The 230,686-nt window shown below is 67.9% G+C and carries 169 protein-coding genes, 3 tRNA genes and 1 pseudogene (2 of these 173 running past the window's edge); 102 read left to right on the forward strand and 71 right to left on the reverse strand.

Features of this window, described 5'->3' with window-relative positions; all coding sequences use genetic code 11:
• The 9 genes from DX914_RS04635 to DX914_RS04675 form a co-directional block, all read left to right on the forward strand.
• On the forward strand, positions 1-1,215 hold the 3' portion of the coding sequence (locus DX914_RS04635; RefSeq protein ID WP_196778817.1) for a TldD/PmbA family protein. It extends 417 nt beyond the left edge of the window; 1,215 of the gene's 1,632 nt are visible here — the last part of the coding sequence; the start codon falls outside the window, past its left edge; its stop codon occupies positions 1,213-1,215.
• Between the two features lie 16 nt (positions 1,216-1,231).
• The gene (locus DX914_RS04640; RefSeq protein WP_115857870.1) at positions 1,232-2,566 is read left to right on the forward strand and encodes a TldD/PmbA family protein; all 1,335 of its coding nucleotides are present in this window, start codon (positions 1,232-1,234) and stop codon (positions 2,564-2,566) included.
• Between the two features lie 70 nt (positions 2,567-2,636).
• The gene (locus DX914_RS04645; RefSeq protein ID WP_196778818.1) at positions 2,637-4,262 is read left to right on the forward strand and encodes a TldD/PmbA family protein; all 1,626 of its coding nucleotides are present in this window, start codon (positions 2,637-2,639) and stop codon (positions 4,260-4,262) included.
• Between the two features lie 91 nt (positions 4,263-4,353).
• Positions 4,354-5,031: a DUF4159 domain-containing protein gene (locus DX914_RS04650; RefSeq protein ID WP_115859131.1), complete on the forward strand. Its 678-nt coding sequence runs from the start codon at positions 4,354-4,356 to the stop codon at positions 5,029-5,031.
• 174 nt (positions 5,032-5,205) lie between these two features.
• Positions 5,206-6,216 carry an AAA family ATPase gene (locus DX914_RS04655; RefSeq protein ID WP_115857871.1) on the forward strand — a complete coding sequence of 337 codons (1,011 nt, stop codon included), beginning with the start codon at positions 5,206-5,208 and terminating at the stop codon, positions 6,214-6,216.
• 10 nt (positions 6,217-6,226) lie between these two features.
• Entirely contained in the window at positions 6,227-7,120 is an 894-nt protein-coding gene (locus DX914_RS04660) for a DUF58 domain-containing protein (RefSeq protein WP_115857872.1), read from the forward strand.
• Positions 7,117-8,262, forward strand: coding sequence for a BatA domain-containing protein (locus tag DX914_RS04665; protein ID WP_115857873.1), 1,146 nt, complete (start codon positions 7,117-7,119; stop codon positions 8,260-8,262). The genes DX914_RS04660 and DX914_RS04665 overlap by 4 nt, the downstream gene beginning before the upstream one ends.
• Positions 8,259-10,454, forward strand: a complete 2,196-nt coding sequence (locus DX914_RS04670) for a hypothetical protein (RefSeq protein ID WP_115859132.1) — start codon at positions 8,259-8,261, stop codon at positions 10,452-10,454. Before DX914_RS04665 ends, DX914_RS04670 begins: the two co-directional genes overlap by 4 nt.
• Positions 10,451-12,295, forward strand: a complete 1,845-nt coding sequence (locus tag DX914_RS04675; RefSeq protein ID WP_196778819.1) for a carboxypeptidase regulatory-like domain-containing protein — start codon at positions 10,451-10,453, stop codon at positions 12,293-12,295. Before DX914_RS04670 ends, DX914_RS04675 begins: the two co-directional genes overlap by 4 nt.
• A gap of 122 nt (positions 12,296-12,417) precedes the next feature.
• Here the strand turns inward: DX914_RS04675 and DX914_RS04680 are convergent, their stop codons facing one another.
• Both DX914_RS04680 and DX914_RS04685 read right to left on the reverse strand, forming a co-directional pair.
• Entirely contained in the window at positions 12,418-12,750 is a 333-nt protein-coding gene (locus DX914_RS04680; RefSeq protein WP_115857874.1) for a low molecular weight protein tyrosine phosphatase family protein, read from the reverse strand.
• Between the two features lie 55 nt (positions 12,751-12,805).
• A complete protein-coding gene (locus DX914_RS04685) occupies positions 12,806-13,285 on the reverse strand; it encodes a hypothetical protein (RefSeq protein ID WP_115857875.1) in 480 nt (159 codons plus the stop codon).
• Between the two features lie 240 nt (positions 13,286-13,525).
• On the opposite strand from DX914_RS04685, the gene DX914_RS04690 reads away from it, so the two are divergent.
• From DX914_RS04690 to DX914_RS04700, 3 genes are read left to right on the forward strand one after another with little or no spacing between them, the layout of a single operon-like run.
• Complete coding sequence (locus tag DX914_RS04690) at positions 13,526-14,161, forward strand: TetR/AcrR family transcriptional regulator (protein ID WP_115857876.1); 636 nt, start codon at positions 13,526-13,528, stop codon at positions 14,159-14,161.
• Positions 14,158-14,694, forward strand: coding sequence for a GFA family protein (locus tag DX914_RS04695; RefSeq protein ID WP_115857877.1), 537 nt, complete (start codon positions 14,158-14,160; stop codon positions 14,692-14,694). The genes DX914_RS04690 and DX914_RS04695 overlap by 4 nt, the downstream gene beginning before the upstream one ends.
• Positions 14,687-14,989, forward strand: a complete 303-nt coding sequence (locus DX914_RS04700) for a DUF6958 family protein (RefSeq protein ID WP_115857878.1) — start codon at positions 14,687-14,689, stop codon at positions 14,987-14,989. The genes DX914_RS04695 and DX914_RS04700 overlap by 8 nt, the downstream gene beginning before the upstream one ends.
• Before the next feature lie 272 nt (positions 14,990-15,261).
• On the opposite strand, the gene DX914_RS04705 is transcribed toward DX914_RS04700, so the two are convergent.
• The 6 genes from DX914_RS04705 to DX914_RS20685 all read right to left on the reverse strand — a co-directional run bounded on the left by DX914_RS04705 (position 15,262) and on the right by DX914_RS20685 (position 18,975).
• The gene (locus DX914_RS04705; RefSeq protein ID WP_115857879.1) at positions 15,262-16,047 is read right to left on the reverse strand and encodes an SDR family oxidoreductase; all 786 of its coding nucleotides are present in this window, start codon (positions 16,045-16,047) and stop codon (positions 15,262-15,264) included.
• A 24-nt stretch (positions 16,048-16,071) separates the two neighbouring features.
• On the reverse strand, positions 16,072-16,695 hold the full coding sequence (locus DX914_RS04710) for an FMN-binding negative transcriptional regulator (RefSeq protein ID WP_115857880.1): 624 nt from the start codon (positions 16,693-16,695) through the stop codon (positions 16,072-16,074).
• A 5-nt stretch (positions 16,696-16,700) separates the two neighbouring features.
• On the reverse strand, positions 16,701-17,009 hold the full coding sequence (locus DX914_RS04715) for a hypothetical protein (RefSeq protein WP_115857881.1): 309 nt from the start codon (positions 17,007-17,009) through the stop codon (positions 16,701-16,703).
• A gap of 11 nt (positions 17,010-17,020) precedes the next feature.
• A complete protein-coding gene (locus DX914_RS04720) occupies positions 17,021-17,326 on the reverse strand; it encodes a hypothetical protein (protein ID WP_115857882.1) in 306 nt (101 codons plus the stop codon).
• A gap of 13 nt (positions 17,327-17,339) precedes the next feature.
• Entirely contained in the window at positions 17,340-18,740 is a 1,401-nt protein-coding gene (gene asnS / locus DX914_RS04725) for an asparagine--tRNA ligase (RefSeq protein WP_115857883.1), read from the reverse strand.
• 100 nt (positions 18,741-18,840) lie between these two features.
• Positions 18,841-18,975 (reverse strand): hypothetical protein, encoded by a 135-nt coding sequence (locus DX914_RS20685; protein WP_269204237.1) that lies wholly within the window; start codon positions 18,973-18,975, stop codon positions 18,841-18,843.
• Here DX914_RS20685 and DX914_RS04730 point away from each other — a divergent pair.
• The 3 genes from DX914_RS04730 to DX914_RS04740 all read left to right on the forward strand — a co-directional run bounded on the left by DX914_RS04730 (position 18,959) and on the right by DX914_RS04740 (position 22,289).
• Positions 18,959-19,999 (forward strand): DUF2891 domain-containing protein, encoded by a 1,041-nt coding sequence (locus DX914_RS04730; protein ID WP_196778820.1) that lies wholly within the window; start codon positions 18,959-18,961, stop codon positions 19,997-19,999. The genes DX914_RS20685 and DX914_RS04730 overlap by 17 nt on opposite strands.
• A 90-nt stretch (positions 20,000-20,089) precedes the next feature.
• Complete coding sequence (locus tag DX914_RS04735; RefSeq protein WP_115857884.1) at positions 20,090-20,428, forward strand: HesB/IscA family protein; 339 nt, start codon at positions 20,090-20,092, stop codon at positions 20,426-20,428.
• Positions 20,429-20,525: 97 nt separating this feature from the next.
• Positions 20,526-22,289 carry a DUF885 domain-containing protein gene (locus DX914_RS04740; protein WP_115857885.1) on the forward strand — a complete coding sequence of 588 codons (1,764 nt, stop codon included), beginning with the start codon at positions 20,526-20,528 and terminating at the stop codon, positions 22,287-22,289.
• A gap of 140 nt (positions 22,290-22,429) precedes the next feature.
• Here the strand turns inward: DX914_RS04740 and DX914_RS04745 are convergent, their stop codons facing one another.
• The 4 genes from DX914_RS04745 to DX914_RS04760 form a co-directional block, all read right to left on the reverse strand.
• Complete coding sequence (locus DX914_RS04745; RefSeq protein WP_115857886.1) at positions 22,430-23,635, reverse strand: TraB/GumN family protein; 1,206 nt, start codon at positions 23,633-23,635, stop codon at positions 22,430-22,432.
• Positions 23,636-23,723: 88 nt separating this feature from the next.
• The gene (locus DX914_RS04750; protein WP_115857887.1) at positions 23,724-24,461 is read right to left on the reverse strand and encodes a hypothetical protein; all 738 of its coding nucleotides are present in this window, start codon (positions 24,459-24,461) and stop codon (positions 23,724-23,726) included.
• Positions 24,462-24,590: 129 nt separating this feature from the next.
• Positions 24,591-25,517, reverse strand: a complete 927-nt coding sequence (locus tag DX914_RS04755; protein ID WP_231118139.1) for an alpha/beta hydrolase — start codon at positions 25,515-25,517, stop codon at positions 24,591-24,593.
• A 39-nt stretch (positions 25,518-25,556) separates the two neighbouring features.
• The gene (locus tag DX914_RS04760) at positions 25,557-26,171 is read right to left on the reverse strand and encodes a TetR/AcrR family transcriptional regulator (protein WP_115857888.1); all 615 of its coding nucleotides are present in this window, start codon (positions 26,169-26,171) and stop codon (positions 25,557-25,559) included.
• A 568-nt stretch (positions 26,172-26,739) separates the two neighbouring features.
• On the opposite strand from DX914_RS04760, the gene DX914_RS04765 reads away from it, so the two are divergent.
• Positions 26,740-27,789, forward strand: a complete 1,050-nt coding sequence (locus DX914_RS04765) for a hypothetical protein (protein WP_196778821.1) — start codon at positions 26,740-26,742, stop codon at positions 27,787-27,789.
• Between the two features lie 21 nt (positions 27,790-27,810).
• Here the strand turns inward: DX914_RS04765 and DX914_RS04770 are convergent, their stop codons facing one another.
• From DX914_RS04770 to ykgO, 5 genes are all read right to left on the reverse strand, one after another.
• A complete protein-coding gene (locus DX914_RS04770) occupies positions 27,811-28,383 on the reverse strand; it encodes a GNAT family N-acetyltransferase (RefSeq protein ID WP_231118141.1) in 573 nt (190 codons plus the stop codon).
• Positions 28,380-29,267: a carbon-nitrogen hydrolase gene (locus DX914_RS04775; RefSeq protein WP_115857889.1), complete on the reverse strand. Its 888-nt coding sequence runs from the start codon at positions 29,265-29,267 to the stop codon at positions 28,380-28,382. Before DX914_RS04775 ends, DX914_RS04770 begins: the two co-directional genes overlap by 4 nt.
• A 224-nt stretch (positions 29,268-29,491) precedes the next feature.
• Positions 29,492-30,526 (reverse strand): agmatine deiminase family protein, encoded by a 1,035-nt coding sequence (locus DX914_RS04780; RefSeq protein WP_115857890.1) that lies wholly within the window; start codon positions 30,524-30,526, stop codon positions 29,492-29,494.
• Between the two features lie 24 nt (positions 30,527-30,550).
• Positions 30,551-30,877: a hypothetical protein gene (locus DX914_RS04785; protein ID WP_115857891.1), complete on the reverse strand. Its 327-nt coding sequence runs from the start codon at positions 30,875-30,877 to the stop codon at positions 30,551-30,553.
• Between the two features lie 189 nt (positions 30,878-31,066).
• Positions 31,067-31,192: a type B 50S ribosomal protein L36 gene (gene ykgO, locus DX914_RS04790; RefSeq protein WP_010342887.1), complete on the reverse strand. Its 126-nt coding sequence runs from the start codon at positions 31,190-31,192 to the stop codon at positions 31,067-31,069.
• A gap of 164 nt (positions 31,193-31,356) precedes the next feature.
• Here ykgO and cmk point away from each other — a divergent pair, with 164 nt between their 5' ends.
• The 8 genes from cmk (at position 31,357) to galU (ending at position 39,887) form a co-directional block, all read left to right on the forward strand.
• Positions 31,357-32,043 (forward strand): (d)CMP kinase, encoded by a 687-nt coding sequence (gene cmk, locus DX914_RS04795; RefSeq protein WP_115857892.1) that lies wholly within the window; start codon positions 31,357-31,359, stop codon positions 32,041-32,043.
• Positions 32,044-32,249: 206 nt separating this feature from the next.
• Positions 32,250-33,938 (forward strand): 30S ribosomal protein S1, encoded by a 1,689-nt coding sequence (rpsA, locus tag DX914_RS04800; RefSeq protein ID WP_115857893.1) that lies wholly within the window; start codon positions 32,250-32,252, stop codon positions 33,936-33,938.
• A gap of 160 nt (positions 33,939-34,098) precedes the next feature.
• The gene (locus DX914_RS04805; protein WP_115857894.1) at positions 34,099-34,401 is read left to right on the forward strand and encodes an integration host factor subunit beta; all 303 of its coding nucleotides are present in this window, start codon (positions 34,099-34,101) and stop codon (positions 34,399-34,401) included.
• A gap of 240 nt (positions 34,402-34,641) precedes the next feature.
• Positions 34,642-34,899, forward strand: a complete 258-nt coding sequence (locus tag DX914_RS04810) for a lipopolysaccharide assembly protein LapA domain-containing protein (RefSeq protein ID WP_115857895.1) — start codon at positions 34,642-34,644, stop codon at positions 34,897-34,899.
• Between the two features lie 3 nt (positions 34,900-34,902).
• Positions 34,903-36,078, forward strand: a complete 1,176-nt coding sequence (gene lapB / locus DX914_RS04815; RefSeq protein ID WP_115857896.1) for a lipopolysaccharide assembly protein LapB — start codon at positions 34,903-34,905, stop codon at positions 36,076-36,078.
• A 4-nt stretch (positions 36,079-36,082) separates the two neighbouring features.
• Positions 36,083-37,054, forward strand: coding sequence for an MraY family glycosyltransferase (locus DX914_RS04820; RefSeq protein ID WP_115857897.1), 972 nt, complete (start codon positions 36,083-36,085; stop codon positions 37,052-37,054).
• A gap of 29 nt (positions 37,055-37,083) precedes the next feature.
• Positions 37,084-38,991 carry a polysaccharide biosynthesis protein gene (locus DX914_RS04825; protein WP_115857898.1) on the forward strand — a complete coding sequence of 636 codons (1,908 nt, stop codon included), beginning with the start codon at positions 37,084-37,086 and terminating at the stop codon, positions 38,989-38,991.
• Positions 38,988-39,887 carry a UTP--glucose-1-phosphate uridylyltransferase GalU gene (gene galU / locus DX914_RS04830; protein ID WP_115857899.1) on the forward strand — a complete coding sequence of 300 codons (900 nt, stop codon included), beginning with the start codon at positions 38,988-38,990 and terminating at the stop codon, positions 39,885-39,887. Before DX914_RS04825 ends, galU begins: the two co-directional genes overlap by 4 nt.
• Positions 39,888-39,917: 30 nt before the next feature.
• Here galU and DX914_RS04835 read toward each other — a convergent pair whose 3' ends face one another.
• On the reverse strand, positions 39,918-40,358 hold the full coding sequence (locus DX914_RS04835; RefSeq protein ID WP_115857900.1) for a hypothetical protein: 441 nt from the start codon (positions 40,356-40,358) through the stop codon (positions 39,918-39,920).
• A 75-nt stretch (positions 40,359-40,433) separates the two neighbouring features.
• Here DX914_RS04835 and DX914_RS04840 point away from each other — a divergent pair, with 75 nt between their 5' ends.
• Together DX914_RS04840 and DX914_RS04845 are read left to right on the forward strand one after the other, a co-directional pair.
• Positions 40,434-41,723: an NAD(P)/FAD-dependent oxidoreductase gene (locus tag DX914_RS04840; protein ID WP_115857901.1), complete on the forward strand. Its 1,290-nt coding sequence runs from the start codon at positions 40,434-40,436 to the stop codon at positions 41,721-41,723.
• Positions 41,720-42,079, forward strand: coding sequence for a tRNA-binding protein (locus DX914_RS04845; RefSeq protein ID WP_115857902.1), 360 nt, complete (start codon positions 41,720-41,722; stop codon positions 42,077-42,079). Before DX914_RS04840 ends, DX914_RS04845 begins: the two co-directional genes overlap by 4 nt.
• A gap of 695 nt (positions 42,080-42,774) precedes the next feature.
• On the opposite strand, the gene DX914_RS04850 is transcribed toward DX914_RS04845, so the two are convergent.
• The 3 genes from DX914_RS04850 to DX914_RS04860 all read right to left on the reverse strand — a co-directional run bounded on the left by DX914_RS04850 (position 42,775) and on the right by DX914_RS04860 (position 47,247).
• Complete coding sequence (locus DX914_RS04850; protein WP_115857903.1) at positions 42,775-43,983, reverse strand: acetyl-CoA C-acyltransferase; 1,209 nt, start codon at positions 43,981-43,983, stop codon at positions 42,775-42,777.
• A 142-nt stretch (positions 43,984-44,125) separates the two neighbouring features.
• Entirely contained in the window at positions 44,126-46,501 is a 2,376-nt protein-coding gene (locus DX914_RS04855) for a 3-hydroxyacyl-CoA dehydrogenase/enoyl-CoA hydratase family protein (RefSeq protein ID WP_115857904.1), read from the reverse strand.
• 125 nt (positions 46,502-46,626) lie between these two features.
• Positions 46,627-47,247, reverse strand: coding sequence for a TetR/AcrR family transcriptional regulator (locus tag DX914_RS04860; RefSeq protein ID WP_115857905.1), 621 nt, complete (start codon positions 47,245-47,247; stop codon positions 46,627-46,629).
• 210 nt (positions 47,248-47,457) lie between these two features.
• Between DX914_RS04860 and ndk the strand changes: the two genes are divergently transcribed.
• The 11 genes from ndk (at position 47,458) to DX914_RS04915 (ending at position 58,851) form a co-directional block, all read left to right on the forward strand.
• Positions 47,458-47,883 carry a nucleoside-diphosphate kinase gene (gene ndk, locus DX914_RS04865; protein WP_115857906.1) on the forward strand — a complete coding sequence of 142 codons (426 nt, stop codon included), beginning with the start codon at positions 47,458-47,460 and terminating at the stop codon, positions 47,881-47,883.
• A 127-nt stretch (positions 47,884-48,010) separates the two neighbouring features.
• On the forward strand, positions 48,011-49,171 hold the full coding sequence (rlmN, locus tag DX914_RS04870) for a dual-specificity RNA methyltransferase RlmN (RefSeq protein ID WP_115859137.1): 1,161 nt from the start codon (positions 48,011-48,013) through the stop codon (positions 49,169-49,171).
• Positions 49,161-50,015: a type IV pilus biogenesis/stability protein PilW gene (gene pilW, locus DX914_RS04875; RefSeq protein WP_115857907.1), complete on the forward strand. Its 855-nt coding sequence runs from the start codon at positions 49,161-49,163 to the stop codon at positions 50,013-50,015. The genes rlmN and pilW overlap by 11 nt, the downstream gene beginning before the upstream one ends.
• On the forward strand, positions 50,015-50,821 hold the full coding sequence (locus DX914_RS04880) for a helix-turn-helix domain-containing protein (RefSeq protein WP_425480655.1): 807 nt from the start codon (positions 50,015-50,017) through the stop codon (positions 50,819-50,821). Before pilW ends, DX914_RS04880 begins: the two co-directional genes overlap by 1 nt.
• Positions 50,822-50,917: 96 nt before the next feature.
• Positions 50,918-51,547: a YfgM family protein gene (locus DX914_RS04885; protein WP_115857909.1), complete on the forward strand. Its 630-nt coding sequence runs from the start codon at positions 50,918-50,920 to the stop codon at positions 51,545-51,547.
• A 14-nt stretch (positions 51,548-51,561) separates the two neighbouring features.
• Entirely contained in the window at positions 51,562-52,782 is a 1,221-nt protein-coding gene (gene bamB / locus DX914_RS04890; protein ID WP_115857910.1) for an outer membrane protein assembly factor BamB, read from the forward strand.
• Between the two features lie 198 nt (positions 52,783-52,980).
• Entirely contained in the window at positions 52,981-54,381 is a 1,401-nt protein-coding gene (gene der, locus DX914_RS04895) for a ribosome biogenesis GTPase Der (protein WP_115857911.1), read from the forward strand.
• Positions 54,382-54,733: 352 nt separating this feature from the next.
• Positions 54,734-55,324 (forward strand): molybdenum cofactor guanylyltransferase, encoded by a 591-nt coding sequence (gene mobA / locus DX914_RS04900; RefSeq protein WP_115857912.1) that lies wholly within the window; start codon positions 54,734-54,736, stop codon positions 55,322-55,324.
• Between the two features lie 13 nt (positions 55,325-55,337).
• Complete coding sequence (locus tag DX914_RS04905) at positions 55,338-56,564, forward strand: molybdopterin molybdotransferase MoeA (protein WP_115857913.1); 1,227 nt, start codon at positions 55,338-55,340, stop codon at positions 56,562-56,564.
• Positions 56,565-56,628: 64 nt separating this feature from the next.
• The gene (gene moeB, locus DX914_RS04910) at positions 56,629-57,762 is read left to right on the forward strand and encodes a molybdopterin-synthase adenylyltransferase MoeB (RefSeq protein WP_115857914.1); all 1,134 of its coding nucleotides are present in this window, start codon (positions 56,629-56,631) and stop codon (positions 57,760-57,762) included.
• A gap of 87 nt (positions 57,763-57,849) precedes the next feature.
• Positions 57,850-58,851 carry a DUF2272 domain-containing protein gene (locus DX914_RS04915; protein ID WP_115857915.1) on the forward strand — a complete coding sequence of 334 codons (1,002 nt, stop codon included), beginning with the start codon at positions 57,850-57,852 and terminating at the stop codon, positions 58,849-58,851.
• A 227-nt stretch (positions 58,852-59,078) separates the two neighbouring features.
• On the opposite strand, the gene DX914_RS04920 is transcribed toward DX914_RS04915, so the two are convergent.
• Complete coding sequence (locus tag DX914_RS04920) at positions 59,079-59,915, reverse strand: alpha/beta hydrolase (RefSeq protein WP_115857916.1); 837 nt, start codon at positions 59,913-59,915, stop codon at positions 59,079-59,081.
• An 82-nt stretch (positions 59,916-59,997) separates the two neighbouring features.
• The gene (locus DX914_RS04925; protein WP_115857917.1) at positions 59,998-60,309 is read right to left on the reverse strand and encodes a DUF1244 domain-containing protein; all 312 of its coding nucleotides are present in this window, start codon (positions 60,307-60,309) and stop codon (positions 59,998-60,000) included.
• 70 nt (positions 60,310-60,379) lie between these two features.
• On the opposite strand from DX914_RS04925, the gene folD reads away from it, so the two are divergent.
• The 3 genes from folD to guaA all read left to right on the forward strand — a co-directional run bounded on the left by folD (position 60,380) and on the right by guaA (position 64,511).
• Positions 60,380-61,255 (forward strand): bifunctional methylenetetrahydrofolate dehydrogenase/methenyltetrahydrofolate cyclohydrolase FolD, encoded by an 876-nt coding sequence (gene folD, locus DX914_RS04930; protein WP_115857918.1) that lies wholly within the window; start codon positions 60,380-60,382, stop codon positions 61,253-61,255.
• Positions 61,256-61,421: 166 nt separating this feature from the next.
• Entirely contained in the window at positions 61,422-62,879 is a 1,458-nt protein-coding gene (guaB, locus tag DX914_RS04935; RefSeq protein ID WP_115857919.1) for an IMP dehydrogenase, read from the forward strand.
• Between the two features lie 63 nt (positions 62,880-62,942).
• A complete protein-coding gene (guaA, locus tag DX914_RS04940; RefSeq protein WP_115857920.1) occupies positions 62,943-64,511 on the forward strand; it encodes a glutamine-hydrolyzing GMP synthase in 1,569 nt (522 codons plus the stop codon).
• Between the two features lie 134 nt (positions 64,512-64,645).
• On the opposite strand, the gene DX914_RS04945 is transcribed toward guaA, so the two are convergent.
• Positions 64,646-66,172 (reverse strand): MFS transporter, encoded by a 1,527-nt coding sequence (locus DX914_RS04945; protein WP_115857921.1) that lies wholly within the window; start codon positions 66,170-66,172, stop codon positions 64,646-64,648.
• 263 nt (positions 66,173-66,435) lie between these two features.
• On the opposite strand from DX914_RS04945, the gene DX914_RS04950 reads away from it, so the two are divergent.
• Positions 66,436-67,317: a LysR family transcriptional regulator gene (locus DX914_RS04950; protein WP_115857922.1), complete on the forward strand. Its 882-nt coding sequence runs from the start codon at positions 66,436-66,438 to the stop codon at positions 67,315-67,317.
• Positions 67,318-67,384: 67 nt separating this feature from the next.
• Positions 67,385-67,864: a tRNA adenosine(34) deaminase TadA gene (gene tadA, locus DX914_RS04955; protein WP_269204238.1), complete on the forward strand. Its 480-nt coding sequence runs from the start codon at positions 67,385-67,387 to the stop codon at positions 67,862-67,864.
• Positions 67,865-67,997: 133 nt separating this feature from the next.
• Here tadA and DX914_RS04960 read toward each other — a convergent pair whose 3' ends face one another.
• Complete coding sequence (locus DX914_RS04960) at positions 67,998-68,483, reverse strand: DUF2721 domain-containing protein (protein ID WP_115857924.1); 486 nt, start codon at positions 68,481-68,483, stop codon at positions 67,998-68,000.
• 57 nt (positions 68,484-68,540) lie between these two features.
• Positions 68,541-69,038: a DUF2721 domain-containing protein gene (locus DX914_RS04965; RefSeq protein ID WP_115857925.1), complete on the reverse strand. Its 498-nt coding sequence runs from the start codon at positions 69,036-69,038 to the stop codon at positions 68,541-68,543.
• A gap of 77 nt (positions 69,039-69,115) precedes the next feature.
• Here DX914_RS04965 and orn point away from each other — a divergent pair, with 77 nt between their 5' ends.
• A complete protein-coding gene (gene orn / locus DX914_RS04970) occupies positions 69,116-69,694 on the forward strand; it encodes an oligoribonuclease (RefSeq protein WP_115857926.1) in 579 nt (192 codons plus the stop codon).
• A gap of 114 nt (positions 69,695-69,808) precedes the next feature.
• On the opposite strand, the gene DX914_RS04975 is transcribed toward orn, so the two are convergent.
• Together DX914_RS04975 and ppsA are read right to left on the reverse strand one after the other, a co-directional pair.
• Positions 69,809-70,753: a mechanosensitive ion channel family protein gene (locus DX914_RS04975; RefSeq protein WP_115857927.1), complete on the reverse strand. Its 945-nt coding sequence runs from the start codon at positions 70,751-70,753 to the stop codon at positions 69,809-69,811.
• A 4-nt stretch (positions 70,754-70,757) separates the two neighbouring features.
• Entirely contained in the window at positions 70,758-73,133 is a 2,376-nt protein-coding gene (gene ppsA, locus DX914_RS04980; RefSeq protein WP_115857928.1) for a phosphoenolpyruvate synthase, read from the reverse strand.
• A gap of 140 nt (positions 73,134-73,273) precedes the next feature.
• Here ppsA and ppsR point away from each other — a divergent pair, with 140 nt between their 5' ends.
• The 5 genes from ppsR (at position 73,274) to DX914_RS05005 (ending at position 76,681) form a co-directional block, all read left to right on the forward strand.
• Positions 73,274-74,095, forward strand: a complete 822-nt coding sequence (gene ppsR / locus DX914_RS04985; RefSeq protein ID WP_115857929.1) for a posphoenolpyruvate synthetase regulatory kinase/phosphorylase PpsR — start codon at positions 73,274-73,276, stop codon at positions 74,093-74,095.
• Positions 74,096-74,227: 132 nt separating this feature from the next.
• A complete protein-coding gene (locus tag DX914_RS04990) occupies positions 74,228-74,734 on the forward strand; it encodes a DUF1249 domain-containing protein (RefSeq protein ID WP_115857930.1) in 507 nt (168 codons plus the stop codon).
• Between the two features lie 89 nt (positions 74,735-74,823).
• Positions 74,824-74,899: transfer RNA gene (locus tag DX914_RS04995), tRNA-Ala, on the forward strand.
• Between the two features lie 52 nt (positions 74,900-74,951).
• Positions 74,952-75,027, forward strand: a tRNA-Glu gene (locus DX914_RS05000).
• 511 nt (positions 75,028-75,538) lie between these two features.
• Positions 75,539-76,681, forward strand: a complete 1,143-nt coding sequence (locus DX914_RS05005; protein WP_147300601.1) for a hypothetical protein — start codon at positions 75,539-75,541, stop codon at positions 76,679-76,681.
• A 48-nt stretch (positions 76,682-76,729) separates the two neighbouring features.
• Here the strand turns inward: DX914_RS05005 and arr are convergent, their stop codons facing one another.
• From arr to DX914_RS05020, 3 genes are all read right to left on the reverse strand, one after another.
• Positions 76,730-77,131: an NAD(+)--rifampin ADP-ribosyltransferase gene (gene arr, locus DX914_RS05010; protein ID WP_115857932.1), complete on the reverse strand. Its 402-nt coding sequence runs from the start codon at positions 77,129-77,131 to the stop codon at positions 76,730-76,732.
• Positions 77,132-77,273: 142 nt separating this feature from the next.
• On the reverse strand, positions 77,274-78,179 hold the full coding sequence (locus tag DX914_RS05015) for a LysR family transcriptional regulator (RefSeq protein ID WP_115857933.1): 906 nt from the start codon (positions 78,177-78,179) through the stop codon (positions 77,274-77,276).
• A gap of 88 nt (positions 78,180-78,267) precedes the next feature.
• The gene (locus tag DX914_RS05020; protein WP_115857934.1) at positions 78,268-79,041 is read right to left on the reverse strand and encodes an SDR family oxidoreductase; all 774 of its coding nucleotides are present in this window, start codon (positions 79,039-79,041) and stop codon (positions 78,268-78,270) included.
• 158 nt (positions 79,042-79,199) lie between these two features.
• On the opposite strand from DX914_RS05020, the gene DX914_RS05025 reads away from it, so the two are divergent.
• On the forward strand, positions 79,200-79,883 hold the full coding sequence (locus tag DX914_RS05025) for a hypothetical protein (protein ID WP_147300602.1): 684 nt from the start codon (positions 79,200-79,202) through the stop codon (positions 79,881-79,883).
• Positions 79,884-79,927: 44 nt separating this feature from the next.
• Here DX914_RS05025 and DX914_RS05030 read toward each other — a convergent pair whose 3' ends face one another.
• The 11 genes from DX914_RS05030 to DX914_RS05080 all read right to left on the reverse strand — a co-directional run bounded on the left by DX914_RS05030 (position 79,928) and on the right by DX914_RS05080 (position 91,283).
• Positions 79,928-80,356, reverse strand: coding sequence for a hypothetical protein (locus DX914_RS05030; RefSeq protein ID WP_115857936.1), 429 nt, complete (start codon positions 80,354-80,356; stop codon positions 79,928-79,930).
• Positions 80,357-80,451: 95 nt separating this feature from the next.
• Positions 80,452-82,830 (reverse strand): heavy metal translocating P-type ATPase, encoded by a 2,379-nt coding sequence (locus DX914_RS05035; RefSeq protein ID WP_115857937.1) that lies wholly within the window; start codon positions 82,828-82,830, stop codon positions 80,452-80,454.
• On the reverse strand, positions 82,827-83,231 hold the full coding sequence (locus DX914_RS05040) for a heavy metal-responsive transcriptional regulator (protein ID WP_196778823.1): 405 nt from the start codon (positions 83,229-83,231) through the stop codon (positions 82,827-82,829). The genes DX914_RS05035 and DX914_RS05040 overlap by 4 nt, the downstream gene beginning before the upstream one ends.
• Before the next feature lie 104 nt (positions 83,232-83,335).
• The gene (locus DX914_RS05045; RefSeq protein WP_196778824.1) at positions 83,336-83,884 is read right to left on the reverse strand and encodes a DUF411 domain-containing protein; all 549 of its coding nucleotides are present in this window, start codon (positions 83,882-83,884) and stop codon (positions 83,336-83,338) included.
• On the reverse strand, positions 83,874-84,629 hold the full coding sequence (locus DX914_RS05050) for a c-type cytochrome (RefSeq protein WP_115857939.1): 756 nt from the start codon (positions 84,627-84,629) through the stop codon (positions 83,874-83,876). Before DX914_RS05050 ends, DX914_RS05045 begins: the two co-directional genes overlap by 11 nt.
• Positions 84,630-84,639: 10 nt before the next feature.
• On the reverse strand, positions 84,640-85,752 hold the full coding sequence (locus DX914_RS05055; RefSeq protein ID WP_115857940.1) for a copper resistance protein B: 1,113 nt from the start codon (positions 85,750-85,752) through the stop codon (positions 84,640-84,642).
• Entirely contained in the window at positions 85,749-87,545 is a 1,797-nt protein-coding gene (locus DX914_RS05060) for a copper resistance system multicopper oxidase (protein WP_115857941.1), read from the reverse strand. The genes DX914_RS05055 and DX914_RS05060 overlap by 4 nt, the downstream gene beginning before the upstream one ends.
• Before the next feature lie 112 nt (positions 87,546-87,657).
• Positions 87,658-88,065: a CopL family metal-binding regulatory protein gene (locus DX914_RS05065; RefSeq protein WP_158549187.1), complete on the reverse strand. Its 408-nt coding sequence runs from the start codon at positions 88,063-88,065 to the stop codon at positions 87,658-87,660.
• Between the two features lie 100 nt (positions 88,066-88,165).
• A complete protein-coding gene (locus DX914_RS05070) occupies positions 88,166-88,711 on the reverse strand; it encodes a hypothetical protein (protein ID WP_115857943.1) in 546 nt (181 codons plus the stop codon).
• A gap of 302 nt (positions 88,712-89,013) precedes the next feature.
• Positions 89,014-89,919 (reverse strand): hypothetical protein, encoded by a 906-nt coding sequence (locus DX914_RS05075; RefSeq protein ID WP_115857944.1) that lies wholly within the window; start codon positions 89,917-89,919, stop codon positions 89,014-89,016.
• A gap of 185 nt (positions 89,920-90,104) precedes the next feature.
• Positions 90,105-91,283 (reverse strand): YncE family protein, encoded by a 1,179-nt coding sequence (locus DX914_RS05080; RefSeq protein ID WP_147300603.1) that lies wholly within the window; start codon positions 91,281-91,283, stop codon positions 90,105-90,107.
• 175 nt (positions 91,284-91,458) lie between these two features.
• Here DX914_RS05080 and DX914_RS05085 point away from each other — a divergent pair, with 175 nt between their 5' ends.
• Entirely contained in the window at positions 91,459-92,220 is a 762-nt protein-coding gene (locus DX914_RS05085; RefSeq protein WP_115857946.1) for a metallophosphoesterase family protein, read from the forward strand.
• On the opposite strand, the gene DX914_RS05090 is transcribed toward DX914_RS05085, so the two are convergent.
• Entirely contained in the window at positions 92,217-93,098 is an 882-nt protein-coding gene (locus DX914_RS05090) for a 4'-phosphopantetheinyl transferase family protein (RefSeq protein ID WP_115857947.1), read from the reverse strand. The genes DX914_RS05085 and DX914_RS05090 overlap by 4 nt on opposite strands.
• An 863-nt stretch (positions 93,099-93,961) precedes the next feature.
• Between DX914_RS05090 and DX914_RS05095 the strand changes: the two genes are divergently transcribed.
• The 29 genes from DX914_RS05095 (at position 93,962) to DX914_RS05235 (ending at position 172,872) form a co-directional block, all read left to right on the forward strand.
• Entirely contained in the window at positions 93,962-104,497 is a 10,536-nt protein-coding gene (locus DX914_RS05095) for a beta-ketoacyl synthase N-terminal-like domain-containing protein (protein ID WP_158549188.1), read from the forward strand.
• Positions 104,494-114,093 carry an SDR family NAD(P)-dependent oxidoreductase gene (locus tag DX914_RS05100; protein ID WP_115857949.1) on the forward strand — a complete coding sequence of 3,200 codons (9,600 nt, stop codon included), beginning with the start codon at positions 104,494-104,496 and terminating at the stop codon, positions 114,091-114,093. The genes DX914_RS05095 and DX914_RS05100 overlap by 4 nt, the downstream gene beginning before the upstream one ends.
• A 77-nt stretch (positions 114,094-114,170) precedes the next feature.
• Positions 114,171-127,049, forward strand: a complete 12,879-nt coding sequence (locus DX914_RS05105) for an SDR family NAD(P)-dependent oxidoreductase (protein ID WP_115857950.1) — start codon at positions 114,171-114,173, stop codon at positions 127,047-127,049.
• Positions 127,046-131,125, forward strand: a complete 4,080-nt coding sequence (locus DX914_RS05110; RefSeq protein WP_115857951.1) for an SDR family NAD(P)-dependent oxidoreductase — start codon at positions 127,046-127,048, stop codon at positions 131,123-131,125. The genes DX914_RS05105 and DX914_RS05110 overlap by 4 nt, the downstream gene beginning before the upstream one ends.
• 60 nt (positions 131,126-131,185) lie before the next feature.
• Positions 131,186-132,445 carry a hydroxymethylglutaryl-CoA synthase family protein gene (locus DX914_RS05115; protein WP_115857952.1) on the forward strand — a complete coding sequence of 420 codons (1,260 nt, stop codon included), beginning with the start codon at positions 131,186-131,188 and terminating at the stop codon, positions 132,443-132,445.
• Entirely contained in the window at positions 132,445-133,239 is a 795-nt protein-coding gene (locus DX914_RS05120; RefSeq protein WP_115857953.1) for an enoyl-CoA hydratase/isomerase, read from the forward strand. Before DX914_RS05115 ends, DX914_RS05120 begins: the two co-directional genes overlap by 1 nt.
• Positions 133,236-133,988 carry a polyketide synthase gene (locus DX914_RS05125; RefSeq protein WP_115857954.1) on the forward strand — a complete coding sequence of 251 codons (753 nt, stop codon included), beginning with the start codon at positions 133,236-133,238 and terminating at the stop codon, positions 133,986-133,988. Before DX914_RS05120 ends, DX914_RS05125 begins: the two co-directional genes overlap by 4 nt.
• A gap of 72 nt (positions 133,989-134,060) precedes the next feature.
• Positions 134,061-134,300 carry an acyl carrier protein gene (locus tag DX914_RS05130; protein WP_115857955.1) on the forward strand — a complete coding sequence of 80 codons (240 nt, stop codon included), beginning with the start codon at positions 134,061-134,063 and terminating at the stop codon, positions 134,298-134,300.
• A gap of 49 nt (positions 134,301-134,349) precedes the next feature.
• On the forward strand, positions 134,350-135,588 hold the full coding sequence (locus DX914_RS05135; RefSeq protein ID WP_115857956.1) for a beta-ketoacyl synthase N-terminal-like domain-containing protein: 1,239 nt from the start codon (positions 134,350-134,352) through the stop codon (positions 135,586-135,588).
• Positions 135,589-135,630: 42 nt separating this feature from the next.
• Positions 135,631-136,842, forward strand: a complete 1,212-nt coding sequence (gene fabD, locus DX914_RS05140) for an ACP S-malonyltransferase (RefSeq protein ID WP_115857957.1) — start codon at positions 135,631-135,633, stop codon at positions 136,840-136,842.
• Between the two features lie 6 nt (positions 136,843-136,848).
• Complete coding sequence (locus tag DX914_RS05145; protein WP_115857958.1) at positions 136,849-137,883, forward strand: acyltransferase domain-containing protein; 1,035 nt, start codon at positions 136,849-136,851, stop codon at positions 137,881-137,883.
• Positions 137,880-138,305: a PaaI family thioesterase gene (locus DX914_RS05150; RefSeq protein WP_115857959.1), complete on the forward strand. Its 426-nt coding sequence runs from the start codon at positions 137,880-137,882 to the stop codon at positions 138,303-138,305. The genes DX914_RS05145 and DX914_RS05150 overlap by 4 nt, the downstream gene beginning before the upstream one ends.
• Complete coding sequence (locus DX914_RS05155; protein ID WP_158549189.1) at positions 138,302-139,294, forward strand: NAD(P)-dependent alcohol dehydrogenase; 993 nt, start codon at positions 138,302-138,304, stop codon at positions 139,292-139,294. The genes DX914_RS05150 and DX914_RS05155 overlap by 4 nt, the downstream gene beginning before the upstream one ends.
• Before the next feature lie 204 nt (positions 139,295-139,498).
• Positions 139,499-149,995 carry an SDR family NAD(P)-dependent oxidoreductase gene (locus DX914_RS05160; protein WP_158549190.1) on the forward strand — a complete coding sequence of 3,499 codons (10,497 nt, stop codon included), beginning with the start codon at positions 139,499-139,501 and terminating at the stop codon, positions 149,993-149,995.
• A gap of 118 nt (positions 149,996-150,113) precedes the next feature.
• Positions 150,114-151,523: a class I adenylate-forming enzyme family protein gene (locus tag DX914_RS05165; RefSeq protein ID WP_115857962.1), complete on the forward strand. Its 1,410-nt coding sequence runs from the start codon at positions 150,114-150,116 to the stop codon at positions 151,521-151,523.
• Positions 151,513-152,247 (forward strand): SDR family NAD(P)-dependent oxidoreductase, encoded by a 735-nt coding sequence (locus tag DX914_RS05170; protein ID WP_196778826.1) that lies wholly within the window; start codon positions 151,513-151,515, stop codon positions 152,245-152,247. Before DX914_RS05165 ends, DX914_RS05170 begins: the two co-directional genes overlap by 11 nt.
• A gap of 50 nt (positions 152,248-152,297) precedes the next feature.
• Complete coding sequence (locus DX914_RS05175; RefSeq protein ID WP_115857964.1) at positions 152,298-152,543, forward strand: hypothetical protein; 246 nt, start codon at positions 152,298-152,300, stop codon at positions 152,541-152,543.
• Positions 152,544-152,591: 48 nt separating this feature from the next.
• Entirely contained in the window at positions 152,592-156,842 is a 4,251-nt protein-coding gene (locus DX914_RS05180; protein ID WP_147300604.1) for a type I polyketide synthase, read from the forward strand.
• A gap of 75 nt (positions 156,843-156,917) precedes the next feature.
• Entirely contained in the window at positions 156,918-158,501 is a 1,584-nt protein-coding gene (locus DX914_RS05185; protein WP_115857966.1) for a hypothetical protein, read from the forward strand.
• A 22-nt stretch (positions 158,502-158,523) separates the two neighbouring features.
• Positions 158,524-160,260, forward strand: coding sequence for an aminotransferase class III-fold pyridoxal phosphate-dependent enzyme (locus DX914_RS05190; protein WP_158549191.1), 1,737 nt, complete (start codon positions 158,524-158,526; stop codon positions 160,258-160,260).
• A complete protein-coding gene (locus tag DX914_RS05195; RefSeq protein ID WP_115857968.1) occupies positions 160,257-164,018 on the forward strand; it encodes a beta-ketoacyl synthase N-terminal-like domain-containing protein in 3,762 nt (1,253 codons plus the stop codon). The genes DX914_RS05190 and DX914_RS05195 overlap by 4 nt, the downstream gene beginning before the upstream one ends.
• 165 nt (positions 164,019-164,183) lie before the next feature.
• Positions 164,184-166,691 (forward strand): efflux RND transporter permease subunit, encoded by a 2,508-nt coding sequence (locus DX914_RS05200; RefSeq protein ID WP_147300605.1) that lies wholly within the window; start codon positions 164,184-164,186, stop codon positions 166,689-166,691.
• Positions 166,688-167,611: an outer membrane lipoprotein-sorting protein gene (locus DX914_RS05205; protein ID WP_115857970.1), complete on the forward strand. Its 924-nt coding sequence runs from the start codon at positions 166,688-166,690 to the stop codon at positions 167,609-167,611. Before DX914_RS05200 ends, DX914_RS05205 begins: the two co-directional genes overlap by 4 nt.
• The gene (locus DX914_RS05210) at positions 167,608-168,906 is read left to right on the forward strand and encodes an FAD-dependent oxidoreductase (RefSeq protein ID WP_115857971.1); all 1,299 of its coding nucleotides are present in this window, start codon (positions 167,608-167,610) and stop codon (positions 168,904-168,906) included. The genes DX914_RS05205 and DX914_RS05210 overlap by 4 nt, the downstream gene beginning before the upstream one ends.
• A 65-nt stretch (positions 168,907-168,971) precedes the next feature.
• The gene (locus DX914_RS05215) at positions 168,972-169,784 is read left to right on the forward strand and encodes an SRPBCC family protein (RefSeq protein WP_115857972.1); all 813 of its coding nucleotides are present in this window, start codon (positions 168,972-168,974) and stop codon (positions 169,782-169,784) included.
• Positions 169,785-169,877: 93 nt separating this feature from the next.
• Positions 169,878-171,125 carry a cytochrome P450 gene (locus DX914_RS05220; RefSeq protein ID WP_115857973.1) on the forward strand — a complete coding sequence of 416 codons (1,248 nt, stop codon included), beginning with the start codon at positions 169,878-169,880 and terminating at the stop codon, positions 171,123-171,125.
• 96 nt (positions 171,126-171,221) lie between these two features.
• The gene (locus DX914_RS05225; RefSeq protein ID WP_425480656.1) at positions 171,222-171,605 is read left to right on the forward strand and encodes an acetyl-CoA carboxylase biotin carboxyl carrier protein; all 384 of its coding nucleotides are present in this window, start codon (positions 171,222-171,224) and stop codon (positions 171,603-171,605) included.
• 47 nt (positions 171,606-171,652) lie between these two features.
• Positions 171,653-171,726: transfer RNA gene (locus tag DX914_RS05230), tRNA-Cys, on the forward strand.
• A 504-nt stretch (positions 171,727-172,230) separates the two neighbouring features.
• Positions 172,231-172,872: a DUF2306 domain-containing protein gene (locus DX914_RS05235; RefSeq protein ID WP_115857975.1), complete on the forward strand. Its 642-nt coding sequence runs from the start codon at positions 172,231-172,233 to the stop codon at positions 172,870-172,872.
• A 43-nt stretch (positions 172,873-172,915) separates the two neighbouring features.
• Here DX914_RS05235 and DX914_RS05240 read toward each other — a convergent pair whose 3' ends face one another.
• The 4 genes from DX914_RS05240 to DX914_RS05255 all read right to left on the reverse strand — a co-directional run bounded on the left by DX914_RS05240 (position 172,916) and on the right by DX914_RS05255 (position 176,404).
• Complete coding sequence (locus tag DX914_RS05240) at positions 172,916-173,434, reverse strand: hypothetical protein (protein WP_115857976.1); 519 nt, start codon at positions 173,432-173,434, stop codon at positions 172,916-172,918.
• 223 nt (positions 173,435-173,657) lie between these two features.
• Complete coding sequence (locus tag DX914_RS05245) at positions 173,658-174,362, reverse strand: class I SAM-dependent methyltransferase (RefSeq protein WP_231118144.1); 705 nt, start codon at positions 174,360-174,362, stop codon at positions 173,658-173,660.
• Positions 174,352-175,929, reverse strand: a complete 1,578-nt coding sequence (locus tag DX914_RS05250; RefSeq protein WP_115857978.1) for an MFS transporter — start codon at positions 175,927-175,929, stop codon at positions 174,352-174,354. Before DX914_RS05250 ends, DX914_RS05245 begins: the two co-directional genes overlap by 11 nt.
• Positions 175,930-175,996: 67 nt before the next feature.
• Entirely contained in the window at positions 175,997-176,404 is a 408-nt protein-coding gene (locus DX914_RS05255) for a MerR family transcriptional regulator (protein WP_115857979.1), read from the reverse strand.
• An 80-nt stretch (positions 176,405-176,484) separates the two neighbouring features.
• Between DX914_RS05255 and DX914_RS05260 the strand changes: the two genes are divergently transcribed.
• The 3 genes from DX914_RS05260 to DX914_RS20520 are packed head-to-tail and all read left to right on the forward strand — an operon-like array spanning position 176,485 to position 177,323.
• Positions 176,485-176,802, forward strand: a complete 318-nt coding sequence (locus DX914_RS05260; protein WP_231118146.1) for a mercuric transporter MerT family protein — start codon at positions 176,485-176,487, stop codon at positions 176,800-176,802.
• Positions 176,803-176,812: 10 nt separating this feature from the next.
• The gene (locus DX914_RS05265; protein WP_115857981.1) at positions 176,813-177,109 is read left to right on the forward strand and encodes a heavy-metal-associated domain-containing protein; all 297 of its coding nucleotides are present in this window, start codon (positions 176,813-176,815) and stop codon (positions 177,107-177,109) included.
• The gene (locus DX914_RS20520) at positions 177,063-177,323 is read left to right on the forward strand and encodes a GDCCVxC domain-containing (seleno)protein (protein ID WP_343133220.1); all 261 of its coding nucleotides are present in this window, start codon (positions 177,063-177,065) and stop codon (positions 177,321-177,323) included. Before DX914_RS05265 ends, DX914_RS20520 begins: the two co-directional genes overlap by 47 nt.
• Positions 177,324-177,329: 6 nt before the next feature.
• On the opposite strand, the gene DX914_RS05275 is transcribed toward DX914_RS20520, so the two are convergent.
• The 3 genes and pseudogenes from DX914_RS05275 to DX914_RS05285 form a co-directional block, all read right to left on the reverse strand.
• Positions 177,330-180,296: a Tn3 family transposase gene (locus DX914_RS05275; protein ID WP_115857983.1), complete on the reverse strand. Its 2,967-nt coding sequence runs from the start codon at positions 180,294-180,296 to the stop codon at positions 177,330-177,332.
• Between the two features lie 18 nt (positions 180,297-180,314).
• A pseudogene (locus tag DX914_RS05280) lies at positions 180,315-181,265 on the reverse strand (tyrosine-type recombinase/integrase); the annotation flags it as partial.
• Complete coding sequence (locus tag DX914_RS05285; protein WP_231118148.1) at positions 181,262-181,699, reverse strand: MerR family transcriptional regulator; 438 nt, start codon at positions 181,697-181,699, stop codon at positions 181,262-181,264. The gene DX914_RS05285 and the pseudogene DX914_RS05280, both read right to left, overlap by 4 nt.
• Positions 181,700-181,784: 85 nt before the next feature.
• Between DX914_RS05285 and DX914_RS05290 the strand changes: the two genes are divergently transcribed.
• From DX914_RS05290 to DX914_RS05315, 6 genes are read left to right on the forward strand one after another with little or no spacing between them, the layout of a single operon-like run.
• A complete protein-coding gene (locus DX914_RS05290; RefSeq protein WP_115857985.1) occupies positions 181,785-183,761 on the forward strand; it encodes a cytochrome c/FTR1 family iron permease in 1,977 nt (658 codons plus the stop codon).
• On the forward strand, positions 183,758-184,366 hold the full coding sequence (locus DX914_RS05295; RefSeq protein WP_115857986.1) for a cation efflux transmembrane domain-containing protein: 609 nt from the start codon (positions 183,758-183,760) through the stop codon (positions 184,364-184,366). Before DX914_RS05290 ends, DX914_RS05295 begins: the two co-directional genes overlap by 4 nt.
• 38 nt (positions 184,367-184,404) lie before the next feature.
• A complete protein-coding gene (locus DX914_RS05300) occupies positions 184,405-185,658 on the forward strand; it encodes a TolC family protein (protein WP_231118223.1) in 1,254 nt (417 codons plus the stop codon).
• Positions 185,655-186,590 carry an efflux RND transporter periplasmic adaptor subunit gene (locus DX914_RS05305; RefSeq protein WP_115857988.1) on the forward strand — a complete coding sequence of 312 codons (936 nt, stop codon included), beginning with the start codon at positions 185,655-185,657 and terminating at the stop codon, positions 186,588-186,590. Before DX914_RS05300 ends, DX914_RS05305 begins: the two co-directional genes overlap by 4 nt.
• Before the next feature lie 8 nt (positions 186,591-186,598).
• Positions 186,599-189,778, forward strand: a complete 3,180-nt coding sequence (locus DX914_RS05310) for an efflux RND transporter permease subunit (protein WP_115859139.1) — start codon at positions 186,599-186,601, stop codon at positions 189,776-189,778.
• A 19-nt stretch (positions 189,779-189,797) separates the two neighbouring features.
• The gene (locus tag DX914_RS05315; protein ID WP_115857989.1) at positions 189,798-190,079 is read left to right on the forward strand and encodes a hypothetical protein; all 282 of its coding nucleotides are present in this window, start codon (positions 189,798-189,800) and stop codon (positions 190,077-190,079) included.
• 21 nt (positions 190,080-190,100) lie between these two features.
• On the opposite strand, the gene DX914_RS20525 is transcribed toward DX914_RS05315, so the two are convergent.
• From DX914_RS20525 to DX914_RS05340, 6 genes are all read right to left on the reverse strand, one after another.
• On the reverse strand, positions 190,101-190,529 hold the full coding sequence (locus tag DX914_RS20525) for a copper-binding protein (RefSeq protein ID WP_231118149.1): 429 nt from the start codon (positions 190,527-190,529) through the stop codon (positions 190,101-190,103).
• 84 nt (positions 190,530-190,613) lie between these two features.
• Complete coding sequence (locus DX914_RS19980; RefSeq protein WP_147300606.1) at positions 190,614-190,970, reverse strand: hypothetical protein; 357 nt, start codon at positions 190,968-190,970, stop codon at positions 190,614-190,616.
• Between the two features lie 43 nt (positions 190,971-191,013).
• Complete coding sequence (locus DX914_RS05325) at positions 191,014-194,175, reverse strand: efflux RND transporter permease subunit (protein WP_115857990.1); 3,162 nt, start codon at positions 194,173-194,175, stop codon at positions 191,014-191,016.
• Positions 194,172-195,653 (reverse strand): efflux RND transporter periplasmic adaptor subunit, encoded by a 1,482-nt coding sequence (locus tag DX914_RS20535; RefSeq protein ID WP_115857991.1) that lies wholly within the window; start codon positions 195,651-195,653, stop codon positions 194,172-194,174. Before DX914_RS20535 ends, DX914_RS05325 begins: the two co-directional genes overlap by 4 nt.
• On the reverse strand, positions 195,650-196,954 hold the full coding sequence (locus DX914_RS05335; protein WP_115857992.1) for a TolC family protein: 1,305 nt from the start codon (positions 196,952-196,954) through the stop codon (positions 195,650-195,652). Before DX914_RS05335 ends, DX914_RS20535 begins: the two co-directional genes overlap by 4 nt.
• Positions 196,955-197,025: 71 nt before the next feature.
• Positions 197,026-197,418: a hypothetical protein gene (locus tag DX914_RS05340; RefSeq protein ID WP_115857993.1), complete on the reverse strand. Its 393-nt coding sequence runs from the start codon at positions 197,416-197,418 to the stop codon at positions 197,026-197,028.
• A 323-nt stretch (positions 197,419-197,741) separates the two neighbouring features.
• Here DX914_RS05340 and DX914_RS05345 point away from each other — a divergent pair, with 323 nt between their 5' ends.
• Together DX914_RS05345 and DX914_RS05350 are read left to right on the forward strand one after the other, a co-directional pair.
• On the forward strand, positions 197,742-198,782 hold the full coding sequence (locus tag DX914_RS05345) for a DNA-binding protein (protein ID WP_115857994.1): 1,041 nt from the start codon (positions 197,742-197,744) through the stop codon (positions 198,780-198,782).
• Between the two features lie 196 nt (positions 198,783-198,978).
• Positions 198,979-199,407, forward strand: coding sequence for an Rrf2 family transcriptional regulator (locus DX914_RS05350; RefSeq protein ID WP_115857995.1), 429 nt, complete (start codon positions 198,979-198,981; stop codon positions 199,405-199,407).
• Between the two features lie 226 nt (positions 199,408-199,633).
• Here the strand turns inward: DX914_RS05350 and DX914_RS05355 are convergent, their stop codons facing one another.
• The 6 genes from DX914_RS05355 to lexA form a co-directional block, all read right to left on the reverse strand.
• Positions 199,634-200,014, reverse strand: coding sequence for a hypothetical protein (locus DX914_RS05355; protein ID WP_115857996.1), 381 nt, complete (start codon positions 200,012-200,014; stop codon positions 199,634-199,636).
• A gap of 38 nt (positions 200,015-200,052) precedes the next feature.
• Positions 200,053-200,982 carry an alpha/beta fold hydrolase gene (locus DX914_RS05360; protein WP_196778827.1) on the reverse strand — a complete coding sequence of 310 codons (930 nt, stop codon included), beginning with the start codon at positions 200,980-200,982 and terminating at the stop codon, positions 200,053-200,055.
• A gap of 74 nt (positions 200,983-201,056) precedes the next feature.
• Positions 201,057-204,308, reverse strand: coding sequence for an error-prone DNA polymerase (locus DX914_RS05365; protein WP_196778828.1), 3,252 nt, complete (start codon positions 204,306-204,308; stop codon positions 201,057-201,059).
• A complete protein-coding gene (locus DX914_RS05370) occupies positions 204,296-205,714 on the reverse strand; it encodes a Y-family DNA polymerase (protein ID WP_115857999.1) in 1,419 nt (472 codons plus the stop codon). Before DX914_RS05370 ends, DX914_RS05365 begins: the two co-directional genes overlap by 13 nt.
• Positions 205,715-205,723: 9 nt before the next feature.
• On the reverse strand, positions 205,724-206,374 hold the full coding sequence (gene imuA / locus DX914_RS05375; RefSeq protein ID WP_425480671.1) for a translesion DNA synthesis-associated protein ImuA: 651 nt from the start codon (positions 206,372-206,374) through the stop codon (positions 205,724-205,726).
• The gene (lexA, locus tag DX914_RS05380; RefSeq protein ID WP_115858001.1) at positions 206,350-206,955 is read right to left on the reverse strand and encodes a transcriptional repressor LexA; all 606 of its coding nucleotides are present in this window, start codon (positions 206,953-206,955) and stop codon (positions 206,350-206,352) included. Before lexA ends, imuA begins: the two co-directional genes overlap by 25 nt.
• A gap of 607 nt (positions 206,956-207,562) precedes the next feature.
• Between lexA and DX914_RS05385 the strand changes: the two genes are divergently transcribed.
• On the forward strand, positions 207,563-208,663 hold the full coding sequence (locus tag DX914_RS05385) for an efflux RND transporter periplasmic adaptor subunit (RefSeq protein WP_115858002.1): 1,101 nt from the start codon (positions 207,563-207,565) through the stop codon (positions 208,661-208,663).
• Complete coding sequence (locus DX914_RS05390; RefSeq protein ID WP_115858003.1) at positions 208,660-211,740, forward strand: efflux RND transporter permease subunit; 3,081 nt, start codon at positions 208,660-208,662, stop codon at positions 211,738-211,740. The genes DX914_RS05385 and DX914_RS05390 overlap by 4 nt, the downstream gene beginning before the upstream one ends.
• Before the next feature lie 66 nt (positions 211,741-211,806).
• On the opposite strand, the gene DX914_RS05395 is transcribed toward DX914_RS05390, so the two are convergent.
• The gene (locus DX914_RS05395) at positions 211,807-212,781 is read right to left on the reverse strand and encodes a mechanosensitive ion channel family protein (RefSeq protein WP_196778829.1); all 975 of its coding nucleotides are present in this window, start codon (positions 212,779-212,781) and stop codon (positions 211,807-211,809) included.
• Between the two features lie 286 nt (positions 212,782-213,067).
• Here DX914_RS05395 and DX914_RS05400 point away from each other — a divergent pair, with 286 nt between their 5' ends.
• Positions 213,068-214,429, forward strand: a complete 1,362-nt coding sequence (locus DX914_RS05400) for a sigma-54-dependent transcriptional regulator (RefSeq protein ID WP_147300607.1) — start codon at positions 213,068-213,070, stop codon at positions 214,427-214,429.
• Between the two features lie 4 nt (positions 214,430-214,433).
• Positions 214,434-214,676 (forward strand): hypothetical protein, encoded by a 243-nt coding sequence (locus tag DX914_RS05405; RefSeq protein WP_115858006.1) that lies wholly within the window; start codon positions 214,434-214,436, stop codon positions 214,674-214,676.
• A 72-nt stretch (positions 214,677-214,748) separates the two neighbouring features.
• On the opposite strand, the gene DX914_RS20345 is transcribed toward DX914_RS05405, so the two are convergent.
• Positions 214,749-215,873, reverse strand: a complete 1,125-nt coding sequence (locus tag DX914_RS20345) for a BON domain-containing protein (protein WP_196778830.1) — start codon at positions 215,871-215,873, stop codon at positions 214,749-214,751.
• A gap of 415 nt (positions 215,874-216,288) precedes the next feature.
• Between DX914_RS20345 and DX914_RS05415 the strand changes: the two genes are divergently transcribed.
• Positions 216,289-216,873 carry an RES family NAD+ phosphorylase gene (locus tag DX914_RS05415; RefSeq protein ID WP_115858007.1) on the forward strand — a complete coding sequence of 195 codons (585 nt, stop codon included), beginning with the start codon at positions 216,289-216,291 and terminating at the stop codon, positions 216,871-216,873.
• 10 nt (positions 216,874-216,883) lie between these two features.
• Here DX914_RS05415 and DX914_RS05420 read toward each other — a convergent pair whose 3' ends face one another.
• Both DX914_RS05420 and DX914_RS05425 read right to left on the reverse strand, forming a co-directional pair.
• The gene (locus tag DX914_RS05420) at positions 216,884-217,558 is read right to left on the reverse strand and encodes a UdgX family uracil-DNA binding protein (RefSeq protein ID WP_115858008.1); all 675 of its coding nucleotides are present in this window, start codon (positions 217,556-217,558) and stop codon (positions 216,884-216,886) included.
• A 7-nt stretch (positions 217,559-217,565) separates the two neighbouring features.
• Complete coding sequence (locus DX914_RS05425; protein ID WP_115858009.1) at positions 217,566-217,946, reverse strand: VOC family protein; 381 nt, start codon at positions 217,944-217,946, stop codon at positions 217,566-217,568.
• A 238-nt stretch (positions 217,947-218,184) separates the two neighbouring features.
• Here DX914_RS05425 and otsB point away from each other — a divergent pair, with 238 nt between their 5' ends.
• The 7 genes from otsB to DX914_RS05460 all read left to right on the forward strand — a co-directional run bounded on the left by otsB (position 218,185) and on the right by DX914_RS05460 (position 226,196).
• Positions 218,185-218,940 carry a trehalose-phosphatase gene (otsB, locus tag DX914_RS05430; protein ID WP_115858010.1) on the forward strand — a complete coding sequence of 252 codons (756 nt, stop codon included), beginning with the start codon at positions 218,185-218,187 and terminating at the stop codon, positions 218,938-218,940.
• A 1-nt stretch (position 218,941) separates the two neighbouring features.
• On the forward strand, positions 218,942-220,390 hold the full coding sequence (locus DX914_RS05435) for an alpha,alpha-trehalose-phosphate synthase (UDP-forming) (RefSeq protein WP_115858011.1): 1,449 nt from the start codon (positions 218,942-218,944) through the stop codon (positions 220,388-220,390).
• Positions 220,387-221,439, forward strand: coding sequence for a glycosyltransferase family 4 protein (locus DX914_RS05440; protein WP_115858012.1), 1,053 nt, complete (start codon positions 220,387-220,389; stop codon positions 221,437-221,439). Before DX914_RS05435 ends, DX914_RS05440 begins: the two co-directional genes overlap by 4 nt.
• Positions 221,440-221,441: 2 nt before the next feature.
• Positions 221,442-223,562: an amylo-alpha-1,6-glucosidase gene (locus tag DX914_RS05445; protein ID WP_231118151.1), complete on the forward strand. Its 2,121-nt coding sequence runs from the start codon at positions 221,442-221,444 to the stop codon at positions 223,560-223,562.
• Between the two features lie 114 nt (positions 223,563-223,676).
• A complete protein-coding gene (locus DX914_RS05450) occupies positions 223,677-223,913 on the forward strand; it encodes a hypothetical protein (RefSeq protein WP_115858013.1) in 237 nt (78 codons plus the stop codon).
• A gap of 19 nt (positions 223,914-223,932) precedes the next feature.
• Positions 223,933-225,627 carry an ABC1 kinase family protein gene (locus DX914_RS05455; RefSeq protein ID WP_115858014.1) on the forward strand — a complete coding sequence of 565 codons (1,695 nt, stop codon included), beginning with the start codon at positions 223,933-223,935 and terminating at the stop codon, positions 225,625-225,627.
• A gap of 146 nt (positions 225,628-225,773) precedes the next feature.
• A complete protein-coding gene (locus DX914_RS05460; protein WP_115858015.1) occupies positions 225,774-226,196 on the forward strand; it encodes a CBS domain-containing protein in 423 nt (140 codons plus the stop codon).
• A 791-nt stretch (positions 226,197-226,987) separates the two neighbouring features.
• Here the strand turns inward: DX914_RS05460 and DX914_RS05465 are convergent.
• From DX914_RS05465 to DX914_RS05485, 5 genes are all read right to left on the reverse strand, one after another.
• The gene (locus DX914_RS05465) at positions 226,988-227,329 is read right to left on the reverse strand and encodes a gamma-glutamylcyclotransferase family protein (RefSeq protein WP_115858016.1); all 342 of its coding nucleotides are present in this window, start codon (positions 227,327-227,329) and stop codon (positions 226,988-226,990) included.
• A gap of 89 nt (positions 227,330-227,418) precedes the next feature.
• On the reverse strand, positions 227,419-228,846 hold the full coding sequence (locus DX914_RS05470; RefSeq protein WP_115858017.1) for a DUF2235 domain-containing protein: 1,428 nt from the start codon (positions 228,844-228,846) through the stop codon (positions 227,419-227,421).
• Between the two features lie 81 nt (positions 228,847-228,927).
• Positions 228,928-229,665 carry a M15 family metallopeptidase gene (locus tag DX914_RS05475; RefSeq protein ID WP_231118153.1) on the reverse strand — a complete coding sequence of 246 codons (738 nt, stop codon included), beginning with the start codon at positions 229,663-229,665 and terminating at the stop codon, positions 228,928-228,930.
• Positions 229,666-229,778: 113 nt separating this feature from the next.
• Complete coding sequence (locus DX914_RS05480; protein WP_115858019.1) at positions 229,779-230,381, reverse strand: DUF3011 domain-containing protein; 603 nt, start codon at positions 230,379-230,381, stop codon at positions 229,779-229,781.
• A gap of 11 nt (positions 230,382-230,392) precedes the next feature.
• A protein-coding gene (locus DX914_RS05485; protein ID WP_115859143.1) for a penta-EF hand family protein crosses the window boundary here: on the reverse strand, positions 230,393-230,686 show its 3' portion. The gene runs 210 nt beyond the window's last position; only the last 294 of its 504 coding nucleotides appear in the window; its start codon lies off the right edge, out of view — the gene reads right to left on this strand; its stop codon occupies positions 230,393-230,395.

A 230,686-nucleotide genomic window follows, 5' to 3' on the forward strand; every position in this document is an offset into this window, starting at 1 on the left:
CCCGGCGTGGGCGAGGTCGCCTGGCGCACGCCGATCAAGAAGAACGCGATGGAAGTACCGATCAAGGACAAGGTCGACCTGCTGCTGGGCGTGAACGCCGCGGCGGTCAAGGCCGGCGCCGACTTCGTCAACTCCATGCTGTTCCTGGTCAACGAGCAGAAGTATTTCGCCTCCACCGACGGCAGCTACATCGACCAGGACGTGCACCGGATCTGGGCGCCGATGACGGTGACCGCGATCGACAAGGCCAGCGGCAAGTTCCGCACCCGCGACGGCCTGTCCTCGCCGATGGGCATGGGCTTCGAATACCTGGACGGCGCCGCCGCCGGCAAGGTCGTCTCGCCCAACGGCGTGGTCAACTACAGCAGTTCCTACGACATGCTCGAGGACGCGGTCGCCTCGGCCAAGCAGGCGCGCGAGAAGCTCACCGCGCCGTCGGTGAAGCCGGGCAAGTACGATCTGGTGCTGGACCCCTCGCACACCTGGCTGACCATCCACGAATCGGTCGGCCACCCGCTGGAACTGGACCGCGTGCTCGGCTACGAAGCCAACTACGCCGGCACCAGCTTCGCCACCCTGGACAAGCGCCGCGACAAGTTCCGCTACGGCAGCGATCAGGTCACCCTGTTCGCCGACAAGACCCAAGTCGGCAGCCTGGGCGCGGTCGGTTACGACGACGAAGGCGTGAAGACCAAGCGCTGGAACCTGGTTCAGGACGGCACCCTGGTCGACTACCAGACCATCCGCGATCAGGCCCACATCCTGGGCAAGACCGAATCCGACGGCTGCTGCTACGCCGATTCCTGGTCCAGCGTGCAGTTCCAGCGCATGGCCAACGTCTCGCTGGCGCCGGGCAAGAACAAGCTCAGCGTGGCCGACCTGGTCAAGGACGTGGAGAACGGCATCTACATCATCGGCGACGGTTCGTTCTCGATCGACCAGCAGCGCTACAACGCCCAGTTCGGCGGTCAGCTGTTCTACGAAATCAAGAACGGCAAGATCACCGGCATGCTGGAAGACGTGGCCTACCAGATCCGCACGCCGGAATTCTGGAATGCCTGCGTGGCCGTCTGCGACGACAGCGATTACCGCCTGGGCGGTTCGTTCTTCGACGGCAAGGGCCAGCCGGGCCAGGTCTCGGCGGTCTCGCACGGCTCGAGCACGGCGCGCTTCAACGGCGTCAACGTCATCAACACCGCCCGCAAGCTCGGCTGAGCGCAGGAGAAACCCAATGACCATGTTCACCGAAGCGCAGGCCCGCGCCATCGTCGAGAAGGCCGTCAAGCTGTCCAAGGCCGACGAATGCACCGCCACGCTCACCGGCTCCGTGTCCGGCAACATCCGTTTCGCGCTCAACAACGTTTCCACCAGCGGCATCGTCGAAGACGCCGACCTGGCCGTGCAGGTGGCCTTCGGCAACCGCGTGGGCACCGCCACCATCAACGAGTTCGACGACGCGGCGCTGGAGCGCGTGGTGCGCCGCGCCGAGGACCTGGCGCGGCTGGCGCCGGAGAACCCCGAGTTCATGCCGGCGATCGGCAAGCAGGACTACAAGGCCAGCGCCACCTTCAGCGAGTCCACCGCGGCGATCACGCCCGAGTACCGGGCCAAGGTCGCGGCCGACTCGATCGCGCCGTGCAAGGCCGACAAGCTCACCGCCGCCGGCTTCCTCGAGGACGGCCAGAGCTTCGTCTGCTTCGCCAACTCCAAGGGCAACTTCGGCTACCAGCGCGCCACCAACTTCAACTACACCTGCACCGTGCGCACCGACGACGGCCGCGGTTCGGGCTGGGTCGGGCGCAATCTCAAGGACGCCGACGCGTTCAAGGTCGACAGCGACATCCGCACCGCGATGCGCAAGGCCACCGAGTCGGCCGAGGCCAAGGCGCTGGAGCCGGGCAAATACACGGTGATCCTGGAACCGGCCGCGGCCGCCGGCCTGATCTCGTTCATGATGAACTTCTTCGACGCGCGCCAGGCCGACGAAGGCCGCAGCTTCCTGTCCAAGAAGGGCGGCGGCAACAAACTCGGCGAGCAGGTCTACGACCCGCGCGTGATCATCACCTCCGACCCCTGGGACGAGCGCGCGCCGGTCCTGCCCTGGGACGGCGAGGGCCTGCCGCGCGAGAAGATGGCGATCATCGACAAGGGCAAGGTGTCCACGCTGCGCTACTCGCGCTACTGGGCCAAGAAGCAGGGCAAGCGCGAGGTCGCCACGCCCGGCAACCTGCTCATGGCCGGCGGCGACAAGTCCACCGCCGAGCTGGTCAAGGGCACGGCCAAGGGCATCCTGGTCACCCGCACCTGGTACATCCGCCTGGTCGACCCGCAGACCGTGCTGCTGACCGGCCTGACCCGCGACGGCACCTTCTACATCGAGAACGGCGTGATCAAGCACCCGGTGAAGAATTTCCGCTTCAACGAGTCGCCGGTGATCATGCTCAACAACATCGAGGAGCTGGGCAAGCCGGTGCGCGTGGCCGGCGACGAGTCCAGCTTCGTGATGATGACTCCGCCGATGAAGCTGCGCGATTTCACCTTCACTTCGTTGTCGGACGCGGTCTGACCCACCACGGGCGGCGCGGCGTCCGCGCCCGCCGCCCTTCACGTTTTCCGCCAGCGGGTACGACGGTTCCATGCAACGACGCGAATTTCTCGGTGTCACCGGTCTGGGTCTGGCCGGCCTGATCCTGCCTTACGGCCGCAGCATCGCCGCCGAGGCGCTGCTGGAGCCGGTGGACACGGCCAAACGCCGGCAACTGGCCGACGTGGCCCTGGCCGCCGCGCGCGAGGGCGGGGCGGACTATTGCGACGTGCGCATCGGCCGTTATCTCAATCAATCGGTGATCACCCGCGAGGCGCAGGTCCGCAACATCGTCAACACCGAGTCGGCGGGCGTGGGAATACGCGTGCTGTGCCAGGGCGCCTGGGGCTTCGCCGCCACCGCGCGCCAGAGCAGCGACGCGGTCGCCGCGGCCGCGCGCCAGGCGCTGGCGATCGCCCGCGCCAACGCGCGCGTGCTCACCCGCAAGGTCGAGCTGGCGCCGGTGCAGGGCGTGGGCGAGGTGCGCTGGGCCACGCCGGTGCGCAAGAACGCGATGGCGGTGCCGGTCAAGGACAAGGTCGACCTGCTACTGGGCGTGAATGCCGCCGCGATGAAGGCCGGCGCCGACTACGTCAACTCCACCCTGTTCGCGATCAACGAGCAGAAGTACTTCGCCTCCAGCGACGGCAGCTACATCGACCAGGACGTGCACCGGATCTGGCTGCCGCTGACCGCCACCGCGGTGGACAAGGCCAGCGGCAAGTTCCGCACCCGCGACGGCCTGTCCGCGCCGATGGGCATGGGCTACGAATACCTGGACGCCGATCCGGCCGGCAAGCACGCGCTGCCCGGCGGCCTGGTCGGCTACGGCCGCTCCTACGACGTGATGGAGGACGCGGTGGCCGCGGCCCGCCATGCGCGCGCCAAGCTCAAGGCGCCGTCGCTGAAGCCGGGCAAGTACGACCTGGTGCTGGACCCGTCCAATCTGTTCCTGACCATCCACGAGAACGTCGGCCATCCGCTGGAGCTGGACCGCGTGCTGGGCTACGAGGCCAATTACGCCGGCACCAGCTTCGCCACCCTGGACAAGCGCGAGCAGGGCTACCGCTACGGCAGCGAGCGGGTCAACTTCGTCGCGGACAAGACCCGCGCCGGCAGCCTGGGCGCGGTGGGCTACGACGACGAGGGCGTGAAGACCCGGCAGTGGGACCTGATCAAGGACGGCGTGCTGGTCGACTATCAGGCCACGCGCGACGAGGCGCATATCCTGGGGCATAAGGCATCGCACGGCTGCAGCTATGCCGATTCCTGGTCCAGCGTGCAGTTCCAGCGCATGGCCAACGTCTCGCTGATGCCCGGCAAGCAGAAGTTGAGCGTGGCCGAGATGGTCAAGGACGTGGAGCGCGGCCTGTACGTGCACGGCCGCGGTTCCTATTCCATCGACCAGCAGCGCTACAACGCCCAGTTCGGCGGCCAGCTGTTCTTCGAGATCAAGAACGGGCAGGTGACCGGCCTGGTTGAGGACGCGGCCTACCAGATCCGCACGCCGGAGTTCTGGAACGCCTGCAGCGCGATCTGCGACGAGCGCGATTTCCGTCTGGGCGGTTCGTTCTTCGACGGCAAGGGCCAGCCCAGCCAGGTGTCGGCGGTGTCGCACGGGTCCAGCACGGCGCGCTTCGACGGCATCAACGTGATCAACACCGCGCGGGCGCTGTAGGGCGGGCGATGCGCAGGCAGGTTCCGGTACGGATCGCAAAGCTGCACGACGCGAGCGCGGGTCGGTGAACCGCGCCGCGTTCCTGCGCCTGATGCTGGGCGGCCTGGCCGGCGCCGCGTTGGCGCCCGCGTGGCGTCCGGCGCGCGCGGCCGCGGACTACGACTTCTGGTTCACCCGGCTCAAGTACGACTCCGGCGACTGGGACGTGGACCAGCGCATGCCGGCCAACCTCATCACCTCGCTGATCGATTACACCCACCTGCGCGTGGACCCCAAGGAGCACGTGCTGGCGCTGGCCGACCCGAAGATGCTGACCGCGCCGTTCTGCTACCTGGCCGGACACAAGCTGGTCGAGTTCAATCCCGACGAGCGCCGCAACTTCGAGCGCTACGTGCGCAACGGCGGTTTCGTGTTCGTCGACGACTGCAACCACGACATCGACGGCCTGTTCGCGCGCTCGTTCGAGGCGCAGATGGCCTCGATCTTCGGCCGCAAGGCGCTGAAGAAGCTGGCCAAGAACCATCCGATCTACCGCAGCTTCTTCGTCTTCGACGGCCCGCCCGCCACCGGTTTCGAGCTCAACGGCTGGGGCGACGACCTGGTCCACGACTACCTGCAGGGCATCGACATCGACGGCCGCCTGGGCGTGCTCTACAGCAACAAGGACTACGGTTGCGAGTGGGACTACGACTGGCGCAACAAGCGCTTTCTGGCCGATGACAACACCAAGTTCGGGGTGAACATCGTGATGTACGCCTTGAATTCGTAGCGCGCGAATTAGCCCCCTTCGACAAGGGGGCGGCGGCCGCGCGGCGGTCGCGGGGGATTTGCTTTTGCTGTTGCTCTGAAGCCGCCACAGCAAAAGCAAATCCCCCCCTAACTCCCTTTTCAAAAAGGGGAGGGGTAGGGTGGGGCGGCACGTAGGCAAAGGTTTGGAGCGGCGATGAGTACCCACCAAGGCAACGGCAACACCGGCGAGGCGCAACTGCAGGAACAACTGGCGCGCCTGGGCCAACTGCGCACCGCGATCGCCCAGGCCATCGTCGGCCAGAACGACGTGGTGGAGCAGTTGCTGATCGGCCTGCTCGCCGGCGGCCACTGCCTGCTCGAAGGCGTGCCCGGCCTGGGCAAGACCCTGCTGGTGCGCACCCTGGGACAGGCGCTGGCGCTGCAGTTCCGGCGCGTGCAGTTCACCCCGGACCTGATGCCCAGCGACATCCTCGGCACCGAGCTGCTGGAAGAGGACCACGGCACCGGCCACCGCCATTTCCGTTTTCAGCCCGGCCCGATCTTCACCAACCTGCTGCTGGCCGACGAGCTCAACCGCACCCCGCCCAAAACCCAGGCCGCGCTGCTGGAAGCGATGCAGGAGCGCACGGTCAGCTACGCCGGCGTGACCCACACCCTGCCGTCGCCGTTCTTCGTGCTGGCCACGCAAAACCCGCTGGAGCAGGCCGGCACCTATCCCTTGCCCGAGGCGCAGCTGGACCGCTTCCTGCTGCACGTGCGCGTGGACTATCCCAGCGAGCGCGAGGAGCACGACATCCTGCAGCAGACCACCGGCAGTTCGCAGGAGCAGGTGCCGCAGGTGATGGCCGGCGAGCAGGTGCTGGCCTTGCAGGCGCGCGTGCGCGAAGTGCATCTGGCCGACGATCTGCTGCTGTGGATCACCCGCCTGGTCCGCGCCAGCCGCCCGCGCGACAGCGCGCTGGCCGAGGTGCAGCAATGGGTGAAGTGGGGCGCCGGCCCGCGCGCCGGCCAGTCGTTGGTGCTCGCGGCCAAGGCCCGCGCCCTGCTGCACGGGCGCCTGGCGGCCACGCGCGAGGACATCCTGGCGCTGGCCGCGCCGGTCATGCGTCACCGCCTGCTGCTGTCGTTCGCGGCCGAGGCCGAACAGAAGAGCGCCGACGACGTGGTCGCCGCGCTGCTGCGCGGCGTGCCCTTCGGCGGCTGACGGGCGCGCAGTGAGCGAGCTCATTCCGCCGGCGGTGCGCGCGCGCTTGCGCAATCTGCGCCTGACCTCGCGTCGGGCGGTCGGATCGCATGGCCTGGGGCTGCACCGCAGCCGCAGCCGCGGTGCCGGTTTGGAATTCGCCCAGTACCGCGCCTACGAGCCCGGCGACGAGCTGCGCCAGATCGACTGGAAGCTGTACGCGCGTTCGGACAAGTTCTTCGTGCGCGAGGCCGAGCGCGAAAGCCCGCTGGCGATCTGGCTGCTGCTCGACGCCACCGCGTCCATGGATCAGCGCGACGAAGCGCGGCCCGATCATTCGCGCCTGGACGCGGCCAAGTCGCTGGCCGCCTGCGTGGCCGAACTGGCGTTGCGTCAGAGCGACCGCTTCGGCCTGATCGCGCTGCGCGAGGACGGCCTGCGCCTGCTGGCACCCGGCACCGGCACGCGCCAGCGCGACCGCCTGCGCCTGGAACTGCAAGCCCTGCGCGCGCACGGCGGCTGGCCGTCGCCGCAGGTGCTGCGCCCGCTGTGGGAACGCATCGGCGCCGACGACCTGGTGCTGATGATCGGCGACGGCTTGGACGAAGCCGGCCTGGCGGTAGCCGAGCGTCTGGCGGCCGCGCGTCGCGAAGTGCTGAGTCTGCGCATCCTCACCGTCGGCGAGCGCGATTTCGCCTATCAGGGCGGCCGCCGTTTCCGCGATCCGGAAACCGGCGAGGAATTGCTGGGCGACGGCGCCGCGCTGCGCGCCGAGTTCCTGCAGCGCTTCGGCGCGGCGCGAGCCGCCGCCGACGCGCGCCTGGACGCCTGCGGCATCCGTCACGCCGAATACGTGCTGGACCAGGAACTGGACCTGCCGCTGCGGCGCCTGTTCGGCGCCCGCGACGCCGCGGAGTACGCGTGAACCTGGCTCTGTTGCTGCCCGCCGCCCTGGCCGCTCTGGCGGCGCTGGCGCTGCCGTTGCTGATCCACCTGGCCCGGCGCAGCGAGCAGCGGCCGACCGATTTCGCCGCCCTGCGCTGGCTGCGCGCCAAGCCGCGCCCGCGCAGCCGCATCCGTTTCGACGAGCTGTTCTTGTTGCTGCTGCGCCTGTTGCTGTTGATCTTGATCGCCCTGTGGCTGGCACGGCCTGCGCTGTACGGCGCCGCTTCCGACGTGCCTTGGGTGGCGGTGGCGCCGGGCGTGGACGCAGGCGCGGTAGCGGCAGCCGTGCCGAAAGGCGCGCGCGTGCATTGGCTGGCACCGGGCTTCCCGACCTACGAACAAGCCGCGCCGGCGGCGGCTGCCGCGGCCAGCTTGTTGCGCGAACTGGACGCGACGCTGCCCGAAGCCGTGGCGCTGACCGTGCTGGTGCCCGCCGAACTCGACGGCGCCGACGGTCAGCGGCCGCAGCTCTCGCGCGAGGTCGCGTGGAAAGTGCTGCCCGGCAAAGCGCCGGCGGCGACGGCGCGCACGGCCGGCTTGCCGCGCGTCGCGATCCGTTACACGCCCGAACGCGCGTCGTCGCTGCCGTACCTGCGCGCCGCCGTCTCGGCCTGGTCGGCGCAGGACACGCGCGTGGACGCGGCCGACATCGGGGTTGCGTTGCCAACCGATGCCCAGGCGGTGCTGTGGCTGGCCACCGGCCCTATGCCGCCCGCGCTGCGCGACTGGGTTGCCGCCGGCGGCACCGTGCTGACCGATCCCGCCACGCCCTGGCCGCAGGCCGGCACGCCGGCGCCGGCGTGGCGCGGCGACGACGGCGCGGTGCTGGCGCAAGCGCAGGGCTTTGGACGCGGCCGCGTGCTGCGCCTGACCCGCGCAGCGACGCCGCTGGAACTGCCGCAACTGCTGGACCCCGAGTTCGCGCGCCAGCTGCGCGACCTGCTTACCGCCGTGCCGGCGCCCACGCGTGCGAATGCGGACAACTATCGCCCACGCAGCGGCGCCGCCGCGTATGCGCCGCCCGCGCTGGACCTCAAGCCGTGGCTGGCGCTGCTGATCGCGGTCGTGTTCCTGCTCGAACGTTTGTGGGCGAACCGGCCGCGGCGGAGCGGGGCGCCATGAAGGCCGATACGGTCCTGCGCGCCTGGTTGCAGGCCGCGCGTCGCCGTCGCATCGGCGTAACCACCTGCGCGGCGCTGCCTTGGGCCGCCGTGCTGGCCACGGCGGTGGCGCGCTGGGGCAGCATCGCGCTGGCTGCCGCGGTCGCCGCGATCACGGCGGCGGCCGTCGTCGCAGGCGCCTGGTCTTACGCGCGGCGCCTGGATACGCGGTGGCTCGCGCGTCGGCTCAACGACCGCCGCGCGGACATGGACGACAGCGCGGACCTGTTGTTCGCCGCCGACGCGCCGCTCTCGCCGCTGCAGCGCCTGCAGCAGGCGCGCCTGCGCGAGCGCATCGAACGCGGCGCCACGCCCGACTTGCGCGAACCCTGGCCCTGGCGCCGCATCGCCGCGGGTGCCGTCGTGGCCGGTCTGCTGCTGGCCGCGCTGCTGTGGTGGCCGACGGCGCAGGACCTGCCGCTGCACCAACGCCTGGCCGAAGCCACGGGCCTGGCGCCGGCGCCCACGCACACGCGCCTGCTGCAAGCGCAACTGGCGATCGCGCCGCCGGCTTACACCCGGCTGCCCGCGCGCACGCAGGACGAACTGGACGCCAAGACCGTGCAAGGCGCGAGCCTGCGCTGGACCCTGCGCCTGTCGCCGCAGCCGCAAACGGCGGCGCTGGCGTTCCACGACGGCCGCCGGGTGGTCCTGCAGCGCAGCGGCGAGGATTGGATCGGCCAGAGCGTGCTCGACAAACCGGCGCTGTACCGGCTGGAACTCGACGCGCGCGCCTTGCCCTTGCAAACCCGGCGCCTGTACCGCCTGGACGCCACGCCCGACCGGGCACCGCAGTTGCGCGTGATCGAGCCCGACCGCGGCCTGAGCCTGATGCAGCCGGGCCAGCGCGCCTGGCCGCTGGCGTTCGAGGCCAGCGACGATTACGGCGTGGACGCGGGCGCGCAACTGCGCGTGGTCCTGGCCCAGGGTTCGGGCGAGAACATCACCTTCCGCGAGCGCCAGATCGCGTTGCAGGGCAGCGGCGGCGCGCAGTCCAAGCGCTACGTCCACCGGCTGGACCTCGGCGCGTTGGGCTATGCCGTAGGCGACGACCTGATCGTGCAACTGATGGTGCACGACAACCGCCGGCCGCAGGCACAGAGCGCGCGCAGCCCCAGCCTGATCCTGCGCTGGCCGGCCGACGCCGGCAGCGAGGCCACCGGCATCGAAGGCCTGGTCAAGACCGTGCTGCCCGCGTACTTCCGCAGCCAGCGCCAGATCATCATCGACGCCGAAGCGCTGCTGGCGCAGCGCCGGCGGCTGGACGCCGACACCTACCTCAAGCGTTCCGACGGCATCGGCGTGGATCAGCGCATCCTGCGCCTGCGTTACGGCCAGTTCCTGGGCGAGGAAGCCGAAGGCGAACCGCAACTGCCGACCAACGATGCCGAGGAAGAGGGCGCGCACGAGGAAGGGGAGCACCACGACGGCGACGGCCACGACCATGCGACGGCGCCCAAGCAGGACGGTCACGACCATGGCCAGGCATCTGCATCGGAACCGGCGAAGTTCGGCGACCCCGGCTCGGTGCTGGAGCAATACGGCCACACCCACGACCACGCCGAAGCGGCCACGCTGCTGGACCCGGAAACGCGCAAGCTGCTCAAGTCCGCGCTGGACGAGATGTGGCAGTCCGAACTGCACCTGCGCCAGGGCCATCCCGACCAGGCGCTGCCCTACGCCTACAAGGCGCTGCGCTACATCAAGCAGGTACAGCAGGCCAGCCGCATCTACCTGGCGCGGGTGGGCCCGGAACTGCCGCCGATCGACGAAGGCCGGCGCCTGAGCGGCGATCGCGCCGGCCTGGCGCGGCGCGGCGATGCCCTGAGCCGCGCCGACACCTCCGTGCCGACCTTGGAAGCCTTGTGGCGCACGCTCGATGCCGCGCCCGGCAGCGAGGCCGCCGCCATCGACACCGCCGCGCTGGAACGCTGGCTGCGCGACAACGAAACCCGCGTGGCCGATCCGCTGGCGCTGGTCGCGGCCATCGACGCGCTGCGCGAACGCCCCGACTGCGCCGACTGCCGCGCCCGCCTGCGTGGGCTGCTGTGGCCGCTGCTGCCGCGTCCGCCCGCGGCGGTGCCGCGGCGTGGCGACGGCGGCGAGGAAGGGCGGCGCTATCTGGACGCATTGCGTCGGGAGCGTGCGCCTTGAACGCCGCCGCCGCGACGCCCGAACTCGTGTTGGCGGCGCTGCTCATGCTTGCGGCCGCGCTGGCGCTGGTCGGCGTGGTGTGGCGTCAGCGCCGCGCCGCCGCCGAGCAGCGCTCGCGTCCCTGGCGCTTGGCGCTGCTGCTCGCCGCGCAGCCGCTGTGCGCGGCGTTGCTCTATCTGACTTTGCTGCCGCCGGCCGTGCCGGTCGCGGCCGACGCTCTGAGCGTGGCCACCGCCGGTACCGGCGGATTCGGTAGCGACACTGCGCATCGCATCGTCCTGCCGGAGGCGCCGGCCTCGCTCGACGGCGAGCGTTTGCCCGATCTGGCCACCGCGCTGCGCCGCTATCCCGGCACGCGCCGGCTGCAGGTGCTGGGCCACGGACTGGAGGCGCGCGACCGCGATGCCGCACGCGGTTTGACCGTCGACTATCGCGCACCGCCGCCGCGCCGCGGCCTGACCGGTTTGTGGCCCCCCGCGCGCGTGGTCGCCGGCGGCGACTTCGTGGTCCACGGTGTCGCAACGGGCGTCACCGGCGGCAGCGTGGAACTGCTGGACCCTGCCGGCCAGCGCGTAGACCGTGTAGTGCCCGGCGCCGATGGCCGCTTCGCCCTGCAAGGCAGCGCACGCACGCCGGGCCATGCCGGTTTCGCCGTGCGCGTGCTCGATGCGCGGCGCGCCAAGGTGGAGCAGGTCGAGTTGCCGCTGCAGGTGCAGGCCGAAGCCGCGCCGCGCCTGCTGGTGCTGGCCGGCGCGCCCAATCCGGAGCTGAAATACCTGCGCCGCTGGGCGATCGACAGCGGTCTGCGCCTGCAGACCCAGATCAACACCGGCGGCGGCATGCAGCTAGGCGACGCGCCCATGGCTTTGAACGCCGCGAGCCTGCGCGATTACGACCTGGCCGTGATCGACGAGCGTGCGTGGGATGCGCTGTCGCCCGGGCAGCGCGCGGCGCTGGCCGAGTCGGTACGCGAAGGGCTGGGCCTGCTGCTGCGCGCCAGCGGCCCCTTCTCGCCCGGCCTGAGGGCGCAGTGGCGCGCCTGGGGCGTGAGCCTCGATGCCGGTGGCGACAGTGCGGTATCGCGTCTGGCAGGCGAGGGCGCCGACGAAGATGCGTTGCGCGCGCGCCTGGGCCCGGGCTCCACCGATGCGCCGCGTACCGCCGACGCCGCCGTACCCGAACTGCCGCCGCTGAGCCGCCGGGCCTTGCGCCTGGACCCGTCGCAGCTGCAGGTCTGGTTGCGCGACAGCGCGAACACGCCGCTCGCGGGTTGGCGGGAACTCGGCCGCGGCCGCGTCGCGGTGTGGACCTTGGGCGACAGCTACCGGCTGGCGCTGGCCGGCCGCGGCGATGCGCACGCGCGTTTGTGGAGCCAGGCGCTGGCGCAAGTGGCGCGTGCGCGCGCCCAATCGCAGACACCGACCCTGCCGGCCTGGGCCTGGCCCGACGAGCGCATGACGATCTGCGGCCTGGGCCAGGGCGCGCGCGTGATCGCCGCCGACGGCACGCAGACCGCATTGCGCTTGGACCCGGCCAGCGGCGCACAACGCTGCGCAGGCTATTGGCCGCGCGTCGCCGGACGTCACCTGCTGCGCCAGGGCGACGACGAATGGCCGTTCTCGGTGCGCGCCGCCAACGACGCGCCGGGTCTGCGCGAAAACGAATTGCGCGAGGCCAACCTCGCTTTGGCGGCACAGGGCGCGCCGTCCGCCGCGACGCTGGCCAAGCAAACCCAGCGCGGCGCCTCCTGGCCCTGGTTCCTGGCCTGGCTGTGCGTGGCCGCGGCGTTGTGGTGGTTAGAACGTTCGCGTTATGGTCGGCGCTTGGCTGCGTCCGCATGAACGATCGATTCGCTACGTGCGCACAGTCGCCGTTCTCGGTCCGCAGCTCCGAGCTTGGATCGCGCAAAGCTCGATAGACGCCGATTCCCAGAAAACTGCTGCGCCGCCGCTTAGGCCCGGACTCAGCCGGTCGGCAAGTAGCGGGGCACCTTGGCCCGCAGCAGTCGCACCAACACCGGGTCCATGTAATCGAAGTCGTCCGGTATGTCCAAGCACACGATGCGTTTGCCGGCCAGATGCCGGCGGAATTTCTTGGACAGCTTGTTGCGGTGCGTCTTTTCCATGACGAAGATCAGGTCGGCCCAGGCGAGCAGTTCCGGCGACACGGGTTGGCCGGCCTCGTTGCCCAGGCCGGCAGACTGGGTCTCGATCCCCGGCCAGTCGGCGAACACCTGTTCCGCCGTCGGACTGCGCAGCCGGTTCTGGGTGCAGATAAAGAGGACGTTGCGCGACAAGGCGCCTCCTGTAGCCCGTTTGGGTTCTACCGAGCCGCGATGCAGCGTCGGCAATCTATCCGTATTGCAAAGCGGCGCGGCAGTCCTGGCCCAGCTCATCAGCACGCCCCTTCAGGTCCGCCCACCGTATCAGCGTTAGAGCCCTGCCGGCCTGCGCTCTAATCGATCTCCAGTCGCGATGATGGAATATGGTGCGGTCATCGCAGTGCAGGGCTTCGTCGCTCAAGCCGTCGCAGTCGGAGCGCATGGACGCCAACAGCGCCAGCAGATCGGCGCAGTCCCAGCCTTGGGACGCGTCCAGGAAGCGATCAATCGCCAGGAACTTCGACGACCGGGCCTCGCAGGCGGGGCAGTCCGGAATGGTTTCGCATTGCCGGGCCGGGTCGAGCGCCAGGAACTCGAGTGCATGGCCCAGCTCGCAAATCCTGAGCACGGCCAGATGTTCGCCGGCTCCGTACAGCTTCCACACGATCGTGGACAGCGGCTCCGGCCCGATGCCGGCCGGAAGCGGATGGTGCGCGGGGTTCAATGGCATTGGCCCCTCGGCTCGAGCAGCGCTTAGACGGTACCGATCAGCCTAACGGATGTTCTGCCTGGCCATCAGGGTATCCGCGTGCCGGTGCACTACACGCCAACCCTCCGGCTCGCGGCGGAAGATGGTGGTGGCCCATGGCGGTGGGGGCGGGCCCAAGGGGAAATACGCGATGCATGCCCGGAGCCGGCAATTGGGTGGGCTAGGTTTGCAAAAATACCAACCGGATGGTATGTATTATTTATGGCCAGACCCACCAAACAATCCCCCGAGCGCGGCAACGCCCGCATCCGCCTGCTGGAAGCCGCCCGCGACGTGATCCGGGCCCAGGGCTACGCGGCCACCAGCGTCGACGACCTGTGCCGCGCCGCCGGGGTGACCAAGGGCGCGTTCTTCCATCACTTCGAGAACAAGGACGCCCTGGGCGTGGCCGTGGCCGAGTTCTGGCGGCAGACCACCACCGACTTCTTCAGTGCCGCGCCGTACCACGAGCCCGACGACGCCTTGGCGCGGGTGCTGGCTTACGTGGCGTTCCGCAGGGCGATCATCGTCGGCGAGCTGGCCGACTTCACCTGCCTGGTCGGAACCATGGCGCAGGAAACCTATGCCAGCGCGCCGGACATCCGCGAGGCCTGCGGCCGCAGCATCTTCGGCCACGCCGCCACGCTGGAGGCCGACATCGAGGCCGCCCGACGCGAGCGCGGCATCGTCGGCGATTGGACCGCGCAAAGCCTGGCGCGGCATACCCAGACGGTGATCCAAGGGGGCTTCGTGCTGGCCAAGGCCGGCAACGACCCGGCATTGGCGCGCGAAAGCCTGGACCACCTGGACCGCTACATCCGCCATCTGTTCCACATTGCCGAGGAAGCCAGCGCATGAGCGTCGATCAAACCCTGGCCTGCGCCTGCGGGCGCACGCAACTGCAAGTGCGTGGCGCGCCTATCCTGGTGTCCGAATGCCTATGCGACAGCTGCCGCGCGGCGGACCGGCGCCTGGCCGCGTTGCCCGGCGCGCAAAGCATTCTTACGGCCTACGGCGCGACGCCCAGCGCCGAGTACCGCAAGGACCGGGTCGAGGTGTTGTCCGGTGCCGGGCATCTGCGCGAATTCCGCCTGAAAGACGATGCCGGCACCCGCCGTGTCATCGCCGACTGCTGCAACACGCCGCTGTTCCTCGAACTCAAAGGCGCGCATTGGCTGAGCGTGTATCTGCATTTGTGGCCGCAAGCGGCGCGGCCGCGCCCCGCGTACCGGACGATGGCCGGCGACGTGGACGATCCCGCCACGGTGCCCGATGACATCCCCAACCTGAAAAGCCACAACCTGTCGTTCTTCGCCCGCCTGCTGGCCGCATGGGTGGCAATGGGCTTCCGCAATCCCACCGTAGCCGTAGCAGGGAAGGTCGATGCCTGAGGACAAGATCGAGATTCAGAACGTCAACACGCCGGGGCGCACCGAGCGGGTGGATCGGGCCAAGTACACGGCGATGCGCGAGGCGCTGCTGGCCGTGCTGCCGTCCAAGGCGCCTGGCATGACCGTGGCCGACGCCAAGGCCGCGTTGCTGCCGCGTTTGCCCGATGCGCTGTTCCCGCAGGGCAAGACGGCAGGCTGGTGGCTCAAGGCGGTGCAACTGGATCTGGAGGCCAAGGGCGTGATCGTGCGTGCGCCGGTCAAGCCGGTGCATCTGTACCGGTCGGGCAAAAGTTGATCCGGTTCGAGAGAGCTAGTGGCTGATCCTCCGACAGCGGTTGGCGTCTGCACGTCGCCATCGCGCCATCTGCATTGACCCGATGAAACCGACACCGTCATTCCGGCGAAAGCCGGAACCCATTTTGACCTTCGCTCCGATTAGAGTGGCTGCGCCCCTCAAGAGCAAAGCAAAATGGGTTCCGGCTTTCGCCGGAATGACGGGTTTCGTGGTTGATCGCTTAGGTAATTCGAGCTCTCGAGGGCTCAGCTGCGCCGCTCTCGCGGTCCCGCTCAGATCGACTGCATCCGCCCGCCGTCCACGGCCAGGCTTACACCGTTGACGTAAGCGGCGGCCGGCGAGGCTAAAAACGCGATCGCAGCCGCGATCTCGGCCGGTTCGGCGAAGCGGCCGGCCGGCACGTTCTTGCGCATGGCCTCCAGCACCGCGTCCTCCGACTGCCCGGAGGCGCGCGCGCGTTCGCCCACGATCTGGGCGATGCGGCCGGTGTGGGTGTAGCCGGGCAGCACGTTGTTGACGGTGATGCCTTCGGGCGCGAGTTCGCGCGACAGGGTCTTGGCCCAGCTGGCCACCGCGCCGCGGATGGTGTTGGACACGCCCAGGCCGACGATGGGCTCCTTCACCGAAGTGGAGATCACGTTGACGATGCGGCCCCAGCGCGCCGAACGCATGCCCGGCAGCACCGCGCCGACCAGGGTCTGGTTGGCGACCAGGTGGCGCTGGAATGCGTCCAGGTAAGCGGCGATCTGCGCGCTGTGCGCGGGGCCGCCCGGCGGACCGCCGGTATTGTTGACCAGGATCTGCACCGGCTTGCCGGCCGCGAGCGCTTCCACCTGCTGGCGCAGCGTGTCGGCCTGAGACACGTCGGCGGCGATCCAGCCGTGCTGTTGCGCGCCGCGCACGGACAGCTCGGCGGCCACCGCCTGCAGCGCATCGGCGCGCCGCGCCAGCACGGTCACGTCGCAGCCCAGCAGCGCCAGCTCGTGCGCGGCGGCGCGGCCGATGCCGTCGGAGGCGCCGCACACCAGGGCGTGCTTGCCGGTCAGGTCCAGGTCCATCGCGGAACTCCTAAAGTCGGGGGATCAGGCGTCGGGCAGGTAGCTACGTACCAGCGCGGCGACTTCGTGCGAACGGGCGTCGTCCAGCGCGTCCAGCCGTTGCGCCACCGCTTCGCGGTTGGCGACGGGGTGGTTCTGGTTGAACTTGAACTTCAGCGTCGCGCGCTCGACTTCGAAGCGGAAGCCGACGATGCCGCGCAACTGGCGCCGTTGCGCCTCGACCTCGGGCTCGAAACGCCAATCGCCGCCGACCGCAGCCTCGTGCCGGCGGCTGAGCTCGTCGACCAGCTGCGCCAGCGCGGCTTCGTCGTCGTAGGTATGAAGTTGGCCGTGCAGGTGGGCCACGGCATAGTTCCAGGTCGGCACCCGCGCCGCGGCTTCCTTGTCCGGGTACCAGCCCGGCGACACATAGGCATGCGGGCCGTGCACGATCGCCAGCGCCGCGCCGGCGTGGCCGGACTGAGGGTTGGGCCGGGCCCAATGGCCGCGCAGTTCGATGCGCTCGCCGTCGCGCGCGTACAGCACCGGCAAATGCGACACCATCGGCTCGCCTTCGCGCACGGTCACCAGGGTGACGAAGCTGTCGCGCGCAAGCAGGGCGTCGAGCGCGGCCAGGTCGTTTTCGGCGAAGGCGCGCGGCAGGTACATGGCGCTCAGTGCCGCGGCGGCAGCTTGCGCATCATCAGCTCGCGCAGGGCCTCGTCGTCGTCGGCGCGCGGCGGCTGCAGCTCGTCCACGGCGAAGCCGCGCTCCGCGGCGTCCTCGTCGTCCAGACCGTCCAGGGCCACGAATTCGGCGTCCATCAGCGCCGCGCGGGCGCTGTCCTCGCTGTCGTAGGCCAAGGTGTTGCCGTCGGCGTCGAAGACCTCGGCGGTGCCGGCGTCGCGCACGCGCAGGCGCGCCCAGATCACGGTGCGGCCCAGGGTGGCCAGCCACCACTCCTCGCGCAGGGTCTCGTTCATGGCGTCCTCGTTCACGGCAGCAGGGTCGACAGCGCCCACAGCGCCGCGGCGCCGACCAGGCCGGCGATGATGGTCAGCAGCGACAACCGCGCCGGACTGGCCAGGCCGTCCAGGTTGCGGTCGCCGGCGGCGAGGTAGCGGCGAGCCAGCAGCCAGCGCCAGGCGCCAGGGCTGGCGAACGCGCCCGCGCCCAGCTCGCGCTTGATCTCCGGGTGGCGGTCGCGGATGTGCACCAGCGCCAGCGGCCAGAAGATCACGAAGGCGCAGAAGCCGGCGATGGCCAGGGCGACGAACAGCAGGGCGAGGAACAGGATCACGATCTAAGCGTACTCAGAACTCGGCGCTGCCCGGCGCGCGCGGGTAGGGGATGGCGTCGCGGATGTTGCTCAGGCCGCAGACGTAGACCACCAGGCGCTCGAAGCCCAGGCCGAAGCCGGCGTGCGGCACGGTGCCGTAGCGGCGGAAGTCGCGGTACCAGCCGTAGTGCGACGGATCCAGGCCGAACTGGGCCATGCGCGCGTCGAGCATGTCCAGGCGCTCTTCGCGCTGGCTGCCGCCGATGATCTCGCCGATGCCCGGGGCCAGCACGTCCATGGCCGCGACGGTCTTGCCGTCGTCGTTGAGGCGCATGTAGAAAGCCTTGATGTGCTCGGGGTAGTTGGTCACCACCACCGGGCGGCCCACGTGTTCCTCGGTCAGCCAGCGCTCGTGCTCGGTCTGCAGATCCAGGCCCCATTCCACCGGGAACTCGAACTTCTTGCCGGCGTTCTGCAGCAGCTTGATCGCGTCGGTGTATTCGATGCGCTCGAACGGCGCGTTGACGAACGACTCCAGCCGGGTCACCGCGTCCTTCTGCACACGCTCGGCGATGAAGGCCATGTCGTCGGCGCGCTCGTTAAGCACCGCGCGGAACATGTACTTGAGGAATTCCTCGGCCACGCGCGCGTCCTCGGCCAGGTCGGCGAAGGCGATTTCCGGCTCGATCATCCAGAACTCGGCCAGGTGGCGCGTGGTGTTGCTGTTCTCGGCGCGGAAGGTCGGGCCGAAGGTGTAGACCTTGCTCAGCGCCAGGCAGTAGGCCTCGACGTTGAGCTGGCCGGACACGGTCAGGAAGGTTTCCTTGCCGAAGAAGTCGCGGCCGTAGTCGATCCCGCCCTGGCCGTCGCGCGGCAGGTTGGCCTGGTCCAGGGTGGACACGCGGAACATCTGGCCGGCGCCTTCGGCGTCGGAGGTGGTGATGATCGGCGTGCTGATCCAGTAGAACCCGTTTTCGTGGAAATAGCGGTGCGCGGCCTTGGCCAGGCAGTCGCGGATGCGGGTGACCGCGCCGAACAGGTTGGTGCGCGGACGCAGGTGGGCGAACTCGCGCAGGTACTCCAGCGAGTGCGGCTTGGGCTGCATGGGGTAGGTCAGCGGGTCTTCGACCCAGCCCACCACTTCCAGCGCGCTGGCCTGGATCTCGAAGCTCTGGCCCTGGCCCTGCGAGGCCACCAGGATGCCGGTGGCGATCACCGCGCAGCCGGTGGTCAGGTGCTTGATCTCGTTCTCGTAATTGGCCAGTTCGGTGGTGGCCACCACCTGGATCGGGGCGAAGCAGGAACCGTCGCTGACGTTGACGAAGCTCAGACCGGCCTTGGAATCGCGGCGGGTCCGCACCCAGCCGCGCACCGTGACTTCACCGCCCGCCGCGACCTTGCCTGCGAGTGCCTGTTCGACGCTGACCACCGTCATGGGATCCCTGCCTGATAGCGCTATACGAGTAGAACCGGGAATGATAGCGGATCGCCGAGGCCCGAAGCGGCGGCGCGCCGGCTAGACTCGGCGCCAATACCTACACAGCGGGGCAGGGCGAGACGATGGCGGCGATGGCGAAGTGGCTGGCGATCGGGGTGTTGTGCGGCAGCGCGGCCACCGCCGCGGCGGCGGCGCCCCAACCCGAACCCGGATCCGTGACCGGCGTCGCCACGGACACGGTGCTGGACGAAGCCCGCGCGACCCGCTTCGCCCGCCTGGCGCTGGACTGCGTGGGCCGCGAGTACCCGAACAAGATTTCCCAGCAACTGCGCGGCGATGGCGACGTGAAGCCGCCGCGGCAGCTGTACCCGGCCTTCTACGGCTGCTACGACTGGCATTCCTCGGTGCACGGCCACTGGCTGCTGGTGCGGCTGTTGCAATTGCACCCGCAGGCCGAGTTCGCCCCGGCCGCACGCGAGGCGCTGGCCGCCAACCTCACCGCCGAGCGCATCGCCGGCGAGCTGGCGGGGCTGCGCAGCGGCAGCGACGAGACTTTCGAGCGCCCTTACGGCCTGGCTTGGCTGCTGCAGTTGGGCGCGCAGCTGCGCGGCTGGGACGACCCGCAGGGCCGGCAATGGGCCGCGGCGCTGGAACCGCTGGAGCGCGAGGCCGCGGCGCGGCTGCTGCGCTGGCTGCCCAAACTGACCATGCCGATCCGTGCCGGCGAGCATTCGCAGACCGCCTTCGCCTTCGGCCTGGCCCTGGACTGGACCCAGCGCAGCGGCGACACCGCCCTGCGCGAGGCGCTGCTCGCGCGCAGCCGCGATTTCTACCTGCGCGACAGCAAATGCCCGCTGGCCTATGAGCCCTCGGGCCAGGATTTCCTCTCGCCCTGCCTGGCCGAGGCCGACCTGATGCGGCGGGTGCTGCCGCCGGTGGACTACGCGATCTGGCTGGCCACCTTCCTGCCGCAGGTCCCGCGCAAGGCCGACGCCAGCTGGCTGGCGCCAGGCGTGGTGCTGGACCCCAGCGACGGCAAGCTCGCCCACCTGGACGGCCTGAACCTGAGCCGCGCCTGGATGCTGCAGGGCATCGTCAAAGGCCTGCCGCCGCGCGACCCGCGCGTGCCGGCCTTGCGCGCGGCGGCCGACCGCCATGCGCAGGACGGCCTGAAGGCGGTCAGCGACGTGCATTACGCCGGCGCGCACTGGCTGGGCAGTTTCGCCACCTATCTGTTGGCGCCGCCCGCGCCTTGAAACGCTGTGTCGCGGGGCCATATCGGTGGGGCAGGGGCCGCGGCTGCGGTCCCTTGGTAGAATGAACGCCTAGCATCGAGAACCCCGCGCATGTCCGTCACCCTCGCTCCCGCCGCCTTCGAACGTGTCAGCCGTTACGTCGCCGAGACGCCCGGCGCGCTGGGCCTGCGCTTCGGCGTGACCCGCACCGGTTGCTCGGGCTGGCAGCACACCGCCGACTTGGCGCGCGAGCAGCGCGAGGGCGACACGGTGTTCGAGCAGGACGGCGTGCGCATCTACGTGGACCCGATCAGCCTGCCGCTGGTCGACGGCACCCAGATCGATTTCCTCAAGCAGGGCCTGGGCGAGCAGTTCGTGTTCCGCAATCCCAACGCCAGCGCGGAATGCGGCTGCGGCGAGAGCTTCACCACGGCCGCCGACGCGGCCTGATTTTCTCCGGCCCGATCTTTACAGCGCGACTTTCGGCCTAGGGCCGCGCCCGCACGCGCGGGCTAGACTCGGCCCCAGCTCACCTGGGGACCCGCGCATGTTCCGCAGTTTCGTACTCGCCACGGCCGCCGCGGCCGTGCTCGCCGCCGCGCCCGTGCGCGCCCAGGACGCCGACGCGCGCCTGAAAGCCTATTTCGAGGCCGAATGGGAACGCGGCCTGGTCGAAAGCCCCGAGGGCGCCAGCTACAACGGCGACAACCGTTTCAACGACCGCTGGACCGACCGCAGCCTGACCGCCATCGCCCAGCGCGAGGCCGCCGACCGCGACGCGCTGGCCCGGCTCAAGGCGATCGGCCGCGATGCGCTGTCGGCCGACAGCCGCCTGGATTACGACACCTACGCCTGGACCCTGGAACGCAACATCGAGCGGCAGAAGTTCCGCGAATACCTGCAGCCGGTGAGCCACCAGGGCGGGGTGCAGACCGCCGACGGCATCAGCGAGGTGCTGCCGTTCGCCAACGCCCGGGACTACCGCGACTGGCTGGCGCGCATGAACGCGGTGCCGGCCATGGTCGAGCAGACCACCGCGCTGATGCGCGAGGGCGTGGCGCGCAAGTCGATGCCGCCCCGGGTGCTGATGCAGCGCGTGCCGGCGCAGATCGCCGCGCAGATCGTCGACGACCCCACCCGCAGCCCGTACTACCGCCCGTTCCTGCGCTTCCCCGACAGCGTGAGCGCGGACGAGCGCGCGCAGCTGCAGGCGCAGGCCAGGCAGGCGGTGAGCGAGCGCATCGTGCCGGCGTACCGCCAGTTCGCCCACTACTTCAAGCACGACTACCTGCCGCATGCGCGCGCGGGCATCGCCGCCGCCGAACTGCCCGACGGCCGCGCCTACTACGACTTCCTGGCGCGCTACTACACCACCACCGGGCTCAGCGCCGACGAGATCCACGAGATCGGCCTGAAGGAAGTCGCGCGCATCCGCGCCAAGATGGAACAGGTCAAGTCCGAGGTGGGATTCAAGGGCACGCTGGCGGAGTTTTTCGCCTTCCTGCGCAGCGATCCGCGCTTTTTCCACAAGACGCCCGAGTCCCTGCTCACGGCCTACCGCGCCCTGTCCAAGCGCATCGATCCGGAGCTGGTGAAGGTGTTCCACACCCTTCCGCGCCAGCCCTACGGCGTGCGCCCGATCCCCGACAACATCGCCCCCGACACCACCACCGCCTATTACCAGCCGGGCGCGGTCGATGGCACGCGCGCGGGCTACTACTACGTGAACCTGTACAAGCCCGAGGTGCGGCCGACCTGGGAAATGATGGCGCTGTCGCTGCACGAGGCGGTGCCGGGCCACCACTTCCAGTTCGCGCGCGGACTGGAACTGCCGGAGCGGCCGATGTTCCGCCGCACCGCCTACTTCGTCGCCTACGGCGAGGGCTGGGGTCTGTACGCCGAGCAGTTGGGCTACGACATGGGCCTGTACGACGACCCCTACGACCGCTTCGGCCAGCTCACCTACGAGATGTGGCGCGCGGTGCGCCTGGTGGTGGACACCGGCATGCACGCCAAGGGCTGGAGCCGCGAGCGCGCGATCGCCTACTTCAAGGACAACGCGGCCAAGACCGACCAGGACATCGTCAACGAGATCGACCGCTATATCGGCACGCCGGGGCAGGCGCTGGCCTACAAGATCGGCCAGCTGAAGATCTCGGCGCTGCGGGCCAAGGCGCAGGCGGCGCTGGGCGAACGCTTCGACCTGCGCGCGTTCAACGACGAGGTGCTGGCGACGGGCTCGGTGCCGCTGGAGGCCCTGGAGGCGCGGATCGACGGGTGGATCGAGGCGGAGCGGGGGAAGCGGCGGTAAGGCGCGCCGCTTCAGTAACAACAGCAACAGCAAATCCCCCTGGCCCCCCTTTTTCAAAGGGGGGGAACCGCATATGTCGCTCTTGCTGGTCTTCCCACTTTGACAAAGGGGGATTGAGGGGGATTTGCTTTACCGCCCCATCAGCCGATCAACTTGCCCAGCATCCGCAAGCCGCCCGTCCACACCCCGATGGCCGTGCCCAGGCTGGTCAGGAAGAAGTTCAGCAACACCCGCGCCACCCGGTTGCGCCACCAGCCACGCACGCTCTGCACGTCGTCGCGCAGGGCCATGAAGTCGGCATAGGTGGGCTTGCGCACCCAGGCCTCGGTCAGCGCGCTCAGCGTGCCCGAGGCCAGCGCCGGGTGCAGTGGAGTGATCGGCGAGGCCACGAACGCGACCAGGATGCTCAAGGGGTGGCCGCCGGCCACCGCGCAACCGATCGCGCCGAGCACGCCGGTGGCCAGCACCCACTGCAGCAGCAGGTCCGAGCCCACGTCGATGCCGCCGCGCCAGAAGCCCCAGGCGAAACCGCCGAGCACGAACACCGACAGGATCAGGGTGAACCAGGGGAAGTCGCTCTTCTTCGGCAGCGACTCCAGTTCCTCGCGCACCGTCTCGGGCGCGCGGGTTTCCTCGCGCAGGTGCTGGGCCAGGCCCTGCAGGTGGCCGGCGCCGACCACGGCCAGCACCTCGCGCGCATCGCCGTGCGATTCGCGCAGGCGCGCGGCCATGTAGCGGTCGCGCTCGGAGATCACGCTTTCGTACAGTTCCGGACTCTCGCTGGCGAACTCGCCGAAGCTCGATTCCAGCACGTCGCCCTGCTTGAGCTTTTCGATCTCGTCCTCGCCCACTTCCTCGTCGGCGATCAGCGCCGCGATCAGGCCGCTGCCGAGCTTGGCCCGGCCCCACCAGCCCAGCTTGCTGGAGGCGCGCTTGAAGGTCAGGCCCACCTCGCGGTCGATCAGGTGCACCGGCAATTCGCGCTGGCGCGCTTCCAGCACCGCGCGCTTGAGCTCGGCGCCGGGTTCGATGCCCAGTTGCTCGGCCAGGCGGCGCTGGTAGGCGGCCAGGGCCAGGTTGGCGGCGAACAGCGCGGTCTTGCCGGTGCGCAGCACCTGGATCAGGTCCAGCCGCGCCAGCGCGTCCGGGTCGGTCAGGGCTTGCAGCCGCTGCGGGTCCAGCTCCACCGCCACCGCGTCGTAGGCGCCGCTGCCGATGGCGTCGCGCACCGCATCCACGCTGGCCTGGGAGACGTGCGCGGTGCCCAACAGGGTGTAGCGCACACCGTCGCGTTCGACGATGGCATGGGGCTGGCCGTGCAGGCCGTCTTGGACAGGGGCATTCATGCGTAGGGCGGGCGCCTTCGGGGGCTGGGCACGGAAAGGCCCGCAGGATAGAGGCTGGGCCCGGCGCCGGCAAACCGGCGTCCGGGCTTCAGTGCCCGCCCTTGAACGGCGCGCGGTACCAGGCGATCAGGCCCAGGGCGAGCAGGACCGCGCCGATCCAGCGCAGCGTGCGCGGCCAGGAGGGCGCGGCTTGCAGCAAGTCCAGCTGGCGCACGAACAGGGTTTCGCAGGCGCCGTTGCCGCCGTCGTCGCGGTTGGTCGAGGTGCCGCGGACGAAGTTCATGCCGTGGTTGTGGCGGTACACGGCCAGTTGGCCGCGCAGGCGCACCTGGTCGCCCACGCGCAGGCTGCGGATGCGTTCGGCGATCAGCGGGTCGTTGGTCAGCAGGTGATTGTTGGACACCGCACGGGTGTGCTGCGGTCCCACCGGCGCGCCGCCGCCCCATTGGAAGTTGCAGGTCCACTGGCCGTTCCAGAACTTCATGTGCCGGTAGACGCCGTCGGCGGTGTTGGCGCCCCAGGCCAGGCACAGGTCGGCGACGTTGAGGTGGTCGTTATTGCGGGCGTGGAACTTATCCCACCAGGTGTCGGAGTCGTGGCGGCTCACGATCAGGCCGGCGATGTCGTATTCGGCCACCGGCTCGATCCGGTATTCCACTTCGCCCGCGCGCACCGAAAACGGAGCCATCGAACTGGGATGCTGGCCGGGCTCGGTGTTCACCACCGGCAGCAACTGCGCCGGCTCCGGTTCCAGATTGCGCTTGAACCAGCCCACGGCCAGCAGCAACAGGCCGACGGTCAGCAGCGCCCGGGCGGGCGTGATCATGACGCGGAACCGCGCGCCGCGGCGCGCGGAGTTAGACGTAGCGGCAAGGCGGTTCCCCTGGTTGCGGTCGGCGGCTAGCGGCGCGCCCCGCAACCAGAGTAGGAACAGCGATGGGTCCCGCGCAACGGGTCAGGCGTAGCCGTAGGGAAGGTTGGGGCTGGATACCACGCGTACGCCCACGGTCTCGCCGCGCAGGAATCGCAGCGCGCTGGCGATCACCGCGCCGTCGTCGGCCACGCGGTTGTGGCCCAGGCCCTGGGTGCTGAGCAGGCGCGCGCCCGGCCAGTAGCGCGCGTAGCGCTCGCCTTCGGACCAGGGCACTTCGCGATCGCCGACGTCGTGCACGATCAGCGCGGGGTGGCCGATGCGCGGCACGTTATGGTGCGCCTGCTGGGCGTCGAAGCTGATGCCGATGCGCGACTCGAAATAGGCGAACATGCGCCGCATCAGGTCCTCGCCGACCCAGAGGAAGCGCGCGAAGCGGCCCACCGCGGCCGCCGGATCGGCCGGCGGCGCGATCAACACCGCGCGTTCGGCCTGCAGCCCGCGCGCCAATGCCAGCATCGCCGCGGCGCCGCCCAGCGAATGGCCGATCACCGCCGCGGCCGGGCCGTAATGCGCGCCGACGGCGTGCAGGTGGCGGGTGAAGTCGGGCAGGGTCGCCAGGCGGCCGCCGCTGCGGCCGTGGGCGAGCTGATCGAAGGCGACCACCGCGTAACCGGCCTCGCGCAGCGCCGGCAGCCACTTGGCCACGCGCGTGCCGTGGCTGGACCAGCCGTGGGCGAACAGCACGTAGGGCTGGGCGTGCGGATCGCCCCAGACATAGGTGGCGATGGCGTGTCCGTCGATCTGCAGCGACTCCTCGCGCGCGCCGCAGGTGGGCGCGTCCAGCGCGCGGCGGCGGCTGGACGCGAACGGTGTGCAGAACAGTTCGGCGGCACGGCGCATGGTCGCATCGGGCGCCAGCCAGGCGCCGACGGCGAAGCCCAGGCGCAGGCCGTAGAGACGCGTTACGTTACGAACGGTCGTGCTAATTTTGCTCGTCAGCATGGACATGGCGGTACCTCTTCGGGCAGGCCTAGGACGGAGGGGAGGTCAGGCGGTGGGGGTGGCGGCGTAGGAGCCGATCAGGCGCTCGAACGCCCGGCGGCCGCGCGCGGCGGCGGTGTCGAAGCCGTACAGGCCGGCGTCGTGGTGCACGACCAGGGCGATGCCGTAGATCTCGAACGCCAGTTGCTCGGTATCGGTGTCGGCGCCGAGCTCGCCGGTGTCGATGGCCAGTTGCGCGGCGCGGCCGAGTTCGCGGTGCCAGCGCTGTTGCTGGCCGAACACGTTGTCGCGCAGGGCGCCGGGGCGGTCGTCGTACTCGTGCACGGCGGCCAGCAATACGCAGCCGCCGTCGGTGTGGCGCGACCAGTCGAACCAGGCCTCGACGATGGCGCGCAGGCGCGCCAGGCCGCGCGGGCGCTTCAACGCGGGCAGCAGCACGTAGGCGACGAAGCGCTGGCTGGCGGTGTCCAGCACGGCCAGCTGCAGGTCCTCGCGCGAGCCGAAGTGGGCGAACACGCCGCTCTTGGACATGCCCACCGCCGCCGCCAGCGGCCCGATCGACAGGCCTTCCAGGCCGGCCGAGCAGGCGATGCTGTAGGCCTGTTCCAGGATGGCGTCGCGGGTGGCGGCGCCCTTATGGGTGGCGGTCAGAGCGTTCATGGATGTAAAAATAGCACGTCCGTTCGTTTTAATGGCACCGTTCGTCGGCCGGAGGGCGGCAAGGATCGCTGGCAGGAGGCGCGAGGGTCCGAAGCCTGCCCGTGGTCCGAGCGGCAGGTTTGCGGTCGGCCGGACGCGCGGGCCCGCCGATAGCGGGTCCGCGCCTGGCTAGGGCACTGTCCGCTCGCTGTTTCGTCGATCAGCGGATGTGCTCGCGATTCCGGCCCACGTGCTTGCAACGATGCGGCCCGCGCGGCGCCAATCACTGCGGCCGTTCGCGAGCCGGCGGCGGCGCCCACACGATGCGTCGCGAGCTGCGCGGCGGCACTTCGCTCGACGGCCACGAAATTCCGTGGCTTGGCGATGCATTCGTCATGCTGTTTCGTTTTCCATGGCACACAAGAAATGCGGCATCAGATGTATCGCGGCTGACCGATCGCATGCGCGCCGTTTCTCGCTCCCCTTTGTCGCTACTGCATGACTTACCTTTTTCGCCTGGTCGCGGCGCCAGCGTTCCGATTCCGGTCTTCGCTCGCTGCGTCGCTCAACGCCCACTACAGGTCTACGCATGCAGCAGCCATCGCTCGTATCCGGACGCAAGTACATCGTTTTCCGCGCATTGGCCGCATTGTTGGCGCTGGCTTCGCCTTTGGCGTCCGCGGCGGCGGGCGCAATCGAACCGCACACGCTTCGGCCCGACGGCAGCGCGATCCGATGGCGCCTGGATGTGCCGGATGCGCGGGAAGGGCGCGTCGGATTGATCGTGGCGATGCAGGGGTCCGGATGCGAGCCCGCGTCCGAAGGTGCGGCTATCGAGGCCGTGCGTGCGGCGTTCTCCGGCCTGGCCGTCGTGACCGTGGACAAGTACGGCGTGGAGCCCCGCCCGGCGGTCAAGACCGAGGAATGCTCCGCGGCGTTTTATCGGCACCACACGCTCTCGCAACGCGTCGCCGACTACCGCCAGGTCGTCGACAGCCTGCGCGGAGCGCCCTGGTGGAATGGCGACCTGCTCCTGCTCGGCGGTTCAGAGGGCGGCGCGATCGCTGCCCAGCTCGCAGGGCCTTTGCGCGCGCAAACCGCGATCATCATTTCCACCGGCGGTGGCGCGCGTTTCGGGGACATGTTCCGCAGCTTGCTAGTGGACCAAATGAATCAACTGGACATGCCGGCCGCGCAACGTCCGGACATCGACGCCGCCTTCGACCATGCGAGACAGAATCCGGACAGCACGCAGGTCTGGATGAGTGCCAGCTTCAAATTCTGGGCCGATGCGCTGAGCGGGATTGCGCCCGTGGAGTCCATGCTGAAGGCCGACACCCAGTTCCTGCTTATCCAGGGCGGACGCGACGCAGCCCCCATCGTGCAGGCGGCGCGCGCCGCGTCGGATGCCTATGCCAAGGCCGGGCGCTGCGAACTGACCTACTGGGAGTTTCCCGGCCTGGACCACGCGATGAAGGACGGCGCAGGCGGGGACCGTATGCCCGAGGTCCTGACGGAGGCGCATCGGTGGTGGTTGGCCAAGCGCGCCGTGGGCGGCGGTGCCGCCGTTTGTGGAGCACACGCGGCGCAGACGAGCGGCGGCGCGTCGTCCGATGCGGGGCGTGCGCCGGTCGATTGAAGCCGCTTCGCTGCGGCCGCGCTACTTCAAGCCGGGTACGTTCTCATCCGGCTCGCCGACGTTGGCCTCGCCCAGCGGTCGCAGCATCTGCACCGTGTCCAGCCAGCGTCCATGCTTGCGGCCCAGGCCCGGGAACACGCCGGCCGTCTTGAAGCCCAGCCGCTCGTGCAGGCCCACCGAGGCGGCGTTGCTGCCGTCGCCGATCACCGCGACCATCTGCCTGAAACCCAGCGCCTCGCAGTCGGCGATCAGGCGCAGCATCAGCGCGCGGCCGACGCCGCGGCCCTGGCAATCCGGCCGCACGTAGACCGAATTCTCCACCGTCCAGCGGTAGCCGATACGGGTGCGGTAGGCGCTGGCGTAGGCATAGCCGGCGAAGCGCCAGGCGCCGTCGCGCTCGCATTCGGCGACCAGGTAGGGATAGCCGGCCTCGACCAGGGCGCGCCAGCGCCGCCGCATTTCGGCCAGGTCGGGCGCCTCGTATTCGTAGGTCGCCAGGCCCTCGCGCACCTCGAGCGCATACAGGGCGGCGATCGCCTCCAGGTCGGAGTCGGCCGCCGCGCGCAGGCGCGGCGCGGGCGCGGCGGCGCTCAATCGCGGTAGCGCTTGAGCAGGTCGGCGTAGGCGTCGATGCGGCGGTCGCGCAGGAACGGCCAGATCCGCCGCACGTGCTCGCTGCGCTGCATGTCGACCTCGGCCATCAGGATCTGCGGCGCGTCGGTGCCGGCCTGGGCCAGGAACTCGCCCTGCGGGCCCAGCACGTGGCTGGTGCCCCAGAAGTCGATGCCGGCCGCATCCAGCGGCGACTGCTCGTGGCCCACGCGGTTGCAGCTGAGCACCGGCACGCCGTTGGCCACGGCGTGGCCGCGGTGGCTGAGCACCCAGGCGTCGCGCTGGCGGTCCTTCTCGGCCTGCTCGTCGGTCGGATCCCAACCGATCGCGGTCGGGTAGAGCAGCAATTCGGCGCCGGCCAGTGCCATCAGCCGCGCGCCTTCCGGGTACCACTGGTCCCAGCACACCAGCACGCCCAGGCGGCCGACCGAGGTCTGGATCGGCTCGAAGCCCAGGTCGCCCGGAGTGAAGTAGAACTTCTCGTAGAAGCCCGGGTCGTCGGGGATGTGCATCTTGCGGTACTTGCCGGCGATGCGGCCGTCGGTCTCGTAGACCACGGCGGTGTTGTGGTACAGGCCGGCGGCGCGCTTCTCGAACAGCGAACTCACCAGCACCACGCCGTGCTGCTTGGCCAGCGCGCCCAGGCGCTCGGTGCTGGGGCCCGGGATGGGTTCGGCCAGATCGAACTCGTGCACCGATTCGTGCTGGCAGAAGTAGGGGCCGTTGTGCAGCTCCTGCAGCAGCACCAGCTTGGCGCCGCGCTGGGCGGCCTCGCCCACACGGTCCTCGATGTTGGCCAGGTTGGCCTCGCGCGAGCCGTGGTCTCGGTCCTGGATCAGGGCGACGGGGAGGGTGGTCTTCTTCATGCTCGGAAAATCCGGACGCGGGATGACGACTATTGTAGGGCTTGCCCGAAGAGGCGCGGCCGCGGCTCGTACGCGACGCATCCCGTTGGGACGCCGCTACCTCGTTCGTTATCGGTGCTTCGCAACGGGCATCGCTGTGGGGTAGGAGCGGCGTGAGCCGCGACCTGCGTCGCGGCCGAAGGGTCGCGGTCGCGGCTTGCGCCGCTCCTACTTCGAAGCCGCGCTTACGCCACCACGCCCCGCGGCAGCTGCATGGTGATGCAGTGCAGGCTGCCGTTCTGCCAGATCAGCGGGCGGCAGGGCACGGCGACGATCTCGCGATCGGGGAAGGCCTGGGCCAGCACGGCCTGGGCTTCGGCGTCGCGGGCGTCGCCGTAGGCCGGCATCAGCACGGCTCCGTCGATGATGAGGAAGTTGGCGTAACTGGCTGCCAGCCTTCGGTTTTCATCGATGATGGGCTGCGCCCACGGCAACGGGAACAGGCGGTAGGGCTTGCCGTCGCGGGTGCGCAGCGCGGCCAGTTCGGCGGCCATGGCCTGCAACTCGGCGTAGTGCGAATCGGCCGGGTCGTCGCAGCCCTGGTAGACGATGGCATCGGGCGCGGCGAAGCGGGCCAGGGTGTCGATGTGGGCGTCGGTGTCGTCGCCCTCCAGGTAACCGTGGTCCAGCCACAGCACCCGGTCCTGGCGCAGCCAGTCCGACAGTTGCGCGGTGATCTGTTCGCGGCTGGCGTCCGGATGGCGCTCGTGCAGGCAGCGCCAGGTGCTCAACAGGGTGCCCGCGCCGTCGGTTTCGATAGCGCCGCCTTCCAAGGCAAAATCAATGCTTTGGCGATCACTGTTCAAGAAGATTCCCTGATCGTGCAGGCGCTCGACCAGCAAGTCGTCCTGGCTGGCGTCGAACTTGCCGCCCCAGCCGGTGAAGCGGAAGTCCAGCAGGCGGAACCCGTCGCCCTCGCGCAGGGTGATCGGGCCGGAATCGCGCAGCCAGGTGTCGTCGTAGGGCGCTTCGACGAAGCGCACCCGGCCCATGTCGATGCGCGCCGAGGACAGGCGCGCGCGGGCGTAGGCCTGCACGTCGTCGTCGGCCACGCAGACGATCGCCGGCTGGAAGCGGGTGATGGCCGCGACCAGGGCGATGTAGGTCTCCTCGACCTCGCCCAGGCGGTCGGCCCAGTCGGTGTCGGCGTTGGGCCAGGCGATCAGGACCGCGGACTGGGGTTCCCACTCCGCGGGGAAGCGCAATGCGTGCTCGCTCAAAACAGCTATGTCCGGTACGGGGCGTCAGCGCACGGGCGGCTTGGGCCCGATCTCTTCGGCGTCGGCCTTGTTGGCGACCACGTCGACCACCTTGTTCTTCTCGAAGTACACGGTGAACGCCGGGTAGACCCAACGGTTGATGGTGGGCCACTGGCGCTTCTGGCCGCCGCGCGGGTCCAGGCGTTCGGCCGGGGCGCCGTAGCGGGACTCGACCTGGGCCATGGTCTGGCCGCGGGCGGGCATGGCCGCCTTGTTCTCTTCGGACACGCGCTCGATCAGCAGGGTGTCGGCGGAGGCGGCGGTGGACAGGAGCAGCAGGGCGGTGGCGAATGCGGCGGCGCGGACGGACATGGGTGCAACCTCGCTGGATGACGCGAGATTGTACGCACAAGGGCCGAGCGCACGGCAGCACGCGGCCGTCACGTTTTCGCGATCCGGACGCGCCCGGGCAGGGCGCGCCGCGCAACGCAGAAAGGCCGCCTTGCGGCGGCCTTCCAGGCGAACGGTCGCGGCGCTTTTAAGGCGCCAGGACAGCGTCTATTAGCGCTGACGCGCTTTGAAACGCGGGTTCGACTTGCAGATCACGAAGACCTTGCCACGGCGGCGAACGACTTTGCAGTCGCGGTGACGGGCCTTCGCCGACTTCAGGGAGGACAGGACCTTCATGACAGACCTCGGCAACAGGATTGGAATAAACAGCCCGCGATCATAGCGGGTATTTCCCACTGCGATCAAGTGCTTGCACGAAAATAATTCGCGCCCCCGTCGAAAAGGGGGCGCGGCGGGCGCCGGACGCGGGTCCGCGGCGGCGTCCTTGCATAATAGCCGACATGAACAGCCCCCACGACAGCAGCACCCCCGTACTCACCATCGACGGCCCCTCCGGCTCCGGCAAGGGCACCATCAGCCGCCTGGTCTCGCAGGCCCTGGGCTGGCACTACCTGGACTCCGGCGCCCTGTACCGCGCGGTCGGCGTGGCCGCCGGCTGGGCCGACCTGGACCTGGCCGACCCGGCCGCCCTGGTCCGCTGCGCCTTCGACACCCGCATCGGCTTCCGCGACGACGAGCGCGGCGAGCTGCGGGTGCTGGTCAACGACCTGGACGCCACCGACGAGCTGCGCACCGAGACCGCCGGCGCGGCCGCCTCGGCCATCGCCGCCATCCCCGAGGTCCGGGCCGCGCTCAAGGACCGCCAGCGCGCCTTCCGCCAGCCGCCCGGCCTGGTCGCCGACGGCCGCGACATGGGCACGGTCATCTTCCCCGACGCTGCCTACAAGGTGTTCCTGACCGCCAGTGCCGAGGAAAGGGCCGAAAGGCGCTATAAGCAGTTGAAAGACAAAGGGGTTTCCGTTACTTTAGACGGTCTGCTGCGGGAGATCCTCGCCCGCGACGCCCGCGACGCACAGCGCGCGGTGGCTCCTTTGCGCCCGGCGCCCGACGCCGTGCACATCGACACCACCGGCCTGGGCATCGCCCAGGTGGTCGAACGCGTGTTGGCCTTGTTGCCGCCGCGCTGACGTTCGCGCAAACGCGGACCGAACGCAGCAGAAGAGCTCCCGCCGCAATCCCGCGGCGGGTTTCACAACGACACATGGCGCAGTTCCTTATGGGAACGGTGCGGTAGCGCCACACAACGGGTGGGTCGACCACGCGCTGCTTGCGTCGCCATGTCGGCGACGATGCCAGCCGGTGCGGCCCGTGTGTTCAACCGAGTAATCAACTAATGACCGAATCATTTGCCGAGCTGTTCGAACAGAGCCAGCAGTACCTGGCCAAGCTGAAGCCGGGCGCCATCGTCACCGGTACCGTCGTGGAAGTCCGCGGCGACGTGGTGGTGATCAACGCCGGCCTGAAGTCCGAAGGCATCGTGCCGATCGAACAGTTCCGTAACGACGCCGGCGAGATCGACGTTGCCGAAGGCGACGAGGTCAAGGTCGCCCTCGACTCCATCGAGAACGGCTTTGGCGAAACCGTGCTGTCGCGCGAGAAGGCCAAGCGCGCCATGGTGTGGGACGAGCTCGAAGCGGCGCTCGAAAAGAACGAAACCATCACCGGCCGCATCAGCGGCAAGGTCAAGGGTGGTTTCACCGTCGACATCAAGGATGTCCGCGGCTTCCTGCCCGGTTCGCTGGTGGACGTGCGCCCGGTGCGCGACTCCGCCTACCTGGAAGGCAAGGAACTCGAGTTCAAGCTCATCAAGCTGGACCGCAAGCGCAATAACATCGTCGTCTCCCGCCGTGCGGTGGTCGAGAGCGAGTACAGCGTCGAGCGCGAGCAGCTGATGGAGAAGCTGCAGGAAGGCGCGATCCTCAAGGGTGTGGTCAAGAACCTCACCGACTACGGCGCGTTCGTGGACCTGGGCGGCATCGACGGCCTGCTGCACATCACCGACATGGCGTGGAAGCGCGTGCGTCACCCGTCGGAAGTTGTGGAAGTGGGTCAGGAGCTGGACGTCCGCGTGCTCAAGTACGACCGCGAGCGCAACCGCGTCAGCCTGGGCCTGAAGCAGCTGGGCGAGGATCCGTGGGACAACATCGCCCGCCGCTACCCGGCCGACACCCGCGTGTTCGGCAAGGTCAGCAACGTCACCGACTACGGCGCGTTCGTCGAGATCGAGCCGGGCGTCGAAGGCCTGGTGCACGTCTCCGAAATGGACTGGACCAACAAGAACGTCAACCCGTCCAAGATCGTGCAGGTCGGCGACGAAGTTCAGGTCATGGTGCTGGACGTCGATGAAGAGCGTCGCCGTATCTCGCTGGGCATGAAGCAGGTCACCTCGAACCCGTGGGAGACCTTCGCGGCCATCCACAAGAAGGGCGACAAGGTCGAAGGCCAGATCAAGTCGATCACCGACTTCGGCATCTTCATCGGCCTGGACGGCGGCATCGACGGCCTGGTGCACCTGTCGGACATCAGCTGGAACACCACCGGCGAAGACGTGGTCCGCAACTACAAGAAGGGCGACACCCTGGAAGCCGTCGTCCTGGCGGTGGATCCGGAGCGCGAGCGCATCAGCCTGGGCGTGAAGCAGCTGGAGCAGGACCCGATGGGTCAGTACGTCGCTTCCAACGCCAAGGGCTCGATCGTCAAGGGCGTGGTGAAGGAAGTGGACGCCAAGGGCGCCACGATCGAACTCGCCGACGGCATCGAAGGCTACGTCGCCGCGCGCGACATCGCCAAGGAGCGCGTCGAGGACGCTTCGCAGTACCTCAAGGTCGGCCAGGAAGTCGAAGCCAAGATCGTCGGTACGGACCGCAAGGGCCGCACCATGCAGCTGTCGATCAAGGCCAAGGACGAAGCCGAGCAGGCCGAGGCGCTGGCGGACTACAACCGTCAGTCCTCCGAGGCCTCCAGCGGCACCACCAAGCTGGGCGCGCTGCTGCGCGAGCAGCTGAGCGGCAAGTCCGAGTAAGCGCTTCACGCGCCGGTCCGGTCCGCCGGGCCGGCGCTAGCGGCAAAGCAGTACCGCGGAGGCGGCCCGGCGTACCGGGTCGCCTTCGGTTTGTAGCACCGTCGCGGCGCCGGCCTCCGGTTCCGTCCCGACACCTTCGTTAGAGCATCGCGCCGCGCCCATGACCAAGTCCGAACTCATCGAGATCCTTTCGCAGCGTCAGGCCCACCTGAAGGGCGACGACGTGGATCTGGCGGTGAAGGCCTTGCTGGAAATGATGGGTGGCGCCTTGTCGGTGGGCGAACGCATCGAGATCCGCGGCTTCGGCAGCTTCTCCCTGCATTTCCGTCCGCCGCGCCTGGGCCGCAATCCCAAGACCGGCGAGTCGGTCGCGCTGCCCGGCAAGCACGTGCCGCACTTCAAGCCCGGCAAGGAACTGCGCGAGCGCGTCAGCGCGGTCACGCCCTTGGACGAGGAAGGCTAGGAAGCGGGAGTTAGGAGATAGAGGAGGGCGCTGCGCCGCTCCGCTGTCGTTCCTTGGCTCCGATGTCCTGCGACGCCCCTGGCGTCTTCCAGCTCTCTTGCATCGACCGGCCCGGAAAGCTCGCGCCTTGCCCAGCTTCCCATTCCTGGCGACTGCCCGCTTTTCTCTACTTCCTAACTCCTCTGCGCTACTTTCTAGCCTTAAGCTAGTAAGCATCGCGGACGTTGGACTCCAGCCACCATGCGCCTGATCCGTTTCCTGATCGCCTTGCTCTGCCTCGCGGCCGGCGCCGTCGTCGGCGCGCTGAACCGGCAGATCGTGCCCATCGACCTGGGCTTCGGCACTTTCCCCACCACCCTGGGCGTGGCCCTGCTGGTCGCCTTGCTGCTGGGCGTGCTCGCCGGCGGCCTGGCGATCACCGCCAGCCTGGTGCTGCCGCTGCGCCGGCGCCTGGCGCGTGCCGAACGCGTCGCCGCCGCGCCGCCGCGCGAGGTCTGAGGCATGGAATTCATCAGCGAGTGGTTCTGGTTTTTCCTGTTGCTGCCCATCGCCGCGGTCAGCGGCTGGGTGATCGGCCGGCGCGGCGGCGAACGCCATAGCGACAACCAGGTCAGCCACCTGTCCACCACGTATTTCCGTGGCCTGAACTACCTGCTCAACGAGCAGCCGGACAAGGCCATCGAGTTGTTCCTGCACATCGCCGAACTGGACAAGGACACCTTCGAGACCCAGGTCGCGCTGGGCCATCTGTTCCGCCGCCGCGGCGAGGTCGATCGTGCGATCCGTTTGCACCAGGCGCTGGTGCAGCGCCCCGGCCTGAGCGATCAGCAGAAGGTGCAGGCGCTGCTGGCGCTGGGCGAGGACTACATGCGCTCGGGCCTGCTCGACCGCGCCGAGACGGTGTTCAGCGACCTGGTCGCGCTGGACATGGCGCCGCTGGCGCTGCGTCACTTGATCGGCATCTACCAGTCCGAACGCGACTGGGACAAGGCGATCGAAAACGCCAGCCGCTACGAGGCCGCCACCGGCGAGCCCATGGGCAAGCTGATCGCGCAGTTCGAATGCGAGCTGGCCGACCGCCACCGCGCCGCGGGCGAGGTCGAGGCCGCGCGCGCGGCGGTGCGCCGCGCCTACGAGGCCGATGCCAATTCGGTGCGTGCGGGCATGCTGGAGGGCCGCATCGAGGTCGAGGCCGGCAACGACGCCGCCGCGATCCGCGCCTTCGAGCGCGTGGCCCGCGCCGATCCCGACTACCTGCCGGAAGTGCTGCCCTCGCTGCTGAGCTGCTACGAGCGCGACGGCGACCCGACCGGCGGGCGCGCGTTCCTGGCCGAGATGTGCGAGCACTACCGCGGCATCGCTCCGGTGCTGGCGCTGACCCGCATGGTCGAAGCCGAAGACGGCGTGCCGGCCGCGCGCGCCTACCTCGCGCGTCAGCTCAAGGACCGGCCGTCGGTGCGCGGCGAGGCCGCGCTGATCGACCTGACCCTGGCCGAAGGCGCCGACCCGCAGGCGACGCTGCACGACCTCAAGCACATCACCGACCAGTTGCTGGTGCGCAATCCGAGCTACCGCTGCAACCGCTGCGGCTTCGGCGCGCGCAGCCACCACTGGCAATGCCCGAGCTGCAAGGAATGGGGAACGGTCAAGCCGCTGCTGAATTACGCGGTGGTGTGAGCGCATGGGCAGTTGGCTGGCGATCCACCTGCTGATCGGCGCGGTCGGCACCTGGCTGGCGCGGCGCTATGCGCTGCGCCAGGCCCTGTTCGACCAGCCCGGCGAGCGACGCGCGCATACCGTGGCCACCCCGCGCGGCGGCGGCATCGCCATCGTCCTGGCCCTGCTGGTGGCCGTACTGACCCTGGCCGTGCGCCTGCCGGCGCAGGCACCGCTGCTGGCCGCCTTCGGCCTGGGCCTGGTGCTGGTGGCCGGGGTCGGCCTGATCGACGACCACCGGCCGCTGCCGGCCTCGCTGCGGCTGGCCGTGCATGCGGTGGCCGCGGCGGTGTTCGGCTACGCGGTCTGGCACGTGCTGGGGCAGCCCTGGCTGGCCCTGGCCGCGTTCGCCGCGGCGCTGGTGCTGACCAATGTCTGGAACTTCATGGACGGCATCAACGGTCTGGCCGCGAGCCAGGCCGCGGTGGCCGCGCTGGCCCTGGGCTGGCTGGCCGGCGCTCCGGGCTGGTGGCTGGGCCTGGCCCTGGCCGCGGCCTGCCTGGGCTTCCTGCCGTTCAACTACCCGCGCGCCCGGATCTTCATGGGCGACGTGGGCAGCGGCGCCCTGGGCTATGCCCTGGCCGGCCTGGCGGTGCTCGCCGCCGCCCAACTCGGCCCTGGCCGATCAGCGGTCGTCCTGATGCCGCTGTCGGCGTTCCTCGTCGACGCGGGCTTGACACTGGCCCGCCGCATGCTGCGTCGGGAGCGGTGGTGGACGGCACACGATCAGCACGCTTATCAGGGATGGGCCCGCAGGGTGGGGCACACCAAAGTCACACTGATCTATGCCATCCATTCCTGCTTGGCTGTGCTGGCGCTCCCAGTCCTGCTGCAAACGAGAATGGCTTTCATGTTGTATATGGTTTTGGCGTGGTATACCTCCGCCGCTTTTTTGTGGTGGTGGCTACAACGCGCGCCGGCTCCTGGCCGGCGCTAGTTTTCTCCCGGCAGGTATAGGGGCATGGAATGAGCTCTTGGCGCGATCGTATGAAAGGTGCACTGCCGCGGTTCGCGGTAGTCGCGCACGATCTCGCAATGGTGTGGTTGGTCTGGCAAGCGCTGCATCGCCTGCGTTTCAGCATGGCCGCCCCCGCGACCCTGCCGCTGTGGTCGGCCGAGATCGCGCTGGTCATGGCTGCCCAGGGCCTGGTGTTCTGGCAGGTCGGCCTGTACCGCGGCCTGTGGCGTTTCGCCGGCGTGCCCGACCTTTGGAACATCTTCAAGGCCTGCGTGCTGGGCTTGTTCGCGATCGTCCTGGGCCTGTTCCTGTACAACCGCGTCGATGCCGTGCCGCGCACGGTGCTGGTGCTGTACCCGCTGGTGCTGATGGGCATGCTGGGCGCGCCGCGCCTGCTGTACCGCGCCTGGAAGGACAGCCGCATCGAACGCGCCAGCACCGCCTCGGTGCGCATCCTGATTTTGGGCGCCGGCCGCGCCGGCGAAGCGCTGGTGCGCGACCTGCGCCGCTTCGGCACCTACGAGCCCGTGGGTTTCCTCGACGACGCGGTGCGCCTGCGCGGCAGCAAGGTGCAGGGCGTGCCGGTGCTGGGCCGGGTGCCCGAGGTCGCCGAGATCGCGCGCGAAACCGCGGCCAAGCTGCTGGTGATCGCGATGCCCTCGGCCGACGCCAACGCGCTGCAGCGCGTGGTCCTGGCCTGCGAGCGCACCGGCCTGCCGTTCCGCATGGTGCCGCGCCTGCAGGACGTGCTCGAAGGCCGTTCGCTGCCCGGCGAATTGAAGGAAGTCGCGATCGAGGACCTGCTCGGCCGCAAGCCGGTGCTGCCCGATTGGAAGGCCATCCGCGGCTGGCTGGGCGCGCGTTCGGTGCTGGTCACCGGCGCCGGCGGCTCGATCGGCTCGGAGCTGTGCCGCCAGTGCGCGCGCCACGGCGCCCGCCGCATCGCCCTGATCGAAATCGACGAGCTCGCGCTGACCCAGACCGAGGCCGCGCTGCGCCGCGACTTCCCCGATCTGGAATACATCCCGGTGCTGGGCGACTGCGGCGACCCCGCGGTGATCGCCTACGCCTTGGGGCTGTCCGAGCCCGACGCGGTCTTCCATGCCGCCGCCTACAAGCAGGTGCCGCTGCTGGAAGCGCAGCTGCGCGAGGCCGTGCGCAACAACGTGCTGGCCACGGCCACGGTCGCGCGCGCCTGCCGCGAGGCCGGCGTGGGCACCTTCGTGCTGATCTCCACCGACAAGGCGGTGGACCCGGTCAATGTGCTGGGCGCGACCAAGCGCCTGGCCGAAATGACCTGCCAGTCGCTGGCCGACCAGCGCTCCACCCGTTTCGTCACCGTGCGCTTCGGCAACGTGCTCGATTCGGCCGGCAGCGTGGTGCCGCTGTTCCGCGAGCAGATCCGCAGCGGCGGCCCGGTCACGGTCACCGATCCGGAAGTGACCCGCTTCTTCATGACCATTCCCGAAGCCTGCCAGCTGATCCTGCAGGCCTCGGCGATCGGCACCCACGAGGCGATCTACACCCTGGACATGGGCGAGCCGGTGCCGATCCGGCTGCTGGCCGAGCAGATGATCCGCCTGGCCGGCAAGCAGCCCGGCCGCGACATCGCGATCATCTACACCGGCCTGCGCCCGGGCGAGAAGCTGCACGAGACGCTGTTCCACGCCGACGAGCGCTACCGCCCGACCCAGCATCCCAAGATCCTGCAGGCCGAGCCGCGCGACGTCTCGGCGCACGCGATCGAATCGGCGATCGCGCAGCTGCGCGAGGCCAGCGCCCGCTACGACCGCGACGCGCTGGGCCAGCTGCTGCGCATGGCCGTGCCCGAGTTCGCCCCGGTGGGCGAACATCCTGATTACATCGAGTCGGCTACCGTTGTGGCCTTTCCCGCTCGTAACGCCAGGAAGGTTTGATGGCACGTATCCGTAAAGCCGTGTTCCCGGTCGCAGGGCTGGGCACCCGGTTCCTGCCCGCGACCAAGACCGTTCCCAAGGAAATGCTGCCGATCGTGGATCGGCCGCTGATCCAGTACGCCGTGGACGAGGCCATCGAGGCCGGCTGCGACACCCTGATCTTCGTCACCAACCGCTACAAGCACGCGGTGGCCGACTATTTCGACAAGGCCTACGAGCTGGAACAGAAGCTCGAGCGCAGCGGCAAGACCGAGCAACTGGAGCTGGTGCGCAACGTGCTGCCCGAGGGCGTGCGCGCCGTGTTCGTGACCCAGGCCGAAGCGCTGGGCCTGGGCCATGCGGTGCTGTGCGCCAAGGCCGTGGTCGGCGACGAGCCGTTCGCGGTGGTGCTGCCGGACGACCTGATCTGGAACCGCGGCCCCGGCGCGCTCAAGCAGATGGCCGACGCCGCCGCGGCATCGGGCAGCAGCGTGATCGCGGTGCAGGACGTGCCGCGCGAGCAGACCGGCAGTTACGGCATCGTCGCCACCGACGGCTTCGCCGCGCGCCAGGGCCGGATCCGCGCCATCGTCGAAAAGCCCAAGCCCGAGGTCGCGCCCAGCACCCTGGCCGTGGTCGGCCGCTACGTGCTCAATCCGCGCATCTTCGACCTGCTGGAAAGCACCACGCCCGGCGCCGGCGGCGAGATCCAGCTGACCGATGCGATCGCCTCGCTGCTGGCCGAAGAAGCCGTCAATGCCTACCGCTTCCAGGGCACGCGCTTCGACTGCGGCACCCATCTGGGCCTGATCGAGGCCACGATCCGCTTCGCCCTGGACCACGAGGTGCTCAGCGATTCGGCGCGCCAGCTGATGCAGAACGCGCTGGCCGAATTGGGCGTGGCCGATCTGGAGTGAGGGCAGGGCGCGCCGCGCCCGCCTGCGGATTCAAGCGTAGGTCCACCACAGCGCCGCGGCCGCCGCGGCGCACACAGCGGCGGCCGCCATCGCCGCGCGCCCGAGCAGGCGCACGCGCGCGATCCAGCGCAGGGCTACCGGGCCGCGCAATACCCGTACATCGCGCAAGGTGCGCCAGTGCTGCGGCGGAAAACGCCGTTTGGCCTGCGCGGCCGCGGCCAGCCGGCCCAGGCTGCGGCCCAGCAGCCACAGCGGCACGGTGGGCAGCAGCGCCAGCGCGCTGAGCAGGCCGCGCAGCCAGCGCCGGGTGCGCTGCGCATCGGCGTCGCTGGCCAGTTGCTGCACCACCTGCGCCAGCCAGCCGTCGAGCTGCCACAGCGCCAGCGCGCTCAGCACCGCGATCGCGGCGATGATGCGCAGGCTGCGCCTGCGATAGGCTAGGTCGGCCGGATGGATCTCGATCTCGCGCATCCCGTGCCGGCCTCGTCCCCCGTAGCGTTCCAGCCGTATTTCAGCAAACCCCGCCCGCGCCCGCCAACTCCGCCGATGACCGCCGACAGCTACTACCGCGCCACGCTGCCGCCCATCGACGAACGCCCGGCCTTGCAGGGCCGGCGCGAGGCGGAGGTCTGCGTGGTCGGCGGCGGCTTCGCCGGTCTCAACACCGCCCTGGGCCTGGCCGAGCGCGGCCTGGACGGGGTGGTGCTGCTGGAGGCGCAGACCCTGGGCCACGGCGCCTCGGGCCGCAACGGCGGCTTCGTGTTCGGCGGCTTCTCGCTGGGCGAGGCCGCGCTGCGGCGCGAACTCGGCGGCGCCAGGGCACGCGAGCTGTACGCCGGCAGCACCGATGCGGTCGAACTGATCCGCGCGCGCATCCACCGCCATGGCCTGGACTGCGACGCGGTCGAGGCCGGCGTGATCTGGGCCAACTGGTTCCGCGACCCGCAGGTGCTGCGCTCGCGCCAGCGCCTGCTGGCCGAGCACTACGGCGTGGATTGGCAATGGCTGCCGCAGCCGGAGCTGCGCGACCTGATCCGCAGCCACCGCTATCACGACGGCCTGTTCGAGCCGCAGGCCTTCCATTTCCACCCGCTCAAGTACGCCCACGGCCTGGCCGGCTTGGCCCAGCGCGCCGGCGTGGCCGTGCACGAGCGCAGCCCGGCCGTGGCCCTGCGCCGCGAAGGCGCGCACTGGCGCGTGGGCACGCCGCAAGGCGAGGTGCTGGCGCGGCAGGTGGTGCTGGCCTGCGGCGGCTACCTGGCCGGCCTGCGCGCGAACGTGGACGCGGCGGTGATGCCGATCGCCACCTACGTGATGGTCACCGAACCGCTGGGCGCGCGCCTGGATCAGGCGCTGCGCACGCGCGCGGCGGTCTACGACACCCGCTTCGCCTTCGACTATTACCGCCCGCTGCCCGATACCCGGCTGCTGTGGGGCGGCCGCATCTCGGTGTTGGACCGCTCGCCGTCGGCGGTGGAACGCTTGCTGCGGCGCGACCTGCTCAAGGTGTTCCCGCAGCTGGAGGGCGTGCGCATCGAGCAGGCCTGGTCCGGGCTGATGAGCTATGCGCGGCATCAGATGCCGCAGATCGGCGAGGTCGAGGACGGCCTGTGGCTGGCGCAGGCCTTCGGCGGCCATGGCGTGGCGCCGACCACGTTCGCCGGCGAAACGCTGGCCGCGGCCATCGCCCATGGCGATACGCGCTGGCGCGACCTGCAGCGTTACGGCCTGGTCTCGGCGTTCAAGCCGGCCGGTTTGCTGGCGGCGCAGTTGAGTTACACCTGGGCGCAGTTCCAGGACGCGTGGAAGGATTGGAACGAGAGGAACAGCGGATGAGCGCGGACGATACGGCGGCCGGGCAGGGCGACCTGAGCTGGCAGGAATTCGAGCGGGTGGCGCTGTGCGCGGGCACGGTGCTGCGGGTGGAGGACTTCCCCGAGGCGCGCAAGCCGGCGTGGAAGCTGTGGGTGGACTTCGGCCCGCATGGCGTGCGCAAGACCAGCGCGCAGGTGAAGCAGCTCTACAGCGCCGAGGAACTGGTGGGCCGGCAGATCGTCGGCGTGATCAATTTCCCGCCCAAACAGGTCGGCCCGTTCCGCTCCGAGTTCCTGCTGACCGGTTTCCCCACCGACGAGGGCGTGGTGATCACCGCCATCGAACGCCCGGTCCCCAACGGCACCCGCCTGGCCTGACCCGCCTGGCTGTCGGGTAGGAGCGGCGTAAGCCGCGACCGCGACTTCGCAACCACGTCGAACGTTGCGGCCGCCCCCGTAGGAGCTGCGCAAGCTGCGACCGCGAACCCGCCACTACGACCAAGCCCTCGGTCGGCGCGGGGTCTGTTCTGGCGCCTTGGGGTAGGAGCGGCGTGAGCCGCGATCCGCTCCGAACTCGCGAAGGTGTTTAGGTGTGCTGGTTTAAGCAACAGCAACAGCTTCCGTCCGCAAGCGGCCGGGTCCCTTTCTTTTGATAAGTGTCAAAAGAAAGTAACCAAAGAAAAACGCTGCCCCAGAGCTCCCGTGCGAGATCGGAGCGGGCGCGCGGATTTTTCGATGGCACATCCCTGTGCCAGCGAAAAACGGCGCACCTCCTGTGCGCCGCCCCCCGCCTTCGCGGGGGCAGGCTCTACGGGTCTGCTGTTGGCGCGGCGAGTTCGGTGCCCGAGCGAAGATCAAGAGCATTCGCTGCGCTCATCCCCTCACCCTAGCCCTCTCCCGTAAACGGGAGAGGGGACGCATTCGACGCCTCTGCTGCAGTAGCCCCTCTCCCGTTTCACGGGAGAGGGGTTGGGGTGAGGGCCCGCGGAGTCGAAAAATCACCGCGATGCCCGAAACGCATCAGGGCGGCCGTAGCCGCCCTGACGGGTTGGATCAGCGGAGGCCGGGAAGGCTTACAGCGCCTCGAACACGCCCGCCGCGCCCATGCCGGTGCCGATGCACATGGTCACCATGCCGTACTTCCGCTGACGGCGCTGCAGGCCGTGGACGATGGTGGCGGTGCGGATCGCGCCGGTGGCGCCCAGCGGGTGGCCCAGGGCGATGGCGCCGCCCAGCGGATTGACCTTGGACGGGTCCAGATCGCTGTCGCGGATCACCGCCAGCGCCTGCGCGGCGAAGGCCTCGTTGAGTTCGATCCAGTCGAGCTGGTCCTTGCTCAGGCCGGCCTGCTTGAGCGCCTTGGGAATCGCGGCGATCGGGCCGATGCCCATCACTTCCGGGCGCACGCCGGCGACCGAGAAGCTGACGAAACGCGCCAGCGGGGTCAGGCCGTAGTCCTTGACCGCCTGGCCCGAGGCCAGCAGCACCGCGGCGGCGCCGTCGCTCATCTGCGAGCTGTTGCCGGCGGTGACGGTGCCGCCGAACTGGCCGTTGCGGAACACCGGCTTGAGCTTGGCCAGGCCCTCGGCCGAGGTATCGGCGCGCGGGCCTTCGTCGTTCTCGACCAGCAGCTTGCGCAGCTTGATCGCGTTGCCCGACAGGTCCGGCACGTGCGAGAGCACCTCATAGGGGCTGATCTCGGCGCGGAATTCGCCGGCGGCCTGCGCCGCCAGCGCCTTGAGGTGCGAGGCGGCGGCGAACGCGTCCTGGTCCTCGCGCGAGATCTTCCATTCCTCGGCGACCTTCTCGGCGGTGATGCCCATGCCGTAGGCGATGGCGATGTGGTCGTCCTTTGCAAACACATTCGGCGACAGCGCGACCTTGTTGCCCATCATCGGCACCATCGACATCGATTCGGTGCCGCCGGCCAGTACCAGGTCGGCGTTGCCCAGGCGGATTTCGTTGGCGGCCAGGGCCACGGCTTGCAGGCCGGAGGAGCAGAAGCGGTTGACGGTCTGCGCGGCCACCGTGTTCGGCAGGCCGGCCAGCAGCACGCCGATGCGCGCCACGTTCATGCCTTGCTCGCCCTCGGGCATGGCGCAACCGATGATGGCGTCGTCGATGCGGTTGACGTCGATGCCCGGCGCCTGCGCGACCACGGCCTTGAGCACGTGGGCGAGCATGTCGTCGGGGCGGGTGTTGCGGAACACGCCGCGCGGCGCCTTGCCGACGGGGGTGCGGGTGGCGGCGACGATGTAGGCGTCTTGAACTTGCTTGATCATGGAGTGACTCCAAATTCGGTTGGGTTTGCGGCACATGGCTGTGCCGCCGCGGCATCGCGTGCGATGCCGCGCAAGCGGGTGAAAGTCGCGTCTTTCGCCCGCGTTTGAAAAGTCGCGGCAGGATGCCCGATCTTTTCCACAATCAGTTCCGCAGCGGCTTGCCAGTCTTGAGCATGTGGGCGATGCGCTCCTGGGTCTTGGGCATCTGCGCCAGCGCCACGAAGTGCTCGCGCTCGAGCTTGAGCAGCCATTCCTCGTCCACCAGTGCGCCGCGGTCGACTTCGCCGCCGCAGATCACGGTGGCGATGCGGCTGGCGATCTCGTAGTCGTGCGGCGAGATGAAACGGCCTTCCAGCATGTTGACCAGCATCATCTTGAACGTGGCGATGCCGACGTCGCCGGCGACCTGGATGCGGCGGCCGGGCAGGGGCGGGCGGTAGCCGCTTTCGGCCAGCGCGCGCGCCTGCGCCTTGGCCACGTGCAGCAGCTCGTAGGCGTTGAACACCACCACGTCGCCGTCGCGCGCCAGCTTGAGTTCGCGCGCCTCGAAGGCCGAGGTGGAGACCTTGCCCATGGCCACGCTCTCGAACGCGGTCTTGAGCTGGGCGAACACGTCGCCGCCCGGGCCGGCCGCGTCGGAGGCGCGCACCGCGAATTCCTTGAGGCCGCCGCCGGCCGGCAGCAGGCCCACGCCGGCCTCGACCAGGCCGATGTAGCTTTCCAGCGCGAACACGCTCTTGGCCGCGTGCATCTGGAACTCGCAACCGCCGCCCAGGGCCAGCCCGCGCACCGCGGCCACCACCGGCACCAGCGCGTACTTGATGCGCTGGCTGGTGGCCTGGAAGTTGGCGACCATGGCCTCGAAGCCCTTGAGGTCGCCGGCCTGCAGCAGGCCCAGCGCGCCGGCCAGGTCGGCGCCGGCGGAGAAGGGTTCCTTCGGCTGCCAGATCACCACGCCCTTGAACTTGGTCTCGGCGATGGCGATGGCTTCCTGGATGCCGTTGAGCACGTGGTCGTTGACCGTGTGCATCTTGGTCTTGAAGCTGATCACGGCGATGTCGTCGCCGTCGTCGGTCCACAGGCGGATGCCTTCGTTCTCGAACACGGTCTGGCCCTGCGAGAACTTCTCGCCCAGCACCGCGTCGGGGAAGCGCTGGCGCGCGTAGACCGGGTTGGACGAGCGCGCCACCTGGGCCTTGCGGCCGGGGCTGTAGCTGCCCTTGGCGTCGTGCACGCCGTCGCGGCCGTCGAACACCCAGTTCGGCAGCGGCGCGGCGGCCATGGCCTTGCCGGCCACGATGTCCTCGGCGATCCAGTCGGCCACCTGCTTCCAGCCCGCGGCCTGCCAGGTCTCGAACGGACCCAGCGACCAGCCGTAGCCCCAGCGCATGGCGAAGTCGATATCGCGCGCGGTGTCGGCGATGGACTCCAGGTGGTAGGCGCTGTAGTGGAAGCTGTCGCGGAACACCGCCCACAGGAACTGCGCCTGCGGATGGGCGCTGGCGCGCAGCGCGGCGAATTTCTTGGCCGGATCCTTTTCCTTCAGCATCGCCGCCACTTCGGCATCGAGCTCGCCGGCGGACACGCGGTAGTCCTGGGCCTTGAGGTCCAGCACCAGGATGTCCTTGCCCTTCTTGGTGTAGAAGCCGGCGCCGGTCTTCTGCCCCAGCGCGCCCTTCTCGACCAGCGCGGCCAGCCACTTGGGCGCCTTGAAGTAGCCGTGCCAGGGGTCGTCGGGCAGGGTGTCGGCCATGGTCTTGATGACGTGGGCCATGGTGTCCAGGCCGACCACGTCCGCGGTGCGGTAGGTGGCCGACTTGGGCCGGCCGATGGCCGGGCCGGTCAGCGCGTCGACCGTGTCGAAGCCCAGGCCGAACTGCTCGGTGTGGTGCATGGCGGCCAGCATCGAGAACACGCCGATGCGGTTGCCGATGAAGTTCGGGGTGTCCTTGGCGATCACCACGCCCTTGCCCAGGGTGGTGGTGAGGAAGGTTTCCAGGCCTTCCAGCACCGCCGGGTCGGTGCTCTTGGCCGGGATCAGCTCGGCCAGGTGCATGTAGCGCGGCGGGTTGAAGAAGTGCACGCCCAGGAAGCGGTGGCGCAGCTGCTCGGGCAGTACCTCGGCCAGCTTGTTGATGCCCAGGCCGGAGGTGTTGGAGGCCAGCACCGCGTGATCGGCCACGAACGGGGCGATCTTCTTGTACAGGTCCTGCTTCCAGTCCATGCGCTCGGCGATGGCCTCGACGATCAGGTCGCAGCCGCGCAGCTGTTCCAGGCCGGTCTCGTAGTTGGCCGGCACGATGCGCTCGGCCAGGCCCTTGGCGGCCAGCGGCGCGGGGCTGAGCTTGCCCAGGTTGGCGATGGCCTTGGCGACCACGCCGTTGGGGTCGCCGTCCTTGGCCGGCAGGTCGAACAGCACCGTGTCGACGCCGGCGTTGGTCAGGTGCGCGGCGATCTGCGCGCCCATGACGCCGGCGCCCAGGACCGCGGCCCGACGGACAAGCAATTTGTTAGACATCGTCTGCAACTCCTTGGATTAATTGCATTTAGTGCTGCGGCGCACGGGCGGTTCGGAGCCGGAAACGGCAGAGCGGCGGCCGATGGGGTCGCCCGGGCGCGGTAGGAAAGGGGGGCTTTAGCGGCTCAGCTCTTGAAGCCGGCCGCGGCGAAACGGATCAGCTCGCGCCCCGCACGTTCGCGGTGGGCGGCCTCGGACACGCCGGCCGGGCGCTTGATCAGGCCGAAGTCGGCCATGGCATAGGTCAGCGCGCCGGCCAGGAAGTCCAGGCGCCAGTACAACTCCTCCTTGCTCAGGCCCGGCACCGCCGCGGCGATGGCCTTGGCGAATTCGCGCAGCACGTGGCCGTAGTGGTCGGACAGGAACTTGCGCAGGCTGTCGTTCTTCTCGGCGTAGGCGCGGGCGACCACGCGCACGAAGGCGGCGCCGCCGTGGCGGTCCTGGGCCAGGGCCAGGGCCGGCTCCACGAACGCGGCCAGGATCGGCTCCAGCTCGCCCGGGCGGTCCTGGATCGCGGCCTGCAGGGCGCTCAGGCGCTGCCGGCTCATGTCGTCCATGCGGCGGCGGAAGACCTCGTTGACCAGGTTTTCCTTGCTGCCGAAGTGGTAGTTGACCGCGGCGATGTTGACGTCGGCACGGCTGGTCACCTGGCGCAGCGAGGTGCCGGTGAAGCCGAACTGGGCGAACAGCTCCTCGGCGGCGCCGAGAATGCGGTCCTTGGTGGAGAAGTGGGCGGTGGCGGCCATGGCAGGTCCTGAATCAAACGCTTGTTTGATCGTAGACCCGGGCCGGCGGGATCGTCAACGGATTTTCCGACCGGCCGTGCAAATCGGCTGACCGATCCGGTAGAATTACCGTAGCCATATTGGCTAAACCCGCGTCCTGTCGCGGGTTTTCTGTTATTCTCGGGCCCCTCGCAAGGAAGCAGCAGCGGCCCGCCTACCCGGAGAATTCCCATGGCGCTGGAGCGCACCCTGTCCATCATCAAGCCCGACGCCGTCGCCAAGAACGTCATCGGTGAGATCTACTCGCGTTTCGAGAAGGCCGGCCTCAAGGTCGTCGCCTCGAAGATGAAGCACCTGTCGAAGCAGGAAGCCGAAGGTTTCTACGCCGTGCATCGCGAGCGTCCGTTCTTCGCCGCGCTGGTCGAGTTCATGATCAGCGGCCCGGTGGTGATCCAGGCGCTGCAGGGCGAGAACGCCGTGCTCAAGCACCGCGAGCTGATGGGCGCCACCAATCCGAAGGATGCTGCGCCGGGCACCATCCGCGCCGACTTCGCCGACAGCATCGACGCCAACGCCGTGCACGGTTCGGACAGCCTGGAGAACGCCGCGATCGAAATCGCGTACTTCTTCCCGGCCACCGACGTGTACCCGCGCTGAGATCGACGACGTGAGCGATCCGCGCGCCAACGCCATCGATATCGTGCTCGCCGGCTCCGCGCCTGCGGCCGATGCGGACGTGCGTGCGGGCGCCGCCGCGACGCAGCCGGCTACGGCCGGCTCCGTCGTGGCCGATACTGTCAAGCTCGACCCGAACAAGACCAACCTGTTCGATCTCGACCGCGTCTCGCTGGAAAATTTCTTCGAGCAGACCCTGGGCGAGAAGCGCTTCCGCGCGCATCAGGTGATGAAGTGGATCCACCACCGCTACGTCACCGACTTCAACGACATGACCGACCTGGGCAAGGCGCTGCGCGCCAAGCTCGAGCAGCACGCGCAGGTACGCGTGCCGCAGGTGGTGTTCGACAAGGCCTCCACCGACGGCACCCATAAGTGGCTGCTGGGCATGGACCCGAAGAACGCCATCGAAACGGTGTACATCCCCGACAAGGGCCGCGGCACCCTGTGCGTGTCCTCGCAGGTGGGCTGCGCGCTGAACTGCCAGTTCTGCTCCACCGCCACCCAGGGCTTCAACCGCAACCTGTCCACCGCCGAGATCATCGGCCAGGTGTGGGTGGCCGCACGCCACCTGGGCAACGTGCCGCATCAGCAGCGCAAGCTCACCAACGTGGTGATGATGGGCATGGGCGAGCCTCTGGCCAATTTCGACAACGTCGTGCGCGCCATGAGCATCATGCGCGACGACCTGGGCTACGGCCTGGCCAACAAGCGCGTCACCCTGTCCACCGCGGGCATGGTGCCGATGATCGACCGCCTGGGCGAAGAGAGCGACGTCTCGCTGGCGGTGTCGCTGCACGCGCCCAACGACGAGCTGCGCAGCGAACTGGTCCCGCTCAACAAGAAGTACCCGATCGCGGTGCTGATGGACGCCTGCGTGCGCTACGCGCTGCGCAAGCGCGGCACCTCGGTCACCTTCGAATACACCCTGATGAAGGGCGTCAACGACCAGCCGCAGCACGCGCGCCAGCTGCTGCGCCTGCTGCGCCAGTTCGACAACGCGGTGCAGATGAAGGACGCGGCCAAGGTCAACCTGATCCCGTTCAATCCGTTCCCGGGCACGCGCTTCGAGCGCCCCGACGACGCGGCCATCCGCGCGTTCCAGAAACTGCTCAACGACGCCGGCATGATCGCGCCGGTGCGCCGTACCCGCGGCGACGACATCGACGCGGCCTGCGGCCAGCTCAAGGGTCAGGTCATGGACCGCACCCGCCGCCAGGCGGAGTTCCGCAAGACGCTCGAATCGCAGGGGCTAGGCGATGCGGCATGAACGGCAGGGCGGGGCGCGTGCGTGCGCGTCGTGGACGCTGCGTGCGGCGCTGCTGCTGGCCGCACTGGCCGCCGTCGCCGGCTGCAGCCGCCTGACCTTCGTCCGCCCCGACTTCGATAAGGTCAAGTACGAGGACACCGGCCCGCACATCGAGGTGCGCGACGACAAGCGCAGCAAGGACGCCAACAGCGCCCGCAACCGGGTCCAGTTGGCCAGCGCGGCCTTGCGCAGCGGCGACCTCGACGGCGCCGAGCGCGACGCCCGCACCGCGCTCAAGGCCGACCCGCGTTCGGCCGATGCGCATACCCTGCTGGGCGCGATCGCGGCCCGCCGCGGCAACGCCGCCGTGGCCGGCGAGCACTACAAGAAGGCCGTGGAGCTGGCGCCCGAGCGCGGCGCCTTCCTCAACAATTATGGCGTTTGGCTGTGCGGCAACGGGCGTGCGGCCGAATCGCTGTCCTGGTTCGACCGGGCCTTGAACGACAGCACCTATCCCACGCCGGGCGCGGCCCTGGCCAATGCCGGCAGCTGCGCCGACAGCGCGGGCCAGCGCGAGCGCGCCGAGCGCGACCTGCGCGCGGCCGTGGCTCTGGACCCGGCCAACGCGCTGGCGCTGGGCAGCCTGGCCCGGATCGAGTTGGGCAAGGGCAATGCCTTCGAGGCGCGGGCCTTTTCTGAACGCAGGCTGGCTGCCGCTCCCGCGGACGCCGAATCGCTTGTGCTTGCGTCACAAATCGAACAAAAACTCGGCGACACGGCAGCCGCCGCAAGATACGTTCAGCGTCTAAGGGCGGAGTTCCCTGACGCGCAGGGCTCCGGGACAGGGGATGACGGTAAGCGATGATGCTTTCGAATCAAGTCGCGCCTGACGGCGGGGGTAGCCTCGGCGCGCGTCTGAAATCGGCTCGCGAGCGGGCGGGTTTGAGCCATGCCGACGTGTCGGCGCGGCTGAAAATGCCGACCCGCGTGCTGCAGGCCTTGGAAGCCGACGATCTGCAACAGATCGGCGCGCCGGTGTTCGTGCGCGGCCAGCTGCGCAGCTATGCGCGCCTGCTCGGCGTCGACCTGGAGCCGGAGCTGGACCGCGTGGCGGTGGCCCAACTGGCGCCGTCGCAGCTGGTCAGCCATACCCATACGCCGCGCTACCGCCGCGTGTTCGAACAGGCCACGCGCCGTGCCATCTACATCGTGCTGACCGCCGCCATCGCCGTGCCGGTGTGGCTGGCCACGCGTCCGCACCTGGGCAGCAACCTGGCGGTGCAGTCGCTGGAAGTGCCGGCGAACTTGGCCGCCGCTCCGGCCGCCGACGCCGCGCCTGCGGCCGCGCCGCAGCGCACCCCGCTGGTGGCGTCGATCGCGCCGCTGCCTTCGGCGCCGGCCGCGCAGCCGGCGTTGTCGCTGACCTTCACCGGCGACAGCTGGGTGCAGATCTACGCCGCCGACGGCAGCACCCTGGAACAGGGGCTGCTGGGCGCCGGCGAGCGCCGCAGCTACGCCGCCGGCGAAGCCGCGCGCGTGGTGCTGGGCAACTCCTCCGCGGTGCAGGTGCTGCAGGCGGGCCAGCCCGTCGATCTGGCGCCGTTCAGCCGCGCGAACGTCGCGCGCTTTACGCTATCCTCTGACGGTTCCCTCGCGCCGGTCGCAGACTGACCCGCGACGCGGGTCCGACAGCATCCCTTACTGGCCCGCGTTGCGGGCCAGTTCCATTCCTTTGGGCTCCAGCCGGCTGGCGGGGCGAGACTAGCGATGGCGATCGACGATCTGCTTGACGAACACGAACAAAGCGAACGCGTGCGCGAGTGGCTGCGCCGCAACGGCGCCGGCCTGATCGGCGGCATCGCCCTGGGCCTGGCCGCGATCGGCGGCTGGAAGTGGTACCAGAACCACCAGGCGCAGGAGCAGGGCAAGGCCGCCGGCCAGTACCAGGCCGCGCTGGACGCCATCGAAGCCAAGGACAAGAGCGCCGAAGCCAAGGTCAAGGCGCTGGGCCAGAACACCTACCACACCCTGGCCGCGCTGCGCCTGGCGCAGTCGCAGGTGGCCGCCAACCAGCGCGACGCCGCGATCGCCACCCTGCGTTCGATCCAGACCCAGGACCCCTCGTTGAGCGAGGTGGTGAACCTGCGCCTGGCGCGCTTGCTGATCGAAGCCAAGCAGGCGCCCGAAGCGCTGAAGCTGGTGGCCAACGCCAGCTCGCCCACCGCCTTCGCGGTGCGCGGCGACGCGCAACTGGCCCTGGGCCAGCGCGCCCAGGCCCAGGAGGCCTACCGCCAGGCCATGGCCAAGCTCGACGTGGCCTCGCCGCAGCGCCGCCTGATCGAACTCAAGCTCACCGAAGCCGGCGGCACGCCGGTCAAGCCCGAGGCCAAGTCTTGATGAAGTTTGCAGCCATGACCCCCAGCCGCACCGCGGTTCGCGCCACTGCCGTCCTGCTGTGCGCCTTCGCGCTGGCCGGCTGCTCCACCGTCAAGGGCTGGTTCGGCGGCAAGAAGGACGACGGCAAGCCCAACGAGCCGGTCGAACTGAGCGAGATCAGTCCCAGCGTCAGCGTGGCCAAACTGTGGTCGGCGCGCGCCGGCAAGGGCGAAGGCCGCATGGGCGTGCGCCAGGGCCCGGTCATCGCCGACGGCCGCGTCTACGCCGCGGCGATCGAGGGCGGCGTGCACGCCTTCGACCTGCAGACCGGCAAGGCGGTGTGGGATTACCTGCCCATGCGTCAGGGCGAGGACAGCGGCAAGAAGGACAAGGACATCCGCCTGTCCGGCGGTCCCGGCGCAGGCGAAGGCCTGGTCGTGGTCGGGGGCATGGACGGCGAAGTGATCGCGCTGGACGCGTCCAGCGGCGCCGAGAAGTGGCGCGCCAAGGTCGGCAACGAAGTCATCGCTGCGCCGGCCGTGGGCCTGGGCATGGTGTTCGTGCGTTCCAACGACGGCCGGGTGACCGCGTTCGACGCGGCCAGCGGCGAGCGCCGCTGGTTCTGGACCCGCGAAGTGCCGATGCTGTCGGTGCGCGGCAACGATTCGCCGGTGCTGGGCCCGGGCTACGTGTTCGTCGGCAGCGACGACGGCAGCGTGGTCGCGCTGTCGGCCACCGACGGCCGCCCGCTGTGGGAACAGGCGGTGGCGCAGGCCGAGGGCCGCACCGAGCTGGACCGCATGGCCGACATCGACGGCACCCCGATCCTGGACGGCAGCACCCTGTACGCCAGCAGCTTCAAGAAGCAGACCCTGGCCATCGACGCGCCCAGCGGCCGTCCGATGTGGAACAGCGAGCACGGCGGCGCCGGCCGCATCGGTATGGGCGCCAGCCGTCTGGTGGTCAGCGACCCCAACGGCACCGTGTTCGGCCTGGACAAGGCCGGAGGCAGCGCGATGTGGCAGCAGGCCGGCCTGCAGCGCCGCAACCTGACCGGCGCGGCGGTGCAGGGCGACTACGCCGTGGTCGGCGATTTCGACGGCTACGTGCACTGGCTCAAGCTCGACGACGGCCAGTTCGCCGCGCGCGAGCGCGTGGGCGGCAAGGCGCTGCGCGCCGCGCCGGTGGTTTCCTCCGACGGCATCCTGGTGGTGCAGAACGTCGAAGGCGAGCTGACCGCGTTCAAGCTGCAGTAATACCGCGGGCGGGCCGGGCAGGTCCCGGCGCCGCCCCGCCGCATTCCCGTCGCGGCCCGGACCGGTGCAAGCCGGCCCGGGCCGTTGCGTTGACGGGCGCCGCCAGGGCCGCTCTGGCACACTGTCCGCTGTTTCGCCCCGCAATCGGCCCCGTCCGGGCGCGGCGTACCCCGATACCTTTCTTCCGGTTCCGTACCCATGCTTCCGCTAGTCGCCCTCGTTGGCCGCCCCAACGTAGGAAAATCCACCCTGTTCAACGCGCTCACGCGCAGCCGCGACGCCCTGGTCCACGACCAGCCCGGCGTGACCCGCGACCGTCATTACGGCGTGTGCCGTCCGCTGGAGCTGCGCCCGTTCGCCGTGGTCGACACCGGCGGCATCGCCGGCGAGGACGAGGGCCTGGCCGGCGCCACCGCGCGCCAGGCGCGCGCCGCGGCCGAGGAAGCGGACCTGGTGCTGTTCATCGTCGACGGCCGCGAAGGCGCCTCGGCGCTGGACGACGACATCCTGCGCTGGCTGCGCAAGACCGCGCGGCCGACCCTGCTGGTGGTCAACAAGACCGACGGCATCGACGTGCAGGCCGCGCTCAACGATTTCGCCCGCTATGGTTTCTCCGACCGCGTTGCGATCTCCTCGGCGCACCGCACCGGCATCGACCAGCTGATCGCGGAAGTGCTGAAGCGGCTGCCGGAGCAGGGCAGTCAGGCCGAGCTGGATCAGGACCCCAACCGCATCCGCGTGGCCTTCATCGGCCGCCCGAACGTGGGCAAGTCGACCCTGGTCAACCGCCTGCTCGGCGAGGAACGCATGATCGCCTCGGAGGTGCCCGGCACCACCCGCGATTCGGTCGCCATCGACATGGAGCGCGACGGCCGTCTGTACCGCCTGATCGACACCGCCGGCCTGCGCCGCAAGGCGCGGGTGGAGGAAGCGGTGGAGAAGTTCTCCATCGTCAAGACCCTGCAGGCGATCGAGCAGTGCCAGGTCGCGGTGGTGATGCTGGACGCGGGCGAGGGCGTGACCGACCAGGACGCCAGCGTGCTGGGCTATGCGCTGGACGCCGGCCGCGCCCTGGTGATCGCGGCCAACAAGTGGGACGGCCAGACCGATTACCAGCGCCAGCAGACCGAGGCGCTGCTGACCCGCAAGCTGTCGTTCGTGGAGTGGGCCGAGGCGGTGCGCATCAGCGCCAAGCACGGCTCGGGCCTGCGCGAACTGTTCCAGGCGATCCACCGCGCGCACGAGTCGGCCACCCGCGAGTTCGGCACCAGCGAGGTCAACAAGGCGCTGGAAATCGCCTACGAAACCAATCCGCCGCCGACCGTGCGCGGCCATGTCGCCAAGCTGCGCTATGCGCACCCGGCGGCCAGCAACCCGCCGACCTTCGTGGTCCACGGCACCCGCCTGCGCACCCTGGCCGACAGCTACAAGCGCTACCTGGAGAACTTCTTCCGCAAGCGCTTCAAGCTGGTCGGCACCCCGGTGCGCTTCATCTACAAGGAAGGCGCCAACCCCTACGAGGGCAAGAAGAACGTGCTGACCGAAAAGCAGGTGGCCAAGAAGCGGCGCCTGATCCGGCACGTCAAGCGGAAGAAGTGACGCACCGGCCCGCGCTTCAGCGCGGCTTTGCCGGTGCGTCATCCCCGCGAAAGCGGGGATCCAGCGCGCCTGCGTAGCCGCGCGTCATCGCGGCTCACGCCGCTCCCACAGCCAGCACAGCCTTGGGGCAGGAGCGGCATAAGCCGCGACCACATACCTTCGGCCCCTGCGCAGGTCGCGGCTCACGCCGCTCCTACCCCAGAGCAGATCGTGCCCACGCCGCTCCCACGGCCGCCACGATGCAACGATGCCCCCCGTAGGAGCGGCGCAAGCCGCGACCGCGCTAGTCATTCGCCCACGCAAGCCGCGGCTCGCACAACGCCACCCCCGCATCGGCGTACAGTGCACCCGCATGTCCGCTCCCGCCATCCTCCCTCACGCCCTGACCCTGGGCCTGCTAGCCGGCGGCCGCGCCACCCGCCTGGGCGGCCTGGACAAGGCCTGGCTGCTGCACGACGGCCAGCCGCAGGTGCTGCGCCTGGCGCAACGCTACGCAAAGCACACCGCTGCTGTGCTGATCAGCGCCAATCGCGATCTCGACCGCTACGCCGCGCACGGCCTGCGCGCGCTCCCCGACCCGCGCAGCGATCGGGGCCCCTTGGGCGGCCTGGAGACGTTGAGCGCCGCCTGCGCCACGCCTTGGCTGCTGACCCTGCCGGTGGACGCGCTGGCGCCGCCAGCGGACTTGATCGAACGCCTGGCCGCGGGCGGCGATCGCGGCGCCTGCGCCGTGGACGACGACGGCGTGCAGCCGCTGTTCGCACTGTGGCACGTAGACAGCTTGCGCACGCCGCTCACCCGCGCGCTGGATCATGACCGCCTGGCCGTGCAGGCGCTGCAAACCGAACTGGGCATGGCGCACGTGCGCTGCGATGGCCTACGCTTCGGCAACCTCAACACCCCCGACGAACTGGCCGCGGCCGGCATCGTCGCGCAACGCTAGATCGATAGCCCCTATGCATGCCTTCCCCACCGGCCTGAGTTTCGACGAAGCCCTGGCGATCGTCGCCGAGGTCGCGGCCGAACACCGGCTCGAGCACGAAAGCCTGGCCCTGGCGCGCTGCCACGGCCGCGTGCTCGCGCAAGACCTGGACGCGCCGCTGGCGCTGCCGCCGTTCGACAACAGCGCGATGGACGGATTCGCCTTCCGCCACGCCGACCTGTCGGCCGCCGAAGCCGGGCAGGGCGCGCGCCTGCGCCTGGCCGGCGAACAATTCGCCGGCGCGGCCCTGGCCCCGGCGCTGATGCCGGGTCAATGCCTGCGCATCACCACCGGCGCGGCCATGCCGGCCGGCGCCGATACCGTCGCGATCAAGGAGCACGTGAGCCTGGACGGCGACACGGTGCTGATCCCCGCCGACACCGCGCCCGGCGCGAACGTGCGCTATGCCGGCGAGGACGTGCGCGTGGGCGAGCGCGTGCTGCACGCGGGCCAGGTGCTCACGCCGCCGCGCCTGTCGCTGGCCGCGTCGCTGGGGCAGCCCGCGCTGAGCGTGGCGCGGCGGCCGACGGTGGCGGTGTTCACCAGCGGCGACGAACTGGTCGAACCCGGCCTGCCGCTGGGCCCGGGCCAGATCCACGACAGCAACCGCGAACTGCTGATGGGCCTGCTGCGCGCCGACGGCCTGGAACCCACCGCCTGGCCGCGCCTGCCCGACGATCCGCGCCAGGTGGAGATCGCGCTGCGCGACGCCGCCTGCGCCTTCGACCTGGTGCTGACCTGCGGTGCGGTCTCGGCCGGCGAGAAGGATCACATCCCGGCGGTGCTCGAACGCTTCGGCCGCGTGCATTTCTGGAAGGTGCGGATGAAGCCGGGCATGCCGCTGCTGTTCGGCAGCCTGGATCAGGCCCGCGTGCTCGGCCTGCCGGGCAATCCGGTCTCGGTGCTGGCGACCTATCTGGGCGTGGCCCGGCCGCTGATCGACGGCCTGCAGGGCCGGCGCGATCCGCGCCCGCGCTGGCGCGCGCGCCTGGTTGCGCCGATCGACAAGCGCCACCCGCGCCGCGAATTCCTGCGCGCCAAGCTCAACGCCGACGAGCAGGGCGTGCTCTGGGCCGATCCCAATCCGGCCACCGGGTCGCACCGCCTGCGCGCGGCGGCCGACTCCAACGCCCTGATCGTGATCGGCGACGGACTGCAGCAACTCGAGGCCGGCGCCGTGGTCGAGGTGCTGCCGTACTGAACGCGCAACGCTGCATCGCCCCTCGCGGCGGCACAGCGTCGCCGCGAAGGCGGATAATCGCGGCATGACGTCCCGCATCGAACGCATCACCCCGGCCGAGGCGCAGCGGCGGCAACGCGCCGGCGCGATCCTGATCGACGTGCGCGAGGCGCACGAACGCGCCGCCGGCCGCGCCGAGCACGCGCTGGGCGTGGCCCGCACCGAGCTGGAAACCGACCCGGCCGCGACCGTGGCCGACCGCGACGCCCAGGTGCTGCTGATCTGCCAATCCGGCGCGCGCTCGCTGCTGGCCGCGCAGGCGCTGCTGGACGCGGGTTATGCGCGCGTGGCCTCGGTCGACGGCGGCACCGTGCGTTGGATCGCCGAAGGCCTGCCGCTGGCGCCGCGCGAAGCCGATGCCGATTTCTACGAACGCTATTCGCGCCACCTGCGCCTGCCCGACGTGGGCGAGGCCGGCCAGCGCCGTCTGCAGGCCGCGCGCGTGGTCGTGATCGGCGCGGGCGGCCTGGGTTCGCCGGCGGCCTATTACCTGGCTGCGGCCGGCGTGGGCACCCTGGTCCTGGCCGACGACGACGTGGTCGACCGCAGCAACCTGCAGCGCCAGATCCTGCACACCGAGGACCGCATCGGCGTGGCCAAGGTGGACTCGGCGCGTACCGCGCTGCAGGCCCTGAACCCCAGCGTGCGCGTGCTGCCGTTCCAGCAGCGCGTGACCTCGGCCAATGTCGAAGCGCTGATCGCCGAGGCCGACGTGGTGGTGGACGGCGCCGACAATTTCCCGGTGCGCTACCTGCTCAACGACGCCTGCGTGAAGCTGGGCAAGCCGCTGGTCTACGGCGCGGTGCACCGCTTCGAAGGCCAGGCCAGCGTGTTCGACGCCGGCCGCCAGCGCGGCCAGGCGCCGTGCTACCGCTGCCTGTTCCCGGAGCCGCCGCCACCGGAGGCCGCGCCCAATTGCGCCGAAGCCGGCGTGCTCGGCGTGCTGCCCGGCGTGATCGGGCTGCTCCAGGCCACCGAGGCGATCAAACTGATCCTGGGCCTGGGCGAACCGCTGCGCGGACGCCTGCTGCATTTCGATGCGCTGGGCCTGCGCTTCCGCGAGACCCGGCTGCGCCCCGATCCCGGCTGCGCGGTGTGCGCGCCGGGCCTGCCATTCCCGGGCTATATCGACTACGCCGAGTTCTGCGGCGTGGCTTGAGCCTCGCGCGCACGCAGGCCATGTGAAGCCGGCCGACACGCGCCGTATGCGACGTTCCTAGCCTACGAGCGGCGAACGGAGGCGGGCATGCGCATAGCGGTGGCGATCCTGTGCTTGTGGGTGGCATGGTGTGTGCCCGCATCGGCGGGCGAGGCCTGCGTAGTTCCATCCGGCCCCGACAGCTACCCCAAGCGCATCGCCGCGCTGGCCTGCAACGAGAACGCGCTGTGGTTCGGCGCCTTCATCGACGCCGACGGGCGCCTGGCCAGCACCACCGTGGCCGAAGCCGAGACCGCGCGCCTGCGCGACGGCAGCACGCCGGCCTGGCGCCGGGTGACCGACTATTGGAAGGGCAGCGGCCTGCTGTGGCAGATGAGCGGCTTCTTCGGCGCCGCCGAATGCGGCTATTCGTCGGCCGCCGATCCCGGCCAGCTGCGTACGGCCGACGCCGCCTGCCGCGCCTTCGTCATCGATAACCCCTGGTCGGCGGTGTTCGTGTCCTACGTGATGAACCGCGCGGGCGTGCCCAACTTCCGCGCCTCGGCCAGCCACATCGACTACGTGCGCGACGCCTATCGCAGCCCCGACAGCCCGTACCTGTTCGCCGATCCCGACACCACCGCGCCGGCGGTGGGCGACCTGCTGTGCTTCGTGCGCTCGTCCAGCGCGGTCTACGGCTACCAGGGCCTCAAAGCCTTCCTGGATCGCGACGAGGGCGCCTTGAACATGCATTGCGACATCGCCGCTTCCATCGACGGCGGACGCCTGTATCTGATCGGCGGCAACGTGCTGCAAGGCGTGACCCTGCGCGAGCTCAGCCTCAATCGCAGCGGCCTGCTATGGGCGCTGCAGCGTCGCGGCAGCGTGCCCGCCGATTGCCGCCCGGGCCACGAAGCCGGTTGCAGCTTCAGCCGCCAGGACTGGGCGGTGCTGCTCAAGCTCAAGCCGATGGCGGTCAGCACGCCGGCGCCGCAGCTGATGCCCGCGCGCGATTGCTGCGACGTGTGTCCGCTGCCGCTGCCGGAGGGTCTACGTCGTTGCCCGGCGCAGCACGCTCCGGCTTCGCCCGTACCCACGCCCGGAAGTTAGCATCCGCTTGCAGCGATGCGGCGGTTCCCCCCGTAGGAGCGGCGCAAGCCGCGACCGCGCCATCTCGGCGACCGGCGCCTGCCGCAGCCGATCGAACTGTCGCGGTCGCGGCTTGCGCCGCTCCTACCCCAAAGCAGTTCGCCGCGGTTTGACTGTGGGAGCGACGTGAGTCGCGATGCCTTTTGACGCGCTGCAGTGCAATCGCGGCTCACGCCGCTCCCACACGCTCAGCGCTGCGACAACACCGCCGACGCCTTCGCCGGCGGCGCCGCATCGTCGCCGCCCAGAAACGTTCGCAAGGCCTGCTCGAACTCCGGCGCCGCGCCGATGCTGCCGTGATCGGCGTCGGCCAAGGCCACCACGCGCGGCGGCTTGGCGAACGCCGTCAGCAAGCGGTCGGTGTGGCTGGGCGGCACCACCTGGTCGCGGCCGGCGCGCAGCACCAGCACCTCGCCCTGGTAGCGCGCCAGCCAGCGCACCGAATCGAATCGGTCCTGCACCATCCAGCCCACCGGCAGCAGCGGGTAGTGGCTCTGCGCGACCGCGGCCAGGCTGTCGAAGGGCGTGATCAGCGCCAGCCGCGCCACCGGCCGCTGCGAGGCCACGTGGCTGGCCACGCCGCTGCCCAGGCTGCAGCCGATCACGTCGATGGGCTGACCCGGGTGGCGTTCGCGCACGTGGTCGTAGAAGGCCAGGGCATCGCCGAACAACGCCGCCTCGCTGGGCGTGCCGTCGCTGGCGCCATAACCGCGGTAGGCCAGCAGGTAGATGCTGCGGTCGGGGAACAGGCGCTGCAGTTGCTCGCGGCGCAGCTCGATGCGCTCGGCGTTGCCGCCGAAGTACAGGATCGGCCGCGGCGCCTGCGGCTGCACCGCCCAGCCGCGCAGGCGCAGGCCCTCGCGCTGCAGGACGAAGTCGGTGGCGTCGGCCGACAACCGCGTCTGCTGGCCGAAATAGATCAGATCGCGCTGCTTGGCGTAGAGGTAGCTGCAGATGCCGCCATAGACCAGCGCCGGCACGCCGAACACGGCTAGCCAGGCGGCTCGTGACAGTATCTTGGCCATCGCATCGCCCCCTGGGTGTCGCCGCGGCCTCCACTATGACTAACGCGGTTCGGCGCGCGCAACGGGCGCGCGGGGCAGGGGCTCAGCGCGGGTGCGCGCGTTGCGCGGCCTCGAACGCGGCCAGCTGCTGCGGCGTGGCCTCGCTCTGATGCTGCGCCTTCCATTGCGCGAACGGCTGGCCGTAGACCGCCTCGCGCGCCTCGTCGCGGGTCATGACGATGCCGCGCGACTCGGCGGCCTCGCGGTACCAGTCGGCCAGGCAGTTGCGGCAGAAGCCGGCCAGGATCATCAGGTCGATGTTCTGCACCTCGGGGCGGTCCTGCATCAGGTGCTGGCGCAGGCGCCGGAACGCGGCGGCCTCGATGGCGATGGTGTCGTGGTCGGTTTCGTTCATGGCGGCTCGGTCCGGACGCGGGGGTTTGGGCGATAATGCGCGGCCCCGACCCCGACGCCAATCCCGCCCCATGACGTCCGCCACCGCTCCGGCCCGCATCCTCGACGGCAAACGCATCGCCGAGGACCTGCTCGACAACCTCAAGGCCCGGGTCGACGCGCGTGTGGCTGCCGGTCTGGCGCGGCCGGGCCTGGCGGTGGTGCTGGTGGGCAACGATCCGGCCTCGGCGGTCTACGTGCGCAACAAGCGCCGCGCCGCGCAGAAGGTCGGCATCCGCGCGATCGACTACGACCTGCCGGCCACCACCAGCGACGCCGAACTGCTGGCCCTGGTCGACCGCCTCAACGCCGATCCGGAAGTGCACGGCATCCTGGTGCAGCTGCCGCTGCCGGACCGCCGCGACGGCACCCAGCTGATCCACCGCATCGATCCGAAGAAGGACGTGGACGGCTTCCATCCCGAGAACGTCGGCCACCTGGCCCTGCGCCAGTTCGGCCTGCGCCCGTGCACGCCGCGCGGCATCACCACGCTGCTGGCCTACACCGACCGCCCGGTGCGCGGGCAGAGCGCCACCATCGTCGGCGTCAGCAACCACGTCGGCCGGCCGATGGCGCTGGAGCTGCTGATCGCCGGCTGCACCGTCACCAGTTGCCACAAGTTCACCCCGCCCGACGTGCTGGAATCGGCGGTGCGCGGCGCCGACATCCTGGTCGTCGCGGTGGGCCGCCCGCAGCTGATCCCGGGCGAATGGGTCAAGCCGGGCGCGGTGGTCATCGACGTGGGCATCAACCGCCTGGACGACGGCCGCCTGGTCGGCGACGTCGGGTTCGAGGCCGCCGCCCAGCGCGCCAGCTGGATCACCCCGGTCCCCGGCGGCGTCGGCCCCATGACCGTGGCCACCCTGATGCAGAACACGCTGGAAGCGGCCGAGGCCGCGGGCGCCTGAGGGCTCGGCTTCGGCGGCGCCCACCCCGCATTTCGTGCCCGCGGCCTGAACCGCACCCAGCCCTAGTGGCCCGTCCGTCCGCGGAACGCCGATTTCCATCGGCCGACCCAGCGCCGCGGTCGCAGTTCGGGTTACAATGACTCGCTTCATCCTCCCGGGCCCGCCCATGCTGCGCATCCAGGCTGAAGCGCTTACCTACGACGATGTGTCTCTCGTCCCCGCGCATTCGAATGTCCTGCCTAAGGACGTAAACCTCTCCACCCGACTGACCCGCGACCTGTCGATCCGTCTGCCGATCCTGTCGGCGGCCATGGACACGGTCAGCGAAGCGCGCCTGGCCATCGCCCTGGCCCAGCTGGGCGGCATCAGCATCCTGCACAAGAACATGAGCCTGGAAGCTCAGGCCGCGCAGGTCGCCAAGGTCAAGAAGTTCGAAGCCGGCGTGATCCGCGAACCGTTCACGGTGAGCCCGGACACTACCATCAACGAAGTGCTCAAGCTGACCCGGGCACGCAACATCTCCGGCGTGCCGGTGGTCGACGGCGGCCAGCTGGTGGGCATCGTCACCAGCCGCGACATGCGCTTCGAAACCAAGCTGGACGATCCGGTCCGCCACATCATGACCAAGCGCGATCGCCTGGTCACGGTGCAGGAAGGCGCCAGCGACGACGAAGTCCTGCAGCTGCTGCACAAGCACCGCATCGAAAAGATCCTGGTGGTCAACGACGGCTTCGAGCTGCGCGGCCTGATCACGGTCAAGGACATCCAGAAGAAGACCGACAACCCCAACGCCGCCAAGGACAGCGCCGAACGGCTGCTGGTGGGCGCGGCGGTGGGCGTGGGCGGCGACACCGAAGCGCGCGTGGAAGCGCTGGCCGCCGCCGGCGTGGACGTGATCGTGGTCGACACCGCGCACGGCCATTCGCAGGGCGTGCTGGACCGGGTCAAGTGGGTCAAGACGCGCTTCCCGCAGCTGCAGGTCATCGGCGGCAACATCGTCACCGGCGACGCCGCGCTGGCGCTGATGGATCACGGCGCCGACGCGGTCAAAGTCGGCGTGGGCCCCGGCTCGATCTGCACCACGCGCGTGGTCGCGGGCGTGGGCGTGCCGCAGATCACCGCGGTGGCCATGGTCGCCGAGGCCCTGCAGGACCGCATTCCGCTGATCGCCGACGGCGGCATCCGCTACTCCGGCGATATCGGCAAGGCGCTGGTCGCCGGCGCATCCACGGTCATGGTCGGCGGCCTGTTCGCCGGCACCGAGGAAGCGCCGGGCGAGATCGAACTGTTCCAGGGCCGCAGCTACAAGAGCTACCGCGGCATGGGCAGCCTGGGCGCGATGGAGCAGGGCTCCAAGGACCGCTATTTCCAGGACGCCTCCGACGCCGACAAGCTGGTGCCCGAAGGCATCGAAGGCCGCGTGCCGTACCGCGGCTCGCTCGGCGGCGTGGTCCACCAGCTCGCCGGCGGCCTGCGCGCCACCATGGGCTATGTGGGTTGCGCGACCATCGAGGACATGCGCAAGAAGCCCAGCTTCGTGCGCATCACCAACGCCGGCGCGCGCGAAAGCCACGTCCACGACGTGCAGATCACCAAAGAGCCGCCGAACTACCGCACCAGCTAAGCGTTATCGCAGAAGGGGAACGTCAGGTTTCCCTTCTTCGTTTCAGGACCTACGAATACCGCCATGACCGACATCCACAGCGACAAAATCCTGATCCTCGACTTCGGCGCGCAGTACACCCAGCTGATCGCCCGCCGCATCCGCGAGATCGGCGTGTACTGCGAAATCTGGGCCTGGGACCACGACCCCGCGGAGATCGCCGCCTACGGCGCCAAGGGCATCATCCTGTCCGGCGGCCCCGAGTCCACCACCCTGGAAGGCGCGCCGCGCGCCCCGCAGGAGGTGTTCGACGCCGGCCTGCCTATCCTGGGCATCTGCTACGGCATGCAGACCATGGCCGCGCAGCTGGGCGGCGCCACCGAAGCGGCCGACGCGCGCGAGTTCGGCCATGCCGAAGTGCAGCTGGTCGCCCACGACCGCTTGTTCGACGGCCTCAAGGACCACCCCGGCTCGCCGCCGCGCCTGGACGTGTGGATGAGCCACGGCGATCACGTGTCCAAGGCGCCGGAGGGCTTCGTGGTCACCGCCAAGACCGACCGCATTCCGGTGGCCGCCTTCGCCAACGACGAGCGCCGCTGGTACGGCGTGCAGTTCCACCCGGAGGTCACCCACACCAAGCAGGGCCAGACCCTGCTGCGCCGTTTCGTGGTCGACATCTGCGGCTGCCAGACCCTGTGGGACGCGGCCCACATCATCGAAGATCAGATCGAGCGCGTGCGCGCCCTGGTCGGCGGCGACGAGGTCATCCTGGGCCTGTCCGGCGGCGTCGATTCCTCGGTGGTGGCGGCGCTGCTGCACAAGGCCATCGGCGACCAGCTCACCTGCGTGTTCGTCGACACCGGCCTGCTGCGCTACAACGAAGGCGACCAGGTGATGGCGATGTTCGCCGAGCACATGGGCGTGAAAGTGGTGCGGGTGAACGCCGCCGACCGCTACTTCGAAAAGCTCGCCGGCGTCAGCGACCCGGAAGCCAAGCGCAAGATCATCGGCAACCTGTTCGTCGAGATCTTCGACGAGGAATCCAACAAGCTCAGCAACGCCAAGTGGCTGGCGCAGGGCACGATCTACCCCGACGTGATCGAGTCGGCCGGCAGCAAGACCGGCAAGGCCCACGTGATCAAGAGCCACCACAACGTCGGCGGCCTGCCCGAGGACATGAAGCTGGGCCTGGTCGAGCCGCTGCGCGAGCTGTTCAAGGACGAGGTGCGGCGCCTGGGCGTGGAGCTCGGTCTGCCGCGCGAGATGGTCTACCGCCACCCGTTCCCGGGCCCCGGCCTGGGCGTGCGCATCCTGGGCGAGGTCAAGCGCGAGTACGCGGACCTGCTGGCCCGCGCCGACCACATCTACATCGACGAACTGCGCAAGGCCGGCCTGTACGACAAGACCAGCCAGGCCTTCGCGGTGTTCCTGCCGGTCAAGTCGGTGGGCGTGGTCGGCGACGCGCGCGCCTACGAGTGGGTGATCGCGCTGCGCGCGGTGGAGACCATCGACTTCATGACCGCGCACTGGGCGCACCTGCCGTACGACTTCTTGGGGACGGTTTCTAACCGTATTATCAATGAGTTGCGCGGTGTTTCTCGCGTTGTTTACGACATTAGCGGCAAACCGCCGGCGACTATCGAGTGGGAGTGAGCGGCCTGCTTGCGAGCCACTGGCTCGCAGGCCGCTCACTGACCGGCCATGGATGGCCGGGCCGGACCAGCCGAAGCTGAGAAGTCGCGCCATGGACGGCAGCCGCGTCGCTGCCTAAGCAGCGTCTCCGAGCGCTACGGAACAGGCTCAGCCGCCGCCAAACAAACCCGCTTCCCCGGCCCAAACACCAGCAAGCTCAGCACCGCCAGCACACACGCGCCCAAACCTCCGAACAACAACACCCAGCCGAACCCTTGCACCAGGGCGGCTTGGCTGATCGCGTCCATAGCCCCACCCGGCAACGTCCCCGACTGCCCCGCCGCGATCCTCTGCGCCATCGCCTGCACCCCAGACGCGCCGACCGAAGCCGGCAGCACCTGCCGCAAATACGACGCGATCCCCGCCAGCAAAATGAACCCCATCAGCGCGATGTTGATCGCCAGGGTGATCAAACGCGCGCTCATGTCGATGCCCGAGGCCATACCTGCGCGATCGCTGGAAACAGCGCCGGTGGCGGTGTTGGTCACCGGCGTATTGGTCAGGCCCAGGCCGAAACCGGCGAGCAGCGCGCCGGGCAGCATGCTCAGCCAGCTCGGGTGCTCGACCGCGCTGCCGTAACGCATCGCCAGGAAGCCCAGGCCGATCGCGAACAGGCCGGCCGGAATGATCAGGCCCGGGCGGTAGCGCAGGGCAAGACGCTCGGCCAGCGGCGGCACTACCAGGGTGGGCAGGGTGTAGGCGAGCAGGGCCAGGCCGGTGGCCACCGCGTCGTAGCCCAACGCCCCCTGGAAGTAGATCGGCAGGTAGATCATCAAGGGCCAGAAGCTGAAATTCATGCCCACTGAGCCGATCATCGCGCCGGAGAACTCGCGCGACTTGAACACCGAAAAATCGAACATCGGATGCGGCGTGACCCGCTCGATGACCAGGAAGGCGACGAACGACGCGAGCGTGACCGCGACGATGCCGATCGCGGCAGGGCTGGCGTAGCCCAGCTCCGGCCCCTGGGTGATGTAGTAGGTCAGCCCGAGCACCGACAGCGACAAAGTCAGGATGCCGGGCAGGTCCAGCCGCTGCGCCTGGGTATCGCGCGATTCGACGATGCCGGCCACGGCCAGCGCCATCGTCAGCAGGCTCAGCGGGGCGTGGACCAGGAACACCCATTGCCAGTTCGACAGCGCCACGATCGCGCCGCCGATGATCGGCCCGAACCCCAGGCCGATGCCGAACACGATGCCCCACACCGCGAAGGCCTTGCTGCGTTCCGGACCCGGCCGGAACTGGTGCGACAGCACCGCGGTCTGGCAGATCAGCATCGCGCCCGCGCTCATGCCCTGGGCGAAGCGCGCGACGATCAGCAGCGGCGCCTCGCGCGCCAGGCCGCAGATCAGCGAGGTCGCACCGAACAGCAGCAGGCTGATCAGCAGCATGCGCCGGCGGCCGCAGCGGTCGGCCAGGGTGCCGGCGGCCATCAGCACCGTGGTGCAGGCGATGGTGTAGGCATTCATGATCCACTGCAGGTCCTTGAAGTCGGCGCGCAACAGGGTTTCCAAGGTCGGCAGGATCACCGGCACGCTGGAAATCTCCAGGCCGAACATCAGGGCCGACAACGACACCGCGGCCAGCGCGGTCGCGTTCTTGCTCGTAGCGGATGGAGGCATGCGCACACTCTCGATGGCCGGCGCGGGCACGCGGCGATAGCGCGCGAGTCGCGTCGGAGCTTCAGGACAGGGAAGGGCGCTCGCGGAGCGAGCGGAGGCGACGGCGGGCGCGATCGACGCCTGCCGTCCGGGCCACGCCGCCGCGGGCGGTCGTGACGGCCGCGACAGCCGGCCGGTGCAGTCATTCTCGGCGCGCCGGTCTCATGATGGAAATGATTTAATTTTGTAGAATTAATTAGCTCAATTCATAGGTGTCCGGCACCATGAACTTCGATCCGACCCTGTTGCGCGCCTTCGTCGCGGTCAAGGACGCGGGCGGTTTCACCCGTGCGGCGCAGCGCCTGCACCTGACCCAGTCCGCGGTCAGCCATCAGATCCGCCGGCTCGAAGAACAGGTCGGCCGGCCCCTCCTGCATCGCACTACGCGCAGCCTGACCCTGACCGAAGACGGCGAGGATTTCCTGCGCTACGCCCAGCAGATCCTGGAGTCGCTGGACGCGCTGAGCCGGCGTTTCCTGCCGTCGCCGGTGTCGGGCACCGTGCGCTTCGGCGTGCCCGAGAACTTCATGGGCGAACGCCTGCCGACCTTGCTGTGCCAGTTCGCGCGCGGCTACCCGCAGGTGCGGCTGGACGTGTGCGTGGGCATGAACTTCGACCTGCACAGCATGATCGACGCCGACGAGCTGGACCTGGCCGTGGTCATTTCCGTGCCCAAGCACGAGCGCGGCAGCATGCTGCGGCGCACGCGCCTGGTCTGGATCGCGGCGGAAGGCTTCGATGTGGCGCCCGGCGCCTCGCTGCCGCTCGCGTTCTATCCGCCTCCCTGCGTGTACCGGCGCGAGAGCGTGGCCGCATTGGGGCGCACGCCGCTGGAATGGCATGTGATCTTCACGTCGCCCAGCCACCAGGGCCTGCGTGCCGCGGTGCTCGCCGGGCTCGCGGTCACCGTGCTGACGCCGGACGACGTGGAGCCGGGCATGAAGATCGTCGACGGCCAGTTCGGCCTGCCGCCGCTGCCCAGCGCGGACTTCGCCCTGATCTGCGGCGCCGGCGGCAAGACCCCGGCGGCGCTGGAGTTCGGCCGCCTGGTGCTGGACCTGCCCGAGCCTGCGGCCGCCGCCAAGCGCGCGAGCGCGAAGGCGTGAGCCGCGCCGTCGTGCGCGTCCGATGCCGCTCGGGGATAATTGCGGTTTACGCGTACGGAACCACCGGGTGAGCGAGCAGCACGACATCGACGAACGCTGGATGCGCCACGCCCTGGCGCTGGCCGAGCGCGCCGAGCGCGAACACGACGAGATTCCGGTCGGCGCGGTCCTGGTCTCCGCCGATGGCGAGGTGCTGGGCGAGGGCGGCAACCGCAACATCGGCGATCGCGATCCCAGCGCGCACGCCGAGATCGTGGCCCTGCGCGAGGCCGGCCGCCGCCTCGGCAATCACCGTCTGCTCGGCACCACCTTGTACGTGACCCTGGAACCTTGCGCCATGTGCGCCATGGCCATGGTCCACGCCCGCGTGGCGCGCGTGGTCTACGGCGCCCGCGACCCCAAGACCGGCGCCGCCGGCAGCGTGTTCGACCTGCTCGCCGACCCGCGCCACAACCACCGCGTGGCGGTGCAGGGCGGTGTGCTGGGCGAGGAAGCCGGCGCGCGCCTGACCGCCTATTTCCGCCGCAAGCGCGGCAAGAGCGACTAGCCGCTTTGGGGTAGGAGCGGCGTAAGCCGCGACCACGAAACTCCGCCGGTTAGCGCGGGTCGCGGCTCACGCCGCTCCTACCCCAAGGCAACGGCTTGGGCTTCAGGCCTTCTGTGGGAGCGGCCGCAGCCCCTCACTCCACCGGCAACTTCCGCCCATCCCGATCGAACTCGCGCTTGAGCTCCGCGTCCAGCATGGTCACGCTCATGCGCGCCTCGCGGCCCAGGTTGATCGAAGCGGCCAGCACCAGCAGCACGCCCAGCATCGCCAGCGCGGTGGGCACGCCGTGCAGGCGGTAGTCGCTGAACTGGTCGATGCCGATCGACAGACTGGTGGCGACGAAGGCGCTCATCGCCGCGTACAGCAACTGCAAGCAGGTCAGGATCAGCCGCACCCGGCGCCGGTGCTGGATGATGCGCGCCTCCAGGTAGGCACGCGCCTCGTCGCCCGGGGTTTCTTCCAGCAGCTTGAGTTGCTGGCGCATGCGGTCGACCACGCGCGCCAGACGGTTGTTCGACGACACCAGCAACGAAGCGGTGGCGGTCAGGAAGAACGCCGGCGTGATCATCGCCGACACCACGGCGTAATGGCCGGCGGCCATGTTCAGCACGTCGCTCATGCGCTGCGGTTTCCTGCGGAGGGCCAGCGCCTATGATGCCGCCTGACGCGTCGCGCGTCAGGCCCCGCCGCGCGGGCGGCGCACGCTGGCGCGGCGGTGGCCGTGGTCCATTTCCTCGTTCACCGCTTCCACCGCCAGCGAGGATTCGCGCGCCAGCAGCAGGCTGGCGGCGAACATGGCCAGCACGCCGAACACCGCCAGGATGGTCGGCAGCGAGGCCAGGCGGTAGCCCAGGAAGGCGTCGCCGGCCACGGTCAGGCTGGTGCCGACGAAGAAACTGATCGCGGTGTACAGCAGCTGGCTGCCGCGCAGGATGATCTTGCTGCGCTTCTTCTGCCGCGCGATGTGGCTTTCCAGCATCGCCCGTTCTTCCTCGTCCTCGGTCTCGGCCAGTTCCTTGAGCAGCACGCGCGCGCGGTCGATCACCCGCGCCAGGCGGTTGTTCGCCGACAGCAGCAGCGAAGCGGTCGCGGTCAGGAAGAACGCGGGCGCCAGCATCGCGGTCAGGATCGCGTAATGAGCAAAACTAGGCGCGGCTGCGGCGGTCTGCGACATGGTACGGGCGGGGCAGGGGGCAACGTGGGCTATCATGCCTGCAACGGAGCACCGCGGCGAGGACACCCAGCGACCCCATGACAGCGAAGAACGGCCACGACCAACGCTTGGACCAGCGCTTGATTTGGATCGACCTGGAAATGACCGGGCTCGACACCGACAACGACGCCATTCTGGAAATCGCCACCGTCGTCACCGACGCGCAGCTGCAGGTGCTGGCCGAAGGCCCCGAGCTGGCCATCGCCCAACCGCTGGAGCGCCTGCAGGCCATGGACGAATGGAACCGCAACCAGCACGGCAAGTCCGGGCTGTGGCAGCGCGTGCTCGAGCAGGGCGTGGACATGGCCGAAGCCGAGGAGCGCACGCTGGCCTTCCTGGCGCAGTGGCTGGGCCCGAAGCTGTCGCCGATGTGCGGCAATTCGATCTGCCAGGACCGCCGCTTCCTGCACCGGCAGATGCCGCGGCTGGAGAAGTACTTCCACTACCGCAACCTGGACGTCAGCACGGTCAAGGAACTGGCGCGGCGCTGGGCTCCGGACGTACTCGCCGGCCTCAACAAGGACGCCAAGCACACCGCCCTGAGCGACGTGCACGACTCCATCGCCGAGTTGCGCCACTACCGCGCCGCGATGGGCAAGCTGGGCGGCTTGGGCTGAGCCGCGCATTCATAGCTTCGGGGTAGGAGCGGCGTAAGCCGCGACCGCGAAGCTTCGGCTGCTTGCGCAGGTCGCGGCTCACGCCGCTCCTACCCCAAAGCAATTCGCCGCGGATCAGGCCTTGGGCTTCACCGGCTTGGCCACGTCGCCATCGTCGGCGACGGATTGAACCAAGACATCCGACAACGGACGCCCGTCGGCATCGTGGTGATACACGTGCAGGTCGCGCTGCGGGTAGGGAATGCTCATGCCCTGGCCGATGATGTCGTTGCGCACCGCTTCGTTGAGGTCGCTGCGCGTGCGCAGCACGTCGCCGGTCTTGGCCCAGACCCGCAGCTCCAGGTTCACGCTGCTCTCGCCCAGGCCGATCACCAGCACCTCGGGCGCCGGCTCCCTGAGCACCTTCGGATGCGCCGCGGCCGAGGCCAGCAAGGTCGCACGGGCGCGCTGCAGATCGTCGTCGTAGCCCACGCCCACGGCGATGTCGATGCGCCGGCGCGGGTTGGCGGTGAAGTTCACGATCGGCGCGGTGGTGATCAGGCTGTTGGGCAGCACCACGGTGCGGTTGTCGATGGTGCGCAGCCGGGTCTGGAACACCCGGATCTGGTCCACCGTGCCTTCCACGCCCGCCGCCTGCACGTAGTCGCCGACGCGGAACGGCCGCTGCATGATCAGCATCACGCCCGAGGCGATGTTCGACAGCGAATCCTTCAGCGCCAGGCCGATGGCCAGGCCGGCCGCGCCCAGCACCGCCAGCACCGAGGCCGGGGGCACGCCCATCGCGAACAGTGCCGAGGTGGTGACCACCACCACCATGGCCGCATAGCTGATGTTGCGCAGGAAGCCGCGCAGGGTGGCCTCGGTATGGGCCCGGGCCATGGCCCGGTCCAGCGCGTTGGCCAGCCGCCGCGCGATCCACAGGCCCAGCAGCAGGACGGCCAGGCCGCCCAGCAGCTTCAGGCCCAGGCCCTGGGCCATGCCCAGCCAGTCGATGCCGCGGAACTCCGCCAGCGTGGTGGGGAGCTCGACCTGCACCGCGGGCTTGGCCGGGGCCGTCACCGGATCAGCCCGCCTTGGCCTTGGCCAGGCGCAGCCAGGTGTCGACCACGGTGTCCGGGTTCAGCGACACCGACTCGATGCCCTGGTCCATCAGCCACACCGCCAGGTCCGGATGGTCGCTGGGGCCCTGGCCGCAGATGCCCACGTACTTGCCCTTGGCGCGCGCGGCCGAGATCGCCATGGCGAGCAGCTTCTTCACCGCCGGATCGCGCTCGTCGAACAACTGGGCGACGATGGCCGAGTCGCGGTCCAGGCCCAGGCTGAGCTGGGTCAGGTCGTTGGAGCCGATCGAGAAGCCGTCGAAGATCTCCAGGAACTCGTCGGCGAGCAGCGCGTTGGACGGCACCTCGCACATCATGATGATCTTCAGGCCGTTCTGGCCCTGGCGCAGACCGTTCTTGGCCAGCACTTCGAGCACGCGGCGGCCTTCGTCCAGCGTGCGCACGAACGGGATCATGACCCAGCAGTTGGTCAGGCCCATCTGCTCGCGCACCTTCAGCACCGCCTGGCATTCCAGGGCGAAGGCGTCGGAGAAGCTCGGATCCACGTAGCGGCTGGCGCCGCGGAAGCCGATCATCGGGTTCTCTTCGTGCGGCTCGTAGCGCGAGCCGCCGATCAGGTTGGCGTATTCGTTGGACTTGAAGTCCGACAGGCGCACGATCACCGGGTGCGGCGCGAACGAGGCGGTGATGGTGGCGATGCCCTCGGCCAGGCGGTCCACGTAGAACTGCACCGGGTCGCCGCCATAACCGGCGATCTTCTCGTCGATCTTCTTCTTGGTCGCCGGATCCTGCGCGGTGTATTCCAGCAGCGCCTTGGGATGGATGCCGATGTGGCTGGCGATGATCATTTCCAGGCGCGCCAGGCCGACGCCGGCGTTGGGCAGCATGGCGAAATCGAACGCGCGCTCCGGGTTGGCGACGTTCATCATCACCTTCAGCGGCGCCGGCGGCATCTTGTCCAGATCGGCGACGTGGCGCTCGAAGGGCAGGGTGCCGTCGTAGATGAAACCGGTATCGCCCTCGGCGCAGCTGACCGTGATCGCCTCGCCGTCCTTGATCGTGTCCAGCGCATTGCCGGTGCCGACCACGGCCGGCACGCCCAGCTCGCGGGCGATGATCGCCGCGTGGCAGGTGCGGCCGCCGCGGTTGGTGACGATGGCCGCCGAACGCTTCATCACCGGTTCCCAGTCCGGGTCGGTCATATCGGCCACCAGCACGTCGCCGGGCTGCACGCGCGCCATGTCGTCCAGGCTGCGCACCACGCGGGCCACGCCGCTGCCGATCTTCTGGCCGATCGCGCGGCCCTCGGCGATCACCTGGCCGCGCTGCTGCAGCTGGTAGCGCTCGATCTGGGTGGCCTTGGCGCGCGACTTCACCGTTTCCGGGCGCGCCTGGACGATGAACAGCTTGCCGCTGACGCCGTCTTTGGCCCATTCGATGTCCATCGGGCGGCCGTAATGCTTTTCGATCACCAGCGCCTGCTTGGCCAGCTCGTGCACATCGGCGTCGTCGATCGAGAACCGCGCGCGCAGCTCGGCCGGGGTGTCCTCGATACGCACGCGCTCGCCGGGCTGGTCGGAATAGACCATGCGCAGCTGCTTGGCGCCCACGGAGCGGCGCAGGATCGCCGGCTTGCCCTGGCTCAGGGTGGGCTTGTAGACGTAGAACTCGTCCGGGTTGACCGCGCCCTGGACCACCATCTCGCCCAGGCCGTAGCTGGAGGTGATGAAGACCACGTCGCGGAAGCCCGATTCGGTGTCCAGGGTGAACAGCACGCCGGAGGAACCGACGTTGGAGCGCACCATCAGCTGCACGCCGGCGGACAGGAACACGTCCTCGTGCTTGAAGCCGTGGTGCACGCGGTAGGCGATGGCGCGGTCGTTGTAGAGGCTGGCGAAGACCTCCTTGACCTTGCGCACCACGTCGTCCTCGCCGGTCACGTTCAGGAAGGTTTCCTGCTGGCCGGCGAAGGAGGCGTCGGGCAGGTCCTCGGCGGTGGCCGAGGAGCGCACCGCCACGGCCACGTCGCTGCCGCCGTTGTCGGCGCAGAGCTGGCGGTAGGCGGCGCGGATGTCCCGGTCCAGGTCGGGCTGCAGCGGCGCATCGATGACCCAGCCGCGGATCTCGCCGCCGGCCTGGGTCAGCGCCGGCACGTCTTCCACGTCCAGCGTGGCCAGGCGGTCGTAGATGCGCTGGTGCAGGTCGTTGTGGGCGATGAAGTCCTTGAACGCCTCGGCGGTGGTGGCGAAGCCGCCCGGCACCGATACCCCCAGCCCGGCCAGGTTGCCGATCATCTCGCCCAGCGAGGAATTCTTGCCGCCGACGCGGGCCAGATCGTTAAGGCGCAGCGCGTGCAGCCAGAGGATGTTCTCGTTCAAGGCACTCTCCGAGGGGGGATCGGCGCGTCCGGCCGCGCCAAGCGGATATGATCGCCGCTGCGTCGGGTGCATACAAGCTTGATCCGATGGGGTTTTTCGTATTGGGCGCCCGGTTCGGGCGGGTTTTGACGGGGTAGGCGATGGCAGGCATGCGACCGGTTTTCTACGTTTCCGACGGCACCGGCATCACCGCCGAGACCATAGGCCACAGCCTGCTGACCCAGTTCACCGACACCCGCTTCGTCACCGACCGCATCCCCTTCGTCGACAGCGTCGAGCGCGCGCGCGAGGTGGCCGAGAAGATCCGACTCGCCGGCGAAACCCATGGCGTACGCGCCGTGGTCATCAATTCCTGCATGGACGGCGACGTGGGCGCGGCCCTGGCCGAGAGCGGGGCGCTGATGCTGGACGTGTTCGCCCCGTTCATCGAGCCGCTGGAGCGCGAACTGGAGCAGACCCGCCAGCGCCACATTGGCCGCGCCCATGGCCTGGTCGATTTCGACACCTACCACCGCCGCATCAATGCGATGAACTTCGCCCTGACCCACGACGACGGCCAGAGCGTGGATTACGCCGAAGCCGACCTGATCCTGGTCGCGGTATCGCGCGCGGGCAAAACCCCCACCTGCGTTTATCTGGCGTTGCATTACGGCATCCGTGCGGCCAACTACCCGCTGACCGAGGAAGACCTGGAGCACGACCGCCTGCCGCCGCGCCTGCGCCAGCACCGCGGCAAGCTGTTCGGCCTGACCATCGACCCGGTGCGGCTGCAGCAGATCCGCCAGGAGCGGCGGCCGAATTCGCGCTACGCCCAGTTCGAGACCTGCAAGCGCGAGGTCGCCGCGGCCGAGGCCATGTTCCGCGCCGAGCGCATTCCCACGCTCAGCACCACGCATACCTCGATCGAGGAGATCTCGAGCAAGGTGCTCACCACGCTGGGGATACACCGCGAGATGTTCTGAAGGCCCGGGAGGGCAGGGCGGAAAGCGTTTTTTCCGGCCCGCGGGCGTTGCGGCGTGAACCCTTAACTTAGGCCTGTCGGCGCGATGCGTCAACGCTGCCGCGCGACGCTGCGCGCGTGTAGCATCGGCCGCATGACATCGTTAGTCGCCCACCCCGCACGCATCCCCCGGCTCACCCGCTTCGGCTGGCTGATGGGGCTGTACGCCGAGAACTACCGCCGCCTTACGCGCCTGTTCGCGCCGGCCGATCTCGCGCCCGGCATCTACCGTTCCTCGATCGGCGACGGCCTGGATCTGCAGCTGGACGTGATCGAGCAGCACCGCTACACCACCGAACTGCGCCTGACCTACGCGCTGCTGGACCCGGTCACCGGCGAGCCCGATCCCTCCGCCTGGCTGCGCCTGTACAACGACGCGCACCAGCTGGAAGCCACGAACTGCTATGTGGGCCGCCGCTGGCAGGACGTGATCGGCATGTACCCGCCGCCGGCGGAACTGATCGGCCACCGCATGCGCATGAACACTTTTCTCGGAAAGTGGCTCGAGTATCTAGCGGAGCGGGGCCATGGCATGGCAACATTGCGCCCCGTCGAGATTCGAACGCCGGAAACGCCTCTCCTGGAGGCTGCCCTCACATAGGGGGTCCGGCGGGGGGGCAAAAAAATTTAGCGATGAACGCTTGACGACATCGCTGAACGCCCGCTAGAATTTTCGTCTTTCCAGCACGTGGGGCCATAGCTCAGCTGGGAGAGCGCTACAATGGCATTGTAGAGGTCGCCGGTTCGATCCCGGCTGGCTCCACCACTCTTCGGAACTGAAAGGGTTTCCGCGGGGTGTTTGCAGGAACACCAGTTTTGTCCCCATCGTCTAGAGGCCTAGGACATTACCCTTTCACGGTAGCGACCGGGGTTCGAATCCCCGTGGGGACGCCAATTGAACAAGCACCTAGGGCTCGGGAAACCGGGCCCTAAGTGTTTTTGGCGTTTCGCACTCCGCAATGTTGCGGATGGCAGCCAGAGGTCGGTGGCCCGGGAATCTTGCAGGCGGCGCTGAAGGCAGATGTCGCCAGAGCAGCAGCTCACTCGTGCCCAAGGGCACCGCCTCAGCTTCAGGACGGCGCCTGTGCACGTTCCTTCGGAACAATTGCCGCAACGGTCAACAGCGAACTTCGGTCTCGAACCCGTCTGTTCGGCGCAAGCGGCGCGGGTGGTGCTTGGCGAATAGGGCCACGCCCAATTCCGATCTGTTGATGATCGATTGATACACGCGCGCACCGATGCGAGTGCACTCGTCGCCGCCCGCTTTAGCCGCGATCAGTGCGCACTACGCCCAAGTCGTTATCGACAGAATTCGGCACAGCAAAAGTGCCCCTATTCGTCACTGTCGAGCAAATACTACTTAGCGAATGCACGGCTGTTGTTTACGCGATGCGCGGCGTGAAAAATGATCGTCGAAAAGCGGGGATTTCGTGTTTACCATCGGCTGCGAACTCAACGGCAACCGCGTTTTCTCCAAGCAGCTGGTGCGATCCGCAAGTCCAGGCGTCATGCGCAGTCCGACGTGCAAATAACCGCAAGCCTTTTCGCCGCTGTGGGCGCACAAAGCCCAGCAGGTGAAACCATGGTGCAAAGAGCGCTTCTTCGTGCTTCGATCTTCGCGCTCGGGCTAATCCTGGCGCCCTACCAGGTGGCTGGAGCGCAGGAGCCCCTCGTAGACACGTATGCCGCCATGCTGGCCGAGTTCTCCGATCGAGGTATCACCAACGAGCAACGGCATGATCGCCTGCTGGAGCACTACGCGCTTGCGTCTGCAACGCTCGGGAAGGCGGGGTCCGCTTCAGATGAAGCGTTGCGGTCCGCCTTTTCCATGAGCGAAGCCATGCTCATTGCCGAACTCGGCTACAGCCTGCCGGATGCGCAGCGTTACGTCGACGATATGAGCGCCGTGTTCAAGGAGCTCGCGCGACGTGGCGAGGCTACAACCGAACAACGCGACGCCATGATGGGTGCGCACCTTTCGGTGTGGCAGGTCGAAGCGGCGATGCGTTTGGCGACCGGCAAAACCAGGCTCAAGGGCAATGAAATCGTTGCGCTCAAGCGTTCCGGCAACTTCGATCCGTCCATTCCCGCCGTAGTCGACGTTTCGGGTAAGGACAGGGTTGCGCGTGTGGAATCGTTCGAGCCGAAGAAGGGTCCGCTGGTGATTGTTTCCGCCGGTTGCCATATCGCGCTCAAGTCGGCGGAGACGATCTCCGCCGATCCTGCTTTGAGCGCAGCGCTTCGCCGGGCGAATGTGCTTTGGTTGTCTCCTGCATCCGTCACTCTGAGTGTGGCGACGATCGCGGAGTGGAATGCACGCTTTCCCGACGCCAGGATGCATGTGGCATTCGACAACTCCAGATGGGCCGGCGTCGATTTCGCGCGGCTGCCGTCTTTTCATTTCTATCTGGATGGCCGTTTGGTGACGAAGATCAACGGCTGGAGCAGCGACGGCGAAGCGACGATGAAGCGCATCGAGCAGGCGCTTAAAACCATCGGGGTGGAGGTCATGCCGGCAAACGGGCCGACGACCATCGGTGGCGATTGATCCGATAGGTCCGTAGGCGCGGCGCGTTCGGCGTTGCGCGATTCCGATCTATTCGATGTGCTCAATGCTGCTTTGCTTGAGGCGTTCGAGATGATCGCGCATTTCTTGGAGCTGTTCGGCCGTGTGGCCTTGCCATTCGTCTACCTCACCGATCACACGGAACGGCTCGCGCGAGCGATATGACTTGGTCGGATTGCCGGGAAAGCGCTTGTCGGTGAGGTTGGGGTCGTCTTCGATGGCGCCGGTGGGTTCGACGATGTAGATGCGGCCGCGGCCTTCGCCGACGGCGAGTTCGGCGCCCCAGGTCGCGGCGTCCAAGGTGGCGCTCAGGTAGACGAAGGCGGCGTTTTTGCGCTGGCCGTAGTTGGAGGCGTAGCCGGGGGCGATGAGGTCGCCGGCTTTCAGGTCGGCCTTGGTGCCGTGGTAGTAGGTGGGCGCTGGGGTCGTCATGGCGTCGCTCCGGTGGGCTGTCGTGTCGACAGGCCGGCGATGCTGCAGCAGGCCTGGGGCCTTGCCGCAAGCCCCCAGGCGTTATATAAATTGGTTGTGGGAGGCGCCGGGCGCCTCCCATTTTCGTTTCTGGGGCCGCGAGTCAGGGGTCCAGGTGGGGCCGGATCAGGCCCTCGAACCAGTCGACGAAGGCGGTCAGGCGGCGCGAGCGCTGGCGGCGGTGCGGGTACAGCGCCGACACCGCCATCGCTCCCGCGCGGTAGGCGGGCATGACCTCGACCAGTTCGCCGCGGTCGAGCAGGTGCTGCACGTCGAAGCGGGGCACCTGGATCAGGCCCAGACCGGCGCGACAGCTGGCGATGTAGCTTTCGGCGTTGTTGACCAGGACGCGGCTGGGCAGGGCGACGGTGTGCGTGTGGCCGTCCTGTTCGTATTCCCAATGCAGCTCGCGCCCGGTGGTGGGCGAGGCGTAACCCACCGACCAGTGCCCGCGCATCAGATCTTCGGGCGAGTCGGGTAGGCCGAACTCGCGCAGGTAAGCGGGGCCGGCGCAATTGATCAGGGCGATGCGGCCCAGCGGACGCACCACCAATTGGCTGTCCTGCAAGTCGCCGACGCGGATCGCGCAGTCCACGCCCTCGTGCACCAGGTCGATCATGCGGTCGCTGGAGCCCAGCGCCAGTTGCAGGCGCGGATAGCGGCGCAGCAGGCCGGGCAGGGCGGGTGCGATCAGGCGGCGGGCGATGCGGCTGGGCACATCCACGTTCAGGCGGCCGGCGACTTGGCGCTGGCGGGTCTGGAACAGTTGCTGGATATCCTCGGCCTCGGCCAGCAACGGGCGCACGCGTTCGAGCAGTTGCGCGCCGTCGGCGGTGAGCCGGACTTCGCGCGTGGTCCGGTGCAGCAGGCGCACGCCCATGGCGCGTTCGAGTTGCTGGATCGCCAACGACACCGTAGCGCGCGGCAGGTCCAGGGCGTGGGCGGACTTGATGAAACTGCCCATCTCAGCGATCTGCACGAACACGCGGTATTGATCAAGGATGTCCAAGGACGTGGCTCCGGCCTGGGGTGCGCTGTGCGACGGTGCAGCTCGCCTGCGGCTCACCGCACCCTACCGCAATGGCCGCTGGGTGGCCTTACTTAGTGGTGTACCCGCCGTTGATCAGCAGGGTCTGGCCGGTGATCCACCAGCCGTCGGAGACCAGGAAGCGGATGAAGGGCACCACGTCCTGGATGTCGGTCAGGCCGGTCTTGGAAAACGGCGACAGCGCCGCGGCGGTCTGGTGGTAGGCCACCGCGTCGGCGCCTTCGGCCGGGTAGAAGAACGGCGTGTCCATCGGGCCCGGGCCCACGGCGGTCACCGAGATGCCGCGCTCGCCGTATTCCTTGGACGCGGCACGGGTGTAGTGCTCCACCGGCGCCTTGGTGCCGGCGTAGGCGGCGTAGTAGGGCGTGAACGCGCCCAGCAGCGAGGTGACCAGGGTGCAGATCTTGCCGTTGTCGTTGACGTGCTTGCCGGCCTGCTGCAGGAAGAAGAACGCCGACTTCGAGTTCACCGCCGTCATCTCGTCGTACTCGGCTTCGCTGATGTCGACGAAGGGCTTCTTCAGCACCTTGCCCACGGTGTTGATGGCGATGTCGGGGCGGCCGACCGCGGCGATGGTGTCTTCGAACAGTTTGGCTACAGCACCGGCGGTGGTCAGATCCGCCTGCAGTGCCACCGCCTCGGCGCCGGCGGCCTTGACCGCGGCCACGGTAGCCTCGGCATCGGCGCGCGTGGCCGCACTGTTGTAGTGGACGGCCACGGCCTTGACGCCGTGCTGGGCCAGATCGCGGGCGATCAGGCCGCCCAGGTTCTTGGCGCCGCCGGCGATCAGCGCGACTTTGCCGTTGAGGGAATGGTCTGCCATGGGCGTCTCCGTTGAGTGGGCGGAGACTGAATTTTAGGTAGCGTTCGCGTGCCTATTGGCCACCGCAAATTGGATGGATTGTCCAGGAAAGCCGACCAATCGCGGGCATGGAAAAATGCGGCAGACTGGGCGCGTTGGACCAACGACAGGGGATGCCCATGGACGGAGTGAAGTTCGAACTCGCGCTCAAGCGACTGACGCGCGAGCGCGATGCCTGCCAAGAGCTGGGAATGCGCGCACTGCATCAGGCCGCGATCGACAAGACGCACGCAGCGGCCCGAATGTATCTGGACTTGACCGCGGCGGGCATTGAAGAGGCCAGGCGCTATTCCGAATGGATGGAGGAAAGGACACAACGGTTTCGAATCGACGGCGACGCTCTAGAGCGCGAAGTCGATTTGTTGCTGCAACGCCAGCAAGCAGATCCGAAAATCGCAGACACGCCGGAGTTCAAGATCGATCAAAACTTCTTGTGGCTCCGCAGCATGACGCTGCAAATGCAAGGCGACCACCTTGCGCTCGACGGGCAAATGCATCAGCACACCGCCGACGAGGTTGGGCGATTGCTCGCCGCGCTGTTCGACAAGGTGCTGGATCCGGAACCGAACGAATCGACGATTGCGGGGATGAAATCCGCGTTCGGCTTCGGCGCCGGCATCGCCCTAGGTGCAGTGGTCGACATGCCGGCCAGGGTTTTGGCGTTTTATCGCAGGCATGCCGTCCGTGCCGCGCAGACCGATCTGCACCTGCGCTACCTGTCGGCCTACCAGACCGCCCTGGACAGATGGATCGCACAGGCGCAAACCATGACCCATCGCTTGCGCGAGGCCATTTACGAATGAGCTGATCGGGGCCCCGGCGGGTTCGAACTCGCGCCCGCCGCCGTTTAATGCACCGCTTCGTTACCGCCGCTCACCGACTCCAACGACGGGCGCTGGCCCTCGGCCAGTTCCTTTTCGAACTCGGCCTCGAACTGCTCGAAGCTCAGACCACGGTCCGCCGCTTCCTGCGCGGCGGCGGCGCTGAGGGCCGGGGAGAAGGTCAATCGCACCGATTGGCCCTCGCGCTCGTGCAGGGCGGCGGCGCGCTTGAGCATGATCAGCACCTTGGCGGCGCTGTCGGAACCGCCGACGATGCGGCCGTCCAGGCCCAGGGTCCATTCGCCGTCGCGGCGGACGATGCCGCCCAGCAACTGGCCTTCGCGGCCGCGCAGTTCGGCATGCGGTTCGATCGACGGGGCGGCCGGGGCTGCGTGGGCGGCTTTGGCGGCCTTACGCTTTTTGGCGTCGCGACGGGCTTTGGAGTGGATCGACATGGCGTGGTTCCTGGCGCCGCGACCGGCCCGATGACCGCATCATAGCCCGGCCCCGGTCGCGGCGCCGTCACGCGGGCGCCGCGGCCAGGGCGGGTTCAGGCCTTGCGTGCGGCGCCCAGGCGCAGGGCGTTGGCCACCACCGACACCGAGCTCAGGCTCATCGCCAGCGCCGCGATCATCGGGCTCAGCAGCGCGCCCGTGAGCGGGTACAGCGCGCCTGCGGCGATCGGCACGCCCAGCGCGTTGTAGAGAAAGGCGAAGGCCAGGTTCTGCTTCATGTTGGCCACCGCCGCGGCGGAGATCGAGCGCGCACGCACGATGCCGTTGAGGTCGCCCTTGACCAGGGTGACCTGGGCGCTGGCCATGGCCACGTCGGTGCCGGTGCCCATGGCGATGCCGACATCGGCCGCGGCCAGCGCGGGCGCGTCGTTGATGCCGTCGCCGGCCATGGCCACGCGCCGGCCCTGGGCCTGCAGGCGCCGCACCAGTTCGGCCTTGTCCTGCGGCCTCGCTTCGCCGTGGACTTCGGCTATGCCCAGCGCGCGGCCGACCGCACGTGCGGTGGTCTCACCGTCGCCGCTGGCCATCACCACACGCACGCCGGCGGCGCGCAAGGCCTCGATGGCGGCGGCGCTGCTGGCCTTGATCGGGTCGGCCACCGCCAGCACGCCGGCGATGCGGCCGTCCACGGCCAGGAACATGGCGCTGGCGCCGTCCTGGCGCAGCGCTTCGGCGCGCTCGGCCAAACCTTGCAGATCGACGCCGTCCTGCGCCATCAGGGCGGCGTTGCCCAAGGACAGCGAGCGCTGGCCGATGCGGCCGCGCACGCCCAGACCGGTGGCCGAATCGAAGTCCTGTACATGGTCCAAGACCAGCCCATGGCCGCGTGCCGCCGCCACCAGCGCCGCCGCCAGCGGATGTTCGCTGCCCCGGTCCAGGCTCGCGGCCAGGCGCAGCACTTCGTCGGCCTCGTAGCCGGGCGCGGCCACCGCCTCGCGAAACGCGGGCCGGCCCTGCGTGAGCGTGCCGGTTTTGTCGACGATCAGCGTATCGATACTGCGCAGGCGCTCGATCGCCTCGGCATCGCGGAACAGCACGCCGGCCTGCGCCGCGCGGCCGCTGGCGACCATGATGGACATAGGCGTGGCCAGGCCCAACGCGCAAGGGCAGGCGATGATGAGCACCGCCACCGCGTTGAGCACGCCGTAGGTCCACGACGGCTCGGGGCCGAACAGACCCCAGCCCAGCAGGGTGGCCAACGCCACCGCCAGTACCGCCAATACGAACCAGAACGCGACCCGGTCGGCCAGGCGCTGCATCGGCGCGCGCGAGCGCTGCGCCTGCGCGACCAGTTGCACGATCTGTGCGAGCACGGTGTCCGAGCCCACGCGCGCGGCGCGCATGACCAGGCTGCCGCTGCCGTTGAGCGTGGCGCCGATCAGGCGGTCGCCGATCTGCTTGCTCACCGGCACGGGTTCGCCGGTGAGCATGGATTCGTCCACGCTGGAACGGCCGTCCACGACGTCGCCGTCCACCGGCACTTTTTCGCCGGGGCGCACGCGCAGGCGATCGCCGACCTGCACCTCGGACAGCGCCACGTCCTCTTCGCTGCCGTCATCGCGCAGGCGACGTGCATGCGCGGGCGCCAAGCCCAGCAACTGCTTGATCGCGGCGGAGGTCTTGGAACGTGCGCGCAACTCCAACAGCTGCCCCAGCAGGGTCAGCGAGACGATCACCGCGGCGGCTTCGAAGTACACGCCCACGCGGCCGTGTTCGCGGAACGAGGCGGGGAACAGGTCCGGCGCCAGCGTGGCCACCACGCTGTAACCGAATGCCGACGCCACGCCGATGCCGATCAGCGTCCACATATTGGGGCTGCGGTTGCGGATCGAGGCCACGGCGCGTTCGAAGAACGGCCAGCCCGCCCACAGCACCACCGGCGCGCTCAGCGCCAGTTCCAGCCAGGTGCGCAGCTCCACCGATAGCGCGTTCCAGCGGTGGCCGAACATCGCCAGCGCCAGCGTCGCCAGGCTCAGCGGCAGGGTCCAGGCAAAGCGGCGGCCGAAGTCGCGCAGTTCGGGATTCTCTGCCTCCTCCAGGCTGGGCAGCTCCGGTTCCAACGCCATGCCGCACAGCGGGCAGGTGCCGGGGCCGACCTGGCGCACTTCGGGGTGCATCGGGCAGGTGTAGATGGCGCCCTCGGGCGCTGCGACGGCGGGTTGGGGCGCCAGGTAACGCGGCGGATCGGCGATGAATTTCTCGCGGCAACGCGCCGAGCAGAACGCGTAATCCTCGCCCTGATGATGACTGTGATGCGGCGTCCGGGTGGGATCCACGCGCATGCCGCAGACCGGGTCCAGCACCGTGGCCGCGTCGCTGGCGGCGTGCTTGTTGGCGCAGCAGGAATGCGGCGCCGGCGCGTCCGGCTTCAGCGCGTGAGCGTGACGATCGTGGCCGTGATGGGCGTGGCTCATGCCGCGTCCTCCTCCTGCGCCAGCGCGGCCAGGATCGGGCAGCGCTGCAGGGCGCCGTGGCCCGGGCAGGCGTCGACCAGCTGGCGCAGACCGTCGCGCACGCGGCTCAACTCGGCCAGCTTGCGCTCCACGTCGGCGAGCTTTTCGTTGGCGGCGGCCTTGAGTCCGCCCATGTCGTCGTCGCGGCGCGAGGACAGTTCCAGCAGATCGCGGATTTCGGTCAGGGTGAAGCCCAGCGCCTTGGCCCGGCGCAGGAAGCGCAGGCGGTCGACGTCGCGCTCGTCGTAAGCGCGGTAGCCGGAGGCCTGGCGTTCGGGCAGCGGCAGGATGCCGTTGCGTTCGTAGTAGCGCACGGTGTCGATGGCGACGCCGGCGCGTTTGGCGAGTTGGCCGATCTGCATGGCTGCAGTTCCTTCAGCGATGGAATGGCGGCAGTCTCGGCTCTGGACCATGGTCCAGAGTCAAGCCCTGCATGCGGCGGCGGGCGGGCGCCGCCGCCTGCGGTTCAGCCGCCGTGGCGGGCGTAGGCGCGGGTGCCGCCGTCGCGGCCGATCAATTCGACCGTGTACGGTTGCACGCGCCCGTCGGGCAACTCCATGCCGGGCGAGCCGGCAGGCATGCCCGGCACCGCCAAACCGCGCGCCTGCGGCTTTTCCCGCAGCAAGCGGACGATGTCCGCCGCCGGCACGTGGCCTTCGACGAAATAGCCGCCGACCTCGGCGGTATGACAGGAGCCCTTGCCGTACGGCACGCCCAAGCGTTCCTTGATCGGATGCAGGTTGTCGTGGTCGCGCACTTCCACGGTAAAGCCTGCGGCGCGCACGTGATCCACCCACAGCGAACAGCAGCCGCAGGTGGGGTTCTTGTGCACGATCATTTTCGGCAGGGCCGCTGTTGCGGTCGCAGGCGCTGCAGCGGCCGTGGGCGCGGTGGCGACGGCCGCAGCGGCTGCCGCCCTCGGTGCCGCTGCCTGCGCCATCGGGCTCGCGCGGTCGTGGCAGGCCGACAAGGCGAGCGCGCCGGTTAGAACCAGCAGGCCGCGTTCAATGCGCATGCTCGTGCTCCCCGTGAGCTGGCTCGGCCGGCGGCGCGCGCTTGGGCTTGGCTTCGGTCTTCGGCTCGTGCTCGTGCTGTTTGCCGTCGGCATGGCGATGCACGGCGGGTGAGGGCGCCTTTTCTTGCTCGGCCGAGGGCATGAGGGCGGAATGCTCATGAGCCTCCATCTCCTTGCCTTCGTGACGGCCGTGCCCGCCGCCAGCGGCCGGCGTTTCTCCGCCGCCGTGCGCGTGTCCGCCGCTTTCGGCGACCAGTTGCCGGTATTGCGCCCCATCCAGCTTGGGCAGCTGCTGCAGCAGCGCCGCCATGTTCCAGATGTAGTCGTCGCCCATGCTATGGCCCCAGGCCGGCATGCCCGAGGCCTTGATGCCGTGCTTGATCGCCCAGAACGCACGCGCCGCTTCCACCGGCGTACGGCTGAGATTGGGCGGAGCGGGGTAGAGGCCGCGGCTGAGTTCGCTGCTCTCCACGCCGGGGGCCAGATGGCAGCCCGCGCACATGGCGTCGTAGTTGCCCGCGCCCTGGCGGATGCGGGCCGGATCGTCGAGGTCCGCTGGCACCTGCAGTTCGCTGGCGCGCGCGTCGATGGAGCGGTCGCGCACCGTTTCCAGCATGGCGTAGACCGGTCGCGTGTGCGGAGAGTCCGCGCCGACGTCGTAAGCGCCGGACCACACATAGGCGCCGGCCGCTGCAACCGCCGCCAGGCCCAGGCCGCCGATCAGCAGATAAGTCCGTTTGCTCATGGCCGCGCCCTCAGAACCAGACCCGCACGCCAGCGACCACACGGTTGTCGCTGACGGCTTCGCCCTCGTCGCGACGCAGATCGGCGGTGGCGCCGAAGCTGCGTTCGTGGACCACGCCCACGTAGGGCGCGAAACGGCGGTGGAATTCGTAGCGCAGGCGCAAGCCGGCTTCGAGCTTGCTGAAGCCCTGGCCGACGCCGCGTGCGATGTCGTCGCGGCTGTTGAACTCGGCCTCCACCACCGGCTGCAGGATCAGGCGATTGGTCAGCAGCACGTCGTACTCGGCCTCGATGTTCGCCGCCACCCGGCCGGATGCGCCGATGTAGGCGGTGGCCTGCACTTCGAACTTGTACGGCGACAGGCCTTGCACGCCCACCGCGATCCAGTCCTGCGAGCCGCCGGGCTGGAAGTCGTGCTTGGCGCCCACCACCACGTCCCACCACGGCGACACGCTGCGGCCGTACAGCACCTCCAGGTCGGCCGATTCGGTACGCCCGTCTTCGCGTTCGCCTTCGCTGCGCAACCACAGCCGGTTGAGGTCGCTGCCGAACCAGGCACCGGCTTCCCAGGCCTGGCTGCGGCCATGGTCGGCGTCGCCGGTTTCCAGACGGTCGAGCAGCACGTAGCTGGTGAACTCGCGCGCGTGCTCCATGTGCTGGCTGATCGGCGGGAACGCGGCGGCGCGGTCGGCGTCGGTGATCGGCGGAATCGGCTCGCGCGGTTGCTGCGGCGCGTCCGGGCCGTGACCCATCTTGGAATGGTCCATCTGCGAGTGGTCCATGCCGGCGTGCGGATCGTCTTTCGCGGCGGCCGGCGCGTGGCCCATCTTCGAATGGTCCATGCCCGAGTGCCCTTCGTCCTTCGCGGGCGCGGGGCCATGGTCCATTTTGGAATGGTCCGTCTTCGAGTGGTCCATCGCTTCGGGCTGCGCCTCGTCTTTGACCGGCGCGGCATGCCCCATCTTCGAATGGTCGTGCGCGTCCTGCGCCTGCTGGGTTTCGGCCGTCTTCGACGGATCGGGCGGCGTGTGGCCGGCGTGGTGCTGGGCCTGGGCGGCGCCGGCGAAAACCAGCATCAGCGCGGCCGCCAGCGCGGCGCGTTGCGGGGTGCGAAGAGCGCTCATTCTTCCACCCTCACTTCGCGCATCATGCCCGCTTCCATGTGGTAGAGCAGATGGCAGTGGTAGGCCCAGCGGCCCAGCGCGTCGGCACGCACGCGATAGCTGCGGCGCGTGCCAGGCGGCATGTCGATGGTGTGCTTGCGCACCAGGAACTCGCCGTTCTCGTCCTCCAGGTCGCTCCATAGACCATGCAGGTGGATGGGGTGGGTCATCATGGTGTCGTTGATCAGGGTGATGCGCATGCGCTCGCCGTAGTTCAGGCGTAGCGGCTGCGCGTCCATGAACTTCTTGCCGTCGAACGACCAGGCGAACTTCTCCATATGCCCGGTCAGGTGCAGCTCCAGGGTGCGGCCTGGCTCGCGGCCGTCGGGGTCCTCGAACAGGCTCTTCAGGTCGGCGTAGCGCAGCACGCGGCGGCCGTTGTCGCGCAATCCGATGCCGGGGTCGTCCAGGCGCGGCGTGGGGCTCATGGTCTGCATGTCGATGAGCGGATTGCCGTTCTCGCTGGCCGGATGCGCGCCGCCCTGCGCGCTACCGTGCGCGCTGTGGTCCATGCCGGCCATGTCCGCCATGCCCATGTTGGCGCCGCAGCCGCCTTCGGCCATGACCTTGCCGCCGCCGTGCGCGCCGTGACCCATGCCGCCGTGGCCCATGTCGTCCATGGTCAGGATGGTGCGCGGGTCCGGCGCGGGCACGGGCGCCTGCAGGCCTTCGCGCACGGCCAGGGTGCCGCGCGCATAACCGGTGCGGCCCATGTCCTGGGCATAGATAGTGTAGGCGTCCTGGCCGGAGGGCTCGACGATCACGTCGAAGGTCTCCGCCACCGCGATGCGGAACTCGTCCACCGTGACCGGATGGATGTATTGGCCGTCGGCCGCCACCACGGTCATCTTCAGGCCCGGTATGCGCACGTCGAAATAGCTCATCGCCGAGCCGTTGATGAAGCGCAGCAGCACCTTCTCGCCGGAGCGGAACAGGCCGGTCCAGTTGCCGGCCGGTGCGGCGCCGTTCATCAGGTAGGTGTAGGTGTTGCCGTTGACGTCCGACAGATCGGTCGGCGTCATCCGCATGCGTCCCCAGTCGCCGCGGTCGCGCAGCGTCGCCGACAGGCCGTTGGCGCTGACGTCACGGGCGAAGTCGCCGACCGTGCGCTTATACGTGTTGTCGTAGTCCGACATCTTCTTCAGGCGCCGGAACAGCGCGGCCGGATCCAGGTCGGTCCAGTCCGACAACAGCACCACGTGCTCGCGGTCGAAGCGGTACGGCGGCGGCGTGGCCGGGTCGATCACGATCGCGCCGTACAGGCCGGACTGCTCCTGGAACAGCGAATGGCTGTGGTACCAGTAGGTGCCGGACTGGTTGAGCTGGAAGCGGTAAGCGTAGGTCTCGCCGGGGCCGATGCCGTCGAAGCTCAGGCCGGGCACGCCATCCATGTTGGCCGGCAGGATGATGCCGTGCCAATGAATCGAACTGGTGTCGCGCAGGCGGTTGGCCACGCGCAGGGTCACGATCTCGCCCTCGCGCCAACGCAGGATCGGCGCGGGCAGCGAGCCGTTGACGGTGATGGCCGAACGCACCCGGCCGGTGAAGTTCACCGGCGCGGCGTCGATGGCCAGGTCGAAGTCGCGGCCGCGCAGTTCCTGCGGAGCGCGCGCCAGCGTGGGCGCGGCGAACGCGGGGCTGCGCCAGCCGCCCAGTCCGGCGGCGACGCCGCCGAGGGCCAAGCCGGTGACGAAACGCCGGCGCTGGGGCTGCGCCGGACGGTCCGGCCGGAAGCCGGAGGAATCGAAAGACATGTCGTGCTCCACGATGGGGGCGTTGGCCGGCGGAGGCCGGCGACGAACGCAGGGGCGCGCGCCGATACGACGCACAGCCGCAATCGCGCCGCGAACGCGGCGCCGGGCGCACTTAGCCGATGGGAGGTCGGATGGGGTAGGGCAGAGCCGGCGGGGCGTGTCCGGCCGGACGCGGCGGCGCGATCGACGCATGGCCGATCTCGCTGCCCAGCACCGCCACTGCCGCAGCGGCCACGGGCGCCGGCTGCAGGCAGTCGCAGGTGCAAGTTGAGGTCTGGCAGCAATCCGGCGCGTGGCCGTCGTGCCCCGCAGGCGCCGCTGGCGGTGCGCCGTGGTCCATGCCCGCCATGCTCATGCCTTCGTGGCAGGGCGGCAGTTCCGCGGCGGCAGCGGCCGCCGCCTGCGCCGCGGCGACGGCGGTGTGCAGATGATTGAGCTGCATCTGCGTGGACGCAGCCGCGTAGACCGACCCGTTCAGGATCAGGCCCAGGCACAGCAGCAGTCGCAGCAGGATCGCCATCGTGGGCATTTTAGCGCGCCCTGGTGCCGTGTGCAGCCTGAACCATGCTCCAGGGCGGCGGAAGCCTGCCCGCTGATGCCAGCGGGCAGGCGAATGCGGCTTACAGGAAGATGTAGCCCAACACGCCTTCCGATACCGCGTTCGGATTGCCCTCGCAGTTGGGGCTGTGGGTATCGAAGTGATGCGGCTGCCCTCGGGTGAAGCGGCAGCGGTACAGCGGCACCGTGCCCTCGATCTGAACCGTGCTCAGGTAGCCGGTGAATCCGTGCCAGGAGTTGGGTATCTGGCCCTCGCAGTTGACGTCCAGGGATGTGAACGGGCTAGGGTGCTTGCGCGGAACCTCGATCAGGCAGTTGTAGATCGGACGCGAGTTCTCGAACGGCGTCATGGAAACGAAACCCAGCGTCCCCTCCTTGTCGTAATAGAACTCCCAGGTGTTGGGCAGGTAGAACGCGGAGAAGTGGTAGCCCGAGCCGTTGTTGTGATTGAAGAAGTAGCGGTTCAGTTCGCGCAGCTGCACGCCCGGCGGCAGGGCAGCCAGGGTCACGTCGTTCGCCGGCTGCTGCGCCGGCACGGCCGCCGCTGGGGCCAGCAACGAGAGGCCCAGCAGAACGGGCAAGGCGAAGCGCTTGGGGGAGGTAAACATGTATTACTCCTTGAAAATGAGCGTCCAATGCTGCCGGCCCTTCATGGCCGCAGCGTCGGCGACATTAACCAGCCCGTCGGCGTTTTTCTTCGCGCTGCGCTGCCTTTGCGGCGACACGTGGCTCGATTGCGATGGATCGAACCGTCGTGCAACCGCGACGTGCGGCGAGACCGCGCACGATGCGCTTGCAGACGTTATGCGTTCGGCGCCGGGGGCGCTGCGCGGCATCCGAGCCGAGCCAAGGAGCGGGCACGCAGCCCGACCCCGGCCGGAATCGGGGCCAGGCTGCGGTCTTGTTTCACCTACTTATGGACCACGCTCTTGCTGGTGTTGTGGCCGTCCGGGTTCTGACTCATGGTCTGCTCGGCCAGGCTGTCCGTGCCGCGCCCAGCCAGCGTCATCTGCTGCCCCACCGCCAGATTGATGCTGATCGAGGCCTGGCCGATGGCTTTCAGCGCCTCGGTGTGGTTGGGCCCGGAATAGATGTTGTAGCCCTGGTTGACCGCGCTGACCACGGTCTCCTTGCCGGCGACAAAGGCGTGCGTAGGCGTGGCGTTGGTCACGCCGGTCAGTTTTAGCCGGTAGCTCAGTTCGGCGTTGAAGTTGTCGCGCACATGGCTGGCGGTGGCCTGGCGCTGTTCCCCTGGCAGATTCCAGTACGGGGCCGCATCGCGCACGAAGGTCTTGTCGGCGTCCACCGCCGCGCCCAAGTCCTTGGTGGACAGTTTCAACAAGTCTTCGGCCTTATGGCCGCTCAGCGACAGGAAGCTGCGCGGATTCGAGAGCAGGGCGTCCAAGTCCTGGCGCACATCCTTGGGATGCTCGTGCGCCGATTGCGAGGGGACACTGCTGCTGGCCCGTGCGGCGTCGTCCTTGCGCGCCGGCTGGCCGGGAGGGGCTATGCCCGCATCCTTGAGCGCGTCGTGGCCGTTCAGCGACTTGTAGGCCTGGGTCAGCACTTCATGGCGGTGTTGTTCGCTCATGCCCATATCGCCGGCCAGCGCGGTGATGTCGCGATAGCGATTGACGCGTGCGTCCTTGGTGTCCGGGAACCAGTTCATGTGCTGGCTGTCTTTCCCGTTGAGGTACCGGTTCATGCCCTTATAGGTGGCGTCGTCCGCACGATCCGAGTCGAACGCTCCGGACAGGTTGTTGACCTTGACTATCAGTTCCTGGGTCTTGGACTGACCCCCGTTGGCGCTGCCCATGTCTGTCCTCCGTGTGTAGACGGACCGCCCCATGGCGGCCGTGGGTGCCCGATCGATCATCATCGCGCAGCCGTGCGCAGACCGTGGTCGCGATCACGAAGCCGCAAGCCCGGAGCCAGGCGGCACGCGTTCCGGCCGGACGGTCGATCTCGGGTGCGGCGATCGGGAAGTCGTACCGGAGGTGTTTACAACCAGGCCACGGCGGCCCGCACGAGTTTGCGGTACCAGGGCATGCGCCGCTGGGATTTCCTGACCGCCGTTGGCGTCATCAGGCCGGCGGTGTCGACGATGTCATGGCGTATCTCCGCAAACTCATTGAGTCGGTGCAATGCCCTCACGCGTTGCGGGTCTACGGCAATCACGTTCTGCACCGCCCAATCCGGACTCACTTCGATCTTGCGCCGGCGTCGCGTGCACGGATCGAACAGCCAGATGCAGCTGCGGTGGATGTCGATCGCCGCGTACAGGCCGCGATCGAGATGCAGCACGTTCTGCAGCCATTCCCCCAAGCCCGCGCGGCTCTCCGCGGGAGCGCAGGCCTCGACCCGCAGCGCCATTTTCATGGTCAGGTGTTCGTCGAAGAAGATCACCCTGCCGCGACGCGTGTCGGTCACGATGTGGTCGCCCGCCCATCCGGGCTCGAACCCATGTGGATTGAGCAGGCCGCTCAGCGCCTCGCGCGACGCGCCCGAGCCGCGCTCGACCACGATCGCGCAGCCCTGATGGAACAACGTGACGAAGATGAGGTCGTCATGCCGATAGCAGGCATTGTTCAGATGCGTGGTCGTCAGGTAGGTAGGAAGCCCGAATCCCCCCCAGTGCTGCGCGTCGTTCACATTGATGCGTTTTCGAGTGTCCGCGCACGGACCCGACCGGCAGATGCGGATCCCCGCCGGCGACTTGTCGTAGCCGTGGTCCCATGCCGTCCATGTCCAGGTGAGTTCCCGAAGCCCAAGGTCGAATTCGAGCACCGAATCGAAGCCGGTCGAGGCGGTCAGCAGCCGTTGGCCATCAGCGGAGAAGTACACAGAGTGCAGCTGCGCGAACCAGGGGTTGCGGTACACATGCACGACTTCCGCACTGGTGTCGTAGACGCGGACCTCGTCGCCGGTGGCCACGGCCAGGCGGTCTCCGGCCTGATCCAGGCCGAACGGCTCTTTCAGTTCGATCGTTTGCGCGCAGCCATCGCCGAGCCCGTAGCGCACCAGTAACCCTTCGCGGTACGGGCGCGAGGTGCGCCCGCCCAATCCCTTCATCTGGCGTCCGTCGATCAGACGTTGTCGCATGATGCGATTGAGCGCCCGCTGCTTCTGGTGCTTGACCGAAAACAGAAGGTCGAGATGATTGCCCAGCGTGTCGTCCAAGCTATAGTCCGACAGCCGTTGCGTGCGCGATTTCCGCAGGATGCGCTTAAGCATCGGCGTTGCGCCGGAAGGCACTGGAAAGCCTGGATGCGCACGAGGATCGCGTGTGTATACTTCCGGGCGCATCGAGTTGGCCGACCGCGCGCCAAACTTGCGGGGTGAGCCGAGGATCGCGATGAAGCTGTTTGCTATTTCCGACATCCATATCGATTACCCCGACAATGCCCGCTGGGTCGACAACCTGTCGGACATGGACTACCGCGACGACATCCTGATTCTTGCCGGCGACATCACCGAAGACAGTAGCCTGCTCGCGTGGTGCCTGGGGCGCTTCGCCGCCAAGTTTCGCCAGGTGCTGTTCGTGCCCGGCAATCACGATCTGTGGGTTCGGCGCGAAGCCGCGGACATGTGTTCGCTGCGCAAGTTCGAACACGTGATGGCCATCGCCGAGGATTCCGGTGCGTCCAGTCGTCCCTACAGCTACGGGGACACGCTGGTCGTGCCCTTGCTCGGCTGGTACGACTATTCCTTCGGCAAGCCCAACAGCGACCTGAGCATGCTGTGGATGGACTTCCGCGCGTGCCGTTGGCCGGACGGCATCGGACCGGAGCAGGTGACCGAGCACTTCCTCAAGATGAACCCGCAGACGCTTCCTCAGGACGCGCGCCGGAATCGGGTGGTGACGTTCTCGCACTTCCTGCCGCGGATCGACCTGATCCCGTTTTTCGTTCCCGCCTCGATGCACTATCTCAACCCGGTGCTCGGCAGCAGCGGCATAGAGGGGCAGCTGCGCGCGCTGGGCGCCGATACGCACGTCTACGGCCACAGTCATATCAACCGACGGGTCAGCATCGACGGCGTGACGTACATCAACAACGCGTTCGGATATCCGCAGGAGAGCCTGATGTCCGTGCGCCGGCTGGTGGAGATCGGCTAACAGGGCTCCGAACTCCGAAGATGCCGCGCGCTCAGCGGGGCTTCGCCCACCAGGGGAGTGAACTTGCGCATCGAGACGCTGGGCGGCGCGCCATCGCCGCGCTCGGCGCAGATCGCCATCAGGTAGTCCGTGGTCGGCCGGTACTGCCACAGGCTCCAGCGCCCGGCGTCGTCGCTCAGTTCCGGATCGATCTGGATGCGCACCGCGCTGTGATCGGGGAATTGGAAGCTGAATCCATCCAGCGGCAGCGAAAGCCCCATGCTGCGGGCCTTGATGTAGGACTCTTTGAAGGTCCAGTACTCGAAGAACCGGTCCTGTTGCCGGGCCGGTGCGACGCATGAGAGATCCGCCACCTCGCTGGGCGCGAAGTACCGTTGCGCCACGTCGAGGGAGATCTGACGGGTGGAGATGTTCTCCACATCGATGCCCAGGTCGCGATCCCGGCTCACCGCGAGCGCGATCAGGCCGCGGGTGTGCGAGATGTTGAAGCTCAGACCATGAACGCGATCGTCGGCTTCCAGAGTCGGCGCCGCGATGGTGGGGCGGCCATAGGCGTTCTTCGAGAACTGCCAGTGCTCAGGGGCGACGCACGCATAGCGCGAGAGCAGGGTGCGCACCATGGCGCGCGTGACCAGGTAGCGCTTGCGATCGTCGGCGAAGTAGAAGCGGGCTTCCTGCGCCACCTCCTCGCCGCTAAGCAGTTTTCTCAGCTCGAACAAATGGCCGTCATCCACGACCTCGTCGTAGTAGGTGAGCCAGACATCGATGCTGGAACGGTCTGCTTCGAGGGGGCGCGCTTCGAAGGAGCGGGCTTCGGAGTGCGCTTCGGAAAAGCGCGCAGGCGTAATGGTCGCCGGGACGGACATGGGTGCAGACATGCTTCCTTTCTCGTCTGTGCACGATGGTTGTTCGTGTAACTAATGCGGAGGTATTCCTCACCTCCGGCTTCCGGATCATAGCTGCACATCGATCGAAAAATGTGACAAATGCCCGGCTTTTGCTTTTAAACGATCTAAGAGCAGATCTGAGGACATCGCCGCGCCGATTCATTTTTTATCGACGAAGCGACAAGCGCTTCCATGCAGTTTTCATCCTCTTGCAATGTGCTCAAGTCAAAGTAACGTTGCGTTGACAGTTTGCAGGACACTCTGCTATGAGTGTCCTCGGGGATGAGTATCGACACTTTGTGCTTGCGCTACTGCAAGCGTTTTCATCGTCGTCGTCGGTACTCACAAACCGCAACGTAGGGATACCGTTGTGTGCGCCGCATGTGTGTATTTTCACGCGTGCCTTGAAGGATCGAGTAGTGGGCGGCCATGTCTGAAGAAGTGTTTTCTCCGGTTCACCGGAATTTTCGGCTTTTCGTTGATCCACCCGTAAAAGCTTCCAACTCCGCGTTGGAAACTGCCGTCGATGTTGGCTTGTTGCCCATCGACCCTGTAAGCGAGTGCGAGTTCCGAAGGCCGCTCGATGCGTTAGGCATCGTCGTAGGCGACATGCGGCTGCATAACGGCAAGCGAAAGCGCGCTACCGCTACGGCTTCGCGCGCAGCACCCTTGCGCGATCGGAACCGATCCGGACGCAGTCGCGGCGCTTGGCCGGAGTTCGGATTGTTTCGCGTCCTACGTCAGCGACGAAGCGGGAGCTGACGCAGCGCTAGACGATTAGGCGTATCGGAGCAGATCCGGTACTGCCGGAACCACGCAGGATGCACGCACTCTACAGGGAAGTAGCAACGCGCATGAAAGCACCGGGCAAGGCTCCAGCGATGCGTCACGCGTCGCCGAAAATCTCCGCCTCCGACTTGCAATCCGCCCAGCTGCCGGCCGATGCCGAGCGCCTGGCCACGGCTATCGTGGCGGCCCAGGTGCGTGCGTTGTTCGCCGACGCGCAGGGCGAGTACGCGCCGGGCGAACGCCGGGCCACGCTGCGTCCCGCGCACGGCCGCTGGCTGGATGCGCTGCTAGGCCATCTTCAGGCGCACCAGCTCATCGCCTCCGATCCGCTCACGGGTCGTTGCCGCTTTCTCATAGACGAAAGCCTCGAGGCGCTGTGGCCGCGCTGGGACGCGGCGATGCCGGGCTGGTGCGAGAACGCCAACCATCGCGCCTATCTCACCCTGATCGAAGCCTGCCTGCGCCGGCTGACCGACGTCCTGACCGGCGCGCTGCCCGCCACCGACGTGGTGTTTCCCGATTCGTCGATGCACTTGGTCGAGGGCATCTACAAGCACAACCTGATCGCCGATCACTTCAATCGAGTGCTCGGCGATACCCTGCGCGCGGAATTCGCCGCCAAGGCCGAGCGCGGCGAGCGAGGCCTGCGTCTGCTTGAAATCGGCGCCGGCACCGGCGGCACCACCGCGGGGCTGCTGCCGATGCTGCGCGGTTTCGGCGACCTGGTCGAAGAGTATTGCTACACCGACCTGTCCAAGGCCTTCCTGCTGCACGCGCAGGAAGTCTACGAGCCCGAGTTTCCGGCGCTGCGCACCGCGATCTTCGATGTCGGCAAGCCGCTAGCGCGGCAGTCGGTCGAGGGCGACCGTTACGACGCGGTGATCGCGACCAACGTGCTGCACGCCACTACCGACATGCGCGAGACCGTGCGCAACGCCAAAGCGCTGCTCAAGCGCGGCGGTCTGCTGCTGGTCAACGAACTGTGCGCGTGGTCGTGGCAGACCCATTTCACCTTCGGCCTGCTCGATGGCTGGTGGCTGCACGAGGACCGGAGGCTGCGCCTGCCCGGCAGCCCCTGCCTGTCCCCAACGCAGTGGACATCGCTGCTGAAGGCCGAGCGCTTCCTCGACATCCGTTTTCCGGCCGACGTGGATCATGGGCTGGGTCAGTTGGTCCTGGCGGCCAGAAGCGACGGCGTAGTCCGCCAGCGCTTACTGCCGTCGGCCGCGCCCGGCGTTGCAGCGCCCGAGGCCGCGTTCGCGACGGAGACGTCAGCGCCAGCTGCGGTATCCGCCTCGGCCAGCATCTGCCCGCCGTCCGGCGACGCCGCGCTGCGAGCGGCCTGCTCGCTGCTGTTCCGGGAGATGATCGCGGGGGCGCTGCGGATGGCCCCTGGTGAGATCGAGACCCATAAGCCCCTGGAGCACTACGGGCTGGACAGCATCCTGGTCGTGCAGCTGACCACGCATTTCCGCAAGCTGTTTCCGGACACGCGCAGCACCCTGTTTTTCGAAGTGCACAGCGTCGACGGCCTGGTCGACTATTTCCTTGAGCACGACCGGGAAACCGTCGTGCGCGCGGCCTCCGCGCATGCGGCTGCGGTATCGGCCTCCGCCGCGGCCGCGCCCGGATCGACGCGGTCGCCGGCCGTGTCTGCGCCTGCCGCGCGCGCGCCGGGCAAAGCGCTGGACCGCTCCGGTCGCCAGCGGCCGGCACCGCGTGGTGACGTATCGCCGGTGCGGCCGGCAGCGGACGCTACGGCTTCCGTCGATGCGCCAGCGCAGCGTGCGGCGCGCTTCGATGTCGCCATCATCGGCGTCAGCGGCCGCTATCCGCAGGCGCCCGATCTGGATTCGTTCTGGGACAACCTGGCGTCCGGGCGCAGTTGCGCGAGCGAAATCCCGGCCGACCGTTGGCGCTGGCAGGACTATTACGACGCCGAGCAGGGCAAAGCCGGAAAGATCAACACCCGCTGGGGCGGTTTTCTCGACGAGATCGACAAGTTCGATCCGCTGTTCTTCCGGATCGCGCCCAAGGAGGCGAAGAAGATCGACCCGCAGGAACGCCTGTTCCTGGAAACCAGCTATCACGCGATCGAGGACAGCGGCTACACGCCCGCGACGCTCGCGCCGGGCGGCAAGGTCGGCGTGTTCGTCGGCGTCATGAACTCGCGCTACACCGTGCAGCCCTTGTACTACTCGGTCGCCAACCGGGTCTCGTTCCTGTTCGACTTCTCCGGTCCTTCCTTCGCGGTCGACAGCGCCTGCTCCTCCTCGCTCACCGCGATCCATCTGGCCCTGGACAGCCTGTACGGCGGCATGTGCGAGGCCGCGATCGCCGGTGGCGTGAGCCTGATCGTCGATCCGCAGCACATGCAGGAACTCACCGCCCTGGGAATGTTGTCGCAAGGCGCGCAGTGCCGCTCCTTCGGCCGCAATGCCGACGGATTCGTCGATGCCGAAGGCGTGGGTGCGGTGGTGCTCAAGCCGCTGGATCATGCCCTGCGCGACGGCGATACCGTTTACGCGGTGATCAGGGGCAGCGCGCTGAACGCCGGCGGCCGTACCCACGGCTACACGGTGCCCAACCCGGTGGCGCAGGCCGAGGTGGTGTCGTCCGCGTTGGCCCGCGCCAACGTCGATTCCGCCGAAGTGAGCTACATCGAGGCCCACGGCACGGGCACCGCGCTGGGCGATCCGATCGAAGTCGCCGGCCTGACCAAGGCGTTCCGTGCCAGCCGCCGCACGCCGGCCGAAGCCGGCGCGCAAGCTCAGCACTGCGCCATCGGCTCGCTGAAATCCAACATCGGCCACTGCGAGTCGGCTGCCGGCATCGCGGCCCTGACCAAGGTGTTGCTGCAGTTCCGGCACGGGCAGCTGGTGCCCACCCTGCACGCGGACGAGGTCAACGACGAGATCGATTTCTCGAAGACGCCGTTCCGCCTGCAGCGTTCCCTGCAGCCGTGGCTGCGGCCGGTGCTGGGCGAGGCCGCTGCTGCGCGCGAGGTGCCGCGCATCGCCGGCATCTCGTCCTTCGGCGCCGGCGGTGCCAACGCGCATCTGGTGCTGCAGGAGCCGCTGTCGTTGGCGGCCGACGCCGATGGCTCTTCACAAGACGAGGGCCACCGCGCCTACGTGCTGCCCTTGTCGGCGCGCACCCCTGAGCAGTTGCAGCGGAAGATCGAGCGCCTGCTGGGCTTTCTGCAGCGCGATGCCGCCGGCGCCGCCCTGCGCGACATCGCCTATACCCTGCAGGTCGGGCGCGAGGCGATGGACGAACGCGTCGCCTTCGTAGCCACGTCGTTGGACGATCTGCGATGTCAACTGCAGGCGCTGTCGGACACCGCGCATCCTGGTCCCGGCGAGTATCGGGGCAGTGTGCGCAAGCACAAGGAATTCCTCTCCGTCTGCAATGGCGATCCGGCCTTCAGCGCACGCCGCGATGGCTGGCTGATCGAGCGGGATCTGGCGCGGATCTCGGAGCACTGGGTCAAGGGCGTCGAGATCGACTGGGTGCGGCTGCATGCCGGTACCCGCCCCCGGCGCATCCGTCTGCCGGCCTATCCCTTCGCACGCGATCGTCACTGGATCGAGCCGCAACGCACGCTGGGCGACGCCCGGACGGCGGCAACGGCGCATCCGCTGCTGCAGCGGAACACTTCGACCTTGCGCGGCCCGGCCTACAGCGTCGGCTTGAACGGCGATGAGCGCTTCCTGCTGCAGGACGCGGCCGGCGGGCGCCGCTTGCCGGCGCTACTGTGCCTGGAAATGGCGCACGCGGCGATCGCGGCGGCGTATCCCCACGAGCTCGCCACACGCGAACTGCGCTTCGAGCACGTGGTTGCCGACGATGCGATCCTGGTCGACGAAGGCTGCGAGCTGCACATTGCGCTGCTGCCCGGCACCGACGAGGCCCTGGGCTTCGAGATCTACACGACCCGGGGCGGTCTCGAACGCGTGCATTGCCAAGGCCGTGCTTCGTTCACCGCGCAGGACGCGCAGGGCAGGGCGGATGTGGCCGCCTTGGCCGCAGGCCTCGCTCGTGGCGCTCCGATCAATGCCGTCCACGACCGGCTGGCGACGCTCGGCCTGCATGGCCTGCGCGCTCAGCGCCTCGCGCGTATGGGCCACGAGGTAGTGCTGGAGTTCGCCGCCGACACCGCCGGCACCGACCCATGGACGTTCCCTCCCGACGTGCTCGCATCCGTGCCGTCCGCCGCCGCCTGGCTGCTGGACGAGCTCGGGCTGACGCCCTCCGTACCGTCCGAGGTTGCGCTGCGCGCGGTGCAGAGCGCACGCCTGCGCTCCGACAGCGACCGTCCGGTCTATGTGGTCCTAGGCCTTCGAGATGACCGTTCCGGGCGCTTTGACCTGGCGCTGTACGACGCGCAAGGCAAACCCTGCCTACGCGCCGACGGCCTGCATCTGGAGTGGACGCGCGCGTTCGAGGACGCGTCCATTTTGCCGGCCGACCGGGGCGATGCAGCTAGGAACGGCCCGATCCAGGCCGCCGCGGCCGCTCCTGCCGAAACCGCCGCGTCGACGCCGGCCTTGTCCGCGACCGGCACGCGCATCGTCTTCCTGCCGACCGCCGTGTCCTCGGAAACGCAGGTGCGCGTTGGCGCGGTCACGGCCAAGCCCAGTGCGATGCGCTTGCGCGAGGTTGACGAACTCGATGCGGCGCCGGCGCCGCGCTCCCTCGGCGCATCCGCGATCGCGCTGTCATCGCCGGATGCCGAGCCGCTGGCGGATGCGCCACCGGCCAGCGTCGAATTGCGCGGACATGGCAGCGGCGTGTTCTCCATTGTCCTGTTGCAGCCCGAGCTGGATCGCGTCGTCGTCGCGCAATCGCTGCTGGCGCTGGAGCACCTGCGCGAACGCGAAGACACCCGCCTGGTGCTGTTGGTCGGCCCCCAAGCCGATCTCCTGCACGGCAGCCCGGAAGCGCTCGATGACGACGTCGCGGCCGCGCTGTATCGCGCTGTCGTCGACTTCCCGCTGCCGACCGTCGCGGTGCTCGCGGGCGGCGCCGACGGCCCCGGCTTCCTGCTGGGCGCGCTGTGCGATTTCATGGTCTGCGCGAACGAATCGCGCTACGGCTATGCCGGCACCCAGCGCGCTGTGCCAGTCACGGCGGCGGAGGCTGCATTGCTGGCGGCCCGCTTCGGCGATGCCTGGGCGGAGGATCTGATCTATGTCAGCGGCGCTCAGAGAGGGCGTGAGCTGGCGCAGAAGGGCTGGACCGTTCCTGTCGTCGCGCGCGAAGGCGCCATGGCCGCGGCCTTGGCGCTGGCCGGGTCCATTGCGACCAAGCCACGGGATTCGCTGCACCTGCTGAAGGCGCACCTGTCCTTCGCGCTGCGCGAGGGCGTGTCGCGTCTGGGTTCGCGCGATGAGTCCGCCGCGGATGCATCCGACGCGCCGCCGTCCGCGACGGTGCCCGTCGTACTGCCGCAGGCGCGGTCCGGAATCGCGATCGAATCCTTGTCCGACACGGCCGTTTCTGTGCGCTTGGCCGAAAAAGCCGGGGGCGCCGCCCCGGCCGCCTTGCTGAGCGACTTGCGCGCGACGCTGGCCGAGCTGGCGCAGCATGCCGGCGCTGCATCGGTCGTGCTGCGCAGCGGCCTGGATGGGTTTCTGCCCGCCATAGGCGACGCTGCCGAGGCGCGGCGGGTCGATGCGGAGCTGGCGGCGCTGCAGCAGGCTTTATGCGAGCACCCGGCGCCGGTGGTGGTCGCCTTCGAAGGCGATGCCGATGGCGCCGGCTGGTTGCTGGGCTTGAGCGCGGACGCCTGCGTCCACGCAGAGCGCGCGCGCTATTCGACCGATGCGCTTTGGCACGATCCATCGCTGTTGCGACGTGGGGCAGCGCTGTTAACCCATCGCCTGGGCGCCAATCGCGCGAAGCGTTGCCTGCTGGAACCGGCGGCGATCGCCGGGGCCGAACTGGCGTCCGCGGGCGCGATCGTGCGCAGCGATGCGGCCGACGTGCTGGCGCATGCGTTGGCGCTGGCGGGCGCCTTTCCGCTGCGCGCATCCGCGCTGCGCGCGCGCCGTCGAGCCGCCGTGTCGGCCCGGCTGGCAGAGCCTTCGACGGTATCGGCCACGAACGATGCCAGCCCGGTGGCGGCGCGGCGGCCCCTGCCGGAATTTCCCGCCATCGAGACCGAACTGCGCGGCAACGGCGTGCTGCTCGTGCGCATGGTCGATCGCGAGGCGAAGAACATGTTCTCGCCCGCGCTGGTCCGCGGGCTGGAGCAGGTGTTCGCCCACATCGATGCGTCGGGCGATTACCGCGCTGTCGTGCTTTGCGGCTACGACACCTATTTCTCCTGCGGCGGCACCCGCGACAGCCTGCTGGCGATCCAGCAGGGCAGCGCCAAGTTCACCGACACCAAGATCTACCAGCTGCCGATGAGCTGCAGCGTGCCGGTCGTCGCCGCCATGCAGGGACACGCGATCGGTGGCGGCTGGACCTTGGGCATGTTCGCCGACCTGTGCGTGTTCAGCGCCGAAAGCCGCTACATCAGCCCGTACATGCAGTACGGATTCACGCCGGGTGCGGGCTCGACGCTGATCTTCCCGGCCACGCTCGGCCCCGACCTCGCCAGAGAGACCCTGTTCGCCGCCGTCGAGTACAGCGGCAGCGAATTGCGCGCCAAGGGGCTGCCGCACGCCTGCCTTCCGCGCGAGCAGGTGTTGCCGCATGCGCTGGCTCTGGCGGACGCGATCGCGGCGCGTGCGCCCGCGGACGTGCGCTGGCTGAAGCGGTATTTCGCCGACCCGGGCCTGGCCGCGGTCGAGGACACGTATGCGCACGAACTGGCCATGCACGCGCAAAGTTTCGTCGGCAAGGAACACGCGCTGCTGGGCGTGATCCGGCATTTCCAGACCGAAGAACGCATCGTGCCAGTGTCGGCCGCGACGCAGGATGCCGCGGCGCCGCAGGACATCGCGCAGGCCCTGAAGGACCTGCTCGCGACCGAGCTGCAGATGGACGCGGGCCAGATCGACGAGGACACGCAGTTCGTCGACCTGGGCCTGGATTCGATCACCGGGGTGACCTGGGTCCGCAAGATCAACGCCGCCTACGGCACCCGGATCGAAGCGACCAAGGTCTATAGCCACCCGACGCTGCGCCGGTTCTGCGACTTCGTCGTCGAGCGCATCGCGCTGCCGGGCGTGGCACGGGCGCAGGCCGCGGCGGCGCCGACTGAGATGCCGGCGCCGACCGAGGCGAACCAAGCCGTCGCGACGGAGACCTCGGCCACGGAAGCCGAGCTGTCCGCCGCGCTCCGGCACCTGCTGGCGCAGGAACTGCACATGCCGGAAGAGGAGGTCGATGCGCACCGGCAATTCGTCGACCTTGGTCTGGATTCGATCACCGGGGTGACCTGGGTCCGCAGGATCAATGCGGCCTACGGCACCCGCATCGAAGCGACCAAGGTCTACAGCCATCCGACCCTGGCCGAGTTCGTGCGCTTTCTCGCCGGCCTGCTGCCGGCGCGTCCGACCCCGCCACGGCCGTCCGCTGCGCCGGCCGCCGCCGTCGATGCCAGACCGCTTATCGGACCCGCGCGTCCGGCCGGACGCTCGGCCCGCAGCCTGGTCTCGTGGCGCAACCAGGGCGCACGGCCGGTCAAGGGCGGCGACGCCATCGCCATCATCGGCGTGGCTGGCCAGTTCCCGCGCGCCGGCGACCTCGATGCGTTCTGGCACAACATCGCCAGCGGCAAGGACTGCATCGACACCGTGCCGCCGCAGCGCTGGGATATCGAACGCTACTTCAGCCAGGACATCTCGGTGCCCGGCACCACCAACAGCCGCTGGATGGGCGTGTTGGAGGACTGCGATGCGTTCGATCCGTTGTTCTTCAACATCTCGCCGACCGAGGCCGAGAGCATGGACCCGCAGCAGCGGCTGATGCTGCAGAACTGCTGGCATGCGGTAGAGAACGCCGCGATCGACCCGCGCCGCCTGTCGGGCAGCCGCTGCGGCGTGTTCATCGGCTGCGGCGCGACCGACTACCACCAGCGTTCGCGCGAGCACCAGGTCAGCAGCCAGGGTTTCACCGGCGCGGCGATGTCGATCCTGGCCGCGCGCATCGCCTACTTCCTCAACCTGCAGGGGCCGTGCCTGTCGATCGACACCGCATGCTCGTCCTCGCTGGTCGCGATCGCCAACGCCTGCGACAGCCTGGCCGCGGACAACTGCGACTTGGCGCTGGCCGGCGGCGTGGCGGTGATGGCCGGCCCGAGCATGCACGTCAAGACCGGCCAATCCGGCATGCTCTCGGCCGACGGCCGATGTTATGCCTTCGATTATCGTGCCAACGGCTTCGTGCCCGGCGAAGGCGTGGGAGCGCTGATGCTCAAGCGCCTGGCCGACGCCGAGCGCGACGGCGACATCGTCCACGCCGTGATCCGCGGCTGGGGCGTCAACCAGGACGGCAAGACCAACGGCATCACCGCACCGAACCCGGTATCGCAGACGCGCCTGATGCGCTCCGTCTACGACCGCTTCGGGATCGATCCCGAAGACATCCAGCTGATCGAAGCCCACGGCACCGGCACCAAGCTGGGCGACCCGATCGAAGTCGAGGGCCTGACCCAGGCCTTCCGCCACTACACCGACAAGACCGGCTACTGCGCCCTGGGCTCGGTCAAGGGCAACATCGGCCACACCCTCTATGCGGCCGGCGTGGCCGGCGCGCTCAAGCTGGTGCTGGCGTTGAAGCACCGTCAGCTTCCGCCGGCGGCGAGCTTCGAACGCCTCAATCCGCACATCGATCTGTCCGACAGCCCGTTCGTGGTCAACACCGCGCTGAAACCCTGGCCCGAGAACGCCAAGGGTGGACGTTCGGCCGTGGTCAGCTCCTTCGGCTTCAGCGGCACCAATGCGCACCTGGTGCTGGAAGCGGCGCCGGTGCGGGATACGACCGCGGCGGCGGGACGCGATGTCGCCCCGGCGGGTCCGGCGCTGATTCCGTTGTCGGCCAGAACTCCCGAGCAGCTGCGGCAACGCGCGCAGTCGCTGGCGGAGGCGCTGGCGCAGGGACTCGCGGCGCGCGTCGGCGACGATGCGCCCTCGCTGCACGACGTCGCCTACACGTTGCAGGCAGGCAGGGAGGCGATGGAAGAGCGCTGCGCGCTGGTCGCCCATACGCTGGACGAGCTCGAGGCACGTCTGCGCGCGTTCGCCGCCGAGCGAGCGCCCGCGGATATATACGTGGGCAGCAGCCTGTCGCGTGGCGGCAAGCTGGCCTTCATCGGACAGGACGCCGAGCTGAAAGCGGCGCTGATCGACACCTGTCTGCGCGACGGAAAACTCGACAAGCTCGCCGAACTGTGGGTCGACGGCGTCGATTTGCCGTGGGCGAAACTCTATCCGGCGCAAGACGACCGTGGTCCGCGGCGCGTCGAACTCCCGCTGTATCCGTTCGCGCGGGAGCGCTACTGGCTGGAAGAGGACGCCACGTCCCCGGCACAGCGCACGGAGGCAGCGGCAGCGGCGATCCACCCGCTGCTGCACGTCAATGCGTCGACCCTGCGCCAACAGCGCTATCGCTCCACGTTCGACGGCAGCGAGGATTTCCTGCGCGACCATCGCGTGCGTTTCGGCGAGGGACGGGTCGCGCATGTGCTTCCCGGGGTCGCGTATCTGGAGATGGCGGCCGCGGCGATCGCCGATGCACTGCCGGATGCCTTCGCGGATGCCGCTTCCGGTCTCGCCGCGTCGTCGATGGGGTCGCAGGCGCGCCTGGCGCTACGCGACGTGGTCTGGTGGCAGCCGATCTTGGTCGACGGACCGGCGACCGTCGAGATCGAGCTGGGCATCGATGACGATGGCGCGATCGCCTTCGCGGTCGTCAGCGGTTCGGGCGACGATCGCATCCTGCACTGCCAGGGCGAAGCGGACTTCGTCGATTCGGCTGGAGAGCGCATGGCGGACGCCGGGCTGCTGGCATCGGCTCAGCGCGGCGATCGATGGAGCGGCGACGAGGTCTACGTCGCTTTCGCCCAGATGGGCCTGCATTACGGCCCCTCGCATCGCGGCATCCGCGCGATCTCCCGGGTGGGCGGAAAGCTGGTAGCGGAACTCGCGCTGGCGACCACGGCTGGCGACGCCTACCGCATGCCGCCGGGGATCATGGACTCCGCGCTGCAGGCGTGCATCGGCTTCCTGCCGTCGCTGCAGGCGCTGCCGCAGGCGCCGTCGGTTCCGTTCGCGCTGCGCTCGCTGACGTTGCACGCACCGTGTCCGTCGGAAGCCGTCGTCGTGTTGACGCCCGCGGCGGGCGTCGCCGACGGCAGCGGCGCCCGGGCGGCCGTGGAGAGTTGCGATGTTTCGATCTTCGACCTGGACGGCGCGCTTTGCATCGACATCCGCGGCTTCGGCTGGCGGCCGGTGGACGGTGTCAGGGCCGCTACGCCGGCCGGGCTGGACGGCTCGGGCCTGGCGAATGAGGCAGGAACGTTGAATGGGGCCGGGATGATGGAGTCGGGAGCGTTCGACGAGGCCTTCTATCGAGAGCTGCTGGAGAGCCTCTCCAGAAACGACGTGTCTGCCGAAGAGGCCGTCGAACTCGGGTTGCCGTCATGAAGGATACGCTGCTGTCCATCTATCGCGCGGTCGCCGAAGGCCGGCTCGCACAGGCCGAAGCGCTGGTGCGAATCAAGGCTCTGAAGCGGCGGGCGTCCGAAGCGGAGCAGGGCGTCTTGCTCGCGGCGCCCGAATGGGTCGCCGCGCCGGCGACGCCGGCCCCGGCCCAGCCCGTGGACAGGATACTCGTCTGGGGCGTCGATCCGGCGGTGACCACGTCGTTGAAGACGATGCGTGGGGACGCGCGGATCGAAGCGTTCGCGCCTCCCGCGAACGTCGTCGCGGCGGATCGGATTTTTACCGATGCGGCGCTGCAGGCGCTGGCCGCCATCCAGTCGATGTTGGCGGCCGGGCAGAGCTTCCGCACGCTGGTGTTTGTTACCGATACCAGTGATGCCGATACGGCCGCCGTCGATGCCATGGTGGCCAGCGGCTTGGAAGCCATGTTCAGGACGGTGATGGAGGAAACTCCGGCCCTGACCGCGCGCGTGATCAGGGTGCCGGCCGACATCGGCGCTGCCGAACTGCATCGGCTCGTGCACGACGAGTCCTGTACCGATGCGCCGCGCGGCGCGGCCGTGCGCCATGTACGCGATGCCGGCGGCCTGCGCCGCGAAATATCGCGCTGGCGCGTGCTGGGAGAGCATCCCGAAGGCCAGGTGCAGCCCGCCCCGCCGGTGGCGTTCAGGGAAGGCGGCTGCTATCTGATCACCGGCGGCGCTGGCGGCATCGGCCTTCAGTTCGCGCGCGAGATCGTCGCGCAGTGCCGCTCCGCGCGCATCGTGCTGGCCGGACGCTCGGCGCTTTCGTCGCAGGCGCGCCGCACGCTGGATGCGTTGGCCACACCGCTGCACCGGATCGACTACGTCGCGCTCGACGTGACCGATCGCAGCGCCGTCGACGCCCTGGTGAGCCAGTTGCGCGAGCAGGACCAGCCGCTGCGCGGCATCCTGCACTGCGCGGGCATCCTCCGCGACGGCTTCATCCTGCGCAAATCGCCGTCCACGTTCGCCGAGGTGCTGGCGCCGAAGGTCGCCGGTCTGACGAATCTCGATTGGGCCACGCGCGACCTGTCGCTGGATTTCATCCTGCTGTGCTCGTCCTTCGCCGCCTGCTGGGGCATCGTCGGCCAGGTCGACTACGCCGCGGCCAATGCGTTCATGGACGCGTACGCCGCGCATCGCAATCGCCTGGCGGCGCGGGGCGAACGCCACGGACGCACCCTGTCGGTGAACTGGCCGCTGTGGCAGGACGGCGGGATGGGTATGGACGCCGCGACCCGCGAGCGGCTGCTGGATCACACCGGCATGCGTCCCTTGTCCACCGCCGCCGCGATGCGCGCGATGTACCGCGGCCTCACGCTTCCCGGCGAGCGTGTGCTGGTGATGGAAGGCGAATTGTCGGCAATGCGGGCGCTGCTTGAGGCGACGGATTCCGCAACGGGTTCTGCGGCCGGGGTTGCGCGCAAGAACGTCCTCGCCCCCGATGCGACGCCGGTGGGCATGGACGATGCCCTGCGCGAGAAGGCACTGGACTACCTCTGCCGGCAGTTCTCGCAGGTACTGAAGGTTCCCGCCGCCCGGCTGCGGCCGCAGGCGCCGCTTGAGCAGTACGGAATCGATTCGATTCTGGCGATGAAGCTGGTGACGCACCTGGAGACGATCTTCGGCAGGCTGCCCAAGACGCTGGCGTTCGAGTACCAGACCATCGCGCAGCTCAACGACTATTTCTGTACGACGCACGCGGATCGACTGATTGCGCTGTTGTCGCCGGAAGCCGTGGCCGCGGCCGCCGCAGCGGCTTCGTCTGCGCCGGCCATCGCCACGACGGCCGCGGGATCGCGCGTGCCCGGCAAGCGCATCGGCGCGATGCGCCGAACGCCGGACGCCGTGCAGCAGCCCGTTGCGCTCGCCTCGCGAAGCGGCACCGACTTGGGCGCCGCCGCCATGGCGCGCATCGAAAAGCCATCCGTCGATGCCGGGCCGATTCCCAGCCCCTCCCTCCATAGCGAGAGCATCGCCATCGTCGGCATCAGCGGCCGCTATCCGGAAGCCTGGGATCTGGACGAGTACTGGCGCAACCTGTCGCAGGGCGTGGACTGCATCCGTGAAGTTCCCGCCGACCGCTGGCGCTGGCAGGACTACTACCGCGACCCGGCTGGCGGCGAAGCGTTGGCCCCCGGTCAGCACAGCAGCCGATGGGGCGGATTCATCCAGGGCGCCGACGAGTTCGATCCCCGCTTCTTCAGCATCACACCGCGGGACGCCGAGCAGATCGACCCGCAGGAACGGCTGTTCCTGCAGCACGCGTGGATGGCGGTCGAGGACGCGGGCTACACCCGCGCCGCGCTGCAGGCCTGCCGCGGCGGCCAGGTGGGCGTCTACGCCGGGGTGATGTACGGCGAATACAACCGATCGGGCAGCCTGGCCAGCATCGCCAACCGGGTGTCGTACGCGCTCAACCTGCACGGGCCGAGCATGACGCTCGACACCATGTGCTCCTCGTCGCTGACCGCGATCCACCTGGCCTGCCAGGACCTGAAGCTGGGCCGCACCGACATGGCCCTGGCCGGCGGCGTCAATCTCAGCCTGCATCCCGGCAAGTACGGCATGCTCAGCGCCAGCCAGTTCATCTCCAGCGACGGCCATTGCCAGAGTTTCGGCGAAGGCGGGGACGGCTACATTCCGGGCGAGGGCGTGGGCGTGGTGGTGCTCAAGCGCCTGTCCGACGCCGAGCGCGACGGCGATGCCATCCACGCGGTGATCCGCGGCAGCGCGCTGAACCACGGCGGCAAGACCAACGGCTACACGGTGCCCAATCCGCAGGCGCAGGCCGCGGTGATCTCCGATGCGCTGAAGGACGCGGGTGTCGATGCGCGTCATATCAGCTACATCGAAGCGCACGGCACCGGTACCAAGCTTGGCGACCCGATCGAGATCGCGGCGCTGGGCAAGGCGTTCGGCGAACACACCGCGGATACCGGCTTCTGCCTGATCGGTTCGGCCAAGTCGAACATCGGCCACTGCGAATCGGCGGCGGGCATCGCCGGGCTGACCAAGGTCGTCCTGCAGATGCGCCACCGTCAGATCGCGCCGTCGCTGCATTCGCAGCGGCTCAATCCCAACATCGACTTCGGCACCACGCCGTTCGAGGTCAATCAGCGCCTGCGGCCGTGGATCGCGCCGGTCATCGACGGCAAAGAGGTCGCGCTGATCGCGGGCATTTCCTCGTTCGGCGCCGGCGGCGGCAATGCCCACCTGATCGTAGAGGCCCATGCCGGCGTTGCCCGCGCGGCCCGCGACGAACCTGCCGTGTCGAGTGCGCCTTGCGCGGTGCTGCTGTCGGCGCGCACCCTGCCGCAGCTGCGGGAGAAGGCGGCGGCACTTAAAGCCTTCGTCGAAGCCGATGCCGGCATCGATCTGCACGGCCTGGCCTACACCTTGCAACTCGGTCGCGAAGCGATGGAAGAGCGGCTGGCCATGCGCGTGGAGACGCGTGCTGAACTGATCGACAAGCTCGACGTGTTCCTCGCCGACGAGCGCCCCGAGGACGGCGCGCTCGCGGACGACCTGTATTACGCGCAGTCGCGCCGCCACCGCGAGAGCATCGCGCTGTTCACGGTGGACCGGGACCTGCAGGCCAGCGTCGACGGCTGGTTCGTCGCCGGCAAGGTTTCGCGCCTGCTCGATGTCTGGACCAAGGGTCTGGACCTGGATTGGTCGAAACTGCACGGCGCGCCGCTGCCGGCGCGTATGCACTTGCCGGTCTATCCGTTCGCTCGAGAGCGCTACCGGCGCGAGGAGCCCGCGGACGCGCACGCTGGCATGATGACGGCGCAGACGATCCATTCCCTGGTCCATCGCAACGCTTCCAAACCAGGGCAGCAGCGCTATCTCAGCGCGTTCCGAGCGGATGATCCGCGGATCACGGGGCTTAGGCTGCAGCGACAGGCGACGCTTCCTCGTGGCATGCAGCTCGAAGCGGCCCGCGCTGCCCTGGCCGACGGGCTGGGAATGCCCGGACAGGGCGTGCTCGAACAGGGCAGGGCATGGGCCTTCCGCGATGTGCGTTTCGGTGCGCCGCGGGCGGTGCCGGCCGCGATCGAGGTGGAGATTGCGGTACTGCCGCCCGGCCAGGCGCAGCGTCCCGAACCGCAGACGGCGGCATTCGAACTGTCCACGCCCGCCGATGGCCAGGTGCTATGCCAGGGGTTTGTTGAAGCTCACGCCGATACGTCCGCACCGATGCTCGACATCGCCGCGCTGTCGCGTGGCGCTTCGGTGCTGTTCGCCGACCGTACCGCGGCGATCGAAGCGCAGCGCGCTGTCGGCCTGGAAGTCGACGCGCTGTATGCGCGCCTCGCAGCGGTGCAGCGCACGGCGGATGGCCTGTGGCTGACATTCGATACGCCGGATCCGTCGCAGACCGCGTTCGCGGACTGTGTGATCGACCCGTCCGCCGTTGATGCGGCGATGCTCGCCGCGCAGTGGTTGGCGTCCTCTCACGAGACGCCGCATTTCCCCGTGGGCTTTGCGGAAATGCGTGTATATCCGGTTCGCGATCGCCCGCGATACGCTTGGATCCGCGCGCAGACCGCGACACGAGTCGACGGCCCCCCGTGCGTCGATATTTCCCTGTGCGGCGATGATGGCGCGGTGTGCATCGAGTTCACCGCGCTGAGCTTGCTGCCCGCCGTGGCGGCTGCCTGGGCTCCCATGGAAGCGACTCCGGCGCATGCTGCGCCGGCGGACCCGGCCGCTCGCATGCCGGATCGTCGGTTCGAAAGCCGCGTATCCCACCGCAATCACGCTTCGCACCCCGACGTCGAAACCACGCCGGCATCGTTCGCGACCCCGTTGCGGAAGCCTGGCGCGATCGCGCTGGACTCGCCGGCCCTGATCGCCACGATCGCAACGGCCACCCTGACCAAGCCCTCGCTGCCGCTTTCGGCGCATGGCGCGGGGGAGGGCGGTCATCATGATGCTCAGTCCAACGACGGCGGCACGTCTTCCGCTGCGGTGCTGCTGCAAGATCGCGGCGAAGGCCTGTTCGCGCTGCGTCTGCAGGCGCCCGCAGGCGAACTGGATCCCGCGCTGGTCGACGCGCTGCGACAAGCGCTGGCGCATGCGGCCGCACTGCCGTCGCTGAAGGCGCTGCTGATCGAAAGCGACGAGCGCATCTTCCTGCGTGAGGGCCAGGTACCGGCCGATCCCGAGGCCATGCACTTGCTTCTGCAAGCCTTGGCCGCGTTCCCCGCGCCGACGCTGGCGCTGCTCTCCGGGCAGGCGCTCGGCGCCGGCTTCCGCCTCGCTTGTGCCTGCGACAGCATCATCGCGGTCGACGACCAGGAGTACGGCTTCTCTACGCCGGGAGTGGCACCGGCCTTTGTCGATCCTGCATCACACGACTGGCTCGCGGCGCGCTTCGGCGAATCGCTGGCATCGATGCTGGCGCTGCGCGAGCAGCCGATCAGCGGCCACGAGCTGCAGGCGGCCGGGTGGGGCGCGACGGTGGTGCCGCGCCTAGGCTTTGCAGCCGCCGTGGACGCGTTCTGCGCTCATCTGTCCGACAAATCCTCCGAAGCGCTACGGCTGCTGAAGGAACATCTGGCCCGGGAGTTCGGCACCGGCCTGGCCGCGGTGGCTGCATCGTCCGCTGCCGGCGATGCGCTGCTGCGGTCGCTGCAGGACTCCCTGGGCCCCGACCCCACGGTGGAAACCGGCGAGACCGCCGTCTCTCCAGCGGCCGATATCGCGGTGGAAGCCGGTGCGCTGCCCCTGACCTCGTCCGTAATCCGCGCCAGCGTCGATGCCGAAGGCGTGGTCCTGGTGCGCCTGGAAGACCGCGACGCACGCAACATGTTCTCCGACGCGCTGATCGCCGGGCTGCAGGAAGTTTTCGATCATATCGGCGCCTCGCCCGCCTACAAGGCCGTCGTACTCACCGGCTACGACACTTATTTCTCCTCCGGCGGCACCCGCGACGGCCTCAAAGCGATCCAGGAAGGCAGGGTCCGCTTCACCGATCAGGACGTGTTCCAGTTGCCGATGCGCTGCCCGCTGCCGGTCATCGCCGCGATGCAGGGCCATGGCATCGGCGCCGGCTGGACCCTGGGCCTGTTCTGCGACGGCGTGCTGTTCAGCGAGGAAAGCCGCTACGTCAGCCCGTACATGAATTTCGGGTTCACGCCCGGCGCTGGCGCCACCGGCATCCTGCCGGCCCGGCTGGGTTTCGACCTGGCCCGCGACAGCCTATTCACCGGGCGCGAAATCACCGGTGCGGAACTGGCGCGCCGCAACCCGCGGCTGACCGTGCTGCCGCGCGACCGCGTGCTGGACGAGGCGCTGGCGCTGGCGCGCAGCGTCGCCCGGCACCCGCGCGCCGGTCTGGTGGCGTGGAAGGCTGCGCGCATCGCACCTCAGTTCGATGCCTGGCAGGCGCTGTTCGCGCGCGAAGTCCGGATGCACGAAACCACCCTGGTGGGGCAGGCCGACGCGCTGCGCCGCATCGAGCAGCGATTCGCGCCCTCGCCAGTGGAAGCGGAAGCGTCTCACGCGGTGCCGCGGCACGCGCCTGCCGCCACGGGCGCGGAGATCCTGCCCGTTATCCGCCGTCTTCTGGCCGAAGAATTGCGCACGGACGAGGCCGACATCGACGCCGCCGCGCCGTTCGTCGACCTGGGTCTGGATTCGATCTCAAGCGTGACCTGGATCCGCAGGATCAACGCGCACTTCGGGCTGGAGATCGAAGCGACCAAGGTCTATCGCTATCCGACCCTGCGAGCGCTCGCCGGGCACATCGGCGAACAGGTCCCGGCCGACGCGCAGGCCGGCCGCACCACGGATGCCGCAGTCGCCGCTGCCGTCGTAGCGCCGCTTACGATCGTGCCGTCCGCCCAGCCGCAGCACGCGGTATCGGCCTCCGCGGCAGCTAGCTCGTCGGTGCCGGCAGGCGCAGCGGCGGCCGTCGATCTCGGCGCCGTGCGCCGCACGCTCATCGATCTGCTGGCGCAGGAGCTGCGCCAGACGTCCGACAGCATCGATGCCGACCGCAGTTTCGTCGAGCTTGGGCTGGATTCGATTTCCGGGGTCACCTGGGTGCGCGCGGTCAACCAGCGTTACGACCTCGCCATCGAAGCGACCCGGGTCTACGCCCATCCGACCGTCGAACAGTTCGCGCGCCTGGTGCGCGACACGCTCGCGCAGCGCGCCTCGGCGCACGCGCCCGCAGCGGCGGGAGTCGCCCATGCCTCGGTGCCTGCTGCACCGCCGCAGCCCGCAGCGGGCAACGCGTTCATCGATTCCATCGCGCCGCCCGCCTGGCCCGCGCTCGCGTCATGGCGCAGTGCCGGCACGGCCACGGTCGCGGCGGCGCCGCCAGCGGTCGCCGCACAGGGTATGCACGCCGCCGAAATCGCGGTCATCGGCATGGCCGGCCGCTTCCCGATGGCCAAGGATGTCGACAGCTTCTGGGACAACATCGCCAGCGGCCGCAACTGCATCAGCGAAATTCCCTCGGCGCGCTGGGATACCCGCGACTATTACGTCGAAGGCCAGCCCGGGCTCGGCCAGAGCAATTCGAAGTGGATGGGCGTGCTGGAAGGGCACGACCGCTTCGACCCGCTGTTCTTCGGCCTGACGCCGCTGGAAGCCGAATCCATGGACCCGCAGCAGCGCCTGTTCCTGCAGTGCTGCTGGCATGGCATGGAGAACGCGGGCTATACCGCGGAACGGTTGTCCGGCAGCCGATGCGGCGTGTTCGCCGGCTGCGCCAACGGCGATTACCACCTGCTGTCGCGCGAGCAGCAGATCAACGCGCTCGGCTTCACCGGCGGCGCGACTTCGATCCTCGCCGCGCGCGTGTCGTACTTCATGAATCTGCAGGGGCCCTGCGTGTCCATCGACACCGCATGCTCCTCGTCGCTGGTCGCGATCGCGTCGGCCTGCGACAGCCTGATCACCGGCGGCTCGGACATCGCCCTTGCCGGCGGCGTATACGTGATGGCCAATGCCGACATGTTCCTGAAGACGGCCCATGCGGGTATGCTCTCGCCCGACGGCCGCTGCTACACCTTCGACCAGCGCGCGAACGGGTTCGTGCCGGGCGAGGGCGTCGGCGTGGTCATGCTCAAGCGCCTGGCCGATGCCGAACGCGACGGCGACAACATCCTCGCCGTCGTGCGCGGCTGGGGCGTGAATCAGGACGGGCGCACCAACGGCATCACCGCGCCGAACGCGGAGTCTCAGCAGCGCCTGATACGCGATGTCTACGACCGCTTCGGTATCGATCCCGGCCGCATCGAACTGGTCGAGGCGCACGGCACCGGCACCAAGCTCGGCGATCCGATCGAAGTCGACGGGCTGAAATCGGCCTTCCTGAACGCGACCGACCGCCGCCAGTACTGCGCGATCGGCTCGGTGAAGACCAACATCGGCCACTGCCTGACCGCGGCCGGTGTGTCGGGCTTCATCAAGCTGCTGCTGGCGCTCAAGCACCGCATGCTGCCGCCCAGCGCCAACTTCGAAACGCCGAACGAACACCTGGACCTGGACGCCAGCCCGTTCTTCGTCAACACCGTCGCGCGCGACTGGACCTCGCCCGATGGCGCCGCGCGCCATGCCGCGATCAGCAGCTTCGGCTTCAGCGGCACCAACGCCCACCTGGTGCTGGCCGAATACCTGCCGTCCGCCGCGCGTCCGCCGGGCGAGCCGCCGTTGCCATCCAGCGCCGGCTTCGTCGTGCCGCTGTCGGCACGCACGCCCGAACAATTGTTGCGCAAGGCCGCGGATCTGCGCGAGGCCTTGCAGGCTGGCCTCATAGGCGATCCCGGACACGATCCGGCCGCGCTGGCCTACAGCCTGCAGTGCCATCGCGACGCGATGGACGAACGCCTGGGCTTCGTCGCGCGCAGCGTGCGGGAAGTCATCGACACCTTGGGCGCCTACCTCGACGCCGCCGCTGCGAACCGGCCGCTGCCGCATGGCGTGCTCGCCGCGCACGTGCGGCAGGGGCGCGAAAGCGTGCGCCTGCTCAACGAAGACGCGGCCATGGCGGCGCTGGTCGTGGACAAGTGCATCGCCGACGGCAACGCGCTCAAGCTCTGCGAACTGTGGGTGAAGGGCCTGGCGCTGGACTGGCGCCAGCTGCACGGCGCGCGCAAGCCGCCGATGGTGGCGCTGCCGCCGTATCCGTTCGCCGAGGACGCGTACTGGCTCGCACCGGATGCCGGCTCGCCGGCGGCGGTGCCGGGTCAGGCCAGCGAGCGCTCACGACATCCGCATCCGCTGCTGCAGGAGCAGGTCGCCGACCTGACGGCGCAAGGCTACCGGCAAACCGCGCAGGCACAGAACGCCGATGCGGACAGCGCGCGGCGGACCGAGCGAATTCATCTGCCGACCTATGCGTTCGCGCGCATGCAGTGCTGGCTTCCGTCCGAGGGCAAACCGCCGCGTGCGGGTACCGGTCCGGCGGCAGCCGCGCCGTCGCCCGATCGATACCTGCACAACCTGGACATCATCGCCGGGCTCTTCGCGGAACTGGAGGAGGACACGATGAGCGCCGCGGACGTGACGGCAAGGGTGAAGCAGCTGGCGTAAACGGTTAACGACACGTTAGGAACGGCGTTGAGCTTGCTGCAATGAGCAGCGGATAGGGAAATACGAGAACGGATGGCATGGTGGATTTCGTCGAGTACATCGTTTCGGAGCTGAAGAGCAGACGCCTGGGCAAGGCCAATGCGCTGGAGCTGATACGGCAGTTCTCCGGCCGCCGAGCGGCGCCTGAGCGCCTGCATCCGTTGCTGCATCTCAATGTCTCCACCCTGACCCGGCAGCGCTATCGCACGCGGCTGACCGGTGACGAGTTCTTCCTGCGCGATCATCGGGTCAGGATGCCGTCCGGCACCGCCGTGGGCGTGTTGCCGGGCGTCGCCTACCTGGAGATGGCCCGCGCGGCCGTCGCCGATGCGGTGCCCGAACTGGCGAACACGTCGCTGATCGCGTTCGAGAACGTGCTGTGGCTGTCGCCGTTCGCGGTCGAAGGCGAACGCGAGATCCTGATCGAGCTCGATGCGAACGGCGATGCGCTCGAGTTCAGCGTGCTCAGCGAAGGCGGGGCCGGACACCGCACCGAGCACGCGTCCGGCCGCGTGCGTTTCCATGATCCCGGCCAGTACGGCTTCGACCACACCGTAACGCCGTTGGACCTGGCCGCACTGCGCGACGCGATGGGCCGGGAGCGCTGGGACGCCGACGCGGTGTACCGGCAGTACGCGCAAATCGGCATCGAATACGGTCCGGCGCACCGCGGCATCGTCGCCCTGCACAGCGGCGACGGGCAGGCCCTGGCCGATCTGGTGCTGCCCGAAGCGCTCGCCGGCGGGGAAAACGCCGCCTACGTCCTGCATCCGTCGTTGATCGACAGCGCGCTGCAGGCCGCGATCGGACTGGGCGAACGCGATGCGCCTCCGGCCGACGCGATGCTGCCGTTCGCGATGGAATCGCTGTGCATCCTCGGCGGCTGCACGCAGCGGCTGCATGCGTTCGTGCGCCGTGCCGATACCTCGTCCGACGATGCGACGCAGATCACCCTCGATCTGGATCTCTGCGACGCGGACGGCAACCTCTGCGTGCAGATCCGCGGGTTCTGCGCACGCCGCTTCGACGCTGCCGGCACCGGCGCGCCGGGCGAACCTTCCGCCGTCGAAACGCTGGTCGCGGTGCCGCGATGGAGCGAGCCGCGGCGCGTCGACGAACCTGTCGATACCGGGGCGGCGGATTTCGCGCATGTGCGTGTGCTGCTCTGCGACTATTCCAACGTCGATCCCGTCGCCCTGTCGGCCCTGCGTCCTGGCAGCGTGGTCGAGTCGCTGTCCCCGGCCGTCGGCGCGCACCCGGCGCTGCGCTATGAGGCCATGGCCTTGCAGGTGTTCGCACTTCTGCAGGACACGCTGAAGCAGACCGGTGGCGAAACGACGCTGCTGCAGTGCGTGATCGCCGATACGGCGGAAGGGCGGCTGTCGGCCGGCCTGACCGGCATGCTCAGAACGGCGGCGCTAGAGCATCCCGCGCTGGCCGCGCAGCTCGTCATCGTGCGGGCCGGGGCGACCCCGGACGCGCTCGCCACCGATCTAGCGGCAGCCGCGGCCCAGCCGCAATACTCAGCGCTGCTGTCGACCGCGGAAGGCTGGCGCACACTCGACTGGACGCTGCTGCCGCAGGTGGCTACGGGCGCGTCCGATGCACCGCATGACCTAGGCGACTCGCCCTATCGGGAAGACGGCGTCTACCTGATCACCGGCGGCCTCGGCGGCCTGGGCGGCGTGTTCGCCCGCGACATCCTCGAGCATGCCCAGCAGGCCCAAGTCGTGCTGACCGGCCGTTCGGCGCCGGATGCCGACATCGCCTCGCGCCTGGACGCCTACGGCTATGGCAACCGGCTGCACTATCGCCAGCTCGACCTGGACGACGCCGCGCAGTGCCGGCGCGTGATCGAATCCATCGGGAATATCGGTGCGCTGCGCGGTGTGTTGCACTGTGCCGGCGCGCGCAGCGACGAGCTGATCCTGAAGAAAGCCGTCGGCGACGTGGCTGCCGTTCTGGCGCCCAAGGTACGCGGCACCTGGCATCTGGACGACGCCACCGCCGATGCGGATCTCGACTTCTTCGCGCTGTTCTCTTCCGGCGTCTCGGCCTTCGGCAATGTAGGCCAAGCCGATTACGCTGCCGCCAACGGCTTTCTCGATGCGTTCGCGGACTTCCGCAAGGACCGGGTCGCACAAGGACAGCGTTCGGGTAAGACGCTGGCGATCGATTGGCCGCTGTGGGCCGAGGGCGGCATGCGTCCGGATGCGGACGGTGTGCGCTGGCTGCAGACGCAGACGGGCATGCTGCCGATGCGCACTGCGTCGGGTATCGCCGTGTTCCGCCGGGCGCTGGCGTCGGCATACGCGCGGGTATTGACGGTCGAAGGCGATGGCCGCCGCCTGCACCGCCTGTTCGAGGCGCCGGCCGCTGCGCCGAGTCGTGCGCCCACCCGCCTGCCTATGCGCGAGCCGGCAATTGTCGATAGCGTGCATTCCGCTGCCGGCGCTTCAGTCATTGCCGATGTCGGCACCGTTGCGGGCGGCAGCGATCTGCGGTCGCGGGTCCGCGAATTCCTGCGCAGGGAGTTCGCGCCGCTGTTGAAGATCGCCCCCGCCCAGATCGATATCGACGAGGCGCTGGAAAGCTACGGCATCAATTCGATCCTGGCGATGAGCCTCACCGCCCAGCTCGAGAAGCATCTCGGCCCCTTGCCGAAGACGCTGTTCTTCGAATACCAGACGGTCGCTGCGCTCAGCGAACATCTCGCGCAGGTCTACCGTGCTCCGCTGCAGGCGTTGCTGGCGCCGGCCGTCGAGGAACCGGGGCAGACCAGCCCGGTTGCGCAGCCTGTGCCTGCCACGGCCCGTGCGGACGCACAGCCGCCACTGCGCGGTAAGGCCCAGGGCTTGGTGCGCCGCGCTGCTTCCGCGCGCGGCACCTCCGAGCCGATCGCCATCGTCGGCATCAGCGGTCGCTATCCCGAGGCCGAAACCCTGCAGGATTACTGGCGCAACCTGCGCGACGGCAAGGACTGCGTGGTCGAGGTTCCCGAGTCGCGCTGGCGCTGGCGGGACTACTACACCAGCGACCGCGACCAGCCTGGGCACTACAGCAGGTGGGGCGGCTTCATCCAGGGCGCGGACGAGTTCGACGCGCAGTTCTTCAACGTCTCGCCGCGCGAGGCGCCGTACATCGATCCGCAGGAGCGCCTGTTCCTGCAGCACGCGTGGATGGCGATCGAGGACGCGGGCTATTCGCGCAAGAGCCTGCGCATGCCGCACGCCGATGCGCTGCCCGGCCAGGTGGGCGTCTACGCCGGGGTAATGTACGGCGAATACAACCGCTCGGGCAGCCTGGCCAGCATCGCCAACCGGGTGTCGTACGCGCTCAACCTGCACGGGCCGAGCATGACGCTCGACACCATGTGCTCCTCGTCGCTGACCGCGATCCACCTGGCCTGCCAGGACCTGAAGCTGGGCCGCACCGACATGGCCCTGGCCGGCGGCGTCAATCTCAGCCTGCATCCCGACAAGTACAGCATGCTGAGCGCGGGGCAGTTCATTTCCAGCGACGGCCATTGCCAGAGTTTCGGCGAAGGCGGCGACGGCTATATTCCGGGCGAGGGCGTGGGTGTGGTGGTGCTCAAGCGCCTGTCCGACGCCGAGCGCGACGGCGATGCCATCCACGCGGTGATCCGCGGCAGCGCGCTGAACCACGGCGGCAAGACCAATGGCTACACGGTGCCCAATCCGCAGGCGCAGGCCGCGGCGATCTCGGCCGCATTGAAGGATGCGGGCGTCGATGCGCGCCACGTCAGCTACATCGAGGCCCACGGTACCGGCACCAAGCTCGGCGATCCGATCGAGATCGCGGCCTTAGGTAAGGCGTTCGGCGAGCACACGGCAGATACCGGCTTCTGCCTGATCGGTTCGGCCAAGTCGAACATCGGCCACTGCGAATCGGCGGCGGGCATCGCCGGGCTGAGCAAGGTCGTCCTGCAGATGCGCCACCGTCAGATCGCGCCGTCGCTGCATTCGCAGCGACTCAATCCCAACATCGACTTCGCGGCCACCCCGTTCGAGGTCAACCAGGTTCTGCGCGACTGGGAGGCGCCCGTGGTCGGTGGCCGGCGCATGCCGCGCATCGCCGGCTTGTCGTCGTTCGGTGCCGGCGGCGCGAATGCGCACTTCATCATCGAAGAGCCCGCCAGCGTGGCGCAGGGCCATGCCGCTGAGGCGACGCTGCCCGGCGCGCCGATCATCGTGCCGTTGTCCGCGCGCACGCCCGAACAGCTGTTCCGGCAGGCGCAGAATCTGCTGGAGTTCCTGCGGGAAGCCGCGGAGCAGGGGCGCCGGATCGACCACGCGGCGCTGGCGTACACCTTGCAGGTCGGGCGCGAGCCGATGGAAGAGCGGCTGGCGTTCGTCGTCGACTCCGCGGCCCGGCTGCAGCAGCTGCTGCTCGCATTCATCGATGCCGGAACGATCGACGCCGCTGTCGACGGCGCTTATCGCGGCAATCTCAAGGCGCACCGCGAGATGCTGGGCTTGTTCGCCGCCGATCCCGATTACGAAGAAGCGCTCGACAAATGGATCGCGCAGCGCAAGCTCGCCAAGCTGGCCGAACTGTGGGCCAAGGGCTTCGATCTGGACTGGCGCAAGTTCCACGGCAGGCAGACCCCGCCGCGGATGCACCTGCCGACCTATCCGTTCGCGAAAGACAAGTACTGGATCGACCCGATCAAGGGGATGTTTTCCCACATCACCGGCCCAGGCGCCGCTTCCGGTTCCGCCACATCGAGCGGGTCCGCCGCCAACGCCCTGCATCCGCTGTTGCACCAGAACACCTCCGATATCGATCAGCTCCGCTATTCCTCGCTGTTCCGGACGGACGAGGCGTTCATGGCCGGCCGATCCGAAGGCGCCGGCGCGCAGCTGCCGCAGTCGGTGCTGCTGGACATGGCGCGCGTGGCGATCGCTTGCGCCAAGCGCGCGTCGCCGACCGCCGCCACGGTGGAACTAGGCGACGTGCGCTTCGCGTCGCCCTTCATGGTTGACGGTGCGACTGCGCTGCATATCGCGCTGTACCCATCGATCGAGCACGACGGCATCGACTTCGATATCTTCAGCGGCGAAGGCGAGGAAGAGTACGTGCACGCGCAGGGCAGGGGCCGCCTGCTGCCGACGCAGGCGGAAGCGGGGATCGCTGCCGATACGATGCCGCCTGCCGAGATCGTCGACATCGCGTTGGCTGCATTCGTCGTCGCTCCTGTGCCCCAGAAACCTGGCGCCATCGCACTGCCCGAGCCGGCCACGGTGCCGGCGATCGTCGGCGGCCTGCTGCCGAAGCCGCATGCATCGCGCCTGCCGGCGCTGCTGGAGACGGCATCCGTTGCGGCGATTCCTGTCACGGCGGCTAAGGAGCGGACGTCCGTTCCGCCAGAGGCCGCGTCGTCGATCGACGCACCGCCGGACATCGCCTCGGCATCCGTGAACAACGTCCGCGGCTTCCTCAAGACCTCGTTGGCGCAGGCGCTATACCTCGACGAGGCCAGTATCGACGAAGACCGTCCCTTCATCGATCTGGGGCTGGACTCGATCGTCGGCGTGGAGTGGGTCAAGAACATCAACAAGGCTTTGGGTCTGGAGATCGGCGCGACCCGCGTCTACGACTACAGCAACCTCACGGCCCTGGGCGCGTTCGTCGAAAGCCAGTTACCCGTGGTATCCACGGCGGCCGTGCCGGCCGTCGCGCGCCCGGCGAGCGTGGCGCAGTCGATGGCCGCATCCGATGCGTCCGCGCCCGCTGCGCAAGCCCCATTCGCGCCTCAGCCCACGCCCGTCGCGCAGGCGGTCGTCGGCACCGGCCTGGAGGCGCTCAAGCGGTCTCTGCGCACCAGCCTCGCGCAGGCGCTGTACCTCGACGAGGCCGCCATCGACGACGAGCGATCCTTCGTCGACCTGGGCTTGGACTCCATCGTCGGCGTGGAATGGGTGAAGATGATCAACAAGGCCTATGGGCTGGAGATCTCCGCGACCCGGGTCTACGACTACTCGAACGTCCAGGCGCTGGCCCGCTTCCTTCAGGGCGAGCTCGCGTCGCGTCCGCAGCCGGCCGTGCCCGCTGCCTTGCTTGAGGCAGTCGCGCGGACAGAAGCGGCTCCCACGACGACGCCAGACGCGCAACGCGGGGCCACAGCGCCGGTCGCCATTTCGCCGGTCGCAGCGATCGCGTCGCCCGCGCCGCGTGCGGCGCTGCGAACGCCCGCGAGCGACGCCATCGTCCTGGAGCGCCGTTTGCCTGCCTTGCGGCCATCGTCCCAGGTCCGGCCCGCGGTCGGAGCGCATCGCAACGACGACAAGATCGCCATCGTCGGCATGTCGGGACGCTATCCGGGCGCCGACGATCTCGACCAGCTCTGGCGCAACCTCGCCGAGGGCCGCAACTCGATCCGCGAAATCCCCCCGGAACGCTGGGACGTGAATGCATATTACGACCCGACCCCCGGTAAGCCGGGCAAGGTGTACTGCAAATGGCTGGGCATGCTCGATGGCGCCGAGCATTTCGATCCGATGTTCTTCCAGATCTCGCCGGCCGAGGCCGAGGTCATGGACCCCCAGCATCGCCTGTTCATGCAAGAAAGCTATCGCGCTTTCCAGGACGCCGGCTATTCCAGCGCCGCCCTGAGCGACCGCAAGTGCGGCGTCTACATGGGCATCATGAGCAGCGACTACTCGTTCCTGCTGGCCAAGAGCAACCCCCAGACCATCGAGACGACCAGCAATAGTTTCGCGATCGGCGCGGCGCGAATCGCCTATCACCTGAATCTGAAGGGGCCGGCGATCCCCATCGACACCGCGTGCTCGTCCTCGCTGGTGGCGATCCACCTGGCTTGCCAGGCCCTGCTGAACCACGAAATCGACCTGGGCCTGGCCGGCGGCGTGAGCCTGTACCTGATCCCCGAATCCTATCTGGGCATGTGCCGCGCGGGCATGCTGGCCCACGATGGCCAGTGCAAGACCTTCGACAATGGCGCGGACGGCTTCGTGCCGGGCGAGGGCGTGGGTACGGTCGTGCTCAAACGCCTGTCCGACGCCGAGCGCGATGGCGACAACATCCACGGCGTAATCGTCGGATCCGGCATCAACCAGGACGGAAAGACCAACGGCATTACCGCGCCCAGCGTCAACAGTCAGATCGAGCTGCTGCGCGACGTCTACCGCCGCTACGCGATTGACGCCTCGTCGATCGACTATGTGGAAACCCACGGCACCGGCACCAAGCTCGGCGATCCGATCGAACTGGAAGCGCTATCGACCGTGTTCAAGGAGCACGGCGGCGGCAAGAACGCCTGCGCGCTGGGCGCGGTCAAGACCAATCTAGGCCATACCTCGGGCGCGGCCGGCGTTGCGGGCGTGCACAAGGTGCTGCTGAGCCTGCGCAACCAGGCTCTGGCCCCGAACGTCAATCTCAAGCAGGAAAACGCGCTGTTCGATTTCGCCGCCTCGCCATTCCATGTCAGCCGGATGCGCCGCGACTGGCCTTCGGTGGCCGGCCGCAAGCGTCGGGCAGCGGTCAGCGCTTTCGGCTTCAGCGGCACCAACGCCCATCTGGTGATCGAAGAGTACATACCTTCGCTGCGTTCGCAGGGTACGAGCGCGCCGATGGATGCGTCGCCGACCTGCATCGTTCCGCTGTCCGCGCGCACCGCGGACCAGCTCATGGCCATGGCTCGGGATCTGCTCGCGTTCCTAGACAAGGACGCGGCGGACAGGCCCGATCAGGGCGAGCCGGAATCCGCCCTGCGCGATCTTGCGTACACCTTGCAGATCGGTCGCGATCCGATGCGCGAGCGCTGCGCGTGGGCGGTGGACTCCCTTGCCGAACTGCGGACGCGCCTGCGCGAGTTCGTATCGTCCTCCGATGGTGCAACCCGCTACCGCGGCACCGCGTCGCGTGCGCAGGATGCCGTGATTCCAAGCGAAGATGCCGCGGAACTGCTGCTGCGCGACGGCTTGCGTCAATCCGCCGCGCTCGCCGCGCTTTGGACCCAGGGCGCGAAGATCGAATGGCCGTCGTTCTACGCGGGCCGCGCACCGCAGCGGCTCCATGGTCTGCCGGGCTATCCCTTCGCCAAGGAGCGCTACTGGCCTGAGCCGGCTCCGGCCCCGCGCCTTGCGTCTTCCGCGACGCCCTCCGGATCTGCGCCGACCCCTACTGCGGAGCGCGGCGAAGAGAGGCGGACGACCTGCTATGCGCCGGTCTGGCGCGATGCCGCGCTGCCCGCGCCGCATACGGGCTTCCGGCCCGACGACGCGCTGCTGATCATCGACACCGACGACCGACTGTTCGAGCAGATCAGGGCGCGGCTGCATACGGCCTCGCCATTGAAGACCATCCTGCTCGTCCGCCTGGGCGATAGCTACCGGCAGGACGCCGACGATCGCTACTGCGTGGACCCCGCACAGCCGCAGCACTTCGAGTCGCTGCTGGAGACGCTCAGGCATCAGGGCCGCACGCCGACCCGGGTGATCCACAACGCAAACGCCGCGCATCTGTCGGCACAGGCCGGCGAGCAGGCCGAGCGGACGGGGGACGAAGCCATCGAGCGCGCCCTGAACGCGGGTATCGACGCGTTGTTCGGATTCTGCAGGGCTTTGGCCGGCGCCGGCGCGCAGCAGGCGCCGTGCGCGTTCGTGTCGTTCTTCCATGCCGGCGCCGAGGCGAACACGGCGCCTTGCGAAGCGCTGGCGGCCTTCTACCGATCGTTTGCGCTGGAGAACAACCGCTACAACGGCCGCGTGCTGTCGATCCAGCACGACGACGCCGATCCCGCGACCACGGTCATCGACACCGTCACAGCGCTCATCGGCGAACTGCAGGCCGCTCCGCAGCGCGAGATCGAGGTCCGCTACCGGATGCGCGGCGCCGCCGCGGTGCAGCGCTCATTGCGCGTGCTGGCGCCACAGTCGCCCGAACGCACGCCGCCGGGACCGATGCCGCTCAAGCACGGTGGAACCTATCTCATCACCGGCGGGCTTGGCGGCCTGGGCATGCTGTTCGCGCGTCACCTCGCCGAACACTACGGCGCCAGGCTGGCGCTCAGCGGCCGCTCGGCCCCGGACGCGCGGGTCGAGGCGGCCCTGGAGCAACTGCGTGCGCTCGGCGCCGAAGCGGCGTATCTGCAGACGGACATCGCCGATGCGGACCGCGCGCGCACGCTGATCGCGGACGTCAAGGCGCGCTTTGGCGCGCTGAATGGCGTGCTGCACAGCGCCGGTCTCAGCGACGATGCGCTGCTCATCCGCAAGAGCCGCGAGCAGTTCCGCGCAGTGCTGGCGCCGAAGGTGCAGGGAACGCTGCACCTGGACCGTTTCACCGCCGACGAACCGCTGGACCTGTTCGTGCTGTTCTCGTCGGGCGCCGGCAGCTTCGGCAACGTCGGTCAGACCGACTACGCCTACGCCAACGCCTTCATGGACGCGTTCGCCGATCATCGCAAGGCAGAGCGGGCGCGCGGCGCGCGTTATGGCCGAACCCTGTCGATCGCTTGGCCTTACTGGCAGAACGGTGGCATGCGTCTGTCCGAGGCCGATCTGCGGCGCACCGAGGAACGGACCGGCTTGTGCGCTTTGCCGGATGGAATCGGCTTCGAGTACTGGAACACGTTGCTGTGCTCCGGGCTCCCGCGGGCGCTGGCGCTGTACGGCTACCCCTCGAAGATCGCCGCCTACTGCGACCCGTCCAGTATCGCCGTGGAAACCGCGCAGACCGGCGGAGCGGCGATCGATCCCGACGCCTTGTTGGCGCGGACACGCGCGTATCTGTGCGAGCTGGTGCATGCCGAAACCCGGATTCCGGCCGACCGGATCGATATCGAGGAGCGTTTCGAGGCGTTCGGCTTCGATTCGATCATGATCGGCCGCCTTAACGCGGCCCTGGAGCAGGACCTCGGCGACCTGCCGAAGACGCTGATGTACGAGTACGAGACCGTCGCTGAGCTGGCGGCCTATCTCGTCGGGCACGCGGCGCCTGCGCTGAACGCGAAGTTCGTGGGCGAGGGCATGCTGCAAGAGGGCATCAGCGCTGCCGAACCCGCAGCCGGAACCGCGCCAGAAGCGGTTGTACGATCGCAGCCGCCAGTGGTTGCAGCGCCCACGGCGGATACGCAGGCGCAGGCCGAGCCCATCGCCATCATCGGCGTGCATGCGTCGTTTCCGCAGGCCGACGATATGGACGCGCTGTGGGCGCACCTACGCGCCGGAACGGATCTCATCGAGGCGGTGCCCGCGAGCCGCTGGGATGCCGCGTCGTTCTACGACCCCGATCCGGCACAATCCGAGCACGGCAAGATCTACTGCAAGCGCGGCGGCTTCCTGCAGGACTTCGACAAGTTCGACGCCGCCTTCTTCAACATCGCCGAAGCCGAAGCGGACATCATCGATCCGCAGGAACGTCGCTTCCTGCAGTCCGCCTGGTCCGCGATCGAGGATGCCGGCTATACGCGCGAACGCCTGAAGCAGCGCTACCCGAAGGGCAAGAGCGCCGATGTCGGCGTGTTCGTGGGCGTGACGACCAACTCCTATCAGCTGCTGGCCACCGAGGCCTGGCAGCGCGGCCGCATGGTCACGCCCAGCGCGATGCCCTGGTCGATCGCCAACCGGGTGTCCTACACCCTGGACCTGCAGGGCCCGAGCGTGCCCGTCGACACCGCCTGTTCGTCGTCGCTGGTCGCCGTGCACCAGGCCTGCGAAAGCCTGCGGCGCAGCGAGTGCCAATTGGCGCTGGCCGGCGGCGTCAATCTGTACCTGCATCCGGCCAAGTACCAGTCGTTCTGCCACCGCCGGATGCTTGCGGTCGGCGACGCCTGCCGCAGCTACGGCGCGGGCGACGACGGCTTCATCCCGGGCGAGGGCGTGGGCGCCCTGGTGCTCAAACCGCTGCGCCTGGCCGAACGCGACGGCGACCGGATCTACGGCGTGATCCGGGGCAGCGCCTACGACCACAGCGGCCGCTCCAGCGGCTACGCCACGCCCAACCCGAACGCGCAGGCGAATGTGATATCGCAGGCGCTGGCCCAGGCCGGCGTGCCGGCGCGCAGCATCGGCTTCATCGAAGGCCACGGCACCGGCACGCGCATGGGCGACAGCCTGGAAGTCGCCGCCATCAGCCAGGCCTTCGCGCAACAGACGTCGGACACCGGGTTCTGCGCCCTGGCATCGCTGAAGGCCAACATCGGTCACGCCGAGTCCGCGACCAGCATCGCCGGCATCGCCAAGATCCTGATGCAGTTCAAGCACCGGCAGATCGCGCCCAGCATCCATGCCGATGTCGTGAATCCGGACATCGATTTCGCACGCTCGCCCTGCGTTCTGCAGACGACCCTGAGCGATTGGGATGCCCCGGCCGGTGTCCCGCGCCGCGCCCTGATCAACGCGTTCGGTGCCGGCGGCGTCAACGCGTGCGCGGTGCTGGAGGAGTATCTGGCGCCTGAATCGGCGGCGTCCGCGCCAGCCGACGCATCCGCCGCCGGCGCAGGCGGCGCGTTGTTCGTACTGTCGGCCATGAACGCCGAACGTCTGCGCGAATACGCCTATCGTTATGTCGATTTCCTCGCGCTCAATCCCGATTGCGATCTCGCGGCGCTGTGCCGCACCGCACAAATCGGCCGCGAAGCGATGCCGCAACGGCTGGCCCTGGCCGCGGATAGCGCGCCGCAGCTCAGGCAGACCCTGCAGCGCTGGCTCGACGGCGATCCGAACCTCCACGGCGCAGCGAAACTTTGGCAGGGCGGGCCCGGGAACCAGACCGAGGGCGGCTCTTCGGCGCGTGCGCAGCGCGAACGCATGCAGACGTTGTGCGCGCAAGCCGATCTGGCCGGCTTGGCCGAATTCTGGACCCGAGGCGGCAAGGTCGACTGGACGCTGCTGCACGCCGCATCGGGCCAGCACCACGCGCCGCTGTGGCCCGTCGCCGGAGCGCCGGTCTATCCGTTCGCACGCAACCGGCATTGGGCGGTCGACTTCGCGGGGATGGAGGCGGCACCGGCAAGCGCGCCGCCGCGCCTGCATCCGCTCATCTCGCATAACGCCTCGACCTTGGAGCGGGTGTACTTCGATGCCGCGCTCGCTGAGGACCAGTACTACGCTCGAGACCACAGGGTCCAGGGCCAAGCGGTGTTCCCTGGTTCGGGCTTCATCGAAATGGCCTGCATCGCGGCGACCGTCGCTGGGAAACGGCGAGTACGCCGGCTCAAGGACATCTATTGGGTGCAACCGCTATCGCTGAGCCGGCCGCAGCAAGACGTCAAGATCGGGTTGAGCAACGCGACCGGAGACAGCGTCGAATTCGCCGTGACCACGGTCGACGACGATCACGAAAGCGTCCTGCTCTGCGAAGGACGCGCGCTCTTCGACGATAACAGCGGCTTGGGAAATCCGTCGCGTGAGTCCCTGCACGAATGGCATCAGCGCTGTGGCGAAAGCCACAGCGGAGAACGCTACTACGAGTTCTTCAAGCGCCTCGGCTTCGACTATGGCCGGACCTTCCGGGTGATCGACGAAGTCGCGATAGGACATGGCTGCGCGTTGGCCAAGCTGGTGCTGGAACCCTCGTTGGCCGGGGATTTCGATCAGTACGTGCTCCACCCCTGCCTGATCGACGGCGCCTTGCAGACGGTGGTGGCGCTGCTGGCCGCCGCCGAGGGCGGGGTGCCGCATCTGCCGTTCGCGATCGACGAGATCGAGATCATCGGCAGCCTCACGCCTCGCTGCGTCGTGCTGGTGGAGAAGTCGGGGGACGGCTCGGGCTCAAGCGCGGGCGTCCTGGTGTTCAACCTGCATATCCTCAGCGAAAGCGGCGATACGCTCGTGAAGATCACCAATTTCTACGTGCGCGCCCTAGCCCCGGCACCCTCGAGCATCGCCACTAACGAACCCGCGCGACTTTCGATGGCGGTGAACTCATGAACGCCTCTGCACCGATGAGCGCAAACAACGACTATCCCATCGGCGAATTCCGCTCGGTGTTCCATGGCTCGGAACCGTTCCTTGCCGACCACGTCATTCAGGGGCAGAAGATCCTGCCGGGCATGGCGTATCTCGAGATCGCCCGTGCCGCGGTCGCGGCGTCGGCGCCCCCTGGCGATGACGCCATGCTCGTGCTGAGCGACAGCGTATTCGTCAATGCATTGACGGTGACCGGCAAGCGAACGGTCACGGTGCGCGTGTATCCGGGCAGTGCGGGGCAGTTCGGCGTCGAAGTGAGCACCGAGCAGGGCGTTCATTTCCAGACCCGCGTGTCGGTGCAGAAGACGTCCGAGTGCCTGGTCGCCAAGGGCTATGCGCCCGTGCTGGATATCGCCCGGTTGCGCGCAGAGATCACGCGCCCCGGTCCGTCGAAAGCGGCGTTCTACCAGACCTTCAGGAAGCGCGGCGTCGAACTGGGCCCGTCCCACCGCGGCGTCGAGGAGATTTTGCTCGACGGCAAGGGCGAAGGCTTGGCCACGATCCGCCTGCCGGGCTCCTCCGCTCGCGGCATGATGATGGACGCCGGCGCGCTCGACAGCATCATCCAGAGCGGCCTCGGGCTGGTCGACAATCCCGAGGCGAACGTCGTTCCGTTCGCGGTAATCAATACCCTGGTCGTCGGCGCGCTGACGGACACGATGATCGTCCATATCCGTCAGCGCCCGGACGGCATGCACTATGTCGCCGCCGATGAGCACGGCAAGGTCCGGGTGATCATCGAAGGGTTCCAGACCCGCGAGATCGATCTGCACGCCAAGCAGGACCGTTTGAGCTTCTATCGGCCGGTGTGGAAGCAGGTGCCGCCGCCACCTGCCGACGACCTGGCGGTGCAGGTGGTGGAAGCGCGCGACGACTACGCCGCCACGACCAAGGCGGTTCTGGCGGCGGCGCAATCGCTCGCAAGCGCCAAACACACCCGCTCCGCGCTCGAACTGCACCTCACCGAGCCCGACCGCGCTACGCGCGGGCTCTGGGCCGCGTTAAAGACGGTTTCGATCGAGCATTCGCAGATCGACGTCCGCCTCAGGTCTGGAGACGCCTACCTGGCGCTGTCGTACGAGGATGCCGATGCCGATATCGCCGGCGAATTCGCATGGCGCGACGGTACCACCGCGCTGATCAGCGGCGGACTGGGTGCGCTGGGATTGCTGGTCGCGCAGGACATCGCCGAGCGCACGACGGGCAGTACCCTGATCTTGCTGGGCCGGCGCACGCCGGACGAAGCGGAAACCGCACGCATCGAAGCGCTGCGGGCATCGGGCGCGAACGTGGTTCATCGCTGCTGCGATATCGCACAGATCGATGAGATCGAAAAGATCGTCGCCGAGTATCCCGGAATCGACGTCGTGGTACATGCCGCCGGGCTCATCGACGATGCCCTGGTGATCCACAAGACCGCCGAGGCCATCGACCGGGTGTTCGCGCCGAAGGTGCAGGGCATCGAGAACCTGGATCGCGCCACGGCCGGCTGCCCGCTCGAACTGTTCATCGCCTTCTCGTCTGTGGCCGGTGCGCTCGGCAACGCCGGGCAGTTCGACTACGCGGCCGCCAACGGATATATGGACACCTATATCGAGGCGCGTTCGGCTCGCGTTCGTGCGCAGCAGGCGCGCGGCCGCTCGATCGGCATCAATTGGCCGCTCTGGGAAGAAGGCGCGATGCGGATCGACGACGCCAGCCGCGAGACCCTCGCCCGCGCCTATGCGATCAAGCCGCTGCCGAGTGCGGAGGGCTTGAAGGCGCTGCGTCTGGCCATCGCCTCGCCACACGCCAATTTGCTCCCGCTCTACGGCCAGAAGAGCGCTCAGGCAGCCTTGTTCGCGCCTCCGAAGGCCGTAGCGGTGGATGCGCGGCCGCAGCCGCCCTCGGTCGAACTCGACAAGCTGCAGCGCGAGATCCTGCAGGAGATGCGCCTGCAAACCGCGCAACACCTGAAGATGAAACCCAACCAGATCAGCGAGACCGAAGATTGGACCAATTTCGGCTTCGATTCGATTCTGATCTCGAGCTTCGTCTCGCATCTGAACAACGTCTACGACCTGAATCTGATGCCCACGGCGATGTTCGAGGCTTCGAACTTGCTGCGCTTCAGCCAGTTCCTCGCCGATAACCATGCGGCGGAGATGAGCAGGAAGTTCGCGAGGAACGGCGCGGTGGCCGCAGCTCCCGCGGCGAGCGTTCCGACGCAGCTCCCGACGCGGCCGGCGACGGATACGGTTTCGGCTGGTGCTGCCGTGTCGCAGTTCGCACGCCGGTTCCGCGAGGCCTACCGGAACCGGTCCAGCTATCGCGAGGAAGACGTCGCCGTGGTCGGCATGAGCTGCCGCATCGCCGGCGCGAACACTCCCGATGAGTTCTGGCGGATGCTGGACGAGGCCCGCGACATGATCAGCGAGATCCCGCCGGACCGGTGGGATTGGCGCGACTACGCAGGCGTCAGCCGCTGGGGTTCCTTCATTCCCGGGATCAAGGAGTTCGACCCGCTGTTCTTCGGCATCTCGCCCGCGGAAGCGATGTACATGAGCCCGGAACAACGGCTGATGATGCAATCGGTCTGGGAATGCATCGAAGACGCGGGCTACGGCGGCGACAGCCTCAAGGGCACCAACACCGGCATCTATGTGGGCTGCGGGCCTAGCAGCTACACCACCATGATGAGCCACCTTCCGATCGAAGCCTATTCGGTGACGGGCACTTTGTCTTCGGTGGGGCCGAACCGGATCAGCTACCACATGGACTGGCACGGCCCCAGCAATCCCATCGACACCGCCTGCAGCAGTTCGCTGGTGGCGGTGCACCGCGCCATCGAAGCCATCCGGGCAGGGCACTGCGAGGTGGCCATCGTCGGTGGCGTGAACGCACTGCTGTCGCCGGATGTGTATATCAGCTTCACCAAGTCGGGCATGTTGTGCGAGGACGGCCGCTGCAAGACCTTCTCCGACAAGGCGAACGGTTATGTGCGCGGCGAAGGCGTCGGCATGCTGATGCTCAAGTCGCTCAGATCGGCCCAGCGCGACGGCGACGACATCTACGCCGTGATCAAGGGCGCGGCCGAGAATCACGGCGGGCGAACGACGTCGCTCACCGCGCCGAATCCCAACGCGCAGGCCGCGGTGATCAAGCGGGCGATCGAGGACGCCGGGATCGACTTCCAGCGTGTCGGTTACATCGAATGCCATGGCACCGGCACCGAGCTCGGCGATCCGGTCGAGATCAGCGGATTGAAGACCGTAGCCAGGGAGCTCCTGGACGCCGATGCCGCCGCCGAAAAGCAGGTCGCCGCGCCCTGTTACCTCGGCAGCATCAAGTCCAACATCGGCCACCTGGAGTACGGCGCGGGCGTCGCCGGCATGATCAAGCTGATCCTGCAGATCCGCCACAAGAAGATCGCCAAGAGCCTGCACTGCGACGCGATCAGCCCGTTGATCGACCTCAAGCGCACCCCGTACAAGGTCGCGCAGCAAGCGGTCGACTGGGAGGTTGCGGCCGGACAGACGCGCATAGGCGGGGTCAGCAGCTTCGGCTTCGGCGGGGTGAACGCCCACGTAATCATCGAGGAGTACGTCGACCCCAGGTCCGGCCAGGAATCGGACGATGCCGACCAGGAGCAGTTGCTGGTGTTCTCGGCACGCAACGCGGAAATCCTGCACGCGACCCTGCAGGCCTATCCCGAATTCCTGGCCAGGACCGACCGAAGTACGGCCACGCTGCGGCGCATCGCCCAGACCCTGCAGACCGGCCGGACCGGCATGCAGGAGCGGGTGGCCTTCGTCGCCCGTTCGATCGACGAGTTCGACGAGCTGCTGCGGGGGTTCCTGGAGGAAAAGGACGATTTCTACCATCGCAAGGTCTACCGCGGATCCAGCAAGGCGGGAACGGGCGACAAGCTCGATATCGGCGACACCCAGGCAGGTCAGGAATTCATGCGCCGGCTGGTCGAAACCGGCGAGCTCGGGAAGATCGCGGAACTTTGGGTCACGGGCGCGAAGCTGGACTGGCGGATCCTGCGCTCGTAACCGCGGCCGGCATCGGACGCGACGGCACGGAACAACATTCGGTTCTTGGAGAGGGACAGCATGAAAGCAGTGGGTATTGAAGCAATGAACGTGTTCGCCGGCACGGCCTTCCTGGACGTCAGGAAGCTGGCCGAGCATCGCGGACTCGACACCACCCGGTTCGAGAACCTGCTGATGAAGGAGAAGACGGTTGCGCTGCCGTACGAAGACCCGATCACCTTCGCGGTCAACGCCGCCAAGCCCATCGTCGATGCGTTGAGTCCCGAGGAACGGGACCGCATCGAGATGGTGATCACCTGTACCGAATCGGCGTTCGATTTCGGCAAATCGATGAGCACGTACTGCCACTCGCTGCTAGGGCTGAACCGCAACTGCCGCCTGTTCGAGATCAAGAACGCCTGCTATTCCGGCGCCGCCGGCATCCAGATGGCAGTGAACTTCGTGCTGTCGCAGGCTTCGCCGGGCGCCAAGGCGCTGGTGCTCGCTACCGACATCTCACGCTTCATGGTCGAGGAGGGCGGCGACGCGCTGACCGCCGACTGGTCGTTCGCCGAGCCCAGCAACGGTTCCGGCGCGGTGGCCATGCTGATCAGCGACCAGCCGCACATCTTCCAGGTCGACGTCGGCGCCAACGGTTATTACGGCTACGAGGTCATGGACACCTGCCGGCCCACGGTCGACGGCGACGCCGGCGATTCGGACCTGTCCCTGCTGTCCTATCTGGACTGCTGCGAGAACGCCTTCCTGGAGTACAAGAAGCGCGTCCCGGACGCGGACTTCGCCGACACCTTCACTTACCTGGCCTATCACTGCCCGTTCGGCGGCATGATCAAGGGCGCGCACCGCAACATGATGCGCAAGATGGCACGGGCCAAGCCGCAGGAGATCGAGGACGACTTCCAGCGCCGCGTCACCCCGGGCATGATCCACTGCCAGCGCGTGGCCAACATCATGGGCGCGACCACGGCGCTTGCGATCGCCAGCACCATCGACCACGGCGATTTCGAAACGCCCAAGCGCATCGGCGCCTTCTCCTACGGCTCCGGCTGCTGCTCCGAGTTCTTCAGCGGCGTGGTCCGCAAGGAAGGCCAGCAGCGCTTGCGCGCAATGGGCATCCAGGCCCATCTCGACCGGCGCATCGAACTGACGATGGAAGAGTACGACCGTCTGCTGGTCGGCAGCAACGCCGTGCGGTTCGGCACCCGCAACGTCGTGCTCGATGCCGGCTTCATCTCCCGCGCCCGCAGTGCGATGGACAAGCCGGTGCTGTTCCTGAAGGAGATCAAGGAGTTCCACCGCGAATACGAGTGGGTGGGCTGATGGACGGCCGCCCTCTGGACCACGCCGAACTCACCGCGTTGCGCATGCGTTTCGACGACGACATCGCGTATCTGCAGATCCACAGGCCCGATGCGAACAACGCGATCAACGACCGCCTGATCGCCGAGTTCGGGTGGGCCCTGGATGCGTGCGAGACGCGCGCGAAGATCGTCGTGGTCGAGGGCTTGCCTGAAGTCTTCTGCTTCGGCGCGGATTTCGCCGAGCTGCAGGCCAGTTTCGACGGCGGCGGCGTGCCGCAGCAGAACCCAGGACCGCTGTACGACGTCTGGCGGCGCCTGGCGACCGGGCCATACGTGTCCATCGCCCATGTCCGCGGCAAGGCCAATGCCGGCGGCATCGGCTTCGTCGCGGCCTGCGACATCGTGCTCGCCGACTCGGCGGCGGTGTTCAGTCTCTCCGAGCTGCTGTTCGGACTGATGCCGGCCTGCGTGCTGCCGTTCCTGGTGCGGAGGATCGGCTTCGCGAGGGCCAACGCCATGACCTTGTCGACTCAGCCGGTTGCGGTACAGGTGGCGCGGGAGTGGGGGCTGGTCGACGCCTACGAGGACAACAGCGACAACCTGCTGCGCAAGCATCTGCTGCGTCTGCGCAGGCTCAACAAGACCAGCGTTGCGCGCTACAAGCGCTACATGAGCGCAATCGAAACTTCCATCGGCACGGCCGAGCCACTGGCGCTGGCCGCGAATCGCGACGTGTTCTCCGATGTCGAGAACCTGCAAAGGATATCGCGCTACGTCAAGACCGGCCAGTTTCCGTGGGAGGGAGCCGCGTGAGCGCCGAGAAAGTCGTCGACCTGCAGTTCGTCGCCCCGCAGGTCGTTCAGATCAGGATGCAGGACCGTACGAGCAAGAACACCTTTTCCGAGGCGCTCACCGAGGGGCTGATGGGCGCGTTCGCGCAGGTCGAACGCCTGCCGGACTGCAAGGTCGTGGTGCTGACCGGCTACGACAACTACTTCGCCAGCGGCGGCACCCAGGAGCAACTGATGAATCTGTCGGAGGGCCGTGGCGCGTTCACCGACAGGGCGATCTACGGCTTGCCGTTGCATTGCCCGGTGCCGGTGATCTCCGCGATGCAGGGGCACGGCATCGGCGGCGGATTCGTGCTGGGCATGTTCGCCGACCTGGTGGTGCTGGGGAGAGAGAACATCTACACCACCAACTTCATGCGTTACGGCTTCACTCCGGGCATGGGCGCGACTTTCATCCTTCCGCAAAAGCTGGGCTTGGCCCTTGCTACGGAAATGATGCTTTCGGCGAACAACTACCGGGGTGAGGAACTACAGCAGCGCGGAATTCCGTTTCCGGTGGTGCCGCGCGACCGGGTCCTGACGCATGCGCTGGAGCTGGCGCAGACGCTGGCCGAGAAGCCTCGCGTTTCGCTGGTCGCGTTCAAGGACCATCTGAGCGCGCCGCTGCGGCAGGCGCTGCCGGCCACCATCGCGCAGGAGGTCGAAATGCATGCCGTGACTTTTGCCCAACCCGAGGTGAGGGCAAAGATCGCCACGCTGTTCGGCGCATGAGCGCACAAGGCCGTTATCGCATACGAAGCTATCGACTCCCCGAATCAATGCTTACCCACAACCGAGATCGCTATGAACCTTGAAGACGTTTTCGCCATCATCGTCGGCCATACCCGGGAGGTCGTGCCTGGGCTGGACGACTATGCATTCCAGTTCACGGATTCCCTGCGCGAACTTGGCGCCAACTCGATCGACCGCTCCGAAGTCGTGATGCTGGCGCTGGAATCGCTGTCGCTGAAAGCGCCGATGATCGATTTCGCCAGGGCCGAGAACATGGGCGAACTGGCAACCCTGCTGCACGCCAAGCTCTGAACCTGCGCTAAGTGAACGCGAAACGCTTCCAGGATGGACCGCTCTGAACATGCACGCCGCTGAATCCGCTCCCATCGTCGTCTCCGGAATCGGCGTTACCGCGTCGATCGGTCAAGGCCGTCGCGCGTTCGCCGATGCGCTGCTGGCCGGCGAGCACCGGTTCGCGGCGATGCGGCGCCCCGGACGGCAAAAGCCGGCCTCGGACGGTGACGTCGCCCCGGCATTCATCGGCGCGGAGATCGCCGATCTGCGCATGCCAGATGCCGTCGCCGCTGCGAAGCTGCGCAACTTGTCCTGGTCCGCTCAGGTAGCGCTCGCGACCCTGCAAGAAGCATGGGATGACGCCGAGCTCGATGATGTCGATCCACGCCGGATCGGCCTGATCGTCGGCGGGTCGAACTTCCAGCAGCGCGAACTGGCGCTCACTCAGGCCAAGTATCAGCACCAGCCCGAGTTCCTGCGTCCGACCCACGCGATGACGTTCATGGACACCGATCTGTGCGGCGTGTGCAGCGAAACCTTCGGCATCCGCGGCCTGGCCATCACCGTCGGTGGCGCGTCCGCAAGCGGGCAGCTGGCAGCGATACAGGCGATCGAAGCCGTGCGTTCCGGCCAGGTCGATGTCTGCATAGCGCTGGGCGCACTGATGGATCTTTCGTACTTCGAATGCCAGGCGTTCCGTTCCCTGGGCGCGATGGGATCGGACCGCTACGCCCACCAGCCCGAGTTGGCCTGCAGGCCGTTCGACCGCGACCGCGATGGCTTCATCTTCGGCGAAGCCTGCGGAGCGATCGTCGTGCGCCGCGCCGCCGACGCGACGCGCACGCCTTATGCCGAACTCAAGGGCTGGGCGATGGCCTGGGACGCCAACCGCAACCCCAATCCCTCGCTCGAAGGCGAAACCGCCGTGATTCGTGGCGCATTGGCGAGGGCAGGGCTCTCCGCGGATGCGATCGACTATGTCAATCCGCACGGCACCGCATCGGTGGTCGGCGACGAGACCGAGCTGGCCGCGCTGCGCGCCTGTGGCCTGGATCGCGCCCACCTCAATTCGACCAAATCGCTGGTGGGGCATGGGCTTAGCGCGGCCGGCATGGTCGAACTGATCGCCGTGATGCTGCAGATGCAGGCGGGGCGCCTGCATCCGTCGCGCAATCTGGACAGCCCCATCGATGCGGGGTTCCGCTGGGTGGGGGCGACCGCCATCGATCACGTCGTCGAGCGCGCGCTCAACATGAGCATGGGCTTCGGCGGCATCAACACGGCGATCTGCCTGCAGCGCAGCTGATCGACCACACATTCTTACGTACGTTCGTTCAAGGAGGATTCGATGAAGACCTACATGTTTCCCGGGCAGGGATCGCAGGCGCGCGGCATGGGCGGGGACCTGTTCGATGCGTTTCCGGAGCTGACCGCGAAGGCCGATGAGGTGCTCGGATACTCCATCAAGGAACTGTGTCTGGAGGATCCCCGACGCGAACTGGGCAAGACCCAGTTCACCCAGCCGGCGTTGTATGTGGTCAACGCGCTGTCCTATTACAAGCGGATCCAGGACACGGGCGAGATCCCCGATTACCTCGCCGGCCACAGCCTGGGCGAGTTCAACGCGCTGCTTGCGGCCGAGTGCTTCGACTTCGAGACCGGACTGAAGCTGGTCAAGAAGCGTGGCGAGTTGATGAGCGAAGCCGATCAGGGTGCGATGGCCGCCATCGTCAACGCCTCCCGCGACCAGATCGAAGCTTTGCTCAGGGAAAAAGGCCTGGCAAACGTCGATATCGCCAACTACAACACGCCGCTGCAGATCGTCATCTCCGGCCCCACCGCCGACATCGCCGCTTGCCAGGACATCTTCCAGTTCGACCGGGTGATGTACGTTCCGCTCAATACCAGCGGCGCGTTCCATTCGCGTCTGATGCTCCCTGCAAAGCGGAAGTTCGAGGCCTTTCTAAAGAAGCGCAAGTTCTCGAAGCCGAAGATTCCGGTGATCGCGAACCTGACGGCGCAGCCGTACCCGGACGCGGCCGTGGTCGAGTACCTGTCGAAGCAGATCTCCAGCACGGTGCTGTGGAGCGACACGATCCACCATCTCATGTCGCTGTCGGATGCGATGGAGTTCGTCGAGATCGGCCACGGCGACGTGCTCGCGAAGATGATCCTGAAGATCAAGCAGATCGCCGCGAAATCTGCCGCGGAGCAGGCGCCGCCCCCGGCACCGGTGGAGAAGAAATCGGAAACTCCGAACCCGGCGGCTGTCGTTTCGGCGGCACCGAGCGCCATCGCTGCGACCGGCAGCGCACAGACCGAATCGAATAGCGGCCAGCGCGACGATCGCTTCGCGCTCGCGGAGCAGAAGGTCGCCGCGTGGAACAGTCGCCACCCCGTCGGCACCGGTGTGAAGTCGACGGTAGCCGCGCACGGGGCGCTGATCACGCGCACCCCGGCCGTGGTGCTGTTCGGCCATCGCGCGGCGGTCTACATGGAGGGCTACAACGGCTACTTCGACCTCGACGAGCTTTCGCTCGACCAAACTTCGGCCGCCTAACCGCTCATGCGCCTTCCTCTCGTCTTCATGTTCTCCGGGCAGGGCTCGCAGTACCACCAGATGGGACGCGAGCTGTACGACCGGCATCCCAGGTTCCGCCTGTGGATGGATCACTGCGACGAAATCGCCGAGCCGCTGATCGGCGGCTCGCTGTGCGACTTGCTGTACCGCAAAGGCGACAAAGGCCAGCCGTTCGACCGTCTGCTGCACACCAGTCCGGCGCTGGTGGCATTCGAATTCAGCCTGGCGCGGGTGTTGATCGAAGAGGGCGCCCGGCCGGACTACCTGCTCGGCTACAGTCTGGGCGAACTCACCGCCGCGATCATCGGCGGAGCATTGACCATCGAGCAGGGCATCGGCTTCGCTGCCGATTACGCCCGGCTGGTCGAAGCCGAAAGTCCGCCGGCGACCATGCTGGCGGTGGTCGGCGTGTCCGACGTCGAAATGCGCTATGCCGGCCTGCTCGCAGATTGCTGGGTGACCGCGCGCAACTTCGAGCGGCATCTGGTCGTGACCGGACCGGTCGATGCGATCGCGCCGCTGCGCGCGGCGCTGACCGGTGACGGCGTGGTCCATCAAGTGCTGGCGGTCAAGTACGGATTCCATACCGGCATGCATGCGGCGCTCGAAGCGCCGTTCAAGGCGCTGGCGGAGAAAGTGGACTTCGCGCCGCTGCGCACGCCGATGGTGTCGTGTCTGGACGGAAGCGTGCACGACGGCGAAAGCGATCAGAGGGAATGGTCGCAGCGTCTGTGGGCCACGTTCCGCCGGCCGGTGGAGTTCGGCGCCACGGTACGTGGCCTGCTCGATCGGGGCGATTTCCACTTCCTGGACGTAGGCCCCAGCGGCACGCTTGCGACCTTCGTCAAGTACCTGCTGCCGGTCGGGAGCGCGTCGACATTCGGCGACGTGATCAATAATTTCGGCAGGGACGAGCGCACCTATCGCGACGCGCTGCAGCGGCTGGGCTTGAGCGACGTCTCCAGCACCGCGTACCGGCAGGCTAGCGCCGCGCATTCCTCGGGGAGGGCGTCGGCTTGAGCCGATTCTTCGAACTGGGCCAGCAGGTGCTGGTGTCCCAGCCCTTCAGCAGGCTGCTGGGCACGGAGCTGTGCGAACTGTCCGAGGGCTACGCCGAGCTGTCGTTGCGGCTGCGCGAGGATTTCAAGCAAAGCTACGGCTACGTCCATGGCGGCGTCATCAGCTACCTGGCCGACAACTGCCTGACGTTCGCCGGCGCGACCGTGCTCGGCAATTGCGTGACCTCGGAGTTCAAGATCAATTACGTGATGCCGACCATCGGCGAGCTGCTGGTCGCCAAGTCCTCCGTGCTGTCCTTCGCATTGAGGCAGGCGGTATGCGAATGCAAGGTCTACGTCGTCCGCAATCAGGAGTCCATGCTGGTCGCGGCGGCGCAGGGCACGATCGTCAAGATCGAGACCGATATCAGGACGAGCGCATGAAGGCCCTCGTCTACCACGAGTACGGATCTCCCGATGTTCTGCAGCTGCGGGACGTGGAGATGCCCGTACCGCGCTCGAACGAGCTGCGCATCCGCATGCGCGCCGCGTCGCTCAACCCGGCCGATCTGTATCTGATGCGCGGAAGCCCCTACATGCTGCGGTTTAAGATCGGCCTGAAACGACCGAAGAACAACGGTGTCGGCCTGGATTTCGCCGGGGTCGTCGACGCCGTCGGCGACGGGGTTACCTCACTGCGCGTAGGCGACGAAGTCTTCGGCCAGATTTCCGACTTTTCCACCGGACGCACCCGCGCCCTGGCCGAATACCTGTGCGTGGGCGCGGCGCTCGCAGTGAAGAAGCCGCAAGGCATCGGTTTCGCCGAAATCGCCTCGATTCCGCTGGCGGGAAGCACCGCGCTGTTCGCGGTCCGCGATTACGGCCAGGTGACCTCCGGGCAGCATGTGCTGATCAACGGCGCGGGCGGCGGGGTGGGCGTGCATGCGGTGCAGCTTGCGAAGCATTTCGGCGCCACGGTCACGGCCGTGTGCAGCGAGGCCAAGCGATCGCTGATGCAGGAGATCGGCGCCGACCACGTTATCGACTACCGAAAGCAGGATTTCACCGCCGGTTCCACCCGCTACGACACGATCATCGACACGGTCAGCAGCCAATCCCTGCGTCGCTGCAGGCAGGTACTGGTGCCTCAGGGCCGGTTTGTTTGGGTGGGGGGAACCGGCAAGACCCATTGGTTTGGCCCGCTGCGCCTGGCGCTGAACGTACTGGCGATGCCGCTGTTCGACCGCAGGCATCGCTGGATTCTGGCGTCGAAGGCGCCCACCGCCGAGGACCTGGCGACGCTCGCCGGCTTGCTCGAACAGGGGGCATTCCGCCCAGTCATCGATCGGCGCTATCCGCTTGCGGATGCCGCCGATGCCATCCGTCATCTGGAGAAAGGCCATGCGTGCGGAAAGATCGTCGTCGAGATCTGACCTGAATCCGGGAGCCATCGCGGACGTGAACGGAGAGGCTGCCAAGCCACGTTTCGCGATGCGCGTTGATTTACAAGAAAGCAGCGAAATTCCAGGGTTTTTTTTGCGATTTGAGTTGTTACCTGGCGGTCGAATGACTATGATCCGAGGTGGCGCCAAAGTGACTTGGCGCTGGGGACGGAACGCAAGGAATGCTGACCAATGATGGACCATGACACCCTGCAGGAGCGCACAGAGAACTATCTGAAATCGCTGATCTGCGATTCGGCGGATACGGCGCTGGTCTTCGACGCGGAGACGCCATTCGGCGAGCTCGGCGTCAATTCTTTCCTGGTCCTGAAGATACTTAAGCGTCTGGAGCAGGACTTCGGCACGTTGCCGAAGACGCTGCTGTTCGAGAACTTCAACGTCCGGGATCTGGCCCGGTATTTCGTCAAATCGCATACGGACGTATTGATCGGCAAGTTCCCGGACGCTTTGCCGTCCGCGTCGTCGCAACAGGCGGAGCCGCGCCCATCGATTCCCACGGACGAGGTGCCCGCTCCCGCGCCAGCCGCGCCTGCGCGGGCGACGACGAGCGCGGCGAGCGAAACACGACTGCCGGCAATGGTCGCGCTCAGGCACTTGCATCGCTACCCGCAACTGGAACGGCGCCGGCACGAGATTTTCGATCGTTACAAAAACGAATCTTCGGTGTCGCGCGGCACCGCGATGATCGCGCCGCTGCTGTTCTTCGGTGACGCTCAGCACGGCTATTTCAACTGCGGCAAAGGCAGGGACATCCTGCTGGCTTACGGCTATACCGGGCCGGAAGATCAGTTCCACCCGCTCGCCGAACAGTTGTATCGGTACTGCGACGCGCATGGCCTGCAGCTCAATCTGTTCGTCGAAGATAGGCTTCCCGAGCTGTGCGGCAAGCGCTTTTCCGCGACGCCATTCGGCGTGATGCAGCGCGTGACCGACCTGGCGTCCTTCACCCTGGAAGGCCAGAAAATGCGGCGTTTGCGCTATCTGGTGTCCAAGTTCGCCAATGCCGGTGCCTGCCGTACCCAAGAGTACATCTGCGGCAGCGATGCCAAGACCGCCGAGGCGGTCGCCGCGATCATCGACCGCTGGTGCGCGACTCGCACGATGGTCAATCCGCTGATCCACATCGTCAAGGCCGAGATCCTCGCGGGCACGCTGGACCGCGAGCACCGGCTGTTCCTGACCTACGTCGACGATGTCCTGCAGAACGCGATCCTGGTGTCGCCGATGGCGGCCGGCGCCGGCTATCTGATGGATCTGGAGTTCTACGGCCCGGACATGCCGCTGGGCGGGCTGGAATTCGCCATCGTCAACATCATCCAGACGCTGCGCGACGAGGGCTGCAGCGTGTTCAGCCTCGGCGGTACTTACGGCTGCAAGCTCGCCGACTCGCCCGACGCGGACCCGGCGATCGAGAACATCCTCGAGGATCTGCGCCGCCAGGAGATCTTCAACGACGCGGGCAACCTTCAGTTCAAGAACAAATTCCGCCCCGAAAGCAAGGACATCTTCCTGTGCCGGGCCGTGGATGCGGGCAGGGCGGACAACGTTCTCGACATCATTCTGATGATCGCAGACCCGGCGATATCGGACGGCGACGAGCCGCCGGTCGACGAGGTCGTGCCTGCGCCGGCGTGCGCCACGGAAGCGAATGCGGCGCCGGCCTCGACCGCCGCCACGACGGCCACCGGCGACATCGCATCCAGCCCGCGCTGGAAGGCGCTGGAAGCGGCCGGTTTCAACCCGCTGAACATTCCCGCCGCGCAAGTCGACTTCGATCTGAAGACCGACTCCTGGGCGCAGTTGCGCCTGACCGCCATCGACAAGCAAATGGCCACCCTGTTCGCGCAGATCCAGCGGCCGATCGACGTGAACGCCGGCCTGCGCCGGGTATTTCCGTTCAAGCACTTCACCCTGGCCGAGTCCGGGCGCGCGGCCGAAGCGCTGTTCTGCCAGGCCTGGGAGACCCGGGGTAGGGTGCCGCAGAACATCCTGTTCCCCAGCACGATTTTCAATCAGATCGACAACGGCTACTCCCCGGTAGAAATGCCCGTCGCCCATGCCTTCGATCTGCAGTCCGACGCGCCTTTCAAAGGCGACCTCGATCTGTCCGCGCTGCGCGCCGAGATCGCAAGCCAAGGCGCAGAGATCGCTTATGTCTGCATCGAGCTGACCGATAACGCCACGGGCGGCGGCGCGGTGTCGCTGCCCCACCTGAAGCAGGTAAAGACCCTGCTGCAGGAGCACCGGCTGCCGCTGGTTCTCGATGCCACGCGTGTGCTCGAGAACGCACTGACCGTCATCGACCACGATCCCGAATGGCGCGGCGCCTCGCTGTGGCAGGTGGCGGAGGCCTTGCTGTCGCAGGCCGACGCGATCGTGGTCAGCCTGGCCAAGGATTTCTGCGTCGACAAGGGCGGGCTGATCGCGACCAACGATCAGGCGCTGCACGACCGGCTGCAAGCCTTGCAGCAGCGCGGCGGCAAGGCCCTGGACGTCACCGAGAAGAAGTGCATCGCGGCATCGCTGCAGAACCGCGGCTACATCGAGACCCATGTCCGCCGCCGCGTCGAGGCCGTGAAGGCACTGGGATCGCGTCTTGCGGAACGGCAATTGCCTGTCGTCCGTCCGGCGTCCGCCCATTGCGTGTTGATCGACGTCAAGCGTATTCCCGAGTTTCGCGATCTGGCCGCACCGGTGGCATCGTTCGTGGCCTGGCTCTACCTGGCTACCGGCATCCGCGCCGGCGCGCACAGCGTCGGCATGCAGCACGATACCTCGCTCAATCAACTCGTCAGGCTGGCCATTCCCGTGGGCCTAAAAGCCGACGAGGTCAATCGGCTGGGCGACCGGCTGGTGGAAGCGTTCGCCGACATCGTCAATATCCCCGACCTCAGCGCGAGCGCAGGGGTGGGCGATCTCAACGTTCGGCTCACGCTGGATGGACTGTTGTCGCCGCGCAGCGTCGTATCGGTGCCGGTGGGGGATGCGCAGGGCGCTGCTACGGTTGCAGCCGTGCACGCTTCGGCTACGCACGCCGCGCAGCCGCGTGCCGCTACCGCCGCGGCAGCCGGGCCGCAGGCCTCCGATATGTCGGTGCCGGCCGATATGGAAATCGCCATCGTCGGTATGGCCGCGCGCTTTCCGAAGGCCAGGAACGCCGAGGAGCTCTGGGAAAATCTCACCCAGGGGCGCGACTGCATCGATGAGATTCCGCAGTCGCGGTTCGAGCGCCGGCGCAACCGCGATGTGTTGGGCCGGTACCGCGGCGGCTTTCTCGACGACCTGGACCGCTTCGACTCGCTGTTCTTCAATATATCGCCGCGCGAAGCCGAGACCTTGGACCCGCAGGAGCGCCTGTTCCTGGAGGTCGCTTGGGAAGCTCTGGAAGACGCCGGCTACTACCCCGAGGCGTTCCAGAGCGAAGAGCTGGGCGCACGCCGGATCGGCGTGTACGTGGGCGCGGTGTGGGCGATGTACCAGATGGTCGGCGCCGAGGAGCGCCTGGCCGGCAACGCTGTGGTCGCCAACTCGTTCCTGTGGAGCGTCGCCAACCGCGCTTCCTACTTCATGAATTTCACCGGTCCCAGCATCGCGGTTGACACCGCGTGCTCGGCCAGCCTGACCGCGATCCATCTCGCCTGCGATGCCATCCGGCGCGGCGAATGCGCCGCCGCCCTGGTCGGCGGCGTCAACCTGGATGTGCACCAGTCCAAACAGGAAATCACCGTCGCTGGCGGTCTGCTGTCGGATGAAGGCCTATGTCGCGCCTTCGGCCGCGGCGCCAGCGGCTACGTGCCGGGCGAGGGCGTCGGCGCGCTGCTGCTCAAGCCGCTCGCCCAGGCGCGGCGCGACCGCGACAACATCTATGCGGTGATCAAGAGCTCGGCGATCAGCCACGGCGGGCGCAACAGCGGCTATGCGGTACCGAACTCGAAGGCGCAGTGCGACGTCGTCAGCATGGCGCTGCAGAAGGCCAACGTGGACGCGCGCAGCATCGGTTACATCGAAGCCCACGGCACCGGCACCGAGCTGGGCGATCCCATCGAGATCGCCGGCCTCAACCAGGCGTTCGAAAAGGACCGGGTCGCGCTGCAGACCTGCCCGATCGGTTCGATCAAGACCAACATCGGCCACCTGGAAGCGGCCGCGGGCATCGCGGGCGTGTGCAAGACCATCCTGCAGATGCGTCACCGCACCCTGGTGCCGTCGCTGCATTCGGCCCAACTCAATGAATTCATCGATTTCGCGCATTCGCCGTTCGTAGTCCAGCAGACGCTGACGCCGTGGCAGCCCAAGGAAATCGATGGCGTGCTGCAACCGCTGCGTGCGGGCATCAGCTCTTTCGGCGCTGGCGGTTCCAACGCGCATGTGATTCTCGAAGCGGTTTCGGACACCGCATTGTCCACCGGCGTTCCGGCGGAACGCGGGCTGCGCATTTTTCCGCTGTCGGCGCGTAACGAAGAGCAGCTGCGCCAGGTCGCGATGCGGCTGCAGTCCTTCGTCGAGAAGCGCCGCGACGGCGATGCCCCTCCCAGCCTCGATGAGATCGCCTTCACCCTGCAGCTGGGCCGCAAGTCCTTCGATCACCGCGTCGCCATTCTGGCGGACAGCCACGAGCGCCTGATCGGCAGGCTGCAGTCCTTCCTGGCAGGCACGCGCGACGAGCACATCCTGATCGGCCACGTGAAGAATGCGGAAGGCATCACCAAGATGCTCAACCGCAAGGAAAAGGACGCCTTCGTCGATCTGCTGGCGAAATCGCGCGATCCGATGAAGCTGGCGCAGCTGTGGATCGACGGCCTGGTGTCCGAATGGCAGGGCATGCAGATCGGTGAGCAGGGCAGGCGAATTTCGCTGCCGACGTATCCGTTCGCCGACAAGCGTCATTGGCTCGAACCCATCCAAGGCAGCGCGATCGGGCCGGCGTCGGCCGGGCAGGTGGCCGGCCTGCATCCGCTGATCGACAGCAACGAATCCACGTTCGAGCGCCAGGTGTTCCGCAAGGTATTCACCGACCGCGAGTTCTTCATCTACGACCATCTGGTGTCCGACATCCCCACGCTTCCGGGCGTGGCTTATCTCGACCTGGCGCGCAAGGCCGGCGAGATCGCCGCCGGGCGCAAGGTCCGCAGAATCAAGAACATCCTCTGGGTCAGCCCGTTGACGGTGCGCAACTCGGTTGCCAACGAGGTGCTGGTCGAACTGAAGCCCGCTGGCGACTCGGTCGTGTTCGAGGTCTTCAGCGAACGCGAGGATGGAAGGAAGCAGCTCTATTGCCAAGGGAAGCTCTTCTATGCGACGGCCCAGGACGATGCGGCGGAAGACGAGCACATCGACCTGTCCGCGATCCGCAGTCGCTGCGACAAGGTCATGGACGCCGACCGTGCCTACCCGCTGTTCAAGACCCTCGGCCTGGGCCTGGGCCCCAGCTTTCAGGCGCTCACCGAGGTCCACCGCAATCCCCAGGCCGCCTTCGAGGTGCTGGGCGCCCTGAAGATGCCGGCGCTGGACGGCACGCGCTTCGATGAGTTCGTGCTGCATCCCTCGCTGGTCGACTCCTCATTCCAGGCGGCCATGGCCGCGCGGCTCGCCGACGCCGGCGGCGAGATGTTCGTGCCGTATTCGCTGGGCGAAGTGGAGATCCTGCATCCGCTTACCCAGGTCTGCTACAGCTACGTGACCGAGGCCAGGGACGAGAAGAAGTCGTCCAACGTCTCGAAGATGAACGTGCTCATCGTCGACGAGCAGGGCAGGGTGCTGGTCAGGGTGCGCGATTCGGTCGGTGTGCCGTTGCTCGACGTGCACGAAAAGCCCGGCGCCGCGTCTGGTGCGCCGTCAACGGGCGGCGACGATGCTGCGTTCCCTACCTTGTATTACCGCCCCGAGTGGCAGCCCGCATCGCTCCCGGCTCCCGCAAGCGAGCCCTCGCGGCAGACCATCGTGTTGTTCGCACCCGATGAGCGCAGTCACGAGGCTTACCGGGCCGCGTTGGCCGCGTCAGGAGGCGACCCCGACAAGCTGATCGCGGTGCTGCCCGGCGACGGCTTCGCCCGTATCGACCCCCGTCGATATCGTATCGATGCCGGCAAGCGCGAGGACTTCGAGACGTTGCTTTCGGCGTTGCGCCAGCAATCCGATGCCGCCCTGAACCTGTGCTTCGCCTGGTCGGCGCTGCCCGACACCGAGGCCGACGGGCTGTCGGCCGAAGACCGCACGATGCGGGCGCTCGATCGCGGCGTGTACGCTTTCCTGTATCTGACCCAGGCCATCATCGCGCAGAAATGCGAGCCCGATGTCCGCCTGCAGTACCTATACTTCAGCACGCCGCTCGAAACGCAGCCGCACAATGAGGCGATCCAGGGCTTTGCGACCATTCTGCGCGCCGAGTGCCCTAAGCTCGCATGCAAGGTCGTTGAAATCGTCGGCACCGACTCGGCCGATGCCGCCGGCTTCGATACGACGTCGGTGGCCGCGATCGCGGCCGAGTTCTGCGACGATACCAAGGCCTTGGCGGTGCGCTACCGCGAAGGCGTGCGTTACCTGCGCCGTATCCACGGCTGCGAAGAACCCGTCGCTCCGGCCCGGGACGCAGCCCCGATCCGTCATGGCGGCATCTACCTCATCACCGGCGGCGCCGGCGGCTTGGGCCTGATCTTCGCCGAGCATCTGGCGAGGCAGTGCCAGGCGCGGTTGGTGCTGAGCGGCCGCGGCGCGCTCAAGCCGGAAGCCGAAGCGGCGCTCGACTCCATGCGCGCGGCCGGTGCCGAAGTGGTGTACGTGCCGGCCGACGTGTCCAAGCGCGAGGATGTCGAAAGACTGGTCCAAGTGTGCAAGGACCGCTATGGCGGGCTGCACGGCATCATCCACAGCGCCGGCGTGCTGCGCGATGCGTACTTGCGCAACAAGACGCGCGACGAAATGGCGGCCGTGTTCGCGCCCAAGATCCGAGGCTCGGTGCTGCTGGACGACGCGACGCGCGACGAACCGCTGGACTTCTTCGTGATGTTCTCGTCGCTGGCGGCGCTGGCAGGCAACGCCGGCCAGAGCGATTACTCGTACGCGAACCATTTCATGGATGCGTTCGCCGCGCAGCGCAATGCGCGCGCTCGTGCCGGGCAGCGGCACGGCAAGGCGCTCAGCCTCAACTGGTCGATCTGGGCCGAGGGCGGCATGCGGCTGGACGAGCAAACCGCGCTGTTCTTCGAGCGCAATCTCGGCATCCGGCCGCTGCGGCGCGAGGTCGGTATCCAGGCGCTGATGCTGGGCCTGCATGGCGATCTGCCGCAGCTCGCGGTGCTGCAGGGCGTGAAGGACAAGGTCGAACGCGCCTGGGGCATCGGCGCGGTCGACGCGCCCAAGGCCGCCGAGGCGGCGTCTGCGGCGGCCCCGACGGTGGTTGGGGGCGAGGACGGCGATCTGGCGATCCAGGTCCAGGGCGCGCTGTCGCAGATCGTCATGGACTTCCTGAAGATCGACGCCGATGATGTCGACCTCGACACCATCCTGCTGGACCTGGGTTTCGATTCGATCGGGCTCACCTCGTTCAGCAACATGGTCAACGACAAGTACGGCCTGGACATCACGCCGGTCTTGTTCTTCGAGTATCCGAACATCCGCGAGATCGCCAAGCATCTCGCCCAGGACCACCGCGAGAACATGCTTCGCGTGCATGCGCAGGCGGGTACGCTGTCGGCCGCGGCCAACGCCGGCTCGCCCAGCCCAGCGCTACCGGTCCGGGATCAGCCTGTGTTCGCGCCCAAGAACGCGCTTGCCGTGCCGGATGCGACGCCGCCCGCGGGCACGGGGCGCTTCTCCCCCGGCCGCCGCTTCATCGAGCGCCCGATCGCCATCGTCGGCATGAGCGGCGTGATGCCGCAGGCGGACACGCTGGACGAGTACTGGGACAAGCTGAGCAAGGCCGAGAACAACATGGTCACGCTTGTTCCGCCGGACCGCTGGGACTGGGAGGCGTACTACGGCGATCCGCTGGCGGAGAAGAACAAGACGCTGTCGAAGTGGGGCGGCTTCATGCGCGAGGTCGACAAGTTCGACCCGCTGTTCTGGGGCATCTCGCCGCGCGAAGCGGAGATGATGGATCCGCAGCAGCGGATTTTCCTGGAGAGCGTCTGGGGTGCGATCGAGGACGCCGGCCACCGGGTCTCCGACCTGGCCGGCACCAAGACCGGTCTGTTCGTCGGCGCGGCCACGCGCGACTACATCGACCTGATGGCGACGAACCAGGCCGAGCTCGACGGCTATTCCGCTTCGGGCACTTCGCACGCCATCCTCGTCAACCGCGTGTCGTTCCTGCTCAATCTTCACGGGCCCAGCGCGCCGCTGGACACCGCGTGCTCGAGTTCGCTGGTGGCCCTGCACCGCGCGATCGAGTCGATCCACACCGGCAGCTGCGACATGGCGATCGTCGGCGGGGTGCAGGTCATGCTCACCCCCGCCGGTCACATCTCGTTCGGCGCGGCCGGCATGCTGGCCGACGACGGCAAATGCAAGACCTTCGATTCGCGCGCGAACGGCTACGTCCGCGGCGAGGGCTCCGGCGCGATCCTGATCAAGCCGCTGGAGAACGCCATCGCCGACGGCGACCATATCTATGCGGTCGTCAAATCCACCGCCGAGAACCACGGCGGCAAAGTGACGATGCTGACCGCGCCGAACCCGAACGCGCAGGCCGATCTGCTGGTCGAAGCCTACGAAAAGGCCGAGATCGATCCCCGCAGCGTCGGCTATCTCGAGTGTCACGGCACCGGCACCAGCCTGGGCGATCCGATCGAGATCCAGGCCATGAAGAAGGCGTTCTCCGAGCTGTACCGCAAGCATCAGATCCCGCCGGCCGAGAAGCCGCACATCGGGCTCACCTCGGCCAAGACCAACATCGGCCATCTGGAAACCGCAGCCGGTATCGCCGGCATCCTGAAGGTGCTGCTGTCCATCAAGCACAAGCAGATTCCCGCGCTGCTGCACTTCGAGAAGCTCAATCCCTACATCAATCTCGACACCACCCCCTTCTATCCGGTGGAAAAGACCAAGGAATGGGAGCCGGCGGTCGACGGGCAAGGCCGGGTCCACCCGCGCCGCGCCGGCATCAGCTCCTTCGGCTTCGGCGGCGCCAACGTACACGTAGTGCTGGAGGAGTACCTAGCGGACGAAGCCGCTCCGCGCGCGCGTCCGAGCGGCCCGTACGCCTTCGTGCTTTCGGCCAAGAACGCAGACCGCCTGCGCGCCAATGCCGAACGGCTGCTGGCTCATCTGCGTAGCCATCCGGAAGAGGACCTCGCCGACGTGGCCTACACGCTGCAGGTGGGCCGCGACGTCATGCCCGAGCGCATGGCCCTGATCGCGGCGAGCATGCAGGAGTTGACCGAACGGCTGCAGGCCTATGTCGACGGCGATGCCGCGGCGGCCGGCGTGCGCCAGTCCAGCGTGCGCCGCAAGGCCGACATAGGCACCACCGACGCCGCAATCCTCGAGCAATGGCTGCGCGAGCGGGACCTGAACGCGCTGCTCGATGTCTGGCTCAAAGGCCAGGAGCCGGATTGGAAGGCGCTGTATGCCGGCCACGCCATGCGCCGCTGCGTGCTGCCCACCTACGCCTTCGCTCGCGAGCGGTATTGGTTCGGCATCGATCCCGAGAAGCAGAAGCCGGGCAGCCAGGCGGTGGTGCATCCGCTGCTGCACCGCAACGCATCGGAGTTCGGCCGGCAGTCGTTCGCGTCGGACACCGCGCTGCTCGCGAAATCCTTGCGCGGGACGGCGTTGCGGCCCGAGGCCGGGCTGCCCGATCTACTTCCGGTCGAGATGGTACGGCTGGCGGCGCGGGAGTCCCTGGGCGAGCGCGGGCGCAAGGCGCGCATCGAACTGCGTTCTCTGGCATGGACAACCTCCGAGCCGGACACGCAAGGCGGTACCGTCTCCGCGGACCTCTACGCGACCGGCGACGGCGAATTCGACTTCGACGTAAAGGCCGTGGGCGCGGACGGCGAGTCGATGCTGTGTCATGGCGCCGGTAGCTACGTGGCGGGCAGGGAACCGGACCGCATCGATTTGTCCCAACTGCGCACCATGTTCCGTGGCGAGGTTCAGGACGCCGCGGACTACTACGGCGCCTTGGTCGGCGCAGGCATGGTCCGCGATCGCCTGCCCGATGGCGTGGTCGCCTGCCTTCGCGGCGAGCGGCAGCAGTTGCTCCAATTCCGCTTGCCGCCGGAACCCGATGGGGCGGGCGATGCGGCCGGTGCCTTGGACGCCTACACCTTGCTCTCGCTCGCGCACCTGGCCGGTATCGACCATCTGGCCGCGGCCGGCGTACCGCCGTCGGCCACGAGCCTGATCGGCCTGGAACGCCTCGCCTTCGCTCCGGGCGTCGCCCGCGAGGGCGCGATCTGGGTTCGCGCGGCACGTGGAGGCGGCCGCGGCGTGCTCGACATCGACGCGATCGATGCCGACGGTCGCGTACTCATCAAGATCAAGGGCCTGACGATCGGCTACCCCGCCACGCCGGACGCCGAGCGTGCGCACGACGAGGAATTCGCCTCGATGCTCGAATCGCTTTACGCCACAGGGCGGTCCGTAGGGTCCGAGCACGCAGCGCAGCGCACGGCGAGCCTGGAGTTCGAGGACGCGCTGGACGCGATATTCGAGGAGGGCGCGACCTGATGGGCATCGCAAGCTTGTCGTCCAAATGGGGGCGCGATCCTGTCGCCGACTTGACACTGCCGGACCGGACAATCGGCTGATCCACCCGCGCCGCGGGTCATCGAACATGGAGCGTTGAATGCAAAACCTGGGGAAATTAATCGAGGCTTGGGCCGATCGCGCCGGCCGCACGGCCATAGTCTGCGACGGGGCGGAGCTCGACTATGCTCAGCTGCACGACAGGATTCGTCACTGGCGCGAGCAACTGCAGGAGACGGGCGTCGCTCCCGGCGCCTGCATTGCGCTGCGCGGCAAAGTCTCCGGCGACATGATCGGCCTGCTATTCGCGCTGGTCGAGAATGCGAACATCGTGGTTCCCTTCCTGTCCGCCAGCGACTTCGAAGTCGAAGACGCGCTAGCGACCGCGTGCGTCGATGGCGTTTTCGAGTTCTCCAATGACGGTAGCAGTCGCTACACGCACTGCGGTTATGGCCAGCCTCACCCGCTGCTCGACCGCCTGCGCGGCGAGCCCAAGGAAGCCGGGCTGATCCTGTTCACTTCCGGGTCGACCGGCAAGAACAAGGCCTCGGTGCATCGCTTCTCGCGACTGATCGCGCACGTCCTGCAGAAGCCCGGGACGGCCTATCGCACCCTGATCTTCCTGATGTTCGACCATATCGGTGGCATCAACACGCTGCTGCACGTGCTGTTCAACGGCGGAACCGCCGTGTTCGTCGCCGACCGCTCGGTCCCCAATGTATGTCAGGCGATCGAATCGCAACGCGTTCAGCTGCTGCCGACAACGCCGACCTTCCTCAACATGCTGCTGATCTCGGATCAGCGCCGGGACTACGACCTGTCGTCGCTGGAGTTGGTCACCTACGGCACCGAGCCGATGTCGCTGGCGACGCTCAAGGCCTTGAACCAGGCCTTGCCCGACGTGCGCTGCAAGCAGACCTACGGACTCACCGAGGTAGGAATACTGCCGACCCGATCCGAGGACGCGGGCTCGACCTGGATGAAGGTCGGCGGGGAGCACCATGAGATCCGCGTTGTCGACGGCATCCTCTGGATCCGGACCGACGCCGCGATGATCGGCTACCTCAATGCGCCATCTCCTTTCGACGAGGACGGATGGCTCAACACCGGCGACAAGGTCGAGGAACGAGACGGCTACCTGCGCATACTCGGGCGCGAGTCCGAGATCATCAATGTCGGCGGCGAAAAGGTATACCCGAGCGAGATCGAGAACCTGATCCTGCAGCTGGAGAACGTCAGCGACGTCGTCGTCAGCGGCAAGGCGAGCGCACTTACCGGCCAGTTGGTTTTCGCCACCGTGCAACTGGTTGCGCCCGAGCCCGCGGCGCAGGTCGAGCGCCGCGTCCGCGCGCATTGCCGGGAGCATCTGCCGCCGTTCAAGGTGCCGGTCGGCGTGGCGGTCAGCGAAGAAGCCATGTTCGGTGCCCGCTTCAAGAAGATTCGTCGCCCGGCGCGCACGGCGCAGAGCGATGTCGTCAATGCCGAGAGGGAGCAGGAAAGTGTCGACTGACAAGCGGGTGGTCATCATCAGCGGCGGCAGCCGCGGACTGGGGCAGGCATTGGTTCAAGACCGTCTCGACGCGGGCGATATCGTCGCCACGTTCAGCCGTTCCAGCAGCGGTTTCATCGATGAGATGCGCAGCGCCGATCCGCAAGGCGAGCGCTTCCATTGGGAGCCGATCGAGGGGACCGACCTGGACGGGGTCAGGACCTTCGGCATGAACGTCATGCGACGCTACAAGCGCATCGATGCCCTGATCAACAACGCCGGCGTCGGTCTCGAGGGCTTGCTGACCATGACCTCGGAGCGCGACATCCACCTGGCACTGACCTTGAATCTTGAGTCGGTGATCGTGCTGACGCGCACCTGCCTCAAGGCGATGATCGCGGCGCGGCACGGGAGCATCATCAACATCTCTTCGGTCAACGCCCTGCGCGGCCACAAGGGCCTGACGGTCTACAGCGCCACCAAGGCGGCCCTGCTGGGCTTCACGCGCAGTCTCGCGAGCGAAGTCGGGCCGCAGGGTGTCACCGTCAATGCGATCGCCCCCGGCTTCTTCGAAAGCGACATGGTCGGCCACCTGACCGACGCCCAGCGCGCCCGCATCATTCGCCGGACGCCGATGCGCGCCATGTGCACCACCCAGGACATCGTCGACAGCGCCCGTTTCCTGCTGTCCACGCGCGCCATCACCGGTCAGACCCTGTCGGTCGATGGCGGCTTCTCATGCTAACGCCCAGCGCCATCGCTGGCCCTTCCGTTCAACCCGATTCCAGGAACGTCATGAGCGAACACCAGAAGATCATCTACGACACTCTCCGTCGCGTAGCCGAGGAGGAGGGTCTGCAGATCGGCACGATCAGCGATTCCAGCGCGCTCATCGACATGCTCGGATTCCGCTCGCTGCATATCGCACGCATTCTGGCGATCCTGGAGATCGAGTTTTCTTACGACCCATTCGCGAGCGGCGACGTGCCGATCACCGGCCTGCGCACGGTCGGCGATCTTTGCGCCGCCTACGAGCGCTGATCGGGCAGCTCTTCTCTAGACGATCGACTCCCGTTCCGACCACGTTACGTGGCGGACTGGAAGGAATCCATTGCGGCAGGATCGGATATGGCAAGGAAGCACAGCGACATTGCAATCATAGGAATGGCTGGGAGATTTCCCGGCTCGGCCTCGACGCACGAGTTCTGGGCCGATCTGTGCGCTGGTCGCTCGGGCATCACCGCGCTTTCTGCCGAAGAACTGCTGGCCAATGGGGTGTCCGCCAAAGCCCTGGCCGATAAGAACTACGTGAAGTTCGCGCCGCTGCTCGCGGACCACGACTGCTTCGATGCCGAGTTCTTCTGGATTCCGCCGCGCGATGCGGAAGTCATGGATCCGCAGCACCGGTTGTTGCTCGAGTGCGCGTGGTCGGCCATGGAGGATGCCGGCTACCCACCGGGCACACAACCCGGCCGGGTCGGTGTGTTCGCCGGAAGCGGCGGCATCGTGTCCAGCCAGCTGCTTTCGTGCGCCGAACACTACGACGATGTCATAGGCAAGACTGGCGGCAATTGGCATGTCGGCAACGACAAAGACTTCGCTCCGACGCGCCTGTCGTACAAGCTGAACCTGCGTGGCCCGGCCGTCGCCGTGCAAACCGCGTGCTCGACCTCGCTGGTGGCGGTGCATATGGCGTGCCAGAGCATCCGCTCGGGCGAGTGCGACATGGCCCTGGCCGGCGCGGTCGCCGTACGCACGCCGCAGGTGGCCGGCTACCTGTACGAGAGCGGCAACATTCTTTCCGCCGACGGGCAGGTTCGCGCCTTCGATGCGGACGCGCGGGGCGTGGTGTTCGGCAGCGGCGTCGGCATGGTCTTGCTCAAGCCCCTGGAACAGGCGCTGGCCGACGGCGATTGCATCCAAGCCGTGATCAAGGGTTCGGCGATCAATAACGACGGCGGCCAGAAGATGAGCTTCCTGGCCACCAAGGTCGAAGGCCAGCTCGACTGCATGCGCGCGGCGCTGGACAACGCCGGTGTATCGGCCGACAGCCTCGGCTATGTCGAGGCGCATGGCACGGGTACGGCGATGGGCGATCCTATCGAGATCCTCGCGCTGAGCCGCTTGTTCCGCAGCGAAACCGAGCGCCGTCAGTTCTGCGCGATCGGATCGGTCAAGAACAACATCGGCCATCTGGATATCGCGGCCGGTATGGCGAGCCTGATCAAGGTTGCGATGGCGCTGAAATCCCAGCGGATTCCGCCCTGCATCAACTTCACCAAGCCTAATCCGAAAATCGATTTCGAAAGTAGCCCGTTCCACGTCAATACCGAGTCGATCGAGTGGCCGCAGGCCGACACGCCGCGCCGTGCCGCGATCAACTGCCTCGGCATCGGCGGAACCAACGCCTTCATGGTGCTGGAAGAGCCTCCGCAGCGTCCGCTGCCGGCGCGAGCGGTGGCAGCGCCGCGAATCGTAGTGTTGTCGGCCAGGACCGAGGCTGCGCTTTGGCGCAAGGTCGCCGACCTGGCCACCTGGCTCGAGGCCGGTCGGGGAGAGCATCTCGACGATATCGCCTACACGCTCGCCACGGGGCGCAGCCTGTTTACCAATCGCTGCGTGCTGGTGGCGAGCGATGCCGACGATCTGGCAGCCAAGCTTGGGCGCCTGAACCGGCATCGACGCGCACCGGATTGCTTTGTCGGGATCGAAGTCGAGAATTCCAGCAATGCGACTCCGGGCCTGGATGAGTTCGCGCACTTTCTGGTGCGGCAGATTATCGACGGCCTTCCGGCCGAAGAAGCGCACGGCAAGTTGCTTGCGCTCGCCGACCTCTACTGCCGCGGAGCGAAGCTGTCGTTCGAAGACCTGTACGCGGGATCGGGCGCACAGCGCATCGCTCTGCCTACCTATCCCTTCGAGAAAAGGCGCTTTGCGATACCGGAGCGGCCCGCCGATGCCCAGTCGGGGCCAACTACGGCGGCGCCCTCGGTCTTGCATCCTTTGCTGCACGCCAACGTATCCGACATTTCGGGGCCTATCTTCGCGTCCAAGTTCGAAGGCGGGGAATTCTTCCTGCGCGACCATGTGGTGCTCGAGCACCGCGTGCTGCCCGGCGTGGCGTACGTGGAGATGGTGCGCGCCGCCGTGGCCCTGGCCCTGCCGGGCGAGCGCACGCGAACGCTTGAGTTCAAGGACCACGCCTGGATCCAGCCGGTCGTGGTGGACGATGCGTTCGCGCTGACGGTGGTGCTGCACGATAGCGGCGAAGACGAGCGCGGCGGGCGCTGGCTCGAGTACGAGATCTTCTCCGAAAGCGGCGGCGAGACACCCCATGCCCGCGGAACGGTCCGCTGCAGTGCGGAAGCCATCGATACCGGGCCGATGGATGTCGCAGCGGTCGGCAAGGCCGTCGAGGCCGCGAACCGCGATCGCGATGCGCTGTACGCGCGGTTCCGGACCCTGGGTTTGGCCTATGGCCCGTCGATGCAAGGCATTGCCGAGCTGCGCTGCGGCGAGGACGAGGTGGTGGCGCGCCTGCGGTTGCCGGGCGCGTCCGACCCGCGCTTCGGCCTGCATCCGGCGATGATGGACTCGGCGATGCAGTGCACGATCTGCCTGCTCGCGGGTTTGGACGTCGAGGGGGGCGCGGCGGTAATGCCATTCGCCTTCGACGACATGATCGTTCACGGCGGCACCACCGACGAGATGTGGGTTTGGGTCCGCCGCTCGCCGGGTGCGGCCGTCGCGGACATGCCGTCGCTGGATATCGACCTGGTCGACGACCAGGGCCGGCCGCGGGTGAGCATCCGCGGCTTGGTCTCGCGTACGGTCGCATCCGCTCCCGCCGTTGCGCCTGCGCGCGCCATCGGGGTCGCGCCGGCGTCGGCCAAGCCGGCTGCGGCCCCGGCGTCCGGGCCCGACCTGCACGCGCTGGTCCCGATCTGGAATCCGGTCCGCTTCGGGCGCGACACCGTGACGCCGGCGCCGGGCGAACGCTGCCTGCTGCTGGGCGGAGACGAAGCGCTGGTCGCTTGGCTGCGTGCGGCTTCGATAGACCTGCAACATCAGCCGATCGCGGCTGGCGATTCGGTCGAACGTATCGAGCGCCTGCTGTCCGAGCGCGAGTTCGACCATCTGCTGTGGTTCGCCCCCGAGACGAACGGCGACAACGAGTCGATCGTCTCCAGCCAGGAAGCGGGCGTAATCTGCTTGTTCCGCATTCTCAAGTCCCTGAGCCGGCTCGACCGGTTCGAGCGCGAGCTCAAGTTCACTATCGTCACCCGCCGCGCTGTGCAGGTCTTCGATGGCGAGCCGGTGATGCCGCATCACGCCGGCGTGCACGGAATGGTAGGCAGCGTCGCGAAGGAGCTGCCGCAGTGGCGCTTCCGGCTGCTCGACATCGAATCGACCGCCGACCTGGACCCGCGCGAAATCCTGTCCTTGCCCTGGGACGAGCAGGGCAGGGGCCTGGCGTTCCGCCACGACGAGTGGTTCCGCCAGGAGTTCGCCGACGCCGGCCGCATGCCGTCCTCGCGCTCCGCTTACCGCCAGAACGGCGTTTACGTCGTGATCGGCGGCGCCGGCGGACTGGGCGAGGTATGGACGCGGCACATGGTCGCGCACTACGGCGCCGAGGTGATCTGGATCGGCCGCCGGCCGCTGGATGCCGAGATCGAGGAAAAGCTCGATGCGATCACGGGCCTGGGCCGGCGACCGCACTACTTTTCCGCGGACGCCACCGACGCGGCCGCGCTGGCGACGGCGGTCGCGGCCATCCGTGCGCGCTTCCCGCGGATCGATGGCGTGGTGCATTCCGCGCTGGTCCTGCGGGATCAGACGGTGCGCGCGATGGACGAGGCCGTGTTCCGCCAAAGCCTGGCGGCCAAGGTCGACGTCAGCGTGAACATCGAGCGCGCCTTCGCCGGCCAGGATCTCGATTTCGTGCTGTTCTTCTCGTCGGTGGCGTCGTTCCACCGCGACGCCGGACAGTCGAACTACTGCGCCGGCTGCACCTTCAAGGACAGCTTCGCGCAGGCCCTGCGCGCGCGCCACCCCTACCCGGTCAAGATCGTCAATTGGGCCTATTGGGGCAGCGTCGGCGTGGTCACCGACGCGTTCTATCGCAAGCGCATGGAAAGTCTGGGCATCGGCTCGATCGAGCCGGACGAGGCGATGCGTGAGCTGGAGGCCTTCGTCGCCTCGGACCTGGATCAGCTGGCGCTGATCAAGGTGATCTCCGAGCGCGCGCTAGACGACCTGGGGGTGTCGGAGCAGGTCCGCTATTACGGGGATCAAGCGGCATCGGGCGGACAGGCCTGCCAGGCGCATGGGACCTGAATGAAGCTCACTTCTCTCCCAGTCAAGCGCGTGCGCGAACCCGGCGGCCGGCCAAGCCCCCTGCAGGCGCGGCCGATGGCGTCCGCGGCGATCTCGCTGCTGGCCCTTGGGGTGGCCTTCGGCGCCTGTGCGCAGACGCCCAAGACCGGGCCAACGTCGGATGCGGGCAGCGATTTCCTCGAAGGCGTGGTGATCGATCCGCCGGATCCGTCGCAGCCGGGCACGCAGGCGGGCGCAGCGGATGCGCGCGCCGGCGAGGCTGCCGACCGCTTGCCGCCGGAGCAGGGCAGCGACACCACCCTGGACCTGAGCGAGGTGGAAATCGACCCGCACACCTTCGACGAGGGGCCTGCGGAGCAGGCCGGACCGCCACCGCAAGCCGGTGGCCAGCCTGCGCTCGGCGGCCCCGAGGCCGAGGGCCAGGAGCCCGGCGCGCCGGTACCGGCGCCGGAGGCCGGCGCAGAGCCGACCGCGCCCACGGCGGAATCGGACAACCGGCTTGCGGCCTGGCTGGATTCGCTGCGCATCAGCCTGAAGCACGAAATTTCGTACAAGTTCGCCTCGCCGCAGCGGCTGGTGAACAACCGCTCGTCCGTCCGCCTGGAATATTCGCAACCGCTGACGGGCAATCTGTACTTCCGCCTGGACACCAAGCTCAACCTGCACTGGCATAACGATCACCGCGCCAAGGCCAAGGACGAGACCGTTTTTCGCGAACTGGTCACGCGCGAGGCCTACCTGCAGAGCAGCTTCGGCAATACCAGCTTCCGGATCGGCTATCAGATCCTGCCTTGGGGCGTTTCCGAGGGTGGCGCGATCACGGACGAAATCAGCCCGCGCAACAACTCCGAGTTCTTCTTCATCTCCTTGGAAGAATCGCGGATCGGGCAGCCGATGGTCACGATGGACCATTTCGGCGAATCGGGGCAGTGGACCGCGTTCTTCGTTCCGCGACCGGGCTACAACAAGTACCCGGACATCGGTTCCGAATACGACATTCCGGGCTCCTTCGACAAGAAGAAACCCGACGACAGCTGGGGAGACGCGGACGCATACGAGTACGGCATGCGCTGGAAGCGCACGTTCGGCAAAAGCGACCTGAACCTCATGCTGGCCTCGCTGATCGACAACGACTACCTGGTACGCCAGCAGCGCTTCCAGATGTACGGCTTCGCCGCGAACATCGCCAAGGACAACTTCCTGTTCCGGACCGAAGTCGCATTGAAGCGGCCGCGCGCCTACTTCGCACGTACTTCCGGCGCCAGCGGCCTGTCGATCGTGGAGAGCGACCAATTCGACTCGAGCTTCGGTTTCGACTACTCGCCGGGCGGCCGGCCGCTCACCTACAGCGCCGAAGTCGCCTGGAGCCGCCTGCTCGACTGGCGCAGCGACATCGTCGGACGCGAGCGGGACGAGTACTCCCTGATCGGCTCGGTGAGCAACCGCTTCTTCAACGACGACCTGACCCTGAGCTGGCTGGGCATCTACGCCAAACCCTACACCAGCTTTCAGAACAGGTTCCTCAGCTCCTACCTGATCGACGACAACTCCACGATCTACCTCGAACTGTTCATCGCCGACGAGCGCGACGAGCGTAGCGGGACCTGGCCGTACCGCGACCAGAAGCAAATTGTCTTTCGATATCAATATCAGTTCTAGCGACCGCGAGATGGATGACGCCATGCAGACGCCCGTTGAAGACGTATCGAACAAAATCCTGTCGAAACAGATCGACAAGCACGACGCCATGCGCCTGTTCCAGTCGCTGGACAAGGAGTCGCAGTTGCAGGTGCTGGCGATCGTCCGCGGCGCGGAGCGCCTTGCACCGGCCAACGCCGGCAAGGGCGCGACTAGGCCCTTGAAGGCGCTGGACCAGCGCGATCTCACCGACGAGCACCGCGCCTGGATCGCCGCCCTGGTCGAGAAGTACGACCGCTTCGTGCCCAAGTCCAAGGCCAACGTGCTCGAGCACCAGGTGCATTTCGTCGACCAGCGCCGCGCGTTTCATCTTCTCAAGGATCTGAAGAAGCTCCACTTCCAGATCACCTATACCCAGGCCGACGGCGCCTACGTGCACGATGCCGACGGCAACAAGTACATCGACATCTCCGGCGACATGGGCGTGAACCTGTTCGGCCACCGCCCCCCTTTCCTGATCGAGGCGGTCAAGCACAGCCTGGACCAGGGTATCCCGCTGGTCGGCTACTCGGACATGATCTTCCAGGCCTGCAAGCTGTTCTGCGAGATCACCGGCCACGAACGCGCGCTGTTCACCCAGTCGGGCACCGAGGCGGTGATGTTCGCGGTACGCATCGCGCGCGCGGCGACGGGGCGCAAGAAGATCGTCCTTTTCGACGGTGCGTATCACGGCCTCTCGGACGCGGTGGCCGCCACCCGGGACCTGGCCGGCAACAGCTTTCCGCTGGCGCCGGGGATCCTGCAGGAGTCGGCCGACCAGATCATCGTGCTGGATTACGGCGACATGGCTGCGCTGGACACGATCGAGCGGATGGCCGGCGAGATCGCCACCGTGCTGGTCGAGCCGGTGCAGTCGCGCCATCCCTACAAGAAGCCGGTGGAGTTCCTCAAGGCGCTGCGCCAGCTGACGATCGAGAAGGACATTCCGCTGATCTTCGACGAGATGATCACCGGTTTCAGGGTCTGCCATCGCGGCGCGCAGGGGATGTTCGGCATCCAGGCCGACATGGCCACCTACGGCAAGATCCCCGGCGGCGGGCTGCCGACCGGCGTCATCGCCGGCGCGGCGAAGTACATGGACCTGGTCGACGGCGGCACCTGGCGGTTCGACGACGACAGCATGCCCAGCTCCAAGCGCACCGGTATGGCCGGCACCCACTCGCAGAACCCGCTGAAGATCGCCGCCGCGCTCGCGGTGCTGGGCGAGATCAAGAGGCGCAGCGACGAACCGGCGCCCGACGGCACGTGCGCCTGCTTCCAGCAGGAGCTCAACCGGAAAACCACGTATCTCGCCGACACGCTCAACGCATTCTTCCGCGAACAACGCCTGCCGGTGGTCATCGACACCTTCGGTTCGCTGTTCCGCTTCCGCTTCGTCGACAGCTACTGGGGAGTGACCGAGGCGCTGTTCTTCATTCTGCTGCGCATGGAAGGGGTGGAGACCAATATCCAGGGCAACTGCTTCCTGACCACCGCCCACACCGACGCCGACATCGAGGCGGTCATCGCCGGCGTGAAGACCAGCATGTCGACGCTCAAGGGCAGCGGGTTCTTCCTTGAAGCCGAACCCGAACCGGTGCAGAAGGCTGCGCCGCCGCCCGAGGCAACGGTGTCGGCCATCCAGCGGTCCGGCCATGCGCCCGGGAACGAAATAGAGCGCCTGAGGGCGCTGCTCGCCGCCGACCTCGCGTTGGCCGAAGACGCAGGGGAGGGGAAATGAACGCAGTCGCAGAACTACCGCTGCTGGACACGATCGCGAGCACGGTCGCGTCCACGCTGAAAATTCCGGTCGACCGGTTGGACGTCGATGCCGACTTCGATTCCTTCGGCATGGATTCGATCATCGCCATCGAGCTGATGACCAACCTGAGCAAGCAGCTCAAAGTGTCGATCACGCCGGCGCAGCTGACCACGGTCAAGTCGATCAGCGAGCTGGCCGGCGCCATCGGCGGCTGGATGAGCCAGGCGCCGGCCGCACCGAAGCCGCCGCAGATCGTCGTCGCGCCGCCGGCGCCTGCCGCCGCGGCCAGGCCATCGGTAAAGCCGGTCGCGGAGAGCGCCGCCCCGCGCCGCCGCGCCGAGGTCCGGCCGCAGGCACGCATCGGCGGGGTCGAAGGGCTGGAGCGCATCCTGGCCTTCGTCCGCGACGAATACGGCCTGGATTTGCGCGGCGAGCGCTTCACGTCCAAGCAGGCGGTGATCGAGCATCTGCTGGAACACCATGCCGACGCTCTTTCGCGCTACTACGGCCTGTCCGCCGGCGAGCATGCCGACGAGCTCGCGCAGGTGCAGGCGGTCGCGCTGCCGAGCGGCCATCTCGGGATCGCCGTCGTCGGTATGGCCTGTACGTTCGCCGACGCCGCGACGCCGGGAGCGCTGTGGCACAACCTGATGGAACAGCGCTCTTTGATCGCCCCCCTCAAGGGAACCCGCTGGGGTCCCACGGACGGCGACGCCGCGCCGCGTTGGGGCGCATTGATCGCGGACGTGGACCGGTTCGATCCGGCTTTCTTCGGTCTCAGCGAGGACGAGGCCCGGTTGTGCGATCCGCAGGAACGCCTGGTGACGCAGGCGCTGTACCACGCCTTGCAGAATGCCGGCCTGCGTGCGGACGCCCTGCGCGGCAGTCGCACGGGGCTGTTCCTCGGCTATGAGTACGCCGAGTACGAGCACCACCTGCGCCGCAACTTGCACCGCATCCCGAGCGCTCCGGCGCTCAGTTCGTCCAGCCCGATCTACTACCTGGCCAACCGCATCTCGTTCCTGTACGACTTCAAGGGTCCGAGCGAAGTGGTCAACGCCAGTTGCGCGTCGTCCGGGCTTGCGATCCACCGCGCCTGCCAGTCGCTGGCCCAGGGCGAGTGCGACGTCGCCATCTGCGGCGGCGTATCGCTCAATCTCTTCGAAGGCGACTACGCGGCGATCGCGCGCTACGGCCTGCTGTCGCCCGACGGCAGCTGCGGCGTGTTCGACGATGCCGCCAATGGCTTCACCCGCGGCGAGGGAGTGGGCCTGCTGGTGCTGACCCGGCTGGACGATGCCGAACGCGACAACCGCCGCATCTACGCCAAGGTCGTCGCGACTCACCAGAACAACCGCGGCCGCGCCGGCTTCATTTCCGAGATCAAGCACGAGGCCATTACCGATGTGATCGCGGGCTGTTACGAGAAACACGGCATCGCGCCCGACTCCGTGCGCTACATCGAAGTCGACGGATACGCCACCAAGTGGGGCGATTCCTTTGAGTTCGAAGGCATCAAGAACGCCTTCAATTCGTCGGCCACGGGCGACAAGCACTGTGCGCTGGGCAGCATCAAGGGCAACATCGGCCACGTCGAGCCGGCCAGCGGCGTGGCCAGCGCGATCAAGGTCGCGCTGTCGCTTTATCACAGGCAGTTTCCTGCGACGATCACCAAGAAGACGCTCAACAGCTTCATCGACATCGAATCGGCGGCGCACCCCTTGTACATCGCCGACCGCCCGCTGCCGTTCGAGCAGCTGCGTCGCGGCGACGAGCCGATCCGCGCGGGCGTCAACTCGTTCTCGGACAGCGGCGTCAACGTGCATCTGCTGTTCGAGGAACATCGCGCCGACAGCGCCGCGACGCGAGCGGAGCAGGGCGGCCGCCAGCTGTTCGTCTTCTCGGCGCGCACGCGCGAATCGCTGCAGGAGTCGCTGGCGCTGACGCGCGAATCCCTGCAGGACTCGCTGGCCCTCCACGCCGGCCGGCTGCCACTGGAGGACCTGGCCTACACCATGCAGCTGTCGACGGTGCCGATGGAACACCGCCTGGCCGTCGTCGCCGGCAGCCATAAGGAATTGACCGAAGCCCTGGCGCGCGCCGCCAAGCACTTGGCCGCCAACAAGCCGGTGGAGGCCAATGGCGCCATCTACATCGGTGGCCCGCAAGAGCGCGACGACAGCCGCGTCTTCAGCATGATCAAATCGCAGATCGGCGAGGACAAGCTGATCGAGAACCTGCGCGAGGGCTTGCTGAAGGACATCGCGATGCTGTGGGTCGCCGGCATCGACATGCCCTGGGAGCGCCATTGGCGGGAACTGGCGCTGACCCGCCGCCGCAATGCGCAGGCCTTGCCGCGGCTGGTCGACCTTCCGCCGTACCCGTTCGCCAGGAACCGCTACTGGCTGGATTTCGACGACGCCGACGCGCAGGCGCGCGTGGCGATTCCCACCGTAGCCAGACCGCAGAAAGCCAAGAGCGAGCAGGGCGGCGGCGAGCGCGAAGCCGCGCGCCAGTGGCGTTTCGTCGACGCGCTCGCCGACGGCGAGCAGGCCGAAGCGATGGACGCGGCGGACAAGATCCGGCTCTTCCTCGCGCAGGAAATCGCCAGGGTCCTGGCCGTACCGCGAACCGACATCGATGCCGCCGCGGACTTCCTCGACCTCGGCCTGGATTCGGTCGGCATGGCATCGGTGATCCAGCAACTCATCGGGCTGCTGGGCGAGAACCTCTCTCCCAGCGTGGTGTTCAATCATCCGAACATCGAGCGTCTGAGCGGCCACATGGCCGAAAAGTATCCGGCCAAGATCGACCGTATCCATGTCGTCGGTACGGCGCAGGCGCCCGCTGCCGCCTCACCAGCGAAGGCGTCCTCCTCCGCATCGTCTTCCAAGTTCATGCGCCTGGCCACGGCGGCCAGAACCGATCTGGAAACCTGGTTCGTGAGCCGGGATGCGGTCGACGACGACCTCGTGCCGATGCAGACCAATGCCTCGGGCACGCCCGTGTTCGCCGTCCCCGGGGCCGACGGCAGCGTCATGTCGCTGCGCACCTTGAGCCGCGCGATGCAAGGCGTGCGCCCGATGTTCGGACTCCAGTCGGTCGGCCTGGACGGCAAGCGCGAACCGCTGGCCTCCATACGCGCCATGGCCGAAGCCAACATCGCCAATCTCGCGGCGCTGCGGGATTGCAACAAGCTGAGCCTGCTCGGCTATTCCAACGGCGCCGTCGTCGCGTTCGAGATGGCGCATCAGCTGATGAAGAAGGACATCGCGGTCGAGCGCCTGGTGCTGGTGGATTGCCGCTGCCCGGGGCCGTCGGTCCGCAGCCTCGCGGACGAGATCTTCGAGGCCTTCGTCGACCTGATCAGGTCCCTGGGCGGCAAGTTCCAGCTCGATGCCGCCGAGTTCCGCGAGGTTCCGGAGGATCGCTGGGCCGACTACCTCTTCGAGCTGGTCCATCGCAACGGGTTCTGGATGCCGAGAGAGAACTTCATGCTTGCCTACAAGGTCTCGCTCGCCAACGAGAAGGCCTGCCGCAACTACCGTCCGAAGAAGCTGCCGCAGGCCTGCGAGACGGTGATCGTGCGCGGGACGCGAAGCAACGGCGATCAGCCGCCGACCATGGGCTGGAGCAAGTTCCTGGCCAAGCCCGCCACCTGCATCGACATCGAAGCGGACCATCTGGCCGTCGTCGGCGTGGACGGCAGCGCGGCGATCGCGAGGATCTTTCAGTGAGCCCTCGGCCCTACGCCATCTACGGAACGGGTTGGATACCGGAACCCTTGCCGAATTGGACCTTCAACCAGCCTGTAGCCGCGGGGGCGTCGAGCCTGCGCATGGCCACCATCAAGACCCAGGGGAAGCGCATTCATGTCGTTTAGAGATCGAATCGTAAGCCGATTGTCCGAACACTTCGGGAACGTTCCGGATGCGTTGCGCAAGCGGCGCCTGCTGGTCGGCGTGGTCTTCGTCGCCTTGCTCGCAGCCAGCGTCATGGGCATCGGCAAGCTGCGCATGGACATGACCATCGAGGGCTGGTTCAACAAAGAAGATCCGACCCTGGTCGCGTTCAACCGCTACCACGCGCAGTTCGGCAGCGAGGACGGCGTCTACATCGTCTACAAGCCCAAGGACGGGGACGTGTTCTCGCCGGCTTCCCTGGAGGCGGTGCGCGGCATCCAGGACGATCTGATCAACTTCCGTGCCAAGCTCAAGGAGGGCGAGGCATCCGCGCTGGAGCACATCGTCAAGGTCGACACCCTGGTGAACGCCCCGGTGCTGACGGTCGACGGGGACGTGCTAGCTTCCAAGCAGCTGGTCGGCGACACGGTACCCACCTCGCCCGAGGCGATCGCCCAGATCAAGGCGATCGCGGAATCCGAGAAGCAGCTGCCGCTGCAGTTTTTCTCGCGCGATCACAAGTACGGCGGCATCTACATCGAGACCGACTTCGGCACCGTCCCGGTGGATGCGGAGGCGGTCACCGAGGACACGGTTCTGTCGCTCGATCAGACCGCATCGCCCGGCGAGGACAAGCCCGGTGAGGACAAGCCGGTCGAGTTCAAGCCCACCGACCAGGCCGATTACCTGAAGCTGTTCGAGGAAATCAAGAAGATCCTCGGCAAGCCCGAGTACGCCAAGCAGTTCGACTTCTATGCCGTCGGCAACACCGCGGCCGCCGAGCACGATGTGAAGATGTCCGAAGAGATGGGCATGCTCTACATGGCCGCGTTCGCGATCATCATGGTGCTGCTGTGGTTCCTGTTCCGCTCCGCTTCGGCCGTGGTCTGGTCGATGCTGATCGTGATCCTGAGCACGGTCTTCACCCTGGGCGCGGCCGGCCTGCTCGGGCTCACCGTGACCGGTTTCCTGATCCTCACCATCCTACTCATCCTGACCGTGGGCGTGGCCGATTCGGTGCACACGCTCACCGGCTACACCCGCCTGCGCACCTCCGGCATCGATCATCAGGATGCGTTGCGCCGAACCTACAAGTTCGCCGGCGTGGCGCTGCTGCTGACCGGTCTGACCAACATGACCGGCACGATGGCGCTGAACATCACGCCGGTCGTGCCGATCCAGAGCTTCGCGATCATGTCCACACTGGGCATCCTGTTCGCCTTGCTGCTGACCTTCTATCTGCTGCCGGTGCTGATCGACCTGTGGCCGACGGTGCCAAAGAAGAAGACGATCGTCGTGACGCAGGGCAAGAAGCGGTTCCTGGATTTGCTGCCGCGCCTCAAGTCGACCCTGGACAAGGTCGTCCCGCTGGTGGAGAAGCGCCCGATCGCCTTCATCGTTCCCTTCATGCTGGTGCTCGCGTTCTCCATCTACGGCGCGACGCGGGTGAAGATCGACTCGCAGATACTGGACCAGTATCCGGCGGACTCGACCTTCACCCAGAGCGTGAAGGTGGCGGACGACCACATGATGGGCGCCTACGCCATGGTGCTGTACCTGGATTTCCACGAGGACTTCGCCCTGCAGGATCCGGACGTGCTCAAGGCCATGGACGAGCTGCAGAAGAAGTTCGAGACCAAGTACGGCAAGTACGTGGTGATGACCAACTCCATCGCCTACGTGGCCAAGGACGCCAACCGCAAGCTCAACGGCAACGCCGCGGCCTACGACCGCATCCCGGACACGCGCGAAGCCCTGGCGCAAACGCTGTTCATGTTCAACAGCGCGAATCCGAGCGAGCGCCAGCGCCTGGTCGACGACAACTACCGCAAGGCCAATATCAAGATCTCGCTGCACAGCTACGGCTCGTACGAGTACGACGAGGTCTTTCAGCAGATGCGCGCCGACATCGACGAGATGATGGCCAAGCTGAAGGCGAAGTACCCCAAGACCGAGGTATCCATCACCGGCATCTTCGCGCTGGCGATGCAGGCCGCCCAGTACATCACCGAGAACCAGGTCATCACCTTCGGCATCGCCCTGGTGGTGGTGAGCGTGATCCTGCTGATGGTATTCGGTTCGTTCAAGGTCGGACTGATCGCGTTGATCCCCAACCTGATTCCCGCGCTGCTCGCCCTGGGCGTGCTCGGGGTCACCGGGGTGCCGCTGGATTTCTTCACGATGATGCTGGCGCCGATCATCATCGGCATCTCGATCGACGACACCGTGCACTTCATCTCGCACTACCAGCAGAAGCTGGCCGAGAAAGGCGATGTCAACGCCGCTCTGCGCGAGACCATGACCGAAGCCGGTCCGGGCGTGGTGTTCACCGCGCTGATTCTGGGTCTTGGCTTCGGGATCATGGCGATCGCCTCCGCCGCGGGCACGTCCAACATGGGCAAGTTCGGCGCGCTGGCGATCTTCATGGGCTTGCTCAACGACCTGTTCCTGCTGCCCGCGCTGCTGCTGGCATTCAAGCCGAAGTTCAAAAAGGAGACCGTTGGATGAAAACCGCTTGCCGCATTTTTCTCGCGGCGCTGGTCCTGGCCGCGCCGACGGCCGCCCTGGCGCAGGATGCCCGCGACATCATGATCAAGGTGGACGACGCGACCAATCACAGCTACTCGTCCTCGGTCCGCCTGGTCAAGTTCTCGACCTGCCGCTACAGCGTGGCCGGCGGCAAGCTGTCCTGTACCGAGAAGCCGCGCGTGGTGATCTTCGAGTCGTTCAGCAAAAGCCGTCGTCCGGCGGGGCGGCGCGACAACGACAACAAGGGCCTGGACGTCATCATCCAGCCGATCAGCGACAAGAACACGGCGATGCTGTCCTGGGGATACGCGGAGGACGACAAGGCCACGGATTCCTGGGTCTACCTGCCGATCCTGAGCAAGGTGAAGCGCATCGTGTCGGTGGCCGACAGCAACGAGAGCGGAGCGGTATTCGGCTCGGAAGTGTCGGCCGAAGACGCGGATGTGAAGAAGGTGCGGGACTACACCTATAAGTTGCTGGGCGAGGACACCTTCCGCGGGCGCCCGGTCTGGAAGATCGAGTCGACCCCGACGGCCAGCCGCCGCAAGCGCTCCTACTACGGCCGCATCGTCTCCTTCGTCGACAAGGAACGGTTCATCGTGCTCAAGGAGGACCTCTACGATCGCTCCGGCAGGCATTACAAGCAGTACTCGGTGCTGGAGACCAAGCAGATCGGCAATGTCTGGATGGCCACGAAGGCCGTGATGAACAACCTCACCAAGCGCCGGATCACCAACTGGGAGCACACCGATGTCGCGCTCAACGTCGACATCGATGAAGAGTTCCTGAGTCAGCGCTCGCTGACCGACTTCGCCTATCGCGAGCGGCACATGCAGGTCTACCGCAAGTATCTGACCCAGGGCAACGCAGGTACACAGCAGGGAGCAGCAAAGCAATGAACACGTCCAAAGACAAGGAAATCTACGACTGCATCGTGGTGGGCTCCGGCACCGCCGGCGCCGTGATCGCGCGAGAACTCAGCCGCAGCGGGCAGAGGGTGCTGATCCTGGAGCGTGGGAAATACATCCCGCTCAAGGAAAACGTCTGGACGCTGGGATCGATGTTCAACGAAGTACCCGTGGCCGACAAGCTCAAGGACGCCAGGGTGTACGCCGCCGGTGGCTCCAGCGCCATGTTCATGGCGGTCATGGACGAACCGCCGATCGAGGCCTATCGCGCGCTCGGCATCGATCTGCAACCCGCCTACGACGCGATGCGCCTGCAGGTGCCGCTGGCCGAGATGGCCGATGCGAACATGAGCCCGCAGGCGCACAGGGTCCGCGAAGCGGCGCTTGCGCTCGGTTACGACTGGAAGAAGAAGCTGATGCTGGTCGACCAGTCCAAGTGCAGCGGCGGCGCCTACTCGTACGAAGCCAAATGGAAGGCGCTGACCTTCGTCGACGAAGCGGTGCGCCTGGGCGCGGAGCTGAAGTGCCAGACCCTGGCGGAGCGTGTGTTGATCGAGGACGGGCGAGCGGTTGGCGTGGAATGCCGGATCGGCGGCAAGAGCGTCCGCTTTCGCGCCGAGCGGGTGGTCGTCAGCGCCGGCTCGCTGGCCACGCCGCTGCTGCTGCGCGAAAGCGGGTTGCAGCATGTCGCCGCCGGCGGCTACTACATCGACCCTTGCTTCACGCTGTTCGGGCGCGTGCCGGGGCTCAAGGGCGTGGACAGCTTCTGCGGCACCATGGAAACCACGCTCGAAGACGGCATCGTGCTGAAGGACGCGAACGTGCACAGGCTGCCGTTCCGCATGTTCATGCTGCAGTTCGGGCAGTTCTCGCGAATGTTCGCTTACCCGGAGAGCATCGGCGTGACGGTCATGGCCCACGACGAAGTCGGAGGCGGGCTTTCGGCCGATGGCCGCTACAACAAGACCCTGGATTCGGCGGTGTTCGACAAGCTCGCCCGGGGCGAGCAGGCGGCGCGCGCGATACTCGAGCGCGCCGGCGCCGGCTCCATCTTCAAGGCGCCGATGTTCTCCGGCGGCGCCCTGGGCACCTTGCGCGTGGGCAGCGATGTCGACGCCAGACTCGAAACCAGCGTGCGCGATCTCTACGTCTGCGATGGCTCGCTCATCCCGGAGAACGGGCGGGTCGCGCCGACGCTGACGCTGCTGTGCCTGGCGAAGTACCTCGCCGACATCCTGACCCAAACCCAGCGTGCGCCCGCAGAAGCCGAAGCCGTGCCGGCCTGACCGCCGTCACCCCCAGCGGCGCTCGTGTTCCATCAACCAACTCATTGCAAAGACAGGGAGACAGCATGAACGATGTATCCAATACCACGGCCACGGACAAGGCCGCACGCCCCAAGAAGGTCAAGGATCCGCTCTGGAAGCGCATCTACTTCGTCTTCAGCCTGTTCGTGATGGCCGTGCTCGTCGCGCACTTTTCCTGGGTGGCCTCCGGTTCGGCGCAGTGGAAACTGGCCAAGGATGAGGACGGCATCAAGGTGTACGTGATGAAGGCGCCCGGCGATGCCATGTTGAAGCTGCGGACGGTGATGGAAGGCGACTACACCCTGTCCCAGCTGGTCTCGCAGCACATCGGCGTCGGCGACACCCTGCAGGTCTGCAAGGAGTGGATTCCCGGCTGCGTCGACATGAAGCGCATCATGCATTTCAACCCGGCGCGCGGCTACGACCGGGATCTGTGGCGCGTGCAAGTGCCCGGCCCGTTCGCCGATCGGGAACTGCTGATCTCGACGATTTTCCATCAGGACAAGGCCAGCAAGAAGGTAACGCTGGACGTGGTGGGCATGCCCAACAGCTTGCCGCACACGCCGGGCGTGGTGCGCCTGGAGCGCATCCATAATCAGTGGACCTACACGCCTCTGGCCAACGGCAAGATGGAAGTGGTGCTGATCCAGGACGTCGGCTTCTCGGACGTCGGCTTCGTGCCGTACCCGTTGCTGAACCTGACCCTGGTGGACGACAGCCACAAGTTCTTCGCGACCACGCTGCGATCGAGCTTGCTGGAAGACAAGTACGTCAACGCCAAAGTGGACATCGTCGACCTCGAGGACATCCGCCGACCGGATGCCGGCAGCCAGGCGGCACAGAGCGCCAGCCCCTGAGCCCCAAGCAGCGGGGTAGGGCGCTCGCAGCCGGTTGCTCGTGAGCATGCCCAACGGACCCGAAGCACGACCGAGAATGGAAGGAACCAGATCATGACCGCCACCACGCTAGAAGCCGAGAAGCCCCAGGAAGCCGGGGCGACTCTGGAGCTGTTCAACCCGTTCCAGCCGGGGTTCGACGAGAACCCCTACGACCACTACCGGACGCTGCGCGACACCAACCCGGTGCAGGAACACCCGATGGGGTTCTGGTTCGTGTCCCGCCACGCCGACGTGTCCGCCCTGCTGCGCGACGCCCGGCTGTCCGTAGCCGACCACAACCTCGCCCCCGGCCCGATGCGCGACCAGTATGAGAAACTCATCGCCAACGCGCCGGTCAAACTGGTGACGCTGTTGGACAGCGACCCGCCGGACCACACCCGCCTGCGCTCGCTGGTGGGCAAGGTGTTCACGCCGCGCGCGATCGCCGAGCTGGAGCCCATGGTGACCGAACTGGTCGACGACGCGCTGGACCGCATCGCCGATGCCGGCTCGGTCAACCTGATCGACGCGCTCGCGTTCCCGCTGCCGTTCGCGGTGATCTCCACCATGCTCGGCATGCCGGACACCGATCCCAAGCGGCTGCTCGAATTGACCGAGACGCTGGTCATCGCGCTGGAGCCGGTCGCCGATGCCGACGTGATGACGTCGATCGTCGACGCCGAGGTCGAGCTGTCCGCCATGATGCGAGAGGTCATCGCCTGGAAGCGCAACAACCCGGCCGACGACCTGCTGACCGCGCTCATCCAGGCGGACCATAACGGCGACTTTCTCTCCAACGACGAGCTGGTGGCGCAGATCCTGCTGCTCTTCATCGCCGGCCACCATACGACCGTCAACCTGGTCGGCAACGGCGTCACCGCGCTGTTGCGCCACCCCGACCAGCTCGCGCTGCTGCGATCGAACCCGGATCTCATCGGCAACGCGGTCGAGGAGTTCCTGCGCTACGACAGTCCTACCCACCAGACACGTCGCATCACCCTCACGCCGTATCAGGTCGGAGGCCGGGAAATCCCCGCCGGCGCGATGATGATCGCCTGCCTGGGCGCGGCCAACCGCGACGAGCGGGCGTTCGGTCCGGATGCCGACGTGCTGCGGATCGACCGCGAGCAGGCCCGTCACCACGTGTCGTTCAGCGTCGGTGCGCACCACTGCCTGGGCTCCGCGCTCGCCCGACTGGAGGGCAGGGTGGCGATCAGCCGGTTGGTGAACCGGTTCCCCAAACTGGCCTTGTCCGGCCGGGTGCGCTGGAACGGACGCATCAACCTGCGCGGCGCAACGGACGTCCCGATCAGCGTGTAGGCACGTGCCCGACGGGATCGACGTCGGGCAACTCCCGCAGCTTGCCAATCGAGGCATCCAATGAACCTCCGCAGAGTTCGATATCTGCTCCAGCTCATGAAGACGTCAAGCCTGGCCGAAGTCGAGGTCAGGGAGAATGGAGTGGATGTACGCGTCACACGATCGCCCAGGAGCGAACCGCCACTGATTCAGCCGCAAGCGACGACGATTGCGAGCCTCGGCAAAGCCGAGGCACCGCGGCCGGACGAGCACATCGTCCGTTCGCCGATGGTCGGCATTTCCTATGCGGCCGCGAGTCCCGATCAGCCTCCTTTCATCAGCGTCGGGAGAACCGTCAAGCGAGGAGATGCGCTCGGGATCGTGGTGGCATTGGGCATGGCCAGGACCATCAAAGCGGGCGCGTCCGGGACGGTACTCGGAATCCTGGTCGAAAATGGCCAGCCGGTGGAATTCGATCAGCCGTTGTTCGTCATCGGCTGATCCACTGTAATGCGACTAACATTCTGAAGCGCTATTTTTGCATCATCGGCCGGGTGGCAGAGTGGTTATGCAGCGGACTGCAAATCCGCATAGGTCGGTTCAATTCCGGCCCCGGCCTCCAATGTGCGCTTCGAACTGCCGAGTGCCGCGCCCGCAGATCCCGTATCAACGGCGATGGGCAAAGCGCAGCACGGTAGGCGCGTCCAGTTGGGAGTAGAGACGACCCATCCTGCTTCGCTGCCTGCCGCCGCTTCTCTGAAACAAGATTCGCGGCCGCCTGGCCGCCGTCCGCAGACGCAAGCGAAAGCACGCTTCAGCCTCGGCAACGCGATTCGTTGCGTGACGCGAACCGCATTTCTGCCAAAGCCGGGATGCGAGTTCGCAATCCTGGTACTTATCAATCGCCTCACAACCGCCTGTAATAGAAAAGCCGCTCCCGTTACTCGCTGCCTGTGCGGCAGAACACGACGGGGCCTTCGGAAGGATGCCGGAGAGATGACGAAGAAAGACAAGGTTAGTCTTTCCCAAGCCGGGAACTCGCGTCCCGCACTGCCCGCGCCTTCGGTTTCGGCCTCGACGAGGTAATCGCCGTCCACGACGACCCTTCCCGTTTAGAGGATCCCCCATGCTCCGCCTCTTGCTGCGACCGATCCCGCTGATCCTGTTTTTGGTCTTTTTCACCGCCATCCCCATCCTGAACTCGCTCGTCAACGTATTCCAGATTCCGACCGGCACCTATCCAGAAGACAGCGCTCGGCTGGCCGTGGCGCCCCTCTCCTGGTTTGTCCATGTTCTGGCTGGAGTCGCTTTCGGAATCACGGGCCCGGTGCAATTCGTTCGCGCGCTGCGCCAACGCTTCGGCGCGCTGCACCGCGTGTTAGGGCGGATCTTCGTTGTTTCGGGAGCGATCATCGGCCTGTCGGGTCTGTCGATTCTGGCGCAGGTGACGTCGCAAAGAACGCCCATGGTCGATATCGCCCGCGGTGTCTTCGGCGTGGCGCTGCTGATCGCGCTCGCCCTGGCAATGGCAGCAATTCGGAACCGGGATTTCCAACGCCACCGCGCCTGGGTGATCCGCGCCTACGCGGTCGGCATGGGGCTGGGAACCGTCGCGGTAGTGTTCTTCCCGATCTATCTCGTCACGGGCCAGCCCCCCATTGGCCTGGGCTCGGACATCCTCTTCGTCGCATCCTGGGTCCTGACCATCGTTTTCGCCGAAGTGGTCATCCGTCGCTCCTGCCGCGCGCACCCCAAAGCGTTCGAATGAGTGCAGCGGACTGCCAATCCGCGTGGGATTCAGTCTCCCCCTCTCAAGCGGCCCCGGGATTGCCGGAGACCGCCGCCAGCCGCAGGCGCGAGCGCAGACGCAGCAGCTGCCAGGACACGCCGATCAGGTAGACCACGAACGTCCCGCCGACCAGCGCCAACAGCTTGGGATCTTCCGGCCCGCTGGCCCAGGGTTGCGCCACCGGCACCCGGGTCAGGGTTTCGGTGTAGCCGGGGATGAAATGGAAGAACAGCGCCAAGGAGTAGCCGACGATGGCGACATAGGCCGAGGCCCGACCGAAGCCGCGGCGACGCTCGGCATACCAGGCCATGGCCAACACCAGCAAGGTCACGATGCCCAGCACGTGCGGCTTGCCGAAGCCGCCGTGGCGGAAGATGAAGAAGCCGGTGATGCAGGTGGCCAGCGTCAGCCAGACGAAGGCGCGCCCCGAGCGCGAGGCCAGCGCGATCTGACCGTGGCGGATCAAGGCCGCAAAACCGGCCGCGACCGCGACCAGGCCCAACAAGGTATGGAACATTCCGAAGCCAGTGATGCCCAGCATGACGGTGTCCTCGTGTCGATCGGGCGCCGCACCGCGAACCGATGCGGCAGCGGAATCCGGGCCGTCGGCGTTCCGGCGGCCGGCTCATGGGTATTGGACAGCAACGCCGGAAGCTTGGAACGGCGCGCGCCAGTCCCCGACTGCGTGCGCTCGGCGGCGGGACTACTGTAGCGCCAGTTGGGGTAGGGCAGCAGGGTGGGGAGCGAATTTCGAACGCGAGGCGCTAGCCTCCGGCCACCGCCACCCAGCCGCGGAACGAAAAGCCCGCATAGAACATCGCCACATCGCCGAACCCGGCTTCCTCGAGCAGCGCTTCTTCCTCCTGCGCGGTGAGCAGCGCAAGCTTCCGCGCCATGCCGGCGCCCGATGCGGCGGCCTGGGCGAAATCGGCCTGCGGCCCGGCGCCGAAGGCCACCGACCGCGCGAGCCACAAGGTGTCTTCGTCGTCCGACGGCAGGCAGTGATGGGCGACCACCAAGGCGGCTCCGCGTCTGAGCCGTGCGCGAACCGCTTTCAGCAGGGCCAGGCGCTCCGGCCGCGGCAGGAAATGCAGCACCAGGAAACAGCTTGCGCCATCGAACGGTGCGCCTGGAACATCGTCGACATAGCCTTCGATCCAGTCGACGCGCGAACCCAGCGGCCCCAAGGCCTGGACGGCCAGGTCCAGCATGGGCCGCGACGGATCCACCGCGGCGAAGGACCAATCGGGCCGTGCTTGCGCAAAGCACTTCAGCTCCAGACCGCCGCCCGCGCCGACCACCAGCATCTTCGCGTCGTCGGGCGCACGCTCCGACAGCAGCAGGAGCGACATCAGATGCAGATCGGCCAGACCCGGCACCATGCGGGCGGCCTTCTGTGCGTAGCCGGTCACCTGGGCGGCTTGATGGAAGTGGTCCATGGACTGCTCCCGATCGTTGTCATGACGCATGCGCAGGCTCCGATGTCTCGTCGATCGCAGCCGGCCCGCGCAGGAGCACGAACACGAACAGCAGCGCCATGACCGCCGCGCCCGCCCACATCGCCTGTTGCCAGCCGTCGACGAAGGCCTGACGGGCGGCGCTTTGCAGCGCGGTCGCATACGGCGCACCGTTCGCCACCTCCATCGCGTTGGCGATGCCGCGCTGCGCAGCCGCGGCGGCATCGGCCGACAAACCTGGCGGCGCGGCGAACGCAGTGGCGTAGCCGGCCGAGAAAACGGCGCCCAGCAGGGCCACCCCCAGGGCGGTTCCGAATTCGCGCGTGACATCATTGAGCGCGGATGCCACGCCTTGTCGGTCGTTGGGCAGCGAACGAGTGATGGCTTCGGTGGAAGGCGCCATCGACAACCCCATGCCGATGCCCATGACGATCATCCCGGGCAGGACGCTGAGATAGCCGCCCGGTACGGACACCTGCAGCGCCATCATCGCCAGACCGATGGCACCGAGCAGGATGCCGCCGGCCATGGTCATGCGCGCGCCGATGCGCGCGGCCAGGCGCGGAGCCACGCCCGAGAAACCCATCATCAATACCGCCATGGGCATCAAGCCCAGCGTGGCCCTGAGCCCCGACCAGCCCAATACCGCCTGAAAGAACGGGTAGAGCACGATGAACACGCCGCTTTGCACGCCGAACCAGATCAACAGCGAAACCGATCCGCTGGTCAGCCGGCGCTGGCGAAACAGTCGTACGTCCAGCAGGGGAGCGGGGTGCCGACGTTCCCAGGCCACGAACGCCACGCTGGCGGCAGCACCGAACGCGGCGGCGCTTAGCGTCCCAATCGCAGACCAACCCACGACCGGTCCCTCGTGCAGCGCGAACGTCCAAGCCATCACCGCGATGATCGACAGCAGCGCACCTACCAGGTCGAATGCGTGCATCGGCCGCTCCCGTGAGTCGGGAACCGAGCGGATTGTCATCACCAGGGCGATCAGGACCAGCACGACCGGCAATGCGAACAGCCAGCGCCAGCTCAAGTAGTCGACCAGCACAGCGGAAAGGAACATGCCAATCACGCCACCGCCGCCGGCGACGCCCGTCCATACCCCGATTGCCTTCGAACGCTCGCTCTCCGGGAAGATGGAGGTGATCAGGGACAGCGTGACCGGCATGATCGCTGCCGCGCCGACACCGCTGAGGAAGCGCGCCGCGAGCATCACCGGCGTGCTGGGCGCCAGCGCCGAAGCCATGTTGGCCACACCGAACACGATCAGGCCGGCGACCAGCACCGGCTTGCGCCCCCAACGGTCGCCGACGGCGCCCAGCGGCAGCAGCAGTGCCGCCAGCGTGATCGCGTAGGTGTTGATCATCCAGAGGACCTGGCTCTGCGAAGCGTCTAGGTCCACAGCCAACGGCGGCTGGGCCACGTTGAGCCCGGTGACGGCGGCGATGACCGCCATCAGGGCGATGCAGACCGCGATCAGGAGGATTCGGCGCTCGCGCGGGCCTGGCACGGTCTGAGCAGGCGAGGATGTGGCGCCCGATTCGATGGCGGGCTGCCGTGTGGCGGTGGACATGGGGGTTCTGCCGAGATACGTGTAAAAATGCCCCACAGAACTCAAATAATTCTTTTGGCACAATAAGTTAGCGGATATTTTGCGCCAGCCGATCGAGCGCAGGACACGCCTCTCCAGTCGCTACGTGATTGCACTCGTCCACCAACTGTTCCAGTTCCGCCTCCAAGAGCCGCAACTCTTCCATGCGTTGCCGGACTTCAGTCAATTTCCGCTCGGTCAGCAATCGCGTCTGCTCGCAGGTGCGCTGGCCTTTGACTTCGAGCAGGCCTGCGATCTCGTCGAGTCGGAACCCCACTGCCTGTGCCCGGCGGATAAATTGGAGCCGGCCGACATCGTCGGCACCGTAACGCCGCACGCTGCCCTGCGGCCGTTCGGGCTCCTGCAGTAGCCCTCGCCGCTGGTAGTAGCGGACCGTTTCGACATGCACACCGGCCGCTGAGGCCAGCCGGCTAATTGTCATCGCATTGGTGGTCATGGCTTGACTCCGTACCTTGGTACGGAGATTACCATGCCGACATGGCCCAGCCCCGATCTCGATCCTCCCTGCCTGCCCTTATGGGAGCCGCCGCCGCAGCGGCCGGCGCGTCTGTGTGTTGCGTGGTCCCTTTGGTGCTGGTCCTGATGGGCATCAGTGGCGCATGGATCGCCAACCTCACCGCCTTGGATGCCTGGCGCCCCTGGTTCAGCGCGGCCACACTGGCTTGTCTGGGTTGGGCGTTCTGGACGCTGTATCGCCCGGCGGCGCGGTGCAGGACTGACGGTGCCTGCGTCGATCCGGCGCAGCTGCGACGCCGCCGGCGCTGGCTCTGGATCGCCACCGGCTTGATCGCGCTGTTGCTGCTCTTCCCCTACTACATAGGCTGGTTCCTGTAAGGAGTTCCCGATGCGCAAGATCCTCCTTGGTTTGATCCTCACAGCATGGATGGGGTTGGTCTCCGCAGCGCCCCCCAAGCAAGTCGTCGCCCTGCACGTGGAAAACATGACCTGCCCGGCGTGCAGCATCACCATCGATAAGGCCTTGGACAAAGTGCCGGGTGTGACGGCGCGCCGTGTCGACACTCAGGCGGCCACCGTGATCGTGACCTTCGATGCCGAGCGCACCAATACGGCGGCCATCGCCAAGGCCATCACCGATGCCGGGTTTCCTGCCACCGCCAAGGCGAGCGCGAACGGTGGCTGAGGTGCAACTGCAAAGCACGCTGACGTGCCCCGCGTGCGGGCATCAGGCAACCGAGACCATGCCGACAACCGCGTGCCAATTCTTCTACGAGTGCCCGGGGTGCCATACCTTGCTGCGCCCCAAGGCGGGTGATTGCTGCGTGTTTTGCTCCTACGGCACGGTGCCGTGTCCGCCCATCCAGCAAAGCAGCCCCTGCTGCAGCAACGTGGGTTGATTCACCCTACGCGGCCAAGGCCAGAGGTAGTTCGATTTCGTAGGGTTCCGGGATCGCTTCCACGTCGATGAGATAGTCGCCGAAGCGTTTGACGTGGCTGGTCACATAAGGACTGAGCGTAGCCACGTCTTCCGGGGTGATCTTCCAGCCCGCACGCATGAGCGATTTGATGATGCGGGTCTGCTCGACCACGTTGTGGAAGATGACGGCGTTGGACACCAGGTCGTTGTACTTGACCGCCTTCTCCTGTTCGAGCGGATCGTTGTCGGCGATGATGCCTTCCCCGCCGAAGAAGAAATGCTTGGCAAACCCGTTGTAGGCCTCGACCTTGTTGGTGGAGGCCGTGATCTGTTCGCGCAGCTCGCGGTTGGAGATGTACTGCAGCAGGAACAACGTGCGTACGGCCGCGCCCAGTTCGCGGAATGCCTGGTACAGGCGGTTCTTGCGGCTGTAGTTGCCCAGCTTGCGCAGCAGCGTCGAGGCGGCGATCTTGCCGGACTTGATCGACAACACCACCTGCATCAAATCCTTCCAGTGGGTCTCGATCAGGTCCCAATCGACCGTGTCGCGGAACAGCGGGTCGATGTGCTCGTAGCGAATGTCTGCGTCGGGCCGATAGAACTTGTAGTCCCGCCAGTTGCGAATACGCGGCATCAACTGGATACCCAGCAGGTGTGACAACCCGAACACCGGCAGCGACTGGCCCTGGGTGTCGGAATGCACGGTGTCAGGCTGGATGTCGGAGGTGTTCTTCAGCAGTCCGTCGATGATGTACACCGCTTCCCACACACCGCACGGGATGAAGTGACTGAAGAGCGCCACGTAGGTGTCGGAGACGTGATGGTAGGCGATGCCACCGTAACCGCCGTAGCGAATGTGATACGAGGCCAGCAGGTTCTGATCGTAGAGGTCGTACTTGGTGCCGTCGGCGGCGGCGCTCTTGCCATCGCCCCAGAATTTGGGGAGCTGCAGGCCGGCATAGCTGTTGATGATGTCGCGGCAGGCCGCGGCCAGCTTGTTCGCGTCCACATGCCGGCGGTTGACGAACGACAGCATGTGCGCGGAGACCGCACCGCGTAGGTGTCGCGCCGCCTGCGCCGGCCCGAGGTTGCAGCCGTAGGTGAACGTGGTGAGCACGTAGCGCTCAAGGGGCTGCTCGATCTTGGTGTCGGAGCCGGACAAGGGGCCGAAGTGCCGCGTCCAGCCGGTCCAGTGGGCGACATCGCACAGGATCTCGATGACGCTGCGCTCGCGCAGGCGGTCGAGGATGGCCGTTTCCAGGGCACGGGCGTGGCTGCTCATCTCCTTGGCCTTGCTCCGCTTCAGCACCGGCAGCCCGTCCTCGCCGATGATCACCTGGCCGTTGTCCAGATAGCCTTGGTCGGTCAGCTCGGCGACCTGCAGCAGGCGCGATTGCAGCGCGTTGACGAACTCCACGGGCGTGGAAGGCAGATTCAACTGCCGGCAGTAGTCCGCCACCAGCGGTTCGCATTCGTCCCACGGCAGCAACTGGTGCCGGTAATCGGCATAGGTCTCCGAGCCGCGTACCGCCACGTCCCCGGATTTGAGTTCGTTCGCCAGCGACGAGAACACGCAAACCTCGAACAGGCGACGATGCACACGCTCCTCGCCGGCTTCGGTCCGGTGCACGATGGTCTTGCGCCACGGCTGGGAAGTGAACGCCAGATCGACCGGCTCGTCCAGCCAATCGCCGCGGGCACGTTCCTGGCGCAGGATCAGTTCGATGGCGTTGATCAGCGAGCGGTCTTCGGTCGTGGATTCCAGATCCAGGTGCCGCACCATCCGCAGGATCGTGGCCCGGTGGCTCTTGTAGAACGGCCACAACAGCGGCAGATGGTTGTCGCCGGCATGGGCGGCGATCGCCTCGCAGTCGGCCTGCAGTGCTTGTGCGCCGCCGCGCCGGGCGACCAGCTGGCGGATTTCGCGGCCGGCCTCGGTGTCGCTGGGATGGTGGTCGAGCACGCGGACCACATCCGACATGGTGGCCACCAACGCCTCGGTCTTCTCGCGATACCGCGCCCGCAACCGCTCCAGTTCCTCCCGGCCGCGGTTGTGGATGTTGCCCAAGCGCTTGATGAACATCTCCGCGAGGTCGTCGCGGGTCTGCACCCGGGCGCGGTGGATCAGGCACAGCAACACCGCGTGACGCTTGGCCGGCCGGAAATCCCGCAGTTCGGCGGCATCCAGGGCGCGGGCTTCGGCTGCGAAGTGCTTGCGCTTGAGTTCGGGCACCTCCACCAGGTGCTGCTCGCTACCGACCAGGTTGTCCAACGCCGCAATGTGATCGAGCAGTTCCTGGAAGTGTTGCAGGGAGGCACGCTTCGGCAGCCGCTTGATCGCCTGCAGCGGGCTCTTCTGGCGAGGATCGCTGACCACCAACAAGTCATCCAGACGCTGCTTCTCGTCGGCCGTCAACCGTCCCGCAATCAGCGCAAAGTAACGGCCATTGACGAGCGTGCGGATGCGCCGGGCCATGCGATCCAACGCGGAGAACGCCGGCAACTCGATGCGGTCGCGCACCAGTTGTTCGATCGCGACATTGATGAGGTCTGCCGGATTGTCCATGACGGCGGCCGCGTCGTTCATGGCGCGGGCAGCCACGCCGAGGCCGCCGTCGGCATAGGCGCGCACCTGCAGGTAGGCACGGATGCGCTGGTAGTAGCGATACCGCTTGTTGGGTGCGACCGGCGCCGGTTTCACCTGCACCCTGTACTTCAGTTCGCCGCGGATGTGACGCACCACCGCCGCGGGCACTTCCTCCAGGGCCGGAAAATAGCCCAGTCGCTGGAACGCCTTCAGCAGGACGGCCAGGGTCAGGCGGTGCGCGGGCTGCCGTGCCTGTTCGGCGACGAAAGTCAGTTCGGCTTCGGTGGGGGTGTAGGCGGCGACCAGTTCGCGGACGACGGGATTGCGCTTGAACTGGGGATACGCGGTCCGTTCGATCGACGCCATTGAAGCCTCATTCGGTCAGGGTGCGGGTAACGCCGGCGGCGGCAAGCTCGCCTCGATGCGCTGGCGCGCAAACGGGTCGCTGCCGTCGAGGTAGCGCATGGCCGAGTGCACGTCGCGCCAGCCGACGTATTCCATCAACGCCTTCACGTCCCAGCCGTTGGCATTGGCCCAGCCGGCGAAGCCGCGGCGCAGGGAGTGGCTGCTGTAATCCGCCGCATCCGGGAGCCCCGCCGCGGTGAGCAAGCGGCGCAGCAGTGGAATCAGGCTGTTGGGATGCAGCGGCGTTTCGCTGACGCGCCCCCAGCGGTCGATGCCGCGGAACACCGGCCCCTGCGTGAGCTCGGCCGCAGCCGTCCATTCGGCGGTTGCCATCACTGGGCACAACCGCGACAGCGCCGGCACCTTGTAGGTGGTACCCAATGCCTGGCGGTCACCCTTGCTGCGCGGCAGGAAGCAGGTCATGCCTTCGCCCGGGACCAGGCGCAGGTGTTCGACTTGTACGCGGATCAACTCATCGCCACGGAAGCCGCGCCAGAAGCCCAGCAGGATCAGCGATCGGTCCCGGCGATGGCGCAGTTCGTCCGCATAATCGCCGCGGTCTCGCGCCGCCGTGATCGCGCCCGCAAGCCAGTCGTCCACCTGGGCTAGCCGGGTCAGTTGCAGTGGCTCAGCCTGGGTCTCGACCGAAGGGTGCACGGTCTGGATGCCCTTGAGCACTTTGCGCACCAGTGGCGCCCGGGTTGGATCGACGAACCCGTGCTCGCGGTGCCAGTGCGCGAGAGCGGCCAGCCGCTGTCGCAACGTGTTGTTGGCCAACTGTGCGGCATGATCAGCCAGGTAGCGGGCCACGCTGTCCGGCGTGGCCGGCAGGTGGCCGCCCCATTCGACCTCGAAGTGCCGCAGCGCCGAGGCGTAGCTGCGCTGCGTGTTCTCGCGCTCGGCGGCCTCCAGGTACCGTTCCAATGTCATGGGCGGCACACCGGATCGGTGCACGAAGTCGAATCGTTGCCCGGGTGCCGCAGCGCCCCCAGGATGGTGCAGGTGCCGCGCTCGCCGCCCGCGCACTGGGCGATCACGCCCTCCAACTCGCTGGCCATTCGGGTCAGCGCCTCGATCCGCTGATGGATGTCGGCCAGGTGCGCCCGGGCCAGCACATCGACGTTGCCGCACGACAGCTTCGGATCGTCGTTCAAGCGCAACAGGCTGCGGATCTCCTCCAGACTGAAACCCAGCTCGCGCCCACGGGTGATGAAGCGCAGCCGTTCGACGTCGCCCGGCGTGTAGGCGCGGTAGCCGCTCCCCGTTCGCGTCGGTGGTGGCATCAGTCCGACCCGTTCGTAGTAGCGGATGGTTTCCAGGTGGCAGCCGCTGGCGACGGCAGCTTCACTGATTTTCATTCGCATTCTGCTTGACTCTGTAGTGGCTACGGACTTTACGCTGAGCCTGTGCCCGCTGCCACCCCGGCCGCGGCCTGCTGCGTTCGTGCCCATGCCCCTGCCGATTACCCTGATTCGATCCAGTCTCTTCGCCCTTCTGCTCGGGTGGGCCGCGCTGCTGCCGGTCCGCGCCGAATCGCCGGCAGCCAACCCACGCCAGACCTGGCAGATGCTCGACTACATCGCGGTGGACTATGCCGGCGCCGTCCAGGGCGGCCGTGTCGTTGCCCCCAGCGAATACGCCGAGATGCAGGAGTTCGCCGGTGCGGTCCGCACGCAACTGGCGAGCTTGCCTGCGACCCCGAAACAGCCGGCGCTGCTGGCGCAGGCCGACCGGCTGGCGGTGGCGGTGGCCACCAAGGCCGAACCTGCGCAAGTCGCGGCGCTCGCCCGCGGGCTGGCCGACGACCTGCTGGCCGACTACCCCATCGGGGCGGTGCCGACCTCTCCGCCGGAACCGACACGAGCCACGGCGCTCTACGCCCAGCAATGCGCGGCCTGTCACGGCCCAAGTGGACGCGGCGACGGTCCGGCCGCCGCCGGGCTGGATCCGCCGCCGATCGCTTTCACCGATGCCGACCGCGCCGCCCAGCGCACGCCGCTGGCGCTGTACGAGGTGATCTCGCAGGGCGTGCCGGGCACCGGCATGGCCAGCTTCGCTGGATTGCCCGACGCTGACCGCTGGGCGCTGGCGTTCTATGTGGGCAGCCTGGCGTACTCGCCGCAGGCCCGTGCCGACGGTGAGGCGCTATGGCGCAAGAATGCCGACGCGCATGGCCGCATCCCCACGCTGGAAGCGCTGACCCGCACCCGCGAAGCCGACCTTGCGACGAGTCTGCCCGCGACACAGGCCAACGCCATCGTTGCCTACCTGCGTTCCCGGCCGCAGGCCGTCAACGAACCGGTGGCCGGCGCCGGTCCGCTGGCATTGGCCCGGCAGCGACTGGCCGACAGCCAGCATGCCTACGCCGCCGGCGATATCGCACAAGCCACGACGTTGGCGTTGTCGGCCTACCTCGATGGCGTGGAGCCGATCGAGCCGACATTGGCCGCGCGCAACACGGCACTGCTGCGCGACATCGAAACCGCCATGGCCCGCTATCGCACCCAATTAGGGCGCCGAACGGCCCCAGCGGACATCGCCGCGCAGGCGACAAAGATCAATGCACTGTTCGATCGCGCCGAGGCGGTACTGCAGGATTCGCACACGGACACGACCACTGCCTTTCTCGGCAGCTTCACCATTCTTGTGCGCGAGGGGCTGGAAGCACTGCTGATCGTGATCGGCATGATCGCGTTCCTGCGCAAAGCCGAGCGCCGCGAAGTGCTGCCCTATGTGCATGCCGGTTGGGCCGGCGCCTTGCTGGCCGGCGCGGTGACATGGGCGGCGGCGACCTACCTGGTGGACATCAGCGGCGCCAACCGCGAAGTGACCGAAGGCGTGTCGGCGTTGTTCGCCGCCGCCGTGCTCCTGAGCGTGGGCATCTGGATGCACCAGAAGAGCCTGGCTGGCCGCTGGCAGCACTACCTGCACGCGAAGCTGTCGGCGGCGTTATCGCGGCGCTCGGCGGTCTTCCTGTTCGTGCTCGCGTTCGTGGCGGTGTACCGCGAGGTGTTCGAGACGATCCTGTTCTACATCGCGATGTGGAGCGAACAGGCCTCCGCCGCCATCCTCGCGGGTCTGGTGGCGGGCAGCGTGGTCCTGGCCGCCGTGGCGTTCTGGATGTTGCGCGTGAGCAAGCGCCTGCCGATCGGCCGGTTCTTCTCGATCAGTTCGATCCTGATCGCGGTACTGGCGGTCATCCTCGTCGGCAAGGGCATCGCCGCCCTGCAAGAGGCCGGTTGGGTATCCCAGGCCTTGGTGCAGGCGCCGCGCATCGAATGGCTGGGCATGTATCCGTCCTGGCAATCGTTGCTGGCACAGGTGGTCGTGGCCATCGCCGCGGTGGTCGGATTCATCGTCAACACCCGGTCCGCACCGGTACCGGCACATAGCCCCAAGACCCAAGCAAGAGGGATAGATCAATGAGTGACTGCGGCTGCCACCACGAAGCCAAGAATTCCCGCGAACGTCGGGTGCTATGGATCGCTCTGGGACTCAACGCCGCGATGGCGGTCATTGGCGGCATCGCCGGCTGGATCGCGCAATCCACCGGCTTGCTCGCCGATGCGCTGGACATGCTGTCCGATGCCACCGCCTACACGATCGGCTTGATCGCGATCGGGCGAACGGCCCGCTTCAAGGCCAATGCGGCCTGGCTCAGCGGCAGCATCTTGCTGGTGTTGGGCATCGGCGTGCTGGTCGAGGTCGGTCGACGGGTCATGTACGGCGCCGAGCCGCTCAGTAGCTGGATGATCGGCACCGCACTGTTGTCGCTGGCGGTCAACGTGAGTGTGCTGCGCATGTTGGCGCCACTGAAATCCGGCGAGGTGCATCTGCGGGCGACCTGGCTCTTCACCCGCGCCGACGTGGTGGCCAACCTCGGCGTGATCCTGGCCGGTGTGCTGGTGCTGTGGCTGGATTCCCCGTATCCGGATTTCGTTATCGGCGCACTGATCGGCTTGTATGTGATCAAGGAAGCCGTCGAGATCCTGGGTGATGCGCGCCGCGCCCAACGTGAGGCCAAGGCGTGAGGCGCTGGCGGACGTTACGTCGCCGCTTCGCGGCAACGCTGATCGCAATCTGCAGTGCCCTGGGTATACAGGCCCAGGCCGCACAACGTTTGACCTTGGATGACGCCATTGCTCGCGTGGCGCAGATGCACCCGGAGATTCGTTGGGTGGAGGCTCGCACGGTGGTGTTGGCCGCCGAGCGCGAGCGGGCCGAGCAACGCCCGCCCTGGATCGCCGGCGCCGAGGTCGAGAACGCGTTCGGCACAGGTCATGCCCGTGGTTTGGACAGCGCGGAGTTGACCCTGACGCTGGCCTCGGTCCTGGAGCGCGGCGGCAAACTGGACGCCCGGCGCACCCTGGCGCAAAGCCGCATTGATGCGATGGCCGTGCAGCGGGAATCCCGCCGGCTGGATCTGCTGGCCGAGACCGCGCGGCGTTACTTGGCGGTCGTGGCCGCGGAGCGTAGCCGGACGCTGGCGGAGGCCGACATGGCGCAACGTCAGCGCACCGTGGCAGCGGCGCGGCGGCGACTTCAGGCCGGCGCCTCGCCGGAATCGGTGCTTCTCACGGCACAGGCGGCACTGGCCCGAGCCGAACTCGCACGCGACCGGGCCGAGCAACAGAGAACGGCCGCCCGCCAGCACCTGGCCGCACTCTGGGGCGAACGCGCCCCCACCTTCGACTCGGTCGCCGGCGAGCCGCTGGCCTTGCCGACCATCTCACCGTTGCAAACGCTGGCAGCCGAGCTGGAACGCACCCCCGAACTCGCCCAGTTCGCCGGCGAGCGCCGCATTGCCGAAGCGCGCCTGCAGCTGGCGCGCACGGCGGCGACGCCGGACCTGGAATGGCAAGTCGGTATCCGACGGCTGCAGGAAAGCGACGACACCGCCCTCGTGGCGGGGGTGTCGATGCCGCTTGGTAGCCGCGCCCGCGCGCAACCGGAAATCCGCGCCGCCGACGCCGAACGGGAAGCTTTGTCGATCGAGCGGGAGGCCAAGGGCCTGTCGCTGTACTCGACGCTGGTCGAGGCGCACGGTCGTTACACCGCAGCGCAGGTCGAAGTAGCGCGCTTGCAGCAGGACGTGCTGCCCAAGCTCGCTCGCGCCGAACAGGCCGCCGAGCGCGCCTACCGCGCAGGCGCCATCAGCTACCTGGAATGGGCGCAACTGCAATCCGAGCGGACCGCGGTCCGTCAGCAACAACTCGATGTCGCGCTCGATGCGCAGCGCGCCCTGATCGAAATCCAGCGCCTGACCGGTCAGGCGCTCGTGACCGCGCCGACAGCCGCTTCGTCTGGAGATATCGCCCCATGATCCATCCGCGTTGGCCCGCCTTGGGCCTGGTCGTGTTGTTGGCCGCCTGCAGCGCCTCGGCGCCCGAGCCCGAGACCGCCGAAGCCCAGGAAGTGGGCGAGCACGAAGAAGCGCCGCAGCACACCACGATTCCGGCCAAGACCGCGCACGCCGCCGGCATTCGCATCGCCGCCGCCGGTCCCGGCATCATCGCCGACGAGCACGAAGTACAAGGCTTGCTGACTCCCGTCGAAGGACGCGTTGCGCAGGTGACCGCACGGTTCCCGGGACCGGTGCGTTCGGTGCGCGCCGGCGTTGGCGACCGCGTGCGCGCCGGCCAGGTGCTGGCGAGCGTCGAGAGCAACCTGAGCCTGACGACGTATTCGATCACCGCGCCGATCAATGGCGTGGTCATGGCCCGCACAGCCGCGGTGGGCATGTCCGCGGTTGAAGGCGCGCCGCTGTTCGAGATCGCCGATCTGTCCACGCTGTGGGTGGACCTGCACATCTTCGGTGCCGACGCCCAGCACATCAGTGCCGGAGTACCGGTGACCGTGACGCGCCTGAGTGATGGCGTGTCCGCGAATACCACGCTGGAGCGCGTGCTGCCGGGGACGGCGACCGCAAGCCAGAGCACGGTCGCCCGGGCCACCGTGGTCAATGTCGATGGTTTGTGGCGCCCAGGCTCGGCGGTGAAAGCTCGTGTCACCGTGGATCGTCAGCCAGTGACGCTGGTGGTGCCGATCACCGCCTTGCAGACCGCCGAAGACCGGGATGTCGTTTACGTGCAGCAAGGCGACACGTATCGCACCCGGCCGGTGACGCTGGGTCGGCGCGATGCCGAGCGCGTGGAAGTACTGGAGGGCCTCAAGGCCGGTGAGCACGTGGTCGTGGCGCAAAGCTTCCTGGTCAAGGCGGACATCGAAAAGTCCACCGTCGAAGAAGAGGAGTGAGCGCGGCCATGCTGGAACGCCTCATTCGTTTCGCCATTCGCCACCGCTGGCTGATGCTGGTGCTTACCGCCGCGCTGATCGCGCTGGGCGTGTGGAGCTACCGGCACCTGCCGATCGACGCCACGCCCGATATCACCAACGTCCAAGTCCAGATCAACACGCAGGCACCGGGCTACTCACCGCTGGAGGCCGAACAGCGCGTGACCTACACGATCGAAACGGCGATGGCCGGGTTGCCGAAGCTGGACTACACCCGCTCGCTGTCGCGCTATGGCCTCTCGCAGGTCACCGTCGTGTTCCAGGATGGCACCGATCTGTATTTCGCCCGCCAACAGGTCGCCGAACGCCTGCAGCAGATTGCCTCGCAGTTGCCCGGGGACCTGGACCCGGAACTCGGTCCCATCGCGACCGGCCTGGGCGAGATCTTCATGTACACCGTGGAGGCCGAGCCCGATGCCCGCAAACCCGACGGCACGCCGTACACGGCCACCGACCTGCGCACCCTGCAGGATTGGGTGATCCGGCCGCAGTTGCGCAACACGCCAGGCGTGACTGAGGTCAATACCATCGGCGGCTTCGAGCGGCAGATCCACATCACTCCGGATCCCGCGCAGCTCGTGGCCTTGGGCTTCACGCTGGATGATGTGGTTCAGGCCGTGGACCGCAATAACCAGAACATCGGCGCCGGCTACATCGAACGCAACGGCCAGCAGTTCCTCGTGCGCGTGCCCGGCCAACTCGCGGACCTCAAGGCGATTGGCAACATCGTGCTGGATCGGCGCGACGGCGTGCCCATCCGGGTGCGCGATGTCGCGACCGTGGCCGAAGGCAAGGATCTGCGCACCGGCGCGGCCACCCAGAACGGTCACGAGGTGGTGGTCGGTACCGCTTTCATGCTGTTCGGCGCCAACAGCCGCGAGGTGTCCCGCGCCGCGGCTGCGAAACTGGAGGCCGCCAACGCCAGCCTGCCGGCGGGGGTGCACGCCAAGCCGGTCTACGATCGCACCACGCTGGTCGACCGCACCATCGGCACGGTCGCCAAGAACCTGATCGAAGGCGCATTGCTGGTGATGCTGGTGCTGTTCCTGCTGCTGGGGAACGTCCGCGCATCGTTGATCACGGCGGCGGTGATTCCGCTGGCCATGCTGTTCACCATCATCGGCATGGTCCGTGGCGGCGTCTCAGGCAATCTGATGAGCCTGGGCGCGCTCGACTTCGGCCTGATCGTCGACGGTGCGGTGATCATCATCGAGAACTGCCTGCGCCGCTTCGGCGAGGCGCAGCATGCGCTCGGCCGCGAACTCAACGACGAGGAACGCTTCGACGTGACGGCCTCGGCCACGACCGAAGTGATCCGGCCCAGCTTGTTCGGCCTGGGCATCATCGCCGCGGTGTACCTGCCGATCTTCGCGCTGTCGGGCGTGGAGGGCAAAATGTTCCACCCGATGGCCATCACCGTCGTGCTGGCGCTGACGGGCGCGATGATACTGTCGCTGACCTTCGTGCCGGCGGCGATCGCGACCTTCCTGCGCGGACGCGTGGCTGAGCACGACAACCGATTGATGCGCTGGTCGCGCGCCCGCTATACGCCACTGCTGGAGTGGGCATTGCGCCAGCGCGTGGCGGTTCTGGTTGGCGCTGCGGTACTGGTGCTCGGCAGCGGCTTGCTGGCGACGCGCCTGGGCTCGGAGTTCGTGCCGAGCCTGGATGAAGGCGACATCACCCTGCAGCCGCTGCGCATTCCGGGCACAGGCCTGGAGCAGTCGGTGGCCATGCAGAAGACGCTGGAGCTGCGGATGCGGCAGTTCCCCGAGGTGGCCAACGTGTTCTCCAAGATCGGCACGGCCGAGGTGGCCACCGACCCGATGCCACCGTCGATGGCCGATACCTTCCTGATGCTCAAGCCGCGCGAGCAATGGCCTGATCCGCGCAAGCCCAAGACGGAGCTGATCGAGGAGCTGGAAGCCGCGGCCCGCGAGATTCCCGGCAGCAACTACGAGTTCACCCAGCCCATCCAGATGCGCACCAACGAGCTGATCTCTGGCGTGCGTGCGGACGTGGCGGTGAAGGTGTACGGCGATGATCTGGAGCGCCTGACGCGGGTGGCCACGCGCATCGAACGGGTCATGCGTCAGGTGCCCGGTGCCGAGGACGTAAAGGCCGAACAGGTCACCGGCCTGCCGCTGCTCACCGTCACGCCCGATCCGGCTGCGCTGGCGCGCTACGGTCTGAACCCGGGAGACGTGCAAAACACCGTCGCCACGGCTGTCGGCGGCACCGTTGCCGGACAGCTGTTCGAGGGCGATCGCCGCTTCGACCTGGTGGTGCGTCTGCCCGAATCACTGCGGCAGGACCCGGCAGTGCTGGCCGATCTGCCGATCCCGTTACCGGCCACCATTGATGCCGACGCCGACGAATCCAGCCGCGTCGCGACCTGGCGCAGCGGCGCGCCGCGCACGGTGCCCTTACGCGAGGTCGCCCGGATCGAGGTGCAGCGCGGTCCGAACCAAGTCAACCGCGAGAACGGCAAGCGTCGCGTGGTGATCACCGCCAACGTGCGCGAGCGCGACCTGGGCGGCTTCGTCGGAGAACTGCGCACGCGCATCGGGCGCGATGTGAAGCTGCCCGAGGGCTACTGGGTCGACTACGGCGGCACCTTCGAGCAGTTGATCTCGGCCAGCCAGCGGCTGGCGGTGGTAGTGCCGGTGACGTTGGCCATCATCTTCGCGCTGCTGTTCATGGCCTTTGGCTCAGCCAAGGACGCGGCGATCGTGTTCAGCGGCGTGCCGCTGGCGCTGACCGGCGGCGTGATCGCCTTGGCGCTGCGCGGCATTCCGCTGTCGATTTCCGCCGGCGTCGGCTTCATCGCCTTGTCTGGCGTGGCGGTGCTTAATGGCCTGGTGATGATCGCCTTCATCCGTCGCCTGCGCGAGCAAGGCGATCCGCTGGAGAATGCGGTCCGCGATGGCGCGCTGGGCCGGTTGCGGCCGGTGCTGATGACCGCGCTGGTGGCTTCGCTCGGTTTCCTGCCGATGGCCTTCAACGTCGGCGCCGGTTCGGAAGTGCAACGTCCACTGGCGACGGTGGTCATCGGTGGCATCCTGTCCTCGACCGCGTTAACCCTGCTGGTGCTGCCGGTGCTGTATCGCTGGGTGCACCGGGATCGCACTGAGTCGGCGCAGGTCTGAAGCCCGCGAGGGAAAGCAGATGCACGAAGTCGATATCGAAACCGTGCGCATGGCGATGTTCGTCCACTCCGGCGTGAAGGCGGTGGACTCGCTGCGCCTGTATCGGTCTGTGGCTGGCACGGGCCTGGCCGCCACCCTCACGGTGGCGGCCCCCGATGTCGACCAGACCAACGTCCGCGACACGATCGCCACCGTCCTGCGCGAGCGGTTCGGTATCGACGAGGTGGACTTGCAGTTCCAGGACCCCGGGCCGATTCCGCACACGATCGATATTTCGCGCGGACTGATCGAAAAGAAGTAGAGCCGTAGGTGAGATGGCGGCCTATTTCATCGGCGCGATGCGGGTGATGGTGCTGTCCATGCCCTTGGACTCGAACTCGAATTCCACCTTCTGACCGGGCTTCACCGACGCCACCTGTTCCGGCGATGCCTTGAACGCCATGGTCATCGCCGGCCATTTCAAGGCCTCGACCGGGCCGTGGGCGATGGTGATCTTGCCCGTGCCGGCATCCACCGACTCGACGGTGCCGGTGGCCATCGCCATCGTGGCCGCCTGCGCGTCGCCGGCCATTTGCTTGTGCTCGGCTTCGGACATCTGCATGTCGGCGGCCGTTGTTGCGCCGGCGGACGGTGCGTCATTCGGCATCGGCTGCTGAGTTGCCTCGGGCATGGGTTGTTCCTCGGTGCTGCCCGGTTGTTGCGAACAGGCGGCCAGCAGGACGGTGGAAAACACAATGGCTTGAAGTTTCATGTGGAGCTCCTTTGGTTGGTTGAGCGGGATTTGAACAACACGCAGTGGCGGCGTTTTCGGCCGCCACGAAACGACAACGCGATCTCATCTGGGCGTGGTATCGACCGGTGCAGGGAACACCTGGTCGTACCGGCGCACCTTGCCCTGGACGAGCGAGGCAGCCATGCAGCGCCCAGACACGTCCGTGCCAATCCGTGCCGTACCGACACGATAGTCGCGGAATGTAGGCGCGAACTTCGGGTTGCCTACTTGCTGACGGCGCACCAGTTGGACTTCCTGCCCGGCCGCCAGGGACGAAGCGCGTGGATCCAGGCAGACCTGCAGGTCACCATCCGACACGGATGCAACCGTGCCGAGGCGATTGGCCGGATACAACGAGGCACAGGCACTCAGCAAACCAACGCCGAGAGTAAGGAAAGCAATGAAGAGAAAACGTTTCATGATGGATCTCCAATTCGAGGGGTGAGCGGAACGGACGCGGCGCTCATGTTGCGGTGCCCGCTTTGGCGGCGGGCGAAATGGGACGAGGCAGGAATCGACCGCGCAGCAGCAGGAACGCGGCCGGAATCACCAGCATCGACAGCAAGGGCGCGGTGACCATGCCGCCGAGCATCGGCGCGGCGATGCGCTGCATGACTTCCGAACCGGCGCCACTGCCGACGAACAGCGGGAACAGGCCGGCCAGGATCACGGCCACGGTCATGGCCTTGGGCCGCACGCGCAGCACGGCGCCTTCGCGGATGGCCGCTTCCAGCGTGGCGAGGGTGGCCGGCTCACCGGCGGCGATGCGCCGCTCCCAGGCCTGGCGCAGGTACAGCAGCATGATCACGCCGAACTCGGCGGCGACGCCGCCCAGCGCGATGAAACCAATCATCGTCGCGATCGACACCGCGTGCCCGAGCAACCAGATCAACCATAGCCCACCGACCAGCGCCAAGGGCAGACTGAGCAGGATGATCGCGACCTCGCCGAAGCGGCGGAACACGAGCCAGATCACCAGGAAAATGATCGCGAGCGCTGCCGGCACCACCCACTGCAAGCGCGCCAATGCGCGCTGCAGATACTCGTACCGGCCCGACCACGCGATGCCGTAACCCGGCGGCAGCTTCATTTGTGCGGCGACGGCGCGTTGCAGGTCGGCGACCACCGAGCCCAGATCGCGGCCGGCAACATCGACATAGACGTAGCCGACCAGGCGGCCATTGTCGCTCTTGAGCATCGGTGGCCCCGGGCTGAGCGACACGTCAGCCACCTGGCCCAGGGTGAGCTGCACGCCACCGGGCGCAACCAGCGGCAACTGCATCAGCGCGGTCAGCGAATCGCGCTGCTCGCGTGGGTAACGCAGCACGATCGGATAGCGCTCGCGGCCTTCGATGGTCTCGCCGATCGGATCGCCGCCCACGACGGTGGCGATGAGCTGCTGCAGGTCGGCCTGGCTCAAGCCATAGCGCGCCGCAACCTCCGGCCGGATGCGCACGTCGACATAGCGCCCACCGGTAACACGTTCGGCCAAGGCCGAACTCACGCCCGGCACGGTCCTGGCCACGCGCTCGACCTCGCTGCTGAGCCGCTCGATCACGCCGATGTCCGGCCCCGACACCTTGACGCCAATCGGACTCTTGATGCCGGTGGCGAGCATGTCGATACGGTTGCGAATCGGCGGTACCCACAGGTTCGTCAGACCGGGCACCTTCACTGCGGCGTCGAGTTCGGCACGCAGCTTTTCAGGCGTCATGCCCGGCCGCCACTGGTCGCGCGGCTTGAACGTCACCGTGGTCTCGAACATCTCGATCGGGGCCGGATCGGTGGCGGTGTCGGCGCGACCGGCCTTGCCGAACACGTGCGCGACCTCGGGCACGGTCTTGATCATGCGGTCGGACAGTTGCAGTAATTGCCGCGCCTTATCCGCCGACAAACCGGGCAGCGCGGTGGGCATGTACAGCAGCGTGCCTTCCTCCAACGGTGGCATGAACTCGCTGCCGATACGGCTGTACGGAATCAGAGTCAGTACCAGCAGGAGGCCGCTCAAGCCCAGGGTCAGTCGCGGATGCCGCAGCACCCAATCCAGTACCGGCCGGTAGCCGGCGATCAGCACCCGGTTGATCGGGTTTTCCTGCTCGGGGCGGATGCGGCCGCGGATCAGGTAGCCCATCAGTACCGGAATCAGCGTCACCGACAGGCCGGCCGCGGCCGCCATCGCATAGGTCTTGGTGTACGCCAGCGGTGAGAACAGCCGGCCTTCCTGCGCTTGCAGCGCGAACACCGGCACGAACGACAGCGTGATCACCAGCAGGCTGGCGAACAGCGCCGGGCCGACTTCGGTCGCGGCCTGCGCCATCAGCTGCCAGCGTGCTTCGCCTTCGGGCTCACTGCCGTGTTCCTCGCGCCAATGCTCCAGATGCTTGTGCGCGTTCTCGATCATCACCACCGCCGCATCGACCATGGCGCCGATCGCAATGGCGATACCGCCCAGCGACAGCAGGTTGGCGGTGATGCCCTGGTAACGCATCACGATGAACGCGGCCAGCACGCCCAGCGGCAGCGTGATCACCGCCACCAGCGCCGAACGCAGGTGCCAGAGGAACAGCGCGCACACCAGCGCCACCACCAGGAACTCCTCGCCGAGCTTGTGGGTGAGGTTGCGCACCGCCTCATGGATCAGTTCGGAGCGGTCGTAGACCGGCACGATCTCCACGCCCTTGGGCAGGCTGGTCTGCAACGTCTTCAATCGCGCCTTGACGTTCTCGATCGCGGTCAGCGCGTCCTTGCCCGTGCGCAGCACGATCACACCGCCGGCGACTTCGCCTTCGCCGTCCAGTTCGGCGATGCCACGGCGGAAAGTCGGGCCGCGAGTGATCGTAGCGACCTCGCCCAGCAGCACCGGCACGCCATCCGCGGTGCTGATCGGCACCTGCTCGAAGGCTTCCTGACTGCGCAGGTAGCCTTCGCTGCGCACCATCAACTCGGCTTCGCCTTGTTCGATGACCGAACCGCCGGTAGCGCCGTTGGCCGCATCGACCGCCTCGATCAATTGCGCCACGGTGAGGCCACGGGCGGCCAGCGCCTGCGGGTCGGGGATGATCTGCCAGGCACGCACGGCGCCGCCGACACTCGCGACCTCGGCCACATCGGGAATGGTCTTGAGCTCGTAGCGCAGGAACCAATCCTGCAAGGCGCGCAGTTGGCCCAGATCATGCTGGCCGGTGCGATCGACCAGCGCGTACTGATAGATCCAACCCAAACCGGTGGCGTCCGGGCCCAGCGCGGGGCTCACGCCCTGTGGCAAGCGGTCGCGGACCTGGCTCAGGTATTCGAGCACGCGCGAACGCGCCCAGTACAGATCGGTGGCGTCGTCGAACAGGATGTAGACGAAGGAATCGCCGAAGAACGAGAACCCGCGCACCGCCTTCACGCCCGGCACCGACAGCATCGTCGTCGCCAGCGGATAGGTGACCTGGTCCTCGACGATGCGCGGCGTCTGACCGGGCCACTGGGTGCGGATGATCACCTGGGTGTCGGATAGGTCCGGCAGCGCATCCAGCGGCGTGTGCCGCACGGACCACAGACCGGCGATGGCGAGCAGCACCGCCGCCATCAGCACCAGCACGCGGTTGGCGATGCAGGTCTGGATCAGCCGGGCGATCATGGCTGCGTCTCCGCATCGGCGGACAGCACATCGCGGACAGTGCAATCGGTATCCGCGCCCGGCGCGAATTTCGGCACCAGCTGCATGTCCATGAAGGGCGACTTGCCGGGCTTGTCGAAGTGCTGGTCCGGCTTCATCGGGTCGTACCAGTACTGCACCGGGCATGAGCGCGCGGTGGGAGTAGAGGCAGCTTTCGACGGCACCGGCGCGCTGCCGGTGTTCGGTCCCTCTGCCGGCGGTGCTTTCGCCGGCGACACAGCTTCTGGCGCACTCAAGCGTTCCAGGGCACCCGACAGGCTGGCCTCCGAGTCGATCAGGAACTGACCAGACACGACCACACGTTCGCCGCCTTGCAGCCCGGCAAGGACCTCAGTGCGCCCACCACCACTGCGCCCGGTACGCACGCGCACAGGACGGAAACTGCCGTCGGCGTTTTGCACGATCACCCGGCTGTCGGCACCGGTGGCGATCAGTGCCTCGGTCGGTACCAGCGCCACTGCCGCGCCGGCCTGCGGTTGCAGCGTCACTTCGGCGAACATGCCGGGGGCAAGCACGCCGTCGGGATTGCGCAGCACGATGCGCGCCCGCTGCGTGCGGCTGGCGATATCGACCTGCGGCAACAACGCTTCGACTTCGCCGGGGAAGGTCTGGCCTGGTACGGCGGTGACCGTCGCTTCGACCGGGGTGCCGGGATGCAGGGACATCGCGCTGGCCTGCGGAATCGCCGCTTCCAGCCAGAGCGTGTCGGTTCCGTTGACGCGGAACAGCGGCGTGCCCGGCATCACCGCCTGGCCTTCGCGGGCGAGCACCTCGGTGACGACGCCGTGGCTGGGCGCGCTCAATGTCACGCTGCCATCGCGGGCCATCCCGCTCGGTACGCCGAGCACGCGCAGGCGTTGCTGCGCGGCCGTTTGCAGTTCGCGTGCTGAAGCAGACTGCGCCTGCCGCAGCGCCTGGGCTTCGGCCAGCGCACTGCTCCAGCTCGGCGCCAGCAGCGAGGCGAGTGGCTGGCCTCGCGTGACCTGCGTGTACGGGGCTTTCACCTGCACGCGGCTCACGAGGCCTTCGACGCGGGCGCTCACCACCGATTCCTGGCGCAGATCCCAGGTCAATGTGCCCGGTACGCGCACGGTGGATGTCAGGTGGCTGACTTCGACGTGCGCGGTGCGAATGCCGACGTTCTGCTGCAGGCCGGCGTCGATGCGCACACCGCCGCCAGCGACTTCGTCGGCGTATTTGGGCACCAACTGCATGTCCATGAAAGGCGACTTGCCGGGTTGGTCGAAGTGCTGGTCCGGCACCATCGGGTCGTACCAGTACAGAGCCTTGCGCTCGGCTTGGCTCGCCATCGGCGCGGCAGTCGTCGACATGCCATGACCGGCTCGGCGTTGCGCCCACCAGTAGCCGGTGCCGAGCCCCACGGCCAACAGCGCAACGGCGGTGGCCGCCAATATCAAACGGATCCTCGTGGACGTCACGGTGTGCTCTCCTCGGGCAGCAGGTAAGCCAACGCCGCCCAGGCGCGGCCGAGTTCGCCCAAGTGGCGGGCGTGTTCGATGTGCAGTTCGATTTCATCGCGGCGCGCTTGCAGCCACGGCTGCAAGTCGCCGCCGCCGGCGTAGGCGGTCAGCGCGGTCTTCGCGCGATCGCGGGCCAGCGGGAGGGATTCGGTTTCCTTGCGGGCGACCTGGCGCTGCAGGCCCTGCCACTCGGCCAGGGCGCGGCGGACGGTTTCGGTCTGGACGCGACGCGCGTCCTCGCGCTCGGCCGCCACGGCGTCGAGCTCGGCGCGCTTAGCTGACACGCCCCGGTCCTGCCGATTGCCCGGGAACAGCGGCAAGTCGATGGCAAACTCGACCATCAGCATGTCGCTGCGCGACACGCCGTTCGGCGTCCGGTCGCGTTGCCCGTAGGTCATGCCGAGGCTCCAGTCCGGCCGTTTTTCCGCAATGGCGGCATCGACTTCGGCTTCGGCCAGGGCTTCGCGCGAACGCCACGGCAGCAGCGGTCCTTGGCGGTCAATCGAGGTCAGCAGCGCGGCCGGAGCGACGGGCAGTTCCGTCAACGCGGGCGGTGCGTCCTCGGCTTCCACATCCGCTGGATCCACACCCAGCCACCGCGCCAGTCCGGCACGAGCGGCCTCCAGCGAGGCCTCCGCGGCATCGATCCGATTCTCCAGTTCAAGCGCTGCGGCTTGCGTGGCCAGAGTGTCGGTTACCGTGCCGGTGCCGCCGGCGAGCCGTGCCTTGGCGGTGCGTATAGCGACGGAAGCCGGTTCGCGCAGGGTCTGCAGTGCCACCACTTCGAGTTGGGCCGCCCACAGAGCAATCCAGGCTTCGGCGGCGCCGCGCCGAACCGCCAACCGCTCGGCAACCGAGAGCGCTTCAGCTTGCTCGATGCCGCGATCGGCCACGGCCTGCCGCGCCTGGCGTTTGGCGCGAGCCGGAAATTCCTGCATCACGCCGATCTGCTTCATGGTCATGTCATCGGCGCGGAAGTCGAACGCGTCGGCGCCGGTGACCGGCCAATTCGCCAAGCCCAGCGTCAGTTTGGGGTCGCGCAAGGCGGCAGCGCGGACCGCTTCTTCCTGTGTGGCCGCGATTTGCGACTGGCGCGCCTTGAGGAGAGGAGCGCGCTCGGCCGCCAGGCGCTGTGCGTCATCGAACGAGATGCCGGCCGCGAAGGACCAGGCGGGAGCGAGAATGAAGCCAAGGGCCAGCACCCACGTGGGCCAACGGCAGGCGCTGCACCTGCGGTGCAGCGAGAAAGGAAAGGACATGAGACCTCCGAACACGCAACGACGAGCGCGCCGCCGGGATCGGCAGCGCGGGAATGAGTCGCGTTCGGGGTCTAGATCTGCAGGCTACAGAAGCGTTGTGCCGGCGGAGGATCGGACCGGCAGGTGGGCACGTCTTCGTAGTACTGGGCCTGCACCGGCGGCAGCAACGCCTCGGTCATGGCGAAGTGCAATGGCGGCAGGGCCAGCGCCGGTACCTGTGGTGCTTTGAGATCCGGGCTGGTGACGTGGTCGCGCAGGCAGTGCTGGTCGCATAGGGCTGGTGCCTGCGGATCGGGCATTTCCATGCCTTCGCAGCCCGCCATCACCATCTGCGGCGCTGGCGGCGTTTCGCTGATCGGGCATGCATAAGCGGCGAGCGCGGCCTGCTGGAACAGCAACGCCAGCAGTGCCAGCCACGCAAAGCGGAGGCGGAGCGAACGAGTCCGGAATGCGCGCAGTTTCATCGGCGGGCCTCGCGGCGCAACACGACGCCGTGGCGAGCGGGCGCCACGGACAGGTTACGCGTGAGAGGGGCCAAGGATGGTGACATTGCCGAGTGAGTGTACTGCTGACTGCCGCTTGGAAGCGCGGCGAGTCCGAAAAGTTCCTGGGAATGGCGGTTCCGTACTACCTGACGGGCGCCATTTGCCGTCTGGGCGGTATCAGGCGGGATAAACCACTATTATCCCGTCTGAATTTATAGTTGAATTATACCGATCTCCATAATTTGATTGGTATGTAATTACGTGGTATGTAATACATTACGAAATCGTCTGAGGAGACGGCCATGGCCCGCGGCGGGTTGTACAAGAGCGATGTACAGAAAGCCCGCGACGCGTTGCGCGCACAGGGCAAGCACCCGTCGGTGGACGCGGTGCGGGTGGCGCTGGGCAACACCGGCTCCAAGACCACGATCCACCGCTACCTGAAGGAGCTGGAAGAAGAGGAAGGGCAAGGCCCGGGCGCCAAGGTCGCGGTCAGCGAGGCCCTGCAGGACCTGGTCGGCCGACTGGCCGGGCGCCTGCACGAGGAAGCCGAAGCGATCGTCACCGAGGCCCGGCAGCGATTTGAAGCGCAGCTGCAGGAACGTGGCCAGGCGCTGGAACGCGCCCAGCAGGAAGCAGGCGCGCTGAGCGCCCAGCTCCAGCGCACCGAAACCGCCTTCCACGAAGAACAGACCGCACACGCCGCCATTCGGCAGACCTTGGCCGAGCGAGTGACGGAAGTCGCGCAACTCGGCGAACGCATCGCCGGCCTGACCACGCGCCTGGCCGAGCACGAGGCCCATGCCCAATCGTTGGAGCAGAAGCACCAGCACGCCCGCGAAGCGTTGGAACACTACCGGACCTCGGTGAAGGAGCAGCGCGAACAGGAGCAACGCCGCCACGAGCACCAGGTGCAGGAACTGCAGGTCGCGCTACGGCAGGCCAACGAAACCCTGACCGCCAAGAACCACGAATTGCTGCAGCTCAACCGCGACAACAGCCAGTGGCTGGAGCGACATGGAAGAATGGAACGGGAACTGGCGGACGCCCGCCGGGGCATCGAGGCCCAGCAAAAGGAACTGGACGCGCTGCGGCTTACGGCTGCCGAGCACCAGGCCCTGCAAACGCGCTGGGCGCAAGATACCCAGACCCTGGAGACCGTACGGGCGGAGTTCGCCGCCACTCGCGCCGATCTAACGAAGGAGCGGGAGCGTCGCGAACAGGCCGAGGCCGAGGCGTTGCGCGCCGGCGTACGTTTGACCACGCTGGAGCAGTTGCTGGCGCAGCTGCGGCCCGAACCCGTCGATAATTCAAGCGCCCAAAAAAATCCGGCAACTCGATGATTTCACGGAGGAAATGAAATTCTATGGGGCATTTTTACACGTATCTCGGCTGAACCCCGACATGGAGGCTCCTGAGTGTGTATCAATAAGAGCTACGTAATGGGGCACACGTTTTGTTTCTTTCAAAGATACATATTGATGCGGGCAGGGTCAACGCTGCGGCCGGGGCCGCTTATCCTGCGGTTAGGGAGACGCTATGAAGGACACGCGCTTGTCTGACGTGTTGCACGTGCTGCTGCACCTGGACCAGGTCGAGGAACCGGTGACGTCCGAGGTGCTGGCCCAGAGCATCGGCACCAACCCCGCGGTGTTCCGCCGCACCATGGCGGGCCTGCGCAATGCCGGCTACGTCCAGGCCGGGCGAGGGCAAGGCGGCGGCTGGAAGCTGGCCCGCCCGCTGAGCCAGATTTCGCTGCTGGACGTCTACCAGGCGCTGGGACAGCCGACGCTGTTCGCGATCGGCAACCGCTCGGACCGGCCGGACTGCAAGATCGAACGCAACGTCAACGAAGCGCTCAAGGACACCATGTCGCAGGCGGAAGATTTGTTCCTGCAGCGGTTCGGGGCGATCTCGCTGGATACGCTGGTGCCGAGTCGGGCTGGGCGGTCGAAGCATGAGCGGTGAGGGGGCCGCAGGCGCCAGGCGCTGGATCGGGGTTAATACGCTAAGGGCTTGCTTGGATTGGCCATTCTTCGATTTACATAATATGCATTATGCGAAGTAATAGATCTCTGGAACCCACACCTCCTACGCCGCGCCCTTCGCGCCGTTCGGGCCTGTCTTAGGCCTGCTCATCGGCTTCTCGTAGCCCTCCTGCGCCAATTCTGGATCACTCGCCGCCACCCAGCCCTCAATTCGAGCGACAGCGAACCCAGCCTCCATTGCTCCCGCGCAGTTGCTCCCACCCGTTCTTCAACCGGCGCATCGCCTGGCCGCCGATGCACGCCAAGCCCATGGCGTTGGCGTCCGGCGTGCCGCGTTCTGGCAGGTACACGACCTCGCTGGCGGCGATCGGCCGCCCCAGGCGATGCGGCAAGTCCTGGAACATCTGGCGCTCCAGTTCCTGGCAGATCGTCTTTTGATGCCCCCATTCGTAGCGCTCGCAGCGCAGGTCGGTTTGGGTCAGCGGTGTCGGCTGTTTCGGGGCGGCCATGCGCGGGCGCGGCTTGGGCTCCACGGCGCGGATCTGGGCGGCGGCTGTTGCTGAGACCAGCAGCAGGCAGACGAGCATCCCTGCACTTCGCATAACGTCCCCTGACGTTCTTGTCCTCAAGCCAAGGTATCGAGAAAACGTCGGACGAGCACGCTCACTTCTTGCAGGTGGGTTTCCAGCAGCCAGTGGCCGCCGTCGTCGAGTAGGTGCAACTGTGCCTGAGGCAAGTCCCTCAGATAGGCGCGCGCCGACGCCTCGGGCATGTAGCCGTCGCGCGGGCCCCAGACGATCAAGGTCGGCGGTGTGTGCTCGCGCAGGTAGGCCTGGTACTTGGGGAACCATTCCAGGTTTTCCTTCAGGCCCTCCATCAGCGCCACGGCGATCTTCGCGCGCTGGGAGGTGGTCAGGTTCCAATGCAGCGTCCACAAATCCGGCGGGATGCGCTCGGCGACATCCGGGCCGACGTCGTTGAGGAACTCCTCGCGATAGCCCTGCTCGCTGACGGCATCGACCAGTTGCCAGCGGCTTTCGGCGTTCGGATGCTCGAAATGCCGCAGGAGCCCCTCGTACTTGGGGCCCAGCGTGTCGGCGTAGATGTCGCCGTTCTGGATGATCAAGCCGGCGATTCGTTCCGGCGCCTGGATCGCCAGCCTCAAGCCGATCTGCGATCCGTAATCGTGCAGGTACAGCACGTAGCGCTGCAGCCCTGCCCCATCGGCGAACTTGGCCAGAAAGCGGGCGTAGCCGTCGAAGCTGTAGTCGAAATCCTCCGGCGTGTCGCTGTAGCCGAAACCCGGAAAATCCGGTGCGACCAGGCGCCAGCGGTCCGCCAGCGCGGGCATGAGGTCGCGGAACTCGTACGAGGAACAGGGATAGCCGTGAGGCAGCAGCACGGCTGGTGCGTCCGCCCTTCCCGCCTCGCGATAGAATATTCGGTGGCCGTCGACCTTCGTATAGCCATGCCGAACGGCGTTGGAGCCTGTGCTCATCGTCGCTGCCTCTCGCTTGATCCGTATCGCCATGGAAGGCGGCAGCGGGTTGCGCATGCGTGAAGATCAGGTTCGCTACCTGGCACTGGCCGTTAACAAGCAGGCCACACGTGCGACTGGATGTGTGGACATCAATGAAAATCGCGTGAAACTACGCTCAACTCGCCCAACAGGTGGCTCAAGTCCCGCAAGTCGTTGGCGATCAGGTGCTGCACGCCGTCCACGTGTTCCCAGCGCCCGCGCACGGCCAGCAGGCGCGCGCCCAGCAGCGCCTTGCGCTGGCGTAGCGCCACATGCGACCACACCACCACGTTGACCATGCCGTGCTCGTCTTCCAGGGTGACGAAGATGGTGCCCTTGGCGGTACCCGGGCGCTGGCGTTGGGTGACCAGTCCGGCGGCGTGCACGCCGCGACCGTGCTTTACGTCGCGCAGTTGGCGCGAATCCAGGATGCGTTGCCGCTGCAGGCGCGCGCGCAACAGGGCCAGCGGATGCGCCTGCAGGGTCAGGCCGACGGTGCGGTAATCGGACAGCACGTCTTCGGCCGCGGTCGGTGCCGGCAGGGCGACGGCGCTCTCCTCGGGGCTACCGGGCAGCAAAGGGCGTTGGCGTTCGATGCCGGCCACGGCCCAGCGCGCGGCGTGCCGGTGGCCGGCCAGGGCTTGCAGGGCGCCGGCTTCGGCCAGGGTATTGCGGGCTTTCTCGTCCAGGTTGGCGCGCAGGCACAGGTCGCGCAGGTCGGTGAAGGGATGCTGTGCGCGTGCAACGACGATGGCGTTGGCCGTGGCCTCGGATAGCCCAGCGACCTGACGCAGGCCCAGCCGGATCGCCGGTTGTCCGCCGTCGTCCACGCCTCGGTGGTGGTGGCCGCCTTCCAGGGTGTTGTCCCAGTCGCTGCAGGTTACGTCTACGGGCAACACGTCCACACCCACGCGCTCGCTGCGACCGCGCCGCGCATCCTGCACGATCTGGCTGGCCGAGTAGAAACCCATGGGCTGGGCATTGAGCAGCGCGCAGGCGAAGGCCGCGGGCTCGTGGCGCTTCAGCCAACAGCTGATGTAGACCAGTTTGGCGAAGGAGGCGGCGTGGCTTTGCGGGAAGCCGTAGGAGCCGAAGCCTTTGATTTGCTCGAAGATCTGGTCGATGAATTCGGAGGAATATTTCTTCTTCTCCATCAGTTCGCGAATACGCACACGATGGGGTTCCATGTCTCCTCCCCTGCCCCATGCCGCCATAGAGCGTCGCAGGCCATCGGCTTGTTCGGTCGAGTACCCCGCATGAATCACGAGTTCCATTACCTGCTCTTGGAAGAGCGGAATGCCCAAAGTAGGGCCTAAGATGTCCTTTACCTCATCGGACGGATAAGTCACCGGCTCTTTACCTTGGCGCCGCCGCAGGTAGGGATGCACCATGTCGCCCTGGATGGGGCCTGGACGAACGATGGCCACCTCCACCACCAGATCGTAGAAATCCTTGGGCTTCAATCGCGGCAGCATGCTCATCTGCGCGCGCGATTCGATCTGGAACACGCCCACGGTGTCGGCGATCTGGATCATGGCGTAAGTGGGAAGGTCGCCCGGCGGCAGCCTGGCCAGGTCTATCGCGTAGCCACGATGCCGCTCCACCAGGGCGACCGCCTTGCGTATGCAGGTCAGCATGCCCAACGCCAGGCAATCGACCTTCAACAGCTTCATCGTCTCCAGGTCGTCCTTGTCCCACTGGATGATGGTGCGGTCGTCCATGGCGGCGTTTTCCACCGGCACCACCGTCGACAATGGCTCATCGCTGATGACGAAGCCGCCCACGTGCTGCGACAGATGGCGCGGGTGATCGCGCAGCAACGCAGTCACCGCCAGTACTCGAGCAATCAGCGGGTTGTCCGGATCGAAGCCGGCCTCACGCAGGCGCTGGTCCATCGGCGTCTCGCCGTTGCCCCAGCCATAGCACTCGGCCAGCAGCGCGACCTGGTCCTGCGGCAGGCCGAAAGCCTTGGCCACGTCGCGCACCGCGCTCTTGCCGCGGTAACGGATGACGGTGGCCGCCAGCGCGGCGCGGCGGCGGCCGTACTTGTTGTAGACGTACTGCAGCACCTCCTCGCGCCGCTCGTGCTCGAAATCCACGTCGATGTCCGGCGGTTCGTCGCGTTCCTTGGACAGGAAGCGCGCCATCAACAACCGGCTCTCGGACGGATTGACCACGGTGATGCCCAGGGCGAAGCACACCGCCGAGTTGGCCGAAGAACCGCGCCCCTGGCAGAGGATGTCTTTCGATTTGGCGAAACGGACGATGTCCTCGACCGTCAAGAAGAAGGCCTCGTACTTCTTGAAGGCGATCAGTTCCAACTCGCTGTCGATCTGTGCGGCGATGCCCGGCGGCACGCCTTCGGGCCAGCGGTTGCGCATGCCGCGCTGGGTCAGCTCGCGCAACCAGGTGGCAGGCGTATGCCCGTCGGGCACCAGTTCGGCCGGATAAGCGTACTTCACCTGATCCATGCGGAATCCGCAGCGCCGCGCCAGTTGCACGGCGTTTTCCAGCAGTTCGTGCGGATAGATATTGCTCAGCGCTCGGCGCGTGCGCAGATGCCGTTCTCCGTTACGGAAAAGATGCTCGCCGCACTCGGACAACGGGCTGTTATGACGGATCGAGGTCATCACGTCCTGCAACAGTCGCTGGCGGCGCACGTCCATATGCACGTCGCCGCTGGCGACGGGCGTCATCCGCAGGCGCAACGCCAGCGTCAGCAGCTGTTCCAGGCGCGCCTCGTCGTCTTGCTCGCGATGCAGCTCGACGGCCAGATGCGCGCGTTCGCCCAGCAGGCTGCGCAGCCAACGCCCCTGTTCTTCATCGGGCACCTGCGCCGGCAGCCATAATGCGTACAAGCCCGGCGCGGCCGGGTCGCCCTCCCCCACCACGCGCTCCACATCCGCCCGGCTGAGCTTGTAACTGCCTTTGACGGCGGCACGGCGTGCGGTGGTGATCATTTCGCATAAGCGGGCATAGCCGGCCAATGTTTCCACCAGCAGCACGAACTTTGTCCCGCAGGTCAGTACGAACTCGCTACCGACGAGCAGATCCATGCCTGTGGCTTTCGAGGCCTCGTAACCACGTACGATGCCGGCCAAAGAACACTCGTCGGTGATCGCCAGCGCCTTGTAACCGCAACGCACGGCTCGCGCGAACAGGTCCTCCGCGCTGGACGCGCCGCGTAGGAAGGAAAAATCCGACAGGCAATGCAGCTCGGCGTAGGCCGGCAAGTCGTCGTCGCTGGGCGCGTCGTCGTTAGCGGCCTGCAAAGCCAGGCGCTGCGCGACTTCCCAGGCGCGCGGCGGCGAGCCGCCTGGGGAATCGTGTTCGCGTTCCTCGCGCCGGCTCATGCGAACCATCCGTGCAGCATCCAGCCCTCGCGCTCGCCCGGCGGCGCGAAGGCCCAGGCCAGTTGGCCCTGCGAGGTTTCCAGCACGTAGTAATCGCGGCGCGCATCCTCGCCGTCCCACCAGCCGCTTTCCAGGCGCTCGGGACCGGAGACGATGCGCAGGCGCGAGTCGCGCAGCGGCACCGGCTGCGCCAGCAGCCAGGCCGGGCGCGGCGGCCGCGCCGGCGCCGCGCCGATGCGGGCGTCGTCGCCTTTCACGCAGCGCCAGGCACGTTCCGGGCGCGGGTCGCCGGCCGGGGCGACGCGATAAACGGCCTCGTCGCCCAGCCGCGCGCGCAGGCGTTCGCGCAGCTGCGGCCAGGGCAATTGCTGCTGACTGCGCACGTCGAACAAGTCGCGCTCGGCCGGCACGAACGGCGGCAGTTCGCGCGCCAGCAGCCGCAAAGCGACCACCGGCTGCTCGATCTGCACGCGCTCGAGCCGGTTGCGGGTGAGTTCGAACAGCATCGCCGGTTCGCGCTCGGCGGCCAGCAGCCCCACCTCCACGTCGCTATGGCCTTCCTCGTGTTCCAGCCGCAGCACGAAACGCTGCACGCCGCCGTCGCGTATGGACAGGTAGGTGCACAGGTCGCCGATCAGGCGCCGCAGCGGGAACAGCAGCGCGGTATGGCTCTCGACTTCGTAACCCAGTTCGATGCGCGCATCGAAATGGTCCGGCGGCGCGTAGTACGCCAGCGGATCGTCGGCCTGCCCGCTCAATCGGTCCAGGTGTCCCAGCAGCGGCAAGCCGAAGCGCCGGCGCACCGCATCGCGCGGCAGCTCCAGCAGGGTGCGCAGGTCGCGAATGCCCATGCGGTGCAGGCGCTCGCCGGCTTCTTCGGGCAGGCGCGCACGCCGCACCGGCACGCGCGCGAGCAGGTCGCGCATCGCCGCCGGCTGGTTCACCGCCAGGCCGTCGCGCAGGCCGGCGAACACGTGCGCGGCGCGCGGCGTAGGCGCCAGGGCGATGCGGTGCTGGAAACCCAGCGCGGACAGCTCCTCGCGCAGCCGCGCCTCGATGCGCGGCCAGGGGCCCAGCAGGCGAAAGCTGGCGCGTACCTCCAGCACCAGGCAGCCCGGCCATTGCGCGCTGACCAGCGAGCTGTGGCGGTAGGCCCACGCGGCCAGGAAGCGTTGCCAGCGCGCCTCGGCCTGCGGCTCGTATTCGACCATGGCGAAATCCGGCAGCAGCGCGTGCGCGGCGGTCAGCCGCATGCCGGCACGCAGGCCGGCCGCGGCCGCGGCCGCGTTCACCGCATGCAGGCTGCGCAGTTGCGCCGGCCCTTCGACCAGCGCCAGCGGCGCTTCAGGCTCGGGCAGACGCCGGAGGACGGCATCCAGCGCCAGTTGCGGCAGCAGTACACAGGCCCACAGCATGCGCGCGCCTCACCCGGCCCTCATCGCGAACGCCTGCGCCGGCGCCGGACCGCCGCGGCATTTGCGCACCTGCCAGGCCACGGCGTTGCGCACATCGCGCACGGCCTCCAGGCGCAGCGCGGCCGGCGAAGGGTTGCCGGCATGCTTGCGGTCGCGTAGGGCGAACCCCAGGCATTGCCCGCTGTCGGCGGCGACCTGCAGGCGGCGCAGCGCCTGCGCATCGGCCTGCGCCGGCCAACCCAGCACCGCCGCGCAGGCACCGCTGCGCAGGCATTGTTCGAAGGCCCATAAAGCATCGCGCGCGGACGCGGCCACGATCTCGAGCATGGCCAAGTCCACGCCACCCGCCTGCCAGGCAGGCGCATACGGAATGTAGGGCGGCGCGATCACCGCCACGGTGCCGCCTTCGCGGCTGAGCCGCGCCAGCGTGGGCATCAGCAGCGCCAGTTCGCCCACACCGTCGGCGGGCAGCAGCAGTTCGGTCAGGGCGCGGCGCGGCCAGCCGCCCTGCGGCAGCAGCGCATCGAGCGCGGCATGACCCGTGGGCTCGCCGTCGGCGGCGATCGCGGCGTTGCGGCCGGCGTGCCACAACGAGCGCGTGGCCAGCAGCGTTTCCAGGGCGGCCACGGCGCCCACTAGCCCTTCCGCACCAAACCGCAGTAGACGCCCTCGATGGCGAAGTCCTGCCCCGCTTCCACCACGATGGGCGCGTGCGCGGCGTTGCGCGGCAGCAAACGGATGCCGTGGCGGCCGCGCTGCAAGCGCTTGATGGTCAGCTCGCCGTCGATGCGCGCGACCACGGTCTGGCCGTCGCGCGCATCGGACGTGCGGTGCACGCCGACCAGATCGCCGTCGACGATGCCGTCCTCGATCATGGAATCGCCCTGCACCTTGAGCAGGTAATCGGGCTGCGGCGAGAACATGCGCCGGTCCAGCCACAGCTGTTCGTCCAGGCCGATATCCGCGCCGATGGGCGGGCCGGCGGCTACGCGGCCCAGCACCTGCAAGGGCAGCAGCGGCGCCGTGCCGCCCGGCAGCCGCAGCCCGCGCTTCTGCCCCGGCGCCTGTTCCAGCAGACCCTCGGCCAGCAGCGCCTGCACATGCTTTTGCGCGGCATTACGCGAGGCGAAACCGAAGGCCTCGGCGATCTCGGCCAGACTGGGCGACCGCCCGGAGGTCAGCTCCCGGCGCAGGTAGGCCAGGACGGCGGCACGCTGAGGGGGCAGATCGGGGGTGTCCATTAGGTGTACATTTGTACACCCATCCGGGTCTGGATGCCAGGGGTGGGCCGTTCCGGCGGACCAGCGGCAGGCACCCCGCCGCGCGCACGCTTGCGGAAACCTCATAACGTCGCCGGCACGTTCATCCCATGCTTGCGAATTGACTGCCCCGTCGCATGCACCAGCGCACGATCGCCTTGACTGCCGACAGGCCGCTGCCGATCATGCGCGGGAATACGAATCGACAGTGGCGCAATGGCGCTTACGGGGAGAGGGCTCCCTGCCGTGGAACGGTTGGAATCCAACATCAGGCGTGTCCGGCTCGGCGGTTCGGGAGCCTGCGCCATTCCAACTCCACTCGCGTCGTATCGCCGTGTCGTCGCGTCGCCGGATCTTGCAGATCCGCGTGCCGCCTCCCCTACTCCGAGCCAGGCCACTTTCCTAGCCGCCCTGCAGCGCCCGTACTCACGGGGCCGCGGGCTCGCCGTTTGGCTCATTAATCCGTTCTTAAACTCGTCCGCCTACGTTGGTCGCGATGCGCGCAGAGATTGCGTCCGCCGCCCAGTCAGCGCGGTCGCGGCTGCGATCTTCGCGCCTCCTCTTTACCCCTACCCTCACGGAACCCCCCATGCGCGCACGCCCCCGGCGTTGGCTAGTCCCCCTCCTGTTGTGCTTGTCGCTGGCGGCGTGCGGAGGCGCCAAGGAAGACGAAGACACCGCTAAGACCTCCTCCGGCCTGACCGTGTCGCTGGCGCCGGCGCAATACCAGCCGCTGGCGCGCGCCGCGGTAGTGTCCGGGCCGGTGTCGGCATTCGAGGAAATGCAGCTGGGCGTGGAGCTCAGCGGGCAGCGGGTGACCGCGCTCAAGGTCGATGTGGGACAGAGCGTGCGCAAGGGCCAAGTGCTGCTGGAGCTGGACCACCGCACCTTGGACAGCGAACTGGCGCAGGCCGAGGCCTCGCTGCGGCAGGCGCAGGCCTCGCTGTCGCTGGCCCAGGTCAGCTACGAGCGCGGCGCCAAGCTGGCGGCGCAGCAGCTGATCAGCGCCGGCAACCTGGACGAGCTGCGCGCGACCCGCGTGCAGGCCGAAGCGCAGACGGCCACCGCCCGCGCCGGACGCGATGCCGCGCAGCTGCGGCGCGACTTCGCCGAGCTGCGCGCGCCCGCCGACGGCGTGATCTCCAAGCGCCTGGTGCAGGCCGGCCAAGTGGTATCCGCCGGCACCGAGCTGCTGCGGTTGATCCGCGACGGCCGCCTGGAATGGCGCGCCGAACTGCCGGAGGAACAACTGGCCACGGTCGCGGTGGGCAATACGGTGGAATTGCCGTACGGCGGGCAGACCATCACCGGCCGCATCCGCGCGGTAAGCCCGGGCGTGGACGCGCAGACGCGCACCGGCACGGTCTATGCCGATCTGCCGGAACCCGGCGCCTTGAAGCCGGGCGTGTTCGTGGAAGGCCGCATCCTGACCGGTGCCGGCCGCGCCCTGATGGTGCCCAGCGCCGCGGTGGTGCAGCGCGACGGCCATAGCTATGTGTTCACCATGAAGGACGCGCAGACGGTGCAGCGCAAGCGCGTGCGCACCGGCCAGACTTCGCAGGGCAAGGTCGAGATCCTCGAAGGCTTGAAGGAAGGCGAACGCGTGGTGGCCGAAGGCGCCGGTTTCCTCGGCGATGGCGATCGCGTGCGCGCGGTCTCGGCCCAGGCCGCGGAGAACAAGACGCCATGAATTTCTCCGCATGGGCGATCCGCCGCCCGCTGCCGGCGGTGATGGTGTTCTTCGTGCTCTGCGTGGCCGGCCTGTGGGGCTTCTACCAACTGCCGGTGGCGCGCTTCCCCGACGTGGCGTTCCCGATGACCACGGTGACGGTGACCCAGCCGGGCGCCTCGCCCAGCCAGTTGGAAGCCGAGGTCACGCGCAAGATCGAGGACTCGGTCGCCACGGTGAACAACGTCAAGCGGGTGATGTCCACGGTCAGCGAGGGCGTGAGCACCACCAGTATCGAATTCCTGCTGGAAACCGATCTGGCCACCGCGCTGGACGACACCCGCGACGCGGTCACCCGCATCCGTACCGACCTGCCGCAGGACATCCAGGAGCCGGTGATCGCCAAGGTCGACATCGGCGGCACGCTGATGACCTACGCCCTGGTCGCGCCGCAGATGACCGACGACGAAGCCAGCTGGTTCGTCGACCGCGAGGTCACCCGCGCGATGTACGGCGTGCCGGGCGTGGCCCGGGTGACCCGTGTGGGCGGCGTGCAGCGCCAGGTGCGCGTGGACCTGGACCCCAACGCCTTGCTCGCCTACGGCGTGACCGCCGGCGACGTGTCGCGCCAGTTGGCCGCGATCCAGGTCGAACGCGCGGGCGGCAAGGCCGAACTCGACGGGGCGCAGCAGACCATCCGCACCCTGGGCACGGTCGGCAACGCCCAGGCGCTGCGCGATTACTCGATCAGCCTGCCCGACGGGCGCGCGGTGCGCTTGTCGGCGCTGGCCAAGGTCACCGACGCCGCGGCCGACCCCAGCGAGGCCGCGCTGCTGGACGGCCGCGACGTGGTCGCGTTCTCGATGTCGCGCACCCGCGGCTCCAGCGAGGTCAAGGTGGAAGCCGGCGTGCACAAGGCGCTGGACGAACTCAAGGCCGCGCACCCGAACATCGACTTCCGTCTGGTCACCACGCTGATCGACGAGACCCACCGTTCCTACGATTCGTCGATGACCATGCTCTGGGAGGGCGCGCTGCTGGCCCTGCTGGTGGTGTTCCTGTTTCTGCGCAACTGGCGCGCGACCTGGGTGTCGGCGCTGGCGCTGCCGCTGTCGATCATCCCGACGTTCGCGGTGATGTATTTCTTCGGCTTCACCTTGAACCTGATCAGCTTGCTGGCGTTGTCGGTGGTGGTGGGCATCCTGGTGGACGACGCCATCGTCGAGATCGAGAACATCGTGCGCCACCTGCGCATGGGCAAGCCGCCGATCGAGGCCGCACGCGAGGCGGCCGGCGAGATCGGCAACGCGGTCATCGCGACCTCGCTGACCCTGGCGGCGGTGTTCGTGCCGGTGGCGTTCATGCCCGGCATTGCCGGCAAGTTCTTCCGCGAATTCGGCTGGACCGCGGCCACGGCGGTGCTGTTCTCGCTGCTGGTCGCGCGCCTGCTGACGCCGATGATGGCCGCCTACCTGCTCAAGCCGCACGGCGAGGAGAAAGGCGACTCCAAGCTGATGCGCTGGTATCTGGGCTGGGTGGACGCGGCGCTGCGCCATCGTGCGCGCACGCTGTGGATCGCCACCGCGCTGTTCTTCGCCTCGCTGGCGCTGGTGCCGCTGATTCCGGCCACCTTTATCCCGAGTTCCGACGTGGGCCGCAGCAACCTGAGCCTGGAACTGCCGCCGGGCACGCCGCTGGAAGAGACCAAGGCGGTGTCCGAGAAGGCCCGCCAGTTGCTCAAGGACATGCCCGAGCTCAAGCAGGTCTACACCGCCATCGGCAGCGTGCTGGACCTGGGCGATCCCTCGACCACCGGCACGCCCGATGCGCGCAAGGCCACCCTGGTCCTGGACTGGGGCGTAGCCGACGACCGCGAGCGCGGACAGCGCGAACTGGAACGCGACGCACGTGCGCGCCTGGCCGACCTGCCCGGCGTGCGGGTGAGCTATGTCAGCTCCGAACCCGGCGCCCTGCTGCAGCTGGTGCTGTCGGGCGACGATCCGCAGCACTTGCAGGAAGCGTCGACCGCGCTGGAGCGCGACCTGCGCGGCATCGAGGGCCTGGGCAGCATCACCTCTTCGGCCTCGCTGCTGCGGCCGGAGATCCAGATCCTGCCCAACCCGGCCCGCGCTGCCGACCTGGGCGTGTCCACCGCCGACATCGCCGAGGCCGCGCGCATCGCCACCGCCGGCGACTACGAACAGCGCCTGGCCAAGCTCAACCTGCCCGACCGGCAGATTCCGATCCGGGTCGGCTTCGCCGAAGCCACGCTGTCGAACCCGGCGCTGATCGGCCAGCTGCGCGTGCCCGGCCGGTACGGCCCGGTGCCGCTGGCCTCGGTGGCGGAGATCCGCATGGGCAGCGGCCCCTCGCAGATCTCGCGTTACCAGCGCCAGCGCAACGTCACCCTGACCGCCGAACTCAACGGCCGCCCGCTGGGCGATGTCATGGAGACGGTGCAGAAGCTGCCCAGCGTGACCCATCTGCCGCCCGGCGTGAGCTTCCTCAACACCGGCGACGCCGAGGTCTTCATCGAGCTGTTCGTCGGCTTCATGCTGGCGATGGCGGCGGGCCTGATCTGCATCTACATGGTGCTGTTGCTGCTGTTCAACCATGCGCTGATGCCGCTGACCATCCTGACCGCGGTGCCGCTGTGCGCGGGCGGCGCGTTCGGTGCGTTGCTGCTGACCCAGAACATGCTGTCGCTGCCGGCGCTGATCGGTTTGCTGATGCTGATCGGCATTGCCACCAAGAACTCGATCCTGCTGGTGGACTACGCGGTGATCGCCGAGGACGAGCACGGGCTGAGCCAGCACGATGCGCTGATCGACGCCTGCCGCAAGCGCGCCCAGCCCATCGTCATGACCACCCTGGCGATGGGCGCGGGCATGATGCCGATCGCGCTGGGCTTCTCCGGCGACTCCAGCTTCCGCGCGCCCATGGCCATCGCGGTGATCGGCGGCCTGATCACCTCGACCCTGCTCAGCCTGATCGTGATCCCGGCGGCGTTCACGGTGATCGACGATCTGGGCGAGTGGATGACCAGGCGCTTCCGCCATCGCTCGTCGCATCCGGCGCAGCATCCGCCGGCGGCTTGATGCCGCATGGGTCTGCGGCCCGGGCATGGTGCGCCCGGGCCGCTGGTCATGCGGAGGAACGTCGCCTCACTCCGTCGGCGCGGTAGCGTCCAGCAGGTCGCGGGACTGCGACGCCGCGCTGCCGGCGCGCACCAGGTGCTGGCGTGCCTGCTCCGCGGCGGCGCTGTTCGAAGCGGACGCGGCGCCGGTCTTGCGCGCGGCCGCCATGGGCGGCTCATGGCGGCCCTGTTCCCAGCGCGAGGCCACGGCGATCGCGCGGCCGCGCACCGCCTCGATATCGTCGCCGCGCTGGTCGATCCAAGCACGCACGCGCACGGCCTGCTTGCCGTCCGCATACGCCTGAACGAAGGTCTCCACAGGCGGGTCGGCCAGCACGCCGTCGACGCCGGCGACGCAGTCTCGCAGTTCGGCCAAGCGCGCTTCGGCCGCGCCCTCGCCTGCTAGGCTCAGGTCGAACTCGAAACGCCGGCTGGGGTTCTGGGTGTAGTTCAGGATCACGCTCTTGAACACGATGGCATTGGGCACGCGCAGGTTGTTGCCGTCCAAGGTCATGAGCACGGTGGCGCGCGCGGTCATCGCCATGACCAAGCCCTCGTGCTCGGCGATCCTGACGTGGTCGTGCTGGCGGAACGGCTGGCGCAGGCTCAGCAGCACCCCGGCGATGTAGTTTTCGACGATGTCCTTGAAGGCGAAGCCCAGGGCGATGCCGACCACGCCCGCGGTGCCCAGTACCGCGCCGATCACCGCCGTGGCGTTGAGCAGCTGCAGGCCGGCGGTGAGCCCCAGCAGGGCCACGCCGCCCTTGATCGAACTGGCCAGCAGGTCCTTCAGGAAGGGATTGCGTCGCGCCACGCGCTGCACCGCCGCACGCCGGGACAGCCAACCGCCCAGCCACCATGCGGCCAGGGTCATCAACAAGGCCGCCAGCAGCAGCGGGGCCGCGCTGAACAGCCGCTGCACTTCGATCAGCATGCGTTCGCGCGCGCCGTCCCAGTCCGGGCTGGTCAGAGGTACTGCGGTCTTCGTGGTCGTCAGCAACATGCCTGCCTGGTCGTCGGTGCGAGCGTCGATGACGCGCTCGTGACCGTTCGCTTTCCCGCCATCGTGATCTGAACGGTTCACGCACGGGTACGCGCGATCGGATGACCAGGCTACCCGTTGCAGCGCGAACGTGCCGTGCATTCGCGCATCTCACGCGCGCGCCAACCTTCGCGCAAAAAGTTCATCACGCAGGAATCATTTTCCACGCACCCACGCTTAACAGAATCGGGAATAAGTTGAGCCTGCGCTGTACGTGGCGCTCATTCAACGCATAGGACTGCACTCCGTGTCTTCCAATACCGCGCTCCCGCGCGCGGACGATAGGGACCTCACCCTGCTGATCGTCGACGACGACCGCGACTTCGCCTTATCGGCGGCCGATTTCGCCCGCACCCGCGGCTACACGTCCTACCTCGCCCACTCGCTGGCGCAAACGCGCGACTTCGCGCGCCTGCCGGCGGTGGACCTGTTGCTGCTGGACCTGAACCTGCCCGACGGCTGCGGCTTCGACCTCATCGGGCAGCCCGGCCTGCCGGAGCTGGGGCAGATCGCCATCGTCACCGGCGAGCCGACGATGGAATCTGCGGCGCGCGCGGTGTCGCAACCGGTGATGGACTACCTGGTCAAGCCGCTGTGTCCGGCGCGTTTCGGCCAATTGCTGGACCGGGTGGCCGCCAGCGCACGTCCGGCGCCCAGCGCCGAGCGCATGGGCATGATCGGCCGCTCCGCGCCCATGCGCCGCTTGGCCGCGCAGCTGCAACGGGTGGCGCCTTCGCCGTTATCGGTGTTGATCAGCGGCGAAAGCGGCACCGGCAAGGAGCTGGCGGCGCGGGCGGTGCACGAGACCAGCGGCCGTAGCGGTGCCTTTGTCGCGGTCAATTGCGGCGCGATCGCGCCGGACCTGCTGGCCAGCCACCTGTTCGGCCACGAGCGCGGCAGCTTCACCGGCGCGGCCAGCCGCCATTTTGGCTACCTGGAGCAGGCCTCGGCCGGAACCCTGTTCCTGGACGAGATCACCGAGATGCCGCCGGCGCTGCAGGTGTACCTGTTGCGGGTGCTGGAAACGGGCCGCCTGACCCGGGTCGGCGGCAGCGACGAGATCGCGGTCGACCTGCGCCTGGTGGCCGCCACCAATCGCGACCCCGCGCAGGCGGTGGCGCAAGGCCTGCTGCGCGAAGACCTTTACTATCGCCTGGCCGACTTCCACCTCGAAATGCCGCCGCTGCGCAGCCGCGGCGACGACGCGGCGCTGATCGCACGCTCGTTGCTGGAACGCCTGAACCAGCGCTATGGCACCCGCAAGCGCTTCGCCGACGGGACCGACCTCGTGCTTTCCAGCCATCCCTGGCCGGGCAACGTACGCGAGCTCAACAGCACCGTGCAGCGCGCCTACCTGACCGCCGCCGGCGACGAAGTGCGCCTGGTGCCGGGACCCAACATGCGCGTATACGGCAGCGAGGACGATCCGGGCAGCGTCAGCTTTCGCGTCGGCATGAGCTATGCGGACATAGAGCGCCAGATGCTGCTCAAGACCCTGGCCCATTTCGGCCGCGACCGCACACGCACCGCGCGGGCGCTGGGCGTGAGCGTGCGCACCATCCACAACCAGATCGCCCGCCTGCGCGAAAGCGGTCACCAGGTGGATTGAGACCATGAGCGATCCGCCGTCCTTGCCCACGCAGAACGCTCCCGCGCCCAACGAAGGCGACTACGCACGCTGGCTGCACGGCTTGCGCAACGAGCTCAGCGCAGTGCTCATGGCCTGTGCGGCCGCCGATGCGGTGCTGGCCAGCGGAGACCTCGAATCGACCCGCAGGAACCTGCGCCGCGCCGCCGATGCCTGCGCTCGCGGCACCGAGTTGTTGCGCAAGGCGCCGCGCCAGTCCTCCGATTAGATTGCCTTAGCTCAGAGCCGCCGATAAAGCCGCGCCGAAGCCGCCACGGCGGCCTCGGCGCAGCGGCGCAACTCAGTGCGCCTGACCTGGGCCGCTGCCGGACCCGGTCTGCTTGGTCGGTTCCGTGCCCGTGCCCGCGCTGGCGGAACGTCCGCCGCCGCTGCGTTCGGCGGTGCCCTGGCGTCCTCCTTCCGAAGCGGTGGCCGTAGTGGGCGCCCCCTGACCGCGGCCACGCACGCGGATGCGGTTGTCCACGTCCTTGACGCCGGAGCAGGCGTCGGCGATGTCCTCGGCGCGGTGCTTCATCCAGCGATCGCTGACTTCGCCCTCCAGCACGATCTTGCCCTCGCTGCAGCGCACTTCGATGTCGCTGGCGTCGAGCAGGTCGTCTTCGGTCAGGCGCTCGTTCAGGTCCTCGGCGATGCGCTCGTCGGAGCGTGTATAGCTGCGCGGACCGCGGCCGCGATTGCCGCGCAGGCCCTGCTCGCGATACGTCGACGGCATGTCGTCGTAGGCATGCTCACGCGCGCTGACCGGATTGGCCTCGAAACCCGAGCCATAGGCCGAGCCGCTGAAACCGCTGCGCGCCGCGTAGCCCGAGGAGCGGCCGTAGCCCTCGCCCATCGAGCGCGAACGCGCGGCGTGGTCGGTGGCGTACTGGTCGTCTCCTGTCAGGCGGTCGCGGCCGCCGCTGCCCGCGCTTTCCCCGCCATACACGTAATAGCCGTGGCGGGCGTCGCCCTGTTCCGGCATGGGTTCGGCACCGCGGTAGTTCGGGCGCTGCGACCAGGGAAGTTCGTCTCGATCGTCGTCCCAGCCGGCGGACTGCGAGCGCTCGTCGAAACCACCGGCCCGCCAGCCGCTGTCGCCGTAGGCTTCGCCGCGATAGCCTCGCGGCTCCACGTCAGGGCCCTGTGCACCGTAGAAATCGCGTTCCTGCGCGGCTCGCGACTGTCGCGACGGGTTGCCGTCGTCCTGCCAGCCGCGGCCGTATTCGCGGCCGCCGCGCTCGGGATCGTAGGCGTAATCGCGGAAACCGGCCCGCGACGCCTGGCGCGTCTTGTCCTGCGACCAGGATTCCCGCTCCGAAGCCTGATAGCCGCGTTCGGCGCGCGGGTGACGCGGGTCGTCGCCGGAGCCGGTACGGCGCGCCTGCGATTCGGAATGGCGGCCGCTGCGGCCTTCGTGCTCTCTCATTTCGTCTCTCCTGTCGGTCATGTCGTTCAGCCATTCGCGGCCTCTGTGCAAGGCGCGCGCACCCAGCCGCATCGCCTCCTGGGCCACGGCCTTGAGCTCTCCGGTGCCGGCGACGTCGCGGCTCCGGTGTTGTTCTGGTTTACGCACGGATATGTCCTCCTCGAGATGCGGGGTTTTCGCTGTCGGTCGTGGGTGGGTTCCTGATTGATCCCGCAAGTCGCGTGCCAGCGCCGAAGGCCGTCGCTCGCACGCTATGCGTGCGCACCTGCCACCGGCGCGAAGCAACTGTTGCCTGCCGCTGCAGATTGTTCGCGCGGCTCCGATCTGCGATGCACGGACGCGGCCATCGGCCATGGCATGAAGCTTGCGCATCTGTCCTTATCCAGCTTCTCCCCGCGAAGCGCGCGAGCCGAACATGAATGCCTCCAGCACCTCACAGCAACGGCCTGCGCTGGCCAAGCGCGACAAACAATTGGCCGACTCCTTCCCCGCCAGCGATCCGCCTTCCACCACCGACCCGCGCGCGCCACAGCCGCAGCCGGCTCATCCGCATCTGTCGCTGTACCGGGTGGTGGCGGCCGAAGACGCCGATCGGGCCTACAGCGAGGACGCCGTTGCCAACGACGCGCGCTGGACCTCTCCCGGGCGCAGGGTGGTCTACGCTTCGCTCAGCCCCGCAAGCGCGGTACTGGAATTCCTGGTCCATGCACGGGGCGAGATTCCGCGCGAACTCCGCCTGGCCGTGGCCAGCGTGCCCGCCGATTGCTGCCACACCGCGGATCGGGTACCCGAAGACTGGGACCAGCGGCCGTATCGCGAACACGTGCGCCGCGTGGGCGACTGCTGGTTGGACAGCGGTTGCTCGCTGGGCCTGCTGGTGCCCAGCGCACTGTCGCCGCGCGAGAAGAACGTGCTGCTGAGCCTGTCGCACCAGGACTGCGCGCGCCTGCAGCTACTGTCGCAGGACTTGCTGAGGCTGGACACGCGGCTGACATCCTGATCGCCGCGACTCAGCGCCCGCCTGCGCCGCCAGTGGTGGCCTGCAAGGTCTCGGCCAGCAAGCTCAGATCCTGCACCAGCTCGCGATAACGGCGATCGCGCTCCGGCGGCGGCGTTCGCAGCACGGCGGAAGGATGCCAGGTGGCCAAGGCGCGGCTGCGCGTATCCAGTTCGATCCAGCGGCCGCGCTCGCGACTCAGGCGGAAGCCGGCACCGAACAGGGTCTGCGCGGCCATCGCCCCCAGGGCCACCGTCAAGCGTGGACGCAGGCGCAACCACTCTGCGGCCAGCCACACCCGGCATGCCTCCTGCTCTTGCGCGTTGGCGCGGTTATGCAGCCGGCGTTTGCCGCGTTGCCGGAATTTGAAATGCTTGACCGTATTGGTCAGATACAGGCGGCGACGATCCAGGCCCGCCTCGGCCAAGGCACGATCCAACAAACGGCCGGCCGGCCCCACGAACGGCCGCGCCGCCAGGTCCTCTTCATCGCCAGGCTGCTCGCCGATCAGCATGGCCTGCGCGCGTGCCGGACCCTCGCCGAACACCGTCGCCGTAGCGTGGCGCCACAGCGGGCAGGCGCGGCAATCGGCGGCCTGCGCACGCAAAGCACGTAGGCCGCCCTGCGGCACCGGCGCGGTGACCGGCTTGGCGAACGGCGGCGTGCGCGGAGGCGTGCCGGCAGCCATGCGCGCCTCAGCGCCAGACGTTGCTGTGCGCCGGGAAATCGCTGCGCTGCGGCGGCAGCACGCAGAAGCGCTGGCCGGTGGGCGCGGCCAGCACCCACCAACGCTTGATCTGGACGATGCGCGCGGCGCCCAGCCGCTCCAGACGCACCACCTCGGCCTCCACGTCGTCCGTTTCGATATCCAGGTGCACCCGGCTCGCGTGCGGCACCGCTTGCACCAGTACGCAGGGCTGATCGGCGTGCACCAGCAAGCGACGGTACATGGCATCGGCCGCATCGCGCATGGGCTCGGTGCGGCAACCTAGGGCCTGGCCCCAGAATTGCGCGGCCCAGTCGGGGTCGGTGGTTTCGCAATCGATCACGACTTGGGCCAGTCGGCTTCTGTGCATGCCCGCGCTCCCGGACGGTGACGAACACTGCGCTGCAAGCGTCATGCCAGAACCGCGCGATACGCGGCGCGGACCAGCCACGGCGGCGCGATCGCGAAGCTGTGCGCTCCGCGTTCACTGAAGTTACTTCCCTGGTGCGAACAAATTTCCCGATTCAGGCCATTTTTTCGACCCTATCGCATGATTTCAGGCAGGCGTTTGGACTCGGCGATCACGGCCATCTCGTTAGCATGCGTTCATGGCCGCATCCGAACCCGCACTTCCCGCACCACCGGTATTGGCGAACGATTGGGCTCTGTTTCTCGACGTGGACGGCTGCCTGCTCGAGCACGCGCCCACGCCGCAACAGGTCTGCGTGCCGGAGCGGTTGGGGCAGCGCTTATGCGGTATCGCCGCGGAGCTGAACGGCGCGCTGGCGCTGGTCAGCGGGCGCTCTATCGCGGCGCTGGACGGCCTGTTTCCGGAATGCGCGCAGCTGTGCGTGGTCGGCCTGCACGGTTTGGAGCGGCGCGGTGCCCAGACCGACCGCTGCGCGCCCGAACCGCCGCCGGCGCTGGCCGCCGTGCTGCGCGAGAGCGATCGCCTGCTGCAGACCTATCCGGGGGCCTGCGTGGAAATGTCCGGGCCGTGCTTGAATTTGCACTGGCGCGCCGCGCCGCAGGCGGCGACGGCGATGACCGCGTTCGCCGAGGCGGCGCTGCCGCGCCTGTCCGGCTACGGCTTGCACCGTGGAGCGCACGGCATCGAGGTGCGCCCCGGTGGCAGCGACAAAGGCAGCGCCATAGCCGAACTCCTGCAGCGCCCGCCGTTCCGCGGCCGGCGGCCGGTGTTCGTGGGCGACGATCCGGCGGACGAATGCGGCTTCGCCGTGGTCAATGCGCACGACGGCATCAGCGTACTGGTGGGCCGGCGCGCCAACAGCGCCGCGCACCACGGCCTGCCCGGGCCCGAGCAGGTGCGGCGCTGGCTGGGCGCACAGGCGCAGGCGGCCTGACATGGCGCGCACGGTCCTGGTATCCAATCGCGTGGCCTTGCCGGGTCGTCAGCGCCCCGGCGGTCTGGCAGTGGCATTGCGCGCCGCCGTGCGCGAAGACGCGGGACTGTGGTTCGGCTGGAGCGGACGCATCGGCAACGCAACACAGTTGCCGCAACGTTGCCGCGACGGCGGGGTGGACTATCTCACTGTGGGCCTCAACGAAGACGAGGCCGCCGCCTACTATCGCGATTATTCCAATCGCGTGCTGTGGCCGCTGCTGCACTCGCGTGTGGACCTGATCGACTACCAGCAGCCATGCAGCGAGGGCTACCGGCGCGTCAACGCCCGCTTCGCCCGCGTGCTCGCGCGCGAACTGCGCGGCGACGACCTGATCTGGGTGCACGACTACCACCTGGTGCCGCTGGCGCACGAACTGCGCAATCTGGGGGTGAGCAACCGCATCGGCTTCTTCCTGCATGTGCCCTTCCCTCCCGCCGACCTGGCCGCGGTGCTGCCACGGCATCGCGAGTTGTTCGGCTGCCTGGCCGACTACGATTTGGTCGGCGTGCAGACCCAGGCCGACGCGACCCATCTGCGCGAGTATCTGGACACGCACGCGCCTGTGGCTGGGCCAGGCGGCGCGATCCGACGCTCGCCGCGCGTGGATGCCTATCCGGTCGGCATCGACGCCGAAGCCATCGCCGCGCAGGCTGCGTTGGCCGAGAGCACCGACGACGTGCGCCGCCTGCGCGCCAGCCTGGGCGGCCGCGGGCTGGCGATCGGCGTAGACCGGCTGGATTATTCCAAGGGGCTGCCCGAGCGCCTGCGCGCCTTCGGCCAGCATTTAGCGCGCCACCCGGACCTGTGCGGGCAGCTGACCTACCTGCAAATCGCCACGCCTTCGCGTAGCGAGGTGGCCGAGTACCGTCACTTGCGCGCGGAGTTGGATGCGCTGGCGGGGCATATCAACGGCGCTCATGCGCGCCCGGACTGGACGCCCATCCGCTACGTCAACCACGACTATCCCCACCGCGTGCTCACCGGCTTTTACCGTGCCGCGCGCATCGGCTTGGTCACGCCGCTGCGCGACGGCATGAACCTGGTCGCCAAGGAATACGCAGCCAGTCAGTCCGCCGACGATCCCGGCGTACTGGTGTTGTCGCGGTTCGCCGGTGCGGCCCAGCAGATGCAGGCGGCCGTGCTGGTCAATCCGCACGACGGCGACGAGGTCGCCGACGCGATCGCGACGGCCGCACGCATGCCGCTGGCGCAGCGGCGCGAGCGCTGGCATGCGCTGTGGGATGGCCTGCGCCGCGACGACATCGTGCAGTGGCGCCGCCGATACCTGCAGGACCTGGCCGAGTGCGGACCGCGCGGGCGCGCCTTGCCGGCGCCTGCGCTCCCTTCCACGCCGCGCCACGGCACCGCCTTGGCCGCCCTTTCCCCCGCGAGCAAGACGACCCTATGAAAATCGCCCAGATCTCCCCGCTTTACGAGTCGGTGCCGCCGCGCTTGTACGGCGGCACCGAGCGAGTGGTCGCGCACCTCAGCGATGCGCTGGTGGCCGCGGGCCACGAGGTGACCCTGTTCGCATCCGCGGACGCCCGCACGAGCGCGTGCCTGGCTCCCGTGCGCGACCAGGCGATCCGGCTCGACCCGACCCCGCTCAAATCCAACGTGGCGGCGCACTTGAGCATGATGGACGAAGTGCGCCGGCGCGCCGGCGAGTTCGATGTGCTGCATTTCCACGTGGACCTGCTGCACTTCCCGTTCTTCGAGGACTGCGCCGAACGTACTCTGACCACCCTGCACGGGCGTTTGGACCACAAGGACCTACCCGAGCTGTACCGGCGCTGGCCGCGCTACCCGCTGGTGTCGATCTCCGACCATCAACGCCGGCCGCTGCCGCATGCGCACTGGCTGGGAACCGTTCATCACGGATTGCCGCCGGACCTCTATCCCTTCGTGGCCGAGCCCAGCGGCGGCTACCTGGCGTTCCTGGGCAGGATCTCGCCGGAAAAGCGCCTGGACCGCGCGATCGAGATCGCGCGCCGCGCGGGCTATCCGCTGAAGATCGCGGCCAAGGTGGACAAGGCCGATCTGGACTACTTCCACGAGACCATCGAACCCCTGCTGGGCGCGCCCGGGATCGAGTTCGTCGGCGAGATCGGCGATGCGCAGAAGGCCGAGTTCCTGGGCCAGGCCGCGGCGCTGCTGTTCCCCATCGACTGGCCGGAACCGTTCGGCCTGGTGATGATCGAGGCCATGGCCTGCGGCACGCCGGTAATCGGCTGGAACTGCGGTTCGGTGCCGGAGGTGTTGGACGAAGGCCTCAGCGGCCGCATCGTAGATTCCATCGATGCGGCGGTCGCGGCGGTGGCCGATCTGCGCGACTTCGACCGGGCCCGCATCCGCGCGGTGTTCGAGCGGCGTTATTCCGCCGCGGCGATGGCGCAGGACTATGTGCAGCTCTATACGCGTCTGGCCGCGCACCGGGGCCGCCTGAAGAGGGCCTGAGCGTGGACTCGGCCACTACCGCCGCGCTGTACGCCAGCCACGTGCTCAAGGACGGCGACAGTTTTCTGATCGCCAACGGTTACGGCGACATCGCCGGGCCCAGCGAGGGCCTGTTCCACAACGACACGCGCCTGCTCAGCCTGTACCGGCTGAGCCTGGGCGAGGCGCGACCGGCGCTGCTCGGCGCCTCGGTGTCGCGCGACAACGCCTTCTTCGTCGCCCACCTGACCAACCGCGCGCTGTCGCCGCTGGGCGAAGCCGGCACGCCGCAGGGGCTGGTGCACATCGCCCGCACCCGGCTGCTGCTGCACGAACGCATGTACGAGCGCATCGCCTGCACCAACTACGACTCCCGCCCGGCGCTGCTGCCCCTGCGCTTCGAACTGGCAGCCGACTTCCGCGACATGTTCGAGGTGCGCGGCAGCGTGCGCAAGGCGCGCGGCGAAATGCTCGCCTCGCAAGCGGACGGTTACCGCCGCCGCTTCCAGTACCGAGGCCTGGACGGCGTGCTGCGCAGCTCGTTCATCGCCTACTCCCACGCGCCCACGGCCGAGGACGGCAACGGGTTGGACATCCATCTGCGCATCGAACCCGGCGGCCACACCGAGCTGTACGTGGAGGCCGGCGTTGCCAGCCAGGACGATGCGGCGCCCTCGCGCCAACGCTACCGCCAGGCCGCCGCGCAGGCGCGCCTGCGCATGCGCCAACGCCAGCGCCGCGGCGCCCGCATCAGCAGCAACGGCCCCTTGTTCGACGAATGGATGCGCCGCTCGCGCTCCGATCTGGCGCTGTTGACCAGCGAACTGTCCAGCGGGCCGTATCCCTACGCCGGCATCCCCTGGTTCTCCACCCCGTTCGGCCGCGATGCGGTGATCACCGCGCTGCAGACGCTGTGGCTGGACCCGGGCCTAGCGCGTGGCGTGCTGCGCTTCCTGGCCGAGCATCAGGCGCAGGAGGAGTCCGCCTTCCTGGATGCGGCGCCGGGCAAGATCATGCACGAGACGCGCAAGGGCGAGATGTCCAGCCTGCGCGAGCTGCCTTTCGGCCTGTATTACGGCGGCGTCGACACCACGCCGCTGTTCGTGCTGCTGGCCGGCGCCTACGCGCGCCGCACCGGCGACTACGGCTTCATCGACGGCTTGTGGCCGGCCTTGCGCGCGGCCACCGCCTGGATCGAGCGGGTCTGCGATGCCAACCCGTGGGGCCTGCTCGACTACGCCCGGCGCGAAGCCAGCGGGCTGGCCAACCAGGGCTGGAAAGACAGCGAGGACTCCGTGTTCCACGCCGACGGCCGCTTCCCCCCCGGCCCCATCGCCCTGGTCGAAGTGCAGGGCTACGCCTACGCCGCGTTCCGCGCCATGGCCGAACTCGGCCGCCGCCGCGAAGATGCCCAGGCCGATGCCTGGGAGCGGCGTGCCGAGCGTTTGCGCGCGACGGTGCAGGAAAAGTATTGGATGGCCGAGGCCGGCTACTACGGCATCGCCGTGGATGGCGAAGGCAAGCGCTGCGAAGTGCTGGCGAGCAACCCAGGCCACCTGCTCTACGTCGGCCTGCCGGATCCGGCGCATGCGCAGGCGGTGGCGGAACGAATGATGCAGCCGGCCTTCTATACCGGCTGGGGCCTGCGCACACTGGCCAAGGGCGAACCGCGCTACAACCCCATGTCCTACCACAACGGTTCGGTGTGGCCGCACGACAGCGCGCTGTGCGCCGCCGGCCTCGCGCGCTACGGCGGCCGCGATGTGGCCGCGCGCCTGTTGCGCAGCGCGTTCGAAACCGCGGTGCATTTCGACATGCGCCTGCCCGAGTTGTACTGCGGCTTCGCCCGCCGCCCGGGCGCGCCGCCCATCCCTTACCCCGTGGCCTGTCTGCCGCAGGCCTGGGCCGCGGGCTCGCCCTTCATGCTGCTGCAGGCCTGCTTGGGCGTGGAGGTGGACGGCGAGCAGCGGGTGGTGCATGTGAACCGGCCGAAGTTGCCGCCAGGCATCGACGACGTGCGCGTGCATGGTCTGGTCGTCGGCGAGGAACGCGTGGATCTGGTGTTCAAGCAGTTCGGCGACCGCGTCGGCGTGTTCAGCGAAAGCCGCCACGCCAGCGCGGTGCCGGTCAACCTGCGCAACTGAGGCGCCGGCATGTTCATCGGACCGGATCGGACGAGGAAAGGGAGACCTGCGGCGGCGCTGGCACGCGGCTTGCTTCGTCAGCAGATGCGGATCGCGTTACGTCGGGAGCCCAGCATGAACTCGGAACGGGACCATCGCGAACAGTTGGAGCGTGCCTTGGACGGCCTGGACCACGCGGTCGCGGCCTGGCTGGCCGATCCGCCGGAACGGCGCGTGCTGGAGCGGGAGTTCGAGATCGCCGTAGCGCGCATCCTGGTCCACACCGGAGCACTGGACTACGACTACGTGGTCGGCCGCATCCGCCACAGCATCCTGAGCTTGTTCGAACCGCGTTCCCCCACCTTGCACTGAGGGCATACAGGAGCACGCGATGAACACGAACCCGCAGGATCCGCCGCATAGCGAGAACGCTGCGATGCGTGCGGCGCGCATCCTCGCCTTCGTCGCCAAGTACCGGCATATCGCCGCGTTCTCGGACCTGGGCGCGGAAAGTGGAGCGCAGCCCGAAGCGGCGCGTCCGCATCCGGATGCCGAAGCCTTCGTACGCGACCTGGAGACGATGGGGCCGGCATTCGTGAAGCTGGGCCAGGCGCTGTCTACCCGGCCGGACCTGCTGCCCGAGGACGTGCATCGCGCCCTGGGGCGCATGCACGACCAGGTCGGCCCGGTGCTGCCGTATGCGCAGGTGCGCGAGTTGGTCGAGCAACGCCTGGGGGCGCGCTTGACCAAGGTGTTCGCCGAGTTCGACGAAACCCCGATCGGCAGCGCCTCGCTGGCGCAGGTGCATGCCGCGCGCCTGCGCGACGGCCGCGAAGTGGCGGTGAAGGTGCAACGCCCCGGCATCGAGCAGGTGATCGCCACCGACCTGGACATCCTGCGCCGGCTGGCCCGCACCGCGGACAAGGTCACCCCGACCGGCCGGCGCGTGCATTTCGCCGATTGGCTGGACGAATTTCATCGCGCCTTGCAGGGAGAGCTGGACTATCGCGCCGAGGCGCGCAACCTGCATCGCTTCGGCGACTACGTATCGCCGTACGCGTCGCTGTACGTTCCGCAGCCCATCTGGGATCTCTGCGGCCCCGCGCTGATCACCCTGGAGCGCGTGCACGGCCGCAGCGTGCTCGGCCTGTCCGGCCTGTTGCGCACGGAGTGCGACTTCGACGCAGCGGCGGCGGACCTGTTGCGCGCTTATCTGGACCAGACCTTCCTGCACGGCGAAATCCACGCCGATCCGCATCCGGGCAACGTGCTGCTGGCCGACGACGGCCGCCTGGCGATCATCGACCTGGGCATGATCGTGCACGTGCCGCCGCAGCGGCGCGAGCGCCTGCTCAAGCTGATGCTGGCCGCGCTGGACGGTCGCGGCGAGGACGTGGCCAGCGAAATGACCGGCATCTCGGTGCGGCTGGAAGGATTCGACGAAGTGCGCTACCGTCGCGAACTGGGCCATCTGGTCGGCCGCTATGCCGCGCACCAGGCCGAGGAAAGCCTGGCCGAGGGCAGTCTGCTGATCGAGGTGGTGCGGGTTTCGGTGGACTGCGGCCTGCGCCCGCCCGCCGAACTGGGCCTGCTGGGCCGCACCCTGCTCAATCTGCAGGCGGTGATCCACGCCCTGGCCCCGGAACTGAACATCGAGGCGGTGGTACGTCCGCACTTGCGTCAACTGATGCGCCAGCGGCTGGCGCAGGGGCTGTCGCTGTCGGGTCTGGCCGCCGAATCGCTGGAGCTGCAGAACCTGATGCGCGAAGCGCCGCGCAAGCTGCAATCGCTGCTGTCCCTGTTGGCGGACAACAAGCTGCAGATCTCGATCGCCGGCATGGAAGAGTCGCGGTTGATGGAAGCGCTGCAGAAGATCGCCAACCGGATCAGCACCGGCGCGATCGCCGCCGCACTGATCCTGGCCTCGGCCCTGATCATGCGCATCGATACGCCTTACCGGTTGTTCGGCTACCCGGCGCTGGCGCTGGTGCTGTTCCTGCTGGCTTGCGTGCTGGGCCTGGCCCTGGTGGTCAGCGCCTTGCTCAGCGACCGCAAGGCCCCCAGCCGCAAGTCGCCGCCGCCCTGAACCGCATTCGAGGCCAAACGTTGGGCGACGCTCACATTATCGGGACCGCGCGGTAACGCGACGATGACCACACTGGCTAGCGTCCCCCACGGCGGCGGCAGACCGATGGACACGCCGCCGCCGCGAACAACGACCCGGAGACCACGATGAAAGTCGACAGCCTGATGACCCCCTCCCCCACGGCCGCCGCGCCGTCCACCAGCCTGCGCGCGGTCGCGCGCATGATGCTGGATCACGACGTAGGCGAAATTCCCATCGTCGACGAAACCGGCGCCCCGCTCGGCGTGGTCACCGACCGCGACATCGTGGTGCGCCTGGTCGCCCACGGCCAGGACCCGACCCAGGTGGCCGCCAGCGACTGCATGACCAGCCCGCCGGTGACGGTGGCTGTCGATGCGGACATGAAGGACTGCGCCGAACGCATGATGCGCGAGCAAATCCGGCGCGTGTTGGTGGTCGACACCCAAGGCCGCCTGTGCGGCATCGTCGCCATGGCCGATCTGGAACGCGATCAAAGCCTGCGCTCGGTTCGGGCGGAGGTGGGCCGACGGGTGTCGCAGCCGCATTGAGGGCCACGACGCAAGATCGCGCATGCCCTCACCTCAAGCCCTCTCCCGCAAGCGAGAGTGAGGCGAAAAGCAGCAGGCAGCGCCGGATGCATCCCCTCTCCCGTTTGCGGGAGAGGGTTAGGGTGAGCGAAGCGAATGCTTTTGATCCCCGCTCGGGCACCGAACTCGCCGCGCAAACAGAAGACCCGGAGAGCCTGCCCCCGCGAAGGCCGGGGGGCGGCGCACAGGAGGTGCGCCGTTTTTCGCTGGCACAGGATGTGCCATCGAAAAATCCCCGCGCGCGCATCGCTCTCGCAGGGGAGCTCTGGGGAAGCGTTTTTCTTTGGTCACTTTCTTCTGACGCTTATCAAAAGAAAGTGACCCAGCCGCTTGCGGACGGAAGCTGTTGCTGTTGCTTCAACCAGCACACCCAAACACCTGCGCGAGCTCGGAGCTGATCGCGGCTTACGCCGCTCCTACCCCAAGGCGCCAGGGCAGACCGCACGCCGACCGAGAGCTTCGTCGTAGCTGCGGATTCGCGGTCGCAGCTTGCGCAGCTCCTACCCCAAAGCCGGGAGCAGGCAGCGCTAGGCCTCCGCGAGCTCGGAGCTGATCGCGGCTCACTCCGCTCCTACAGCAGGTCCCACAGAGACCGGAGCGTTCGTCGTAATCGCGGGGGCGTGGTCGCAGCTCACGCAGCACCTGCCCCAAAGCTGGGAGCAGGCAGCGCCAAGCCTCCGCGAGTTCGGAGCGGATCGCGGCTCACGCCGCTCCTACCCCGGAGCGAGAGCGCTACGAGGGATTGGAGGGCGCTAGCGCGGGGGTGCGCTGCTGAGTTCGTAGACGTAGGCTTCGACTTGGCGGCCGTCGTGCAGCAGGGCCACCGCAGGAACGCGTCGGTAGCCCTCGCCCTCGAATTCGTCCAGACGCGCCCAATGCGCCGCCAGTTCCGGCGAGCTGAAAACCAGCCCATCGACGGGCTCGGCGCTTTCGTCCAGCACGATGCCGGGATAGCCCGCAGCCGCGCCCCAGCCTTCGGCGAGCAGACGGCCACGCATTTGGGCGGGCTCCCATTGTCCCGGCACGTCGGCCAGCACGTGCGCGTTCGGGCGGCCGGGCGCCAGCGTTCCGTATACGAAGAGTCGGTCGGTCATGCCGCCCTGGATAACACGAGCGGAGGGCGGATTTCCATGCCTCCAGTTACGATGCCTCCGCTTGGAAAGGCAGGCGCGTCCGGCCAGCGTCAGGGCGTGCCGTCGCCGTAGTAGTGCGCCGTAGCCGGGTGCGTGCGCAGCGACTGTGGCCGATAAGGCCGGCGCAATCCGCATTGCATCACCTCCTGCAGGGCGAAACGTTCCAGCACCGACGGGTCCAGCTCGGCCGTAGCCGGTATGTCCCGCAACCGCTCGGGCCAACAGATGCCGAACCAGTTCAGCAGACGATGCTTCTGCCGGAACGCATGGCGCTCGCAGTGCTGCGGCCCGCCCGCGTCGGGGAACAGGTACAGCTTGCTGCGGTCGATCCGCACCGGGTGCTCCAAGGCCAGGGCTTCGCCGAGCATCCATTGCAGGGACAGATCGGACAACCGCGACTCCTCCTCGGCATAGCTGCCGCCGACATCGGAATGGTTGCCCGGGAACCAGCGCTGCTGCAGCTGCGGCGCGCGCCCCTCCCTGGCCGCCTTTTCGCCTTCGGCGCGGCCGCCCCACTCCACCCGGGCGAAATGGCGGCGGGTTTCGTCCACCGCCAGCGCATGGCGCACGATGGGGACGCGCGGGTCCAGGTAACGGTCGAAGTGCTTGCCGTGCCACAGCGCGAAATGCCAGGGCCACCACCGGGCGCGAGCGCCCTTGGGCGACATGCGCACGGTGGAGCGCAGGTACAGCAGCAGCACCGCGCCGAACAGCACGGCGAAGGTCGAGGCCGTGGTGATCGCCGGCGGCCAGTCGCGCCAGGCATGCATGATCGCGGCGAACAACGAGGCCACGCCGAAACCAGCCAAGGCCGCGACCGCTCCCAGGATGATGCGTATCGGAATCGGCAAGCCCAGCGCGGCGACCGAATCGAACACCCCCATGAAGTACGGGTAGACGTCGCCGCGGTTGGGATCCTTGCCCGCGCCGTAGCGGCTGCGGAAGCGCTGCGCCAGCGCTTCGCGCTCGATCTCGAAGGTCTTGCGCGGGTGGCCGGCGCCGTGGCCGTACACATGCACGGCTTCGGCCGCGATCGCGCGCAGCTCGCGGCCGTCGCGCGGCAGCGGCCCGCCCTCGCCGTCCTGGGTGGGTACGCCGCAGAGGTTGAGCACGTTGGCCAGCGCTCGCGCGGTGTAGCCGCCGCGGCTGAAGCCGAACAGGTAGATGCGGTCGCCGGGCTCGTAGTGGCGCAGGATGGCTTCGTAGCAATCCACGACGTTGCGCTGGAAGCCCAGGCCCACGGCCATGCCGGCGATGGACTTGAAGGTTTCGACCGGGCTGAAGGTGATCGCGCCGGAGGCGGTGACCGTGCCCAGGCCGGGATCGTAGAAGGCGACCTGCTCGGCCGGATCGATCGGGCTGTCGGGCCCGCTGCGGGTGGCGCGGTAGAGCTTGTAGACGTTGCTCAGGCGCTGGTCCGGGCGCAGTCCGCCGGCCTGGCCGGTGCCGTCGGCGTAGATCAGGATGTTCTTGGGCATGCTGCGAGTCCGATTCGCAAGGCGCTAACCCCCTGTTAGCGCGACCAGCCTAGCAGAAGGCGCGGCTCCGCCAGAGCTGCCTCAGCGCAGCGGGAAGTCGTAGGCGGTATCGGGCGTGGGCTCGGGCTTATAGGTGTAGTGCCACCACTCCAGCGGATAGTTGGCGAAGCCCTCGCGGGCCATCGCCTGCAGCAGCCGCTGCCGGTTCGCACGCTGCTGCGGCGTGGCGCCCGGCCAATCGGTGTGGGCGGACGGGTCGAAGTAATCGTAGCTGGTGCCCATGTCCAGCGGCGCGCAGCGGCGGCCGGCGTCGCAGCGCTGCAACGTCAGATCGAGCGTGGCGCCACGGCTGTGGCCGGAGGTCGGCGCGATGTAGTCGCCCAGCAGTTCGCGCTTGTCCAGGTTCGGGTAGTAGGCGGCCTTAGTCGATTGCTCGCCCGGATCGCCGGCCCAGGCGACGAAGTCGGCGACGGCCTGCATGGGCCGGTAACAGTCGTAGATCAGTAGGCTCAGTCCCTGCTCGCGCAGCGAGGCCTCTACCCGCTGCAAGGCCTCGGCGACCGGGCGCAGCAGGTAACAGCGTGGCGCAAGGTAGCCGGCGACCGGACGCCCGGTGAAATTGCGCGAGCCCGCATAGCGGATGTCGTAGGCCAAGTCCGGCACCAGGCTGCGCAGTTCGACCATGCCGGCTTCGTCGGCATCGCGTGCCGGCGAGCGCTGCGGCACGGTTGGCGCGGCAGCTGGCAGGATCGAGCGCGGCGGCGCGTGACCGCACGCACTCAGCAGCAGCGCAAGCACCCACCACGCTGGCGTCCGCATGCACGTGCACACGCGACGGGCACGGCTGCGCGAGTCCGCAGCGACCCGCGTCGCTGCGGCGATCATCGCCCTACCCCGATGCCGGAACCCGCCATCCCGCGCAAGCGCCGGCCTCAGTACACGCCGAAATCGGCGCGGCAGCCGTTGTCGACCCAGATGCTGTTGCGCTCCACGCCCCAGTTCTGGCCGTACTGGCAATAGGTCTTGCTGAGCTGGCGTTGCACCTCGACATGGCCGCGGCCGTAGTAAGGACAGCGCACGTAGCGGTTGTCGGTGGACTCGCAGCGCACCACGTTGTTGGGCTGATAGCCGTTGCCGCCGTAGTACGGGCCGTCGTCGTAGTAACGGTCGCGATCGCGGTCCTTCTTGTTCTTGTTGGCCAGGATCGCAGCGCCCAGCAGGCCCACGACGACCGCGCCGGCGATGGCGCCGGAGTTGTCGCGGCCGGAAGACTGGCCTTCGCCGACGTAGAACTCCGCACGGCAGCCGTTGGTCACCCAGATGCGGTTGCGGTCGTAGCCCCAGGTGTCGTTCTGCCAACAGCCCGACGAGCTGAGCTGGCGCGACAGGGTCACGCCGCCGCGGGTGTCGACCGGGCAGCTCTGGTACTGGCCGTTGCCGGACTCGCAGCGCACGGTCTGGCCGGCCGCGTGCGCGGGACCGGCCAGCGGTGCGACCAGGCCCAGGATCAGGATGGAACTGACGATGCGTTTCATGGTCGTCTCCTTCACTTGGCGGCCTGGCGCGCCTGGGCCAGGGCTTCGAGCTGGGCGCCGTCGAGGTAGCCGTCGCGGTCGGTATCGAAGCTGTCGAATACCGGGCGCAGGGCGTCGCCGTAGGCGTCGAGGGTGACTTCGCGCTGGCCGGATTCGGCACGCGCCACCGGTACCAGATGGGCGGGAATCTCGTCGCCGCGCAGCACGCCGTCACGGTCGGCGTCGGCCTGGGCGAAGCGGCGGATCATGGCGTTGCGGTATTCCTCGAAGGAGAGCTTGCCGTCGCCGTCGCGGTCCATGCGCTT

Origin of the sequence: Lysobacter silvisoli, assembly GCF_003382365.1 — a bacterium.
Taxonomy (GTDB): Bacteria; Pseudomonadota; Gammaproteobacteria; order Xanthomonadales; family Xanthomonadaceae; genus Lysobacter; species Lysobacter silvisoli.

Coding starts and splice junctions, on each gene's coding strand:
- DX914_RS04640 (WP_115857870.1), top strand. CDS start 1,232: ATGACCATGTTCACCGAAGCGCAGGCCCGCGCCATCGTCGAGAAGGCC.
- DX914_RS04645 (WP_196778818.1), top strand. CDS start 2,637: ATGCAACGACGCGAATTTCTCGGTGTCACCGGTCTGGGTCTGGCCGGC.
- DX914_RS04650 (WP_115859131.1), top strand. CDS start 4,354: ATGCTGGGCGGCCTGGCCGGCGCCGCGTTGGCGCCCGCGTGGCGTCCG.
- DX914_RS04655 (WP_115857871.1), top strand. CDS start 5,206: ATGAGTACCCACCAAGGCAACGGCAACACCGGCGAGGCGCAACTGCAG.
- DX914_RS04670 (WP_115859132.1), top strand. CDS start 8,259: ATGAAGGCCGATACGGTCCTGCGCGCCTGGTTGCAGGCCGCGCGTCGC.
- DX914_RS04685 (WP_115857875.1), bottom strand. CDS start 13,285: ATGCCATTGAACCCCGCGCACCATCCGCTTCCGGCCGGCATCGGGCCG.
- DX914_RS04690 (WP_115857876.1), top strand. CDS start 13,526: ATGGCCAGACCCACCAAACAATCCCCCGAGCGCGGCAACGCCCGCATC.
- DX914_RS04695 (WP_115857877.1), top strand. CDS start 14,158: ATGAGCGTCGATCAAACCCTGGCCTGCGCCTGCGGGCGCACGCAACTG.
- DX914_RS04700 (WP_115857878.1), top strand. CDS start 14,687: ATGCCTGAGGACAAGATCGAGATTCAGAACGTCAACACGCCGGGGCGC.
- DX914_RS04705 (WP_115857879.1), bottom strand. CDS start 16,047: ATGGACCTGGACCTGACCGGCAAGCACGCCCTGGTGTGCGGCGCCTCC.
- DX914_RS04710 (WP_115857880.1), bottom strand. CDS start 16,695: ATGTACCTGCCGCGCGCCTTCGCCGAAAACGACCTGGCCGCGCTCGAC.
- DX914_RS04715 (WP_115857881.1), bottom strand. CDS start 17,009: ATGAACGAGACCCTGCGCGAGGAGTGGTGGCTGGCCACCCTGGGCCGC.
- asnS (WP_115857883.1), bottom strand. CDS start 18,740: ATGACGGTGGTCAGCGTCGAACAGGCACTCGCAGGCAAGGTCGCGGCG.
- DX914_RS04735 (WP_115857884.1), top strand. CDS start 20,090: ATGTCCGTCACCCTCGCTCCCGCCGCCTTCGAACGTGTCAGCCGTTAC.
- DX914_RS04740 (WP_115857885.1), top strand. CDS start 20,526: ATGTTCCGCAGTTTCGTACTCGCCACGGCCGCCGCGGCCGTGCTCGCC.
- DX914_RS04745 (WP_115857886.1), bottom strand. CDS start 23,635: ATGAATGCCCCTGTCCAAGACGGCCTGCACGGCCAGCCCCATGCCATC.
- DX914_RS04750 (WP_115857887.1), bottom strand. CDS start 24,461: ATGATCACGCCCGCCCGGGCGCTGCTGACCGTCGGCCTGTTGCTGCTG.
- DX914_RS04755 (WP_231118139.1), bottom strand. CDS start 25,517: ATGTCCATGCTGACGAGCAAAATTAGCACGACCGTTCGTAACGTAACG.
- DX914_RS04760 (WP_115857888.1), bottom strand. CDS start 26,171: ATGAACGCTCTGACCGCCACCCATAAGGGCGCCGCCACCCGCGACGCC.
- DX914_RS04765 (WP_196778821.1), top strand. CDS start 26,740: ATGCAGCAGCCATCGCTCGTATCCGGACGCAAGTACATCGTTTTCCGC.
- DX914_RS04775 (WP_115857889.1), bottom strand. CDS start 29,267: ATGAAGAAGACCACCCTCCCCGTCGCCCTGATCCAGGACCGAGACCAC.
- DX914_RS04785 (WP_115857891.1), bottom strand. CDS start 30,877: ATGTCCGTCCGCGCCGCCGCATTCGCCACCGCCCTGCTGCTCCTGTCC.
- ykgO (WP_010342887.1), bottom strand. CDS start 31,192: ATGAAGGTCCTGTCCTCCCTGAAGTCGGCGAAGGCCCGTCACCGCGAC.
- cmk (WP_115857892.1), top strand. CDS start 31,357: ATGAACAGCCCCCACGACAGCAGCACCCCCGTACTCACCATCGACGGC.
- rpsA (WP_115857893.1), top strand. CDS start 32,250: ATGACCGAATCATTTGCCGAGCTGTTCGAACAGAGCCAGCAGTACCTG.
- DX914_RS04805 (WP_115857894.1), top strand. CDS start 34,099: ATGACCAAGTCCGAACTCATCGAGATCCTTTCGCAGCGTCAGGCCCAC.
- DX914_RS04810 (WP_115857895.1), top strand. CDS start 34,642: ATGCGCCTGATCCGTTTCCTGATCGCCTTGCTCTGCCTCGCGGCCGGC.
- lapB (WP_115857896.1), top strand. CDS start 34,903: ATGGAATTCATCAGCGAGTGGTTCTGGTTTTTCCTGTTGCTGCCCATC.
- DX914_RS04820 (WP_115857897.1), top strand. CDS start 36,083: ATGGGCAGTTGGCTGGCGATCCACCTGCTGATCGGCGCGGTCGGCACC.
- DX914_RS04825 (WP_115857898.1), top strand. CDS start 37,084: ATGAGCTCTTGGCGCGATCGTATGAAAGGTGCACTGCCGCGGTTCGCG.
- DX914_RS04835 (WP_115857900.1), bottom strand. CDS start 40,358: ATGCGCGAGATCGAGATCCATCCGGCCGACCTAGCCTATCGCAGGCGC.
- DX914_RS04840 (WP_115857901.1), top strand. CDS start 40,434: ATGACCGCCGACAGCTACTACCGCGCCACGCTGCCGCCCATCGACGAA.
- DX914_RS04845 (WP_115857902.1), top strand. CDS start 41,720: ATGAGCGCGGACGATACGGCGGCCGGGCAGGGCGACCTGAGCTGGCAG.
- DX914_RS04850 (WP_115857903.1), bottom strand. CDS start 43,983: ATGATCAAGCAAGTTCAAGACGCCTACATCGTCGCCGCCACCCGCACC.
- DX914_RS04855 (WP_115857904.1), bottom strand. CDS start 46,501: ATGTCTAACAAATTGCTTGTCCGTCGGGCCGCGGTCCTGGGCGCCGGC.
- DX914_RS04860 (WP_115857905.1), bottom strand. CDS start 47,247: ATGGCCGCCACCGCCCACTTCTCCACCAAGGACCGCATTCTCGGCGCC.
- ndk (WP_115857906.1), top strand. CDS start 47,458: ATGGCGCTGGAGCGCACCCTGTCCATCATCAAGCCCGACGCCGTCGCC.
- pilW (WP_115857907.1), top strand. CDS start 49,161: ATGCGGCATGAACGGCAGGGCGGGGCGCGTGCGTGCGCGTCGTGGACG.
- DX914_RS04880 (WP_425480655.1), top strand. CDS start 50,015: ATGCTTTCGAATCAAGTCGCGCCTGACGGCGGGGGTAGCCTCGGCGCG.
- DX914_RS04885 (WP_115857909.1), top strand. CDS start 50,918: ATGGCGATCGACGATCTGCTTGACGAACACGAACAAAGCGAACGCGTG.
- bamB (WP_115857910.1), top strand. CDS start 51,562: ATGACCCCCAGCCGCACCGCGGTTCGCGCCACTGCCGTCCTGCTGTGC.
- der (WP_115857911.1), top strand. CDS start 52,981: ATGCTTCCGCTAGTCGCCCTCGTTGGCCGCCCCAACGTAGGAAAATCC.
- mobA (WP_115857912.1), top strand. CDS start 54,734: ATGTCCGCTCCCGCCATCCTCCCTCACGCCCTGACCCTGGGCCTGCTA.
- DX914_RS04905 (WP_115857913.1), top strand. CDS start 55,338: ATGCATGCCTTCCCCACCGGCCTGAGTTTCGACGAAGCCCTGGCGATC.
- moeB (WP_115857914.1), top strand. CDS start 56,629: ATGACGTCCCGCATCGAACGCATCACCCCGGCCGAGGCGCAGCGGCGG.
- DX914_RS04915 (WP_115857915.1), top strand. CDS start 57,850: ATGCGCATAGCGGTGGCGATCCTGTGCTTGTGGGTGGCATGGTGTGTG.
- DX914_RS04920 (WP_115857916.1), bottom strand. CDS start 59,915: ATGGCCAAGATACTGTCACGAGCCGCCTGGCTAGCCGTGTTCGGCGTG.
- DX914_RS04925 (WP_115857917.1), bottom strand. CDS start 60,309: ATGAACGAAACCGACCACGACACCATCGCCATCGAGGCCGCCGCGTTC.
- folD (WP_115857918.1), top strand. CDS start 60,380: ATGACGTCCGCCACCGCTCCGGCCCGCATCCTCGACGGCAAACGCATC.
- guaB (WP_115857919.1), top strand. CDS start 61,422: ATGCTGCGCATCCAGGCTGAAGCGCTTACCTACGACGATGTGTCTCTC.
- guaA (WP_115857920.1), top strand. CDS start 62,943: ATGACCGACATCCACAGCGACAAAATCCTGATCCTCGACTTCGGCGCG.
- DX914_RS04945 (WP_115857921.1), bottom strand. CDS start 66,172: ATGCCTCCATCCGCTACGAGCAAGAACGCGACCGCGCTGGCCGCGGTG.
- DX914_RS04950 (WP_115857922.1), top strand. CDS start 66,436: ATGAACTTCGATCCGACCCTGTTGCGCGCCTTCGTCGCGGTCAAGGAC.
- DX914_RS04960 (WP_115857924.1), bottom strand. CDS start 68,483: ATGAGCGACGTGCTGAACATGGCCGCCGGCCATTACGCCGTGGTGTCG.
- DX914_RS04965 (WP_115857925.1), bottom strand. CDS start 69,038: ATGTCGCAGACCGCCGCAGCCGCGCCTAGTTTTGCTCATTACGCGATC.
- orn (WP_115857926.1), top strand. CDS start 69,116: ATGACAGCGAAGAACGGCCACGACCAACGCTTGGACCAGCGCTTGATT.
- ppsR (WP_115857929.1), top strand. CDS start 73,274: ATGGCAGGCATGCGACCGGTTTTCTACGTTTCCGACGGCACCGGCATC.
- DX914_RS04990 (WP_115857930.1), top strand. CDS start 74,228: ATGACATCGTTAGTCGCCCACCCCGCACGCATCCCCCGGCTCACCCGC.
- DX914_RS05005 (WP_147300601.1), top strand. CDS start 75,539: ATGATCGTCGAAAAGCGGGGATTTCGTGTTTACCATCGGCTGCGAACT.
- arr (WP_115857932.1), bottom strand. CDS start 77,131: ATGACGACCCCAGCGCCCACCTACTACCACGGCACCAAGGCCGACCTG.
- DX914_RS05020 (WP_115857934.1), bottom strand. CDS start 79,041: ATGGCAGACCATTCCCTCAACGGCAAAGTCGCGCTGATCGCCGGCGGC.
- DX914_RS05025 (WP_147300602.1), top strand. CDS start 79,200: ATGGACGGAGTGAAGTTCGAACTCGCGCTCAAGCGACTGACGCGCGAG.
- DX914_RS05030 (WP_115857936.1), bottom strand. CDS start 80,356: ATGTCGATCCACTCCAAAGCCCGTCGCGACGCCAAAAAGCGTAAGGCC.
- DX914_RS05035 (WP_115857937.1), bottom strand. CDS start 82,830: ATGAGCCACGCCCATCACGGCCACGATCGTCACGCTCACGCGCTGAAG.
- DX914_RS05040 (WP_196778823.1), bottom strand. CDS start 83,231: ATGCAGATCGGCCAACTCGCCAAACGCGCCGGCGTCGCCATCGACACC.
- DX914_RS05045 (WP_196778824.1), bottom strand. CDS start 83,884: ATGCGCATTGAACGCGGCCTGCTGGTTCTAACCGGCGCGCTCGCCTTG.
- DX914_RS05050 (WP_115857939.1), bottom strand. CDS start 84,629: ATGAGCAAACGGACTTATCTGCTGATCGGCGGCCTGGGCCTGGCGGCG.
- DX914_RS05055 (WP_115857940.1), bottom strand. CDS start 85,752: ATGAGCGCTCTTCGCACCCCGCAACGCGCCGCGCTGGCGGCCGCGCTG.
- DX914_RS05060 (WP_115857941.1), bottom strand. CDS start 87,545: ATGTCTTTCGATTCCTCCGGCTTCCGGCCGGACCGTCCGGCGCAGCCC.
- DX914_RS05065 (WP_158549187.1), bottom strand. CDS start 88,065: ATGGCGATCCTGCTGCGACTGCTGCTGTGCCTGGGCCTGATCCTGAAC.
- DX914_RS05070 (WP_115857943.1), bottom strand. CDS start 88,711: ATGTTTACCTCCCCCAAGCGCTTCGCCTTGCCCGTTCTGCTGGGCCTC.
- DX914_RS05075 (WP_115857944.1), bottom strand. CDS start 89,919: ATGGGCAGCGCCAACGGGGGTCAGTCCAAGACCCAGGAACTGATAGTC.
- DX914_RS05085 (WP_115857946.1), top strand. CDS start 91,459: ATGAAGCTGTTTGCTATTTCCGACATCCATATCGATTACCCCGACAAT.
- DX914_RS05090 (WP_115857947.1), bottom strand. CDS start 93,098: ATGTCTGCACCCATGTCCGTCCCGGCGACCATTACGCCTGCGCGCTTT.
- DX914_RS05095 (WP_158549188.1), top strand. CDS start 93,962: ATGAAAGCACCGGGCAAGGCTCCAGCGATGCGTCACGCGTCGCCGAAA.
- DX914_RS05100 (WP_115857949.1), top strand. CDS start 104,494: ATGAAGGATACGCTGCTGTCCATCTATCGCGCGGTCGCCGAAGGCCGG.
- DX914_RS05105 (WP_115857950.1), top strand. CDS start 114,171: ATGGTGGATTTCGTCGAGTACATCGTTTCGGAGCTGAAGAGCAGACGC.
- DX914_RS05110 (WP_115857951.1), top strand. CDS start 127,046: ATGAACGCCTCTGCACCGATGAGCGCAAACAACGACTATCCCATCGGC.
- DX914_RS05115 (WP_115857952.1), top strand. CDS start 131,186: ATGAAAGCAGTGGGTATTGAAGCAATGAACGTGTTCGCCGGCACGGCC.
- DX914_RS05120 (WP_115857953.1), top strand. CDS start 132,445: ATGGACGGCCGCCCTCTGGACCACGCCGAACTCACCGCGTTGCGCATG.
- DX914_RS05130 (WP_115857955.1), top strand. CDS start 134,061: ATGAACCTTGAAGACGTTTTCGCCATCATCGTCGGCCATACCCGGGAG.
- DX914_RS05135 (WP_115857956.1), top strand. CDS start 134,350: ATGCACGCCGCTGAATCCGCTCCCATCGTCGTCTCCGGAATCGGCGTT.
- fabD (WP_115857957.1), top strand. CDS start 135,631: ATGAAGACCTACATGTTTCCCGGGCAGGGATCGCAGGCGCGCGGCATG.
- DX914_RS05145 (WP_115857958.1), top strand. CDS start 136,849: ATGCGCCTTCCTCTCGTCTTCATGTTCTCCGGGCAGGGCTCGCAGTAC.
- DX914_RS05155 (WP_158549189.1), top strand. CDS start 138,302: ATGAAGGCCCTCGTCTACCACGAGTACGGATCTCCCGATGTTCTGCAG.
- DX914_RS05160 (WP_158549190.1), top strand. CDS start 139,499: ATGGACCATGACACCCTGCAGGAGCGCACAGAGAACTATCTGAAATCG.
- DX914_RS05165 (WP_115857962.1), top strand. CDS start 150,114: ATGCAAAACCTGGGGAAATTAATCGAGGCTTGGGCCGATCGCGCCGGC.
- DX914_RS05175 (WP_115857964.1), top strand. CDS start 152,298: ATGAGCGAACACCAGAAGATCATCTACGACACTCTCCGTCGCGTAGCC.
- DX914_RS05185 (WP_115857966.1), top strand. CDS start 156,918: ATGGCGTCCGCGGCGATCTCGCTGCTGGCCCTTGGGGTGGCCTTCGGC.
- DX914_RS05190 (WP_158549191.1), top strand. CDS start 158,524: ATGCAGACGCCCGTTGAAGACGTATCGAACAAAATCCTGTCGAAACAG.
- DX914_RS05195 (WP_115857968.1), top strand. CDS start 160,257: ATGAACGCAGTCGCAGAACTACCGCTGCTGGACACGATCGCGAGCACG.
- DX914_RS05205 (WP_115857970.1), top strand. CDS start 166,688: ATGAAAACCGCTTGCCGCATTTTTCTCGCGGCGCTGGTCCTGGCCGCG.
- DX914_RS05210 (WP_115857971.1), top strand. CDS start 167,608: ATGAACACGTCCAAAGACAAGGAAATCTACGACTGCATCGTGGTGGGC.
- DX914_RS05215 (WP_115857972.1), top strand. CDS start 168,972: ATGAACGATGTATCCAATACCACGGCCACGGACAAGGCCGCACGCCCC.
- DX914_RS05220 (WP_115857973.1), top strand. CDS start 169,878: ATGACCGCCACCACGCTAGAAGCCGAGAAGCCCCAGGAAGCCGGGGCG.
- DX914_RS05225 (WP_425480656.1), top strand. CDS start 171,222: ATGAAGACGTCAAGCCTGGCCGAAGTCGAGGTCAGGGAGAATGGAGTG.
- DX914_RS05235 (WP_115857975.1), top strand. CDS start 172,231: ATGCTCCGCCTCTTGCTGCGACCGATCCCGCTGATCCTGTTTTTGGTC.
- DX914_RS05240 (WP_115857976.1), bottom strand. CDS start 173,434: ATGCTGGGCATCACTGGCTTCGGAATGTTCCATACCTTGTTGGGCCTG.
- DX914_RS05245 (WP_231118144.1), bottom strand. CDS start 174,362: ATGCGTCATGACAACGATCGGGAGCAGTCCATGGACCACTTCCATCAA.
- DX914_RS05250 (WP_115857978.1), bottom strand. CDS start 175,929: ATGTCCACCGCCACACGGCAGCCCGCCATCGAATCGGGCGCCACATCC.
- DX914_RS05255 (WP_115857979.1), bottom strand. CDS start 176,404: ATGACCACCAATGCGATGACAATTAGCCGGCTGGCCTCAGCGGCCGGT.
- DX914_RS05260 (WP_231118146.1), top strand. CDS start 176,485: ATGGGAGCCGCCGCCGCAGCGGCCGGCGCGTCTGTGTGTTGCGTGGTC.
- DX914_RS05265 (WP_115857981.1), top strand. CDS start 176,813: ATGCGCAAGATCCTCCTTGGTTTGATCCTCACAGCATGGATGGGGTTG.
- DX914_RS20520 (WP_343133220.1), top strand. CDS start 177,063: ATGCCGGGTTTCCTGCCACCGCCAAGGCGAGCGCGAACGGTGGCTGAG.
- DX914_RS05275 (WP_115857983.1), bottom strand. CDS start 180,296: ATGGCGTCGATCGAACGGACCGCGTATCCCCAGTTCAAGCGCAATCCC.
- DX914_RS05285 (WP_231118148.1), bottom strand. CDS start 181,699: ATGCGAATGAAAATCAGTGAAGCTGCCGTCGCCAGCGGCTGCCACCTG.
- DX914_RS05290 (WP_115857985.1), top strand. CDS start 181,785: ATGCCCCTGCCGATTACCCTGATTCGATCCAGTCTCTTCGCCCTTCTG.
- DX914_RS05295 (WP_115857986.1), top strand. CDS start 183,758: ATGAGTGACTGCGGCTGCCACCACGAAGCCAAGAATTCCCGCGAACGT.
- DX914_RS05305 (WP_115857988.1), top strand. CDS start 185,655: ATGATCCATCCGCGTTGGCCCGCCTTGGGCCTGGTCGTGTTGTTGGCC.
- DX914_RS05310 (WP_115859139.1), top strand. CDS start 186,599: ATGCTGGAACGCCTCATTCGTTTCGCCATTCGCCACCGCTGGCTGATG.
- DX914_RS05315 (WP_115857989.1), top strand. CDS start 189,798: ATGCACGAAGTCGATATCGAAACCGTGCGCATGGCGATGTTCGTCCAC.
- DX914_RS20525 (WP_231118149.1), bottom strand. CDS start 190,529: ATGAAACTTCAAGCCATTGTGTTTTCCACCGTCCTGCTGGCCGCCTGT.
- DX914_RS19980 (WP_147300606.1), bottom strand. CDS start 190,970: ATGAAACGTTTTCTCTTCATTGCTTTCCTTACTCTCGGCGTTGGTTTG.
- DX914_RS05325 (WP_115857990.1), bottom strand. CDS start 194,175: ATGATCGCCCGGCTGATCCAGACCTGCATCGCCAACCGCGTGCTGGTG.
- DX914_RS05335 (WP_115857992.1), bottom strand. CDS start 196,954: ATGTCCTTTCCTTTCTCGCTGCACCGCAGGTGCAGCGCCTGCCGTTGG.
- DX914_RS05340 (WP_115857993.1), bottom strand. CDS start 197,418: ATGAAACTGCGCGCATTCCGGACTCGTTCGCTCCGCCTCCGCTTTGCG.
- DX914_RS05345 (WP_115857994.1), top strand. CDS start 197,742: ATGGCCCGCGGCGGGTTGTACAAGAGCGATGTACAGAAAGCCCGCGAC.
- DX914_RS05350 (WP_115857995.1), top strand. CDS start 198,979: ATGAAGGACACGCGCTTGTCTGACGTGTTGCACGTGCTGCTGCACCTG.
- DX914_RS05355 (WP_115857996.1), bottom strand. CDS start 200,014: ATGCTCGTCTGCCTGCTGCTGGTCTCAGCAACAGCCGCCGCCCAGATC.
- DX914_RS05360 (WP_196778827.1), bottom strand. CDS start 200,982: ATGCGCAACCCGCTGCCGCCTTCCATGGCGATACGGATCAAGCGAGAG.
- DX914_RS05365 (WP_196778828.1), bottom strand. CDS start 204,308: ATGGTTCGCATGAGCCGGCGCGAGGAACGCGAACACGATTCCCCAGGC.
- DX914_RS05370 (WP_115857999.1), bottom strand. CDS start 205,714: ATGCTGTGGGCCTGTGTACTGCTGCCGCAACTGGCGCTGGATGCCGTC.
- lexA (WP_115858001.1), bottom strand. CDS start 206,955: ATGGACACCCCCGATCTGCCCCCTCAGCGTGCCGCCGTCCTGGCCTAC.
- DX914_RS05385 (WP_115858002.1), top strand. CDS start 207,563: ATGCGCGCACGCCCCCGGCGTTGGCTAGTCCCCCTCCTGTTGTGCTTG.
- DX914_RS05390 (WP_115858003.1), top strand. CDS start 208,660: ATGAATTTCTCCGCATGGGCGATCCGCCGCCCGCTGCCGGCGGTGATG.
- DX914_RS05395 (WP_196778829.1), bottom strand. CDS start 212,781: ATGTTGCTGACGACCACGAAGACCGCAGTACCTCTGACCAGCCCGGAC.
- DX914_RS05405 (WP_115858006.1), top strand. CDS start 214,434: ATGAGCGATCCGCCGTCCTTGCCCACGCAGAACGCTCCCGCGCCCAAC.
- DX914_RS20345 (WP_196778830.1), bottom strand. CDS start 215,873: ATGAGAGAGCACGAAGGCCGCAGCGGCCGCCATTCCGAATCGCAGGCG.
- DX914_RS05415 (WP_115858007.1), top strand. CDS start 216,289: ATGAATGCCTCCAGCACCTCACAGCAACGGCCTGCGCTGGCCAAGCGC.
- DX914_RS05420 (WP_115858008.1), bottom strand. CDS start 217,558: ATGGCTGCCGGCACGCCTCCGCGCACGCCGCCGTTCGCCAAGCCGGTC.
- DX914_RS05425 (WP_115858009.1), bottom strand. CDS start 217,946: ATGCACAGAAGCCGACTGGCCCAAGTCGTGATCGATTGCGAAACCACC.
- otsB (WP_115858010.1), top strand. CDS start 218,185: ATGGCCGCATCCGAACCCGCACTTCCCGCACCACCGGTATTGGCGAAC.
- DX914_RS05435 (WP_115858011.1), top strand. CDS start 218,942: ATGGCGCGCACGGTCCTGGTATCCAATCGCGTGGCCTTGCCGGGTCGT.
- DX914_RS05440 (WP_115858012.1), top strand. CDS start 220,387: ATGAAAATCGCCCAGATCTCCCCGCTTTACGAGTCGGTGCCGCCGCGC.
- DX914_RS05450 (WP_115858013.1), top strand. CDS start 223,677: ATGAACTCGGAACGGGACCATCGCGAACAGTTGGAGCGTGCCTTGGAC.
- DX914_RS05455 (WP_115858014.1), top strand. CDS start 223,933: ATGAACACGAACCCGCAGGATCCGCCGCATAGCGAGAACGCTGCGATG.
- DX914_RS05460 (WP_115858015.1), top strand. CDS start 225,774: ATGAAAGTCGACAGCCTGATGACCCCCTCCCCCACGGCCGCCGCGCCG.
- DX914_RS05465 (WP_115858016.1), bottom strand. CDS start 227,329: ATGACCGACCGACTCTTCGTATACGGAACGCTGGCGCCCGGCCGCCCG.
- DX914_RS05470 (WP_115858017.1), bottom strand. CDS start 228,846: ATGCCCAAGAACATCCTGATCTACGCCGACGGCACCGGCCAGGCCGGC.
- DX914_RS05475 (WP_231118153.1), bottom strand. CDS start 229,665: ATGCGGACGCCAGCGTGGTGGGTGCTTGCGCTGCTGCTGAGTGCGTGC.
- DX914_RS05480 (WP_115858019.1), bottom strand. CDS start 230,381: ATGAAACGCATCGTCAGTTCCATCCTGATCCTGGGCCTGGTCGCACCG.